Below are 203659 nucleotides of genomic sequence, written 5' to 3'. Positions count from 1 at the left end.
ATCCCGAGTTCAGGTTATTTATATATCTAGTGGTGTTTTAATGGTTTAATCGCTGTTGTAATTTTATATTCTTACGTATTCTAAACGTAGGTTAGGGTGATCTTCTGCTGTGACATTTTTGTACGTAGCCGTACCTTTACGCTCTCTAATCGTCGACTTATCAATTACATAAAATGTAGAGATCATTTCCAAAATTAGCAGGTAAACATAGATTGCACCGTGCTAGCTAATCCAATTCTGTCATTCCTTTGCTAATACTGCATGCGATGAACGTAGGTATATAAAAACGGTTCATTAATCAATAATCAAAAAAAGGAAATGAAAATGAGAAAGTCACTGACAGCACTTGGTTTAGCATTGGTATTTGCAGGCTCAGCAAACGCGGCAAACTGGGGGTATGAGGGTGAGCACGGCCCTGCAAATTGGGGGGAGTTCGCTTCTGAATGTGCGAAAGGTCAAAACCAAAGTCCGATTAATATTGAATCAGCGACTGAAGCCAAGCTAGAAAAACTGGATTTTGATTACGAAGGTAAGGCGATTTCACTGCTGAATAACGGCCACACTTTACAGACCAGTTTAGAAGGCAAAAACACGCTCACTATTGATGGTAAAGAGTTTACGTTAAAACAATTCCACTTCCATACGCCATCTGAAAACCATGTAGATGGTAAAGAATACCCACTAGAAGCACACTTTGTGCATGCCGATAAAGCAGGCCATCTGGCTGTTGTGGCGGTGTTCTTTAAATTAGGTGACGCGAATCCAACTCTAGCTAAGCTGCTCGCTAACATCCCAACTAAAGATCAGGATGTAGCCATCCAAGTCCCATTTGATGCTGATGCCCTAATCCCAAGTGATAAAGACTACTACCGCTTCAATGGTTCTCTAACCACGCCACCGTGTTCTGAAGGTGTGCGTTGGTTGGTGATTAAAGAGACACAAACCATCTCCCCAGAGCAGGTGAAAGAGTTTGCGAAAGCGATGGGGCAAAACAACCGTCCAATCCAACCGCTTAACGCTCGAATGATTCTAGCGCAGCAATAATGGTTGAAGTGACCAGTCATAAAAAAGCCCGCTGATTTAGCGGGCTTTGTGTTTGGTATTTTGAAATTAGAAACCACTGTCGTCTTGCGCTTGAGCTTTCGCCATTTGAATCGGGTCAAGCTTAAGTGTTTGCGTAGGGAATGCGATATCTGCTTCGTGCTTCTTAATGATCGCCATGACCTGCAAAAGCACATCTTGCTTCACTTCGTGGTAGCGAACCCAGTTCACTGTTTTGGTGAAGGTATAGATAAAGAAGTTCAGTGAAGATGCACCAAACGCATCGAAGTTGACGATAAGTGTCTGGCGCGTATCGATGTCTTTGTGGTTCTTCAACATTTCGCGCACTTCATCAATGATTACTGGTACTTTGTCTGCATCGTCGTAGCGCAGGCCAATTGTCTCAAAGATTCGGCGGTTCAACATGCGAGACGGGTTTTCGACCACGATGTTGCTAAATACTGAGTTAGGCACATAGATAGGTCGCTTATCGAAGGTACGAATGCTGGTCATGCGCCATCCAATACGTTCCACCGTTCCTTCTATTTGACGGTCTGGAGAGCGGATCCAATCGCCAACTTTAAACGGACGATCGAAGTAAATCATCAAACCACCAAAGAAGTTTGATAGAAGATCTTTGGCTGCCAAACCGACAATCAAACCACCGACACCACCAAAGGTCAGTAAACCAGAAAGGCTAAGGCCAAATGCCTGCATAACAGTCAATACGCCGATGACGATAAAGAATAGGCGAGCTACTTTCGCGACGGCTTGTACGGTCGTCTCGTCACGGGTTTTCTGCTCCAGCACGTAGTCTTCGACGTTGGTGATAAGACGCATCACAATCCAAACTAGGATGCTGATAACAAGAATGAGTTTGAGGGTGCTGAGCCAGTTGAACTCATTCCCCAACTCACTTTGCAGAACAATGCCCAAAGATACTGTCGCAGGCCAACACCAGATTAAGGTACTGACGGGGGTTTTGAGTGCTTCTAATAAAAGGTCATCCCAATGAAAGGGGGTTTTCTCGACCAAAATGGCTAATCGAGAATGCAATACGCGCCACGCAATCCAAGCAAAAAAGCTCGCAATCGTAATGAACAGTACGCTGCTGCTCCAGTCTTGATGATGGGCCATGATGTAAGTTTGAAGTTCTGTAAACCACTGTGGCATAAGTAAAGTTTCATTTTTTGGAACAATGAGTGAAAGGTAGCAGAGTTTGAGTTTCCGCCCTAGCAAAATGATGTGATTCGAATAATCCGTTCTTGTCTTCTTATCACTGCTGTTAATGAGAGGAGTGTTTAGAGTGATGTTAATGATTGATGTGTAAATACAAGGTGATGATACGTATGGTGAAATGTAAAACTCGTACTGTTCAACCTACATGGTGTGATGAAACTCGAACTTTGAAAGATAAGCGCTATCATTCGAACCATCAATTGTAGGTTCTTTGACTCATCGCTAACATTTATCAAGCTCAAATATGAGACTTTAATGTCACTTTGACATACGGAGATAAACCATGGAATTCACAGAGCTAGATAGAAATGCGCTCTACGACATTTGGATGTCGCAAAAAGCAAAAATGCACCTCACCCAAATGGAGATGGCAAAGCGCCTAGGTTTAAGCTTGCATGAGTTCTCTGCATTGTTACGTGGGAATGCTCCGCTAACACTTGGCTTCGTGAAGCAACTTTGCGAACAATTGCACGTTCGTCCTGGTCAAGTGATTCCATCTATGAGCAAACGCGATATTTCTTCTTCAGGTTCCGTGTACCTACAAAACCGTATCACTGTAGATGGTGAAATCCGTAATGTCTTCATTGAAGGCAACCAAGTTGTGATCGAGTACGAACACACGGTGAACTAACCGATCCCATCCGTGTATTTTTTGTCGTAGACAATTTATTCACATCTCTACTGATAAAACTAGCAGCCATGATGTCCCTTTGAATGAAAGGAATGGCTGTGAAGACTTTTCTCCGTAATTTCGATAAACAACGTCGTCGTTTGACGCACCAACTTGAGCCTAAACTTGCAGGTTGGTTGAATGACGACTCTCTCACTGTTCACGACCCAATGCCCCACGATCAGGTGAAACGTATTTTGATCGTGAGAAACAACAGTCGTATCGGAAATATGTACTTCCTGCTTCCGTTTGTTCATCAGGTTCTGCGTTTATACCCAAATACGAAAGTTGATCTATTGTTGAATTCGTCTTGGCAAGGTGAAGTTTTTAAGAATCTTGGCGTCAATCAGATTCATTACTCTAACTTGTCATTCAAATCGCCAGATAAAGCACTTGCGACCATCCGTCTGTTAAAGCGAGAGAAATATGATTTGTTGTTCGCACCGACTGCGGGCGCGTGTGACACTTTTCTTTCCGCTGTTATTCCCGCGAAGAACAAGATCGCTTTTAAGAAAGTTAAAACAGAGCAAGTATTTACTCATTCCTCGGTCTCCGATTCGCCTTTTCGTCATGGTGCCTACAAGCCACTTTCTATCCTTGAAGCGATGGGACATGAGCTTGATAACGCCTTGGATCATCATATTGTGCTTGATTCAAAAGAGCTTTCCTCTGGTATTCAGCAAGCACGTAAATTACGCGAAGAAGGCAAGCCAACATTTGCTTTCTTCCGTGGTGCGCGAGGCAAGAAAAAGCTCAGTGACCATGCTTGGCTAACCATTCTGGCTGAATTTGAACGCAAGCAAGGACAGAGCGTTAATTGGGTGGAAGTGCTAAGCCCGGATATTCAGCAACCGCTATTAAAAGGCTCCCGAACCTTGGCATGCAAAGATCTGCGCCAATTGGGTGCGACGTTGCGCTACCTCGATGGCTTTCTTTGTTGTGATACTGGGCCGCTGCATTTAGCGGATGCCGCAGGTGCGACTTGCTTTGGTTTTTATACGGAAACGTGCCCACAACGATTTGGGTTAATGGGTGAGAAATGCCATGCGATTCGATTGTTTCTTTCGGAGGAACAAGCCGAGTTCGAGCCTGTGTTAAGAATGGCGTAACGCCGAATGCAGTGAAAAAGTGACAGCACAATAGACTGTCACTTTTTGTATGAACATGGTTTAGGGCGTTCTGCCTAGGGAATCTTCACCAAAGAATCACGCGATAAGTCAGAGATGGTTTTCGCTCCTGTAAGCGTCATTGCGACGCGCATTTCCTTGTCGTAAAGGTCAAGCAAGTTCTCTACGCCAGCACCGCCTTGAGCAGCTAGTGCGTAAACAAAAGAGCGACCAAGTAGCGTACAGTCTGCACCAAGTGCCAGCATGCGCACGACATCCAAACCAGTACGAATACCTGAATCGACGAAAATCTTTAGGTCGCCTTTTACGGCATCTGCAATGCTTGGCAGCGCTTTTGCTGTTGAAAGCACGCCATCAAGCTGGCGACCACCGTGGTTAGATACCACGATACCATCGGCACCGAAACGAACCGCGTCTTTTGCATCTTCTTCGTCTAGGATGCCTTTGATGACCATCGGGCCATCCCAAAAGTCTCGAATCCACTCTAGATCTTTCCAAGAGATAGAAGGGTCGAAGTTTGCGCCCAGCCAGCCAATGTAGTCTTCCAACTTAGTTGGTTCGCCACGGTAAGTGGAGATATTGCCTAAGTCGTGAGGTTTACCTAATACACCGACATCCAACGCCCAACTTGGGTGACGCATGGCTTGGAATACTCGGCGCATTGCGGCATTGGGGCCACTCATACCAGAGTGCATGTCACGGTAACGAGCCCCCGGCACGGGCATATCCACAGTGAAGACCAGTGTTGTTACGCCAGCGGCTTTCGCGCGCTCAAGTACGTTCTTCATAAAGCCACGGTCTTTTAGAACATACAGCTGAAACCACATTGGGCGTTCAATCGCAGGTGCCACTTCTTCAATAGGGCAAACGGATACGGTCGACATGGTGAAAGGAATGCCTTTCTTTTCTGCCGCTTTTGCTGCTTGAACCTCACCACGTCGCGCGTACATGCCGGTCAGACCAACAGGCGCTAGCGCGATTGGCATTGCCAACTTCTCGCCGAAGATTTCCGTTTCTAGGCTTAGATCGCTCATATCGCGCAGAACACGTTGACGCAATGCAACGTCACCCAGGTCATCAGTGTTGCGCTTTAGCGTGCGCTCATCGTATGAACCGCCATCAATGTAATGAAAAAGGAATGGAGGTAGCTTGGCTTTCGCAGCAGCGCGATAATCTGTAGAAGCAGAGATAATCATATTCGTGTGTCCTGGCTGTTATTCTAAGATTGCGTCCTGAGTCAATGAGCACCTGCTCTGTCAGTGTTTCACTGGCTGCCATCCTTTCGGCAGTCGACATCAGAATAGAGTATAGATAAGTGATTGAGCTGTGAGACATTCCATACACAGAACAATCAATTATCTGCACTGAAAAAGACTGGCACATCGGTCGGGGGATTGATGCAGCAAGCCACATCAAAAGTGTCGGGGTAGTAGTGCTGACCGCTGTGCCAGAGAAAGTGCAGGGCGGGGAAACCCTGCGTAAGTGTTACTTCATTAAGGCGTCGGTCAGTTGGAATCCGTAAATCAGAATCAAACCGATGATGCCTGTCACAACAAGATAGTAGAATGTTGGGATTATGGTTTTACGCAGTGTTGCGCCTTCACGTCCTAGTAGGCCGACCGTTGCAGAGGCAGCCACTACATTGTGGATAGCAATCATGTTACCGGCAGCAGCGCCAACCGCTTGAAGGGCAACCACAATGGCACTTGAGATAGTCAGTGTCTGTGCCACTTCGAACTGGAACTGGCTGAACATCATGTTCGACACGGTATTAGAGCCGGCGATGAATGCACCAAGGGCACCAACAGTAGCACTCAACGCCGGGAATGCTGAGCCAACGAGGTCTGCTGCAAAGTTCGCCGTCGTTACAGGCATACTTGCTAGCTCGGCGCCGTTGACTCCTGAGTTAATAAAAATACGAACCATAGGGATGGTGAACACAAGAACGAAACCTGCGCCGATTAACGTCTTACTTGATTCGCCAAATGCTTTGCCTAATGACTTAGCGCCGCCACCTTGCAGAAGAACCGCCAGTAACGCTACGAAGACTAAGATGCCACCCGGAAGGTATAAAGGTTGAATTGCTGTGCTGATACCCGTTTCGCCAAGAATATTACCAAACGATAGGCTTACACTTTTAAGCAGACCTTTGAATTCAGGGCTTACGCGGCTTGCTACTAGGATAACTGCTAGCATCACGTAAGGTGCCCAAGCCTTGGTTAGGCTCATTGGTTTGCCTGGGTTGTCATCAAGATTGATCTTTAGAGAACCTAGCCATTCTGCTGGCCACTTATCTTCGCTTTCGAAGTCCCACTTGGTTTTTGGAACGAGGAAACCTTTCTTCGCCGCAGTCACTACAATCGCCAGACCAACTAGACCACCGATTAATGACGGGAACTCAGCACCTAGGAATACGCCTGTTAGTGCGTAAGGCACGGTAAAGGCAACACCTGCGAACAGCGCGAAAGGTAGGATGTCTAGACCTTCGCTCCAGCTCTTATTCTTACCGAAGAAGCGCGTCAGCATCATCGCCATTAGCACTGGAATCATAGTGCCAACCGTTGCGTGAATCATTGCCACACTTGCTGTGATTTGCTGTAGGTACGCGTCCCATGTTGAGCCATGAGCAACCAGTGCTTCACCAATATTGTGTGTATCTAAGCCTTTGTTCACGCCGACAATGATTGGTGTGCCAACCGCACCGAAGGATACTGGCGTAGATTGGATCATCATGCCCATCAGTACTGCTGCAAGTGCGGGGAAGCCAATGGCTACCAATAGAGGAGCGGCGATAGCAGCAGGTGTACCGAAGCCTGATGCGCCTTCAATAAAGGAGCCAAAACACCAAGCAATAATGATGGCTTGTACACGACGATCGGCTGAAATATCGGTGAATCCGTTACGGATAGTGGTGATCGCGCCGGTGTGTTTTAAAGTGTTGAGCAAGAAGATGGCACCAAACACGATCCATAGAACAGAGACAGTAATACCTAATCCTTGGAAGACAGACGCCAGTACGCGAGTAGCTGACATATCCCAAAACATTAGGGCGATAGCGACGGTTATTCCGAACGCAACGGGCATGGCTTTTTTCGCAGGCCAGTTGAGACCAACCAATAATATGGCGGCGACAACAATTGGCGAAAACGCCACAAGGGCAAGTAGGGTTTCACTCATTGGTACATCCTCGTACGCTGACTTCTCGAACGGCTTTATGCTGTAGAGATGATTTTTGTTGTAATGGTTTTGTTAATTTGGCGTGAATTTACCCCTTTATTTTTTATAGATATAGGGAAATAATGAAATTAATTTATTCCAAAAGTGACATAATCGATGCGTGCAGATGACCTAATCCTGTTCTCTCAGGTGATAGAAATGGGTAGCTTTAGTAAGGTGGCGGAAGAAAATAACCTTACAAATTCAGTAGTTAGTAAGAGGATTGCTCGGCTAGAAGAAGAAATTGGTGCTCAGCTATTATATCGAACAACACGTAAATTGACCCTGACCGAAGCGGGAAAGGTTTTGTTACACAGTGCTAAAAATGTGAAGCAAGCCACTCAAGAGGCTATGGATGCAGTTTCAGGCTTTGGTGAGAATGTTAGTGGCCATATCAAAATGTCGGTACCGACTATCTCGGGTGATTTGATTTTAGCGGACGCGGTCGCTGAGTTTTGTAATATGCACCCAGGCTTAACGGTCGACATGTCATTGGATAATCGTTTTGTGGATTTGGTGGAGTGTGGATATGACTTAGTGATTCGCACTGGTTATCTCGAAGATTCTAGCCTGATTGCGCGACATATTTTGGACTCACAATGGGTGGTTTGTGCCTCGCCCTCTTACATCGCGAAGAATGGCAAACCGATTGAGCCTATCGACCTAACCGCACACAACTGTTTGCAATACGCCTATCAAACTACCGGTGCTACCGATTGGCAGTTCAAAGGTAAACAAGGGGACTACATCGTCAAAGTGTCGGGTAGCTTTTCTACGGATAACGCTACTGCACTAAGAAAAGCAGCCCTAGGTGGGCATGGTATCGCCTACGTACCACGTTGCTTGGTTTATCACGACATTCGCAGTGGTGAGCTGGTGGATATTTTCCCTGAATTAGTCGGTAAAAAGCTGGGTATCTACGCAGTTTATCCATTTACTCGTCAACCTCCGAACAAAGTAAAACTCTTGATTGAGCACATTCGAGAGCGATACCTCACTATTTCGCATTACTTTTAATTAGTTCATAAATACAAGAAATGTTTCAATCTATTGGTTGAAATTCTATACCTGAGCCCTAAGGTAGGTATTGAGAATAAATCTCAACAAAATAATAAAACAAAACACTTAACTTCAAACGGAGTAACACGGACGTTATGCATTACCCAAAAACTCGTAAAGATTCTGTCGTCGACACTTATTTTGGTCACGATATTGCAGACCCATATCGTTGGTTAGAGGATGACCTTAGCCAAGAAACCGCAGAGTGGGTTTCAGGACAAAACTCAGTGACCTTTGATTACCTAGGTCAGATTCCTTTTCGCCAACAAATTCGCGATTTAGTTGCGAGCAGTCAGAATTACGAAAAGTACTCTCAACCTTTTGTTCATGGTGAATACACTTACTTCTACAAAAACGATGGCTTGCAGAACCAGAGCGTTTTATACCGCCAAAAGGGGGATGAAGAAGCGGAAATCTTCCTAGACCCGAATACCTTTTCAGAAGAAGGAACAACATCACTTGGTGAAGTGAAGTTCTCTAAAGATGATTCTCTTGTCGCGTATTCTATCTCTGAGGGTGGCAGCGACTGGCGTAAGATCTTCGTCATTAATGTAGACACCAAAGAACAGCTTGAGCCTGAAATTGTCGACGCTAAGTTCACGACAATTTCTTGGCTTGGTAACAAGGGCTTTTACTATGCGAGCTATGACAAACCAAAGGGTAGTGAGCTTTCGGCTCGTACTGAGCAACACAAGCTTTACTACCATGCGTTAGGCACGCCGCAGACAGAAGATAAAGTTGTATTTGGGGCATCGGACTCACAAAAGCACCGCTATGTATCAGGAGTGACAACCAAAGACGATCGTTTCTTGATTATCACAGGTGCGGAATCAACGTCGGGTAACAGGCTGTTTTATGTGGATCTCGCTTCAGAAGAGCAAGACGTAATCACGCTTCGAGATACAACCGATGGTGATACACATCTGATTGATAACCAAGATAACACCTTAATCTTCTATACCAACTTAGATGCGCCTAACGGTAAGGTGGTTGGTTACCACACCCAGACTCAACAATGGGAAGAGATCATTGCCGAGCAGGAACAGCCACTGGATATCAGCAAAGGTGGTGGTTACTTGTTTGCGACTTACATGGTCGACGTTTTGTCTAAAGTTCAGCAGTTTACTTATCAAGGTGAGTTAGTACGTGAAGTTACTCTACCTGACCAAGGCACCGTATATGGCTTGCAGGGCAAAGCAGAAGATAAGACGCTTTATTACACCTTTACTAACTACGTGACACCACCAACCATCTTCTCTTTTGATGTAGAAAGCGGTGAGTCAGTACTTTATAAAGAATCGAAAGCACCGTTCGACCGTAAAGAATACGAGTCTCAGCAAGTGTTCTACACCTCGAAAGACGGGACGAAAGTGCCGATGATTATCTCGTATAAGAAAGGCACAAAGCTAGATGGTACAGCGCCAACCATGCTGTATGGCTATGGTGGTTTCAATATCAGTTTGACGTCGATGTTCTCAGGTAATGTCGCGAACTGGTTAGAACTTGGTGGCATTTACGCGGTGGCAAATATGCGGGGTGGCGGCGAATATGGTAAAGCTTGGCACAATGCGGGTACTCAGCAACAAAAGCAAAACGTGTTTGATGACTTTATTGCTGCGGCGGAATACTTGATTGAGCACGACTATACGAGCTCAGAGCGCCTTGCTATTCGTGGTGGTTCGAATGGCGGCTTGTTGGTTGGTGCGTGTATGACTCAGCGTCCAGAGCTGTTTAAAGTGGCGATACCTGCGGTTGGCGTATTAGACATGCTTCGCTACCACACCTTTACCTCTGGTGAAGGTTGGAAGTATGATTTTGGTACCTCTGAGCAAAGTGAAGCGATGTTTAAATACATCCTAGACTATTCGCCTGTGCATAATGTGAAAGAGGGCGTGGCATACCCAGCAACGCTTGTCACGACTGCGGATCATGATGACCGAGTCGTTCCCGCTCACTCATACAAATTTATCTCTGAGCTGCAAGAGAAGCATCAAGGAGACAATCCGGTGCTGATTCGTATCGATGTGAATGCCGGCCATGGCGCGGGGATGCCGCTGAGCAAACAAATCGACCTGACTACCGATGTTTACGCGTTTGCATTACATAACATGGGTATCGAAACGCTCGATATTTAATACCAAGCGCAGACTCAACATAATAAAAAATGCCGCGACATCCATCGCGGCATTTTTCATGGTTGGGGGAACTCAATGTGATCGCTAGGGTGACTAAGCCTAACTTTGAACCAACCAGTCTCGGCGGCCAAACCGAATGGCAGCTATACCATTTTTCGTAGTTATGGCGAAAAATTCACCATACTTTAATCCTAGTTTAAGAATATGAAACTGTGATGAATCTAGGCTGCATCGTCTTGATTTTCATTGTTTTCAAGGTCAAATGAGGCATCAATCAGTTTTCTTGTGTAATCGCTTTTCGGATTATGGAAGATTTCTTCTGCCGTTCCTTGCTCCATGACTTCACCCTTTTGCATCACCAGAACACGGTCCGACAGCGCTTTGACTACAGAGAGATCGTGGCTAATAAACAAGAAGCCGATGTTGTGTTTCTTCTGCAGATCTTTCAGAAGATCAATGACGGTCAACTGAACAGAGCGGTCGAGAGCAGAGGTTGGCTCATCAAGCAAAATGAAAGAAGGCTCAAGAATTAACGCACGTGCAATCGCGATACGTTGACGCTGACCACCAGAAAACTCGTGCGGGTAACGGTTAATAGATGCTGGATCTAAGCGCACCTCTCGCAGAACATCACGTGCTTTTTGCATTCGTTCTGCTTTGCTCATTTGAGGTTGATGCACAGTGAGACCTTCAGTGATGATGTCACCGACCGTCATGCGAGGAGAAAGCGAGCCGTAAGGGTCTTGGAACACCATTTGTACGTCTTTCTTTAACTCAAAACGCTGTTTGGCAGTAAGTAGGGAAAGATCTTGTCCTTTGAATTGAATCTTGCCACTTGATGGCAACAAACCAATCAAAGCTCGTCCTAGTGTTGATTTACCGGAACCCGATTCACCAACAATACCAAGCGTTTCGCCTTGTTTTAACTCTAATGAGATGCCTTTAACTGCCTCAAAATACTCGTTCTTGCTGGCGATGAAGTGCTGCTTAACAAGGAATTTAACTCGGATATCATCGGCTTTAAGAAGTTCAGCGGCGTTTTCTTCAATCGGGTCTTTGCTGCCTTTAGGAATCGAGTTAATCAGCATCATGGTGTAATCATGCTGCGGTTCGGAGAAGAGTGCTTCTGTGATGCCTTCTTCGACCACTTCACCTTTACACATCACCAATACTCGGTCAGCAAAGTGTTTCACTACGCCTAAGTCGTGAGTGATGAACAAAATCGCCATGCCCATCTTGGCTTGGATCTCTTTGATCAGATAAAGCACTTCTGCCTGAACGGTAACGTCTAGCGCCGTGGTTGGCTCATCGGCAATCAGAATGTCTGGCTCGTTGATTAAAGCCATGGCAATCATGATGCGTTGCAACTGACCACCAGAGAATTCGTGCGGATACTTAGTGTAAGCTTGTTGAGGATTTGGTAAATGCACCAAGTCAAACAACTCAAGCACCTTGTCTTTCGCTTGTTTCTTACTCACTGGACGATGACACATAATGGCTTCCGCCACTTGAATACCGACACGCATGTATGGGTTTAGAGACGTCATTGGCTCTTGGAAAATCATACCAATGCGATCGCCACGGATGCTTTGCATTTGGCGTTCGGTTTTCTCTAGGATTGATTCGCCTTCAAAGACGATAGAAGCGTCATTATGCAAAATGGCATTATCTGGCAGCAACCTCATCAACGCATTGGTTGAGACAGATTTGCCTGAGCCTGATTCACCAACGATAGACAGTGTTTCTCCTGCTTGTAAGTCGAAGCTCACATTCTTTACTGCATCGACGATACCATCGTTTGTCGTAAAGCTGACAGACAGGTTTTTCACCGAAAGAATGGTTTGTGCGGACATCACGTTTCCTTGTGTATCGAGTTGTTATGTATTGCCTTACTTGCTGTTCATACAGTGCGGCTTTAATTATGCGGTACGGTTTAGTTATATAGCTGAGATGCTCCCGCTTCTGCTGAGGTCATCGCTTGTAGATATAAGAACTGCTCATGAGCTCGTGTGACATGGTCTAATTCAATCATCCATTGCGCATTGCGCTGTGCAGAGCAAAATGCGGCCATGTGCGCTAACAAGTCTTCACTTTGTTTACTAAGCAATTGGCTTACACGGCAAATTAGATCATGGCTTTCGAGCTGTAAGAACTGAAATAGAGCATAGGATTGATTGAGTGCAGCGAACGCTTCTTGATGCAAGCCCAGTTTGTTTAGAATCTCTGATTGCGCGACGCTTGCATCACGCAAACCACTTATCAAACAAACGAACTGACACGGTTTGGTTTGTTCATTGTCGAGTGCGGATTGAATATGGTTAGGTAGATGATTGAGCACGTCTTCATATAGACGGTGAGCTTCAGGCCAATGTCCTTGCTCCATCAATTGCTCTGCTTTCAAATAGCGCATCCAGCATTGCTCAATATTCATGTTCATCTCCGCAAAATTCAATTTGAAGAGATATTAAATGAAAATTATTATCAATTGCAAGTGCGACTTGTTTTCATTTTGTTGCTGAGTGACTGCTCGTAAAATGTCCAAACGAACTGGTGTGGAAGATAAATCACTTAATTTTAAACAAATAATCTCTACACTGAGGTAACGACAATAAGAAAAAGGAGGCGAGTATGGCAGTACAAAGATTGGAACCTAAACAGCTGTATTCTGTAGCGGATCTAGAGAATATGCCATGTAAGTCGACCAAGGAATTGCCTCCGATTGATGAAATCGTTGGACAAGAGCGCGCTCAAAAGGCGGTCGAGTTCGCGATGTCAATCAAGGAGAAAGGGTACAACATCTACGCTATTGGTCAGAATGGTCTGGGCAAGCGCACCATGATTCTGCGCTATTTAAATCGTCATCAACATGATGAAGCGGCACTGTTTGATTGGTGCTACGTGGCGAACTTTGAAGACACACGTGTTCCCAAAGTCCTCAAGTTACCTTGCGGTATCGGTAACAAACTGAAAGCTGATATTGAAAAGTTGATGGGGAAGTTGCTGAACGCACTGCCTTTAGCATTCGATAACGAGATGTACTACAGCCGTGCCGATCGCCTAAAAAACCAATTGGCGAACAAGCAACAGCTTGAATTGGACAGCATCAGTAAAGAAGCAAAAGAAAAAGGCATTAGCTTAACGATAACGACTCAAGGTGATTACCAGTTCGTCGCGATGGATGGCGAAGAGTTGCATACCGAAGAGACGTTTGATGCTCTGAGTAAGAAAGAGCAAGAATACTTCTCCAGTAGCATTGATGAACTAGAGGTCAGCCTACGTAACATGATTCGTGAGTTGACCGAGTGGGAAGAGTCGTTCAGTGAAAAGATCAAAAAGCTCAATGATGATGTCACGCTGGATGTAATTACCCACTTCATCAAACAGTTGAAAGTGGATTATGCGGAGTACTCTGAGATCAAAACGTATCTCACTGATCTGCAAAAAGACATCGTTGAAAATGCTGATATTTTCTTGGAGCAGAGTGGAGAGCAAGGTGAGATTGCCACAGCTTCTTTAGATAAGAAGTTACCACGTCGTTACAAAGTGAATGTGTTGGTCAATCGCAGCAAGTGTGAATTTCCAATTGTGGTGGAAGAAAACCCGAACTATCACTCTCTGTTTGGCTCGATTGAAACCGCAACTTTTAAAGGCACAGTATTTACTGATTTCTCGTTAATTCGAGCGGGCAGTCTACATAAAGCCAACGGTGGCGTTCTTTTGATGGATGCACAAAAAGTACTTGAGCAGCCTTACGTCTGGGATGGTCTCAAACGAGCGTTGCGTTCGCGTCAGTTAAGTTTTACCTCTTTAGAGAAAGAGGTAACGCTAACTGGTGCGGTGTCTCTCGATCCAGAACCGATCCCTCTTGATATAAAGATAATCCTGTTTGGTGATTACCGCACTTACCAGTTGCTCCAGCATTATGATCCGGAGTTTGGGGAGTTGTTTAGAGTAACAGCAGACTTTGAAGATGAGATGAAGCGTACACCTGACTCAGAGCTGCAGTACGCGCGTTTTATCTCAAGTGTCGTGAACGACAACAACATGTTGCATTGCGATAAGAAAGCCATTGCACGCATTATCGAATACAGTTCTCGCTTATCAGGTGACCAAACGAAACTGTCACTGCACTCTGCGAATATTGCCAACTTGCTGCGTGAATCTAACTACGTGGCTCGCCAAGCGAACTCGAACATGATTCGCATCGGACACGTGGAAGAGGCGCTGAGCAATCAAGAAATGCGTGTCAGTCGCTTACAAGATAGCGTGATGGAAACCTTCGTCAATGGTACTACCTTGATTCGCACCGAAGGCATGGCTGTGGGCCAAGTGAATGCGCTCTCTGTATTAAGTACCAGTGACCACATGTTTGGTGCGCCAAACCGAATTACGGCAACCACGTGTTTCGGTGACGGTGATGTGATTGATATCGAGCGCAGCGTTGATTTGGGTGGCAGCATCCACTCTAAAGGCGTGATGATTCTGTCGGCTTACTTATCTTCTGTATTTGGCAAAACCGCTCGTGTTCCACTAACGACCACCATCACCTTCGAACAATCGTATGGTGGTGTGGACGGAGACAGTGCGAGTATGGCTGAGTTCTGTGCTGTCGTTTCTGCGTTCTCGAAACAACCAAACCGTCAGGATATTGCGATTACCGGTTCAATGAACCAGTTTGGTGAGTCACAACCTATCGGTGGTGTGAACGAGAAGATCGAAGGCTTCTACGATGTTTGTGTTATCAAAGGCCGTCACGAGGGGCAAGGGGTGATTATTCCGCGTTCAAATGTGCACAACCTTATGCTTCGTCCAGATATAGTGAAAGCAGTAGAGAAGGGGGATTTCCATATTTGGGCTATCGACCACGTAACGGAAGCAATAGAGTTATTCACAGGCAAAGCGGCTGGTGAAGCAACCGACGAAGGTACATACCCAATCGACACCATCTTCGGGTTGGCACAAGCTAAGTTGAATGCGCTTAGAAAATAAGCACTCATTGGCGTAAAAGCTGATAAAAAAGCGTACAAGTTTTCATAATTTGTCATAACGACAATATCCCGTCGCAGTTGACGGGATATTGTCACTAACGTTATGAAATTGATGACTTTTCGTTCTGGACAAAAATGTGATCTACCTCTAGTATTTGCCCCCTTGTCTATTCGTCTGGGAATAATCCCATCGCAAGGAAGCCACACGCAAATACCTGAGGTCACTCATGCAGCTATCCCTGAAAAATTTGTCGGTTCGAACGCAAATTTTGGTTCCAGTTCTATTCACCGCGATCACTTTGTTTATTGCATTGTGGATCACGCAAAACAATCTAGAAGCAGAGCAAGAATTGGTTGCTTCTAACTCCGAATCGCTCGTGTTCTATAAAGACACACTGGCTCAAATTGACGACCAAGTTTACCCACTACGTATTAGCGCGGTTTACGCGATTTATGATGCGTCTCGTCGTGATGCCTTCCTTGCTGATCTTAAAGCAGGCGCGAAAGCCATTGATATGGATATCGACAAGATTGATGCGCGTGGCACTTTTGCATCAGAAGCGGAAAAAGTACGCCAAAGCATCGATACATACATCGACTATTCAACTCGTGCGGTTGAGTTCTTCAATCGTCATGATCGTGGCTTGGTCTCTGATGGCGAATACACAAACTTTATTTCTGGTTACCGTCGTGTCGGTAATGAAATGGTTGCAACGATCAATGCGCTGTCTCAACGCGTAAACCAAATTGCAACACAAGCGACAGAAGCAAGTGCTCGTGAACACGTTCGCGTACAAAACAACGCAATGATGTCAGTGATTGCTGTTTTTGCCTTCTCCTTGCTAGGCGCGTGGTTCTTGTCAGGCATGATTGTTACGCCAATCCAAAAACTACAAGAAGTGATGCGTAAACTCGCGGGTGGTGATCTGTCAGTACGTGCAGACATTGATGGTGACAACGAGATCGCTCAGCTAAGCAAAGACGTTAACCAAACAGCGAAACAGCTTCATGATACGGTTGATCAATTGATGCGTATTAGCGAAGAAGTCGCGTCTGCTTCAACTGAACTTGCGGCGGTAATGACGCAAGCTGAAGCCAATGCGCAGCAAGAACTGGCGGAAATCGAACAAGTTGCATCCGCTGTTAATGAGCTTGCAAGCACGGCAAACAACGTTAGCGATAATGCTACATCAGCAGATGCGACAGCTCGTGAAGCGGATGGTCTAGCGCAATCTGGCCTAACGATCTTCCAAGAGAGTGCACAAGCAAGCGATCAAATGTCTCAAGCACTTAACGATGCGGCGCAAGTGGTTCTTCGTCTGAAAGAGCAATCGGTTCAAATCAACGATGTTATTGAAGTGATTCGTGGCGTATCTGAGCAAACTAACCTTCTAGCACTGAATGCGGCGATTGAAGCAGCACGTGCTGGTGAATCTGGTCGTGGTTTTGCTGTTGTAGCAGACGAAGTTCGTATGCTGGCAGCGCGCACTCAAGATTCAACGCAAGAAATCTCTTCTATCATTGAAGAGCTTCAAGCACAGTCTGGCCTTGCAAATGACAGTATGCAGGTGAGCTTAGAAATGCTAAACCGCAACAATGAACTAACGCAGCAAGCGAATGATGCGTTGATTGGTATTACAGAATCTGTTGCCAACATCAACGATTCAAATACGCAAGTGGCAACAGCGGCAGAAGAACAGTCTCAGGTGACTCAAGACATCAACCGCAACGTGGTAAACATGTCTGAGCTTGTGAACCAAAACGTAGCAGGCATCAGCCAAAGCGCGAGCGCAAGTACAGAGCTTTCTCACCTCGCTGAAAAGCAAAAAGAACAGTTGAGCTTCTTCAAGCTTTAATAAAAAGCGGTAAGTGATAAACATCGACTGATCGAAAAGAATCCCTGAGCGTTGGCTTGGGGATTTTTTTTACCTTTAATTCAATATTGATATGATTAACATCATATAAGTCAGATGTTTACATGAAATTGTGTGTGACTTATGTCACATTTGTAAATCTTTTGAGTGTGTTTTTTGCGTCAAAATTTTTTTGACACACACACATTTTCCTATCTATCCGCTAACTTGATGGTTTTGCTGTATTCATATTGCCATCTCGCATGGTGTTTTCTTCTATATATCCTGTCTATTCAACTTGTTGCGCTATAAGTCGAGGCTGCTACTATGCCGTCCGTTTTCTCGTTGGTACAGAAATGTCCTGTTTTCTGGTGAGGAAACAACTAAAAACAAAGATATGGAAAATTAAAATGAAATTGAAAACATTAGCTGTAGCAGTGGCACTGTTAGCATCTGGATCTCAAGTTGTTGCTTCAGAACTATACAACCAAGACGGTACTTCACTAAACATGGGCGGCCGTGCTGAAGCGCGTCTTTCTATGATGGATGGCAAAGCAGAAGATGCTTCTCGTATCCGTCTTAACTTCCTAGGCAAACAGGAAATCAACGACAGCCTATACGGTGTTGGTTTTTGGGAAGGTGAATTCCGCACAAATGAAAAGGGCGCTGTGGACGAAAACGCAAAAGGTGAGAGCAACAGTGAACTCGACACTCGTTATGCTTACGCAGGTCTTGGTGGCAAGTACGGTGAAATCACTTACGGTAAAAACGATGGTGCACTAGGTGTAATCACTGATTTTACAGATATCATGGCTTACCACGGCAATACTGCAGCATACAAACTAGCAGTGGCTGATCGTACAGACAACATGGTTTCTTACGCTGGTCAGTTCGAGCAACTAGCATTGCGTGCAAGCTACCGTTTTGCTGACCGTACTGAAGAAGCGAATGGCTTTGGTGATAACGATGAAGATGGCTTCTCTCTATCAGCAATCTACGCATTTGCTGACACTGGTTTCGAAGTTGGTGCTGGCTACGCAGATCAGAACGAAGGTGACGAGTTCATGCTAGCGGCTGCTTACACTGTTGGTAACTTCTACGTTTCTGGTCTTTACACTGGTGGTGATAACCTAGATCAAGATGCTAATGTGGCTCCTGCTTCTGGTGATGTTGACTACAAAGGTTATGAGCTAGCAGTAGCTTACACAATGGGCCAAACAGTGTTCACTTCTACGTACAACAAAGCAGAGCAAGATAACGACGACAGCGTCGATAACCTAGCGGTTGACGTAACTTACTACTTCAAGCCTAACTTCCGTGGCTACGCGTCATACAACTTCGACCTAATGGACAGCAAAGGTACTGAAGAGAAAGACGAGCTAGCACTAGGCCTACGCTACGATTTCTAAGTCGAATATGACTGAAAATATACTGCCTTATTTTTAGTTGTTTAGAACCCCTTGCCAGATGGTAAGGGGTTTTTCCATTGTAACGTTAAAATTCAGAACAGAAGCTTTGCGTTAGCCTTTCAGCTTTAGCTTGGTACCATCAAATTTTAGGTGGCTTAATAAGTTCTTAGCGTTTGCTTTGCCAAAGTCATCAAATTCCACGCCGTAACGCGCGTAATGCACCGATTTTTGCAGATTACAAATTTTCCCTTTTAATGGTGCAAGCAGACGTCCATTTCCTGGCATGGTGATATCTAACGTAATCTGATCTCCGACTTGAAGTGTTCGACTCATTGGTGAAGTTACAAAACGGCAACCACTCTTTGATAGGTCGCGTATTTCACACTCAGCTCGGTACTGTTCAAACTGAAGTCGAGAACGTAAATTTACTTCGTAACGCACTTCTTTTCTTAGTTGATACACTTGCATGGTATTTGGCAAACTCAGCACCAGTAACGGGTATGGATCACCCAAGCGGTGCTGTAATTGTGCTCGGAAAGGGATAACCGCACCTTCGCCGCGATGCGAATACGCTTTTACGTTAATCCAAAAACCTTCTTGGAAATAGAACTTCAAATCTTCATCTGAAATGTTTGGAATTTCTATCAGCGCGGTATTATTTGAATGGCAACCCATGAAGGTGCTCGTGGTGATGAACTTCGTTCCAACAGGTGTCGTCACGTTCAATGTGACTTCACTGCCGTGTTCCACCATTGCCATTGCATCGGTGCTATTTAATGTGCTCGCCTGACGTTCTGGGGCGTTTTTATTCTGTAGAGACGCTCGACTGTCCCTGGCGCTCGCCATCATATTTCTCATTCTTATTGTCGTACCTGATTCGAGAAGGTGTTCCGCGCTATGATAATTAGTAGGAATTGACTAGATTATTGCGTTGATATCATTCTATGCAGTCATATAGATTGATTCAATAAAACAGAGGCCAAAAGTGGGAGGTAGATAATGCAGAAAGTGACACATGACACAACAAACCAGATTTTCTGGGTCGATTTAGACCAAGACCATAAAGCGAAAGTAGCTTATAAACTCGAGAATGGGGAGATGCACATTACTTCGACACTTATTCCGGAAGAAGCTCGCGGCAAAGGTTATGGAAGCGTCATGATGGCATCGGTTCTACCTGAGATTGAAGCGCTTGGCTACACTATTGTGCCCATTTGCCCATACGTGATTAAATACATGGCAACACACCCAGAATGGTCGCATTTACTCGCTTGATGGAATCAATGAATAACCCACATTATCAAAGCATCGGAGATGAACTGGAACTTGGTTTGCTTCAAGGTGTCTATGTGATCCAGTCTTTATGGGGCGGATACGGAGAGTTGGTCAGGCTGACCTTTTCGCAGCGCTCCATTATCGTAAAGCATGTTCAATTACCAAAACCGTCTGAGCATCCGCGAGGCTGGAATACCGACCGCTCCCATAAACGTAAGCTGCATTCTTACCAAGTTGAAGTGAGTTGGTATCAATACTTCAGTCAAACAGTTGATGAGCGTTGCCGCATTCCTCAAGGGCTTAAATGCTTTCAGAATGAAACGGAATGGTTGATCGTGATGGAAGATCTTACTCTGGCGGGGTATCCAAACGTAATGAAAAGTGCAGGAAAAGCCCAACTAAAAGCGTGTTTAGAATGGCTTGCTAACTTTCATGCGCGATACATTGGCGTTCATCATGATGCTTTATGGAAAACGGGAACGTATTGGCACTTAGATACTCGACCTGATGAATTGGCAGTCCTTCAAGATGCTCGGTTGAAAAAGAGGGCAGGGTTAATCGACCAAACTCTAAAACAAGCGCGATTTCAAACCTTGATTCATGGCGATGCGAAGCTAGCAAACTTCTGCTTCAATTCGCAAAACTCGGCGGTTGCCGCGGTCGATTTTCAATACGTCGGTCATGGTTGCGCGATGAAAGATGTCGCGCTATTTATGAGCAGTGCTGTCGATCCTGATAAATGTGCTGAAATGGAACCTTGGGTGCTTGATACCTATTTTGTTGCGTTAAATACAGCACTGAAACATTATCAAACCGAGTTAGAACCATCTGAGGTCGAACAAGAGTGGCGACCTTTATTTGCCGTGGCTTGGGCGGATTTCCAACGCTTTGTAAAAGGGTGGAGTCCAGATCATTGGAAGATTAACCCTTATACCGAAGCGCTCACCAAACGTGTCCTGGACTCTTTGGGGTAGAAACAGCGAAGAAAGCAAAATCGACCCGAAGGTAGATATACCCAAGTATCTCGAGGTTACTTGGGTATATAAAGGCAGTTTTTAGGTCAATAGACGTTAGTTTTTCGGTTTATTGATACGGGCTAGGCTGTAAGTATTAATAAACTCACCGTCTCTAAAAGAGGCATCGACCAATTCACCTTCTATTTCAAAACCGTGTTTCTTGTATAAGCCAATGGCAGCTTCGTTATCGGTGTTCACTTCGATTTGAATACGTCGAACATTGAGCCAGTTGTCGGCGAGCTCCGTTACGGTGCTGATCAACGCGTTGCCGACCCCTAAACCGTGAAACTCATCGTGCACACCGATTCCAAACGAGGCCGTGTGTGATGTTCTTGGGCGCTGGGAGTGATGAAAGCCAATGTTTCCGACCACCTTACCATCGATTTCTGCGACATAACTGTAAACACCTCTGGGCATGTTGGATAGTCGGTCGACCCACATCGCGAGAGATGGCTTAGGGAGTTGCAGGGTTTCACGTTGTGCTTTCGGTTGTGAATAGATTTCGACTAGTGCAGCAGCGTCTTCAACAGTGGTTGGACGTACGATGATTTCCATGCTTCTCTCCTTTGGTTTATTGGAATTAATTTCAATCTAACCAGAGAAATGCGGTTTGAATAGTGTTTTTTTTAGCTTTAGGCACCAAACTACTTTTAATTGAGTATGTTACGTATTTCTAATTTTAAGTTTTCATAGTGGATTATCATTGAAAATACCAATGAGAGTGATTTTGTGTTGAATTTTTATACTGAGTAACTCTCATTTTGTGGAGAATAATGGTGAACTTTGAAATAACGAAATAAAGCCATTTTCACTAAAGTGTGAAGTCGGTATCTGCAACGAGTTGATTTTAATCAAGAGACACTTGAGTTACCTCTTATGGGGTATGGGGAGCACGCCTTTTTAGCGCTATTTATGCTTAACTTATTTAAGAGCAATTAGAGCGTGTTTGAGGAAAATAATAATGAAATCCTCTCAGTCAAAAGTCTCGCAAAGTCGACGTCGATTTTTGCGTGACACTGCCCGTACCGCCGCTGGTGTGGGTGCGGCAGCGTGTGTTCTTGGTTTGCAGTCTTTGCAGAGTCAAGCACGCGAAACTAAAGGTGTGCCTATTCGTCCGCCTGGCGCTTTGCCAGAAGGTGATTTTGAGTCTGCCTGTATTCGTTGTGGGCTGTGTGTTCAGGCGTGCCCTTATGACACTTTGAAGCTTGCGAGTCTGCTATCCCCAGTTGCAACTGGTTCACCGTACTTCACTGCGCGCGATATTCCTTGCGAAATGTGTGAAGACATCCCTTGTGTCGTGGCTTGTCCTAGCGGTGCGTTGGATCATGATCTTACCGATATAGACGATGCGAGAATGGGGACGGCTGTGCTGATCGACCACGAGACCTGTCTGAACTGGCAAGGTTTGCGTTGCGACGTTTGTTACCGTGTCTGCCCGCTAATTGATGAAGCGATAACGCTGGAGAACATTCGTAATGATAGAACGGGCTATCACGCGAAACTGATCCCGACCGTCAATTCTGATGTGTGTACGGGTTGTGGCAAATGCGAACAAGCTTGTGTGCTTGATGTGGCTGCGATCAAAGTGGTGCCAACGGATCTAGCGAAAGGTAAGGTTGGTAGCCACTACAATTTTGGCTGGCAAGAAATCGACAAGCCGCTTGAAAATGTCTTACCAGCAGATAATCCAGTACCAAGTGGTGCGCTTGAGTCGCTCAAAGGAGGTCAATAATGGCCAAGAACTTAGCGCAAGATGCTGGCAAAGAAGCCATCGAAAAACTGGGCTGGTGGCGTGCGCATCGTTTTCTCATTCTACGTCGATTATGCCAACTGACCATCATTGTTCTGTTTATGGCAGGGCCAACATGGGGCATTCTGCAAGGCAATTTGTCTTCCAGTATGCTGCTTAATACGGTGCCATTAAGCGATCCTCTGATTGTATTACAGTCTCTCGCCACAGGTCATATTCCAGAGTTTAACGCTTTCCTAGGTGTAGCGATTGTGTTGGTGTTTTACGCGATTCTTGCTCCGCGCGCTTTTTGTGCTTGGGTATGCCCACTCAATATCGTGACAGATTTTGCTGCGTGGCTGCGCAGAAAACTCAATCTCAAAGCGAGTTATCGTTGGTCGCCAAATATTCGCTATTGGTTAATTCCTGCATTGATGCTTGGCAGCGCGATTTCGGGCTCAGTGCTTTGGACTTGGTTAGACCCAGTGGCGGCATTGCATCGAGGCATAGTGTTTGGCATGGGAGCAGGTTGGGTACTTATTTTGCTGGTGTTTGTTCTCGATTTATTGCTCGTAGAACATGGTTGGTGCGGACACTTGTGTCCACTGGGAGCAACGTACAGCGTGATTGGTAGCAAGAGTTTAATGCGAGTCACTGCCGTGCGCCGAGAAGACTGTACTAAGTGCATGGATTGTTTTTATGTTTGCCCCGAGCCGGAGATTTTGCGTCAACCATTAAAAGAAGGCGACCGTCGCGTGATGGATCAAACCTGCATGAGTTGCGGGCGTTGTTTAGATGTTTGTCCTGAAAAGGTGTTTGAGTTCCAGAATCGACTGAATGTGAAGAACATTGAGTAACAAAACAAAGAGTAATAGAACAAAGAGCGAGTTTAGCTGGTAGGCAGTCTAGTTTTGCTTAATTTTTCGATGCCATCAAAATATTATTGAGCTTAATTAAGATTCATCACTGTTATAGAAATAGCGTATTCCTTTTTATTAACCACCCTTGTATCTGGGTGGTTTTTTTTGACTGTTATGACGTGAATGAAAGACTCTATTGTTATGAAAAGCCTCTTAGTTCCTCTTGTTTTACTTAGCGCTGGTTGTGTTAACCAAGCTCAACCCACTGGACGTGAAGTTGACATCATCGTTGTTGCTCCTATGGAGTCTCAAGTCAGAGTCACTTATCAAGAGCACAATCTATTGAATACCGTTTACCTTAGTGGTGAAGCATGCCGTTTTGATATTGGGCCTACGACCATTAAAGGTGAGGGGGCTTCGGTTGAGCTAAAACCAAATGGCCAGTGTCGATAAACACTGGCCATTTTAGGAAGGAATGGAAGCTGGGCGCTTAGTCCGACTTTTCGTCTTTGATAAGGCCTTTTCTTTCTAGTCGCTTCTTAGGGTTAACGCGATGGTCGACGCCTAGCGCTTCTTTCGTGGTATCCGCGATCGTCTCGTCAAGCGTACAACGGTTACCTACTACCTTTGTTACACCGTTAGCCAGCTTCTTAGGGCTACATTTCGGGTCGATAGGGCCAGCGTTTGCGACCACAGGAAGCAGTGACAATAACATCACTGAAAATGCGTATTTCATCTCATGAATCCTAATCTCTCAATTCGGCGCTTAATTTAGCATCGGTACTAAAAAGGATTTAGGCATTCCCAAGATTGTTCATCATCCAGATGACTATAGACGTTTAGATAGGAACAGAAAGTTGAAAGCCCTCTCTCTTCCGTGAGAAAAGGGCTTTCGATGAGGCTTTACCTCATTATCACTAGGCGTGCGGTCTGCTTGTTTAATGGAGCAGGTAGTCCATGCTGACTAGCTGACGCCAAAGCATCGAACTGCCGACCACAACCCACAAAATGGTCTTCGCGATTTTAGCGTTTCGCATGGGTATTCTCGATTATCAAAGATGAAATATTGATTGAGCCGTTTATTGGCTGATGTTCAGATGATACCTCAATGAATACTAGCCGAAGTTATCACCTTTAAAAGATATAGGACTGGAATGCCTACACACTGCATTTTTTGAAAAAAAGCCCACCCTAGGAGTGGGTGGGAAAGGCTTATGTGGAGTCACAAACTGCTACCAGCTGGAGTCGGGACAATAAGTAGCAAATCGAGTTCAACAGTATCGTGTTGGTTACGGTTGCAAAAGGCATCTTGAATAGAGGGTATTTTAACGATGCTCACCACGAAGGCATTTCACTTGTTCATGGGGTATTTATGATATTGGGCTGTACCCAACATGACGAATTGAAGGTGATTTTTACCAATATTATCAGCGTCTTATTTGTAAGGGTGGGTTGGGTTAACACCAAGTTTTGATACTGACTTGTCGCTGACAAAGCGATACCGCTCCAAATCATTTATGCAGCGGTTTTTCATCGAGGCATTAGTATGTCTTAAGCTGAGTGAAAAAGGTTATTGCTCACTTTGTTGTGCGGCTTTCAAGCGGTTCTTTTCAATATTAATGATGCCTGGATTACCGACACGCACTATTTGGAGTAGATGCTTAATCCACATAGGAAGCGAAGGGGAAAGACGATAATGGATCCATAAGCCATGGCGTGTATCTTTTAAGAATGTCGTGTCTCGTAGCAATGCTAAGTGACGAGAGACTTTTGGCTGGCTTTCGTTCAAAGCGTTTTTGAGATCGGTGACGGTTAAGTCTTGTTCATCTTCTAGCAGCATCAATATTTTGAGTCGCAACGGATCGCTCATCAGTTTAAAGAAACTACTTGGATCCACTTGTGTACGGTTTTCTTCACTGTTTACTAGTAGAAATAGACTGATGCGCTCGATCAATTCTTTGGCCGTATTTTGGAACGGTTCTGTGCCTTCGAGTGGTTTTGGATCGACTAGGTTCCAATGTAATTGGTCGATGTTTTGTTCGAAGATCACGCATTCATCTTTGGCGTTATCGCACAATGTAACCACAAAGTCATAAGACTTGTTCTCAACGTCGGCATAATCCTTCGAATGCAGTGACTCGCCAGAGATTGAATGTGCATCTAATACTTGAAACACCCTTGGGTCTACTTCGCTAGGGTGAACACCTGCACTATCAGCATGAAAGAGCGTGCCCGCCATATGGTTAAATATCGCTTCAGCAAGTTGAGATCGTGCGGAATTACCAGTGCAAAGAAACAGGACTTGTTTTTTCATAATATCGAGACAAAAAGTGTGGCTGATGCCGAAAAGAAAGACGAATGGCAATAGTATAACTCTGCACGCGTTCAACAAGAAGCTCACAACCTTTTATCTCCAGGCATAAGCTTCAATTGTTGCCGACGAAAACGGGTTTGTTTCAAAGGAAGAGGATGTAAAGAAATGTTTAAAAGTAGCAAGATTGCAATCTTAGTAGTGAGTATTTTTAATGGAATTTGTCGCTAAGTTTAGGATAATGTTAAGAAAGTAGCTAGGTAAATAATTTATAAGGATATTGCGATTTTGTTACATTTGGCGGTATGATGGCGGCTTCATATTCTAAGGACTCATCATGAATACGCCACATAAAAGCTGGAGAACGCCACAGAACTTTCTTCTGCTGATTTCCATTATTGTTCCTATTGCCTTCTCCACTTGGATGGCGCTACTGAACAACTTCGTTATCGAAAAAGCCAACTTTGATGGAGCAGATATCGGCTTACTGCAAAGTGTGCGTGAGATTCCCGGTTTTCTTGCTTTCACTGTTGTCTTTGTTTTGCTGTTTATCCGCGAGCAACGTTTTATGTTGGTCTCGCTCGCCATGCTGACACTGGGCACGGCAATCACAGGTTACTTCCCATCTTTGTTTGGACTTCTTTTTACAACCTTGTTGATGTCGACTGGTTTTCATTACTTTGAAACGTTAAAGCAATCCCTTTCTTTGCAATGGCTAACCAAAGAAGAAGCACCAGAAATGTTAGGCAAATTTATATCGGTTGGTGCACTAGCGTCTTTGATTACTTATGGTGCGATTTGGATTCTGCTTGAGCAGCTCAAATTAGAATTCAAAACGGTTTACTTGCTGGCGGGCGGTATCGGTTTTGTATTGATTCTGGTGATGGCGTTTGCGTTCCCTGAATTCAAAACGGAAGTACCACAAAACAAAAAGTTGGTGTTGCGTAAGCGTTACTGGCTTTATTATGCATTGACCTTTATGAGTGGTGCGCGCCGTCAAATCTTCACGGTCTTCGCTGGTTTCTTGATGGTGGAGAAGTTTGGCTATTCGGCTGCGGACATCACACTGCTTTTCTTAATCAACTACTTGTTCAACTTCCTGTTTGCTAAACGTATTGGTCGCTTTATCGGAGCCGTTGGCGAGCGCAAAGCATTGATGTTTGAATATGTGGGACTGATTTTTGTCTTCGTCGGTTACGGTTTAGTGCAAACTGCGGAGTGGGCGGCAGCATTGTACGTGATTGACCATTTGTTCTTTGCACTGGCACTTGCAATCAAAACTTACTTCCAGAAGATAGCCGATCCGGCGGACATGGCATCAACCGCTGGTGTAGCGTTTACCATCAACCACATTGCAGCGGTCGTGATTCCGGTAACCTTTGGTGTGATTTGGTTGGTTTCGCCTTCAAGCGTGTTTTACATTGGTGCAGCTATGGCCGCAGTGAGCTTGTTACTGTCCTTGAATATCCCAGCTAAGCCGGAAGAGGGCAACGAAACTCGTGTGTTGAAGTGGAACTAAGTTAGTACTTACTACTCAATGACTTACCGAGAAATTGGGTTATAAAAATGGGATGCAGAGGCATCCCATTTTTGTATTCGGTTTTCAACGTGAGACTGGTTCGTTTAGAACGGATACCAAAACAGTTGAGTGTCTATAACGCGTTTGCTAATCGCAGCGGTGACAATCACGACGATGCCTGCCATACACACCATATCGGCTTTGGTCAGCGGCTTTAGGCTGTACCAAGTACGAGACGAATGACGACCAAAACCACGCAATGTCATCGCGTTAGAGATTTGGTCAGCGCGATCTAGGCTAGAGAAAATCAGCGGACCTAAGATCTTAGAAACGTTCTTCATACGGGTAAACAACGGCGCTTTCTTACTCAGTTCAACACCACGAGCTTGTTGAGCGTGCATGATGTTGACGAAGTCCTTCTTCACTTCTGGCAAGTAACGCAAGGTCAAACTGACGGCATAAGCAATTTTGTAAGGCACACCCATGCGGTTCAAACTTGCCGCAAACTCAGTAGGATGCGTAGTAAACACAAACACCAAGGCAATTGGGAACATGCTGAAGTATTTCAGTGTCACGGTCACCAGATAAAACAAGGTCTCTTGGGTGAGTGAGTAATTACCCGGTAACGATAACAATACCGTTGTTGAGCCCATGTATTCACTGCCTTGTTGCGGTGCTAATGCAAACATAAACAGCGCATTAATCAACAAAACACTGCCTGTACCGATCAGCAAAGGCTTGTACACATGGAAAGGTACCTTGGTCATTTTTAACAAACCAAGACCTACAACGATCAGTAGAGCAATGATGCGCAAATCAAAGGTCGTAAGTACCACCGTTACCCACGCAATGAACATCAAAAATTTGGTAATGCCATTGAGTTTGTGCAGTGGCGATTGGGTATCGATGTAGTTGATACCAAACTTCATCTTGTTGTCTTTCATGCCACTACTTTCTCAATGTTTTTAGCATCATTATTTTGTGAATCTTGAGCTTCTGAAGCTTGGATATCGGCGCTGTTTTCACGCTCTCGATGCGCTTTTTCAACGTCAATAAAGTGCTGCATAAAGTCGTTTGTGTTCTCAATGCCTAACTCAGTGGCCAGTTCATACAAGCTAGTTGTTGCCAAGTTCGCTTGTTCTAATAGTGCTGGGGAACTAAACACTTCGATCATTGGTGCGTCGGCAATCAACTTGCTATCAGCAATCACGATGGAACGAGTGGTGTATTCCAAGACCAAGTGCATGTCGTGCGAGATGATCATCACCGTAATGCCAAGTTCACGATTAAGCTTCTCGATAAAGCTCAGCATTGATGTGTAGTTACGGTAATCTTGTCCAGCAGTAGGCTCGTCCAGAATCAAAAGCTCAGGCTCTAGGGCAAGAATCGATGCAATCGTCACACGCTTCTTCTGACCGTAACTTAATGCCTCAATTGGCCAATGACGGTACTTGCTCAAACCACACAGCTCGAGGACTTCCAATACCTTCGCTTCGACTTGTTTCTCTTCAACGCCACGGTTACGCAGGCCAAAAGCCACTTCGTCGAAAATCATGTGATGCGAAATCATATGATTTGGGTTTTGCATTACCACGCCAACCTTTTGGCTACGCTCGAAAATCGTTAGCTCATTTAAGTCTTGGCCGTTCAAGATCATCGAACCTTGGTCTGGTTCAATCACGCCCATCACAAGCTTAGTGATGGTGGATTTCCCAGAGCCGTTTTTACCCAATACCGAAACGAATTCGCCGCGTTTTACATCGAAGCTAACGTCTTCAAGTGCGTTTTTCTTACCATCGTATGAATAGGTAAGGTTACGAACAGCCAGAAGAGTCTCGGCTTGCTCTTCAACATTAGTTGCTTTTGAGGCTTCAAACCATGCGTTGACGGCGGGTTGGTATTGCGCCAATGGCAATGTACTTAAGCTCGATGGTTTTGCATCGCCTTCAATCGCGCAGCCTGCTTCTTTCAAAGCAGAAAGATAAAGAGGCTCTCGGATACCGTATTCTTCAAGAAGTGGGGACGTTAAGATCTCATCTGGTGTGGTATCTGCGATGATTTCACCGCTTTCCATCAGAATGATACGGTCAACAGAGCGGTGCAGTACATCCTCAAGACGGTGCTCGATAATGATGATGGTTTTGCCCGTTTCGCGGTGCAGATCATCGATAATCTCGATGGTCTTCTTACCCGTCTTTGGATCAAGGGCAGCAAGTGGTTCGTCAAACAACAAGATATCGACGTCATCGACTAAAATACCCGCCAAAGAAACGCGCTGTTTCTGACCGCCTGATAAATCGTGAGGGGAGCGATCTAACATCTGTTCCAAATCGACCATTTTGGCCGTCGCTTTGACCAATGGGTACATGTCGATGTTAGACATCAATTGGTTTTCCAACGCGAATGCGATGTCTTCACCAATGCTCAAACCAACAAATTGGCTGTCCGTATCTTGCAATACAGTACCAACTTGTTCGGTGAATTGGTGCATATCAAAAGGGGCAGTGTCTTGACCATTGATGGTCAGCTGGCCACTGGTTTCCCCTTTAATCGCATGTGGGATCAGTCCGTTAAGACATTGGCCAAGGGTAGATTTACCACTACCACTTGGACCGATAATGACGATTTTCTCTCCTTTCTCTATCCTTAGATTGATATTTTTTAGCGTCGGTTTGTCCAGCGACTCATATCTAAAAGAGAAGTTAGAAAATTCGATTGTCATTCGACATTAAGCCTCTGTTAAGTTGCGGCTTTGCTTGTTACGTTTTGCGACAGACTTAAGAATGAAGAAGCCAACAATAGCAATAAGAATGGTGTTACCCAGTGCGATGATCGACAGCTGTGTAAATACCTTAGTGAACGGTTCTGCATACAAGATGGTGTCTAGGAAGGCTGAGCAGCCGTAACCAAATACGTTACCCAATAGAGCAAGCACCACGAACAACGCGAAATCTTTCATATTGAAGTCCCCTGTCTCTAAGCGATTACGTGTTAGAGAAGGGAAAAGACCGATGATCAAACCGACAATACCTGAACCAAGTACCCAAGTTAGCCATACGCCCCAGCCTGCAAATAGGTCAGTAACCCAGTGGCCAATGAAGCCAACCAAGAAGCCTACAAGAGGGCCGAATAACACTGAGAACAATGCCAATACCGCCATTGCTGGTTTCAGCGTCGTGTTTGCAAACACAGGAATGCCAAACATTGGCAAACCGCCGATGCCGTATAGCGCAGCACCGATTGCAATAACCACTACGGTTTTAGCAGAAAGATTCATAGATAACCTCAGTTCAATTGTCGATTTTAAAGAACGTTCACTTGCTTTGTTTTTATAGCGCTGATTGTGTAACAAAGTTTGGAAACAACCAAGCTGCTTATTGTTTGCTCTATCTTTCTTCAAGAAATGTGTGATTGGATTCACGCATCCTTTTGACTGGCTTAGTTTTACAGCAAGCATCAAAAATAAGGCGCGCATTATACAGAATATTGATAAAAGTGGGAATGCTATCTGTCTGGATGGCTAGAATGCAACCAGGGGCTAACTGTCAGCCCCTGATTACACTTTTTAGTACGATTTTTGTTCGTTAAATTAATGATCTAGGTATAGGTAGTTTTGCCAGCTCTTCATTCGGATAAGTACTTTACGCATGATAGAAACGTGGGTGAAACTGTCCGAGTAAACCGCGACTTCTACGGCTGTACCTAGTGGTAGATGATATTCAGTTAGATCGTCAGTGATTTGAAGCGTTACAAATACACGTCCGCTTGTACGGAGGGCCTCTGTACCAAGTAGCGCACCACGAGCTTGGAATTGGCTTTCACCGATTGCCGGCAGTACTTCAATCACTTTGCCTTTGAACACACTACCAGGTAGTGCACGGAACATGAATTCCGCTTCAAATCCGGGTTCTAAACGTTGCAAAGAGTTTTGGCGGAAAGCGGCTGTGTACAGTTTTTGCTCGGTATGCACAAAAGTCATCACCGGTGCTAGCGGTAAAGGCACCGCCATCACTCCCGGGCGCAAAGCAAGCTGCGTTACATAGCCTTCGGTTGGGGCTCTAACAACGGTCTGATCAAGATTGAACTCAGCCTGGCGAAGTTCTGCTAGCAATGAGGCAACTTGCGTATTCTCTCCACCAACTTCCGAGTCAAGTGCGATTTGTGCCTGTTCTCGTTTAGATTGCGACACCTCTAGTGCTGCTTGGGCGGCTTTAAACGCTTGTCGACGAGTATCCAGTTGTTGCTCAGTGAACGCGCCACGATCAAAACCACGTTGATAACGGTCGAATTCGCGTTGCGCTTTATCACGCTCTGCAAGGGCTTTGATGACCGCAGCTTCTGCTTCTTGAACGCCCGACTCTAGCCCCAATGCACCTTGGCTTGCTTCTTTCACTTTCGCGCGTAGCTTATCGACCTCTGCTTGGAACGGAATCGGGTCGATACGGAAAAGAACATCGCCTTTTTGCAACGGTTGGTTTGCTTGAACAGGTACTTCAATCACTCGACCACGGACACCTGATACCACCGGTGTGGTTGAGAATACTTGGTTACCAATCTGTGTGAATGGGTGGTTGTAGTTCATCAGTAAGATAAGTGTACCGACCAACACTACGCCACCGAGTACAGCCGTTGGTACTGTCCACTTATTCAATGGGATATTGAAGATTTTAAAAATCGCGATACATAGCGCTGCGTAAGTCAGAACCAGTAGTAAATCCATTATTGTTCCTCCTTACCTTGTTCTTTTTGAACTGAAACGCTTGATACAGGTTGTTTACCTTTCAGCGTTGAGACTTCTTTTTTCAATTCGTTGACTTCATCAATTAGCTCTTCAAGTCGATGATGTATATCATGTGTTTCTTGTTCGAGCTGCTTAAAGCCCCAGCCACGTTCTTTACGCCACAAGGTTGCCCAAATCCACAGAAACGGCCAAAGTGCATGTAATGTGAAAAGGCTAACCCAGCCTGCATAATGAATCGCATCTTGGTGAGGATGCTCGCGCTCTTTCGCTATTTCATAAGGAATATCGTGAATCACAATGATTCCGTAGAAGATAACCAAAGCAACGAAAATGAGTAACCCAAGTGCAAAATAGTCTAGAAACATCTTACTTCCCTGTGCTTGTTGCCAAATAGAAAAACTTACGTAAATTAACTGTTTAAGTATTTGATAGAACAATAAGTGAATCAAGTTATTTATAATTTGATTCACTGTTATTGAGAGATACGGCATGCAATACGAAGGAGTAAGCAGTGCAATATTCTGGTGAGATCGCGGCCATTGGTGCTGCGATAGTATGGGCTTTGGCCACTTGGATATATAGCCAATTTAGCCACCGCTTTTCGGCGATGCAGCTGAACATTGTGAAAGGCATCATTGCATCAATGATGATGCTGGTGGTGATGCCATTACTGCCGCAAGGTTTACCTACCCAGATCGAGCCTCTGCATCTGGCGGTGTTGGCGGTGTCTGGGGTGATTGGTATTGCGATTGGTGATTCTGCCTATTTCGCTGCGCTCAAGCGCATTGGGCCAAACAAAACCTTACTGTTGGAATCTCTAGCTCCGCCGTTGTCTGGTGTGCTTGCGTTGGTTTTTTTAGGTTCGGAGTTAACCTTGCAGAGTTGGCTGGGTGTGGTGGTTACCACCGCAGCGGTGACTTTTGTTGTGTTCCAGCCTTCTTCTTCCGGTGAGGCGACAAATTGGAGTGGCATTGGTTTTGGTTTATTGGCCAGTGTCTGCCAAGCTTCAGGTGTGGTGATTTCTCACTATGCCCTCGTCGCGGGTGATTTGCCGCCGCTCTTAGGCGCATTGATTCGATTGAGCATTGGTGTGCTTGCCGTGTGTATTGTGATTAAGGTTGTCGAACCTGAACCATTTAAAGGGATTAAACGGCACATCACAACAATGGGGAATAAAGCCATGGGTTGGCTATTGCTGGCGATTTTCGTTGGGACTTTCCTAGCGTTATGGTTACAGCAAGTTGCATTGAAATACGCCAATCCAGCGATTGCACAAACTCTCATTGCAACCAGTCCGTTGTTTATCTTGGTGATCTATGCTGTGCGCGGGGAAAAGGTGGGTGTGAAAAGTGTCATGGGAACCTTGATGGCGTTGGGCGGTATTTCGCTTTTCTTCCTGTAATATTGTTGATTGAATCCAAAGAAAACGCCCCAGTTGATGCTGGGGCGTTTTTTATTGATTGCTTTAAAGCTCCGTACACACTTGGTTCCGGCCGTTGGCCTTGGCTCGGTAGAGGGCTTTATCAGCGCGATAGAAGGTACGTTGTGTGTTCTCGCCTTCACGATGAAGTGTGATACCGATGGAAACGGTCAAGCCACGCTCACCTAATATTTCATGCCAACCAAACTGATAGATACGTTCGCGATAGTTTTCGGCGTGCATCTCTGCACGGGCAAGTTCTGTATTTTCCAGAATCACCAAAAATTCTTCACCGCCAAAGCGAACGCAAGATGACCCTCGGAATTTAAAGTAGCCAGACAGCTCTTTTGATACGTTCTGAATTGCTTTATCACCGACTAAATGACTCAGTTCATCGTTAATTGATTTGAAATGGTCAATATCAATCACCATCAGTGCAAATGACGTGTCATGCAACAACAAGTCTTTCAGCTTCACTTCTAACCAACGGCGGTTGTGCAGCGAAGTGAGTGGGTCGGTAAATACATCCTGCTGTAGCTGCGCTACGGTATTTTTGTGTTGTTTAGTGGTTTCTTTCAGCTCTTTGTTTTCAATCTCAGAAAGAATCAATTTAAGCTGCAACTCAAAGCGAGTGAGGCGACGTAATTGGGCTGCACCTAGCTCACCGATTGGGATATGTTTGATGAGGTCGGATTCAACACGGAATGCTTTTTTCTCGTAGTTGAGAGCTTCTTTAAATTGGCCTTGAGAAGAGCACACTTGACTCATTGCATTGTAAAAGCGATTGGCGATCAGTGGAGAGGAATACTCATTAATGCGCTTGCCTGTCGAGGATAAAAGCAGGTTTGCCAGAGATTGGTGTCCGATTTCGTTTAAGCAGTAAGCCGTTTCGATTTTCACCATGGTCGATAGCCATTGAGTGTGCTGCTTACCTGTCGAGTATTGAATATGTGAAATCGCAATCAGGGCTTGGTTGCACTCGTTTTGTAGACGCAATAACTTAGCACGGTATAAATGAATTTGGCTGGTGAGGTTTTTGTCACTCACCAAAATACTCAACTCTTCACATTCGCTAAGTAAGTCAGTTGCTGAACCAATGCGCTGTATACTGATATAGCAAGCTAACATGTAAAGCTTGTAACGCAACCTAAGCGAACGACTGCCAATAGCATGGTCTATAGCATCAATCTTTTGGTAGTAGCGTAGCGCCTTGTTATGGTCACCATAAGCGTCACACAAGTTGCCCATGCCAATAATGGCAAGTACGTATTCGTCGATATAACCGTATTCCACCGCAATGTTGGTGGAAGCTATGTATTCCGTTAACGCTGCGTTGTAATCGCCCTTTTCAACCAGACGATCGCTCAGGCTCGCTTTGACGGATAGAATGTCTTCGACATCCTCAGGCAATTTGAGTAAGTCTAAAGCTTGTCTAAGCTCTTCAATGCTGGTACTCAGCTGTTTGATTTTGCTGCGATATTCTGCGCTGATGATGTGGCAATGGGCTTTTTCACGATTTGTTGACGCGATATGAAAGCGAATATGTTCCCAAAGGATCAGCGCTTCTTCGCCAGTAACAGAAGAAGGGTCCATGCCTGCATCGGTCACTTTACTAAGCAGTTGTTCCATTCTTCATTACCTCAATGTGGCTTTCTTCCAATTGCTCCAATGTGAACGGGAAGGTCAGGATATCTTGCAGATAGAGGGTCGGTTTAGCTCCGGCTAAGCCACGTCGTTTCCAAGGGTAGATGTCTAACATGGCACAAACCGTGCGGTACAAGTCTTCTGCCGCTTGATCTTTCTCTGCGATCAACATAGCTAAGCGATCGCTGCTCAAACGAGAGATCAAGTCACTGGATGTCGTTAATGAGTGAACGAGCTCAGTACACACATCAAGGAAAGCTGGCTCAGTATGGCGGATCATAATGATCGCGTGGTTTGATTGCTTAAGCTCTGTTTTGAATAGAACCAGTTGCTCCCACCAATAGGTTTCGGATACAACGTTGGAGAACTGTTTTTCTGGATCGTATTCATGCTGGGCACGAATACGGTTAATGAGCTTTCTCGCGCGTTGCTCTAACTGACGTTTAGATCCTCGCGCTTTATCCATACTTACTCGATGCGTCTGCTCCTTGAGCATTTTAAGCGCATGTTTGCGATATTTTTGGAAGGCTTGGAAAGCGCCTTCATAATCGCCTTGTTCTTCTGCGACGCGCGATTGCTGAAAGCAGATTTGGCTGAGCAGTTCACCATTATCAAAGCTCAGGGCGGACTGCTCTGCAGATTGCAGTAAGGAGGCGGCGTTTTCGGTATTCTTGCGCAGCAATTCGAGTCGGGCTCGGCTGATGAAGGAGTGCGCTTTCATCCAAGTTAGGTCTTGTTCAATCGCGAGTTGATGTGCTTTCTGAGTCGCCTCTTCTGCTGCATCGAGACGTTCTAATCCCAGTAATGCCAATCCCTTAAAATCCCAAATTTCAGCTTGCCATGTGTTGTCGTCATGATCACGAAGTACCTCGGTAGCGCCATCTAGCACCGTCAGCATTTCAACGAAGTTATTCAGCAGATAATAATCCCATGCGAGTAGGATTCGAGCTTTGCCTTCTAACCATGCAATACGGACGTTGTTTGCCACTTTGACGGCTAATTCGTGTGTGGATGCGGCTAGTTTGTGTTCGTTGGTGATGCGCCAAACGTTACCAAGTCCGATAAGGGCCTCGATTTGGATTTCAATATCATCAACCAATGCGGATTGTTCTAACGCATTTATCCAGTACTGTTGGGCGGAGTAGTATTTAGCTTGTCCCCAGTATTGCAAGGCGAAGAGGTGAAGGATTTCAGGTAAATGATCGTCGGTGTCGAGTTGAATTTGAAGGCTGTAGGCGTCTTTGACGAGTTTGAGCCCGTGTCGGTAGTCCATGCTACACCAACAGGCATGCGCCATGATGATCAATGCTCGAATTTCGCCATCAACAAATAGGATTTGCTCCGCACGAATTCTGCATTGTTCGGCGATTCGAAATGCGCGTTCCGGATCAGATTTTATCTGGCCATCGAGGGCGTTTAGCTCTGCTTCTAGCTGAATTTGGCTTTTATCCAACGTTCACATCCATGACTATCGAACTGGAATTTACACCTAAATATTATGTGGTTAGATGCGACTATCATTTCAGGTGTAGAAAGAATGCTACACCAATAAGGTATTGGGTACCGTAATATATACCGTGGTCAGCATCTATTTACCACATTTAAATGAGTAAAGTGTTAAATAGTCACGACAGCAGTTGTTTGATCGTCAGAGGTGCGTCCGTTACTTTCAGCCTCTGAGCGGCGGTAAGCCCTTGCTTATCTTGATAGCACAAATTATGCCAAGCTCTGAATATATCTAAAAGAGGTAATATGCCAGCAGGTCGTAATTTGCGACGTGGCTCGTTGATGAAGCTCTCAAACAGAAGCTGAAAACGATTTTGATAGAATTGAATGTGGCGTGTTGTCGCAACATTGAACCATGACTCAGGTTCGTTATTGTCGCCAGCTAAGTAACAAATGCCTTTGTTTGCTTCGTATTGACGTGAAATCGCCCAACGATCTCGCCACCAGCTCATGTAAGCAATGTCTACTTTGCCAAATGGCGCAGTCATATCCCAGTTTGCGTCTTCTTCAACGTACATCAAGTCAACGTTTTTCTCTTGAATACGAGATAAACAAACGCTCAACGCGGCAGAGCGGAGCAGGGGATCTTGAGGCATGTAAATAGAAACCCGTTTCTCTGGGCAGCACATATCCAACACATGTAGGTAGTGAGCGTAAGAGGTGTAAGGCGGGCGAATCAAAGCACCTTTTGACGGGTAATGGAAAACAGAAAGGTTGCCCAGTGGGTCCTCTACGTTACCACGCGCCAAAATGGTTTGGTACTTCTGGTCGATACGCTCGCGAAGTTTCTTCGAAGGTTCGCCGGGTGCTTCACTTGCTTCTGCGGTGTATTCCTGTGATACAAAACGTGACACTTCATCGTAAGGGTTATGATCCAGTGCTGCGACCGGCTCATCATTAGAAGAATAGTTCACATGCTGACATAGAATATAGCCAGAGTGTGCTTCACCAGAAGCGATCCAGTATACGCCGTTGTTGCTATGTGGTTGCAGGGAAACATAGTTCGATGCCAACTCATAGTGCTCGGCATGGTTTACCCAGCGAGCATCGATCGTCGCCAGTTTGCGGCGGCAGCGGCTAGCAATATGATCAACATGATCGTAAAAGGTTTTTGGATTAATGCTGAGTTTACGGCAGATCTCGCGAACGGAATAACCGGTAAACAACAAGCCCATCAAGTTCTCTTGGAACTGAAGCTTTTTATTGGCACCAGACCATTTATCGACAAAGGTACTTTGACACACTTTGCAGCGGTAACGTTGGCGATCGCCACTGTAACCGAAAGCGTGATAGAGGTGTTTATGAGTATGGACAGAAAGCCCAAAGTTATCGCAGTCATCGTTGCGACAAGCAGGTAATCCGTCACTGTGGACGTGACGCAGACGATGAAGCTCGTTCACTACATCGCGATTATTAAGTAAGGGGGGGAAAGCTCCACACTCACGGCATACCATCGCCGGACGTTTAGGGTTAGCATGTTGCAAAACGTATCGCTTTGCATCACTCAATCCAAAGTTGTCACACGCCAATGTTTTACAAAAGTTGAGTTGTAACCCATCTGCGTCCCTTGGCAGTTCGCCGTTAGACACAATCGCCCCCTCGGGATAATTCTTGCAGCTGGTCAGGCCCCGGCTGCTATTTACTACTTAGGTGTTTCTTAGATGTTGATTGCTGTTTCTAGAGCAACTTTCATCATGTCGTTGAACGACTTTTGACGCTCTTCAGAGCTTAGTTTTTCGCCACGGATGATGTGGTCAGAAACTGTTAGGATAGTTAGAGCTTTCGCGCCTAGGTCAGCAGCAACGCCGTAGATACCAGCCGCTTCCATGTCTACACCTAGGATGCCTAGTTTTTCCATCTTCTCGAACAGGTCTGCCTCTGGTGTGTAGAACAGGTCTGCAGAGAATACGTTACCAACTTTAACTGGTACTTCTTGAGCACGCGCTTGGTTAACCGCTTCTTCTAGAAGATCGTAGTCAGCGATTGCAGCGAAGTCGTGGTTGTTGAAACGGATACGGTTAACTTTTGAGTCTGTAGATGCACCCATACCGATAACAACGTCCATTAGTTTCACGTCGTCACGTACTGCACCACAGCTACCTACACGGATAACGTTTTTCACGCCGTATTCAGCGATGAGTTCGTGTACGTAGATACAGCAAGATGGGATACCCATACCGTGGCCCATTACAGAAACTTTCTTACCTTTGTAAGTGCCAGTGAAGCCGAACATGTTGCGAACATCACAAACTTGTTTCACATCTTCTAGAAACGTTTCTGCAATGTATTTAGCGCGCAACGGGTCGCCTGGCATTAGAACTGTTTCAGCGAAATCACCTGGTTGTGCGTTGATATGTGGGGTTGCCATAAGTGCTCTCCAAAGTTTGATTCTGGTAAAATGACTCTATTATAGAACGCTATTACCAATTCTGTTGAACTTGTTCGTTTTCGTTGAGGCAATAATATCGGGACGTGTAAAGGTGGCTTGAGAGTTAAGTCACAAAACGGTCTGTTCTAGTGTTTAAATGTTCTGTTGATAACTAAATCTGTTGAAAGCAAAAAGGCAATCGATTTGCTTTTGAGCGATTTGTTGATTGTGTGCACAAAAAACCGTTTCGAAGCACAATATTTTCTGAGATCTCACTGATCGAATTCCTAGCTAGCTCAGTAAAACGGTTAAATTGTACAATTTATTTTCTTGTACAATCTAAATTCACTTGCTATAAGTTATACAACAAAACATTTTGTATAGGGATGCGTCATCATGGAATCTTCAATCAAAGTCGGTATCAGCTCTTGTGTATTAGGTGAACGTGTACGTTTCGACTCAGGGCACAAAATTAGCAACTTCGTAACAAAAGAACTCGACGGGTACTTTAGCTTTGTGCCGGTTTGCCCAGAAGTTGGCGTTGGTATGACCGTCCCCCGTCCAACGATTCGTTTGGTCACTAATGAAGAACGTATCGCGCTGGTCGAAACCAAAAATCCCGAGAACGATCATACCGATAAAATGTTGACGTACTCGGAAAATAAAGTAAACGAGCTTCAAGGCGAGCAACTGTGTGGCTACATAGTATGTGCTAAGTCACCAACTTGCGGCATGGAACGCGTGAAGGTTTACAGCAAGAACAGTGCTGCGAAAGAGGGCATTGGCTTGTACACCAGAACCTTGATGGAAAAAATGCCGTGGTTACCAGTAGAAGAAGACGGCCGTCTCAACGACCCTGTGTTAAAAGAAAACTTCATTACGCGCATTTACTGTTTGAACGATTTTTATGAATCGATGGGTGGAGAACCAACACGCGGTAAAATTATCGCCTTTCACTCTCGTTACAAACTGACGTTGATGGCACATCACCCAGAATCCTACCGCTCTCTAGGTCGATTGGTGGCAGATGTTGCGAGTTATGAGATTGATGACTTCTACAACGAATATCGTTTAGGTCTGATGAAAGCGTTACAGAATCGCGCCAGTCGAAAGAACAACACCAATGTTCTGATGCACCTACAAGGTTACTTCAAGCGCTCATTGACTGGTCAAGAAAGAGAAGAGCTTGCGACAGTCATCAGTGACTACCGCACAGGGCTGTTACCATTGCTTGCCCCGTTAACGCTTATTAAGCATTATCTCAATACATACCCAGATGAGTATTTGCAACAGCAAAAATATTTAGAACCATACCCGCAGGAGATGAGATTACGTTATGGATTGTAGCCAAGAAGAAAAACTCTACGCCATTCGAGATGTATCTGAGTTAACGGGTGTTAAGCCCGTTACTCTCAGAGCTTGGCAAAGGCGCTACAACTTGATCCAACCTCAAAGAACCGAAAAAGGCCATCGTCTATACCGCCAACAAGATTTAGATACGATAAAAGAGATACAAGGGTGGTTGTCGAAAGGGGTTGCCATTGGCAAGGTAAAGGGCCTACTCGGGCAAGAAGAAAATGCCGATGTTGCTGTGAATTTGCAACCTCTAGAAGAAGTCGAGTCGCTGCTTAAGGCTCTTGCTGAACTTAACCGTGGTAAAACTGAGAAGCTTCTAACCAGCGTTTTGAAAGAGTATCCATTGACTATTGTCATCGATCAACTGATCACTCCGGTGGTGGACGCTCTTGAACTCGTGAAGGTCTCACTGCGCTCCCTTCAGGCGGGTTTATTTCAAACTTGCTTGATTACTCGCCTTGCCATGGTTGTTGAGTCTGAAAATAAGGCTTCTTCAAAAGGTAAGTGTCTGCTGATCAGTTTCGAGCAAGCTCGTGAGTCTGAGAGCTGGATAGAGGCGGCAAGATTATGCGAACAGGGTTTCCATATTAGCTTGGTCGACAAAGTAGAAGATGTTTCGGGTCTTATCGATCATGATGTAGTGGCTCTATACCAAAAGCTTCATTTCTTCTCAAACAAGGCCCTGCCAATTAAGCAAGTAGAAGCGTTATCCACGCTGAAAACGCAATGCCCTGAGCAAGTTCAGTTCTCTGAAGTTATTGAGAAGTTGCATTTTGCTAACTAGCTTACCCTCGTAAGGAGACGACATGATTCTGGTTTGGTTTCGACGAGACCTTAGAACGTTAGATCACACTGCATTGAAGGCCGCCCTTGATACTGGGCACCCTGTGGTCGCTTGCTATGTTGCAACGCCAGAGCAATGGAAAACGCACCATATGGCACCAATGCAGGCAGACCTCATTGCGAGACGTTTAATGCATCTCGAAGAAGAGCTTTCTGATCTTAATATCCCGCTTCTGTATAAAGAGGTGCCTGAATTTACCGACGTGACTGAGGTCATCAAGAGCTGGGCATTATCGTTGAGCGTGAAAAGTGTCATGGCGAATATTCATTATGAGGTCAACGAGCAAGCTTTAGATAGAGACGTAGCGAGAGTTCTGGCTGAAAGCGAAGTTACGTTTGAAGCTTTCCACGACAAATGTGTTCATGCACCAACCACGGTGTTAAACAAGCAGGGGCAGTATTTCAAAGTCTTCACACCATTTAAACGTGCTTGGTTGTTGAAATTCCAACTGCCAATGGTGTTCAAGCCACAACCGCAAGCCGAGCTGCCTAAAGACGTGCTCCAAGAGGTTGAAGCCTATCGCTATCATGCTGATATGCCTTTTTCTTATCCGCGCGAGTCCAGTGAACGTTGGCATGCCTCAACCACAGACATTGTCCAGCAACTGAGAGAGTTCGCCCGTGAGCGCAGCAATGCATATCAATCTGAGCGAGATCTGCCTGCGGTTGATGGCACGAGTCAGTTATCTCCCTATCTCGCAATTGGCGCGCTGTCACCAAGACAATGTATCGCAAGGCTTTATGCAGAAAACCCAATTCCTGATCTCACTGAAGGGAAGGCCACTTGGTTAAGTGAAATTATCTGGCGAGAGTTTTACCAACACCTATTGGTGTTTGAACCAAAGCTTGTTAGAGGAAAGGGCTTCATTCCATGGGAAGAGAAGATCCAATGGTCTTATGATGAGCAAGCTTTCGAACGCTGGAAAACAGGCACAACAGGGTACCCTATTGTTGATGCTGCTATGCGCCAACTGAACACGACTGGTTGGATGCACAATCGTCTGCGCATGATTGTCGCGAGCTTTCTGACCAAGGATTTGCATATCGACTGGCGTTGGGGGGAAGCGTACTTCATGAGTAAGCTGGTGGATGGTGATTTCGCGGCAAACAATGGTGGCTGGCAATGGTCAGCGTCAACGGGGTGTGACGGCCAACCTTACTTCCGAATCTTCAACCCTATCAGTCAGGGCGAAAAGTTTGACTCTGATGGCACCTTTGTTCGCCATTGGGTACCGGAAATTAAAGAGGTACCGAATAAATTCATTCATAGCCCTTGGTTATGGAGCGGCTTTAATTTACTGGATTATCACAAGCCGATGGTTGATCACAAGGTAGAAAGAGAGATAACCTTACGGCTCTTTAAAAACGCCAAGGAATAGAGAGAGATGCCAAGCAAGAAGCGTCCTATGAGTATCGCAAAGCGCACCCTGTTGTCGATATCGTTGTCTTTAGTGAGTGGATTGTCATTCGCCAAAATGTATCAACTGCCAGAAGACGGCGCTCGTGTGATCGGCCGCATGGAGAATCATGTAGTGGAGCAGGGCGAGACCATGGCGAATATTGCGAAGCAGTATGATGTCGGCATGCTTGCGTTAATGGCAGCCAACAAAGGCGTAGACCCATTTCTTCCAAAAGAAGGGCACGTCCTCACTATTCCAACTCAACTTATTCTTCCTGAGGTCGCACACAAAGGCATTGTGATTAACTTAGCCGAGCTGCGTCTTTACTACTTCCCACCGAAAGAAGACATTGTTTATGTGTTCCCTGTTGGGATTGGCCGAATTGGTCGTGATACACCCGTTATGACGACGAGCATCAGCCAGAAACGACCAAATCCAACTTGGACGCCGCCATCTTCTATACGTGCTGAGTACAAAGCGAAAGGTATTGATTTGCCAGCTGTTGTCCCTGCTGGTCCAGATAACCCACTTGGTATGTTCGCCCTTCGCCTAGCTTATGGCCATGGTGAATATTTAATCCACGGTACCAACAAAGACTTTGGCATTGGCATGCGTGTTAGCGCGGGTTGTATTCGCATGGACCCAAACGACATCGAATGGTTGTTTGATAAAGTGCGTCGTGGCGAAAAAGTTCAAATCATTAATCAACCAGTCAAAGTAGCTTTAGAACCAGACCGCAGTGTGTTTGTTGAAGCTCACGAGCCGTTAACTCGCAGCAATGGCGAGAAAGATCACTTAGTTGTGCCAAAAGAATTGGACTGGTGGTTAGATGAATTTGGTATGACGAATGCGAAAGCAAAAGCAGCGATTGCTGCACAAAATGGTGTTCCTGTAGAAATTACCGCGCCTTAACGGGCGTTAAAGCGCGGAATCAAATCTTACTTAGTGTAAGACTGAGCGATGTTGTCGATACGCTCGTTAGCACGTGCAGCTTCTTCTTGAGCTGCCATAGCCGCGTCGCTAGACTTTTGAACGTCAGACTGTAGAGACTGTACGTCTTGGCTTAGTTGGCTAACTTGGTTGCTTAGTTCGTCTAGTTTAGTAGCTGTTGCTGCTTCGTCAGAAGAAGCACAACCTGCTAGTAGAAGTACTGAAGTTGCTGCAGCTGCGATCAACGTTTTGTTCATATTAGAACTCCTTGCCTATAGTTAAATTCCTACGCTATACGTTTTGTGTCATATAGTCGTAGTGGTAAATGTGAATACATTCTATCAGTACATGATGTAGCAAAAGTCAAAAAAATCCAAGGATTTCATAGAGTACCTGATACGGACGCTAACCTTTAATTTACATAAGTGAGCGTTTACTCACCTTTAACGCCTGTATCAGGTAGTACAGCAGCTCTCTCGCCACGTTCCTGATATCAATAATTTAGACGATATTGACGCAAATGAAAGTTTCTAACATGAAACTTTATTATTTCTTGTACATTTAGTTTGTGTGATCTCTATCTATACTCCTATGATTTGCGGTATTATACCGAGCTTTTATTTTTTGCTGCGTTAGAGCGGAAACGACACTGAAAAAGCGCTCAAACGATGACTATTTATTGGAGAATACTTTGCAATTTAAAGATCTAGGCCTAGACAACCGATTGTTGAAGAACCTAAAACACTACGATTTCAAAAAAGCGACTGATATTCAGCAGCAGGCGATTCCTGTTGCGATTGCAGGCAAGGATCTATTGGCATCTTCGAAAACGGGCTCTGGCAAGACTTTGGCGTTTGTATTACCAATGCTTCACAAGTCATTAAAGACGAAGTCGTTTTCTGCGAAAGACCCACGTGCGGTCATTCTTGCGCCAACGCGTGAGTTAGCGAAACAGGTATATGGCGAGCTACGCTCAATGTTAGTTGGCTTGTCTTACGATGCTACTTTGATCTTAGGTGGTGAGAACTTTAACGACCAAGTAAAAGCATTGCGTCGTTACCCTAAGTTTATCGTTGCTACACCAGGACGTTTGGCTGACCATCTAGAACACCGTTCATTGTACCTAGATGGATTGGAAACGCTGATTCTTGATGAAGCAGACCGTATGCTCGATCTTGGCTTTGCACCAGAGCTTCGCCGCATCCACAACGCAGCTAAACACCGCCGTCGTCAGACGTTGATGTTCTCTGCAACATTGGACCACGCAGAAGTGAACGGTATTGCATCAGAGATGTTGAATGCACCAAAACGCATTGCTGTAGGTGTTTCAAACGAAGAGCACAAAGACATTACTCAGAAATTCTATTTGTGTGATCACCTTGACCACAAAGAAGCGATTCTTGAGCGTGTGTTGGAAGAAGCTGAATATCGTCAAGTGATCATCTTTACAGCGACTCGTGACGATACTGAACGTTTGACTACTAAGCTTAACGAGAAAAAGCTCAAAGCAGTCGCATTGAGTGGTAACTTGAACCAGACTCAACGTAATACCATCATGAGTCAGTTTGAACGCGCAGTCTTTAAGATCCTCGTTACGACAGACGTAGCGTCACGTGGTCTTGATATCTCAACAGTTACGCACGTTATCAACTTTGATATGCCGAAACACACAGAAGAATACGTGCACCGTGTTGGTCGTACAGGCCGTGCTGGTAATAAAGGTGATGCGATTTCACTGGTTGGTCCTAAAGACTGGGACAGCTTCAAGCGTGTTGAGCTCTACCTACAACAAGATTTGCAATTCTCGGTATTTGAAGACCTAAAGGGCAAATTTAAAGGTTTGAAGACGCGTAAACCTGATTTCCGTGGTAATAAAGCAGCACCGAAGAAGGCTCGCCCTCAAGCGAAGAAAGTGGCGAAGAAACCCGCTCAGCGTGATAAAGGTTTCTATCAAAACGTGGCAGTGGGTGACAATGTGTTTATCCCGAAGAAAAAACCTGCTGAGCCAAGTGCTGAAGATTAATCTTCGTCGCATTGCTTAATCGATATTTTATGAGAAATCCGAGCCATTGAGCTCGGATTTTTTATATCTGAAATTTGCTTTCTCACGACTATCGTTTAGCTGTTCTAAACAAGGGTTAAATAGTCTTTGATTTTTCTGAACGCCAATTTTGCATAGCATAGGTTTCCAGAAGAGGAGACAAAATATGTATCAAGAAGAACAGTGGTTAGAAGACATCGATCTGAGCCTTACAGAACAACAGTGCAAATCGTTAGGTTGGGGAAAGAAAGGCATTTGGGTGGAGATGCTGGCGTTTCTCTGCGTAGCGTTGGTGAGTTGTACTTTAGTAAACAATCGCGGAGGCTCACATGATTACTGAAAAGTCTCAAATGGGTGAATTGATTAAATCGGTCGTTTTTTCCTCCCTCTATTTTGTTGGATTTCTTGCTTTACTTTGGGTTGTAACTAGTCATCTTTTCTAGTTTTTCTACCTCTTTTGAGCTACTGACTAAAGTAAAAAAGTTACCCTCGTCACCTTCTTCAGGTGACGTTTTCATTTCTAGATTCTTAATCGCATAGCAATAGATGACTTATCTAACAATAGCTTTGCATAACAGTGCATTCATCCATGATTTAAACGTTTGGCATAATAAAAACCGATAAAAATGTCACGAAAGCATGTAAATGATAATTGATCTCATTTTTATTTAAAGGCAGAATACGCGACATAATATTAATCCTATAAATAGTTGTGCCATTTATATGAAATTTAGTCATGTTTTTTTGGGGCTTTTAGTCACCTCTATGCCCAGTGTTGCCTCGGATAACTTTGATTGGCTGAGAGACGATTCCAGACAAGATGAGCGAGTTCTCTCTTACCTCAAGCAACAGAACCAAAAAACAGAACAATTTCAGAAACGCTATGACGAGATTACCCAAAATCTGTTGAGCCAATGGGAAGCCATGGCAGCAGAAAAAGGCGAGAAGCCTTGGGTGATTAAAAACGGTCAAGAATGGAATCTCACTCGTCGACAAGGCAACTTTGTTTTGCTTTCGCGAGCTGATAACAACGCGCAAGAGAAAGTGGTTTACGATTTCTCTTCTCGCCAAGAAGAACGTCAGTATTTCCAAATTGGTCAATGGCGTATTCAAGGCGATTCTTTGTTGTTTACAGAAGATATTGATGGCAGCGAGCAGTACCGTGCTGTGTTGGTTGATCTAAAGAGTGGTGCTGCACGTGAGCTTATCAGCAACATTGATAATGGGGTTCTGCTCTCACCAAATGGCAAGTTTGCTTTCGCTGTCTCAAAAGAAGCGAAAACTCAACGTCCTTACCAAATCGTTCGAATTAATACTCAAACCAACGAGCAGAAAGTACTTTGGCAAGAGGACAAGACCGATTGGCTCATGTCCTTCTATCCCTCAGCCGACGCGCGTTTCGCACTGGTACAAAGTAACAATGAATCGACCACCGAACAAAAGATCCTAAACCTTGATTCTGGAGAGCTAACGGCCTCGCTACGTAAACCAGAATCCGGTGTGGAGTATTATGCAGATGTTGCTCAAGACAAAGTCTTTATCAACAGCAATCTTAATGGTCAGTTTGGTTTGTTTGAAGCTACGATGCCCGAGAAACATGCGGACACTGCTGAATCTAATTGGAAGTCTTTCTTACGCTCGGAAAATAGCGTAGAGCAATTCTATTTGTATGAAGCGGGACTTGTGGCATTAACCAAGCAAGACAATCAAACGACAATCTCGGTTTACTCTTACGATGGCAAGGCGAAGAAATCTCTGCCGTTAGAGTCGGAAGGGCGCGTAGCTTGGTTGAGCACTCTTGGTGATTACCGCTCTAACAAAATCCGCATTCGTAGTATGTCGATAACGACACCGCCGCTGTGGGAAGAGTTTGATGTTAAAGCACTGACAAAGACAAATCTCTCGCAAGATGTTTATCACGGCTTCTCTAGCCAAGATTATGTATCTAAACGCATTATGGTCAAAAGTCATGGTGTGGAAGTGCCGGTTTCTCTTGCCTACCGCAAAGATAAGCTCAGTGACAACGCTCCTGTTGTGCTGTACGGCTATGGCGCTTACGGGTTTACCATGAAACCTTATTTCATGCCTCAAACTGTGAGCTTACTGGATCAGGGTGTTATCTACGCGATAGCGCATGTTCGTGGTGGTGGTTACTTTGGTGCCGACTGGCACGAGCAAGGCCGAGGCGTTCTTAAAGCTAACTCTATCAATGATTTCACGGCGGCTGCAAAAGCACTTAAACACTTTGATGGTGGTGAACGTGGTGTCTACGCGATTGGATCGAGTGCGGGTGGTACTTTGGTTGCCGGCTCGATCAACCAAGCTCCGGACTTGTTTGCTGGCGCGGTGATGAAGGTTCCGTTTGTCGATGTTGTTGCCAGCATGTCCGATACGACGTTACCACTTACCGCACAACAATATGGAGAATGGGGGAATCCGACACTCCCTGAGCAGCTCAAAGCGATGCAAGCTTATGATCCTATTCTCAATATCCACAAAGACGCTTACCCACCCATGTTGGTTCAAGTCGGATTAAACGACCAACGTGTGCCTTATTGGGAAGGCGCGAAGTATCTCGCTCAAATTTCGTCGACCAGTGAATCGACAGGCCCTTATTTGTTGCAAACGGATTTTCACTCTGGCCACCGCATGGATCCAAGGCAGGCAAGAGAGCAACAGGCGAAGGAATACGCATTTCTACTATCACTAATTAAAACATCTAAAGCGGAGCAGTAAATGAAGCTTACCCCAGTGTCAGCGGCAGTACTTTCGGTACTTGCTGCCAGTCAAGTGCACGCCGAATCTAAGGTTTTCTCAATGGAAGAGGTGGTTGTAACCGCCAATAAAATCGATCAGCCATTGTCAAAAGTGGCAGGTAGTGTTGCGGTTATCACAAACGAGCAAATCGAAGAGCGAGGCGAAACCGAGCTTTATGACGTGCTGCGTAACGAACCTGGTGTAAGCGTGACGGGCGGTGCAGGACGTCCGCAAAACATTACCATCCGTGGTATGACAGGTAACCGCATTATGATCGTTCGTGATGGCATTCGTTCTGCGGATGGCTTCGGTGCGAACGACATTAATGATGCAGTTGGGCGAGATACTTTTGATTTATCCAATTTTGAATCGCTGCAAATCATTAAAGGTGCAAGCTCTTCGGTGCATGGCTCTGGCGCAATCGGCGGTGTAGTGATTTTAGAATCCAGTCAGCCGGGTGATTTCTTAAAAGACAAAGATTTCTACACCGATGTTTCCGGTACTTACACCGACATCAGTAACAAGTACAAAGGCACGAGTAACCTAGCTTTCCGCTCCGGTGATACAGAGAGTTTGTTTAACGTTTCATACTGGCAAGGGCAAGAGACACGTAACTTTGATGAAGATTTGTATAACCGCGACCTAGATGGTTACAGCGGTGCTTATACGATCAACCACTTTTTCAATGAAGAGGTGATGTTGAAAGCCAAAGCGGAACTCTACACCCAGAATCAAGAGCGTTTGGAGGGGTCACCGTCCATTCAACCTGATGGCATCTGGCACATTGAAGACTTTGCTGAAGATGAAACCTCCGAAGAGTACAGCGCTTACATTGGTGCAGAGGTGACACCGATTAATCCAACTTGGTTCGAAGAGTTGGATACCAAAGTTTACTGGCGTCACACCGAAGTCGTGGAAGACACCAACCGTTTAATGCGCCAAGTGGATCACAATGGTTTGATCACCAAACGTCGCGAACTGGAACACAAAACCTTCATTGACGAGACAATTGGCTTCCGTGGCGACTTCACCAATACGATTTATGCAGCAAATGCAGAGCACCAATTGGCTTACGGTGTCGAGCTTTCTACTGACTACTACGAACGCACAGATAGCGATTCCAAGATTGATTGGAACGGCGTAACACCTTCGACCAAACAACCTTTCGCTCCTGCTCGTGCTTATAACATTGGTTTGTACGTTCGAGACATGGTGGAACTGGATAAATGGACCATCACAGGCGGCCTGCGCTTTGATGCGCACCGTTTAACGCCGGACGGTGAGGGCGAAGTAGGCGGCTTCCCATTAAAAGACATGGATAGCTCAGAGGTGTCTCCAAGCCTGTCGGTTTCTCGTGAAATGTTTGCCAACAACATCGTTTATGTGTCGTACAACCACGGTTACCGTGCTCCGGAATACGACAAAGCATATGGCTTCGTGAACCATGATTTCGTACCGCTAACGCCTTTTGTTATCGCACCTAACTTAGACCTAGAAGCTGAGACTTCGGACTCATTTGAAATCGGTAACAAGTTCGATAACGGTCGTGCGTATGTCTATGCGTCTGTGTTCTATAACAAGTTTGAAAACTTCATCGATGTTGTGACCACTGGCTTTGATTCAAGCACTGGTAATTACATCAAACAGTACCAAAACCTTGATGGCGTAGAGACTTATGGCGCAGAGCTTTCTGCGGGTTACGCGCTCACCAAACAATGGGACATCAGCACTAAGTTTGGCTACGTGGATGGTAAAGACGCGGAAGGCGAATACGTTCGAAGCATTACGCCATTCGAAGGTAACGCTCAACTGAAATACGCCAACCAAGACTTCAACGCTTACGTGGCTTGGAACTGGGCCGCGGCCATGGATCGCGTTCCTAAATGCCAGACCACGCTTGGTCTAGCGACTGAGTGCGCGCAGACAAGCGCGTGGAATACGTTTGATATTGGCGTAACTTACTACGTTTCCAAAGATCTTCGTGTTAGTGCAAACATCGTCAACCTGTTCGACAAAGAGTACATCCGATACCAAGACGTAGCGGGTATCGCTGAGGAAAGTAAGCGTTACTCAACTGAGCCTGGGCGCTACTTCACGCTAAATGCAAAATACGAATTCTAGGACGAAATCATGAAGCTAAAACCATTGGCGTTTTCACTGCTTATTGCATGTACCCCAGCGGTGCAGTCTGCAGAGTGGGATTATCCCGCAACGGACTCTGTGGTAACGAATGAAGCGCAAGCGAAAACTTATCTAGACAGCCACTACTCAGAAGCGGGCGAGTTTAAGTTCCGTTACAAAACCCAGTCTCAGCTTGGTGAGCATTACAATTTTGATGTTTGGGTAAACGGTGAATATCAAGCACAGCGTGCCCTCGTAGTAACAACCGATAAAAATCATCACGTTGTACGAGTGTTTAAGAGCCTTGAAGATACGATAATTCGCAACGGTAAACCAACGGTTGCAATGGAATTGGAATCGCCTCGCCAACTGCAAGCACAAGAGCCACCTGCTCTGAGCTCTGGAAGTCTGGTTGATGTTGAGGTTTCTTTATTCAACCCAGATCTTCGTACCATGCAACAGCAAGCGGCACCAGAATCGACGTGGTCAGCACTGTCCGATTACCCTCAGCCGATCGAGTACGTCACCAAGTCGATTGAGGTTTTACAGTCGGGCGGCAAGTTCTATTTGTCTAACCCAAGATTAAAGCAAGTGGATGCGACGGGTTTATTTGCAGCCCCAGCACCTGGTGAAGCACCTGTACTTGATACGTTGGACTTTCTCAGCGCAGAAGGGGTTCAAGCATTTGACAGTGTTGATGAGATGCAAAGCACCGAGTTTGGTGACAATGCGTTCCCACAGCTGATGGCTTTTTATCATCTTGATAGCTCGATCCAATATCTGGCAAGCCTGACTTACGACTTGTTTGACGAACCGCTTCGTTTTGATGCTCGCGGTTTATCAAAAGATAACTCTACTTACTATTACGGTCCGAAAGCACTCATGCTGGGTATCGGTGGTGTTTCTCCGGATGCAGTCGATGCTGATGTTGTGATACATGAGCTCGGGCATGGCATTCATTACCAAATCGTACCGGATTGGGCGTACGGTCACACTGGTGCTATCGCAGAAGGTTTTGCTGATTACTGGGCGGGCAGCGCGAGCTACCGCACTCAATATTTGGATGCTTCGCGTCGTGGTCAAGAATTCGAGTTAGATACGGTGTTCAACTGGGACGGTGTGTTCGGAACACGCAAAACAACTCGCAGCTTATGGAACCAAAGAGCGCGTTACTTCGAGGGCTCAGAGTATCCAGCGCACGTTAGTGTGGGCGGTGAACTAGGCGACGAGTTATGGTCAACGCCACTGTTTCAAGCGCTTAAAGCATCGGTTGAACGATACGGTGATGATACCGATAACGTGTTCCGTGAGTTTGACGCCATTGTACTTGAAGGCATGTACGGCATTGGTCGTGGCGTGAAAATGCATGATCTTGCGGAATCGACCGTGTTTGCCGCAGGCACCTTGTTCCCAAATAAAGACTATGCCCAATTCCTGACGGACAGCTTCAACAAACACAACTTACTTAAAGCGCCTCTTCGCGTTCGCTATGACGCTCGATACATCGCACAAGGTGAAGAAGTTGGTGTGAGCCTGAGCCAAACTGGCCGCGAAGCGAGCATCAAAGGGCAATGGCAGCTAAACAACGCATCCGTTTTCGACTTTGATGAAACGCTTTCTGATTCGACCTCAATGAAGGTGGTGTTACCAAGCGGTCTGACGTGTGGCACACAATTCGATTCCTCTATTTCATTGGATTACCAATTTGCAGAAGGCTTAAAGACTCACCAGTGGATTGAAAAGGCGATGTTGGTTAATGGTACGCCAGAGCTCGATATCCAGCCTCAATCAGTGAATTCCGCTTTGCCGGAGTTGGGTGACAGATTGTTCTCTCAGACGCTATCGGACAAGTCACGCACGATTGATGATTCGTTTGCGGTTTACCTGAACATCGAACATGACTCACTGCAGGATCTGCAAGTGACGCTTGTGTCTCCACAAGGTAAATCGGTCGTGCTACTTAGCCATCAATCAAGCAATACCAATGGATTTAAAGGTTACTTCACAGCTCAGTATGACGAGGAGTTACAAGCACTTGTCGGTCAACCGAGTTGGGGTACTTGGCGTCTCGAAGTCTCTGACCGTGTGTCAGGGAACTCTGGGGTGTTGAAAGAGTGGGGTGTGAGTCACTTTGCTCAGTATCAGTGTAGTGCTGATACCACTAAAGAAAGCAGTGGTGGTGGTTCAGGTGGCAGTGGCTCGCCTTGGACTTTGTTAGGACTTTTCCTGCTTTCAATGGTGAGAGTGATTCGCTCTCGTTAATTAAAATCAAAAGAAGATAAAATCTATGAAGTTTCAATATTCTTTCGTTGCTATGTCACTAGCCCTAGCTGGCTGTGGTGGTTCTGGTGGTGACACGTCGGCACCGACTTATGATGTAGCTGGCACCCTCGTTTCTGCAGGTACACTTCTTGATACGCCAGTGTGCATCGATTTAAACCAAAACTACGTTTGTGATACGACTGAACCGAGTGCTAAAACGGATAATGCTGGTAAATTTAGCCTGACTTCGAGCGACAAAAACGTACTAACCAGCACCATTCTTGCTCAAGTTGATCAAGGTTCAAACCAAACATTGCGTCTTGCGGCTCCGGGCCAAAATTTAGCAACGGGTAACACGGTCAATGGTGTAACAACGTTACTCGCAGGTCTTGTGGTTGACGGTAAAACCGTTGCTCAAGCTGAAGAGATCGTGAAAGCGCAACTCACCGATGCCGGCGTTTCTCTGTCTGGTACGGTAATGTCTAACGCAGAAGCCAGCGAGCTAGACAAGCTAGAGCAAAACACGGTTGCACTATTAGCTGCGATGCAACCACAACAAATGACCAAAGGCGTAGCGTTGCTTGCTCAAAGCCTTAGCTTCCAGGGCAAATCGTTGGCCTCTTCTCTTCTGTCTAAAGCGGAAGTGAGTGCATTTGCTGAAGAAATTGCAGCGGTTGCTGAACAAACGGTTGGCAGCAACGATACGGGCGCCGTTCTTCATTTTGCTGATGGCGCAGCAGACGTTGCTGAGGTTCAAGCTTCTTACCCTGGTCAAGATGCGGAATACGGCTTCGACAAAGAGGACAAGCAAACGTCGACAGGCGCTGGCTTTAAGTTCGTTAAGCTAGATTCACAAGGTGCTGCTTTAGCTGCAGATGCGACTGAGTGGGCTTGTACTATGGACGAGCGTACTGGTCTTGTTTGGGAAAAAAAGAGTGCGGATGCGAGCTCGGTTCAATTTAAAGATCGTACATTCGTGTATGAGTCAGCAACATTCAAACCGTATTACGAAGATCTTGAAGTCGTTGGTTGCGTGGATGCTGCTGATGGCATCTGTTCAACAAGCCAATATGTTGAACATATAAACAAGCAATCACTATGTGGCATTACTGATTGGCGCCTACCAACATACCAAGAGTTCTACGATGTCCTCGACTTAGGTAAGACAGAGAAAGATGCCGACGGCAATGTCTATGGTATGACGACAGCTTACTTCCCTCAACAGGGTAAGGGCAGCCCAGATGTTGAATCAGGTGCTATTTGGCTAAGTGATTTCACATTTAACAATTACTCTAGTTTTAACTACGAAGGTGCGCTTCAGTTTGCAGTAGTTGCTGCGAAAGGCGCTGACCGTGGTTACATCAGCTTTGTAGAAATTTATTCTGACAAAGTGGAGCGTGACACTGGCACGTCATTCCAATTCCCAATCCGTCTAGTAGCAGTTAAGGGCCAATAAGATGAAGAAACTAATCACCGCGCTATCTCTTGTCTTGGCTTCTCAAGCAGCCATGGCGGCACAAGAATGTTCAACGGATTTTGGAAAAACAGCGCCTAACTCTCGTTACACTTACTCTGATGTTGGGACGGTCACGGATTTAAAAACGGGCCTAACGTGGATGCGTTGTCCTGTTGGCTCAACGTGGAATGCGGAAAATGAAGCCTGTGACGGCGCTGCAACTAAGATGTCATGGCAGTTAGCTTTATCAACCGCTGAGCAAATCCGCAATGAATCAGGTAACCATGCTTTACATGATTTCGCTGGCAAAAAGAATTGGCGCTTACCAAACATTAAGGAGTTGGTCGCGTTGACAGAACGTGCTTGCCACAGCCCTGCGATGAACGGCACTGCATTCGCAAGTGGTTACACGCTAGAAGTGGGTGACTATGCAGGTTACATTTGGAGTAACACTCCGAACGGTGATGGCTCAAACGTCATGGTATTTGATTCAGTTAATGGTGAGGTTTACAACTGGAGCCCACTAGAACCGACCTATATATTCTCTCTTCTTCTAGTGACAGACGAAGAGTAATCGTCACCTTAAACAGTTAATAATGTTTTTACTAAGAAGCTCCGCCAGTGCGGAGCTTTTTGTATGTGCCGATGTTCTCATTTTTTCTAATTCAGATAGAAAGGATATGTAAACCGTTATTATGCCTAGAGCTTCATATTAGGTGCATTGCTAGACTGAGCTTTTACCCTAAAGGATAGGAAGTTGCTTTGAAATACAATGTACCTAAGCCTAATAAGTTAGGTGGAGGCTACGCTCCAGTGCAAGACAAAACAGCACTGACGCCGATGCCACTTATTAGTGACAACGACGAAAGCAAGGATGCTGAGTTTGAGTGTCGTATTAAGATACATGCACCCAAAGTGGATTTGGAACAATTGCAAACGGGCGTGTTTTCACTTAACAAAACCAGTAACGAAGAAGAAATTACTGCTTGGAGTAAAGAAGAAATCAATGAGCCATATCGGCACGTCAATTTAGTTTGTTCCTGTAATGAGCAGGAGGAAAAATCTCTAGTTCACGAACTTTTTTCGATGGTTGGTATGAGTGAGCCGTTCAAGATCAACCCACAAGAAACTGACGAAAAACATATTAATGCCGAATTTGTACCGTTCATCCCAGCCGTAGATGTGGATGGACAGTTAGGTTATCCAACACATGGTTATTTGTATTACTTTGTGGATGGGAAGCTAGTCTATGAAATGGATATTTTAGGGGAGGGGCGCTGGGCTTGGCGTGTCACCCGCTCGACATATGATATTATCAGCGACGACTACGTGAGCGATAAGGTTTATACATCGATCACTGTTCCGGTATCTATCGAAGGGGCTGCGCCTCCAACGCAATATATCTACTACACTCGCGCAAGATTAACCACTGACGGTTTAGGTGAAGTTAATCAATCATGGTTAGACAAGAACGCCACACTGATCGACCCGTGCTTGCTGGTTGATGCAGTAGGGCAACCGACAGAGGAAGGTTCAATAACGACCGTCGAGGTGGGGAAAGCGTGCCCGTTTGGTAGCGTCAGTAAAGAACATGATGATCCGAAGTTGTCCCCGACCGTTAAACATATTTACCCGCAATCAAAATCGTTAGTGAATACTCCGGTAATGAACGTTAAGCAAGTGATTGAGAAGGTGCTGCGCATTGGTGTGTTCTTTGATGGTACGGGACAGAACAACTTAAACGATGCGTACAAAGAACAGCGCGGCGTGAAATCGCGGACCAATGTGGCACGATTATTTGAGGCGTATCCGATAGATGAAGAACACGAAAAAATCTACATATCCGGTGTGGGGACAGTTGATGGTGCGTGGCAAACCCCAAAAACGATTGATGATGGTGATGATGAATCAAATGCTGCGCAAGCCTTTGGTGTAGACGTTAACAATGTCAGTGATTCATTATTGTGGGAGATTTCTTTACCGAATCTCATTGCAGATTACACCAGTTCAAGAACAGGCGCGTTCTATAAATGGCAAAAGTGGGCTGATGAGTATGCAAGAATCACGGATACGTTAGAACTAAATGGAGAATTCGAGAGCATCACTCATATTGAATTTGATGTCTTTGGGTTTAGCCGTGGCGCAGCGTTGGCACGTCACTTTGTTAATGCACTTAAAGATGGATTACCAGACGTAGCCAAACCAAGAGACGGTGAGATGTTTGGCAGCGTTCACCCCAACTTGCTCGGTAAAGCATCTATTGAGCAATATGATAATAATCAGGGGTATTACCCTGACGAAATTCGTACAAGTACAGTACGATTCTTAGGCCTATTTGATACGGTTGGTTCGTTCTATATGGCGGGTAATGAGGATGAGGGGAACTTTGAACTGGATCTCGATATGAATTGTGCCGAGCGGGTATTTCAAATCACGGCACAACATGAGTTTCGCAAAAACTTTCCTTTGACTTCAGTTAAACAAAATGGCGTCAACCCTGCACATTTCTTCGAAGAAGAATTTGCGGGTAGCCATTCTGATATTGGTGGTGGTTACCCATCGAAAGAGCAGTATGACAAGCAAGGTTTACCTGACCGTTACGGTATGCCTCTGTCTTCGACATTTAACCGTCAGCTCATAAATACTGAATCAATCGCTGGCCAAGTGCGACCTTATGACAATGCTCGCTCTGATCTTGGTACACAAAAACGAATCGCAATTCGCAAGCAAGAACAAGAGCGATGGTCCGTAATCTGTAAACAGAAAGGTTTATACGGTGAGGTGAAGTTAGACCGCGATATGCTGTATTACTATGAGCTACAGCCAGTCAGTAACGGGCTATCAGCGCTTGCACTCGAACGAATGAAACAACAAGGCGAACAGATAGGAATTTCTTGGCTGGAGCGTAATTACATCCTTCCTCAAGATTTTACCGCTTTAAAGGGGATTGATTCCAAATTGGTCGAGTTAAACCAGAAGTTACTTGCGCAGCCTCTAGGGGAAGTGACACGGTCCCATTGGTATAGTGAAATTCATCAATATGGTTCAATGTGGATACACCGACCTCATGATGCGTTAATTAACGTTGGTTATGATTCTGCTTATGAAAAATTAGTCAATGCTGTGACCAGAGAAGGAAACGAATTAAAACGAGTGGTGTATGAAAATGAAGGGTAAAATAATCACAGGGCTTATGTTGTTTCTGTCAGCTTGCTCTATAGCTCAGCCGGACATTGTGGCGACTTCTGGCGGTGCGGGAACATTAGGAAAACCGCATTGGATTTCGAAAATGCTTGTCACGGATGTTCGCGGCAAAGGTTCGGGATTTATAGCGGGGGCTGTATCTGGTTGTTGTGCGCGATCTGGTATTCAATTAAGTGTACCAAATGGCATTGAAGGGGAATGGTCACAAGGTTGGGATACTGGCGGCGAATGGGAAGAAAAATGGCGTCAGCGTTGGAAGCCTGCTTGGGGAAACTTTGAAGAAAACTATATTAAAGACAAATGGTTTTATATCAAAGATACGATAGACAGCGATCTTGCCGCCAAGAAAATTGAGATAATGGATAACTATTTCAATGAGGATGAGTTAGGCCGTGGAGCAATGGAAGTATATGTTGACGGTAAGCGGGTTGTATTAGCCTATGTCAAGCTCTGCAACCCTAAGCGAGGGTATGACTGTAGTATTAAAGAAAATGCCGATCCTCATGGCTGGGTTGTGACACCTCCTTGGAGTAAGACCGGAAAAGGAACCGCTGTTATTCTCTATGATGGATACGGTGAAGAATCCGATAAGCCATTCAGTGAATAATATTAAATAAAAAGCTCCGCCAGTGCGGAGCTTTTTATTATCTAACCTTTTCACTCACCGTGCTGGGATCACAAGGCATTGTAAGGCTTAGATTTGGAACTGCTTAAGCTGATGCTTTTGGTTCTCAGCTAAGCCAGACAGTTCTTGCGCGGCAGCTGCGGATTGAGTAATACCGGTTACGTTCTGGCTCACCAATTCATAGATGGTGCTCAAGTTATTGTTGATATCTGAGGTTACTTGTTTTTGTTCCTCTGAAGCGGTCGCTACTTGTGTGTTGATAGCATTCAAATCGGAAATTGCATTATTGATGTCGCTAAGCGAACGACTTACTTCGGTAGCAAGCGATTGGTTGTCTTCTAACATGGCTAAACTTGAATGCATGCTTTCGTTTGCGTGACCAGACTGTTGCTGAAGTTCTTCAATAATGGTTTGAATTTCTTTGGTCGATTCTTGAGTTCTTGCTGCCAGCATACGTACTTCGTCAGCAACCACAGCAAAGCCTCGACCACTTTCCCCTGCTCGTGCCGCTTCAATCGCCGCATTCAATGCAAGTAGGTTGGTTTGCTCAGAGATGCTCTCAATAACTTCAATCACTTTACCAATCTGTTCGGACTGATCTTTTAGTGACGTGACCACGTTTGCGGCTTCGTTCAGTTGGTCGGCCATTTTCGCACTCGCACGCGTGCTTTCTTCAAACATGCTCAGGCTCTGTGACGTTAGTTTTGTGGCTTCGTTAGATGCGCTGTCGGCTTGCTGTGCATTGGTTGAAACTTCCGCAGCAGTAGATTCAAGCTGGTTAATTGCAGAAGCTACTTGTTCTACTTCTTGTTTCTCTTGGTCTGAGTTGGCACTGCTTTGTGTCATTACTGTTGCCAGCTCAGTCGAAGCCGAGGCGACGTCTTCACTGATTCGAACCAGTGAGTCGACGGTACCGCGGAGTTGGTGGATGGTTTGGTTTACGTCTTGTGCCAGTTGCGACACCTCATTTTTACCTGTTTCTTCTGCTTCTACTAATAAGTTGCCTTTTGCTACTTCGCGCATGGTTTCTTGTAGGTTACGAATAGGCGCTACGATGTAGCTTGCTAACAACCAACTGATCAAAGAGGCGATCGACAAAATAATGACAAGAGAAATGGTGCTGTAAGTGATGGTATCTGAGTGCAGAGCACCATTTTCTGTGACTTCGTCTGTCACGATTTGATTGAGCTTCTTAGACAAGTTGTCAATGGCGCCAATCATTGCTTCACCTGCTAAGCGGTATTGACCCATTGCTGTTTCATATTCTCTCTCGAAATCTAAGGACACGTTGTTGGATGAATGTTTAGTGTTCAGTAGCGGCGTCATGGTGATTCGAGTGAAATCCACATAGTGGTTCATCGCATCGCGCATGGCGTTGACTTCTGCTTGGATGCCTTCAATTTGGTCGATGGAGCTTAAAAACTCACGGTTGGTTGCCTGACGATGTTGTAACTCTTGGTTCAGTGTTTGGACATCTTCTGCTCTGAACAGGCTGTAGATTGCCTTAATGCGCATGGCATAAGTGTTGTCGACGATAGAGCTGAGTTCTTCTTTATGCACGATAAGGCTATTGGTTGAGACCGTGACCTTGCCGAATGCCTGCTCTAACTTTCCGATGCCGATACTCAACCCAATGACGAGAAGTATGACAGTGAATAATACGGGTACGAAAACCTGTGACTTAATAGACAGCGTACTCATTAATTGACGCATGATTGACCCTCTAAAGATTGGAACTATTATCATTTTTGTAAATAAAGCAACCCGATTCTAATTATTAGGCTTGATATATCAATCATTTAACGATGTTTATTTGTTATGAAATATATTAAAAGCGATGTAGTTGGCATTTTGTTATAACCAAATAGAAGCAATATATTTTGAGCTCGAAAGGAAATAAAGTTTGATTGCTGTTTTATTAAGCAGAAATGACAACGTGTCATAGAGCTTTCAACTAAGTGAAACACAACTGTCATATTTGGATTCTAAAGTGAGCATCGTTCAAGTGAAACACAACGGCAATAAGGCCACTTAAAGGAAATTGTGATGAAAAAGACAGTAATCGGTGCAATCGCACTTCTAGGCGCAATGGCAGTGACTCCTGTTTCTGCTAAAGAAACTATCTCTGCAGTGGGTTCTAGCAGCGTAACTCCACTGATGGAAGTTTTCTCTGAAACATACATGAAGACAAACCCGAACGTATTTGTTGAAGTTCAAGGCCCTGGTTCATCTGCGGGTGTTAAAGCAGCGAAAAACGGTTCTGCTGACCTAGGTATGTCTTCTCGTAACCTAAAAGATTCTGAAAAAGAGCCGGCTCTAAAAGAAGAGACAGTTGCTCTTGACGGTATCGCAGTTGTTGTAAACCCACAAAATAAACTATCGGGTCTTACTGCGGACCAAGTTACTGCAATCTACAAAGGTGAAGTAACAAACTGGAAAGACGTTGGCGGTGCAGACAAGCCAATCGTAGCAATCACTCGCGACACAGCTTCTGGTACTCGTGGCGCGTTCGAAGACATCATGTCTCTAAAAATGAAAATTTCTGGTAAGAAAGTATCGGCAATCTCTCAACGTGCTCAAGTTGCTAACGGTAACGGCGCACTGAAAACGATGGTTGCTTCTAACCCATACGCTATCGGCTACATCTCTCTTGGTACAGTTGATAGCTCTGTAAATGCACTTCCAATTGACGGTATTCAAGCTTCAGTAGACAACGTGAAAAACGGTTCTTACAAAGTTGCTCGTCCGTTCCTTGTTCTTTACAAAGAAGGCAAGCCATCAGCTGAAACTCAAAAATTCCTAGACTGGATGCTAACTGATGAAGCGCAAGCGCTAGTTGACCAAAAAGGTTACATCTCAGTTAACTAATCCCATCGGGACTCTAAAGTTTGCTCAGCCCACCATTTCGGGCTGAGCCTTTTCTATCCATTGTGTTCAAGGGCATTGCCTAGAACCGTGAGATTTTTATGACCATCGCAACAAATAGTGAAAAGCTTATGACTACTGACGCTAAAGCGATCAGCAAGCCAGGCCTACGCGAGAAACGCCGCGTTGACTGGAGAGAGCGTATCTTCCACGGCTTGTTTTTAACGAGTGCTGTTATCGGCATCGTTTCATTAGCAGTAATCGCATACTTCATCGTTCGAGAAAGTATTCCAGCCTTCCAAGAAGTTGGCGTATCAGGCATCGTACTCGGCCAAAACTGGCTGCCACCAGCACTTTACGGTGTCGCAACTATGATTGTTGCTTCTATCGTTTCGACAGCTGGTGCAGTATTAGTTGGTGTGCCAATCGGCGTGTTGACTGCGGTCTTTATCGCAGAAATTGCACCGAAACGTTTGGCTGATGTTATCCGCCCAGCGGTTGAGCTCCTTGCCGGTATTCCTTCGGTGGTTTACGGCTTCTTCGGCTTGGTTATTATCGTGCCGCTTATCCAAAACGTATTTGATGTACCAGCAGGTAATACTATTTTGGCAGGTATCATTGTACTGGGTGTGATGATTCTTCCTACTGTCATCACGGTTTCTGAAACGTCTATTCGTGCAGTCCCTCGCACTTACAAAGAAGGCTCTTTGGCTCTTGGCGCTTCTAAAATCTACACCATCTTTAAATTGCTCGTTCCAGCGGCTCGCTCAGGCATCATGACAGGTGTGATTCTGGGTATTGGTCGTGCGTTGGGTGAGACTATGGCGATCATCATGGTTATGGGTAACGCGCCGGCAATGCCAGAAGGCATCCTTGATTCGGCTCGTACGCTAACCGCAAACATCGCTATTGAAATGTCTTACGCAAGTGGTGTTCACGCGAACGCTCTATACGCTACAGGTGTGGTACTACTGGTCTTCATCATGTCGTTGAACGCTGTACTACTTTACCTAAACCGAGAAAAAGCGAAGTAATCGCTCGTTAAAGGTGACTATTATGGATCGCGCAAAATTAAAACAGGCACGCCAGTTCAAAGATAATGTATTAAGCGCATTTGTCTGGGTCTCGGCAGCATTAACGGTAGGCTTTTTGTTCTGGATTATCTGGTACATCCTATCTAACGGTCTACAACACGTAGATTGGAACTTCATTACTGATGACTATACGCGCACAGGGGACGAGCACGGCATCTTCCCGATGATTGTGTCGACTATCTACATGGTTATCGCTTCTATCGCAGTGGCAGCACCACTCGGTATCATGACGGCAATCTACTTGACCGAATACGCGAAAGTAGGCAGCCGTTTAGTGAAAATCATCCGATTCTGTACCGAGTCATTGGCGGGTATTCCGTCGATCATCTTCGGTCTATTTGGTATGACTTTCTTCGTAGCGATTCTTGGCCTTGGCTTCTCGATTCTATCGGGCGCTCTAACGCTAAGTATTCTTATCTTGCCAGTGATCATCCGTACCACGGAAGAAGCATTGATGGCAGTACCGCAAACGTACCGCGAAGGCTCTTATGGTCTTGGCGCATCGAAAATTTACACTATCTGGCGCTTGATTCTGCCGAGCGCAATGCCAGGTATCTTAACCTCGGTCATTCTAAGTATTGGTCGTGTCATTGGTGAATCTGCTCCAGTTTTCCTGACAGCAGGTATGGTTGCTCGTATTCCGGATTCTTTATTGGATTCAGGCCGTACGCTAACCGTTCACCTATACAAACTGACTACCGAACTGTTTACCATTGAGGAATGGAATCAGGCTTACGGTACCGCGACAGTTCTGATTGTTGTTGTTCTACTGATCAACATGGTTACAAAACTGATTGCACGACGTTTTAACACAGCAACTTACTAACAACACAAATTAAGAACGCACGTTAAAAGACACGAATTCAAGATTTAAGAGATTAAGAAAATGAACAAGTTTGATATTGAAAACCTAGACCTGTTTTACGGTGATAACCAAGCACTGAAATCAATCAACCTGCCTATTCCAGTACGTCAAGTAACCGCACTAATCGGTCCTTCTGGTTGTGGTAAATCTACACTATTACGTTGTTTGAACCGCATGAACGATCTTATCGAAGGCGTTAAGATCACTGGCAAACTGTCCATGGATGGTGAAGACATTTACGGCAACATCGATGTCGCTGATCTTCGCATCAAAGTGGGGATGGTATTCCAAAAGCCAAACCCATTCCCAATGAGCATTTACGAGAACGTGGCATACGGTCTTCGTGCTCAAGGCATTAAAGATAAAAAACACATTGATGAAGTGGTTGAGAGCTCACTTCGTGGTGCAGCACTTTGGGACGAAGTGAAAGACCGTCTTAAGTCACATGCATTTGGATTATCTGGTGGTCAGCAGCAACGTCTATGTATCGCTCGTACAATCGCGATGGAACCTGATGTGATCCTAATGGATGAACCAACATCGGCACTTGACCCAATTGCAACACACAAAATCGAAGAATTGATGGAAGAGCTGAAGAAGAACTACACCATCGTTATCGTGACTCACTCAATGCAACAGGCGCGTCGTATTTCTGACCGCACTGCGTTTTTTCTAATGGGTGAGTTGGTCGAGCACGATGACACACAAGTGATCTTCAGTGACCCGAAAGACGACCGTACTCAAGGCTATGTAAACGGCGACTTTGGTTAATTAACGTATTTATCAGCATATACATGAATAACTATAAGCGATGGTACTCTTGCCCCTCTTTATGAGGGGCCTTTTTCGTTTAGGGTATGTGGAATTTTCTCAATACCAATAATGTTCATGTTGATTCACTTTTGCGCCTAATTTTGCAGTATGTAATTCGGATGAAACACCTGTCTAAAAATGTTGAAAGGTTCTCGATTGTGAAATTAAGTACAAAATTTTTGCGAAAGACTTAACAGCTCAACTTGGATTCCATTGATTGCATATCATGGCCTAAGTAGTTTTTTATCGAGAATAAAAAAGTAGATTAGGTTGGCCAGGTGAGTTTAAAAAGTTTTACAAGAACGGTCTCTTCTACCAGAGACCATAGATTATTGGCGGAAGCTATATTCGAGCATCTAGAACAACGCTTTTCCCCTAGTGCGATAGCGATCTTTGACGATCCGCTCACCAATCCATCAGGTGCGGTGAGGTTTTCTCGTGGTGATTTGACTCCAATCCGTCAGTACCCTGAAGCATTCTGGGATTGGGCGAGCCAATTTGATACTTCAGAAAGTATTATTCCGCTGGCCATCAATACCTGTAATTGGAACCACACCCAAGACCTTGGCGGCGAAAGTTACATCATGATGCTCGATAACACGCCGATCAAACGTACCTACCTACTGATTCAAAACGTCCAAGCTCGCTCCGCCCACAATATCTACGAAGAAAGTTACGATGCAATGCAACTTGCCGCGGCTCGCTGGCAGTGTATTCGCGCAGAAAAAAGCGCATCGCAAGAAATGAAGCATCGTGATGTCCGAGAGGCCCAATACGTCGATGAACTTAGCCAGCGAGAACGCTTCATTGAAAACATGAAGCTCGTACAGCAAGTGGCGTTGGACATCTCTAATCCTGACTCTCTTAAAGATCTCTATTTAAAAGCGGTTGAAGCCTTGCGTGAACGTTTAGGTTTTGACCGTTCTACTTTAATGCTGTTGGACATGAAAAAGCGTAGTTTTAGTGGGACCTATGGCACTAATGAGGATGGCATCACGATTGATGAGTTTCACACTCAATATGATCTTCACCAGTTGAGTGAAGAGTACATCGCAGCACTGTCGAGTACAGAGCGTAATCTCGTCATTGTCGAAGATGCACCGATTTATACCGCCGGTAAAGTCGTAGGGCAGGGCTGGAATGCGATGTTAATCCTACGAGATGGTAATGAGCCTTTTGGTTGGTTCGCACTGGATAACTTTATTCATCGTAAGCCTGTGACGGCTTATCAAAAGCAGATGCTGGAATCTTTTGGCTCACTTTTCTCGCAAATTTATATCCGTAAGCGTCAAGAACAAAATGTGCGCATGTTGCACTCAAGTATGGTGGAGCTTTCTCGATGTACTACGGTCAGTGATGTGTGCAAATCCGCAGTGACCTTTGCCATTAAAAACTTGGGCATCGACCGTATGGCAGTGTTCTTGACCGATGAAAATTGCTCTTATATGCAAGGTACGTGGGGGACCGACATCCAAGGCAATGTGGTGGATGAATCTTATTTTTTTGGGGAGACACAGGACTTCTCTTTGATTAATTTAGCCCGATCTATGCTGAATGAGGTTGCGTTTGAGGAGTCGGTTCCCATCTATCACGATTGCAATATTGTTGGCTTCGGCTGGGCGGCCATGACAGTGCTGACTTCCAATAGCAGTGGGCCTATTGCTTTTATCGCCGTTGATAATCTATTAACTCGTGCGCCGCTTACCTCCCAGCTTCGTGAAGTGATTCGGATGTTTGCATCAAGCCTTGCTGAAGTGCTGCAACGTACACAAGCACAAGAGGCGATTCGCGAACTTAATGAAAACCTAGAGCTAGAAGTACAAAATCGGACTAAAGAGCTGGAAGAAGCCAATCGACAATTGGAAGTATTGTCTAAACTCGATCCTTTGACTCGCCTTGGTAATCGACGAATGTTAGAGCACGTCATGCAGAAGTACTGCTCGGTAGAGCATGATGAAGTCATGTCATTTGGATTGATCTTAATTGATATTGACCACTTCGGCTTGTTCAACAACCACTATGGACATCTAGAAGGTGATATCGCGTTAATGCGAATTGGTAACATCCTTGAACACCATACTAAAGATGAAGATGAAGTCTTTTGTCGAATTGGCGGGGAAGAGTTTGTTTTGTTGATGATTGGGTCACACCAAGAAGAGGTCAGGTTGAGAGCCGAATGCATCCGTCGTTGTATTGAGGAGGAGGGGATTAAGCATTGCCATAATCCAGAAGGTGAGTTACTTACTGTTTCTGTTGGTTATTCTTGTTACTTGACACAAGGTAAAGACTTTAACTTCGATCATTTGTATCAACTCTCCGATAAGGCTTTATACCGAGCTAAAAACAGTGGTCGCAACTGTGTTCGGGCGGTTGAAATAGAGAAGCAGAGTGTTGCTTAGCACTAAAACAAAAATGGCAGCTTGAAGATAAGCTGCCATTTTTATCTAACACTTAATTGTTCGTTAAAGCTTCTCAAGCTGGTGGCTGGTTTTGGTTGTTTTGTCTTTGCTGAGTTGTTTGAGTATTGCCAGCAAAGTATCACTTTTCCATGGTTGCTGAGTGGAGCTAAATCGAGATTGATTCATCACATTCAATTCAGTTCTTACTGCTTGCACCGCCTCTGATTCGATATCAGCGTAATGAGTGTTTAAGTAGTCGTTAACTGCTTTTTCAATCTTGATACTGTCACCTTGCTTTATGACATCCTCTATATCTCGAATGGAGGCGTTATGAGTACTCACCATCACTTCTGTTGATTGTGGCGTTTTGCGTTTTCTCCATAAGCCAATGGCAATAGCGGAAGAAACCAACCAAAGTACCGCAAAGACGAATGTTAATGTTTGCCAAATCGTATCAACGCCACCTTGTGGAACGGTTGGAGATGCCGTTTGTGTTGGTTGTGTTGGCAGTACACTTTCTGGCAGGGTTATCAGTCCAGTATCACTTTTCTCGACTTTAAGATTTAATTCAGCGATTTTTGATTCTCTTGCTTGATCACGATTGCTATCCCACCAATTTAGCTTGTAACCGGGTAAGGTAAGGTTACCAGCTTCCGTTGGGATCAGCACTTGCTTCATTGTCATGGTGACGGTGCCATCTCGAGCTGTTTCGAACTGAGGTTGCTCTGGGTAAACACGCAGTGTACTTGGGTAAATTATGCCAATACGTGGCAAGTATTCTGCTTGTGTGCCTCGCGCTCTCACACGAATCGTACGGGTAATAGATGAACCTTGTTTAACGCTATTCACCGCGTTTGCAGACAGAGGATTACCTTGCTCATCTTCCCAGCTTTGAGTCATTTCTAATGCTGAAGCTGGTAGCCAGTTGCCTTCAAAGTCTTTCGGGATCGGTTTGACTGTGATAGGCATTTGCTGAACGTTGGTTTTGATCGGCATGATCTTTGTCGAACCCGTTAAACTGTCACCATAAATGTAAGAGCCAGTTAATTGAGGGCCGTTTAACGAAAAGCTTCCTGGTTTTTCTGCGGTAATACGGAATGCTTGTTCAACGACAGTAACTTCTAAGCCATCAATGATTCGCTGACCTTGTTTCATGTCACTAGCAGGTTCAATCTTCATTCCATCAATGCTAGGCGGAACGATTTGTGGGTTATCCAAACGACGTGGATCTACTTTGATGGCCAACTGCATACGTAACGTTGCTGACTGTTGTGGGTACAAAGTGTGGTTATCCATGCTCATGTCAAAACTGAATAAATCATCCAGATTTGGCTCTGCTTGGCTTTCTGTGACGCGCAGCTTAATTGGCTCAGTCTTCATCCCTTCAGCTGTGAAGCTTGGTATGGTCACAACGCCTTGTTTCATCGGCGCGATCGAAATGCTCCATTCCGTTCGGACTGTTTTATGGCCGTTAATGTTATTGCTTGAACGGCCGTAACGAGGCTGCCCCAAGAAAAAATCTTTCTTTAGCGTATCAAAATTTATGGCATCAGAACTTAACTCAGTGTCTGCCACAATGCGGAGATTGATGACTTCATTCTTTGCGACTTGGGTTTTATTCACACTGGCTTGAAGGCTTTGGGCAAAAACCGAAAAGCATGTTAATAGGCTGGCCACCAGAACAAAGACCAGTTTTGCGCCTTTTTTCATCATGGAGTTACCATTCCTTATTTGTTTGTTGTGGAGGTCGTTTTTGTTGAGCTTGCAACTGCATTTGTGCTCGAATCAAAAAGCTTGGGTCACGCGCACTTTCTACCGCTTCTAAACGGCGGAACTCAGGATCGTCCTGATGCGTTTTTTCTGCCTGAGCTTGAGCTTGAGCTTGCATTGGTTCCCCTTGTTGCTCGCCTTGTGTCTCTTCTTTTTGTTTTACTCTTTGTTGCTCGGCTTTCTCTTTTTCTTTTTTATTTTCAGTGTCTTGCTTGTTTTGTGACTGTTGTCCTTGCTCTTGTTTAGCATCATTCTGAGACTTTTGTTGCTGCTGTTGCTGCTGTTGCTTCAGTTTCTCCTCTACAACCGACAGGTTCTTTTTCGCCGCCTCAAAATCGGGCTTCTCCTCTACCAATTGTTTGTAGAGGTTTGCTGCATCATCAAGTTGACCGTTTTGAGCAAGTGCATTGGCGAGGTTATAACGTCCATCTAAAGTCGAGTTGTTTGAGAAAGCCTCAATGGCACTTTCATAATCACCGGCTTGATAGCTGGCAGCACCTTTCCAGTTTGGGTCGGTAAAGGTGTTTTGTGCCTTTTCGTACTCACCTTGTTGATAAAGCTGCTCGCCTTGCTGGTTTTGATTTAGGAACGCGCTCGCTTCTGCTTTTGGTGTCCAAGTCATTGGTAGTACGGTCGCAACCAGCACCCAAACCATACCTCTACGAAAGAGAAGGACAGCAGGAATCAATAGCAGTGGAAGCAACCAGAAACCGCTATTTAAGCGCGAATCTGTTTTTACATCCTCGCTTTGTTTCGCGGCAAGGTTGTTACCAGCATTATTGGTAAACGCGGCAATGTTCTCTACATCACGGTTATTATGTTGAATCGGAACGAATAATCCGCCAGTTTGCTTCGCCAGCGTCTGTAAATTTTTCAGATTCGTTTTCGCCACAACCGTATTGCCTTGTCGGTTCTTCATCAAAGAACCATCCGGAAGAGCAATTGGTGCACCATTTGATGTTCCGATAGCAAGCACTGACACTCTGACATCTTTACCATTTAACAACGCTAGTGAACGTGATAGTTCGGAGTCATCCAAATCATCTGCCAACACAACGATGTCACCTTGATTGACACCGGCTTGTGTAAATTGACCAAGAGCGGTTTCTATCGCGGATGGTAAATTCGAACCTTGGTAAGGCATCAATTCTGGCGATAGATTCTCAATAATGCCAGCAAGTGTACTCGAATCGGTTGTGAGTGGGCTTAAGGTATAGGCGTCACCTGCGTAAGCGACTAAACCTGTCGAACCTTCTCTCCACTTCGGTAATAAATCTAACGCTTTATAGCGTGTTTGCGATAGTCGATTTGGCTTCACGTCCGTTGCGTACATAGAGCGTGACATATCCAAGACTAATACTCGGTTCTGGCTCAGTTCGAAACTTGGGCGAGTATTCGATTGCCAGCTCGGCCCTGCCAAAGCGATGCAGGCGGTCGCCCAAGCGAGTCCCCAGATAGCAAAGTAATGTTTGGTCTTGATGGAATGACCGAGCATTTTTGCCAAGTGCGGCGCTATCAAGGACGACTTCTTGGTTTTGTACTGGCTATTTAGGGCTAAGACGATAGGAATGACGAGCAAACCCAACAGCCAATATGGATATAAGAATATAAACTCAGCCATGTTTTCTCCTTAGAACAAACAGAAACACGGAAAGAACGAGTGCTGCGCTCAGTGGGTAAGGGAACCATTCAGATTGAGGTCGCCAAGTCTGAGTGTCGCTAGAGACGGGTTCTAACTGGTTAATTGTGTCGTAGATTTTTTCAAGTTCTTGCGCATCACGGGCACGGAAATACTGGCCACCTGTCATTTCGGCAATCTTAGTAAGTGTTTGCTCATCGAGGTCAGAAGCGGTGTTCACTTTACGAGACATGAAGAAGTCTTTCACCATCATCTCGCCCGCGCCCACCCCAACAGTGTAGATAGTGGCATTGTATTTTTTCGCAATGTCTGCGGCTTCAAGTGGATCTAATACGCCTGCTGTATTGCTGCCATCACTAAGTAAAATCATCACACGTTGTGGTGCGTCGCTATCAACAAAGGTTTTGGTACCTAAGCCGATTCCATCACCAATCGCTGTGCGTTGTCCAACCAAGCCAATCACAGTTTGATTGATTTGTTGCATCACGGTTTTACGGTCCGCCGTTAGCGGTGTTTGTAGGTAAGCATGATCGCCAAACAGAACGACGCCCAAACGGTCCCCGTCGCGCTTTTGAACAAATTCAGACAGGACTTTCTTCACTGCTGTGAGACGGTCAATGTACTCGCCATTGTCGTTCATGTCTTCTTTTTGCATTGAGCCTGACAAATCGACGACTAGCATCATGTCACGGTACTTCGGTTGGAACTCAACCGGGTCGCCATACCAAACCGGACGAGCACAAGCGATAACCAATAAAGCCCAGATAGCAATAGACAGTGCCTTCTGGGCTAACTGTTTTGGCTTGGTGCTGTGTTTGTTGTCAGGCAGGTAGGCCAGTTTGATTTCAGCTTGCTGAGTCTCTTCAGGGAAGAACTTATAAATCAGCCAAGGTAGGGGCAGCAAAAGAAGAGCCCACCACCAGACCAACTCAATGTTAAACCATTGAGAGAGGCTCGATACGAGATTTGCCTCAGTCACGAGTTTTTGCCTTTTTCTTCGGAGGCAAAGCGCTGTCAATCCAGAAAGCACAATCATCAATCAAATCTTGATGCTGTTCTTGACCAGATTTTTGGTAAAGCGCGGCTTGCCACTGTTGTTGTTTGTCTACGAATCGAGTTTCTTTGGTGTAGCTATCAAGAAACTCATACCAAGCAGAGCCTGTTAATGGTGCGATCTCTTCCCGAGGGAAGTAACTCAAAGCCGCTTGGCGGAGAACCTCTAATGCAGAAGACGGAGTATGTGGTGTGAGCGGGTTGGTCAACAATTTCAAAGCGGTCTTTTTAGCGACAAGACGTTTTGAACGCCATCTTAAGTACAACACGACAATTACGATGGAAAGAATTATCCCGCCCAGAACAGCCCACCATCCCCAAGCAAGTGGGAACCAATCTGGTGCATTCGGTAGGATTAAAGGTTCAAGGTTTAGGCTTTGGTTATTCGTTGTCATTATTACTACTGCTTGAATGTTTTATATGTTGTTACTGTGGTTAGCTTAATTGCTGAATCAGGGGAAACCCACTAGACAGACTATTAAATGGAATCGCCATCGAGTGGCATTGTTGTTTGATGGCTTGCTGATGCTTATCGAAGTATGATTCCAATGCCTTTCGTTGTCCTTTTGAACCAAAGTTGAACCATTGACTTCGATGACCGTCAGACGCTTTCGCTTGACCTCGAAAGTTGGTTTCACCTCGCTCTAAAGGGTCATAGAACTGGACTGCGCGAACGCTGTTGTGTTGCTTTAGTCGACGCAGTTGAAGCAACTCTTTCTCTTCCACTTGAGCAAAGTCGCTCAATAGAATGAGCTCACTGCCTTTCGGCGTCAGGTTGTGCAGCGTTTCAATGGCGCTCATGTATGGCAGCGTACGTGTGCTGTCAGCGTGTTGATTCGTAAGCAATTGATTGTGAGTATTCACTATCGCGTCAAGAATTCTTAGCCCTTGCTTTTGAAGAGAAGAAGGGCGGAACTCAATACACTGCGAACCATCATCTATCACCGCGCCGATGCGGTCTTTCTTGGCTAATGTCAGCCAAATCAAGACGCTAGCGAAGTGCGCCATTTGAACCGACTTCAATACATATTGCGAACCAAAGTACATGCTAGGGCTCAAGTCGATGTACAAGATCACCGCTTGTTCTTTGTCTTCAGCAAACAACTTGGTATGAGCTTTTCCCGTTCGAGCCGTGACTCGCCAATCGATGCTGCGAATATCATCACCCGCTTGGTATTGGCGCACTTCCATAAAGTCCATGCCACGACCTTTTTGACGGCTGGTATGGTTACCACTCATTTGCGACCAAATACTCTGTGCTGGTGGTAGCCAACGAACGGATTGCGTCCGGTATTGAAGCAGTTCTTCAAGGGTTAATGTCACCCCATTCGCATGAGGTGGCAATACATCTAATGCAGACATGTCACCTACCTACGTTATGCGCTACCTACAAGATTAAGAAGCTTGTCGATAACCTGATTTGCTGTAATGCCTTCTGCCTGAGCGTGGTAGCTCAGAAGTAAGCGGTGACGTAGCACAGGATAAGCCATGGCTTGAACATCTTCTGGTGAGACAAAATCGCGACCGGCTAGCCACGCATGAGCACGAGCACAACGGTCAAGGGCGATCGTTGCACGCGGGCTTACACCCATAGATAGCCATTTCGCAAGCTCTGAGTCGTAATCGCTTGGCTGTCGAGTCGCCATCACAAGACGAACGATGTATTGCTCAATCGCGTCTGCCATGTGAATGTTGAGCACTTCTTTGCGTGCGGTGAAGATGTCTTCTTGGCTCAAGCTTGGACGTTCAATCGTCGCTTCGCCTTTTGCCTCACCACGGTTGATGCGCAAGATAGCCAACTCGTGTTCCGCATCTGGATAATTCACATCAAGGTGCAACAAGAAACGGTCGAGCTGCGCTTCTGGCAGCGGATAAGTTCCTTCTTGTTCTATCGGGTTTTGCGTCGCCATTACCAAGAAAAGTTCGGGTAGCGCATACGTGTTGCGGCCAGCCGTTACTTGCTTTTCTGCCATGGCTTCGAGCATTGCAGCTTGAACTTTGGCCGGCGCACGGTTGATTTCATCGGCAAGGATCAAAGAATTGAAAATCGGACCAGACTGAAAGGTAAATTCGCCCGTTTCAGGACGGAATATATCTGTACCCGTTAAGTCGGCAGGCAGTAGGTCGGGCGTAAATTGAATGCGGTGGAAATCGCCCTCGACACAATCAGACAGGGATTTTACAGCTCGTGTTTTTGCAAGACCTGGAGGACCTTCAACCAAGATGTGCCCATCGGCAAGTAGAGCGATCAGTAACTGTTTTACCAGATCATGTTGACCAATGATCTGGGACTCTAAATAGCTTTGAAGCGTTTCGAAGTTCGTTTTGTGCATTTTGTGGACTCTCTGGGTATCCATTTGATTCTTATTTTGTGTATTGGTCACTCATTCGTAGGGAAAAGTTCCAGTACGCCCGTGTAATTTATCTTTCCAATATTGGGATCTTGCTATGGTTTACAAGCTGTTGGCGAGAAACTATCAATCAGCAACGCATATTTTGTTATCTATGTTCTCAAAAGGCATGTTTTAGCGTGAGCCAAAAGTTGTCATCTTCATCCGTATTCATCGCCACACTCGAATCTTTGGTGATGTTGTGCCCGACCTGTGTGACAAGTTCAAACAAACGGATCTTTCGCCCTTTTATACTATAGGTATATTGAGGCACTAAGTTAACGAACCAATCGCTAGTGACTTGCCAGCGTATAAACGTATATAAGGTCAAGATTGATGTGTTTGGGAACACAGAGTTTTTTGCCGCTTCATTTTCTGTCCAAGTTTCACCGTACAGAAATGCTGGATTCACTCTCAAATTCTCTAAAACGGGAATAATCTGTATGGCCCCGAGTGAAGCGCGATTGACCGCAATAGAGCCCGTATTATTGCGTTGGGCGTCAAGAAATAACCCACTACCACTAGGTTTGTAGATAGAGAAATGACGTAAATGCACGGTTTCAAAATCGTCCTTGAATTGAAGAAAACTGTTGTGTCCCAACACACTGTCGGGGCTATTAAACCCGATTTGTCCAATTGCTCCATATCCATTGGTGCCAGTTCGTAAACCTATAAATGAGCTAAGAGCGGTAGGATCGTCGAGATCTTCGATCGTTTTAGGGGTTGTAGGTGATGCGTAAACACTAGTAATTAAGAGTATTAACAACAGAAACAGCACGAGTTTTAATAACATAGCGACCTCTGGATAAGAATAAATGTGAATCAATGGCAGGATAGAACCTGCCATTCTTAATGAGAGCTTGGGGTTAGTCTTCGTTACATGGGAACATGAGTTCGAAGTTGTTTGTGGTGGTATAGAAGGTTCTCGGGTAAAACTCTCTCATCACAGGGGCTATATCTTTGTCCTGCTGAATATTTTGTATGGCGTGAGAAAATGTCGGAGAGGCAAGCATGTGGCGAATTTGAACGATTGACGCGTCTTTATCGATAATGCCATCGCCATCATCGGCCATTGGCAGCCAACCAATACCACATTGAGTAAAAGCATTGCGAGGTCTGTCTGATTTGCGACTTACGGCAATGGTATAGTAACCGTCTTTGTCGACAGGAATTCGTTCATCATAAAGGCAGTCATTGACTTTGGTAACGGCAAATCCTTTGTTGGAACAAACGGACCAATAGCGAAGTTCACCGTTGCCCATGGTTTTTTCACCGTGGAAAGTTTTAGGAGTGATAGGGGCTTTAGCGCGTAGCACAAACACCGGACCATGTTTGCGGTTGACGACAGTTCGAATATAGTTGTTGTCTAGATTAGGATAAAAGCCACCAGAACTACGCCTTGCCTCTGGGTTTATGTTTCCTGTATAAATTCCTAGCAAACTTTGGCGATCTAACTGGATGTGCCAAGTCGCTGGATTCGTAGCAGGGAAACCGGCAGGTTTGTTGGGCTGAGTCACCAGTTTTCGGTACTTTTCTACTGGTATCCCTAAAGCGTTCAACTTCGCTGCTAATGGTTGAGAGCTGTTCAGGGCGTCGCACGCTTCTGGGCCTCTTAGCTCTTTACCTGACGCAAGTGTTACGACGGGCTCTGGCAGAGCAGCGTTTGCGGTGCCATCACTGTTTTCATCTTTTGCATAGATACGATAAATCAGTACTTGCTGATTGGCGGATGACTTTGGTGTGTGCAGTTCATCAGATTCAACACCTTCACGAGTTTGGCCTGCGGTGTAGTCTTTTGTTGGCTCCGAATCGAGAATTCTAACTTGATAGCTTCTAAATACACTGTCTCGTTGACTCCCGTTTCTAAAGGGATTTACGCTGCTTTGGCTCGGTTTAATCATATAGTCAGGTAAGGATTGAACTGGTCTTCCTCGATCGTCGTAGCTGATTAATGACATATAGCGGGAGTGGGGAAATTGGCCTTCTAATGTCAGTGTTGCACCTTCTGGAACGGTGAAAGCAGACCCCCAATATTTTACGGCAGCATCAGGGTAGGCAACGTTGATGTATGGATCGGCTGAGACCGGCCCGTAGCGAAAAAAGCACGTTCTTTCTCCTGGAATTCCCTCAAAATGATCATCGGCGACAGATGCAGTACTCCATGTCGCGCAGGTTAATAGAACGCCTAATATCGAGACGTGACTGAGTAATCTTTTGTGTGTTTTTAAGCATGGCATTAGCATTATTGAATCCTCTTCTCACAGCCTTGTTGCTTTTACTGGCTTTTCTTATCGGATAATTGTTAGTCTTTCGTAACAATTAATTAACAACATATCGAAGATAGGATGAGAACAATGTCTAAAAACTTACATTCTCATGTTGAGTTTCCACTTGGTCAGTTGGAACAAGATGCTTTGCTTTGTCAGATCTTAAATAAAGACCCAACGCTTCAACGCTTAGAGAAAAGTGCGATTGAAGAAATGATTTTGTCGGCAAAAATTGAGACTTATAAGATGCCGACGTTGCTACATTCAGCTCATAAATCCGTTGACACAATGCGGCTTGTTATATCCGGTCATATTGAGTTAGCGAGTTGCAGTGAAGGTGGTGACGAAGCTTGCATTGCGATACTGGGGCCGGGCAGTTGGTTGACATGGGTAGGTTGTTTTGAGAATGAACCCACCAACCATGATTTCTATTCGTCTTCTGACGCTGTGATCATTGCTATACCAGTCAAGAAAATGAGAGAGATCGCCTCGCGTTATCCTGTTTTATATCAGATTGCGATTCACGAAATCAGTTTCCGTTTCCGATTACTTATGGAGTGGACAACCGAATCTGTCCTTTTAAAGAATGAATACCGGGTGGCAAAGTTATTGTATTTGGTGAGTCGATTAAACGCACCCCATGGAGAGCCAAGTCCTATCTTATATACCCAAAACAAACTCGCCCATTTATCTCGATGTACTCGTCAGACACTAAGCCGTTCTCTGCAATGTCTGTCTAAAGAGGGCATTATTCAAATTGGCTATCGACGAATAGACATCATCAATCAAGATAGGTTAAACGCGTTTATTGCACAGGGATTGGCAGATTAGATTAGAAAAGATTCGTTAAAGAAGAAAGCGTTTCTGTTACATCATTTTTGCAGATTTTTGTGAGATTTTTCTCTAGTTTTGTAGGACTGGGCCGATATAGATTCCGAGCCGTGCATAGCAAATACTCATGCACCAAGTTTACCCTGTTCAGAATGCAGATAACGAGTGATTCTTTTAAAGGTCCAAATATGTTGAAACTTACTTCTCTGAGTATCAAACAAAAGGTGGTACTCGGTATTACTTTTGCGGTTTTAGCCTCGACTATTATTGTCGGTGTTATGGCGCAGCGCCACGCCCGAGAGGTGCTTAGTCACCGTTTGATTGACATTGAATTGCCTGCGATGTTGCAGCAAATCAATACCGAAATTGACCGTGAAGTTGTCCAAATGCAACAAGCGGCAAAACAGTTAGCAACCAACGAATTTGTGGTTGAAGCCCTATCTACGACCGACCGTAACCCCATAGTTGAAGCGCAACTCGTTCAGCAACTCAATAATGTGAAATCTCAATATGAGTTAAACGATGCGTCTGTAGCAAACCGCCAAACCGCATACTACTGGAACCAGAACGGCTTTCTACGTCAACTTAATCGCTCACAGGATGGGTGGTTTTTTGGGTTCACCTCTTCGGGCCAAGACACGTCAGTGAGCGTGTTCCAAGAGTCCAATGGTGACGTGAAAATGTTTGCTAATTATCAAGATGTGAATGGCATCTCGATGTCTGGTTTGTCAAAATCGATGGATGATATGGTGTCGCTCCTGAATGGCTTCAAGATTGAGAAATCAGGCTATGTTTTCCTAACGAATAGTAAAGGTGACATCCAGATCCATCGCCAGCAAGGCAAAAATAAAACCTCAATTGGCCAACTGTTTGGAAGAGACGCTTCTCAGCTGCTTAACAAAGGTCATTTCAATCTCGTTACTACCGAATTTGAAGGCCAAGATATGTTTGTATCTAGCCTGTATGTGCCATCAATGGATTGGTTTGTGGTTGGTGTCGTGCCAGTGAATGAGGTATTTGCTGACCTTGATGCAACAGCAGAGAAAATGTTGTTTACGACAGCAATCGTGGCGCTAATCTTCATCGCAATGGGTATTTTGCTGGCAAACAGCATTACTAACCCAATTCGCCAAATTGCAGACCGATTCACTGACCTTGGTGAAGGGGAAGGCGATTTGGCTCAGCGTATCGAAATCAAAGGTAACGACGAGATTGCTCAGCTATCAAAAGGCTTTAATGGCTTTATTGAAAAGATTCACGCGACTATGAAAGAAGTGTCGTTAACCAGCGGCGAATTAAGCCAAGCTGCAGACAGTGTATCCAGCAAAGCCACATCAACGCACGATAATAGCCAAGAGCAGCGTGACCAAACAATTCAAGTGGTAACGGCGATTAACCAGATGGGTGCGACCATCAGTGAGATTGCCTCTAACGCTGCAACCGCTGCGGATACAGCAAACCAAGCATCTGATAACACACAGACAGGTCGCCAAGTGGTTACTCAAGCGAAAGAAGTGATCAGTCGCCTTGCCGATGACGTTGAAACGACCAGCATGGTAGTGACGCAACTAGCAACCACTACCAAGGACATTGGATCTATTTTGGATGTGATTCGTGATATCTCTGAGCAAACCAATTTACTTGCGCTGAATGCGGCAATTGAAGCTGCGCGAGCAGGGGAGCAAGGTCGTGGTTTTGCTGTCGTCGCTGACGAGGTTCGAAACCTTGCTTCACGCACTGCTGTCTCTACCGAAGAGATTCAGAAGATGATCAACCAGCTTCAAAGTGACGCTCAAGATGCAGTGACTGCAATGGAAGCGGGTAAAGCGGTAACATTCGAAGGCGTTGCCTCAACTGATGAAGCGGTTGAAGTGTTAATGAACATCTCTGAGCGTATTGCCGATATCTCTGACCGAAACACACAAGTAGCGACGGCAACCGAAGAACAGTCAACGGTTGTACATACCATCAATCAGAACATTGAAGAAATCAATGCGATTAATGAAATGACCACGGCTACAGCTGAAGAGTTGGCAAGTGCAAGCCAAGACCTACAAGAGCTATCCTCTCGTTTGGATAAGATGGTTGGTAGCTTCAAACTCTAGAGTTGGATAGAATAGGCCTAATTTACAAGTTTAACGACTATATATTTAGGTAAGTACTATGAATGACTTCGAAAAAGAACTAGAACAGATTTCACAAGAAGCTGCTCAAGAGCCGGAAGTAAAGCTTCCTTCTTTAGAAGAGCAAAAGCAAATCGCTGCTGAACTGAAGAAGCTAGAAGCTGAAGGAAAGCTGACGCCAGAGGTTCTTGAGCAATACTTTGGTAAGTTCAATCAGAAAAATTCAACACCAGTGCACTAATAAAGGGGGAGTTTACGAACTCCCTTTTTCATACCTACCCATTAACTCACCTTCTTTAACTAGCTTTTAATCAATAAGTTATTCTTTGTTACTACTTTTTTTCATACTTGACAATACTGCTGCTCTATCTAAATCTATTGCTTATTTAAATCAAAATAACTAAAGGGCTGCAAAAGAGATGGAGTGTAAAAGTACAAGGAACGTCATATTAATTACTGAGGACAGTTTGCAGTCGTCTTTGCTTAAAGATGTTCTCGAAACCAAACTCAGTATTAACGTTGTTTTGATTACCCCAGAGAAGCTCAGTGAGCCCTTAAATTGCCACGGCTCAGCTTCGGCAACCTTAATCGATTACAGTGTGGTTTCAGATGAAATCTTTGCTCGTTATGTAGAATTCAAGAAAACTGAGCTAAAAGACACGATTGAAGTGCTGATCAATTGCGATAAAACCATTTCAACAGAAGAGCTGTTCGTTTGGCAGAATCTTGCCGGAATTTTTTATACATCGGATGATATTAATAATCTTCAAGTTGGAATTGGCAAAGTTTTACAGGGCGATATGTGGTTTAGCCGTAAGTTTTCACAACAGTATATTACGCACTTACGTCGACACAGCAGACCAGTTAATAAGAGCATGTCCGCAATTTTGACGAAAAGAGAACAGCAAATTATTACCTTCTTATCAATGGGGGCTTCGAATCAACAGATTGCTGAGCAACTATTTGTGAGTGAAAATACTGTGAAAACCCATCTCCACAATATTTTTAAGAAGATTGACGTGAAAAATAGAGTTCAAGCATTAATTTGGGCTAAAGAAAATATGTCTGGTTTATCAATAGCAGTATAAATTCAGCTAAGTTAGCGTTTATTTCTTCTAAATTGCGATGTAGATCTATCATTCATTTTTAATATGTAAGGAGTGTTTCTTTTATGAGAAACACTTTTTTTGTTTATGATTTTAACCAAATTGCAATTTAAAAAAGTATCAAATAACTCTACTCTATCGTCTAGCACTTAGATATGAGTTTAGGTGCTCAGCAATAACTATTAAATTCAGAATATTAAGTTAGTGAAAGTATGAGAAACATTATGGAACAGTATAAGGAAAGGCCCGAGATCCTAATGATCACTCAACAAAGTCTGCAGAGTGAAAATTTTAAGGAGATGCTTTCTAAAAATACAGAAACCAAAATAACCATCATCGATAGTAAAAATCCAAGCTACCACGAATTGATTCCTGAAGAGTATTTCCTGTTAGTTGATTTCTCTGTAGAAACACCATCTGATACTTTGGTTTATCTGAAAGATAATGAAAAAGTGCTAGGAACAATTATGTTAAACCTAGGGCATGAGCTTGATACAGAAGAATTAGCGTCATGGCCACATGTTAAAGGTATATTCGGTCCAAGCGATTCGATGGCGAAACTTTGTCAAGGACTTAAAGCGATTATTGATGGTGATAATTGGCTATCAAGACGACTACTTGAACAACTTTTGACTTATTACAAAGGTAAGGAGTCAAACTATGTTATTGAGCCAGCGATAGAAGTTGAACTTACTCGAAGAGAGGTACAAGTTCTTCAGATGTTGAAAGACGGTGGTTCTAATATGGAAATAGCAGATTCACTGTTTATTAGTGAGCATACGATTAAATCTCACCTTTACAACATATTCAGAAAAATTGAGGTTAAAAACCGCACCCAAGCGACAAGTTGGGCGAAGAGAAACCTTTAGTACTACTTTTAACTTTTTGTTTTAGATGTTGTTTATATCTAAAAGTACCACTTTTTGTAGTGTTAAAAATATTGATAGTTTGAAATATCAATCCATATTCAAACTTGTTCCTATGTTTATGTTTATTAGACTTCTCATGTCTGAAGGAAGTTAATCCAGACGTGAAGGTCTATTCAAATATAAAGCCAAGAGGGACATAAAATGAGCACAAATGACACATATTTCGGTGATTCGGGTGAAAATAACCAAGTCGCTGATTTTGATGGCGGCAATGACATCTTCGTCGGCTTTGGTGGCAACGATTCATTCGTTGGTGGCGGTGGTGACGATTTCGTTGTAGGCGGCGCTGGTAATGACCGTCTAACCGGTGGTGCTGGTGACGATATTCTAATGGCTGGTACAGGCAACGACTACCTTGGTGGCGGTACAGGTAGTGATTTATTGCTCGGTTTATTGGGAGATAACAAGCTAAACGGTGGCGTCGGTGATGATGTTTTGGTTGCTGGTTCTGGTGACAACGTTGTTATTGGTGGTAGCGGTGCAGACAAGTTCGTCTTTACGGACAAGTTTGGTGGTCACGGCGAGGCAAAAGTGGTTGATTTTACCATTGGTGAGGACTCCCTTCACATCATCAGTGATTCTGTAACGTCATATTCTGATCTTACTTTTACCTATGATGTGAAAGGTAATGCTGTCTTTACAGACGGCGTCGATCTCACCGTTAAACTTATTGGTGTTACACAAGAAGACATCAACTCATACGGTAGCGACTTGTTCATTATTTAGAATTGAGTCTATTTTAGGCGCTAGTATTTCTAGCGCCTACGCTTGCAAATATGTGGTAGTAATCGTGCAAAAAACGGTTTTCAAAGAAGTCAGACAAAAACTATGCACGCTCACAGGCTTGCTGATTGGTTTTAGTCTATTTATAAACTTATTAGTCCTATCTATTCCGTTGTACATGTTACAAGTGTACAACCGAGTCATCTCTTCTTATTCCATTGATACACTGCTCCTTCTGACGGTTATTGTCATTGCGGCTTTATTGACGATGTCTCTGATTGACATTGCTCGAGCTCAAATGAGCAAGACATTTGGGTATTGGATGGATGCGAAACTTTCGGTATTTATGCTGAAACGAAGTATTCAATATCAAGCTCATTCAGGGAAAAGCTACACGTCACAAGTATTAAGAGATATCCAAAACATCAAAAGCTTTCTAAGTAGCCAGGCCCCTTATCCTTTGCTTGACGCCCCTTGGACTCCAGTCTTTATTCTCTTCGTGTATTTGCTCCATCCTATGTTGGGACATATTGCTCTGGGCGGTTCTGTTGTGCTCTTTAGCTTAGGAGTGGTCAATGAATTAGTGACCAGAAAGACGATGCAAGAGAGTGAAGTTCGGGCTATATCGCATATAAATCATGCCGAGATCGCTACCCAAAATGCGAACTCAATTATGGCGATGGGGATGATGAATGCGTTTTTAGAAAAGTGGTATTCAAACGTTAATGAATCGAATCGATTGGAACAGCGAGTTACAGGTAAGTCGATTTACTTGGCCAACTTTTCCAAATTCGTTCGCGGTGCGTTACAAATTTGCTTGCTGGGTAGTGGAGCATTATTGGTTATCCAACACGAAATCACCGCGGGTGCCATGATAGCCAGTTCAATATTAATGAGCAGGGCGCTGTCTCCGATGGAGCAAGCTATCGGTACTTGGCGAAGCGCCATGTCAGCAAGAAATGCTTATCAGCGTTTATTTGAGATTGATCGAGTGGTTACGCAAGAAGAATCTGATATGCCTTTACCAAGGCCAAAAGGGCACTTTGAGTTGACAGGAATGGCTTATCGCCACCCCGGAGCGAGTGAACCTGTTTTATCAGGTATTAGTTTATCTATTCCTCCTGGTGTATCTGTTGGTGTTATTGGCCCTTCAGGTACAGGGAAATCGACTTTTGCTAGGCTTTTACTGGGTAACATCAAGCCGTTAGCCGGCAAGGTAACGTTAGATGGGATGGAGGTCTCGACTTGGGCCTCAGAAGATCGCGGTGCCCACTTTGGTTATTTAGCACAAGAGGTTGAACTCTTCCCTGGTACGATTCGAGATAATATTGCACGTTTTAAAGATGAAGATCCTGCAAAAGTTATTCAAGCTGCTCAGCTTGCAGGTTGCCACGAATTGATTCTGAAAAAGAACAAGGGATATGATTTTGTGATTGGTGAGAACGGGCGTGGGCTTTCAGGCGGTGAACGACAACGTATCGCATTAGCTAGGGCTGCATATGGAGAGCCATCCGTTGTGGTATTTGATGAAGCGAATGCAAACTTGGATGGCGAAGGTGAAGCCGCTTACCAACGCTTGATTGCGCATTTGAAATCACAAGGTTCAACCGTCATTGTTATTGCTCACAACCCGAGCACGTTGAGACAAATGGATCGTCTACTCTATTTAGCGGAAGGCCGAATTAAGCTTTATGGAGCAAAAGACGAAGTGCTGAAGCGTTTGATGGGAGAAGAAAAAACAGACATACCGAGGGTGCGAAATGAGCAATCAACTGCCAACCGTTAATGAAATGGCTTCCGAAAAAGTCTTTCGCTTCAAACCAGATGCAGAGCTTCATTTAAAAGGGCCAATCTTTCTTGCTATTTTAACGCTGACTTTATTTTTGGGCGGGTTGGGTTATTGGGCGGCGACAGCAAAATTGGAGAGCGCAGCCATAGCTTATGGCGACCTTTCTGTCTTGAGCAAACGGCAAGAAATTCAGCATTTAGAAGGCGGAATTATCGATAAGCTGTATGTACAAGAAGGTGATCTTGTGGAAAAAGGCCAGTTACTAATACAGTTGTCTGAACGTCAAGCAACCGCCAAATTGGATGCGCTCGGTGGTCAATACATTCACACCTTAGCAAAAGAAAATCGTTTGAATGCAGAGTTAGATGAACTGCCTGATATCAATTGGTCTCAAGATCTTGAAACGATACAAAGCACCGATGTCGTGACCGAGGCAAAGTCAGTTCAAAACAAAATTTTTGAAGCCAGAAAGCGATTTTTCGACAGTAAATTAAGTATCATAAATCAAAGTATTTCGGGGGCGAACCTAGAGCTTGAAAACTTAAAGCAGACCAAAGTTATTGAAAGAGAAAGACTCAAGTTTATCGAGGAAGAAATCACAAGTAACCAAGCTTTGGTGCAGAAAGGCTTTTCTGGAAAATCGGCTTTGTTGCAGTTAAAGCGCTTGGCAGCAGAGGTGAGAAGCACACTAAGCCAATTAGATAGGCAATCACTGACGGTCAGTAAGCGATTGGATGAGAATCAAGCCAAGATAGAAGAACTTAGGCTAGAGCGACTTAATGAGATTGTTGAGGAGCTAAGAAACACCAAAACCGAGATGGTAACGATTCGAGAAGAATATCGATCAGCGAAAGATGTGGTTGCGCGCACCGCTATTGTTGCCCCTATTTCAGGGAGAGTGGTTAATATGCAAGTCTTTACCGAAAAGGGCGTCATTGGATCTGGAGAGACCTTATTAGAGCTTGTACCTCAGGACGATAAGTTGCTGGTGGAAGCGAGAGTCAGTCCGCAAGATATCGATTTAATTACGCCAGGACAGCATGCTCAGATCCGTTTGACAGCATTGAATGCTAGAACACTTGCACCTTTAGATGGAACCGTCTTGACGATTTCTGCGGATAAGTTGTCTGAACAAAATGAAGACGACTTCTATCTTGCTCGTATTGCACTTTCTCAAGAGGATGTGACCAAGCATAGGTTAACGTCAGGTATGAATGCTGAAGTGTTGATTCTCTCAGAGCCTAGGACGCCATTGAGTTATCTTGTTAAACCATTAACTGAAAGTATGAATCGTGCATTTCGAGAAGATTAATGGATGGTTTTTGTTTGAATTAACGTCATTGTACCAACGTAAATTGCGTAAATAAATAATTCATTAGACGGGTCACATTTTGCGGTGTTGTGATGTGTTTTGATTCGTTTTTATTTTGGTGAGATGGCGTGTTCGATGAAGACAGAAAAACAAAAGATGCTGGCTGGTGAGCCATATGATGCTTGGGATAAGGAGCTTTACCAGGCACGTATTGAGTGCAGAAAAATGCTACAAAAACTCAATAACAGCATCCCAGATACGGACGAATGGCGTAGCGCAATTGATACACTTATTCCAGACGGTGAAGGTGCATTCTTAGAGCCGCCATTCCGATGTGATTATGGTTCTAACATCAAGTTAGGAAGAAACTTTTACGCGAACTTCAACTGTGTTGTTTTAGACGTCGCAGAAGTACATATTGGTGACAATGTGTTATTTGCACCCAATGTACAAATATACACAGCAGGCCACCCTTTGGATGTGAAAGGTCGTGTCGAAGAAGGTGTTGAGTTTGGTACGCCAATTACGATTGGTGACAACGTATGGCTGGGCGGTGGTGTTATCGTGTGCCCTGGCGTAACGATCGGTGAAAATTCTGTAATTGGTGCGGGAAGTGTGGTGACAAAAGATGTGCCACCAAATGTGGTTGCTGCTGGCAATCCGTGTAAAGTCATTCGTTCAATTGAACAAAAATAAGCGAAGTAAAATATACAGCCCCGACAAGTAATACATGTGAAATTAGAAAGCCGACATATTGTCGGCTTTATCGTTTTGAATTGGCGCATTAAAGCATACTGGAATGGACTTGCTGCCCCTGTTCCGTGAGCGAGTAAATTCGACCATCTTCTTTGATCACCAACCCACTAATAACGAGTTGTTTGAGGTGGAAGTTGAACTTGGTATGATCTTCTATGCCCACGACTCGGCATAGATCCATAAACTTCATCTTTCGGTGGATTTTGAGTTGTTTAATCACCGAGCGTCGAATTGGGTTTGAGAGAGCACTGAAGATTTGATCATGTTTACGTTCATCAAGTGGGGATTTCGGAGAGCGTTCTGCATGTACTCGTTTTAGCGTGACGGACAATGCAGCAAGGTTGAATGGTTTAGTAAGAAATTCATCCGCGCCTTTCTTCATGGCATCGACAGCAACATCAACGGTTGCAAATGCTGTCGTGATGATGATTCCTATATTAGGGTGTAAACGTCTTAAGGTCGATAAGGCCTCAATACCTGTCATCCCAGTCATGACAACATCAAACAATGCTAAATCAAAATATTGCTCGGATGCGATATCCAGTGCATCTTCTGCATTGTCGCATGCGATGACGTCAAAAGACTCCAAGGTTAGTGCCTCTACGAGGACTTCTCGCAATTCTACATCATCTTCTGCAAGTAAGAGTTTTAATGTCATTCAATATTCCTTGGTAAGCGGATTTCTACCGTTAAGCCTGTAATATGATCACTCTTTTTCGAGTTCCTCAAGTGTAGCTCGCCGCCGTGTTGTAAGATAATTTGATTACTGATAGCCAATCCCATGCCAGTGCCTTCGCCACGTGGCTTGGTTGTGTAGAAAGGGGTTTTTGCTTTAGCGATCTTATCTTGTGGCAGACCTGTCCCCCAATCTGAGATCGAGAGTATCGCGACTAGCTTATCTTGATAGGTTTCAATATACAGTTGTTTATGTTCTTGGCTGGCATCGATAGCGTTGCCGATAATGTTGGTCACCACTTCTTCTAACTGCCCCTCATCGCCCAATACCTGTAAAGATTCGTCTAGTGACTGACTCACTAGGAAGCCTTCTAAGCGGTACTGATTCAGTGACAGTGCATTCTTCAGTACAGTATTGAGACAAACTGCTTTACGCTTTATGGGTTTATGATGAGCGTAATTTAGGACTTCATGGCTGATCTCTGCGGCTCGTTCAAGACCTTGGCGAATTCGTGTTAGGTGGCGATGACTTGCCTCGTTGTCTGGTAAGTGTTTTTCCAACAAATCGCAACTCATCGTTGCACTTGAGAGCGGGGTTTTGATCTCGTGAGCGACCGCAGATGTTAGCTCACCGAGTTCTTTTAATTTTGCGTCTTGTTGTGACTGCTGAATATTACTTTCTAGTTGCTTGTTCTTTTCATCGTCAAAAACTCTGAGAGCAATCCACAATGTACAAAGGATGCAGATCGCACAGATCGTGCGAACCACTAAAACCCACAGTCCCAAATCTGAGGTAAGTACGCCTGCACAGATTCCATATGCAAATAACGAGAGGCCTGTTAACTGGAATGGTAAAGACGCACCGTGTCCTTCTTTCTCGAGGATGTTGGCATAACTCATCATGGCTATACCTGATATCGCACCAGATCCTAAGCCGAATATCCAACGAACTTGGTTTGCTGTGTTGTGAATGTAAATCGCGTATTCATTACTTCCGAACCGAACAATTAAGCTGATAACAAATAAGGTAAGGACGGTGAGTGCGCCATATTTGATGGCTTTTACGTACTTCCAACCCGTCAGATCCAGCATTTTCCATGCGAAAGCGCCAAGCGCAATAAATGAGAACCAGAGTTTGAATACCTTAAAAGTCTCTATCCCCTTGGTAAGCGCGAACTCATGCTCATACATAACTAGATAAAGTTCAGACCATTCGTGAAAGCCATGGATGAAACCGAACATGGCAAGAATAGGTAATGCAGAAGCGATAGCGATACGGCTTTTGCGTAAATCTCTAAAAAGAATGGCAAAAAAGATGGCGAAGAAAGCTAAGCCATAGAAGAGGTAGATCTTGAAGATGAGTAACATGTCCATCATCTGAGTCTAAATGAGTCCTTATCCTTCATCAATATTTAATATTTGCAATCTTATTATGGCGCATTGCATACATATCCTTTTACATCTTCACTTACTTTATAAAAGTCTTGTGAAGTTTTCTTATCTTAATTAATTATTCCGAGATAATTGTTGTTCACATTGTGTGGTTTAGTCTCGGTGTTTAATAAAACTGTCATATTGAATTTCTAATCTGCACCCGTCGATTGGTGAGCACCGATTGATTGTTGGATTTATTTCAATACCTAGTTTTACTTGAACACTAAAACTAATCTGGGCTAATTAAATGTTGCTTTTTTATTAGCCCAACTTAATCGCTAAATTATATCGGAGATATATTGTGAAATTCATGAAATCAGCTCTAGTGTCTTCAGTTCTGGTTGCAGCATCATTTGGCGTTGCTGCCAAAACAACGATCAATGGTGCTGGTGCGACATTCCCTCATCCAATTTATGCGAAGTGGGCTGAGCAATACCAAAAGGAAACGGGCGTTCAGATTAACTACCAAGCGATTGGTTCTGGCGGCGGTATCCGTCAGATCACAGCAAACACAGTAGACTTTGGTGCGACAGATGCGCCGTTGACCATTGAAGAGTTGAACAAAGAGGGCATGATTCAGTTCCCAATGGTGATGGGTGCAATTGTTCCTGTAGTAAATATCCCTGGCATCGATGCTGGTGAAGTCAAGCTAACAGGTAAAGTGCTTGCTGACATCTACCTAGGCAACATCAAGAATTGGAATGACTCGGCGATTGCAGCGCTAAACGAAGGCGTGGAGTTACCAAATCAACCTATCTACGTAGTGCACCGTTCGGACGGTTCTGGTACGACTTACAACTTTACTGATTACCTAGACCGCGTAAGCCCTGAATGGCATGAATCTATTGGTGTTGGTAAAGACATCACATGGCCAAAGAAAGCAACAACAATTGGCGGGAACGGTAACGCAGGTGTCGCAAACTTCGTAAACCGAACTCGCGGAGCGATCGGTTATGTGGAATACGCATTTGCTAAGCAAAACGACCTTGCTTACACACAAATGCAATCTAAAGAAGGCAAGTTCCTAAATCCAAGCATGGACACTTTCCAATCTGCTGCAGCTAACGCTGATTGGGAAAATGCACCAGGTTACCACCTGCTACTGAACGACCAGCCAGGTGCTGATTCTTGGCCAATGACGGCTGCTACGTTCATCCTAATGCACACAGACCAATCGGATGCGAACAAAGCAAAAGAAATCGTGAAGTTCTTCGAGTGGAGCTATGAGCAAGGTGAGCTTGCGGAAGAGCTAGATTACATCCCAATGCCAAGCAAGGTAGTTAACATGGTTAACGAAACTTGGAAAAATGGTTTGAAATCAAACGGCCAAGCGATTATTCAATAATTCATTAAGTTGTCTGGGGAATATATTCTCCAGACAACTGAATAAAATATTATGACTACATTAGCTATTAAAAATAAAGTAAATGGTGATTCGGTTTTTAATAAATTGAGTTTCGCGAGTGCTTTATTAATCTTTGTGACTCTAATTGGTATTTTATTATCACTCATTGAAGGTGGGTGGCCTGCTTTTAAAGAATTTGGCCCTGGCTTTGTATTTAGAGATATTTGGGATCCTATTAATGGTCAATTTGGTGCTGCCTCTGCAATTTACGGCACACTTGTTACTTCTTTCATCGCTATTGTTATTGCTGCACCTATCGCGTTAGGTACGGCAGTGTTCCTCGCTGAACTAGCACCTAAATGGTTAAGTCAGCCAGTGAGTAAGGCTATTGAGCTACTCGCTGCCGTACCAAGCATTATCTATGGTATGTGGGGATTGTTTGTCTTTGTTCCATGGTTCTCTGAAGGATTCCAAATGTGGGCAGGCATGCATTTAGTTGATATTCCTTTGATCGGTCGCTGGTTTAATGGGCCACCGATTGGTATCGGTTTGTTAGCGGCGGGCATTATCCTTTCATTTATGATTCTGCCAATCATGACGTCATTGACGCGTGACGCACTTAAGTCGGTTCCTGATGTTCTTCGTGAAGCGGCGTATGGAACAGGTGCGACACCATTTGAGGTGATCACCAAAGTTCTTATCCCAAAAGTGAAAAATGCAACAGTGAGTGCTGGCATCCTTGGCCTAGGGCGAGCACTTGGCGAAACAATGGCGGTGGCTTTTGTTATCGGTGGTGCGAGTCGTATAGAGTTTTCATTCTTTATGCCAGCGAGCTCAATTTCATCGACGATTGCTCAGCAATTTAATGAAGCGACTGACCCAATTCATATCGCTTCACTGATTGGACTTGGCGTCGTGCTCTTTATTATCACTTTCTTCGTGATGGGCTTTGCTCGACGTTTACTAAGGAAGTCATCATGAATACTAGAAAATTAAAGAACTTTAGTTTCTTAGCGTTTTGTTCTTTGTCAGCCGCATTCGGTGTCTTTGTTCTTGCCAGTATTTTGTACACGCTTGTCGGTGAAGGTGTGAAGGGCTTGAGTTTGGCTACCTTCACTGAACTGACGCCAGGTCCTGGCAGCCAAGGTGGTTTGAAAAACGCACTAATTGGTAGCTTGATGCTGACTGGTTTGGGCATTTTAATCGCAGCACCGATTGGTGTTCTGGCTGGTACTTGGCTTGCTGAGGCAGGTAAAGACAACAAGATTGCTGAGTCTTTGCGCTTCCTTAACGGCATGCTAATGAGCGCACCATCGATTCTCGTCGGTCTGTTTGTTTACGCTTTGATTGTGGTTCCAACTGGTGGTTACTCGGGTTGGGCGGGGGCAATTGCACTCGCGGTACTTGCATTGCCAGTGATTGTTGCTTCAACAGAAGAGATGCTTCGTCTTGTTCCACCAACACTCAAAGAAGCGGGCAGTGGCGTAGGTGCCCCTAAATGGCGCGTGATAACTCAACTGAGCTACCGAGCTGCGGCACCGGGTATTATTACCGCGATTCTATTGTCTATCGCACGTATCTCGGGTGAAACAGCACCCTTGTTGTTTACCTCGCTAAACAGCAGTTTTATGACCACGGACATGAGCCAACCGATGGCAAACTTGCCAGTAACGATTTACCAGTTTGCGATGAGTCCATACACATCGTGGCAGGAGCTAGCATGGGCTGGTGCACTGATTATCACGACCTTTATTTTGATTGTTAACGTACTGGCGACTTCGTTGCCGCAGCTATTTAAAGCGAGAAGAGCATGAACACGGCAACTTTAAACCCAGTCACTACAAACAACATGAACGGACCTACTATGAGCACTTTGGTAGACAGCATTAATACCAACGATGTGACAGCAAATCTGACTCATCGTATGGATATTCAAAATTTAAATTTTTACTACAACAAAGGCGCAGATGCAGCACTGAAATCGGTATCCATGCCGATTTACAAAAACCGAGTGACGGCACTTATTGGCCCATCGGGTTGTGGTAAATCCACGCTTCTTCGTACCTTGAACCGAATTTACGATTTGTACGGTCATCAGTATGCGGAAGGTGAAATCCTGTTGGATGGCGAAAGCATCTTTAACAACACCGATGTTAACGAGTTACGTTCTAAAGTCGGTATGGTCTTCCAAAAACCGACACCATTCCCAATGTCGATATACGAGAACATGGCGTTTGGTCTAAAAATCCAAGGTACGTTTAGCAAAGCAGAAATCAAAGATCGTGTTGAATCTGCATTAAAACGCGCGCATTTGTGGGAAGAGGTGAAAGACAAGTTGGATGCCGATGCAAATGGCTTGTCGGGTGGTCAGCAGCAGCGTTTATGTATCGCTCGTACGATCGCTCTAGAGCCGGAAGTAATCTTGATGGATGAACCCACTTCTGCGCTTGACCCAATTGCGACTGCAGCGATTGAAACCTTGATTACTGAACTGCGTGAGAAATACACCATTGTTATCGTTACGCATAACATGCAGCAAGCGATGCGTATCTCTGATTACACCGGTTTTATGTACCTCGGTAAGTTAGAAGAATATGGCACGACCGATAAAATTTTCCACCGCCCAGATAATGATCGTACTAAGCGATACATCTCTGGTGATTTTGGATAACGAATAACAACAATAGCGGCTGTTGACTCAGCACTCTTTAGGCATGATTTTGCGAGAATCGTGCCTATTTTTTTATGCGTTGGGGCTCTAAAATTGGGGTTATTAAAAACAATTAAGAACTCTGTATGTATAAAGATAAAGTGGTCGTGATTACTGGCGGTAGTCAAGGTATCGGTCAACACCTTGCTCTTGCCTACCTTGAGCAACAAGCAAAAGTTATCGTGCTAGACATTGCGCCCAATAAGAGTCCAGGTATGGATTTTTACCTCGTTGATTTAGGGCGACCAGAGCAGATTGAACAGGCTTTTGATGAGATCCAAAGAAAGTACGGCAAAGTCGATGTTCTCATTAACAATGGTGCGATCGCCAACTTTAACAAACCCATTCAGCAGCTGACTTTTGAAGAGTTTTCACGTGTGATTGATGTCAACCTCAAAGGCGCGTTTGCTTGTTCCCGACGATTTATCGCATTGAATCATGCTCAGCCTTATGGACGAATCATCAATATTGCCTCTACGCGCTGGAATCAAAATGAATCTGGTTGGGATGCTTACGGCGCATCTAAAGGTGGTGTGGTCTCTATGACACAATCGATGGCCATTTCGTTGTCAGATACACCAATTACCGTCAACGCGGTTAGCCCCGGTTGGATTCAGGTTGAAGGGTATGGTGAGCTTGATAACTTTGACCATCAGCAGCATCCATCAGGTCGAGTCGGGAAAGCCAAAGATATTGTTAATGCGTGTCTTTTTTTAACGCACCCAGAGAATGACTTCGTTAACGGCCATAACTTGGTCGTTGATGGTGGAATGAGTAAAAAAATGATTTACCAAGACAGTTTTCTAGATTAAGAAAGCCCCATCTCTATCGACTAGGAATGTTCTGCAATAGCGCGTTCCTAGTCTTTCATGTCAACAAAAATTTCCCTTTCTGATTTAAATTGATTCCTTATTGACCGATTTTATAAGTTTTTATCAACTAAAGAGTTATAAAATCATTGGTTCTGATTTGGCGAGTTGTAGCGATATATCAATGCTTTGAATGCTACCCCCCTTAAATCCTGCCTTACATATTGTTTTTCTTCATGGTCGTAATAGGCATTTAAAAAACTCTTCGCTCGAAAGATGCCGACTGTAATCACATTCGCTTCGCTAAACTTTTCTGCTGATTAATTCGCCTTGATTAATCCTGGTTTTTCTTAACTAGCTGATTTGGAAAGTAGAAGTAAGTATGTCGAAAGATTTTAGTCGTTTGATTCGCTCCTTAGGTGGTGCGTTTTTGTCGTTCCTAATGGTATTGATTGCTATGCCTGCGAAAGCGGATATAGCCGGGCTTGATGTCCAATTGTCACCGGTAAGTGGCCAATACGATAACGGCAGCCAGATTGAATATACATTGACCTTAACCAACACCTCTGGTTCCACACTTTCCGGGTTAGAGGTCAATGATGAGATCATGAACATCATGACTTCCGGTGATTCCGGCGGTTCAGTGAATGCATTTGAAAGCGCAGAGATCTCCGCGTCCGCTTCTTTTCTATCTTCTGCTGGTGACTACGACAGAAATGGAAATCTCGCCGCGACCAACGTAAACATTCGAAACAACGGCACGGTGTCCTACACCATCAAAGCAACCGTTTCTGAGCAGGCGGCGGGTGATATTAACAACGTTGCCAATGTTCGCTCTGGTGCGCTTTCGCGAGAAGACTCAAACACTACTACCCACCAGAGAGTGGTGTATGAGCACAGCATCGATCTTTCTGCGTCGGTTGATAAATATGGCGCAGGGCAGGCTCTGGTTTACACCCTAAAAGTATCGAACACAGGCTCTGCAAAAATCCAAGGTATGACGGTTACCGACCTTGTAGCAGATATTGAGGCCGAAGACATCAATGGTGCAATGATTTCAGCCTTTACGTCTGTCTCAAACAGTTCTTCTACTTCGGGTTCAGGGAGTAATGCGGGGACGTTCTCAACAAGCGGCAACTTGGATGCGAAGGATGTATCTATCGCGGTTGGTGGTTCAGTGATTTATACCATCCGAGGACAAGTTGTCCCGACATTAGTTGGCGATATTATTAACGACAGCGCAAAAGCAGAAACGCGTGATGATTCTAAAGCCGCCACAACAACGACAACGCCGCCAAAAAGTGCGGATGTAACCCTTACGCATACACTTAACAAAAGCGACGATTACTTAGTTGGCGAAGACTTTTCGTACACCATAACAGTCCAAAATGCATCAGGTGCTGGTATTGCTTATGGCTATACCGTTCAGCAGTTGATGGAGGAGGTTGAGTCCGAATTAGGTCATGAGATCACTAATGATAAAAATGCCGATGATACGACTGGTAACCCTTACTCGTTGTGGACGAACGAAGTTATTAGTATCGGTGCAAACAGCACTTCAGAGCTCGATGTGTCAGGCAAAGAAACGAATAAGTCACTGAATGATAAAATCTCTATTTACCCTGGGGAACAAATCCTTTACTCCGTCGTTGTGCATGCCAGCCCTGTTGCTATCGGTCAGATCCCACAAGTTATTGCCCGTGTTTTGAATGATGGCGGAACCTCAGACTCTGCCGATCAGTTAACAAATACTTTGAATACTGAAGAGGTGTTGGATTCCTCTTCAGGTAAAATTTCACGTTTCAAGAATACTTCTGACACTACATATGTGCCTGGTGTTCCTGGTGAGAATGAAGTGGTTTACGACATCGAGATTTCGAATGCGGACTCGAAATACTTTGCCAACGATATAACCGTATTAGACAGGTTTGCATGTAACGTGACTGACCAAGTTGATGGTTCGTCTGGTTCTGCGTTCTCGGAGTGGAAACTTGAAGTCGCGGATAGCCGTGGTGAAGGCTCTAACTATGGTTCATTCAACTATGGCGCTTGGACTACCAATGACATCGATCTAAAAGTCGATTTAGCTCCAGAAGGTTATGTTCGTTATAAGCTGACGGCAAGAGTGGCGGACGACAGCGTTGGCCAAATTGTTGATGACGGCACAGATGCAGGTCTTTGTTTGGGCGATAACCTAAGCGAAATCGGTTCTGGTGTTCAAATGCCAAACTCTAATTTGAAAGTCCAAAAAGAAGTGGACTCTCGTTACTACTCGTCTGGTAGCACTCTAAACTACACCATCACAGTAGAAAACAGCGGTGAAGGTTACGCGATCGATGTCCCAGTTTATGATGATCTGGCTTCAGTAACAACGACGTCTATTAATGGCTCATCAACTCAAGCGTACGTTAGTTGGGTTGTAACCGCAGTCGCTTATGCCGAGGATGGTACGGTTTCCACCATTAGTGAACCTGGGTTTACAGGTGAGATCAATGGTAACCAAAGCAACAAAAACATCTTAGATGTAAATGCGACGGTTGCTCCTAAAGAAACCATCATTTATTCGATTGCTGCGGTAGTCAACCCAATTGCGGATGATGAAATCCGCAATGAAGTTGAAGTGGATGGCAAGCTTTATTCTGATCGAGGCTCTTACCCTCGTGATTACTACCTAGTGTTGGATAAGCGCGTAGATGGGAATGATGAACAAAACTGGTACACCAACACGACTAATGAAGTGACTTATACCATCAGTGTGACTAACCCTGAAGGCAATGGTTTTGCTTCCAATATCGAAATTAAAGACGACATCAGCGCAATAGAGGCAGAACTGCTGGAGCCTCCTGGTGCTATGAAGAAAGTCTTCACCTCGTGGACTATTTCAGCAGATATCGAGGCGGATTCGCCTTGGTTAAAAGTCGCAGCTGACGCCGGAGACTTTTCTGATAACAACGATCTTGATGTTATTGCTCAAATCCCACCGGGTGTAACCATCAAATATACCATTGTTGGTACTCTTGATCGCAGTGTTGATACTGAGATCCTGTGGGGATCTTTCTCTAACACAGCAACCGTCAAGTCGACTGACGCAGAAGACAACATCAATTTATCGGATTCAGTCACGACGCATCCGCATGAGCCTAACCTTGTTGTGGCGAAAACGGCTCATAACACCAATTTCATTGTTGGTGAGCGAGCGACATTCGATATCTACATCTACAACCGTGGTACCGGTTATGCCAACGATGCAACCGTTAAAGATGACATTGAAGCATTAAACTTCTTTTCTAGTTGGTCAGTTATAGGTTCGACAAATACCGATGAGCCTGGTTCACGTTACGGTGATGTTGCAGATAACGAAAATATTGATACCGACGTTGATATCACACCGGGAGGATGGGTGCATTATGAAGTTTCCGGTATCGTCAAGAGTGATTACGCACACGATCAGGTTTCCAACCGTGTTGATGTTTATGATCCATTAACGGACCGTGACCATAGCTCTTCTGCACAAATTGATAATAGTGACAGTCTTTTTGATATCAATGTTTCTATTACTAAAGCGACCAATGTAGTTCGTTATACGCCGGGTGAATATCTTGAATACACCATTTTAGTAAAGAATAACGATGGCGAAAACTTCGCAGAAGTAGAGCTAAGAGACGAACTAACAAAGGTCATGACAACGCTTGCCAATGAAAAAACGGGCGTTGTGGAAGATGAGCCAAATCAAACTGCGTTTGAGCACTGGTTGGTAGATACCGGTAGTGGTTATGGAAGTGAGTCTACCAGTGACGTAAGAATTTCTTTATCTCTCGAGCCTGATGAGTTGAAAACGATAAAGATCAAAGCTTTGGTCAAAGACAATGCAGTATCAAATGGGGTTGAAGCTGGTAACCTTGATGTCATTCGTAACGAAGCGTTACTTATAGATATGCGTGAAGCTGGATGCGATACGGATTGTGAGTATTTTAAACGTGCCATTGCTGAAAACCATCAGGTTTATAACAATGGTGATGTTTTCCGTACTACGAACATCAACCGTTACTCTCCTGGTGATGAGCTGATCTATACCTTCAAGTACACATCACAAGACGGTAAAGGCTACCGCAATAACGTTGATGTGAATGAATTGATTAATGGTATTTCAGTTCAATTGCAAGATGGCTCAACGGGCAACCCGTTCTATGATCCTACGACAAAGACCAATCAGTTCAGCGTAAGCGTCGAGAAAAGTGATCTTGCGAATGCGGGCACTACAGATGGTACTAAAGACGGTACGGTCGCCAACAACAGTGACATTGTGACTACGATTGATATTGATGAAGGAGAAGATGTTACGTACACCGTCAAAGGGATGATTCGTCCCGATGCGGTTGGCGATATTAGCTATCGTGGCACCATTGTTATTCCGAATGATTATCACCTGAATTTTGACAAAATCACTGATGAAACGGTTTACGAGCCGGGTAAAACGGTCACGTATCGTTTGATCATCGAGAACGACGGTAAAGCCAATGCCGATGATATTCCAATTGTCGATAATCTTGAGGACATCACAGTCGATCTCGTTGATGGCGGTACAGGTGATGCGTACGTTACTTGGGAGATTACCTCAAAGGCGACCGGTGACAATAAAGAGTATGTCGACGCTGGTGCAGGTGCTGGTAATGTCTACACATCTACTGATAGCAACCTTGATGTTCTAGCCGATATCCCAATGGGAGCTACGTTAGAGTATGAAGTGGTTGCGACAATCAATGACAAAGCTCAAGGCGAAATCGTCAACTTGCTAAGAGTTGATGGTGACAGCATTGCTCACAGTATTAAGCAGACTGTAAACAAAGTTGAGTACGAGAAAAATATTCTCGCTTTCTATGATGTAGATGGAAATAAACTTACTGGCGCAACTCACTACATGCCGGGGGGATATGTTGAGTATGAGATTCGGATAGATAACATAGCCGAGGCTCATGTCGATAATATGAGCCTACGTGACGACATTGATGAAATTATGACGGACTACTATGACGGTAGTCGAGGTCCCGCATTTGTTGAGTGGACGATCACGACAGAGACCGATAATTCAGGTATCTCTGACCCAGATGTAGATGGTGCCATTGTCACAGGCACTCCGATTACAGATCCTATCAATACTCACGTCGATATTGCAGCTAAAGACTTCGGTGGTTTCTTAACCACGCCTCACGTTAGCTATGTGATTCTAGCGAAGATCAGTCCAAAAGCGGTAGGTTCGTTTACTAACCGAGCGTTTATTGATGAGGATGATGGCAACAAGCTAATTGCAGTGTCACCTCCTGCGTCAATGGCTGATCCGGAAATTAGCTTCAATAAGAAAGCCTTCTATGATGCAGGGTTCAGTGCGGAGAAGACCACCTACTCGCAAGCATCGGGTGAGAGTGAGGTTTACTACCGTATTCAGCTGAAAAACAACGGCTATGGTACCGAGTATGGCTCTCAGCTAAAAGACACCATCTCTGCGATTCAAACCCGTATTGCGGAAGATAATTTGACGGCGGGTAACGATCCGGTTGGTGAACCTTTTATTGCTGGCTGGGAAGTAAGTCTAGTCAAAGACGCTGCACCAGACTCGATTACCGAGGCTGTTGGCTTTGTCGACGGTTCTCGTATTGATATCGACAATGACATTATTATCGCACCTCAGGAGTCATTGACGTTCACCGTCCATGGCACCATCCGTGAAGATGCGTTAGGTGATATTCAAAACACCGCGAACTACGATGGCAAAAATCGTACGGCGCTGTTGCTGCCTTTGGCGAACAACATCAATGTGGAAAAACGCGTCGTGTCTATTAATGGTACGCCTTTCACCTCAGGAGATACTTACATTCCGGGTGACGAAGTAGAGTACGAGTTCGTGGTTACTAACCCAGAAAATGGGTGGGCGAACGATGTGCGTATTCAAGATACGGTGACCGATATTGGCGTTGAAGTTATTGGCGGTACAACCAAACCGGCGTATGCCTCTGGTGATATCAGTCACACGGTGAGTAATGGTATTGACGCGAATATTGATACCTATGTTCCGGGTTACAGCGTAGCGGGTAATCTCGACATCGAAGTGGATATTGCAGCCGGCGAAGCGTTGACCTTTAACCTGATAGGTACAGTAAGAGACGACGCGCTGGGTGAGATTGAAGCGAACCGAGTGACCGCCGATGGTGAGTCGGATTCGTCTGAACCTATTCCACCTAAGCCTTCAGAAATCAACTACTTCAAGACGTTAGAGTACACCGATGGCGATTCCGCGAGTTGTTCGGTTCCTTCTAGTGATGGCAGTGGCTGTACTTATGCTCCTCGCGGTGATGTGGAATATCAAGTCACCCTAGAAAACACGGGCGACAGCATTGCTAATGACGTTCGTGTTATCGACGCCATTAACAATATTAAAACCGAAGATGGTGTAGATGCCTTCACTGAATGGAACACAGGTATTGCTGTTGAGCCTGCGGGAACCTACGACGTTCAAGGTAACTACAACGGCAACGTACCTTTGAATGCCACGGTAGACCTTCGCCCAGGTGAACACATCGTGTTTGACGTGAAGGGGACCGTTTCTGCTTCAGCAACGGGCTCGATTACCAATACGGCGCAAGTGAATGGCAATGACACGAATGACATTGTGCTTGAGGCGGGGCGTTCAAAAATCCTGATCGATAAGTGGACCGATACTCCAGAATATGTCCCAGGCGGCACTATCAACTACTACATCGATATTACCAATGATGATGTCGATTCCGGTTTATTCTCACTGCGTGACATTATTAGTAGTTTTGAAGTCGAGACGGTTGACGGTTCAATGCAGACGGCGCTTAAAGAGTGGACGCTTGATTACGAAGTGCTGTTTAACTCTGCTCCAAGTGACCCGACGGCAAATGACTTCTCTGCTCTGGATGCTTATGTTGGCGCCGTTAATCCAGATATCGATTTGCCATCAGAAGCGATCAAAATGGCTGGTCGTGATGACGTAGGCACTGGCGGCGGAGATAAGTACACCGTTCTACGTATCCACGTGGAAGGCAAGGTTCGTGATGATGCGATTGGCCGATTCACCAACACTGCATACCTAAAACACGGTCTTGATGATTCTAAGATTGCTCGACTTGAGCAAGGCTACATCACACCAAAACCGGGCCAATTGGAATTGACCAAAGAGACTACGCCTATTGCAGAACCGGATGCGAAATACCAACCGGGTCAGCCTGTAGCTTACAAAATCACGTTAACTAACGTCGGTGAAGGTTACTTGGTCGACCAAGTGCTGGTGGATCGCATTGATACCATTATGACCGATGTGGCGAACAGTACCGACAAAGCACAAGCCTTTACGGGTAAATGGGTTATCAGTGATGAAGTACTGGGTGGTAGTGGCGATCCTTTGCTGAACGCTCGTAAAAACGTGATCGATACCGATCAAGGTTACAGCGCGACTTACAGTATCCACCCTGGCGATAGTTACTCTTTCGTTGTAACGAATACCGTTAACGACAAGGCCAAAGGCAACATCACTAACCTAGTGAAAGTGGACAGTGATGGCACAGATTACACAGCGGAAGCGACGTATTTGCCTGAAGACGCACAAGTCACGTTGGCGAAAGAAGTCGACAAGCTTGAATACCTACCGGGTGATACGCTGACTTATACCGTTACGGTTAAGAACAACGGCTTAGGTTGGGCAGAAGCCGTTGAAATTGAAGATACATTGAAGTCGATTGAAACAACGCTTGCTGGCGGTACCACAGGAAAAGCGTTTGACCCAAGTTCAATTCAGATTTCAGCGGTCTCAACAACGGGTGAAACGCCAGTTCCAGCACCAACAACAGGTGAAGATCTGAAAGAGACGCTGGATATCGCTCCTGAAGATACGATCGTTTATACCATTCAAGCGACAACGGTAGCCAATGCGACGGGTGACATCACCAATACCGCGAGTACAACGTTTGAAGGGAATACAACAGAAAAAAGTGCAATCAGTACACCGATCCTCGCGACGGTATCCATCGACAAATCGGTAGACACGCCAACCTATGAAGTGACGAAGCTGATCAACTACGACATTACCGTGAGTAACACGTCATTGGCGTTTGCTTCTGGTGTTGAACTGAAAGACATCATCAGCGACATCGATGTTGACACCACCAGTGGTAATAAAGAGTCGGCGTTTATGTTGTGGGAAGTGACGTACGAAGCATCGGATGAACGCACTGTTGTGACACCAAAAACGTTCGAGCTGAGCGACGATATTAATGCAACCATGGATATTGCGCCTGAGAGTACCGTGACCTTCCGTGTGAAAGCACTGATCCGTACCACAGCGATTGGTGAGATCAGCAACACTGCAACCGTCACTTACAACGGTGTTTCTCAAGATTCAACGGCGATTATGCTACCGATGGATTCCGATTTTGTTGCCACCAAAACAAACGTTCAAACCGAATACGAGCCTGGTGAAGAGTTGGAGTTCTTGATCACTATCGAGAACACCTCGAATAACTACATCACCGATTTGAGTGTGGTGGATGACATGTCGTCTATCCAAGTTGGTTATTACGATGGTACGATAGGCCCTGCGTTTGTCGATGGTTCAACATCGCTTGAGGTTGAATCACAAACCATAGGAAGCAATGTCGAATCGGTCAGTCCAACAGAATACAGCGTGGATATTGCACCAAAAGGTAAGGTGGTATTCCGTGCTAAAGGGACGGTTGTGGATTCAGCGACTGGGGCCATTGTAAACACCGCGCAAGTCGATGGTGGTGATGTGATCAGCCCTCCTGTTCAGAGTGTGAGTGCGGTTGTGCAAGCTGAGCTTTACACCGACGCACCACATTACGTGCCGGGTGAAAAAGTGGAATATCACCTAGTGATTGAAAACATTGGACGCGGTATTGCGAAGAACGTTGCTATCTATACCCAGTTCAGTGAATCCATGGGTGATTACATCGATGGTTCTCGTGACAAAGCCTTTGATGATTGGACGTTAACGGCGGATTGGCAGGGTGCTGAAACTCAGCCGGGCGATTATGAAGACGATAAAGACCTGTTCACCATCGTTGATATCGCACCGGGCGGTAAGATTGATTACACCTTCACGTTGACCGTCAATGAAGACATGCTGACTAACATTGATGTGCTCGGTTACTACTTAGATCTGACGTGGAATCCGGCTGCAATGGCGCGCTCAAAAGGCATGATGCCGTCGCCAACCTCAGTGCAAGGTTCTGCAGACCAAGTCGCAGCGTTGGATTTACCGCCTGTTCCTGCTGAGCTTGTGGTCGAGAAGCGTTCTGATAAGCCGGAATACACACCGGATGATGATTCCGTGACTTACTACTTAGCCGTGACAAACCAAGGTGATGGTAACGCAGCCAATGTTCGTCTAACCGATGAAATCAGTGAGCTGCAAAATGAAGCGGGCAACAAAGTCTTCACCGACTGGACCATCGAAGGTGTCGAAGTAGACGACAGCGGCAGCGTGATTGATCGCCACACCTTCCCAGCAAGCGAAGATTTGGACTTAACGGTCAACCTGAAGTCGAAAAAACGTAATGCGTTCGCCTTTGAAGTTGTGGGCACGCTAGGTAAAGGCTTGGATGACGACATCACCAACACTTTTACCGCGACAGAAACTGACGGTACACAAACCAGTGACAGCGTGACCACGCACATCAAGAAGATCCCAGATAACAGTGGTGAACTTCTGCTAACAAAAGCTGCGTTGCAAGACACCGCGCAAGTGGGCGATGCCGTGGAATACGAAGTCATTGTAGAAAACAACAACGAATCGTACTTCAAAAACGTCACCGTGGAAGACCGTTACCCAGGCGGCTTCAAGTACATCCTTGATACATCGGAAGTGGTGTTGAGTGGCCCAGATGGTGAGTTTGGTAATGAAGACGACCGAGTGTTGACGATCGAACCATCAGACACAGGCAAGTTGCTGTTTACTTCATTGAACTTCGATCCGGGCGAGAAGCTACGTATTCGTTATCTACTGCGAGTTTCCGTTGGAGCAACGTTTGGTGACTACATCAACACCGCGGTATCGAAAGTCGATGGCCTTGCGGTGTCGAACGAAGACAGTGCCAAAGTGACCGTAGAGCCGGACAAGGTATTCGATACCTCATCCATCATCGGTAAGGTGTTTGAAGACCACAACAAAGACGGTTTCCAAGCAGACGCGACGGCATTTGATGTGGAATTGATTGCCAACTTGCCTACACAGGACTACATCGCTGGCTCTACAATCGTCGTCCGCGATGGGAAAGAGCTGTCGGTTGAGGATGAGCAAGACAATGGTCAAGTGATTTCAGCCGTGCAAGAAGGTGTTGAGTTGGGTGATCTTTGGGGCCACTCGATAAACCGCACCATCTCTGAAACAAAATCTGTCGCGATTCAATTCAAAACACGTACTCGTGAGAGCTTTGATTTTACCGTCACATCGGACGGTGGCTCACGCATCGAATTTGATGCGCAAGGCCAAATCAAGTTTGCTCATGAATCAGACAAAAAGAACGGCCTAAGTGCAGAGAATCTTAACGTCACAAGAAACCTCTATCGACATGGCGATGCCTACTTGTGGGAAATCGTGATTGAGAACAAAGGGGTTTATGAAGACGGGATACCTGGTGTCAAGCTGATGACGGTGGAAGGCATCGTCATTCATACAGACCAGTACGGACGCTACCACGTGCCCGACCAATGGGTGCTGAATAAGAAAGGGAAAAACTTCCTAGTGAAGTTAGACACTGACTCGTTACCGACTTCGATGGAAGTGGTGAGCGAAAACCCGAAAGTGTTGCGAATTACCCCGAATAAGCTCACGAAGTTTAACTTCAGTGTTCATCGCAAAGCGAAAGACACCGAGCAAGAGTAGTGAGTCATTGGAGCAGTATCTGGAATTTGTATGAAAGTATTTAGCAAGTCTCGTTTAGCTACCTGTATTATTTCTGCCATGCCGATGATGGGCATGGCAGCCGATACCAGCAAGCTAGAAAAACTCGAGTCAGAGACCACTGATATCTCGGTCGAAACACCAAAACAAGAAGACGACGCATCGCGTATTTATTTAGACCAAGGCGCGATTTGGGCGAGTCGTGACATCACGCGATTTGACCCAGTGCTGGATGTGAGCGTCAGTGATGAGCTGGAGGTGGAAGAGGGTACGTTGCGCGATAGCGTTGGTTTTACCATTACCACTAACTACAGCTACTACATCAAAAAATACCAACTTGAAGTTTATCGTGTGGGCGACTTTGGTTTGTCCGAGCCGATTGCTGTTCTAGAAGGCGATAAGTTGGCCAACGATTTTGACATCAACTGGGACGGTGCTACAGATGTAGACTACCAGTTTGATGTTGGCGGCCAGCTGTTGTTCCGACTAAAAGCATGGGACAAAGACGGCAATATGGATGTCACTACTGTAGGTGTGACGGATCTCGTTCGTCCGGATGCAGAAGTGGACATCGACCGAAACGACAACGAAGACGAAGAAGGCAAAGGCCGCAGCTATGGCCAAGCTAAGTTGATGCGTCACAACATTCCGACCGACGCAGGTCTAGCGAAGTTTATTGGTACCGGCCTTAAAGGCGTTGATAAAGTCATCATTGGCGAAGACGAATTCGACGTTGAAGATGGCAACTTATACGCAGAGCAGTACCTACCTACCGACGCGTATGTATTCCCAACCAAAGTCGTGTTTGATAATGGCGATGAGCGCCGCTATCAACTCCACGTGCGCATCCCCGACACTTACTATGCACAAACCGGCTTGGCGGATTTGTACATCGGTAAGAACAACGTATCAGGCAACAGTGCAGCGCTTGGCGTTGATGATCAATACCAAAATGACATCTATAACCAAGGTCGTTTGGCGTACTTTGGCCAAGGTAAGTTTGGTGACAAGCTGCGTATTACTACCCACTTTGATACCAAAGAAAGTGAACTGAAAGACATGTTTAAGCACCCGTTTGCATCGGAAGATTCAGACGTGTTTGACATTCTAGAAGACGATGACGAGTTGTACTACGGCAACTATGGCGACAGCTCAAACATCGAGAAAGTGGTCAATACCAAAGGCAAAGTCTACCTAAATGTAGAATACGACAAGTCGCAGTACTTGTGGGGTAACTACAACACGGGTGTCACAGGCACAGAAACCAGCGATTACAACCGCAGCTTATATGGCTTTAAAGCGGACTACCGCACTCGCGATACCACTCAGTACGGTGAAGACCGATTGAACATCGTTGGTTTTGCAGCAGAAGCAGATTCTCTGTATGCACACGATGAATTTCTTGGCACTGGCGGCTCGCTTTACTTCTTGCGTCATGGAGAAGCCGTACCAGGCAGTGACAAGGTTTACGTTAGGGTCGTGGATGAAAGCGGCTTAACGCAAAACGAAGTGCCACTAGAGCCGGGGCGTGACTATGAATTCGACCCATACCAAGGCCGAATTATCCTGACCAAGCCGCTAGACAACATCATGTCTGACAGCTTCGGCAGCGTAATTGAAGGTAACGACGATTACGAAAACTATCTGGTTGTGGACTACGAATACGTACCACAAGGCTCTGACTCACTGGATGCGATGTCTTACGGCGGCCGTGTGAAAGGCTGGGTGAATGACTACATCGGCCTTGGCGTCACCTACGCGACGGAAGAGAAAGACAACCAAAACTACCAAGTTTACGGCTCTGATTTGACGCTTCGCGCAACGGAAGGAACGTTCATTAAAGCGGAATTCGCACACAGTGAAGGCCGACAAACCGAGTCGAACTTTGTCTCGTACGATGGTGGTTTAACCTTTACGCCGATTGGTGACAGTCTAGAAGACCGCGAAGGTGACAGCATTCAAGTGACAGCAGTTGCGAACTTGTATGACTTGGCACCAAGCATCTTCGGTGCGGTCGGTAACGACGTCAAACTTTGGTATAAAGACAAAGACGCGGGTTACAGTTATGCAAGCAGCAGCGACGATCTTGAGCAAGAAGCGTATGGAGCGGAATTGCGTCTGCAAGCCACTGACCGTATTGCGGTGTTATCGCGTTTTTCTGCTAACGAAGAGCGTGACATGGATGGCAATCTGAAAACAGATTCCGAGACCATTGAGCTAGAAACCCAATTCAAACTGACTCAGCACATCAAGCTATCGGCAGCAGGCCAACAGGTAGATGAGCTCAACCAAGCCGATGAGCAAAGTAATGCAACCTTGGCGGGTTTACGTTTGGATTACATGTGGGATAGTGATAACAGCGTGTATGTCAAAGGCCAAACCACCATGAACCAATCGGACGACTACGACGACAACGACAGCGTTTCTGTGGGGGCTGAGTTCCGCGTGTTGGAAGACTTATCACTGGGCGGTGAGTACACCACTGGTGACCGTGGTGAAATTGCCGAAGCGACCGTGACCTATGATGTCTCTGACGACCACTCTACTTATGTCACTTACGTAGATGATAACTACGAAGGTGAAAACAACGTGATTGTCGGCCAACGTGCTGATCTGACTTCAAGTGTGGATTTCTACCAAGAGAACCAATTTGTCGATGAAAACGATGGCCACGGCCGTATCGACTCCTACGGATTTGGTTACGACGTGACGGACGATGTCGAAATGGGCATTGGTTATCAACAAGGTGAAATCGAAGACGATGAAAACCAAATCACTGAACGACAATCTGTCAGCTTGAATGCGTCAATCGATTTGGATGACATCAACTTGAGTCACAAACTGGAATACCGTGTCGACAAGAACGAAGACGATCCTGATGTCGCACAGCGAGAGCTGGAGCAGATCGTGACGACCAACAGTTACACGCATCGCTTAACGGAAGAGCACACCTTGTTTGGTAAGTACAACTACTCGATTACTGAGAGTCAAACCACAGGTGAGACCATGGCGCGCTTTGTCGAGGCAACAGGTGGCTTAGCATACCGTCCAATCTACAACGACCGTCTGAACTTATTGAGCCGTTATACCTACATTGCGGATTATGATCAACTAGACCGTGATGTGGATTACCAAGATGAAACCAGCCAAATCATCGAAGTCGAAGCGATTTACAGCATCGATGAAAACTGGGATGTCGGCGCGAAATACGCACATAAAGACAAAGAAGAAGTTTTTGCGCGTGAATCCGGTAAGAACGAAATCATCAAAAGTGACATTGATCTGTATGGCTTAAGCGCCTCTTACCGAGTAATGAAAGAGTGGGACGTCACCGGTGAATACCACTGGAAAACGGATACCTTAAATGATGAGTTGGAACATGGTGCCTTGGTGTCAGTGAATAAGCACATTGGTAACAACTTCAAAGTCGGTATTGGTTACAACTTCTCTGCCTTTGATAGCGACTTAACCAACGATGATGACTACGACGCACAAGGCGTATTCATCAACTTGGTTGGTAAGTTATAACCCCATCCGTGAATGAGTGAGAGGAATTTATGAAAACAACCCTTCGTCTTCTTGGTGGGGTAGTCGGCACGCTGCTTGTCGCTGGTTGCGCCACCGATACGTACGTAAGCCAAGAGAACCGAGACAAGTTTACCGACTTGGACGTATCGAAATTCTTAATCAGCGAATGTTTAGCGCCAGAGCGAGAAATTCACATTGCTGTGGCAGAGCACTTTGCTTTTGATAAGTACAACATTCGAGACGTAGATGCGACGAGTTTGAATGCCTTCGTGCATGAAATCGAAGGCTTAAGCGGTCGAATTACCATTGTTGGTCATACCGATTACAAAGGCTCACTGGAATACAACGAAGCCTTGTCACTGCGCCGCGCTCAATCAGTGGAGAGCTTCCTTAAAGAAAAACTTAATCCAGACCATTATGACTGGGAAGTGAAGTATTTTGGTGAAACGCAACCATTAGCGCTGGGTAAAACCGATCAGGATCGTGCTGAAAACCGCCGTGCTTTTGTGGTGTTCGAGGAAGCGCAAAAATATGAAGAAATGCCATTTTGTGAGCCACCAAAACCGGAACGCAAAATCTACATGGCGATGACACCGCACTTCGATTTCGACAAGTCACAGCTGAAGCCGGAAGATTTAGCCAAATTAGACAGCTTCACTGATAAGTTGCAAGGCTTACAGGGCAGTATTCTTGTTGCGGGTCATACTGACCAAATTGGTTCGCTGTCATACAACGAGAAGTTGGCACAGCGCCGAGCATCTGAAGTGGTGAAGTATCTGAAAACCAAAATCGACCCATCGCAATTCTTGTGGGAAGTGAAATCGTTTGGTGAGCTACAACCGGCAATTAATAAGCGCTCCAAAGAGGCCAATGCCCTTAACCGCCGAGCCTTCATCGTATTCAAAGAAGGTTTGATAGAGCAACCAACCATCCAACCTAAACAATAATCAATAAAGCCAGCCGAGGATGAAAGTACTAAGGCTGGCTTTTTACCTTTCTTCCGTATTCAACTCCATTTCTGGCTATCCCTCTGCTTTTTCAAATGCTGGTAAATCTACGTTCATTGAAATAAAACCACTCTTCCATAACACCAATTTTTTTCATTTATATTTCCATTAGTTGCGTTTGTTTAAATGATGAATATTCAATTTAAGCATCAAGAAGCGCAATATAATAATCAGATTTGTGACCTTCACCTGAAAAATATATAGGAAATCTCTGAGTTTTGGTTAATACCCTGATTTAGCGAACTTTATAGACTAAATTTATCGATGACGTCGTATTAGCTAAAGCTAGGTATATAACTATGAAATGGATTTTGTTGCTTGTAAGCCACACTTTATGTGTTTTGGCTGGTTTTGCCGCCGGTATTTACGCGCTGCCTATTCTTATACAACCCACTTCTCCTGATGTCTCAGTGATCTCTCATTCTTCTGAGGGGCTGCTCTATCGTGGAGTCTTTGAACGAGATCGCATCGACAGTGACTTTTTGCATTGGGGGCAAGGAGATATCTGGCTAACGGAAGACACCTTGGCTTTTGAAGGTGAGCTTGCTCCGGGCCCAGATTATAAAGTGTACCTCTCTCCGAAATTTGTTGAAACGGAAGCTGACTTCAATCGATTGAAGCCGCAAATGATTAATGTGGGTGACGTGAAAACATTTGACCGTTTTATGGTCACTCTTCCTCAAGATTTGCCTTTAGACAACTACACGACCGTTATTATTTGGTGTGAAACATTTGGTGAATTTATTACCTCTGCGCAGCTTGAATCTGTCGCAAATCTGAACCAGAGCTGATAGCCAAGTAGTTTTAACCAATGCCGAATAAAAAATGACAGAAACGTGACAATGTAAATTCTTCTGTCGACAATATCTCGGCGCCTAGTTTTTGACGCTATTGCTAGCTTAGTCATAAATATCTGAATAATTAATATTTTATATGAGTCGGAAAAGTATTGTGCCAATTGTTCAACGTTATCTAGCCTTGTTTTTGCTTATGTTTTTGCTTCCTTTCAAAGCATTAGCAGCAGGGGAAATTGAAATATCTTTTAGCCCAACATTCGGTCTGCCTTATGAAAATGGACAGGTCATTACATACTCGATTGAAGTTCGAAATACGACGATCAGCACGATCAGTGATGTGTCAGTGACGAATGCCATTTGGGATGTGATGTCTGGATCGAGCAGGGCGTTCAGCAGTGTCAAGATTACCGATACTCACACCTTGGGAACGAATGCAGGTAGTTATTCCTCCAGCAATAGTAATTTGAACGTGACCGGCGCTAACTTATTACCGCTAGGGCGCATTACTTATCAAATTGAAGCAACAGTTGCTGATGATGCTGCTGAAGATATTGTTCTTGGCAACACCGAAGTAAAAGGAACGGTTTCCGGCACAGAGACGACTTTTACTAACCCAGATACAATTACTTTCCCTCCGGCTGAATACGATTATCTTCTGGAAGAATACGTTAGCCCGACCGAATACGATGTTGGCGGCACACTGACTTATTCTTTAACGGCAACCAATAACGGTGCTTATGCGGTTAAAGGATTAGATATTGAGCAAGAGTTTGCCTCTTTAACAGGACAAAAGTTAGATGGCACAACCGGGAGTGCATTTAGCAGCGTGAGCATTAGTGCCGTCGCTTCATCAGGGAGCGATGCGGGTACCTTTGCAACAACAGGAGATTTGTCACTCACCGATGCGGAGATCTCTGTTGGTGGTTACATTACTTACACCATCAAAGCGACGGTTGCTGCGGACTTAGTATCCGATATTGATACACAAGCAAGTTCCACGACTCGTGCTGGTACAGTCGACGGCAACCCACTATCAACACCTCCATCTGATCCTGAAATTGAACTGGAACACACGCTCAATTCAACATCGCCATACCTGATTAACGGTGAGGTAGATTTTGAATTGAAGGTGAGTAACAGCGGTGGCGCGATTGCTCATAATTATCATGTAAAACAAAACATTAAAGACCTAGTTAGCCGCAATGGTTTAGCTAACAATTTATCCCCTTCTTACAACAACACCGATGTGGATGGTAACCCCTTCACGACTTGGGATATCACGGTTTCAAGCATTGGCAGTAACTCACTTTCTGACTACCAAGGCAGCGCACAAACGGATGTCGATTTTGACGATACCGTTTCTATCTATCCGGGCGAGTCGATCACCTACCAAATTAAAGCAATCCTTACCCCGATCACGATTGGCACCTTGCAAGGCTTTACTGCTTCAGTAACGGATGACTCAGGCTCTTTGGTCAAAAGCTCCAGTATTTCGGATACGGTTGATGCTGAAAAAGTGTTGAGTGTGACGGATTCTGATATCTCTATTTCTAAAACCACTTCTGCATCCGAATATGTACCAGGTGGTGAAATTGAGTACGAAATTACCGTTACAAATGGCTCATCAAAATACTTTGCCAATAACCTGTTAGTTCAAGATAACTTGACGTGTGTTGTTACCGAGCAAGCGGGTGGCGCTGGTGACGGGCAGGCTTTCGAAAAATGGAAAATTGAAGTGATTTCTGGTGAAGACTCGATTGGTTCTGATCCTGGCTCTTTTAGTTATGGAGCTTGGACATCAAGTCCACTCTCGCTGACACCGGACATCGCACCGGGTAAAACCATTAAGTACAAACTGACTGCCAAAACGAATGATACCAGTACAGGCCTCATTCTTGATGACGACCCAAGTTGCTCTAATGATAACGTAACCGAAGAAGGCTCGGGTGTTCAAACTCCAGATGATAACTTACGTGCGAGTAAAGACGTAGATAGCCGTTTTTATTCTTCTGGCCAGACTCTGACTTACACCATTACCGTGACGAACGACGGTGATGGTTTTGCAAACCAAGTTCAGGTACTAGACGACCTTAACTCAGTGAAAACAACCGATATCAATGGCAAAGAAATCAATGCTTATTCGGATTGGACGATCACTGCCGAAGCGTTTAAAGACGATGGCACACCAGCGACCGCTTCAAATACTGGTATCACTGGAGAAGTGAAACACCCTGACAATTTGAATGTCATTGCTACGCTTCAACCTCACTCCTATATTGAGTACACCATTGTTGCTCAGACTAACCCTTTAGCAAATGGCCATATCTCAAACGAAGTAACTGTTGATGGCTCTGTCTATGCCGATCGAGGCTCTGATCCTCGCGACTTTGCGATTGCGCTAAACAAACGCGTGAAGACGAATACTGACAGCGGGTTTCATGGTGAACAGACTGCGTATTCTAAGCTTGATACCGAAGTCATTTACCAAATCAGCTTAAAGAACGATAAAGAAAACGGTTACGCGACAAATGTTGCTGTAAAAGACACCTTATCTTCGATCTCCGCGAAGATATTGGAACCAGATACGACATCAAAACAAGTGTTCAAATCGTGGACGATCAGTGCGGAGATTATCTCAGATGATCCTCAATTGGATGGCAATCCAGCGTACACCGACGTCGGTACTTTTGCGCCAAATACGGATCTAGATACAACGGCACAAATCCCGCCGAATGTTGAAGTGGTTTACACCATCGTGGCACAAATCGACCGCTCAAATGAAAGTGAGATTATATACTCGCGATTTGACAATACAGCAGAAATCAAAACACCGGATTCAACAGTTCAATCATCTGCATCGGATACGGTTATTGTTTACCCTCATGATCCAAAAGTGATTGTTGCGAAAACAACACCTGATGACTCGTTTGTTCCAGGCCAATGGGTTAACTTCAAGATTACCATCGTCAATACTGGGCCTGGTTATGCAAACGAAGTTCGTGTCACAGATGATATTAAGGGCTTGAATGCGTTCTCTGAATGGGAAATAACGGCGTCTACAGATTCCAATAATTCACCTTTTCAAACGGGCAGTTATGCTGGTGAAAAGTCGGGGTATCCAAATAACGGAAATATCGATAGTCGTATCGATATCGATCCTAAAATTAACGGTGTCGAAGGTTACGTTGTTTACAATGTGAGAGGCAAAGTTAAAGACGATTACATAGAAGATGAGATCGCTAATACCGCAGAGATTTACGATCCATCGACGAACTTAAACCAATCCTCTTCTGCCGAGATTGGTGGTACATCAGGGGACTCTCTTAACGTTTCTATTCTGAAAACAGCGGATAAAGTTCGCTTTGTTCCTGGCGATGACGTCACTTATGAAATTCGTGTTTTGAACAATGGCGCGAATGTCGAAAGCGGTCTTAAGGTCGTTGATTTACTGACAGATATTCGTTCTGTTTTGGCAAATGACAAAGACAACCAATATGAAAACTACCCAAACCAATCTCCGTTTGAATACTGGCAGTTTGATTTCGATGACGGCGGCGGTTTTCAATCTCAAACTACCGAAGATTTTATCTACCCACCTGGTGATGCATCGAACACGATGACACTTGCTGCGGGCGAATTGCGTACTTTCCGAATTAAAGCTCGTGTTAAAGACAATGTTATTGGTTCTCAGGATTCAATGGGGAACTTAAACGACAAAATTGAGAATGACGCCTACGTATACCGTGACTTTGGCCAAGTTACTGAAGAATCACATCTTTCTCATCATGAGATGGAGCGAGCTTACAATGGCGGCGATGTGGTGAGGAAGTTACTGGTTAATGGGGTTGAGTCTCGCTTCTATTCGCCAGGTGATACCTTAACTTATCAAGTAACGGTTTCTTCTCAAACTGGTTATGTCAATGACCACGCTGTAAGCGAAAACATTACTGGTGTTACGACTCAGTTGTTGGATGGCTCTTTAGCGACGCCATTTGATAAAGGTTTCACCGTCGATGTTTCGAAAGATGATTCAAATGGTGGCGACGGCACAACCGACGGCACATTGGATGGTACTGTTGCGGATAATAAAGACATCAACACAACGATCGATGTGGCTGGCAAAGATTCCGTTACCTTTGAAGTCGTGGGTGTGGTGCGTGAAGACGCGACCGGTACAATCACTATTGGTGGTATCACGGTGATCCCGAACAGCTATCATCTGGCGTTCAGTAAGACGGTTGATCAATCAAGCTACGAGCCGGGGCAACCTCTAGTTTACCGTTTAACAATCGAAAACGATGGTAAGGGTAACGCATACAACATTCCTGTTATCGACCGACTGTCTAATATCATGGTCGATCTTGTCGATGGCACAAGCGGTAAAGCGTTTGACTCGGGTTGGACGGTCGTTCCAAGGATCGTCAGTGGTAGCTCCTCGGCTATTCTCGATCTGGATGGCAAGATTGCTGATAACGCAGACATCGATACTCATGCCTCTATCCCTAAAGGCACAATCATTGAGTATGTTGTGACGGCTAAGGTGAACAACAACGCCGTCGGTGAGATCTTGAACTTACTTACTGTTGATGGCGATACAGTGAGTGCGGAGACCAAAGCCTCTGCAGAGAAGTACGACTTCTCAAAACATGTCACCAAAATCTACGATCAGGATGGCACTACCGAGTTAAGTGGTGGTTATACGCCGGGTGGTTACATCGAGTATGAAATCTCACTGAAGAACTTAAATAATGTTCACATTAATGAGATGCCAATCAAGGATGAAATCAGCAAGATCCAGACCGATTACTTCGATGGTAGTGGTAAAGGACGTGCATTTGATTCATGGACCATTGTTACCAGTGTTGATTCGAGTGGTATTAGTGATGCGGGCTCTGTCAGTAACAACAGTGATATCGATACTAAGTTCAACCTAGCAGCTAATGAATTTGCAACAGGCGGAACCTTTGTTACTTATACGATCAAAGCGAAGATCAGTGAGAAAGCGATAGGTCAAATTCTTAACGTTGCAGTGGTCGACAAGAGCCATAACTTACCGTCAGAACCGGTGAACATGCTGCCGGTGAACATTGTTAAGTCGCATAAAGCGTACACTGATACATCATTGGCAACACACAAGACCACATACAACCATACGACAGATGGCGAAAAGATCGTTTACCACTTGCGTATTGAGAACAATGGTAAAGGTTTGGAGTACAACAAATCACTAAAAGAGTTGTTCTCAAATGTCAAAGTACGTGTTGCTCAGAATGCAACTGGTGAATCTGACTCACAAACGCTACCTGCATTTGATCAATATGGTTGGACAGTCACCGCTACCACATCCGGTGAAGCGACGACACTAATTGATGGCTACACTGGTGGTGCGAATGCAGATATCGATATTTCAGTACTTTCGATCGCGCCGGGTGGTTGGATTGACTTTGTCATGGAGTCACAGATCCGCCAAGATGCGCTCGACCAGATTGTTGCGACACCGAAATACAACGGCAGTAACTTCAATTCCGCAAAAGTTACGCCTGAGGGCAGTAATCTGTCGGTGAGCAAAGAAATTGTCTCAATCGATGGCAAATCTTATGTATCCGGTGACACCTACAAACCTGAAGATGAGGTCATCTACAAATTCACGGTGATCAACACCGAGCCCGTGTGGCGTGACCAAACCGTGATCCAAGATATTGTCTCTAACGTTCGCGTTGAAGTGATCGGTGGGACGACGAAATCAGCGTTCTCAGATACGGATATATCTCATACTTTCACTTCAACAGGTACAACGGGAACCCAAGACACTTACATCGAGTCTTATGATGCGACTGATGATCTTGACCTACTAGTCGATATCGCTCCGGAAGAAGTCATTGAGTTTACGGTTAAAGGAAAAGTTCGCCCGGACGCTCTTGGTGATATCGATGGCAACACGGGTAAGGCTGGGAACCAAAGTGATACCACGGACGTAATTCCACCAGTTGTGCCCGTACTAAACTTCGAGAAGTCAGTTCTGAGTACAACCGCAGACAGTGGCACATGTACTTTCCCATCAACGACTGGCACAGATTGTCACTACAACCCGAACGGTCAAGTTCAATATCAAGTTAGCGTGACCAACGTGGGTGACAGCATTACCAATGGCGCGACTATCGTTGATGAACTAAACACCATTGATACATCTGATGGTAAGGCAGCATTCCAAGACTACAGTGTGGCAATCGTGAGTGCGCCTGATGCAGACCGATTCTCAATTACGGGTAACTACCAAGGAACTGTACCACTGAATGCAGCGTTCGACTTGATGCCAGGCGACACCGTTGTGTTTGAGATTGACGGCACAGTAGCGGCGGACGCCACAGGGACCATTACCAATGTGGCCAAAGTCAACGGCGTTGATAGTAATGCCGTCGTTCTAGATCCTGGTACGTCGAGCCTGATTGCTCAAAAATCAACGGACACACCAACTTATACTCCAGGTTCAGAAGTTCGGTATCAAATGCGTGTTCGCAACGAGACTGCAAATAACGAGTTGATTGACATTCGTGACATTATTAGCAATTACAAAGTTGAAGTCGCTGATGGTACAGAGCAAGTTGCTTTAAAGGATTGGACGGTAAGTGCTCAAATTATCACTGATGGTAATCCGGCTTACACAGACATTAGTAACCTTAACTCTGTAGCTCCAAACACGGATATTGATGTGACGGTTCAGATGGGTGGTAAAGCGGCCGATGATACTTATACTGAAATCCTAATCGAAGTCGTTGGTCATGCTCGCGATGATGCAGTTGGTGAGTTTACTAACCAACTACAAGGCAAACTAAATTCAGGAACCAATTACTTCACCTACAACCTGAAAGAAAAAGTTATCATCCCTGAACCGGGAACACTTACCGTTTCGAAAGTCACTTCAATTACCCCCGCGATTTACCATCCAGGCGATACCATTGGCTACGATATCGAGGTGAAAAACACAGGTACAGGTTATGCGACCGATGTCCTGATTTCTGACCTTTGGAAGACGATTCGTGCTGAAAAAGCGGGTGCGACCTTACCAGTTCGTGCATTTGATTCTTGGTCAGCGACGTCAGTGAGTGTTGACGGTACTGATCCAACATTGACTCAGCCCATTGCAGGCTCTGAGGTGACTGGCGACAATGGTTATCAGATTCGCTACAACATTCACCCAGACCACACAGTGAAACTTCATGTTGAAGGTGTTGTAAAAGCGGACCTTGTTGGTGATATCACTAACGTAGTGGAAGTGAGCGATTCAAGCGGCTCTCAAACTGCGGATGCGACTTATGTGGCGGCAACGGCTGATCTCACGGTCGATAAAACGGTTGATAAGAGCCAATACGAATCAGGTGACAAGCTTACTTATACCATCACAATTGAAAACACCACAGCCAACTGGGCAAGTGATGTTTCCATTAAGGATCTAGTCAACGACATTACTTCGACCAGTATTACGGGCGCGACAGTAAAAGCGTTTGAGTCTGGCACCATCTTCTTCAATGCGTCTTCACAGACGGGTGACACTAAGTTCCCATCGTCCACGGGTGAGTTTTTAGATGGCAGCTTGGACATCAGTCCAAATGATGTCGTGACCATTACTGCAGAAGGGGAGCTTGACCCTGAAGTAGTGGGCGATGTCACCAACCAAGTTGAAGTGACCTACAATGGTTCGACTAAAACTGCAGAAGCAACCAGCACAGCGACGATCCCAGATTTAACCTTTACGAAAGAGCCAATGGTGGAGTTTTATAGCCCTAACCAAGCGGCAGGTTACATCCTGAAAATTGTCAACGAAGGTAACAGCTACGCGAATGACATCAACCTGAAAGATGAAATTGGTGCGCTCACCGTGAATACCATTGATGGTTCGGCCAACCAAGCTTTCCTACAATGGGCGGTTCAATATGTTACGGGCAGTTCACTGACTACCGTCGATGCGAACTCACTTGTGGTTGACAAGGATATTGATTACAACATCGACCTCGCACCGAACGACACCATCACTCTTTACGTTATTGGCTTAGTGAACCCGGAAGCAACGGGCGACATTGTTAACACCGCAACGTTGAATCACAACAGTAAAGACGTGACGGAAACAGCAACGTTGAAACCACGTCCGGGTGATATCGTTCTGGAGAAAACCACCGATGAGCGTTACTACCAACCGGGTGAGTTCTCCACATTCCGCGTCAAAGTGACCAATAATGGTTCCGGCTTTGCGGCAGATGTAAAAGTCGAGGACATCATTTCTTCACTTGAAGTTGAAACCTCTGGTGGAGCGATAGAACCTGCGTTTAACGATTGGACGATCGTGACCACTAAAGGGGACCCACGTACCAACATAGATACGGTTCCGGGACCAAACGGTGATATTTCTACCAACCTTGATATTGCACCTGATGACACGGTGGAATTTGCTATTACAGGTACAGTCAACAGCAGTGCAGTGGCCAATATCGTTAACACCGCGACGGCTGAGTTCGGTGGTGCGACTACCGATGCAACGGCTACGCTTGAGACGTTACCTGAAGAAGTTTGGATTGAGAAAACGGCTGAATCACCAATTTATATCCCGGGTGAAGAAGCGGTATTCCATGTTCGTGTCTACAACGGGACCGGTGGCTTTGATAATGATATTGAGCTAGACGACATTCTGTCAGGCATTAAAGCGATCAACATCTACGGTGTAAATGAACGTGCGTTTGAGAGTTGGACTATCGAAACCACTAAGAGTGACAGTCGTACGACTATCACGCCAATGCCAGTCGATAACCAAGATATTCGCTCAGTTATTGATATTGCCCCACATGATATTGTCGAGTTCACCATTACGGTGAAAACCAATCCATTGGCAGCGAGCGAAATTACCAATATTGCCACTGCGGATCTGAATGGCACCACGCAACAATCAAGTGCGACCATCCAGCCTCAATCTCAAGGTATCTCAATCGAGAAAACCGCAGACACGGAATACTATGTTCCCGGCACGGAAGCGACATTCCGCGTTAAGGTGAAGAATGAAGGCACTGTGCCAGCAACGGATGTTGGTGTGAAAGATGCTATCAGCAATATTGAAGTTGTTCGACTTGATGGGACGACCGTGAAAGCGTTTGATTCATGGCGTATTGATATCAACAAAGGTAACCCAGAAACAGACATCACCAATATTCCAAGTGTGAATGCTGACATTGATTCGACGCTGACCATTGCGGCAAATGATGAGGTGGAGTTTGTGATTACTGGTCTCGTAAACCAATACGCCATTGGTGAGATTGAAAACACGGCAAGCGCTACGTTCCGGGGGGATACTCAAGACGCAACAGCGACGCTCTTAGCGATGCCAGAGTCAGTAAAACTTGAGAAAACCGTGGATGATGAGTATTACCGTCCGGGTGAAAACGTCACTTACCACGTGGTGTTAAGTAATGAATCTGGCTCGTTTACCGAAGAGATAGTGCTTAAGGATCTTATCTCAGAGTTGAAGGTAAATACGATTCACGACATCGAAGCGTCAGCGTTTACCAGTTGGAGTATGACAAGCTCATATAATGACGACCGCACCATCGTGTTGCCACAAATTCAGGGCGACAACCTGGATGTGAATAGCCGCGTGATTATTGCGCCAAACGATAAGTTGGACATTGAAATCACGGGTGTCGTCAACGCGGATGCGATGGGAGAAATCACCAACCACGCGTATGCCTATGACAAGTCAGAAAGTGATGTCCTTGCTGACGATTTCGCAACCATCAAACCACTGCCGATCATTTTGTCGGTGACCAAGGTGGCGGATAAAGCGGAATACACCAACGACGACGATGAAATTACCTTCACAATGACCGCGACCAACCGAGGTTCTGCCGATGCAGAAAGCGTCAACTTGTTGGATGAAATCGATAAGCTCATTGGTAACAACGGCAATCCATTGTTCACCACATGGAAAGCGACCATCACCGAGCTCAAGTCTGGTGTTGTGGTTTCTGTTGATTCAGACAGTAATGTCGATTCAAACCACACCATGAAGGCGTATCAAGGTAATGAATACGAAATCGTGGTGAAGGGTGAAATCAACCGAGGTATCGATGACAACTTCACAAACGTATTCACCGCCGCCGCATCGACAGGTGAAACCGCTTCCGCCAATGTGACCATTAAGGTCAAGAAGCAAGCGTACAACGAAGGCATGCTGAAAGTAACTAAGGTTGCTAGCAAGTCAGAAGCGAGTGTCGGTGAAGTTGTGGAATATGAAGTGACGATCACCAACGAAAACGACAACCCATTTACAGGGGTTCGGTTGGTTGACCGCTACCCAGGGGGCTTCGCTTACATCCCTGACTCTACCGAGATGGTGAACAGTGGACCAGATGGTGTGTTCGATACCGCAGACGACATCCAAATTACCGTAGAGCCAACTAAGACCAATCAGTTGTTCTTCGAAGTCGGAGATATGAATATCTATGGCAACGGTGACTCGCAAACTGCAGACGCAATTCGAATTCGTTACCTAATGCGTGTGAGTGTTGGTGCTACCTTTGGCGTTTACACCAACACCGCATGGGCAGAAGCGCCACCGGCAGAAAGCTTCTCCGCACAAAACACCACGACCAACTACGTTGTGAAGTCGAACCTCGCCAGTGCAACGGTTGAAGTTATGCCAGACAAGGTGTTCGATACTGCATCCATCATCGGTAAGGTGTTTGAAGATCACAATGGTGATGGCTTCCAAGCTGATGCCACTGCCGATGATATCTACATCGATGTTGACTTTGCTGAGGAGGATTACATTCCGAATTCCACGTTCATTACTCAAGATGGCGTAGAGACTCAGTTGAGAGATGCGAACGTGAAATTGAAAGGACAAGACGTTGTGATGTCGAGTGTGGATAAAGGATATGAAGTCGATGAATTGTATGGCTTATCTCGCAACCGAACCATTGAAGGTAGCAACAAAGTGGCTTTCCAATTTAAGACGCGGACCCGCCAAGGCTTCCCATTCAAGGTGACGACCGATAATGGCACTTACATCGAATTTGACATGCAAGGTAACGTTACGACTAAGCACAAAGGAGATAAGAAGAAAGGATTGTCGGCAGAAAATATTGATGTGATACGAAACCTCTATCGAGATGGTGATGATTACCTTTGGGAGATCGTCGTAGAGAACAAAGGGATCTACGAAGACGGTATTCCTGGGGTTCGCTTATTGACTGTCGAAGGCATTATCATCGAGACAGACCAGTATGGTCGATACCATGTACCAGATCAGTGGGTGTTGAATAAAAAAGGTAAGCAGTTCTTGGTCAAAGTCGACACTGACTCGCTACCAACAGGCATGAAGGTAATCAGTGAAAACCCGAAAGTGCGCCGAATCACACCAAACAAACTGACGAAATTTAACTTCAGCATCAAAAGCAGTGGGGATGATTAACCGTTAGCAGCACAGATGCAGGCTGGGTACGCCCAGCCGACCACTCAAGCGGTTAAGCAGGATTATTTATGATTAAATTTAGACGCTCGAAACTAACAGTGTGTATCTTGGCAGCGTTGCCGATACTTTCGTTCGCGAAAGACACCAGTCAATTGGAGAAACTTGACAGTGACTCACTGGGTATTGAAGTTAAAGCGCATGAGCAAATCGATAACTCGCGTATTTATTTAGAACAAGGTGCGATCTGGGCAAGCCGTGACATTATGCGTTTTGACCCGGTACTTGACCTGAGCATTAGCAGCGATGTTGAAGTGAAAGATGGTAAGCCACTGCAAGAGATGAGCTTTGCTATCACAACTAACTTCAGCTACTACGTTGACCATTACCAACTGGAAGTATTCCGTGGTGGTGACCGTGGCTTGGTTGATCCTTTAACAGTGGTTGAAGGTCAGCAATTTGCGAACGATTTCAACATTGTTTGGGATGGTGCGACTGAACAAGAATTTCAATTTGAATCCAACACGCAGCTGTTGTTCCGTTTAAAAGCCTTCGATAAAGACGGCAATATGGACGTGACGACGGTCGGCGTGATTAACCTAGTTGAGCCAGATTCTGAAGTCGACATCGACAAGAACGATGGCGAAGAAGAACAAAGCCGTAAACTTGGTAAAGCACAGTTGATGCGCCATAACATTCCGACCTCAGCGGGGCTGGCACGTTTCATCGGTACGGGACTAAAAGGCGTTGATAAGGTCATTATCGGCGAAGACGAATTTGATGTTGAAGAAGGTGAGTTGTACGCAGAACAATATCTACCCGCGGATGCGTACTTGTTCCCGACGCGCGTAGTATTCGACAATGGAGAAGAGCGTCGCTACCAGTTGTATGTACGTATTCCAGATGAATACTGGGTACAAGCCGGTCTTGCCGATTTCTATATAGGTAAAAATAAGGTGACGGGCAACTCCGCTGCATTGGCAGTCGATGACCAATACCAAGATGATATCTACAATCAAGGTCGCCTAGCGTACTTTGGCCAAGGTAAGTTTGGCGACAAACTCAGAATTACTACCCACTTTGATACCAAAGAAAGCGACGTGCGAGACATGTTTAAGCACCCGTTTGCCTCTGACTCATCCAGTGTGTTCGACATTCTGGAAGACGACGATGAGATGTATTATGGCAATTATGGTGACAGTTCCAACATCTACAAAGTGGTGAATACCAAAGGTAAAGTTTACCTCAACGTTGAGTACGATAAATCCAATGTTTTGTGGGGTAACTACAACACTGGTATTACTGGCACCGACAACAACGACTACAACCGTAGCTTGTATGGTTTCAAAGGCGATTACCGTACCCGTTCAACCACTAAGTTTGGTGAAGACCGTTTGAACATTGTTGGTTTTGCTGCTGAATCTGATTCACTCTTTGCTCACGATGAATTCCTAGGGACTGGCGGTTCGCTGTACTTCTTGCGTCATGGTGAAGTGGTTCCAGGCAGCGACAAGGTGATGGTGAAAGTTGTTGACCCTGACAGCAGCATCACGGTCCAGGAAATGCCACTGCAATCGGGACGAGACTATGAAATTGACCCGTATCAAGGTCGTATTATTCTGACCAGACCGCTGAACAACATCATTTCAGATAACTTCGGTACCGTCATCAATGACCAACCATCGTCTGGTTATGACAACTATCTAGCGGTGGACTATGAATATGTACCTCAGGGCAGTGATGCTTTGGATGCATTGACTGCTGGTGGTCGTGTTAAAGGATGGGTGAATGATTACATTGGTGTTGGTGCCAATTATCAAACCGAAGAAAAAGACAACCAAGATTACGAAGCGTACGGAACAGATCTGACATTACGCGCTTCTGAAGGTACGTATTTGAAGGCGGAATTTGGCCATAGTAAAGGCCGTCAAACCGATTCAAACTTTGTCTCATTAGACGGTGGTTTAACTTTTGAGCCGATTGGTACTGTCGGTGAAGATAGAGAAGGTGACATCTATCAGGTGAAAGGCGTGATGAACCTTTATGATATTGCGCCGAATATCTTCTCTGCGGTGGGTAACGATGTTAAGGGCTGGTATAAATCTAAAGATGCGGGATACAGTTACGCAAACCAAGATGACGATTTAGAACAAGAATCTTACGGCACTGAAATTCGCTTCCAAGCGACCGATCGTGTTGCTGTGAAAACACGCTTTACCTCGATTGAAGAGCGCGAATCCGATGGCGATCTAAGAACAGATACCCAACAAGCGGAACTGGAAGCACAGGTTAAAGTTACCAAAAACATTAAGATCTCCGCGGCAGGTAAGCAAGTTGATGAACTGAATAACGAAAATGAAAAAGGCCAAGGCACCTTAGCGGGTCTGCGTGCTGACTACATCTGGGACAGCGACAACAACGTGTACATCAAAGGCCAGAAAACCGTAGGCCAAACCGACGAATACGATGAGAACGACAGCGTTACTCTGGGTGGTGAAACCCGTATTTTAGAAGACTTCGTGGTTGGCGCAGAATACACCACTGGTGATCGCGGTGATGCTGCTGAAGCGAGTGTGACTTACGACGTAACCGAAGATTACAGCACATACTTAACTTACGTAGATGATACTTACGAAGGCAAAAACAATGTGATTGTCGGTCAACGTGCAGATCTGACTTCAACGGTCGACTTCTACCAAGAAAACCAATTTGTTGATGAAAACAACGGTAAAGGGCGTATCGACTCATTCGGTTTTGGCTATGACATGAACGATGACATCGACATGGGCATTGGCTACCAAAAAGGGGAAATTGAGGACGACCAGAAAATCACAACCGAGCGCCAAGCCGTGAGTGTGAGCACTTCGATTGATCTAGATGACGTGGTCTTCAAGAATAAAGTTGAATACCGTGTCGACAAAACCGATGAAACGACAGACCCAGATAAAAAACGTGTTGATCAATGGGTCACCACCAACCGTTACACTCATCACCTAACGGAGGAGTACACCCTATTTGGTAAGTTCAACTATTCGCTTTCTGAAAGTAAATCGAGTGACAAAGTGTTAGCACGCTTCATTGAGTCGACAGCAGGTTTGGCATATCGCCCTATCTACAACGATCGCTTGAACGTGTTATCGCGTTACACCTACTTGGTGGATTTCGACCAACTTAATCGAGATGTTGATTACAAAGATGAAGAAAGCCACATCATCGAAATCGAAGGTATCTACTCGTTGGATGCAAACTGGGATTTAGGTGCGAAATACGCATTCAAAAATAAGAGTGAAATTTTTACTCGTCAATCAGGCGAAGACATTCCAGTCGACAGTAAAATTTCTCTCTATGGCTTGAGTGCCTCTTACCGCGTCATGAAAGATTGGGATGTAACGGGTGAGTACCATTGGAAGACCGACAGCACCTACGACGAGCTAGAGCAGGGTGCATTGGTTTCGGTGAACAAACACTTAAGCGATAACTTTAAAGTTGGGGTGGGTTACAACTTCTCAAGCTTTGACGGTAACCTAGCGAATGATGATGATTACGATGCATCAGGCGTGTTCATTAACCTAGTTGGTAAGTTATAAGAGGGTCACATGAAAACGACGATGCGTTTAGTTAGCGGAATTATGGCCGCAGCATTATTAGGTGGCTGTGCAGCAGATGCTTATGTTAGCCAAGAGAACCGAGATAAATTTGCAGACTTGAATGTCTCCAAATTTTTAATCAGTGAGTGTTTAGCACCGCAGCGTGAAATTCATATCGCTGTTGCTGAACATTTCGATTTCGATAAATCCATCATTCGTGAAGCTGATGCTGCAAGCCTAGACGCGTTCATCCGTGATATTCGAGGCTTGAGTGGACGCATTACGATTGTCGGTCATACCGATTTTAAAGGTTCTGACGAATACAATGAGAAGCTGTCTATGCGCCGCGCTGAATCGGTAGAAGCGTATCTACAGCAACAACTCGACCCAGAGCAATATGATTGGGAAGTGAAACACTTTGGTGAGTCGCAGCCACTGGCGCTGGGTAAATCTGATCAAGCGCGGGCAGAAAACCGTCGCGCTTACGTAATGTTTGAAGAGGCGAAGAAATATGAAGAAATGCCTTTCTGTGAGCCGCCAAAAGCAGAGCGTAAGGTTTACATGGCGATGACACCGCACTTCGATTTCGATAAGTCGGAATTAAAACCGGAAGACCTTTCACAATTAGATGACTTCATCGCAAAACTGCAAGGTTTAGAGGGTAGCATTATGGTCGCTGGTCATACTGACCAAGTCGGTGCTCGTTCATACAATGAAGCACTTGCAGAGCGTCGTGCTCAGGCTGTAGTGGAATACCTGAAGACGAAACTTGACCCATCACAGTTTGTTTGGGAAGTAAAAGCCTTTGGTGAACTTCAACCTGTGATCAATGAAGAATCTCCGGAAGCCAATGCTTTAAACCGCCGAGCGTTTATCGTATTTAAAGAAAGCGAATTGGGACAACCGACTGAATAATTTGGTAAGGTTGTCCTTTCGCAAGCTCTCTATCTGTTTTCTTAGTGATAGCTAGCATGAAAGGTCAACCTTCTAAACCAAACAGGGAGTCGGGTAATGGAGAAAGTGCAGTTAGTCGTCGATTTTCTTCTCACTCATAAAATTTTATTTTCCGCATTAATTCTGTTGTTCATCATTCTTTTACGTCGTTTGATTCTGTCTCGAATCCGTGGCGACGATGCCTTTATTACAGAAGAACAACGCAGTTGGATGTCGAGAACCAAAAACGGCACATTTGCTATCACCTTGATTCTGTTGTTCATCTTATGGCAATCAGAAATCAGCGAGTTCGCTCTAAGTGTTACGGCGATTGCTGTCGCGATTGTGGTGGCATCCAAAGAGATCATCTTGTGTTTTACGGGGTCAATCCAGCGTGCAAGTTCTCGTTCGTTTCGCATTGGTGACTGGATTGAAGTCGGAAAGCTATGTGGTGAGGTCATTGAACACAACATGATGGCGACAGTGATTCAAGAAATCGATCTGCATCATGGTCAATACCACTTCACGGGGAAAACTGCGACGCTGCCTAACAGTATGTTTTTCACCTACCCAGTGAAGAACCTCAATTTCATGAAGCGTTACGTGTACCATGACTTTTCTGTTGTGGTGAAAGATTTCGTCAATCTCTACCCACTTTTGCCTTTGTTGACCGATAAGATTGATGAGCATTGCAGTTACTTCGCCGACGTCGCTCACCGTTACAACGCGATGATTGAGAAGCACGCTGGTGTTGATCTACCGGGCGCTGAGCCGCACATCCACATCTCAAGTAACATTAATGGTGAGCAAATTCTGCATATCATGATTTTCTGCCCGACAGATAAAGCAAACCACTTAGAGCATCTGATTCGTAAAGACTTTATGGAGCTTTATGAGCAGCGATTTCCAATGAATCCTGAGCATTAAGTTCTCGCTCAATAATCATCTAGCAAATATTAACCCTCACTAGTCAACACTGAGGGTTATATTTGTATATTTCTTATCGTCACGATAAATAATCTTAATGGATCGGAGCGCATATAATCGATAAATTACGCCCGCAACGTAACTTCGTTTGTTGATGGATTTACAAATAAAACACCCACTAAGACTACACAGATAGTTGATTTCTTTAGCTGCGCTTGCACTCACGACTGTTTACACAGCAGTTGCCCCCCGTTTTACTATAAGATGCTCCATGCAAACTGGCTTAAATTTTACCTTTGCGCCTTTTCAACGTTTATCGGCGCTCACAGGGCAATGGCGTGCAGGGTCCAAATCCTACCTAACAGATTTGGCCTCTATTGCACTCTTGTTGTTACCCCTGACTCTATCAAATGCACTTGCCGTTTTTTTAGGCCACGCGTTCCGTCTCTCAGGATGGGTAGAATTATCACAGATGTTATTTCATCTGTCAGATATCCTCATCAATCTGTACCCAAGCGCATTTTGTGTAGTGGCGGGTTATTACCTGTCACATAAAACCAATGTGTCGAGTGCCGTCTTCATCATTTACTCGTTGATCATGTTCTACTTGATCTCGATAGAAAACGGCAGTTTGTCTGCGACTTATATGCTGCCAAACAACCCACTACTGGCATTGTTTAGTGCGATGATGACGTATGTCTATTGCTGCGTTTTCAAAATACGCTTGCTAGAGCCACAAGCGCTGGATTTCTCGTCTCGTCTTCTCAAGCATGTTGTTCACTTCTTTCTGTTTGTGTTGATTGCTTTGGCAGTATCGCGACTAACCGCATTCATTATGGCTCTATTTGGTGGGATGATTCGCGGACTGGGTGTGGACCCTCTCACGCTAAAAGGCGGGATTATTTACCAAACGGTACTAGGCCTTTTAGGCTCAATCGGCATCAATGGGCATAACTTGTTGTTTGCCATTAAGCAGCAAATCTACGCCGCTACAGAAGCAAATTTTTTCGCGTGGCAAGCCGGTGACGCTCCTCTAAATGTAATTAGCCAAGGTTTTTACGACGCGTTTATGTCGATGGGTGGTTCTGGTAATTGCATCAGCCTATTGTTGTGCGTGTTGCTGTTTGCCAAAGAACGTAACCACCAGATGCTGGCATTAGCAGCAACCCCGCTGGTGATCTTCAACATCAATGAAGTCTTGCTGTTTGGGTTGCCGATTATTTTCAACCCATTGTTGATTGTGCCTTTTGTGCTGGTACCGCTATTGAGCTTTCTCATCACTTACGGGTCAATTGCATCAGGGCTTGTTCCTCCGGTTGAAAATATTGTTAACTGGATGACGCCGCCTTTGTTCAGTGGTTATGTCGCGATGGGGAATCAGATTGAAGGCTCATTATTGCAATTATTGATCATCGTCCTTGGTGTCTTTATCTATCGGCCATTTTATTTGGCTTACGCCGGCAAGTATTCTGCGCAGTTTCGTGCGAATACGGCTTACACAGGCATTGAGAGTTCGCTGTTCAAAACCTTGCTTAACAACGTTCGTGATTCGAATAACTCAAGCATTAGTAAATCGACAGCACAAAAGCGACTGACTTCGATTTTGAGGGAAGGGGAGTTGGTGATGTTTTATCAAAAGCTCCAGTCGACCAGTGACGTCAATATCTTCTCTTATGAAGCCTTGCTTAGATACATTGATAAAGAAGGGAAACTGCACCCACCGACATTTGTGAGTGACTTCCAAATGCTTAACTCAATGCCATTACTGGACAAGCTCGTGATTGAGAAAGTTCTGGCAGACATGCAGAAAATGACGTTATCAAAAGATCGTCGAATTGCCATCAACATTGCAGTCGCTACGATCGAGCAAGAAGAATTTGTCCCGCACTTACTATCGCGACTAACTCATTATGGTATCTCGCCGCAGTGGTTGGAAATTGAAATCACAGAAGAGGCGATTCTTAGTAATAAGGTGTTCTTAATTAAAACTATGGAAGCGCTGCAAGCTCAGGGCATTCGTATCGCTATGGATGACTTTGGCACCGGCTATGCGTCGTTCCCGCACTTACTAAAGTACCCGTTTGATAAGATCAAGCTGGATCGTTCGCTACTGCTGGATGCCAATGATCAAAAAGGCAGAGACTTATATGAATTGGTAGCGAAACTGGGCCATATTACGCATTGCGAAGTGGTCGCAGAAGGGGTGGAAACCCAACAAGAGTTCGATTTTGTGAAAGGTTGTGGTGTCGATAAAGCGCAAGGTTACTTCTTTACTCGTCCACTTCCTCTTACGGATATTTTACTCGAGCAATAACAGTGCTGTTTTTTATCGTCACAATTAAAAAGTCGAGTGGAAATAGGGGCTTGTTGGCGATAATGTGCGCCTCCTTGCTTAATTAGCATGCAAAAATACAAACCACGCGACCTAAGAAACAGCGGGTTGTATCTAAACGAAGAGAGTGTCGGTCGTCCTAGTCCGCGCTCTTTTGGTTTGGTAGATAACAACAAGTTGGCCATGGCTACCTTTGTTGAGTGACTATTCGCAACGTTGAACGATCAACGCTTTGTTACTCGAATGATACCGTCATCGACTGTCTGTCGAAACTCTCCCTCATTGCGATACAAATTAAACGGACCTTAATTGCGGCGAACTTCCTGAGCGGCTCATCGAGTCGTTTACTAATGGATAAAATTAGCCAAATGAACAATCGATACGTAAATCGGCTTTTTACTTTAATTTCCTCCAACTCGTACATAAATGGCTTATGTAATGTACTGGTCATGTTGCTCCCAGTGTCATTGATTTCCGCATTCAGCACTTTGTTGAGCAATTTTTTTATGATGGCGGGTTACGAGCAAGTGGGTACCACGGTTGGAGCCGCGAGTTCTATCATCTGGAAACTGTTCCCAATCTTGTTATTGGTTTACTTCTCGCAGTTTCTTTCTTCTCTGTTAAAAGTCTCACGGGTTAATGTTATTACGCCTTCGTTGATGATCTATTTCATCGTATGTAATGAGTGGGGGCTGCTGCAAGAAGGAACGGTCGTACCGAGCAATTACCCACTGGCAATCATCATTCCTATTTTGGTGGGATGGTCTGTCCGTGCAATGCAAAACCGCAAATGGTTTATGCGGTCGGAGCTGCCTAATATTGTCGACCAGTCTTACAACTTGATCATGGCAACAACGGTGTTGGTTGTTGGTTATACCTTATTAGGCTACGTGCTAGGACGCGTTTTCTGTGCCGCTGATATTGCTGGCTTTTTATTGCCAAATCTGGACCCATACTCTCTTTTCGATGGTGTTATTTACGAGCTGGTACGTAATCTATTTTGGTCCATTGGTATTAATGGGCACATTATTTTTGCGCCATATAAAGCGGAGTTGTATGAAGCGACACGTGTAGCGATAGAAAATCATGAGTTGCTCGGAACGCCATTGCCGATACTGACGACCAACTTCTTCGATTTTTATGCGGGCTTGGGTGGTGCAGGAAACACCATTTCTTTGGTGCTTTGTATGTTATTTCTCACTAAAAACCGCAGCTACAAAGCGTTGGCAACCGCAGCTTTAATTTTAAGTTTTTTCAACATTAATGAGCCGATTATCTTTGGGCTGCCAATTATGTTTAACCCTTTGTTGATCGTACCGTTCTTGATTGCACCTGTTGTTGGTCTTGTCATTGCTTATGTGGCAACGGCGCTTGGCTTGGTGGCACCAATGACGGAAATCATGAGCTGGATGACGCCACCTTTGATGAGTGGATATGTTGGCACGGGCTCTACGTGGACAGGCGCGGTGCTACAGCTGATCATCATCTTAGTCGGTGTCATAATCTATTACCCTTTCTTTAAACAGATGGATAATATCGGGAATGCTAATGCATCGTTTGCTAAGTCACTTTCTGATGATTTCTTTAATTATGAAGGTGTTGAAAGTGGTAAATCGGCAGGGGCGTTTTTCCCCGAGATTACGAGTAAATTTGCGGCACAAAAGCGAATTACTGACCTAAAAAATAACGGTGAGTTTATCTTGTATTACCAACCTCAAGTAAACACGCGGACAGGTGAGATTCGCTCTCTAGAAGTGTTGATTAGGCACCGTTCTGAATCGGGTGAGATCTCGCCTCCTACTTTCTTAGATGACTTTGCCAAAGTGGGGTTAATGAGTGAGTTGGATTTGTGGGTGGTTGAAACAGCTTTAAAAGAGAGCGCTCCTTTAGCAGACTCGCCTAACTTTAAGGTTTCAATCAATATGTCACCAGAGACCTGTCTTGTCCCCGATTTTACGGAAAAAGTGCTGAGTATGATTAACCAAAGTGCTTTGTCTTACTCTCAAGTGGAATTCGAAATCACGGAAGACATGCTGATTCAAGATGAACACAGTACCCACCGAGTCTTGACTTCGCTCCGTGAGGCTGGAGTGAAGATTGCGTTAGATGATTTTGGTTCTGGGTACTCTTCAATTGGGTACTTGTCTAAGTACGATTTCGATAAAGTTAAAATTGACCGCTCTTTAGTTTTGAATCTCAACAATAAAAATGGTCGCGAACTGTTTAGGCTAACGGCCAAATTGGTCAAAATTACGGGGGCAGAAACCGTTGCTGAAGGGATAGAAACCGAAGCAGAGTTGGAGTTTATGGCGGAACAAAACATTCATTTGATTCAAGGTTTCTACTTTTATAAGCCGATGCCTTTTGAAGACGTGCTTACCCTGAATTTTTCAACTTTAGAAGAGCACAGCGATTACGACCATTATTCTTCCTAATTAAGAAGGGAAGCCACTTATCTTGGCTTCCCTTTTCTTTTTCAGAGGCTTGAGTTCGAGCGTGAACGCTTATTTGAACTCAAACTTACCCTGCATAATTGCCCAGTGACCAGGGAAAGAACAGAAGAACGAGTAATCACCTCCCGGAGTCATTTTCTCTGTGCTGAACGTGATAGAGGTGCTTTCACCGCCGCCGATCACTTTAGTAAATGCGTAAACACGGTCGTCGTTAGGTTTCACGTAGTTGTTTTCAAGACCTGCTGACATGCCTTCTGTACCTACTGCTTGTAGGTTCGCCGTGTCTGCAATGACCACGTTGTGACCCATTGACTGCGCTGGCATCTTACCTGTGTGGTTCAGCGTCAGTTTTACTTCTTTACACGTTGCTGGAACACTCAACGTTTTGGTCGAAAACTGCATCATATCGTTAGCATCGATAGACACTTCACACTCTGCGCTTGCTTGTGCGCCAAAGCTCATTCCAACTAGTGCAAAGGTTGCTGCTACTAAACGTAAAGACATATAACACTCTCCATATTTTATTTTTGGGCTGACTTGGATTCAAACCGATCCAATGCATCTCATTATCATCGAATATTCAATCTGAAACCGTGCTTCAATCCGGATATTGACGTTTTGTTGCAAAGTTATACTTATCGTTTTCACTGGATGATCATTCATATACCTTATTTTTAGCGCTTCAGTTAAGAAGTGTGAAGACGATCTTTATAACCGCTTCAGGCGCTTCTTTTGTGCTCTCATATCGCTCTAGCTTTGGCGTTTTTTTCGCTAACATGTAACTAAGTATTTCAACTGTATTTATTCTGTAACTTATTGATTTTCAGTTGCATAAAGGCGTAAAAAACACAAATCACACTATTTGTAGAAACGGATAAATTGATTTGTTTTATCTCGCGCCCACTTTCAGAAAATTGAACTAGAGTCCCAGATTTATGTTTGCTTATCGATTGCGCGCGAAATGTCGTCAAATTGACGTAAAAAGACGCTTTATTTTTGGCACTTTTACACCTGTAAGTTGAGTTACATTTGGTTACATCTGTCCGCTGCGGCGCGAAAAAAGTCCCCCTCTATAATGCTGTTCCTTTTTATTGTTGTTTGTATAAGTCCTTAATTATGAGAAAGAATACGCTAGCGATCATGCCAAGTGTTTTAGCACTGGCGATCGGTATGGGATTGCCTGCTGTACACGCAGGAGTGATCACAGACGCAACTATCGTCGGCTCAGAAAGCCAGTGGTGGAACACTTACAAAGTGATCCTAACGAACGACAGTTCAAAGCCAGTTGAACTGCGTGATGCAAAAGTGACGTTTGATTCAAACCTATCTATGTCGACACCATCTTGGTCTGCGACGGGCATCAGCTACCCAGGTATGAAGTTCACCAGCGACGCACAGGGTAACCTGTTCAAGAACACGCTTGCGCTGGCTTTTGATAGCGGTAGCTGGGTGAAATCACAACTTCCGGCTGGTGAGCGTATTGAGCTAACGTTGGGTGTGAGCGGCGTATTGGATCTGACTCTTCTTCAGAATACCATTCGTCTGATTGCTGACGATGAGGGCGAAGTTGGCGAACCAGAAATTTCTCTTCAATTGGCATCGCCAGTGAACGGAGCTGAGTTTGAAGAAGGTCAAGCGGTGTCCATGCTAGCAAACGTGACGGCGACTAATACCAGCGTTAAAGCCGTGACTTTCTTTGTCGACAACAAACAAGTGGCTCGTGTAACGCAAGCCCCATTCCAAGCAAGTTGGACTTCTGTTGGCGCAGGCGCTCACACGATCAAAGCTGTAGTGGAAGACACCTCTGGTCTTACACAGCAACAAGCGATCAGCATTTCAGTAAAAGAGAAGCCAGTTGAACCACCTGTGACACCAGAAGTGCATGAGCTGACGTTCGTCGCGCCTACACAAGGTCAAACATTGATGGTGGGTCAGGCAACGACGATCAAAGCGCGTGTTGAGGGTGAATTGATCTCTAAATTGGAGTTCTGGGCGAATGACCGTAAGTTAGGTCAACGTAACATCGCTGCAGGTCAAACGACGTATTCTCAATCATGGACACCAAATGAAGTGGGCAATGCGACACTTAAAGTGGTGGTTCTCGATCAGAACAACCAAATGGTTGAACAACGCAGTATCACTGTTGCTATTGAAGCAGCTCCAAGCTTTGTTAAGCCAGAAGTAAGCTTCTCTTCGCCTTCAAATGGTTCGAAGTTTGAAAAAGGCGAAGCGGTTTCGATTTCTGTTCGTGCAACGGATGCTGATGACGATTTGTCTCGCGTTGTCGTGAAAGCAAACAACAAGCAAATCTGTGATTTTAATGCATCAACCACAAACCAGTTCTCTTGTAACTGGACGGCGTCAGAAGTTGGTGCAGTTAAGCTAGAAGCGATTGCGACGGATGCTGAGAACCTAACGGCGACAGCACGTGTAAACATCACAGTTGAAAAAGTAGAAACACCGACACCTCCGCCAACAGGTGGACTGTGTGCTGACTTTAATGTGTACCCAGACTGGACTCGTGGTGATCACGCAACAGGCGGCGACATTATGGTTCATAAGAACATTGCTTACTCAGCGGTGTATTGGACGCAATCTGTTTCTGGCAGCGATAGCTCATGGTCATTGCATCTAAACTGTGATGGTACTGAGCCAGGTACAGCGCCAGAGCTATCATTGCGCAACCCAATGGACCCAGTGCGTCTAGAAGTGGCAGGTTGGCCAAATACATTCGTAGTGGCGAGCCCTTCCACTCAAGCGCCAAGCACGTTAACTATCGCAGCAAGCAGCAGTGATGCGCTAACAGATCTAGAGCAACTGACACGTTCGTTTGTGTCGGCTATCGAACAAGCAGAGAACGCGGGTACAGCATCAATCGTGATTCAATCGGATGTTCTGGATCTGGCTACGCAAGACAAAGGTGCATCGTTTGGTACCGTTGCGGTTAAACAAGCACTGACGAATGCTATTGATATCACGGGTAGCCGTATTGATATTGATGCGATCAACGCACTGAGCGATGACGTGAAAGGCTGGGCACATGCTTACAACTTGATCTTCACAACCCTTGCACCACAAGCGACATTTGGTTGGTCACTAAGCATTGGCGAGTTTGCTTACGATACCCACTCTGGTCGTCAGTCTGTATGGGATGAAGCGTCTGTTTTCACGGCAGATCTACTTGATAGCTTCGAGCTTTACAAAGCAGATTCTGTGAACAAAACTGACTTTGTTGCGTTTACTAAATCGAATGCAACAACTGCACTAACCAGCGAGCAGTGGCACCACGCACTTGAATACGTAAAACAGGTGACAGATTACGTTGATGCGCCTGCAATGCTAGCGAACATGCCGACAGAGCAAACCGCAAACTACTTCATGGGTAACACGCAAACCGATCAGCAAATCCGTAAAGCAGCGTACAGCAACGTGTTTGCATTGATGTTTGATCAAGACTCTCAAGCCCTAACCAGCAAGATTGAGCTTTACCAAACGGCGAAAGTGCCACTGTACTACGTAGGTGAAGAGTTAGAGAAAGGTTCGTTGACTCGTATTGAAGCGCTAAACCAAGAGTTAGCAGATGCTGAAAGCGTAATGGATAACGAAGCCTTCCTATACGAAACGCCGCAGTCTCAGTGGGTTCCGTCAACGGTTTACAAGTGGAACGACTTCCTAGATGGCTTGAACGCAATGCACAACATTGGTGTAGCGGGCAACAAGTTCTGGCTAATGAACGATGAAGTTGATGACGCAACCAACATCAAATACGCGAAAGTCGCGATTGCTGCGTTCCTTGCGCAAAGTATGCAAGAGACCATTCGCTACAACGCGTGTGATGAAAACAACTGGTCTGAAGTGAAATATGGCGCGCCAGCGGATTACCCAATGACAGCAAGCTGCGGTCAATTGGGTCAGAAATACGCAGATTACGGCGTAAACCCAGTTTCTGGTTTGGACCATGCTTACTCTTGTCCTCGTGATGACAAGATGGAAGTCAGTGCTCTGACTCATGCGAAATGGTATGGCGCTCCAGCTCCAGTCTTTGCGGCACCTGATGCAGTACTTGAAGAGCGCGGCCTATTGGTGAACGGTGCAGCAGGTCGTTGGACAAACAACGGTCACTGTAACGATGTTCCAGAAAGCGTAGATACGTCTAAGCAAGTGTGGGAACGTGACGAATGTAAGACTTACGTTGGTCAGAAAGCAGGTAAGTTCATTTGGGACGGCAGCAGTCAAGAAAGCGTTGAAGGCTGTGGCTGGTGGGGTCGTGGTGTTATCCAAACCACAGGTCGTCAGAACTTCGGTACGCTTAACCACTACCTAGGTCGTTCGCACGTTGACCCATCAACCATTGGTAAGACAATTGACGGCGTAACGGTAGAAGCGCCACCGGCGAACCCACTTTATGCTGAGCTAGACTTCTGTTCTAACCCAGGTCTGATTTGTAGCTCGGAAGAGAACAAAGAGATCAAGTGGATCGCAGGTCTGTTCTACTGGGTAACGTCAGTTCAGGCATACAACGATGAAGGCGGTCAGTACGCTGATTGGAACTACCACAACGAGCTGAAGAAGTACGTAGATAGTGGCCTGCAAGGTTCTCAATTTATCGATGACGTTTCAGGCATCGTTAACCGTGGCTGTCCGGATTTGACGTGTTCGACTGGTGATGTTCACAACGTGAAAGAGCGCCGCGAGAACTTCAAACTGGTACTACAAAAGCTAGGCCTTGATCCTCGCTAATTAAGACAAAGCAACATCGATGAAGCAAAGCCATCACTGAAAAGTGGTGGCTTTTTGGTTTTTTATCAGGGCTTTCTCGTGTTTGTTAGCAAGCTAATGAGTAATGTGCTTTTAGTGCTAAACAATGAATCGCTTAAAAAATGATAATCGGTAAATATGCATCCAAAGCCTTGGCGTGTGTTGGTGGTTTTATTGGTGGTGTGCGGTTTAACTCAAGTTTAAATTCTACGAGTATTGGGAAAGCACTATTATCTAGCTCTGTTTCTTTCCCAAATACAGCTTACCTTCCGTCTAATGAGCCCACTCGCGCAGATTTAAGAGGCGATTACTTAAGTGTGAGTTCTATGCCGATACAAAAAGTAAATAGTTTAAAGAAATGGGTACGTACACTTCTACCTCTAGGTTTACTTCCTATCTTAGTTGCGTGCGGTGGCGAATCTGATTCAGGAAATTCAAGCGAAATATGGCCTGAAAACCAAGTTGACCAGTATGTTTCTGTTCATGCGGAAGACTTTTATAGTGTCGTTCAAAGTACTGACTCGGAAGAAGTCCGAGTTAATGTAGTCGATAAAGTTGCGCGTTCGGGAGGAGAGCGTATCTCCCTTGCTGAAGTTGAAGTTTTATCATCAGATCCAAGCTGTCAACTTGTTGATAGTGATAATGAAAGCTTCCAAATTATCTCTGATCACGCAATGGTTTGTGACTACCAATACACGGTTGGACTTGATGGATATTCAAGTGGTTACCAAATGATTGGTAAACGAAGTGGCGTGAGCCGTGTCGTGGTTGCAAACAATGCGCAACAAGCAGAATTGGTTCCATTTGGTGTTGCTGGTTATCAAGGTGAGACCTTGGAAATCAACATCGAAAATGAGCTCACAAAAGTTGGTGATAACACGTCTTTGTCTGGTTTCTCTTTGACTGATGATGTCATCTTAATGCCAACAGGCAGTTCATCAACTGTCTCTCTCGATAAAACAAATAACAAGATTTCATATACACCTGCAGCAACGTTCAAAGGCAATGAGCGTATTTTATACACGCTAGAAAACAGTAGCGGCAACGTGTTGGTTGGTTCTGCTGTGGTGACAGTTTCTGAACGCAGCTCTGTTGGTATAGACATCCCTGACAAAATTGAAATCCTCGATACCGTAGAAGTTGGCAAAACGGCAACTATCGATATTTCACCTTATGTTATTGATAAGCAGGACGACAACTTCCAATTAATCCAAGTTGTTGCATTTGACTCAGCAGTTGCTTTGTCGGATGCCTCAGATACAAAGAACAAAACATTCACCTTCAGAGTTGAGCACGCAGGGCAGTATTATGTAAATGCCATTGTTACCGATCATCGTGGTGGCTTTGATGTTGCATTGATGAAGATTGTTGCGATTAACCCAACTCAAACGGGTTTATGGGGTGACTACTATTACAACAACCAGATCTACAGTGCTCCTCTAACGAAAAGTGAAGCAGATAGTGGTGGGATTCGAAATGACGGCACCTATTTTGACTCTGCGCATTCAGCGAAACCTGCCGTAGCTGTATTTCGTCAAGGTAATGCGGCTCAGTACTGTGGAACGTTAGGGCGATTACCGACAAAGCCTGAACTTCAAGCCGTGTGGTCAAGTGATAAGGGGAATAGCAAAGGCTGGCCTCTTTCGCGTGGTTACATAACACTAGATGCCTCTACTTATAGTGTAGTTAGTCTATCTAGTGGACAAGAGCTTACCGATGACGGACAAAGCTACTATGTTACCTGTGTGAGTAATGGTGCGCTATCTGTCAAAGCAATTGATAGGATAGTTGTAGCTAACGGAAGTGATAAAGCGGTTGTGGAAGCTACCTTCCTTATAAATGGGAAAGTTGCATCAGGAGTTAAAATGACAGCGTCTGTATCCGGACGGGCTAATTTAATCAAGAGTTCGCAGATTACTGATAGTAGCGGAACAGCCAGATTTGAAGTAACCAACATAAAAGCAGAATCAGTTGACATATCAGTAGAGGTTGGTGGGGAGTTTTCTGTTTCTCAACAGGTCACTTTCATTGCGGACATAAGCACTGCTGTTTTGAAGCAGATATCGACTTCCCAGAACAATGCCCTGGCGGATGGTATTGAGCAAAACCAGATAACTGCCTTAATTGTAGATAAAAACTATAACTCCGTTCCTGATGTAACTGTTAATTTCAGTGCACCGGACAGCTCAACAGCCAAATTAAACAATACAACAGGTGTGACGGATGAAAATGGCAACGCTGTTGTCAATTTTACAAACACGGTTGCGGAATCGGTTGGCATCAAAGCAACTTACAAAACGATAGGATTAACTTCATATGCTCGTTTTGTGAACGATTATAGTTACGGAGTGCTGACAGTCAAAGCGTTGACAACATCGGCAGTTGCAAATGATAGCGCAAAAATCGTTGTCGAAGCCGAGTTTAAACAACATGGACTGCCTGCTAAGGATGTGGATATTAAAGGTGTTACGACAGGTAGCGCTGAGTTTGTCAGTAATGTTGTCAACACAGGAGATGATGGTAAGGCAAAATTTGAGCTAACTAGTACTAAAGCTGAAAATATTAACGTAACTTTGTCTGTTGGATCATTCTCACGCACAGTTACCGTTGCATTTAATGCAGATCCAGCGACGGCTACTATCACAAAAATAGAAGTTGTTAAAAATAATGCAAAATCAGATGGTAAAGAAACTAACCAAGTTAATGCTGTTTTGAAAGATGCCTACAGTAATATCCTGTCTAGCCAAACAATCCAATTTGCTGCGTCAGGGTCTGCCAAGATAACTAGCACGACGAAAACAAATTCAAGTGGGGTCGCCTCTGTTTATGTATCAAACACTGAAGGTGGAATTGTTACTGTTACTGCGAGCTTTGGTAGTGCTACTAGTAATATTGATATAAAGTTTACTGCCGGTGAAATAGCTCTGCCAGTCGGTAGTACTGTTCAGTTTATCCAGTGGTTTCATAACGGCTACATGTGTGCCAAAAGAAGAACGATCCTTTTCCGTTCTACAGATCAACAAGATACGTTTGATTTTTCAACAATAAAACGCGATTTAGTTTCTAAGGCGTGTAGGAACTCACCCTCACAAGATTATTATAGAGACAGTATATGGATAAATATTAGTGACTACAGTCATCCAAATGCAGCTAAGTTTATAAATGCTAGTCCTCCTCTTGAAATAGAATCCACTAGTAATATGCAAAGTGAAGTATGGTGTATTTCTACTGGGGAAGGAATCGCAACACTTGCCAATTCGAATAACGAAGCATTTTTCCTGCTGAACTGTATTTAATAAGTCGTGTGTTAGATACATAAAAAGCCCAACATTTTTTAATGCTGGGCTTTGTTATTTTTCAACCCTAAACCACCTACTTCAGTAGGTGGTTATCATCCGCTTCGTCTTTGCCTGTAAAACTACTCATGTTATTTGTCCTCTTTGATTTTTCCAGAAGTCAAAGAGGACAAATAACATGAGTAGATACAATCAAGCTTCCCACGTATTTTGGCGGTGTCAATACCATATTAGTGTGGACTCCAAAATATCGATTTAGGATCTTGAAGAACAATATAGGTAAAGAAGTTTATCGATGTATTTATGTTTACTGTAATCAACCTGGATGTGAAGTTGTAGAGTTAAATGTACAAGTTGGCTACGTACATTTAGCTGTAAAGCTTCCACCAAAACTTTCGTTGTCCAAGTTGATGAGGAAGAGCACTTGTGAGCAAGAGACAGCCTTTTTGGGGGCTCACACAAAGCCACCTTCTTTAGAAGGTGGTAATTTACATCTAGATGTTTGTCGTATTTAACGTTACGTTTTTACTTGCCTTTCTATTGTCGTGATTAAATGATACATAAACACATTTCATTTAGCTGGAAAATTTAATACAGGTTCAATATTTCGTAGGAATTTTCTATTTTATTGACAATAAATTTCTTATGTGCTCGTCATGGTATTGATTTATGTTAATTTATATTGTAATGATGTTCTTTGGTCCGTTTTCTATTAATTAAATTGCCTATCAGTGTTGGCATGGAAGGGCAACAATTAAATGTGATGCTAATTCATAAGAAAATGAAAAAACTATTATGTATCACGTGGGGTGAGGGAGGAAATTAATTTTTCAACATTGCCACAATCAATATTTTTAACAGGATAGTAAGAGTAATAATATGAAAAAGACAATGTTATCTGTAGCAGTTTTAACTGGACTATTTGCTTTTGGTGCATCTGCTGCTGACCCAGCTGCTGGTGATATCGATACAACAAGTGCAACACTAACTTGGGAAGCAAAAGTACCAACAGTAGTAAAAGGTGAGTGGGTCACGATTACTGGTCAAAATGGTGGAGCACTTGCTGATGCAGGTCTAACTATTAATCCAGATGGCAGCTTCACTTCTGAAAATGTACTTGTTGAAGTTCGTTACTACGATTCAGCGACGAATGAAGTCGGTCTACCGGTTGTTGTTGGTACAGAAAGCGCAGCGAGCTCTGGTGTGGCACCGGAAAGCATCACTTACCGCGTAGACGTACCAGCATTTACATCGGAGAAAGGTGCAGATTTATCTGACGTAGATGTAAGTGTGTATAAAGATGGTTCTCCTGTAGCAACCAATGCTGCATTGAAATCAACGGCTAGTGATGCTTGGAAAACCCAGTGGAAAATTTCTAACGCGCCGGGCACAGGTATGGGAAATGTGGTTGCTGGTGATGTAGTGACTGCAACAACCGTACTACGTGCAGATGTGGAATTTGCAGCGTACACAGCGACGCCATAAAGTGGAACGCGCGGTCTAATACTTAGGCCGCGCACATTAAGCCTATGAAGAAAGTTATCACCTTATTTCTGCTTTATCCTTCTATTGCTCTGTCTTCCAACTCTGTAACCAAGGTGTTACCTCTGTCGGCAGAGATCCAAAATGAAAAATTTTTCTCATACAGAATTAAAGAATTCAAGTTCAAAGAACCTAGCTTAAAAGTTGATGTAAATAGAGCGACAGGTGAGCTGAAAAGTATTGATACTAAGCTTATCGTGACGACTGATGTTCCAAGCAGTTTTACTGCTGGTTATAAGATATCGACCAAGGTTCTTCTAAGTGAATGTTTTGATCATAAAGGCAACCCAACTAAATCCAACTTTGCTGAGCACACGCTGGATGGTGAAGTATTGAGTGTAGGAAAAGAGATCGGGTTGGACGACTTCTTTACTGATAGAGACACATTATGGGTAGAGAAGGATTTTCGAATCGACTTTGATAACAACGTTGATGTTGAGGATGAGCGATGTAGTGGAAAAGTCACGCTCTCCATTGGATTAGATTTTTAATAAGTGACCCGTTTACTTAGCGCTACGAGTGTTCATGTGCTGAGGTTTGGAGGTATTTGGTTTGTTGTTTTTCTACATGGACTCTAAAACAAAAAATAGAAAAGAATTACAAGGAATAGGCGTTTGCTCGATTAACACTGCAATCCTAGTTCTTAGTGCTACGTCTGTGTTTTCAGCGTATGCCAATTCAAAGTTTATTCCGCCAGGTTTTGAGCACTTTTATGAGTATCAATCAAACCAAATAGTATTTGTCTTACCAAATGAGACACGTACATCTATTTCAGTTGTCTCCAATTTTGATGGCATTAAGACCATTGAAGAACCAGAGAAATTAAAACAAGCACTGACAAGGTCGGGTGTTGTTAGCGATCATATTGATGCAGTTTTACAAACGGTTGTAGAAGAGCAAAAAAGTGACGAGAACATTCTTTACACTTACGACCATTCACAGAAACAAGTCTTAATTGAAGTACCTGCAAACTACCTTTCAGAGGGAATGACAGATCTAGGCTTTACTCAATTGAGTGAAGATAGTCGCGCTCTAATCTCAACCAATCGTCTTTTCACCACTCATTATCAAAGCTCAACAAGTGCGACACTCACTAATAACTCGACAATTGGTTTTGGTCGTTCACACGTTGATCTAGAAGCATCACTCTATGTTGTCGACAATAGTTCTAGTCAGTTCGATGTTGATGAATTGGCTTACACCTATGATTTAGAAGGTAGCTCGATAAAAGCGTATGAGACTCATCGCGGAAACACAACAGAAAACTCGACCTCTATTTTCAACTTTAATAGAGAAGAAGAAACGGTAGGGATCAGTTATTTCTCGAATGACAACCTACTGGTTAAAGATATTGGCAACACCAAAAAGCTGTTTTTCGATATGAAAGCTAGAGGCACGATTGAAGTGTTGAGAGGCGGGCAAGTCATTTATACGAACTCGGTGTCAAAAGGGCAACACAGCGTAAGCTACCGTGACCTTCCGCGAGGAAACTACGAGGTATCAATCGTATTGAAACCGGTTGGCTATCCAGAAGAAGTTTCAAAGAAAATCATACACAACAATAACTCCGAAACATCTCTAAGAGGCTACGATTATTCTGCCTCGGTCATGAAATCAAGCAATACGTTCAACCGACGTGATTATGAGGAAACTTATCTCGATTTAGCGGCAACCTATTCGTTGTTAAGTGACCGACTGTTAATCGGTAGCAATACTCAATTTACCAATCAAGAGGCTTCGTTCGGCGTAGGCGCAAACTATACAGACTCAGATTTGGCAGTGGCTGGCTATATCAATAAGTTTCAGGGCGGCTACCTGTTCAATACAAACTTTCAGATTGCAGATGTTAACTTCGATTATGAAATGTTAGATGCGAATAAAGCGCCTTCAGAATCACTCCGGTTGGGGAGTATCCGATACGGAAGCAATGACTATACACAAGCGACAGTTTCTTATTCGTCTCGAATTTATGAGGGGACGCTTAGTTTTTATGCTAACAGATACCGAGAGAAATATGAGGACTCTGGTTTAGAGGTAAGTAATTTAAATTTATCAACAAATTACAATAAGAACATTTTTAATAATGTGTACGTCGATTTAGGTTATAGCTATCAAAAAGACTTTAATAACTCTAGGTTAAACGAGCATATATTCTCACTCAATGTGAACTTCGATCTGAATGATAGCTTTGCATATATTTCTGGTGTTGATTATTCGACACGAAGTAAAACGCGATTTAGCAATACTTTACAATACTCTGCGCCTCAAGTGGAAGCTGGAGGAGTGATATTGTCCGGAGGTGCGGATTTATCTCAGTATGTTGATGGCAATGACTCACAATCTGTCTACGGTGTAAATGCAAATATCCACAATGATAAATTTAGTGCAAATTTATATGCGAATGGCACCACTGAAGATTATCAGAATTTTACCGCTAACATTGAATCAACAACCATCGTTACATCTGATGATATATACGCATCTAGAGAGCGAGCACAATCTTATCTAGTCATAAAAAACGCGAAAACGAGCACCCAAGATAAGAATGACCTGGGCCTAGTTAAGATCCGCAGAAATGGTCAAAACAACCTAAGAGAAACTGTTCAGGGTAAATATACCTTGATTGAGTTGGAAGAGTACAATGAGTATGGATTCAACTTGGATACTGAACTAAGTGGCTATAAACACAAACAACTAGAAAATAGTGACATGTTTAGTTACCCGGGAACACTGAAAGAGATCACAACCGAGTTTGAAGAAGTCGTTTCCGTTTTGACTTACTTTGAAGATTTCAATAACCGTCCAATTAATAATGTAGAGTGCAAAGGATGTTCGTCTATCGCGAAAGTTGGAGATGGCGTATATAACATTTCAGTGCAAAGGGGGGGAAAGTTTCTGTTAACGGCAAATGAACAGATTTGTGCGTTACGTGAAGGGTACCTTGATGGTACTTATGGTAAGAGTAATTGTTTCCCACAAATCGAAGAAGATGAATTGGGATTACAAATTGTGGTTAATGGTTTAGGGAATGAGAAAGACCATATTTATTATCTAGGTGCTTTTGAGGATAACAATATTGTCGAAAGATATAAGAAATTAATGACAGACATGGAAGTAATCCAAATATCCTTTAACGGCAATAACCATTATTTTGCAAAGCTATTTTCTAAACCTACATTATCCATTGCAAAAAACAAACAAGTTATTCTTGAATTACAAAACTACGCGTTATCAGTCTCTGATTCCGATAAATTTACTAAAAATAGGTAGTAGCCATGAGAACATTATTTTTTTTACTAACTTCACTAACCAGCTTTTTCACTCACGCGGTGGCGGTAAGCAGTTTGTTTGAAGTCGCAAATGAAGAGCACTTCGCTGATTTTTCAATCACGAACAATGATGGCAAAGACATGTTCATAAACCTTGAAATTGCACATGTCGCGTACGTGAATGGAGAGAAAATCGTTACCAAGGTAAGCAAGGATAACTTATCAACTTGGACGTTTTCAGTTTCACCGAGCCAGATCATATTAAAAGATGGGGAAACCAGAACGGTTAGGATGCGAAATGATTGCGCGAAGCAAACATGTGATTTTGAAGAAGATCAGGTTTATGCGGTTGATGTTAACCCATACCCTTATGTCGGTGAAGGGGAGGATTCTGCGGTCTCTGTTGCTTTTGGATACAGAATTTATTTCATGGATCCTGCGTCTGAAGTGAAGTTAGATTACGAAATTAAGCGTGTAAATGATACAGAGTTTAAATTCTCTAATAAGAGCAACACCATGCTCAACGCGGTTATTAACACGTGCGAAAAAGGGTTCTCGAGTAACTGTATTTACCAATACAAGCTATTAGCGGGTTCAGAAAAAGTATTTAAGTTGCCTGCAAGTTACGTCGGGAAGAAGAACATTGCTATCATGGTGATAAATGCAAATGAGAGTATCAATGAACAAATATCTATATAGTCTGTCACTCATTGCGATAGCTAGCTTGAATACAGAGTTAGCTTATGCCTCTAACAACATTACTGCGAAGGTCGTTGGTAGTGAAGTCACTTGGATGAATGCCAACGTCGTTGGTGGCGAAGTCGTACAGCAGATCTGGCAACCAAGCAGTTCTTTCAACTTGTTGCCCGTTCATAGTTGGAGCCCGAGCTTTCAAAAGAGCCCGACGTCAACGCTCACCTTTAGTTCGACCACAGGTGTACAGGTATCCACGTCTTTTCAGCACACGGGGATTCAATTTAGCACAGCAAGCCCTTTTACCGTCGCAAAAAACTCGAATGCTGATAGATGCAGTTATGAGAGCTCGGCAGGAAGCCAATACATTCTTCGAGATAATAACACTTGTCGTGCAAGTTATGATCTGAACGCGACTAGAAAGTATAAGCCATTTGATTTTTATAGAAGCGCTTACAAGCTGAATAATCTCGTTGATGCATTTAAAGCTGCCAACGCGCCTACAGGTATTTATTATGCAACGGTGAGCTTGCCTGTTACTTATTACATGAAGTACGGAACAGCGACAACTTACCAAACTTACAATGACACGACGGTATTTACCATTGACTATAAACCGTCGTTCATCTCAGCTGTTGACGTGACAGGTGATGGTATCTTTTCGCTTTCTTATGATACTGGGAACCACAGTGTCGCAGGGACGACAACTTATGAAGTTAGTATCTCTGGACATATAGAGCCAGGAATAAAGATGCAGTTCTTTTCTTCTGGAACGGCAGATAAATTTGAATTGGAACACACAACCTCAAGTGATGTTATTCCGTACAGCTTAGCTTGTTCACGATGTGTCAACAGCAACATTGTCGAAGCTGGTAAGCTAAAGCAGACAACGTCAAAGATTCCTTTTGTGGGAAAAACATTAGATTTTGATTTGGTTTTCTCTTTTGAAGAGCTTTATTTTGGTGATGTGGATGAGGGAGATTACAGGGATGCGGTTACCGTTCGGTTTGAATTGGACTTATAGTTTATTTCTATTAGCTTTTCTTTCTACCCAACTGGTATTTGGGTATGAAAAATCTGCGAGTGTTGGTGTTTCAACTGGTATTTACGATGTAAAGGACAATCAAAGCGCTGACGAAAACCATAACTATTACAGCTACTTTTTAGAGTATAAGCTAGATGATTACCGACTTAAGGGGCAAATGCATCACTCTTTCCATGGTGATTTTCAACGTTACTTTGGCTTGGAAGCTGGCTATCAATACGAATTTAATGATATCTACTCTGTTTATCCAATACTTGGCGTAGACTTTATTGATAATGGAGTGGACAGCAAGCTGGGACTGGGATTTTCAGTGTCTGTATCAGATTACTTCGATATTTTTATTGAAAACAAGTTCAGTCGCTCTAACCCTTATGGAGACTACTTTGTTGAAGCGGGTTTGACGTTTAATCTATCCGGCTTTGATGAGTCTCGTGCCACCCCAAACAACACTGAGGTTGAAGAAGTGATTCCTCAAAGCGTTGTGCTTAATGATAGTGACTCATTATTGGAAGATGACATGACAGACGTCTCGCCACTGAGAGTATGCACAGAGCCTTATGTGATTGTTTATGGGGATACACTATCTAAAATTGCTCGTGAGTGTCAGGTGTATTTGAAAGAACTACTATATTGGAATCCTAAGTTTCAGAGTAACCCAGAACTTATTTATCCTAATCAAGTCGTTACATTCAAATGATTAATGTTTCGCAACTAATTTTTATTTGTAAACAGTTAGCTCGGGGAAAAATCAAACAAAAGTGGCTCTTTAATATATAACTTTAGACAAGATAGTAGGTACATTCCTGTAGTCGACGTTTTATTTTCTTACGTTGATTGTAGGAATGTTCCTTTTGTTATATTTTTCTCTGCCTTTTCTGGTATTCACTCTTTTGCTTATTGATAATCATGCTTTTCAATATGTCATGAACTCTGAAGGGCATTTTAATGTTAAAGTTTCACGAATTCTTAAAAGAAGTGGTATTTAAAAAGATTCCTAGAAAGGAGTTGATGATTAAACTTCACTTAGAATATGAAGAATTCCAAGGATTGGATAATATTACGATGAGTCGTTGGACAAATGGTGTAACGAAACCATCATCTTGTCGTCAATTACTTATTGCCAATGCGGCTAGTTGTTTAAATGTTTTTTTAAATCAATGTTCAGCACCGAAAGTTCCGGTTTCTTTAGAGTCGCAATATAGAAAATTTCTAAACCAATTTGATAGTTACTATCATGCTATTATTTTAAAGCCTGAGCGAAATGCTAAAATTTGTCACTTTAAAGGGACTAACTACGAGGCTCAAGAAATATATGGTGATTACACTTCTAAAATTAATCTAATGTCAGCTAAAGTAAATAGTTTTGATGACTATAATAAAAAATATAACGTAGACGTTTTTTATAAGGGCAACATAGAAAGTAAAATTCCAGAGTCATATATGTACTTTCATCAAGAAGTAGGTGCTTTGTTTGATATTTTAGATTTGTCCATTGACCGTTACACAAGTAACCCAAAAAAAGATACTTTGTTTTTTGGGCTATCTTTCTTCAAAAACTCAAATGATTATGAGCTTTTGTTTGGCCTAGTCCTCAATTACATCATTCGTCATCATTTCAACGTAAAAAATGCTTTTTTGACCGCGAGAGGCAGGGAAGATATGTCTTTGTATGAGACGTTGGGAGCTGAGCAGATAGCATTGATTGATTGTTCGAAGGATTACGGCAACGTTTATCTTTATCATATTGATTTACAAAAAATTCTTAGCCACCCTATCTTTCTTAGATTGATAATTAAATATCACCCTATTTACGAAAAAGAGTATGAGCAAATGCGAAGTCATGGCGTGGATGCTAATGTATTTTTTAATGATACCTATGATGCAATTGCTGTTTGATTTGAACTAGCATGAATGCATACTTTTTCAAACGTATTAGACGCCATGTCGGTGTTTTATCGCGGTATTATACGACTTAGAACAGTATAAATGAGGATGCTGAGAATTAGCATGGGTATTAACATTTATGCGTATATGCCAACTACAAACAATAGGCTTCGATAGTATTCATCTTGTTTAATAACAAAGGAGAGTTACTAATGGATGGTACGAATCGAAGAGTATTTTTAAAATCTTGTGTTGCTACCTCGGTTGCTGCTGGTATGAGTGTCACCTCTCCAAAGGCTCAGGCTTTCTTCTTTCGCCCAGAAAATGAAAAACCGATTGATAAGTTTAAAGGTTTACCTGTTTTAGAAAGTTATCTACCAGAGCTTTTTGAACGCCCTCCTCAAATAAATGGCCATTTGCCGGTCGTTATCATTGGGAGCGGCTTTGGTGGTGCAATTAGCGCTTATCGACTTGGTCTTGCTGGCATCAAAACGGCGGTAATTGAAAGAGGAAACCGCTGGCCTAATGACCCAAAGCGAGCGGTATTTGCACATGATATGTTGGCTGACAAGCGGATGTTTTGGCAAAGAACAAAGACCACGTTTCCTGCACTCACGTTTGATCTTCCATTCCTTCAAACGATTACTCCACGTAGTATCGAAAAATTCGGTGGTGTTCTTGATATTGTCGATAAGCCGGGAGAAAACAACCAAGATGGTTCCGATCTATTATTAGGAACTGCAGTAGGTGGAGGCTCGGTGATTTATACCGGTGTTATGGTTGTTCCAAAGGAAGAGCATTTCAAGAAACTTTACCCTAACGAGCTTTCTTACAAAGAAATGGTGGACGTTTATTATCCAAGAGTGAAATCCATCTTAAACTACAGCAATATGCCTAAAGATGTTTTTGCCAGTGCGCCGTTTAAGCATTGTCGAGATTGGAATAGAGAAGTTTCAAAAGCAGGCTACTCTCCTTATCTTATCGAAGGTAACTGGAATTGGGATGTTATCAGGCAAGAACTCAAAGGGAAAAGCTTACCTTCAGCAACTATTGGCCTAACTAATTTCGGTAATAGCAACGGTTGTAAGAATGACCTTGGGCAAAACTATATTCCATTAGCAGAGGCAACAGGGAATGTCACTTTCCACCACAAGCATGAACTGATCAACATTCGAATGAATGGTGATATTTATGAATTAGACATTCAAGAGCTCGATGCTCACGGCAATGTTGTTCAACAAAAAATGATTACGTGCGACAAGCTTATTCTATCGGCTGGTTCTTACCACACAACACGTATGCTTGTTAGAGCAAAAGAGAGAGGAGACTTGCCGGAGTTAAATGAATATGTCGGCAAGAACTGGGGCGATAATGGCAACCGAATGGCATTTAGACAGTCGTTATTTGGATTACCTGCTGGTGTTGCTCAAGCTTCCCCTTCTCCTACAGCAATTTATGTTGATGAAGCCGGAAGAAGCCCGGTCGCAGCAGAAAACTGGGCAAATGCTGGTATTGCCGACGTAGGGATTTCTATGATGCTATCCGTGACTGCGGACTTTAAGAATCGAGGTCATTTTTATTATGATGCCTCTATCGATGATGCGGTTCTTCATTATCCGAAAGAGAACGAGAAAGATGCAACGGATGCCTTAAGAGCAGTAAACAACAAAGTTGCACGAGCTAACTGGCAACGAATAGGAGCTCAGGGTTTCTCCGACGTTATTTTTACTGGTGCGCATCCAGTTGGAGGAATGGAAATGGGGAAAGCGACAGACCTATTTGGGCGTGTAGATGGATACAATGGTCTTTATGTTATTGATGGGGCGCTTATTCCTGGAAACAATGGATGTGCAAACCCTGCGTTGACCATTGCTGCACTAGCAGAAAGAAATATTGAAAACATTATCTCAAAAGATTTTTCATAACCAATTATGTATCGATAAGAGCCATCACTGAAAAGTGGTGGCTTTTTTTGTTTATTCAAAAGGTTCAGATGTTTAGTTTTCATTATTACAAATCCGTAATAGTTATTTTCTTTTTCTGCTTATTATCATTTATTTGCAACTCAATATAATGCCCGCCATTCCAAACGTATTTGCTGCGTTTTTGATTTTTATCTTTCGATAGATGGTTTCCGGGAGGGGAGTATGTCGAATTTTGTTGTTGTCGGTGGTGCTGCTGCGGGTCTAGAAATGGTCACGCGTTTAGCGAGCAGTTTTGCAGGCAAATCTGACCATACCGTTACTTTGGTTGAGCCATCTTCTCATCACTTATGGAAACCAAGACTGCATGAGATTGCGGCGGGAACGTTTGATAATGAGCTCGATTCGGTTGCGTTTCGTCTTCATGCTGCTTGTCACGGTTACCAATATGTTCAAGCGCGCATGTCAGGCTTAGACCGTGTAAATAAAACGATTACGGTGAGCGCAGAATTCTCTCCAGAGCAAACATTGAAATACGATTACCTCGTGATTGCCGTTGGCGCGATCAGTAACGATTTCAAAATTCCGGGCGTAAGCGATCATTGTTTGTTCTTAGATTCGGCTTCTCAAGCAGAAAAAGCTTGGGAACAGATGAAACAAATGCTAGCGAACGGTGGTTCACATCGTGTTTCTATCGTGGGTGCTGGCGCAACTGGTGTTGAGTTAGCGGCCGAATGGGCGAAAGTCAGCAAGCAATTAAACCGCTATCAAGATGATACTCAGCTTTCGATTACACTCATCGAAGCGGCAGATCGTGTGTTACCTGCAAGTGCTGAGTGCATGTCTGCTAAGGTACTGAAGAAACTACAAAAGCAGGGCGTTAACGTTCGCTTAAACACTAAGGTTCAGCGTGCAGAAGCAGACCGTATCGTGACGGAAAATGAAGTCATTCCTGCGGATCTACAAATTTGGGCGGCAGGGATTCGATGCCCGGATTGGTTAGCGAATCTTGATGGTCTTGAAAGCAACCGCATTAACCAACTTAAAGTGTTGCCAACACTGCAAACCACTCTTGATGAAAACGTGTTCGTCATTGGTGATAGCGCTGAATGCCCACAAGAAGATGGAAGCATCGTGCCACCACGAGCTCAAGCTGCCAACCAAGCTGCGGCGCATTTGGCGAAGCAATTTAAACGCTTGGTGAAAGGCAAAGAGCTAAAGCCGTTTGTATTCAAAGACGGCGGGATGGTTGTCGCACTCGGGCATGACTACGCGGTTGGCGCATTGATGAATGACAAACTCGTATTGCGTGGACGCTACGTTCGCCGCTTGTACGACACGATCTTTAGGCTGCATCAGCGCGTTATTTTCGGTTGGTTCCGCGTGTCGGCTTTGGTAGTGCTTAAACGAGTAAAAGGTTTATTGAACCCATATTACAAAGGCTCTTGGTCTTAATCCAAGCCGTGACTCTTCACTTCCATTTTTTCATTTTTATCGAGCGCCCAAATCATCAGGACTTGTGGCGCTAGGTGTTTTTTATGCGTCATTTGCAACTCTCTTTGCCCGTTCAACTTCTTATTTCTGCCCTACTTGCGTGGGGTGGGGCTCAAGCCATCCTTCTTTTAGTCGACCATGGGTTGACAGACAAATCGCTTTTACTGTCGAGTGATTACTACCAAATTTTAATGTTGGGCAAAACGGTCTACCTCGGCTTACTGAAAATGGTGGTGGGCTTGATGGTGCTGTTTTCTCTTGTCGAAGGCATCACCAATATTGGCTCAACCGTTCGCCTTAAAGCGCTGGGTGGGCGAACACTGCTCTTCTACAGTTTCACCACCTTAATTGCCATTAGTTTAGGACTTGGTGCGTCGTTAGCATTGCCTGCATGGGAGCCACTTAGCCAAAGCGTTTCTGTGGGTAGTGATGTCCATTTGATTGATGAGCAAGGCGCAGGTGGTGCCGCCATACTCTCTAATCTCGTTAAGATGGCGATGGTGAACCCGTTTGCTGCACTGGCGAATGGTAACTTACTGGCGATCGTAGTTTTCTCCTTTATGGCAGGCGTTGCGATTTTGCTGTCTGTTCCATCGGGTCATCCTTTGTTAGCGGTGATTTCGGGGCTGAATAAAAGCGTCAACACCATGATTCGAGGCATCGTTAAGCTGTCTCCGATTGCTATTTTTGCGATCGTGTTTGATATCACACTGACCTCAAGTGGGAATCTGATTCAGCAACTCGCCTTGTTTGCGTTACTGGTGTTTGTCCTCACGATGGTGCATGGGTTAGTCGTGTTACCCACGATTGCCAAGGTAATGACGGGCATTTCTCCAGTTGCGCTGTTTAAAGCGATTTCAGCACCATTAGCCATGGCGTTTGCAACGTCATCAAGTGCGGCGGCGCTGCCTTTGGCAAAACAAAGTGCGGAAGACAATTTAGATGTCGCGCCAGAAGTCAGTAGCATGGTGTTGCCACTCGGCTCTGTAATGAACATGGATGGTACCGCGCTATTTGAAGGTGTCGCTGCGATTTTCCTAGCACAGTTGTTTGGTGTGGATTTGAGTACCACTGGATTGGTGATGATCTTCATCATGGCAATGGTTTCTTCCGTTGGTGCGCCGGGTATGCCTTCGGGCTCCATGTCGGGGATGCAGTTAGTGCTGTTAGCTGCGGGTATTCCGCTGGAAGCGATTGCGATTTTATTGGTGATAGAAAGACCGCTAGATACCTTCCGCACCGCTGTTAATGTGGAAGGGGATTTGATTGCGACGCTTGTGATCGACCGTTGGCAGAAGAAGCAGACGGTAGAACCTCAACCGCTCGATTCTTCAGAGATGTTGATGAGCTAAAAGTAAAACGCACTCCCAATCAAGAGTGCGTTTTTGTATCTATGTAGATTCTATGAGCGACCAAGCATTCGAGAAATGGTGCCATCTTTGTCGACCACTTGGTGTTTGATTGCGCCAGCAACGTGGAGAACAAACACGGCAATCAGAATTTCCACTGCAGAGTGATGAATGGTTGAGCCGAGTTCTTGAAGCCAAGGGGTTTCTGGACCTTCAGCGATAATAACCCAACCGAAGATATCGACTGCTCGGCCGCCACCTGCGCTCATTGCGATACCAGAGATAGGCATTGCCAAAGTAGCGAGCAGAAGGATACCGTGTACCGCTTTGGCCGCTTTATCTTGCCATGCAGGCATTTCTGAAGCGGGTGGCAGAGCGCCTTCTTTTAAGCGCCACACTAGACGGATAAGAGCGACAACTAAAATGATAGCGCCTAGTGATTTGTGGATGCCATACCACTCAAACTTTTCTGGGCTGCGTGGCAAATCAACCATGTAAAGGCCAAGCGCGAATACACCGATAAAGGCAAGCCCCGTTATCCAGTGCAATGTAATGGTTTGCCAAGTTAATGGCTTCTTGTTGAGCATGAATTAATCCTCGTTTTATTTGTGGTTATGCGAGTGATTATCCATCAATGTTGTGAATAGAACTACACATCTCAGTGTAAAGTTGGGTAAATATTATCCACAAAAAACGCCCCAAAAGATGGAGCGTTTTTAGTCAGTTAGATGAGTGGGAACGGGCTATGCCTGTTTTAACTCAGCTAATGCGTGATGCAAGGAAGGAACAATCGTATGGCCAAAGGCACGAACTTCTTCGCAAGGTTCAACAAGATCTGGGATTTGGAAAGTAACCATGTGCGCCGCTACTGCAGAACGTACGCCATTGTTGGAATCTTCAAACGCGATACATTTGGTTGGATCTACGTTAAGACGATTTGCTGCAAGCAGGTAGATCTCTGGATCTGGTTTGCCGTGTGACACTTCACAACCTGTCGTTAAGTTGTCGAAATACTTGCTTAGGCCCGCCAGTTCCAACTTCTTCTGTGCTACTTCTTTCGCTGTTGATGTTGCCACTGCGGTAGGAATGCCTTTTTCCTTCACCCACTCTAGCAATTCAACTACGCCATCTTTCACTGGTATCGCTTGATGTTTTACCACTGCATCGTATCGGTCACGCCACTCTTTGTGCAATCGGTCAAGATCATCCCCATAAGCTTTGCGGAAAATCACTTCAATGCCTGCTGCATTGCGACCAATGATTGAAAGGTAAACGTCTTTATAGAATGGGAGGTTTTGTGCTTCACACGCTTCTTGGAAAATGCGCATGCAGACACGTTCCGTATCGAGGAGCAAACCATCCATGTCAAAAATAGCAGCTTGATAATTCATTACTTTATGACTTGTCGATTGAGATGGCGCATTTTGACACAAGCAAGATCGATTTTCCTGCGTAATTCCACCATCTCACGCGCTTTTTACCCAATCCCTATTTTATCCCTAGGCGTTTCGCTAATCGGTGTAAATTGCCGTTATCTATTTCAAGCTGACGTGCCGTTGCTGCCCAGTTGCCTTGATTCTCTTCCAGAGCTCGAACAATCATCGCTTTTTGGAAGGTGTCTGTGGCAGGCTTCAATCCGCCTTCTGGTAGCGCAAGCCGAGAGTTTTGCTCCGTTTCCTCTACGTTCTTGATGTTCTGATTCGGCGTTCTAATATCAAAATCTTGTTCGACTAACTCAATGTCCATGGAATGAGTACGCGCTTTTGCCAAAACACCAGCACGTTTAATGACATGTTCAAGTTCCCGAACATTGCCTGGCCATGAATAGTCTTTGAGTGCCAGCACCAAAGTAGGGGACAAACGAATGCTGTTTAATCCCAATTTGCTTCTCAAGCGTTCGGCGAAAAAGCCCGCTAACAACACCACATCGTCTTCACGTTCACGAAGAGGCGGAACATGAAGCGGGAAGATGCTTAGACGGTGATACAAGTCGGCTCGGAAGCGCCCAGCGGTCACTTCTTCATGTAATATACGGTTGGTGGCGGCGACAATGCGTGTGTTGACTCGAATATGGCGGTCATCACCCACACGTTGAATGTCGCCGTATTGTAGAGCTCGAAGTAACTTAGCTTGCAGTTCTAACGACAGTTCGCCAACTTCATCCAAAAACAGTGTGCCGCCGTCGGCTTGTTCGAACTTACCCTTGCGATTGCTGATCGCGCCTGTAAAAGCACCTTTGATATGACCGAACAACTCGCTTTCCGCCACTGATTCTGGCAGCGCCGCACAGTTTAGGTAAACCAAGGTATTGCTAGAGCGGCTAGAACGATGGTGAATAGCGCTGGCAACTAACTCTTTACCTACGCCCGTTTCTCCCATCACCAGCACAGACAATTCAGTATCGGCGACTGCATCAATCTGCTCTTGAAGATTTTGCATGCCCTTAGAGTTGCCAATGATTTCATTACTTAAGGTGCGCTTCTCGGCGTAAGAATCACGTGGCAGGCTCGCTTGTGTCTCTAGTTGTTCTAGTAGGAGTGCAGTGTGTAGGCCACCTGCTGCCAACGCGCTGACAAAACGTAACTCTTGGTTGCGTAGCCCATCAAATTGGTTGGGGTCGAAGGCGTCAATAGTAATGGCACCAATCAGTTGATCGTCTATCAGCAGAGGTAGACCAAGACAGGAATGGACATGCAGTTTGTCATCGTGGTTTGGAATCAAGCCATCGTATGGATCAGGTAAGTCGCTGTCAGAGGGAAAGCGCACGATATCGCCTGCTCGGGCTATGGCTTCTAACCTTGGGTGTTGCTCAATGGAGAAACGGCGTCCAAGCACTTCTTTCGCCAATCCATTGATCGCTAAAGGTTTAAAGTGCTGGTCTTCATACAAAAGAAGGGCAGAAGAGTCACACTTCAATACGTCTCGAATCGTGGTTAATAACGTATCGAAGCGAGCCTGTTGAGTGAGCGCTGAGTTAAGGTCTTGCGTGATGTGCAGCCATTGCGCGATTAAAGAAGTCATAGCCAATACCGATTGTGTCAATATGACTATTGTAGTGTCTTAATGACAATTTTCAACTGTGTCTAAATGACAGTTTTTAAAGTTGGGTTTTAATTAAGATATTGAAATGTATATTAATTAAAAGTTGGCACGCCCAGTGCAATACAAGAAGAAATTATTTTTGTTTATCCCGTCATTCAAGGTAGTAATTATGACAATTCACGTAAAAAACAACATCCACTGGGTAGGTCAACGCGATTGGGAAGTTCAAGACTTCCACGGTACAGAATACAAAATGACAAAAGGTACCAGCTACAACAGTTATCTAATTCGTGAAGAGAAAACCGTATTGATTGATACGGTCGATCATCGATTCAGTCAACAATTCATCCAAAATTTAGAAATGGAAATCGACCTTAAGTCTATCGACTTTATTGTGGTAAACCATGCTGAAGAAGATCACTCAGGCGCATTGTCGGCATTGATGGAGAAAATTCCGAACACGCCAATTTACTGTACAGAAGCGGCGATTGATTCGATTGTAGGTCATCACCACCATCCTGAGTGGAACTTCAAAACCGTGAAAACGGGCGAGAGCATTGATATTGGTAACGGTAAGCAATTGGTGTTCGTGGAAGCACCGATGCTGCATTGGCCAGACAGCATGATGACTTACCTAACTGGCGATGCAGTGTTATTCAGCAATGACGCATTTGGTCAGCACTACTGCGATGAACGTCTGTTCAATGATGAAGTGGACCAAAATGAATTGATGGAGCAGTGTTTGCGTTACTACTCAAACATCCTAACGCCATTTAGCAGCTTGGTAACCGCTAAAATCAAAGAAGTGCTGAGCTTCAACTTGCCTGTCGACATGATCGCAACGTCACACGGTATTGTATGGCGCGATAATCCGGTTCAAATCATCGAGCAATACTTGGCGTGGGCAGACAATTATCAAGAAGATCGCATTACGATTTTCTACGATTCTATGTCAAACAACACTCGAATGATGGCCGATGCCATTGCGCAAGGCATTCACGATGTTGACCCTGGCGTGGCGGTCAAAGTCTTTAATGTTTCTAAGCATGATAAGAATGAAATTCTCGCCAATGTATTCCGCTCAAAAGGCATCTTGGTTGGTTCTTCTACCATGAATAACGTCATGATGCCGAAGATCGCAGGCATGCTAGAAGAAATTACCGGTCTGCGCTTTAAAGCGAAAAAGGCCGCTGCATTCGGTAGCTACGGGTGGAATGGTGGCGCGGTGGATCGTATCCATGCTCGATTGACCGACGCAGGTTTTGAAACCGCAGTGAGTTTGAAAACCAAATGGCGACCAGATGGTAAAGCGATGCGTGAATGTCGCGAACATGGTCAGAACATCGCGAAATTGTGGGCAAAGCATGACCTGACAAGTCCTGTTATTTCTCCGGCGATTGCTGCGTCTGCACCACAAGTTCAATCACAACCCGTTGCACAAGTAGCAACACAAGCGGTAGTAGATGCTGTTCCTAGCAACCCTAGTACTGAGGCGCATCCCGCAGATTGTCAATGCATGGTTTGCACCGTTTGTAATTGGGTATACGACCCAGCTAAAGGCGAGCCTAATCAAGGCGTTGAACCGGGCACGGCATGGTCTGAAGTGCCAGATTACTTCTTGTGCCCAGAATGCCATTTGGGTAAAGACGTCTTTGTCGAATACAACGGGTAAGGGGGCGAATATGCAAGCACCTATTGTGATTATTGGTAGCGGCTTTGCGGCTTACCAATTGGTGAAAACAGTGCGTCGAATGGACGCACATATTCAGCTGCAAGTGTTTACTGCTGATGATGGCGCGGAATACAACAAGCCCGATTTGAGTCATGTATTTAGCAATAAGCAAACCGCCCAGGACCTAGTGGTTAAGAGTGGAGAAGCGTTTGCACAGGAACACAACATTGAGTTATTTGCCCATACCATGATTGAGCATGTCGATGTGCAAGCTCAGCAAGTGGTAGTCAATGGTCAAGTCTATCCTTACTCCAAATTGGTATTTGCGACAGGCGCGAAAGCCTTTGTGCCGCCAATATCTGGCGATGCAGCACCTGAGGTGATAACGCTAAACTCGCTACAAGAATATCAATTAGCGGAAGAGCAAATCAGCCGTGCGAAACGAATTCTAGTGATGGGTGGTGGTTTGATCGGGGTCGAGATCGCTATGGATCTTGCAGCCAGTGGTAAAGCCGTTACGGTGGTTGAGCCAAATCCCCGTTTGCTCGCTAACCTGATTCCTGAATTCGTCGCATTGCCGCTCGAAAACCAACTTAAGCAGCAAGGTATTCAACTTGCGTTGGAGACTGGGGTTGTTGCGATCAATCACTCAGATGATTCGCTGGTGGCAAGCTTGAGCAAAGGTAAAGCAATCGAAGCCGATGTAGTGATTTCAGCTGCGGGTTTACGTGCTAATACTTGGTTAGCGAAGGCTTGTGGGTTGAGCGTGAATAAAGGCATCGAGGTGGATACTCGATTACAGACATCAGTAGCCAATGTGTTCGCATTAGGCGATTGTGCTGAGATCCAAGGTCGAATGATGCCGTATCTCCAACCGATCGTGCTAAGTGCCAATGTTTTAGGGAAACAACTACTGGAGCAAGAAGCAGAGTTGAAACTACCGCCTATGATGGTAAAGGTCAAAACGCCGAGCTACCCAATTCAATTGGCAGGCGATTTTAGTTCGGTGACGAATTGGAGCGTGCAGATTTCTCAAACAGGCATTGCTGCTAAGGTAGAAGATGAAAATAGCCGACTCATGGGCTTCGTCGTGACGGGAGAACAAGTTACGCAAGCATTTCCACTACTTCGAGAGTTGTCTCAAGCCGGTCAGGCTTAACCGATTTAAACGAAAAGAATTGTAATTAGAGAGGGTATCATTATGTCGCATCTACGAATTCCTAAAGACTGGACTGTTCAACGTTCAACGCCTTTCTTCACTAAAGACAATGTGCCACCAGCGCTACTGACTCATCACAATACCGCTGAGGGTGTGTTTGGACAGTTGTGTGTCATGGAAGGGCAAGTGACTTACTACGGCTTTGCTGATGAACACGCCACAGAAGCAGAAGTAGTGGTGGTGATTAATGCAGGCCAGTTTGCTACCAGCCCACCGCAGTACTGGCATCGTATTGAGATGAGCGATGATGCTCAGTTCAACATCAATTTCTGGTCGAATAAAGACAAGAGTGGGCAAGCGATGTTCCACGCGAAGAAATAACGCATACAGAAGTTAATACAGCGCTAATTTGTCGGGAAGAAGCGTTTTCTATCAAGCTTAATTATTAAGCGTAGGTAAAAGGGCAGAGACTCGTCTCTGCTCTTTTTATATGTATGCTTTGGGGCACTTTAAATTCTTCACGGGTTTGTTCTGTGACTCTTATCACTAAGCAATAACTGTCAGTTAATTGAATTAGTGTTATGTTATAACATAATTTCAATTCCATTTTGAACAGTCAAAGAATAAAAGTGATTTTAGGTTTGTTGCTTGTGCCGGGTTATTAATACCCGTTTAGAGAGATGGAGGGGTCCAATCGATTTTTTCGGAATATTTACTGGTCTTGCAACCTTATCCAAAGCGATATCAATATTGGTATCGCTTTTTTTCTATCTATAGAAAGCGAGATTCGATCCTGTCCTGCTTATTATGAAACTATTCATAACTTGAATGGGTATAGAGGTCTAACTTGATGATTTTATGGACAATTAAATATTGCTAAACTGTCATTTAAACAGGAATCAATAGTCCTGATGTAAGCCTCATCCTACTATTTCTTCATTGCGACGGAGCGACAAGCTTAAGGAAAGTCATCACTCAGTTACGTTTTAGCAGTGTTTAGCGCGTCTTAAATGTCTAGAACGTCTTAAACTAGGAGCTTCCACAATGAATTTAACCCTGGACTACGCCTCTCTGGCGATCTTATTTGTGGTGCTATTGATTCTGATTTTTGGATTGATTGCCCTACACGATATTCCCTACGAAATTGCGAAAAAACGTAACCACCCTCATGCCGATGCGATTCATGTTGCGGGATGGGTGAGCTTGTTCTTTCTCCATGTGATTTGGCCGTTCCTTTGGATCTGGGCAACCATGTACGACGGAGAGAAGAAAAACTGGTTAGGTGCTAAGCCTTCTATATCTCAACAAGATTACGAGCAGCTGTTGGCTCGCATCAATCAACTTGAGCAAGCGAGAGGGGAAGAATAATGGAAACACTCATCATCCTAAGTTACGTAGCGCTGTGCGTTATCGTGTTTCGAGTATTTCGTGTGCCTAAAACCAAGTGGACACTCACTACTGCGTCGGTCATTGGCATGTTCATCGTTGGTTGGATTTTTCTCTACATGGCGATGTATCAACCGGTTTCTCGTATGGCGCGTTTGTATAGCGTGACGACGCCAATCACTTCTCAGGTAGAAGGCATGGTTACCCAAGTGTATGTGCAAGGAAACCAGCAAGTGAAAGCGGGTGATCCACTTTATCAAATTGACGACACGCCATTTAAAGACAAAGTGAACCGTATTCAAGGTGACATCAAACGTACGGAATCAGCGATTGATTTTTACCAATCTGAATTAGCGAGATACAAAAAGCTGGGTAGCAAAGGATACTCTTCTCAAGAGAAAATCGACAACATTGAGAACCAATTACTGGAGCAAAAAGCCAATCAAAGCAAATACCAATCCGAGCTTGAGGTTGCACAGTTTAATCTGAGCAAAACCACCGTTACCGCACCAACGGATGGGTATGTCACGCAAGTGGCGCTGCGTCCGGGTATGAAGAGTCGTATTGTGCCGTTTCAAGGCAACCTGACCTTTGTTCACAAAGAAGATAAACAGCTGTTTGCTGCATTTAAGCAAGCACCAGCGCGATATGTGAAAGTCGGTTATCCGGCAGAAGTGACCTTCAATACTATTCCCGGTCATGCATACAAGGCGCATGTGACACAAGTGAATGACATTTTTGCTCAGGGCGCGATATCACCATCAGGTAACATGAAGTACCCAGAGCAGATTCCTGCTGGTGGCCGAATCTTAGTGAAAGTGGAATTGGATAATCCAAACTTAGTCAAAGACATGCCATTGCCATCTGGCACTGATGCACACGTCGCGGTGTACTCACCGAAATGGGAAATGTTCAGCATTGTACGTAAAGTAATTTTGAGAATGCAGAGTTGGCAAAACTGGTTATTCGAAGGCTAATGACATCAAGGGCAAAGCAGCACGCTTTGCCCTTTTTCTATGGGTGTACTGCTATTGTTCGTCTGTTACTCAATGGATTGCGAGACCGCTTGTTTAATCGCATTCCTCAGCCATTCATGTCCTTTGTCGTTCTTCTGTGATTGGTGCCAAGTCATGTAAATAGGTACCTTATTGGCTTCAAAGGGCAACGGGAAAGCGTTCAATCCGAGCTTGCTTGCTAAGTTGTCAGAGAACCAACGCGAGGTAACGCATATCCAGTCGGTTTGTGACACTAACTGTAGCGCTGTCATGGTCGAGCCGGTGGAATAAGCCACTTGTCTCGGGGGAAGCGTATCTTCGATGATCAAAGAGTCTAAAGCGTTGGTGTTGAGCCGCTGCGTTCGCCAAGTTACATGAGACTCACGCATGAAGTCGTCGTACGTTAGCGTGTTTTGAATACGAGGATGATCTTGGCTTACAGTCACCATAAGTTCCTGTTCAAACAGCAATTCATTGTGATAACCATGATCCGTCAAAGGCACGGTAGCAAGGATCACATCCACGCGTCGACGTCTTAAGTCGTCTTGACGGTCTTGTTCGTTTAAGTGTTCCACATCCGCTTCAATAGATACCAATGGCGCATGCTGAGATTTGTATTTCGCCAAGGCAGGCACGAGCATTAAATCGATATCTTTATGGCTAGAGATTCGAAACGTGCGTTGGCTGGTTTCTGGCGTGAATTCTTGACGAGATTTCGACCCGTTGATCAATAGGCTTAAAGGCTCTTTGATTTCTGCGTGTAACTCAATCGCGAAATTCGTCGGCACGATACCTCTGCCTTGACGAACAAAGAGGGGATCTTGGTATTGATCTCTTAACTTGTTGAGTGCGTGACTCACGGCGGGCGCAGTGATGTTTAACGCGGTAGCGGCATCGTTGACGCTTTTTGACTTCATGACCGCATCAAACGTTTTTAACAAGTTAAGGTCCATACATGCTCTCTCAGTTGGTTATCTTTCATTGTAAGCAGACTATGAAAGTAAAATAAAGTTTAAGCACATTTGGCAAGCGTTCGTTCTAGAAGGGAGAATAAAACAGGCTTTTACTGAGTTGATTTGCTGTTAATTATATGAATAAAAAGGGTTTTATATGATTTTGTGGTAATTTTAGTCCTGATATATGGATCTAATATCACAAATTTCTATATTAAAGTTGTTTCATATTTGTTTGGTGAGTTAGTTTCCCTCTCGAATCTAATGAGGAGAATAGAACATTACTATGAAAAATATAAAAGTTGCAGTCGTCTTCATCGCTGGTATTAGCCTACAAGCTCATGCCAACAACTCAGTTGATATCACCAGTAGCACGCCTGAGGGAGTACATACAAAGTTTGAATCTGCTCATCAAGTCCATGATCGTATGGCGTCTTCTGGTTTTACGCTGCATCGTTGTGGTATCCAGTCTATCAAGAGAGGCCACATGGCTGATCAAGATATGGAAACCCCACATAGCCAGATTACTTGTATGTACTCAAAACCTGGTGCGCAAGTTACGGATGAATCCGAAATTGCTTATTGGCACTTAAACGTCGTTTACGATATGGGCAGCCAAATGTACAAAGCGGGCCACGAGTTTACCGATATCTATCAGACTCATATCTACACGCTAACACCAAGCTACCTTTTAGATGCTGCTCCTAACTTTCATCAGCAAAGAGCAAGTCTTCAGTCATCTGGTAAGAGCGTAGGTGAGTGTGAGTTGCAGCAAATTTACTACTTTATGAAGCCGACAGAGGCAACGTACCTTTCACATGTTGCAACTTGCCCAGTTTATGCCGCAGAAGGTGAACTATCAGGTCACTTGAATGTTGCTATCGACTACAATTCAGAAAGAAAAGGCTATACGGAAGCTAGTGTTGGCTTTGAATCTCTATAATCTTTTAGATTAGTCAGTATTCAACCTTTCGCTTTATGCACCAGTTAATGACTGGTGCATTTTTAACTTTGCTGAGACTCTCTGACAGCTTTACTTGTCTGTGCGAACCCTAAAAAAATACCCTAGCCTGCATTGGCTCAGGCTAGGGCGAAGCTCAGTCAGAGCGTTAAGGATTGCTAAAGAATTATATATGCCATTGGTTTTATATATGTTGCCAGCCATCACACTACTACGCCGTTAAGGTGATGGAGTGGTTAGTACATGTGATTTATGAAGGATAAACTCCATTTAGAACGATTTACTGTGCTCAACTTGGATCGCACACTTTATAGCTTTCTAAAACCACAAATAAAACAATGATATTGCCATGTGTCTTTTTTGTGGAGTAAATTTTCTCTAATTAAGGATTTTGTAGAATAAATTTCCACATCTATTTAAATAGTGTTTGTAAATGGTAAAACATTTCTAGATGGAAGTTTTTAAAATGTGGCACGTCAATCTGGTGAAACAAGCCAGTGAATATTAATTGTTTTAAGTAAGTCGTCGTCATGAATTCAAAATCTTTTACTGCTGTACTCTTTCTATCCGTGTGTTTGATCTGGGGAACCACTTGGTTCGCAATGGAAGTCGCATTGCACTCTATTCCCCCTGTTCTTGCCACAGGTATGCGTTTTTTCCTTGCTGCGCCTTTGCTGTTTGTGATGGCAAAAGCATTCAAACAACCTTTGATGTTCCCAAAGGGTAAGCGTCATTGGATTTTTATCGTGGCTGTTTTCTACTTTGCGATGCCGTTTACTCTGATGATTTACGGAGAGCAATACATCTCATCGGGTCTTGCATCGATTATTTTTGCCAACATGCCGGTTGCGGTGATGCTAATGTCTGGCCTGTTTTTAGGGCTGCGTTTAGCGCGTCACCAAGTGTTTGGCTTGTTGACGGCAGTGGTAAGTCTTTGTCTGATTTTGGGCAACGAGATGCAACTGGGTGGGGAAGATTACTTACTGGGTACGATGTCATTAGCTCTCGCGGTGGCAATGCATGCAGTGATGTATGTGCTAGTTCAAAAATACTGTAAGGACATTCAGGTGCTGACTTATAATGCACTGCCTTGTTTTATTGCTTCTCTTCTACTATTTGCTTTATCAGCAGTCTTTGAGCAAATTGATGTATTGGCGTTTACTTACGACTCAGTTCTAGCGGTGGTTTATCTTGGCTTTGTGGCAAGTGTTGGCGGTATTGTGGCTTACTTTAAACTGGGTCAGGTTTCGACACCGTTTCAAGCTTCGATTTGTTTTCTGATTTTCCCTTTGGTCGCGTTATTCCTATCCGCGTTTATTAATGGAGAAATGCTTTCAGAGCAGTCGATTATTTTAATGCTACCTCTTATGTTTGGCATTTTGTTAACCAAAGCTCCTAAGAAGCTTTTCAAGTTCCGCTCAGTGGCAGTACCCGCCGAGTAACGCATAGCAAGAGGCTCTCATGGGCCTCTTTTTTGCCCTGAATCCGCAACATCCCCTTCTTTTATAAACACTGCAGTAAACGGCGAGGTAGTGCAGTTTTATCCATCCAGTGATTTGGAATCGACATTGGTGTGTCGTAGTAACTTGCCCCAAGAATGGCACCGAGCGGAATAGCTCGCCCACTTGAATCGCCGCCACAGTAAATGTTTTCACGCATGGTGGTTTCATAGCTTTCTGAGTTCATCAACAAATGACAAATCACCACAAACGAAGCGTCTAAACCGCAATGCATCCCAACGGACTCCGCAACGCTGGTGGCGGTTCTGCCGCTCATCGCTTCTGCACGTTGAATATTGTTAGCAATCTTTGGAGAAACCGTCTGAGCTGCCATCACACACGCTTTGGGCGCAGCGCCTTGCAACGCCATCTGAATCATCACTGCGATAGCTTGGGCATACATAACTGCGGTGTCGTTGTTATTGGTAACCCGCACTGCGGAATCGACCAGTTTAGCGAGTTTGTCATCATCGGAATGAAAAGCCACCAACGGCGGAAGCTTAGATAGTGCTGGGTTTTGCGTGTCGTCAGCCCCACATAGGGTCACACGCAGTTCTTTGGCTTCCAACTCATGAATGTTGAGCAGTGTTTGTTTAGTCGGTTTGTCTGTATAGCCCTGCCATTTACCACCAAAATCAAACCACTCTCGAAAGGAGCGAATGTAACGCGCTTCGTCGTAGTGTCCGGTTTGAACCAAGGCGTCTAACATGGCAACAAGCTGTGCGCCATAGTGGGTGAGGTCACCAACCTGCTTACTACCGTGGGCAAAATAACCTTTGTCATGGTATTCAGTTCGGTTAGGTTGATGAAATTCCGGATGCGGAGAACCAAACTGCCTGATGAGTTCTTGATCGTAAAGCCAATGAAATCCGAGAGATGCTGCATCACCGACGAGTGCGCCGATAATGGCATGAAGAGAGCGAGCGTTTCTATGAGTCATCTTGCCACCTTTATCAACAGGGCTACTCAATAAGTCTTACACAGTTTCTTGGTTTTGTAGGGAAATTTTTCTGTTTTGGATCAAGACTATAGTGCTTAATTAACCATTGCTTTACTAGGGGTAAAAAGACTAGGGTTAAAAGCAAAACGCCCCGCGAGTGGCGAGGCGTTGGTTTTAGTGGCGTACTATTAATAATAACGATTAGCTGTAAGCGCGCGCAACACGACCTTCACAATTCAAAGTGACCTGTTTTGCGTAAGCCGGAATGAAAACAGAGTGTCCTTTTTCAACCACGCATGTTTCGCCGTTTGCGTGAGTTAGCACAAGTTTGGTATCCAGAGGCATAAGGATCTCAGCGGTTTGAACTTCTAGAGTACGCTGGTGAGCTTGTTTAACGATGGCGAATTTGAAATCGTCCACGGGAATTGGGTATTCCAACATGTCTTCGATTTCGTTTGGTGCAAGCAATAGGCTGTCGAATGGCTTCTCGTTGAAGCGTGTGCACGCAACGAGCTCTTTCACGTCCATGTATTTTGGTGTCAGACCCGCGCGCAGTACGTTGTCTGAGTTCGCCATGATCTCAAGACCTGTACCTTTCAAGTAAGCGTGTGGCGTTTCTGCATCTAAGAACATGGCATCGCCCGGTTGTAGGGTAATGACATTAAGCATCAGTGGTGCAAACAAACCAATATCGCCAGGGTATTGCTTCTCTAGCTCAAGAATAAGGTTGAACAGAGGTAAGTCGGTGATGCGAGCTTGAGCCAATAGCACCGTCAACGCCATCTCTTTCTGTTCGCCCTCTAGTGACAGTAGACCCGAGAAGAAGGTCGCCAAGCCTGTTGGCGTCTGGTTTGCGATTAGATCATCCACCAAGCCTTGTAGCTCAGGAATTGCCAGCTCAGAGAAGAAGCTGATGATTTCACTTGTTGGGCGGAAGCCATTCATCGCTTGGTATTCGGTTAGCGCGTAAACCAACTCAGGTTTGTGGTTTGGATCTTTGTAGTTACGGTTTGCAGCGGTTAGGGGAATGCCTTGTTTTTCTTCCAGTGCAAAGCCTAATTCTGCTTGTTGTTTGTTTGGGTGAACCTGAATCGACAGTGCTTTCTCAGCGGCAAGCACTTTAAACAGGTATGGAAGTTCACCAAAACGGTTTGTGACTTCTTCACTCAGAAAGGCATTCATGTCTTGAGCAATCAGTGAAGACAGTTTGGTCTCTTCACCGTTTACCATCACCAATGAGCAACCGTTTGGATGCGCGCCCATCCATACTTCTGCTTGTGGTTCGCCCGTTGGGTTTTCAATGCCAAACAGTTGGTTAACAGAAGTAGTACTGCCCCAAGCGTAGTTTTGAATCACGTTGTTCATCAGGAAAAACATCGGATGCTTAGCTTGAGTTTGAATCGTTTGTGTATCGGACATCGTTAAATCAGACATAGAGTGTCACCATGAGAGAAAATCATGGCTTGGGCGACATTGCCCAAGCCATAGGAGCCATTTGGGGGTAGGGGTATTAAGCGGCTGCTTGCATCATTTTCGCTTTGCGAACTTTCTTCAGAGTTACACACGTTACTGCGGTAACTACTGCGCCAGCTGCCATACAAATCAGAGCAAGTACTGGATGGTTCATCGCGCCAAGTAGAGCGACAACTGGACCTCCGTGAGCAACACTGTTGGTAATGCCGAATGAGAACGCCATTACTGCTGCTACCATTGAGCCAAGTACGTTTGCAGGAATCACTGACATTGGATCTTGCGCTGCGAACGGAATCGCACCTTCAGAGATACCAACCAGACCCATTGCACCTGCCGCTTTACCCGCTTCGGTTTCTGATTCTTCGAACAGGTCGAACTTACGACCAAGTGCCGTTGCCAGTGCCATGCCGAGAGGTGCAACTGGGATTGCACATGCCATCGCACCCATAAATTGAGTTTGACCACTTGCAATCATGCCCACAGAGAATAGGAACGCGACCTTGTTGAATGGACCACCCATATCGAAGCCAGCCATACCACCAAGTACGATACCCAGTAGAACGACGTTACCTGTACTCATGCTCGTTAGTAGCGCAGTCAGGCCGTCCATTAGGCTTGCGATTGGTGCACCGATAACGAAGATGAAAAGACCAGCGATGAACAACGAACCTGTGATTGGCGCAATCATGATTGGCACCAAAGGTTGAATGAACTTGTGGTAGTTAATCGACGTAATCCACTTCACGAAGTAACCCACAAGCAGACCAGCGATGATGGCACCGATAAAGCCTGTACCTGCGTCTGCGCCGTAGAAAGAACCATTGTTTGCAATCCAACCACCGATCAAGCCAGGAGCTAGGGCAGGACGGTCAGCAATCGCGTAAGCAATGTAACCCGCTAGGATTGGGATCATCAGCGTAAAGGCAACCACACCTACGTTGAGGATTTGGTTCCACATGCTGCCTTCAGGAATTGCCATACCGGCTTCACTTGGCTGCCCACCAACTGCAAGAGCAAGTGCAATCAACAGACCACCCGTTACAACGAATGGGATCATGTGTGATACGCCGTTCATCAAGTAGCGGTAAAGGTCAGAGCGAGCCTGAGAGGCTTTGTTTGCAACAGACGCTTGTGCATTGCTGCTTGCTTCTGCTTGGTATGTAGGAGCGTTTAACGCTTCGTTAATCAGACCTTGAGCATCGCGGATAGGGGCTTTTACGTTAGTTTTAACCACGCGTTTGCCCGCAAAACGGTTCATGTCGACTTGTTTGTCACATGCCACGATGATTGCATCAGCACGTTCAATTTCTTCTTCGGTTGGGCTGTTTTTCACACCGATTGAACCGTTCGTTTCAACCTTGATTTCGTAACCCATCGCTGCTGCACCTTTCTCTAGCGCTTCTGCCGCTAGGTAAGTGTGTGCAACGCCCGCAGGACAACCAGTAACACCAATGATGAAGCCTTGGTTTGCTGGTGCCTCTGTCACTGCTTGAGGCTCTTCTTTAGCAAGTAGAAGTGCCAGTGCGTCTTGGCTGTTTGCTGCACCTAAGAACGCATCAATGAAACCATCTTCAATCAGTTTTGAAGATAGCTCTGCCAGTACTTCGATATGGTGGTTATCGCCACCGTCTGGAGAAGCGATCATGAAGAACAGTTTTGAAGGCAAACCGTCTTCCGCGCCGTACTCGATACCCGATTTGCTTACGCCGATCACAACCGCTGGTTCAAGAACCGCTGCACTTTTTGCGTGTGGAATAGCTACGCCATCCTCAAATCCGGTGTTACCTAATTCTTCACGTGCTTTTATATCTGCAAGAAATTGCTCTTGGTCTGAAATACGACCTTGGGCGTGTAGAACTGCAACCAGTTCTTTAAATACGTCTTCTTTTGAAGTCGCTTGAAGATCAAGCTTAATCAAGTCTTCATTTATTAGTTTGGTGATCATTGTCGAACCCCTATAAATATAATTTTTATTTCAGGGGTATTTTGAAATTAACCTAGCGGAGACAGTAGTGAAGAAAAAATGCATTTACTGGACGATTGTAACCGCCCGGCTAGAGTGTGATGTAGATCGTCTGCTGGATAAACTTACTGCATATCTGTGACATTATGTGGAAGTCGATGAACCATAAGTGAAATGTGTTATTGCTCCCATATATAAGGGTTTAGAGTCTTTGTTGATGATTTGCTAGACTGGATAATTGATGCGTTAACTGGATTTTTGTAACCTTAAAATGGAAGTGTGATTTTGCTCAATAGCACAAAAATCCAGTAGGGTGTATATCTATAGGTATAGCATCATGGATGCGTGTTTAAGAGTACGTAAAATGATTTTTCATGATTTGATTTCATCAGTATTAAACGAGCGAGAACCATTCCACAATATATGGTTTGCTGGTGATTTTCATACACCACCTGAATTTAGCTATCAGGTTAACTTCCCTCGATTAGAATTGGTTTTGTCTGGTGAATATATTAATGAAATGGAAAGTCATGATCGCAAAGTGACGCATATCGTGGCGAAAACCGGTGATGCGATATTTATTCCGCCTAACTGTTGGAATAAACCTGATTGGGATACAGATTGCTCGGTATTAAGTATTCTCTTCGGTCGCCGTCAATTGGGTTTGAGTCTCGTGTCCAAACGTAAAGGGGAAGCGAGCTTTTACGATATCCAAAAGCACAGTATTCAAACTCGTTCTGGATTTGCCATTGATAATATCTTGGAAGCGCTGAGTTCATTGGCTCGTGAGTGCAATAAAAAGCCAATGGATGAGTTGTTGCTGCAAGCCTTGTTGCAATACGCTAAGTCGATGTTAGATGCGCCTATTGAGACGCAGGCGCACAGCCGAGTGCAAGATCTGTATCAGGGTATTTGTATCTACATCCAAGAGAACTTCCACCGCCCAATCACGCGTGACAGTATTGCGTCGAGGTTCAGCATCTCTTCTAACCATTTGTCGCGTTTGTTCCGTCAGCAAGGCCACATGACGCTAGCCGATTACATTACGTGGGTACGAGTAGACCGCGCAAAATTTATGCTCAAGAAATACAACTTTAAGTTGAATGAAGTATCGGTGCGCTGTGGATTCAAAGATGTGAACTACTTCTGCCGAGTCTTTAAGAACCGCACGGGCAGAACGCCGACGGAATATCGCGGTTCAATCTAGAACAGAAAAAAACAGTAAAGATTAAGCGAGCAGCCTCGACATGGCGTACATCAGAAGCGCCTGCAAGTCGACGCTGCTTTTTGTTAGCAGTAAACGCTCAGCCATTTGGTCGGTCAGCAGGTTACGGGTTAAGTTGGTTGCCGCAATGATGTGTTCGCGAGTCGGTTTCGCTGGCATTACTAATGCGATAGCAAGATGCACTTCCCCCATTTTTGATGCCCAATCCATCGGAATCTCGTTAGCGATAACCGCAACAGAGATGTGGTCCACACCTTCGAACATGACATGTGGTAGAGCAATGCCCGGTGTTACTGCGGTTGAGGATCGTTCTTCGCGTTTGATAAAGGCGAGAATGAGTTCGTCTGGGTGAATCGGATGAATAAGCTGCGCTAGCCCTTTCAGGCACTCAAATTTGGTGAGTTCAGTGTGCGCTTTGGCGTAATGCCATTTAATTTCACAAGGCGGGCAGATTTGCGGAAGACGCTCAGCAAGTTGGCTTGAGAACTCGTAGTTGATGTGAGAACCCACAACGGTAAAGTTCTCAGCAATCATATCTTTGATAACGAAACAGGCAAGCTCGGCATCAATACCAATAGCCGTGATTTGACACAAGTCGCCTTGCTGCAAGCCAACTTGTAAAACCGCGATTGACTTAGTGAGCTCAGCAACGCGATTTTGGGTTATGTTGATGATGTGTAATGTGCTTTTGAACTTTTTGGCGACGCGATTAAGGGGCTGCGCTACGTGAGCACTGGCATTGATATCGTCGACAAAAAAGGTGATCTGGTATTCGTTCATCAGCACAGCGTATCATCGACAGTGTACAAGGAACACTTTATCGACATTGAGTAACACGTCTTCAATAGGGATTTGGACTTTGTTGGTGCCTTCAAAGCGAGCTGGTTGTTCAATCTCAATATCGGATACAATTAAGACTCGATCCGCTTGTGCAATATCGTGGGGAGTGAGCTGATTCTCAATACCCATCGCGCCTTGCGTCTCAACCTTAATTTGTACGTTATGCTTAGGCGCAGCTTTCATTAGTGCATCTGCCGCCATATAAGTATGAGCGATGCCTGTAGGGCACGCTGTCACCGCTACGATCTTCATGTTCTATCCACTTTATTTTTTTATGGATTTTAGCATAGTGACCGTCGGAAGGATGGATTTAAAGCAGATAATCGCAAGAGCTCTATCACAGTTTAAATCTCATGTTACATTAATCCAGTTAATGCACTTTTTGTCCTGTATTGGAAAGGACGAGTGTTGGTTACTCTGTACACAGTCATAGATGGAACAAATAACTCATGACTCACGAGCGTGAACATTGCAAGGTACAAACAATGGACATATTAAACCTTATTGAGCCGGAAACCATTTGCTTGGATTTGCAGGCTCAAACCAAAGATGAAGCGCTCAAAGAGCTCGTCGAATTGTTGGACGCGGCGGGCAAGCTCACTAGCAAAAGTCAGTTCTTGGCGGACATTTGGAAACGAGAAGAGATTGGCAATACCGGCTTTGACGAGGGTATTGCCATTCCTCACGCCAAAAGTAATGCGGTCGCTAAACCCGCAGTCGCAGTGGGCATCAGCCGAAAAGGGATTGATTACGGTGCCGATGACGGTGAACTGTCTGACGTATTTTTTATGCTGGCTTCTCCGGATGGGGATGACCATCACCACATCGAAGTCTTGGCACAAATTTCCACCAAAATCATTGAAGATGGTTTCGTTAACAAGTTAAAAGCGGCGGAGTCGGTGGAGGAAGCGCGCGAGCTACTTACTGATATTCAATCGAACACGAATGACTCTGGTATCGATCCTTTAGAGTTTGCATCTGAGCCACTCAGCCCTTGGGCGCAAAAGCTCGGCAGAATGAAAGAACACTTACTGTTTGGCACCTCTCATATGATTCCGTTTATTGTCGCGGGCGGCGTATTGTTGTCTCTGTCTGTGATGATTTCAGGTCATGGCGGTGTTCCGGAAGAGGGGATTCTGGCAGATATCGCTGAGATGGGGATAGCAGGTTTGACGCTGTTTACCGCGGTATTGGGTGGTTACATTGCCTATTCGATTGCGGATAAGCCGGGTCTGGCTCCGGGAATGATTGGTTCTTGGATTGCGGTGAGTCACTACAACACCGGCTTCTTGGGCGCGATTGTCGTCGGATTTTTCGCCGGCTTTGTGGTTTGGTTACTGAAGAAGATTCAATTGCCGGACAGCATGAGCTCCCTTGGCTCTATCTTTATCTACCCGCTGGTTGGTACGTTTGTCACCTGTGGCGCAGTGATGTGGGTGATTGGCTCACCGATAGCCAGCGCAATGACGACCATGAACGATGTGCTCACGGGTATGGCGGGCTCTGGCAAAGTGATGTTGGGCACTGTACTGGGTGCAATGACCGCATTTGACATGGGCGGTCCTATCAACAAAGTGGCGACTTTGTTTGCTCAAACACAGGTAAATACTCAGCCGTGGCTGATGGGTGGTGTCGGTATCGCGATTTGTACCCCGCCTCTGGGCATGGCGTTAGCGACTTTCCTATCGCCAAGTAAATTTAAACGTGATGAGCGTGAGGCAGGTAAAGCCGCGGGCATCATGGGCATGATTGGCATCAGTGAAGGGGCGATTCCGTTTGCTGCCGGTGACCCAGCTCGCGTACTGCCTGCGATTGTTGCTGGTGGCATAGTCGGTAACGTGATTGGTTTTATGTTCCATGTAATTAACCATGCACCGTGGGGCGGCTGGATTGTACTGCCTGTTGTGGATGGCAAGATTGGCTACATTGTCGGCACAATCGCAGGCTCGTTTACCACCGCATTGATTGTTATTGCACTTAAGAAGACGGTCACAGAAGACGACAATCCGGTTGGTCAATCACAAGCTTACACGTCTGTGCAAGGCGAGGGCGAAGCAGACATTCTTGCCGTGACGTCTTGTCCATCAGGTGTGGCGCACACCTTCTTAGCGGCGAAGTCATTAGAGAAAGCCGCCTGTGCGTTAGGCATTAAGATCAAGGTCGAAACGCAAGGGGCGAACGGCATCATTAACCGAATCACCGACAAAGATATCGCCAAGGCGAGGTTTGTTATCTTCGCTCACGATGTCGCCATCAAAGAGCCGGAGCGATTTAGAAAAATGAAGGTATTGGATGTCAGCACTAAAGACGCGATGCTCAATGCGGCAGCACTGTTGCAGGCGAAAAGAATCCCTTAAGTACATATCCCCAAGTAACCTCCATATGCATGGTTCAGCGAGAATGATTTGGTTTTCAGACGAGGCAACGATTTGAAGTTCTAGTGGTGCTAAATCAAAAATCGCTAACAAAGTATGCAAACCAAATCAACTCGCCCTTCGGGAGCTTGTCACTGAAGCGATTTCTTTGTCAAACACCTTGGAAATAGATCACTATTACGCTGCGATGTTTTCCTCGAACTCGAGTCAGTGACCAAGCTCTGAATACTGCATATTGAAGTCACTTGGGGATAATCCCACTAAGGCTATCTGCTAGTTAGCTCCATCATTTTTGATGGAGCTTTTTTTATCCTTGAGAAAAGTGCTTAACCAAGAAATCAATAAAAGTGCGAATGCGCTGAGGTTGGTACTCACTATCTTTGTAAACCATGTACATTGGTAGCTTAACTGATTGATATTGCGTTAGTACTTGAATTAACTCACCGTTATTAAGCTCTTGTTCTACCATCCATTTTGGCATTGCAGCGATGCCTTGCCCAAGCTTCGCCATTTGCACCAACATCTCAGGACTATCACTTCGAACTTGCTCTTTCACTTTGATTTTAATGGCTTCATCACCATCGCTGAAACGCCACAAGTTAGATGGATTAGTGAGTGAGTAGGTTAAACAAAGATGTTTGCTCAAATCGTTAGCACTAAGGATAGGGTCGCGCTTGTTGAGGTAACTGGGAGACGCGAAGTAAACTAATTCGTTATCCATCAACCAACGCGCTTTTAAACCCGAGTCTTTTAGGTAGGCGGCACGAATCGCGATATCAACATTGCCTTCAACTAAATCGACAAACTTGTCCGAAACTGACACATCAACACTGAGCTCTGGATGTTGGTTGAGAAACTCATTCAGTGGCGCAGATAACAAGCGAACGCTAAACGCACTCGGCACTGAAAGCTTGAGCTCGCCAGAGACCGACGCTTGTTCTTGCCTAAGCTGCGACTCGAAGGAATCCATTTGTTCTGTGAGTGTCTGCGCCAATTCGAGATATTGCTTTCCACCAGAGGTTAAGCTGATAGCGCGAGCATGACGATGAAACAAGGTGATGCCGACTTCACGCTCAAGCCAAGCGATCTTCTTGCTCACCGCACTCTGAGTGGTATTGAGTTCGTTAGCCGCGGCAGTAAATGAACCCAACTGAGCAACACGAGAAAAGACTTTCAAACAATCAAATTTATCCATGATGCATTCCTATTTGGAATGATAAGTAGCTAAATACTACTCTTCTTAAGTTTTAAGTGGAATGTTTTAATACTTCCATCATCTGTTCGGGAGTTAAAATTATGGTGTTTATTCAAGGGTTGTTAATCGCGTTTTTCTTGTTTGCTAGTTCTATCAAAATCATCGGTTGGGTGAAGCCGATTTTTGAGCCTCAGCTCGTTTTCTTTCATAAATATGGATTGAACCGTGCCCCTATGTTTTTGGTTGGACTGGTTGAGGTAACGGGTGCAATTTTGATGTTAATTGGCTTGTTATCGACGAACAACTTGTTAAGTGCGATAGGAGCAAGTTTTATTGTTTTCACCTCAGTTGGTGCGATGTTTTTCCATTTTCGTTTTGATACTTGGAAAGATGCGATTCCGTCAATGGTGACGCTTTTATTATCACTTTTGGTGACTTCGCCTTTGATTGAGTTTGTTGCGCTTATTTAAGACGAAATTATTGCAAGTAATGTTCTGAAATCTTTAGTAACATGTTTCAAATATTAACTGTTTCAAATAGTAATAGTTTCAAAACGTAACGTATTTCGAATTCAAGGAGGCTTGCAATGGAAAAACTAAGAGTAGCATTTATTGGTCTGGGTGTGATGGGATACCCAATGGCTGGTTACCTAAGTAAAGCGGGCTTTGAAACCAAAGTATACAACCGCACAAAAGCGAAAGCCGACAAGTGGGCTGAAGAATACCAAGGTGTGGCTTGTGAAACTCCACGTGAAGCGGCAGAAGGCTGTGACATCGTTTTTACCTGTGTGGGTAATGATGATGACGTTCGTAGCGTTGTTTACGGTGAAGAAGGCATTCTGGTCGGTTTGAAAGCGGATGCAGTGCTAGTGGACCACACGACGACTTCTGCAGACCTAGCGGTTGAGCTGGCTGAAGCGTGTGTTAAATACGGCAATCACTTCATTGATGCGCCAGTTTCTGGTGGTCAAGCGGGCGCAGAAAATGGTGTTCTAACCATCATGTGTGGTGGTGAACAAAACATTTTTGATCGTGTGTCTCCAGCGATGGATGTGTACGCGAAGCAGATGACGCTACTGGGTGAAAACGGTCAGGGTCAACGTTGTAAGATGGTAAACCAAATCTGTATTGGTGGTGTTTTACAAGGTCTGAGTGAAGCTTTGCTGCTGGCACAAAAATCAGGCTTGGACATCGCTCAAGTTGTAGAAACGTTGAAGCATGGCGCTGCAGGTTCTTGGCAGATGGAAAACCGCGCAAATACCATGGCGGAAGACAAATTCGATTTTGGCTTCGCTATTGATTGGATGCGCAAAGACTTGGGTTTCTGTCTGCAAGAAGCAGAGCGAGTGGGTCTAGAACTTCCACTGACTAAGAAAGTGGATGAGCAGTATGCAGACCTTCAACGTGATGGTTTAGGTCGCATGGATACATCAGTACTGATCAAAGCGGTAGCTAAAAATCAGTAGTTGATGAATCAGTAATAGATAAACAGTTCTTTGGTATCAAAGAGCTTAAAGAAATCTAAGTTAATCATAATGAACCTCCTTGAGCATTGGTTGTGGCTAGTGATTAAGGATTAGTGATTTGAAATCAGGAGGTGCTGTTGGGCACCTCCTTTTTTATGTCTTTTAATCACACAGTGTGATGATTACAGCGTTCGCTTACTTGTTTAAGCCTAGCGCTATCTCAAGACCTTTGCCGTACGCTTCGTCTGCTTGGTATGCATGTTGAACGTGGCGCTGTTGGATGAACTCTGGCACACCGTCCATTGCGCGAGCTGTGTTGTCGAACAGAGTTTGACGTTGCTCTTCACTCATCAGACGGAATAGGTCACCCGCTTGGCTGAAGTAGTCTTCGTCTACACGGTGATCGTAGTGATCAGCGTTGCCGTTGATGCGTAGAGGTGGCTCAGAGTAATCTGGTTGCTCTGCCCATTCTTGTTTGTAGTTTGGCTCGTAACCTAGTGTTGAACCAAAGTTGCCATCAACGCGCATTGCGCCATCGCGGTGGTAGCTGTGAACAGGGCAACGAGGTGCGTTCACTGGGATTTGATGGTGGTTCACACCTAGACGGTAACGCTGAGCATCTCCGTAAGCGAACAGACGACCTTGTAGCATCTTATCTGGTGAGAAGCCGATACCAGGTACGACTGCAGCTGGGTTGAACGCTGATTGCTCAACTTCTGCGTAGAAGTTTTCTGGGTTACGGTTCAGTTCGAACTCACCAACTTGGATCAGTGGGTAGTCTTTTTGAGACCATACACGTGTTAGGTCGAATGGGTTGAAGTTGACTTCATCCGCTTCTAGCTCTGGCATGATCTGTACGTACATCTTCCATTTAGGGAAGTCTTGACGCTCAATCGCTTCGTAAAGGTCACGGTGATGGCTTTCGCGGTCTTTACCTACGATTGCTTCTGCTTCTTGGTCAGTCAGGTTCTTGATGCCTTGCTGAGTTTTGAAGTGGAATTTCACCCAGTAACGTTCGTTTTCTGCGTTGATGAAGCTGAACGTGTGGCTACCAAAACCATGCATATGACGGTAAGAAGCTGGGATACCACGGTCACTCATTACGATAGTCACTTGGTGGAATGCTTCTGGTAGTGATGTCCAGAAATCCCAGTTGTTTGTAGAGCTACGCATGTTAGTGCGAGGATCGCGTTTTACTGCGTGGTTTAGGTCTGGGAATTTTAGTGGGTCACGTAGGAAGAATACCGGTGTGTTGTTACCAACCAAGTCCCAGTTACCTTCTTCAGTGTAGAATTTTAGTGCGAAACCACGGATATCGCGTTCTGCGTCTGCTGCACCGCGCTCACCAGCTACAGTAGTGAAGCGAGCGAATAGTTCTGTTTTTTTGCCGATATCAGAGAAGATTTTAGCGCGAGTGTATTTTGTGATGTCGTGCGTTACTGTGAACGTACCGTAAGCACCAGAACCTTTTGCGTGCATACGACGCTCAGGGATCACTTCGCGGTCAAAGTGTGCCAATTTTTCAAGGAACCAAACGTCTTGTAATAGTTGAGGGCCACGAGGACCTGCAGTCATAACGTTTTGGTTATGTGCGACAGGGCAACCTGCTGCTGTAGTCAATTTCTTGCTCATTTGAATTTCCTTGCAATAGTGATAATAAATCTTGTCTTTTGGATGAATCCAAAAGTTATGCGAGGAGAATAACGCTGCAATTGAGAAGAAAAAAACTGTTATTAGCAATCAGTGTGATAGGTATCACCTATGCTTTAAGTGGTTGTTAATTAATGGCTTTATGTCAATTAACATTATTTATCGTGTGGATTATAAATGGTATTCAGGCATGTTTGGTGTGAATGATTTCTGCCTATTTCAAAGATTCCCGAAATAGACAGAAATTCTCAACGGTTTGAGAAGGTCTCAATTCGATTAACCGAACTTCACTTCAAGTTCTTCTGCTTTAGTAAACGCAGGATGAGTCGCGAGCTGCGCACCATAACGTTGGATGTTTGGGAAGCGCTCAATGACGCCAAACTTGTTTAGGATATCGACGACAAAAGACATCATGAAATCCGCGCCTGTTAGTCGCTCTTCTACAAAGTAGGTTTTCCCTTCTAGGCTTTGATCAATGTAGCCCATGACTTTCATGGTTTCCGCATCGGCGTAATCCGCAAGGAAATTGGTCTGTGCGCCATCTTTAGCAACAAACATCTTGAGCAGCAGGGGAACCATGGCTGAGCTCTCTGCAAAATGCAGCCATTGAATGTATTGCGTGTAAGCTTTGCTGCCACGCTCTGGTGCAAAACGTCCATCTGCATACTTTTCAATTAAGTATTCAGTGATAGCACCAGACTCTGTAACGATCTCGTCGCCATCTTCCAATACAGGTGACTTGCCGAGTGGGTGAATGCTCTTGAGCTCAGGTGGCGCAAGGAAGGTGACGCTGTCACGAAGGTAAGGCACGATCTCATAATCCACCCCCAATTCTTCTAACAACCAAATGATGCGTTTTGAGCGAGACTGGTTTAAATGATGCAGTTTAATCATGGAAGAATCCTTTCTTATACAGGTTGATTAGTTTGAATAACAAGCTTGCCGAAGTTTTTACCTTCCAGTAGACCGATGAATGCCTCTGGCGCGTTTTCTAAACCTTCTACTAGATGTTCGCGATAGTGGATTTTGCCTTCTGCTAGCCATTGGCTTACATCTTTGACGAAGTTTGTGTAGCTTTGCTCGTAGTGGTCAAAAATGATGAAGCCTTGCATCTTGATGCGTTTAACCAGAATGTTACCCATCAGCATCGACATACGATCTGGACCTTCAGGTAACGCTGTCGCGTTGTATTGAGAAATCAAACCACAAAGTGGTACGCGAGCGCCGACATTAAGCAGAGGTAATACCGCGTCAAAGACTTTACCGCCTACGTTTTCAAAGTAGACATCGATACCTTTGTCGCATGTTGCTGCTAGCTGCTCTGCAAAGTCATCTGCGGTGTGATCAAGACAATCATCAAAACCTAGGGTCTCTTTTGCGTACTGACACTTCTCTGCGCCGCCTGCGACACCGATTACACGACAACCTTTTAGCTTACCGATTTGACCAACCATAGAACCAACCGCACCGGTTGCAGCTGCGACAACTAGGGTATCGCCAGCTTTGGGCTGACCAATTTCCAATAACCCCACATAAGCGGTAAAACCAGGCATACCAAGCACACCGAGGGCATAAGACGGATGCGTCGGCTCGCTGCCTAATTTAAACAGACCTTCGCCGTTAGATAGCGCGTAATCTTGCCAGCCTGTGTAAGCTACCACCCATTCGCCAGTTTGGAAGTTGGAGTTCTTCGATTCCACCACCTGACAAACGGTTCCGCCAACCATCACATCGTTTAGCTCTACAGGATCAGCGTAGGATTTGCCTTCATTCATACGGCCGCGCATATATGGGTCAAGAGAGAGATACACGCTGCGCAAGAGCACTTCACCTTCGCTCGGGGTAGGGATGGCAGTCTGTTCTAAACGGAAGTTCTCTGGGACTGGCGAGCCTTTTGGACGGTTAGCCAATACGATTTGACGGTTGAGCGTTTGGGTCATGGTAAGTTCCTATATTAATTATTAGACCAGTCGTCTAGTTTTGATTCCTAAAAAATCCGCCGTACTTTTTGGGTAAAGATAAGGCGGATTAAGTGTGGTTCGTTATTTGCCTTTTAGCATACTTTGAGTGCTCTCAAAGCTACGCATTAAACCGGAACGATCCTGATACAGTTTGTTGAGTAAGCTTGCGCCAATCCATTGATGGTAAATCAAGTGGGCGGTTTGTTCTGCTGACTCAACTTGGATTGAGCCGTCTTCAATGCCCGCTTGGACACAATCTTCGATGGCTTTCACCACTTGAGTGGCACCCGAAGCCAGTTTTACGCGCATTGCTTCTGAAAGATCAGAGACTTCAGCACTCAACTTCACGACCAAGCATTTGTTGGCGTTACATTGGCCATTTTCAATCGCCATCCAGCGTTCGAAATAGCTCAAAAGGCGGTCGCAACCAGAGCCTTCACTTTCAGTAAAGTGGGCTGTGATCATCTCAAGGTAGCGAGAGAAGTAATCTTCAATCAATGCCTCACCAAATTGCTCTTTCGACTTAAAGTAATGGTAGAAAGAGCCTTTCGGCACATCCGCTGCCTTTAAAAGTTCTGAGAGCCCAACGCTCGTAAAACCTTTGGTCACTACCAATTGGTAGCCGACATCGAGAATGTGTTGGCGTGTATCGTTCGTTTTTGCGTTCATGAGCAATACTATAAAAGCGATTAGACCAGTCGTCTAGTAAATTGTGGTTCTTACTTGATCAGTTCGTATTCAATCACATACAGTTCATCGATGTTCGGGTAGATCTCGCGAATAAGCTCTTTCAGTTTTGGCAGTTCAATCGCTTCTTGTTCTGCGTGGAACTCGTTGATGTCATCAAACTTCAGTGGTGCCACTGATAGGATTTTGATGTCACACACCTTGCGGTCTGTTTCTAGGGTGAACACTTCCACTTCAGTGTTTGGCACGTAGTGGCTTTCTGATTCATCACGAATCGTGATCGTCTTTTTACCCGCAGTGATAAGTGGTGTTAGGAATTCAAAGAAAGTGATTTTAGTTGGATGTGAAGACATAACCGATGCTCATATTAATGTAATAGGGCGAGAGTATATCTCGCCCTCTAAGAAAAATATCCAAAAAAGTGCTAACCGAGGAAACCTGCGCTGAGTCGCTATTTCGAGGAGCGTAGTCGGTAGTAGGTCTCAGTATGATTGCCACTTTTCGCTTTAACGTTATTGGTCTTTCCCTGTTCATTTTTGACAGGGCTGAAGGTTAAAATGATGCCGAAAGCTTTGTTCTCGAACTCGTTTCCCGTCATTGGAATGAAAGTAAATGAGGGTTGACCTACCATCTGAGCTTTTAATGCTCCATCATCAATGAACACCTCTACTACCTTTTTGCCATCCAAGGCTTTATATGTTCCCGTGAAGGCCTTAAGTTGCCCTTCATTCATTGTCATGTTTGGGCGGTCATAATCTGGCAATTCAACCTTCTCATCAAAGTATAAACTGACAATATTTCTCACAATATCGTCATAGGTTTCATGAAGTCCGTTGATTGAGATGACAATCGCAACATCTTGTTTGGGGAAGTACAGCATTGACGAGCGATAACCTTCCAAGAGACCATCGTGTCCATAGCGTTCAAGTTGCGAGTATTCAGGGCTGTAAATACCAAAATACTCCTTCGTCATCATTTGCACTGCCTCTTTCGGGAGTAACTCACCTTGGAACAGTGCCCGAATAAACCGAGAAACATCGAGTGTTGTTGAGGTAATGCTCGCCGCTGCACCTGTTACGGTTGGCGACCAGTGCGGTGTGACTGCCACCCATGCGTTGTTCCAGTAATAGAAAGACGTAATGTGAATATCGCACGCCTTGAGATCAAGGCAATACTGAGTGTGCGTTAAGTTCAATGGTTGCGTGATTTGAGCGCGGAGTACCTCGTCAAAGCTCTTTCCCGTCACTTTTTCAATGATATAGCCTAGCAATAGGTAATTTGCGTTTGAGTACTCATGTTGACTGCCTGGTGGAAAGTTAGAGGGCAGTGCTGCCAATCTCGCGATCATTTTTGCTTGCGTTTGAGGCTTTGTGTAGTAACTCAGAAAGTCGGGTTCATCAATAAAGTTCACTAACCCAGAGCGGTGTTGGAGTAAATCTCTGATGCTGATGTGCTCAGCGTTGCTAATCTCAGGAAAGAAGTCGTTCAGTTTGGTGTTCAAACTAAGCTTATTTGCTTCAATTAACTGCATCACCATGGTTGCCGTCATGGTTTTGGAGATAGATGCTACTTTGTATGGGCTTGAACTGTCTGCAGGAACATAACCACGGCTGGCTAACAAACCAACTTTACGGTTTGAGTAACCAGTTTGTTTGTCCAGCACCACGTTACCTTTATCCAAAATAGTGAAGCTGCCCATGGCTTTGTTGTATGTGAAGAGATCGCCGATATAACTGTTGATGACGGTGAGTTTGTCTTCCTGTGCTTGTACTTGTGTTAGGCACGAGAGCGTAGCAACTAAGGCAATAGCGGATTGGAATGCAATTCGAGAAACTGTTCTTTTTAAAATCAAGGCGCTGTACAGAATGGAGAAAGGATAGAGAGAGTATAACGCCTGTGGAGGACAGGCGTGTAGTTTGTCATTTTAGAGTGATGAATAGGCCTAAAAAGCTAATGATTAGCAAAGAGCTTTATAAACTTGGCACAGAAATAGCCCAAGATAATACCTATCCAGTTAGTGCTTAAGTCATCAAAACTGAAGGAGCGAGTTGCGATAAACAATTGGCTGAACTCCTCCAAAGAGATGATAAACAATAGGACGATCAGTAACCGAATACCAAACATGTCCGCGTTTGTTGCTGTCACCCATTTAGGGAAGTTAAACACGGCTAGAAAACCAATCAAAAGGCTAAAGGTAAAATGTAGCGTACTTGAGCCGCCGACATAATTCTCTAGATTTTGGTACGTGACATGACTGATATCAGAACTTTTCCAAAGCGATAGAGAAATCGTCAGTAGTAACACACCGATAAAGCTAATTCGTGCAATCGTATTTGTCATATTTACCCCACTGGAAAAAAGCCAAGATAACGTTTCACGAAGTAGAGTGCGGCTAAGTTTTGGATTGCTAAACCTATCGCCATTGCCCAAGCTGCGCCTAATACGCCGTACCATTGAGAGAGCGTGACCAGTAATGTAATGGAGATGACACCAGATACGATAGTGATGTATTTCATGGTCTTTTCATGCCCACTCATAAGCAATAAAAACCCAACTGAACCTGTTGCCACATTCACTAGTTGCCCTAGCGACAATGCAACGAGTAAGGGCGCAGCTGCAGTAAACTCTTTGCCAAACAGTTGCATAACAAACTCAGGAAAGGCGACGCACACAACCACGGGAATCATTGCTGCTCCAATATTTGCACGGCATGCCAAACGACTAAGGCTTTGCAGTCGTTCTAGTTTTCCTTCCTTATAGAGTGAAGCAAACATCGGGGCGACTACGAAGTTAATTGTGACTAACACAAAGCCAATGAGTAATGAGGTGCGCTGTGCTGCTGCGAGTAAGCCAAGATCGGAAGTTGCGAGAAAGAAACCCGCAATGACCAAGCTGCCCCACTGAACCAGATTGGAAAAGATGCTGCCAAACCAAACTTGTTTTGCTGAATAGGTTAGCTCGGTATTTTTCTCCGTTTTCCCATGACTATATTGATCAGACTTAAGCCATTTGATGCTCGATTGGAGAGCGACAGCCCCTGTTGCTATGACGAGTAAAATCATAAGGAGGTCTGCATCAATTGAGTAAGCTCTCTGAGCCACTAATACCAGCGCAACCATAAAGAAGCTCACGCCGAGTTGTAACGCAAATAGTGAGGGGACAACTCGTCTAGAGGCTTGCAATACTCGGCTATTTGTCTGCCCAATAACGAGTAATGGGATCGACAACAAAGCAAGTGCCAGTGCAGCGTCGGAAACGCCAGTTGTGTTGATGTGTTTAGGGAAAAAGTTGAATGCCAAGTAGATAAAAGTACACACTGCTACACTAAACAACAGACTTCGTGCTAGCGCGATACGGTAGTTGTTGCTCTGTTCCTCACTACTGTTATTCGAGAAACCAATAGCGTTGTACTTAACAAGCGAAACATCAAATCCTAACTGAGAAATAATGGCAGTGAAGTAAGCGAGATTAAACAAAAAGAAAAACTGCCCTGATGTCGCTGCATCTGTGACTCGGGAAACGATGAGCGTTAAAAGAAACGCAAAACCAGCACTCAGAACACGAGTAACTGCGGTTTGAAAGCCGAGGGAAAACAGACTTTTTTCCTTGTTCTGAGTGGCTGCGCGCTTTTGTTGTAGTTGTTGAAGCATTTGATCCTCTAGCTGTAAATGCTGATTAGCGCGATTCGTTGTTTTTCTTCACTAAATGTTTCATTGAGCTCCTTTGAGTACTGATTGAAGTCAATATCGTGGTAGTGATTAATGCAATGGATGATTTGTTTTGCCATCTCTTGTGGACCTTGTGCCAAGAAAGGGTAGTTAAGATCTTTGGTGGCACCGATAGAGCGAATGACCATAGGTAAATGCAGCTTCGCCGCTTCAAGAATGGTCAGCGGCATACCTTCCCAAGCAGCAGTATGTAAGTACAAATCCGAAGTTTTGAGCAGGCTAACGACTTCATCTCGTGGAATCATGCCAGTGACTTTAATGTCTTGTGCACGTAACTGATCTTCAAGCTCTCTCTCGCCGCCACCAATCCAAGTGATATCAATATCATGTGCTAACTCAGCCTTTTTAATTTGACCGAGTGTATCAAGCAAGAACAGAGGATCTTTTTGTGGAGCGACTCGTCCTAGAATGACCAATTTCAGTTGAGTGTTGTTAGTATTTGGACTGCGCTCTTCGCTACCATAGGTTACGTAGTTATTGAGTAACTCAGCGCGCTTAGCGCCTATGCTGATGGCTAAATCGCATTCGCGTTGACTGCACCCAGCAACAACATCGATTTTTTTAAGCGCGATTTTTTCTAACGTCTTGTAAATTTGTTTGGCAAAACTGGAAATATCTTCACGTTCAAATGCATAACAGTGGGGCGTGTAGATAAGGCGAGCATGACCGAGCTTTAAGAATCGACCGAGGAAGCCCGCTTTACTTGAGTGCAAGTGAACAAAATCTGGCTTGAGCTCCGCAATGAATGCGTTTGCGTCCTTCATGAATTGCAATAAGTTGCCCTCTACCCATTTTGTGTGGCTAAAGACATGGTTGCTTGATTCATTAGTCATATCATTTGAGCGTGCACGAGCAAGTAAGGAGTGTTCGTAAGGCTCGGTGCGGGAGGAATGTACATAACTGTATAGCGCTGTTTGAACACCACCACCGAACGCTTCAGTAATATGTAGTACTTTTTTCATTATGACTTTGTCCCTGGTGTTTGCTTCCATTTATTTTTGAATGCTTCGCGCTCCTGCTCAGAGTAAACGTGGCGGTATAAAGGGAGGTCATACATATAGAAAAGCTTTGAGAAATCGTAACGTTCTTTAAAGTACTGGTGGATGTTGGAGTACCATTTGTTTTTTGCTTCGTTGCTGTTTTTAAGCACGAATTTGTCAAGCTGAAGAAACTCACCGATTTCTTGGTCTAGAGAGCTAAGTTGCTCACATTTGATCAGAATGACACTCGCTTTCTCATTGTCGAATGTATAGAACGGTTTCGTGTTATCAATATCTTGACGTAAAACATCAATATTGAAATTGCGCTTCAGTTCGTTATCAAACCAGTTAGCAAAGTAGTTAAGATTGATGTAGTTATCGAAACAATGTTCGATGTGCTTATACGTAACATCCATATCACGATGGATGGCATCATTTTTCTTCCCTTCAATAAATTGGAGGTGTAAGTCTTGGAAAAAACGAGAAAGTACTGTCGCGATAGGATCTCGAACTAGCGTAACGATCTTAATATGTTCACGCTTTTGTAGAATGCGCTTACGCTTGTTGAGTACTAGGCGGTACATGGTGCGGTTCTTAAAATCAAAGAACTTACTTACGTCCTTTTTGTTGTGATACATGTGGAATTCTTCATGATCATCAAAAGTATGAATGTGGTAACTCGGGATTTTTCGTTCACCTAACGTGTGTTCAATTGAGGACGAACCTACTTTGCCCATTTGATAAACCAACACAAAATTGTCTGCTTGAAGTTCTCGGTTTTTTTCAAATTGTCGAGAGATTGAATATTTCATTTATCCTATCCTTGATAACTTTAAATTCGTTTTTCCGCGGTGTGATTAGTTGTTGGTTATAGGCGGAATCGGTAATTCAGTTTGATCGTTATGATCAGGTTGTTTAAGAGGTTCTATCTGACGACTATAATGCCGTTTTTTGCTGATCATGACGGGTAGTAAAAGTATTAAAATGATGGTGGTATTCACCGCGACGAAAAAAACCATCACCAGAGCGTAAATAGAAAGTAATAAGCTTTTTCTGTTTACTTTCAATGTCTTGAAGCATTGCTTCATAAAGTGGAAGTAACCACCAAATAGTAAGACAATGCCGAGTAAGCCATACTCTATTGAAGTGTCGAGAATGAAATTGTGGGTATAAATAGCCAACTCGTCGTAGTTGAAATAATGAATCATATAATGAGGCAGCATCTTTGCTCCGACGCCCAAAATAGGATGCTCAAGTAAGATGTCGAGGCCGTTTGCCAACAGTAATTTACGGTGTAAATTGGAAACCCAGCGAGCCTCACTTTGGTTGGCGAACAGAATGTCCTCTTGGGTTATTTCAAGCTTATCCGCCAATTGTTCAAACCCAAAATAGAGTGCGGCGGATATCGTCGCTAAGATAATCAAAGTGCTAACGAGTAACACCGTCCATGCATACGTTTCGTTGAGGGTTTGACGGATTAATCGTTTAATAAAAAGCTGGTCGATGAAGACTAACAAACAGAAACCTAGCAGTGCTTTCCTTTCTTGCGACATGAGCAGTAGAGCAAACGCAAGCAGCATTAAAACAGGGAAAGCTTTGATTCGTGCTCGATATAAATAGAGAAGGGAGCAAAGAACACCAAAAGCGTATTTACTGACGCCAAGAAGTTTAAAACCGCTGTGGTAACCTTGCGCAAAGTGCCACGCTGCGACGAGAGCGCAAATGATCAGCAAGCAATAGGTGAAGTACACCATCACTCGTTCATCGCTAAATACACCATAGGCGTATAACACCCCCAATAAACTGAGTATTGCAACCCATTGAACGGTCTCTGTGATTAAGGAGAAGATAGGTACGCGATTCAGCATGCCATTAACAAACACGTAGCCGGTAAACAACAGCAAGAATCCAATTTCAGGGTGGAACAACTTATGCGCTTTTCCTTCAAGGACAACCAGTGCAGCAAATCCCAGCGACAGCAAGCTCGCAATATCTGATGGTGCTAAAGTAACCCCTCCTAATCCAACCTTTATCGGCACGAAGAATAGAGCTAGGGTAATCGCAGCAAGCAGCGACACACGGTTACTTGCTGGTGCAGAGTTGCTGGTAAAGACCATAGTAACCATCTCGGAATTTATCGATTGTGTATAGCTTGGCACGATTCACGGAATATTCACTGGCGTGGTCGTAGAGTCCGGTCGTGTTGCATAGTTGAGCGATCTTTTCTGCTAACTGCTCTGACGCACCGACAGTGAACAAATATTCCTTGTTACCCATGACCTCATCCAGCCCGGGTACATCAGAAGAAAGTACAGGCAAACCTGCCGCCATCGCTTCGACCGCAGCAAGACCAAAGCCTTCAACATGTGATGACTGGACATAAACGTCCATATTAGAAAGAAAGGCGGGGATATCAGAAACTACGCCATGAAAATGAACACGCTCTACAATATTGAGTTGTTGGCACAACGACTCTAATTCATGTCGCTTTGCTCCATCGCCAGCAAGGTGTAGCTCATAATTGTGAGGCAATAGTGCAACAGAGCGGATAAGCGTTTCATGATCCTTATGTTCATGCAGTCGGCCAACCATACCGATGTTAATCACGCTTTTCTGAGCAAGTTGGCTCTCAGTTTTCACCTTCATCGGGAAGCGTTCAAGGTCTACTCCGTTGTGAACCACACGATATTTGTGTTGATAATGAGGCATAAACTTAACCAACTCTTCTTGCACTTTTTCACTGATGCTGACAGTCAGGTCATGGCCTCTATAAAGGATGTATTCTAAGAATTTAAATAGTGGGTAGTCGCGACGACGATTGTAAGAGCAGTGTTCGGTTTGAATACGTTTTTTTCCAAACGCCAATAAAGCAAGGTAGATTGAGGGGTAAAGATGGCCGTGCACTAAATCTGGCCAACGCAATACCGACCACCTTTCTTTAAGGGAGAGTGCTTGCCAGTTGAAGCAAACGACTCCTTGTGCGGAAAGTTGATCCAAATAGTCGTTGTCATCGCATAATACTAGTACTTTGATTTCATACTCTGGCCCGTGTTCCATGACGAGATCGACGAGAAACTTTTGTGCACCACCATTCTTAGATAGATCATTGATAATGTGTAGTATTTTTGTTGTCATGGTTAAGCCGTTAAGTATTTTTTCTTCAACGTTTCGATTTCTGGTGCGGTAAAGAAATGTTGTGTTAACTTGGAGGACAGCATTTCTTCGACGAATTCAGGTTTGGGTTGGTATGAGCTTTTAAACTCTTTAATCAACGGTGAATACCATTTATTGTCGGCCTGATTTTCATGCACAACTTCTACATCTTGTTGCAAAAACTCGCTGATCGCTTGTTGCGATTGATCCAGCTTGTCGATGCGAACCACCATGAGTGAAAAATTACGATTTTGATAAGTCTGGTAACCAAGTTGGTGATCAAATGGTTGAACAAAAACATCAATGCCTGTCAGTGCTTTGATTTCATTATCGAACCACTCAAGAGGATATTGGTGATTAACATGCTCTTCGAATGCTTCATGAAGTAACTGAGGACGCTCAGAGCGTACCGCGCTGTCATCTTTGAGGTACTTGTCTGCCATCCAAAACGGTAACGACTGAAAAAACATCGAGACGTTTCGTCCAACAGGTTCACGAACTAAGGAAATAATACGGACTTGTTCCTTACGTTTGAGCATATTGCACATGACAGCTCGTTTTAATGTGCGTTTAACAAGGTTAGTGACGGGCTTATGGAGTTGTGCCCGCACGGGTGAAATCTGCTTTCCTGCTTCAATTGACATCAAATCATGCAAATGAAGCGAGTTTGGAATGGATTTTTCTAGTGCGCTCGAACCTACTTTGCCCATCTGATAAATAAGGATCGGTTTTTCTTGGCTTTTAAGAATCTGATACCACTGCATAGAATGATTAGTAGGCGTATTTTTGGACATAAAGCGCTTCTCCTTCCTTAGATTTCGCCTGAGTGATAAGAACACCAAGAGATGGTATCGAGTGTTGAATTTGTTTGGATAACGCTATGTTAACCAGTGATGCTTTAGTGGATTCTGAACGGATAACCGTGATCAGACCGTTAGCTTGTTGACCTAGGATTAAGGCGTCACTAACAGACAGCAATGGTGGCGTATCAATAATGATGCGATCGTATTTGTCCTTTAGATGGCTCAACAATTTATCGAAGCGGTCTGATGCCAGTAACTCCTGTGGGTTAGGTGGAATGATCCCTGCCGGCAGTACATCTAAATTCGCTTCTTCATTACGTACAATGCAATCTCTCAAAGGGGCGTCCATCGTCAGGATGTTTGTGAGGCCGGGATTTGACTCTGGAATATTGAATCGTTTTGCTAGTGATGGTCTGCGCAAGTCACAATCGATAAGTAGTACTCTCTCCATCGTTGAAAAGGATACGGCCATATTGATGCTGGTGGATGTCTTACCCTCTTCTGGTATTGCAGAGGTGAAAGGCAGTACTTTCTGATTGGTATTCGTAAGCCTTAACAATAAGGATGTTCTTACCGAGCGGCAAGCTTCACTAAACAGTTTTTCATCTTGGTCTAAATAAGCCGAGTAGGTAACGCCTCCTTGTCTGAGGTTACGTTTTTTGACCTTTGGAATGGTACCAAGGCACGTGACGCCAAGTTTATCTTGAACATCAGATGAAGTTCGAATGACTTCGCGAAGTGTTTCTAAAAGAATCACAAGCGCGCAAGCAATTGCAAACCCGAAGAAAGTAGCGATTATAACCAACTTCATGCGCTGTGGGGCGATAGGGAAGAGTGGCACAATCGCTGGGTCAGTAAATCGCGCAGTGACATTTTTGTAATCGCTTGTCGCGTTCGTTTCTTTTTCACGATTCAAAAACGCTTCGTAAAGATCTTTGTTGGATTCCACTTCTCGCTTGAGTTGCTCGTAACGTGCTTTTTGAGATCCAAGCATTTGGAAGTCTGACTTTTTACGATCCAATTCAGCTCGTAAAAGATCTTCTTGTGACTTTGCTGCGAGCAAGTCTTGCTGCTTACTAAAAGAAATTTCACGTATCAGTCGCTGCGTTCTTGCTTGGATAGATGTCAGCTGCGCCTGAGCTTGAATCATACGATCATGTTTCGGGCCGTAGCGTTGTGATAATTCCGATACGCTTTTCGCCGCTTGTGCTTCAGATAGTTTTAAATCGCGTATTTGCGCTTGGTTGGCAAACTCATCAATAGATAACAAGCTATCCAAATCTTGTGAGGACTTTCGCTTAAGGAGCTCAATTAATGTTTGTGCTTCTATTCGGTTGTTGACAGCAGTGTTGAGTTTTCGGTTGAGTTCTTCCAGTTCGTTAGCATAGATGTCATCGATGCCATTAATGTCGATTAGCCCTTCTTGCATCAAGAATTCTTGCAGAGCCTGCTCTGAGGTTCTAAGGCGTTCTTCTAACTTCTGCGAGTTATTGGTTAACCATGTTGCCGCATTTTGCGTGACAACCAGTTTAGCTTCGAAATTTGCATCGATGTAAGCCTGACCGACAGCGTTTGCAACGGTGGTTGCAAGTTGAGGGTCGGTGGAGCGAAAACGAATCTTCACCAATTGGGTATTGCGAACGGGCTCAATCTCAAGCTTTCTTTTAAAAGTTTGTAGCGCTTGATAGTACGGTTTGCTGTGTTGGGATGTTTCCTTGGGGTTTGGTGCGACGTGCAGTAAATCCTGTACAAAAGGAATCGCTTTTATTTCATCAATTTTCTGCTTGATACCGCTAGCACTGGTGAATTCTGGGTGCTTAGTTAGGTTGAGTTGAGTGATGACTTTATCGGCGATGTGGTTGGATTTCAGTATCGCGATTTGAGTTTGGAAGTACTCTTTCTTTGTGGTATCAACCCCATACACTTCTTCGATCGAGAGGGCGCTTTTTTGCTCTTCTTGGATGAGTAGGGTTGCCGTTGCTTGGTATACCGACTTCTTAGAATAGATATACCAAGTGCAGGTGAGAGAAAAGATAATGGTAAAAGCAAGAATACTTAACCAGTTCTTTTTCAGGGTTCTGAAGTGGTGCCCGAACCGAATTAGCTCAACGTGATTCGAAGGGATATGATTTGCTTGAGTTCCGTTCATTGAATTGCCTGTCATTTAGAAGAAGCTCTGATCGATAAATACAATGTCACCAGGTTCAACAGAACGTTGCATGCTGACACTTTCCACGGTTTTACCCGTATTGTGTTGAGTAAGGTTGATGCCTTTACGGGAGGCTCTATCCGTTAACCCACCTGCGAGTGCTATCGCTTTTTCGATGGTCAATCCTGGTTGATATTCAAAGCCCCCAGGTTTTCTCACTTCACCGTTGACATAAAACAATCGGAAACTGTTGATGGTGACCATCACCTTTGGATTAATGAGGTAATCTCCCTTTAACCCAGTCTCGATTTCATACTTCAGTTGTTTTGGTGTTTTGTTGATTGCTTTAATACGCCCAAGGTATGGGTAATCAAAGTAGCCATCTGACGTGATAAGGATATTTTTAATGGTGAGGTCTTCTTCGCCATACACTTGGACTGAAATCGTGTCGCCAGTATCTAATTGGTAATCCTGTTCGTTAGCAGCCGAAAACGTCGGAGCACTGAACAAGGTGAGTACGAAACTCAACAAAGTGGTTAAAAGTTTCATTAACGTTCCTTGTTATAAAGAAAATCGAGCGCTAAGAGCCCAAATGTTTTGATCAAAGCTATAATTCTGCCAATTGGAATTCTTGTCCTGATATCGCCAGTCAGCTTGAAGTAAAACCCACCGCTTTATGTGGTAATCGAGTCCCGCAGAGAGGGCGTAGCGATCTTCATTTCGAGTGATACCGGTATAGTCATCTTGTTGGTACAAAGCCCCCAATCGTGTTGTTAGGTAACTGTTCCAGTCGTGTTTTATATCTAATATGTAGCGTGTTTGAAGGTTGTAATCGCCGTCTTGGTCAGGGCTAACTGCCGCTTGGGTGGTTTTGACCGTAAACAGGGTTTGCTCTTGTGGGAGCCACTCCAAACCAATGTCCCAACTCAATCCGTCAAAGGTTTCTCGCTCATCGCTGTCGAAGCTCTTCACCTGATAGCCCAATCGCGCGATACCTTGTGTTTTCCCCGTGACTTCCCACTGAGCTCCGGTGTAATAGAAGCCGGAGTAGCTATCTTTTGATGGCACTGAGGGGTTGTCTGACAGGTAATCCGTGCTTACTTGTTGAGTACCAATCAACCAGTATGTTCTAGGTGTCGCTCGAAGATAAAACTCTATGTGGGCGCTCGGTGCGCGTAAGTCGTTGTATTTGGTCTTTGCATCAGGCTTGCCAGGCATTCCATCACGATAGTTTTGGTATGTCTTGTCACTGTATCCAATACCAAACTCCAACCTACCTTTTGAGCCTTTAGAACCGAACACATAGTTTGTTTTCAAGTCGTTGCGATGAAACTCAACAGGGCTGTTAAGCAAGCTACCTTGGCCTTCGGTGAAGTCTTCACCTTTCTCTTCATGTTGAGCGCGGAACTGATAATCGATAACAAGGTGATTGCGACGATTGAACTCAAAGAAATTAGTAAACTGAAAGGTGTGGTCATCGTAGTCATTCTGATCATCAGAAGAAAACCCAGCACTCAGCTTATAGAGTAGGTTTGCTCGGTATTGATTACGCTCTATTTTGGCCAGCAAAGCAGGTTCTACGCCCCATATGTTGACTGATTCTATGTTCTCACCACTATCGGCTTTGTTGATGTTGTCATTACCTTCGTAAAACAAACCAACGGTAGGAATAAGCTCAATGCCGGAGTCTGTTTTGTAGGCCATCGGTTCAGCCGCTGCAGCTGCCGAGATGAGGGTAACAGCTGCGATGACAGGAGCTTTCGTTATTGGGATGAATTTAATACGCATTGGAACCTGTAAACCCTTTGAAAATGGTTAAGAAAATGATTTTGAGATCCATCCATACTGACCAGTGGTGGATGTAGTCCAAATCGAATTCAACGCGTTTTTCCATTTTATCTAGAGTGTCTGTTTCACCTCGATAACCATTAATTTGAGCCCAGCCGGTAATACCAGGCTTTACCTTATGTCTCAGCATGTAGCGATCGACAATCTGGCGATACTCTTCGTTGTGTGACACCGCGTGTGGACGAGGTCCGACAATTGACATCGTACCTTGAAGAACATTGATAAATTGAGGAAGTTCGTCGAGAGAAGTTCGACGAAGGAATCCACCGAAAGGCGTAATACGAGGGTCGTTTTTAGTGGCTTGTTTTACATCGTTGCCTTGTTCCATCGTTGTCATTGAACGGAACTTCCAAACTGCAATCTTTCGACCATCCAACCCGTAACGGAACTGTTTAAAGATGATTGGGCCTTTTGAAGTCAGCTTAATCCCGACTGAAATGGCGAGCAGTACTGGAGAAATTAGAAGCAATATAATGCTAGAGAGAACAATATCTTCTAGGCGTTTAATCCAAGATGAAATCCCTGCGAAGGGGGTATCGAAAACGCTTAGAGTTTGTACTTGGCCGATTTGATCCCAACGTGAGTGCAACAGGTTATAAGTGAAGAAATCAGGGATGAGATAAGTATTAGCTGTCGTATCAGAAAACTGATTGAGGAATAGCGCGATACGCTCGTTTGCATGCATTGGCATTGCGATATAGACGTAATCGACCTCACCACGTTTCGCTCGTTCCAGCGCTAAACTTACGTTGCCTTTGATTGGGTAGTCTGACGTAGGTAAGCGGTCCTTTGAGCGTTCGTCGTAGAAACCATCGAACAGCACACCATGTTCAGAGTGGTTTTCTAGTTCATTCGCCAAAGTTAAACCATGTTGGGTTTGTCCAATGATGATTGCTGTTCTGGTGTTGTAGCCTAGTTTACGCATGTAGGCTAAAGCGACGCGAAACACGCTTCGCCAAGATAAAAGGAGGATGGGTGTAAGCAGGAACCAAACGACTAATAGATTTTTATCAAATAGTTGATGAACTTGAGAGAAGTACAAAACCATAAAGAGGAAGGTACAGGTAACGAGCCAAGATATGCACGTGATAGAGATTTGTTCTTTGAACGAGCTTGTACGCCATGAGCGATATAACTTGCCGCTTTCAGCCATGATCAGAAATGAGATGCTACCGACGAATGATAAGATTACGTAGTCTTTCTCAATAGAGGTGTTAACGTCATTCATTACGAGTAGCAGCATAAATGACACAATGACAACGAGATCAATCAGGCGGTATAGAAAAGCAAACTCCACCTCATGCGAACGAATAAGTCCTTTGTGTTTCATAACTTAAGTTTCCCTTTAGACACGCTACCGCCATTGAGTGTCGTTCTCAATATCCGTGTCGTTAACGCTTTATATTGTTAAGGCTTGTGTAATAGATTGGGCTAGAGCCCTTATATATCCGAAACAAGTTTAAAAATTTGCACTGTTTGGGTAAGTGGAAATAAGAATGAAATTTAGACCTTAGGCTAATATTTACAGGTTAGGAAAAACGTAATACTTACTGGGGGTTGGTGGGTAAAAGTACTAATCAGGGAGTAAGATAAGGTAACTAATGTTTGACGATGAACATTGTCTATTGGATTAATTTTTAAGGTGAGAAATTAATACGATAGTTTTGAAATAAAAAAATCCCTCTCGAATGAGAGGGATTGTTAGCAAGCAAAGGTGAAAGAGATTTTATTCTACGTCTACGCCATTTTCTTTATGTAGGCGACGACACGCACGACCATCACTGTGGAACAAGTGGCATCGATGCGCTGGGATACCGATTTCAAGCTTGTCACCCGTATCAACTGGTAACGTGTCTGGCTGGCGGTAGATAACATCTGCGTCAGCACCTTCAAGGTTCAAGTAAACTTGAGTCTCATTACCAAGTTTTTCAACAATCATCACTTCGCCGTGAATCGCTGCATCAGCTTCTGTTGCTTCAATGAGGTGCTCTGGACGAATACCTAGTGACATACGGTCACCGCGGTTAACTGTTGTGCCGTCGACTGGAATCCAGAACGACACACCATTAGAAAGTTGTACTTTTACGCGCTCTGCTTCGGCTTCTTCAATGAATACACTCATGAAGTTCATTTTTGGTGAGCCGATGAAGCCAGCGACAAAGCGGTTTTGTGGGTAGTGGTAAAGCTCCAGAGGTTTACCAACCTGAGAAACGTAACCGCCATCAAGAACCACGATTTTATCTGCCATTGTCATTGCTTCTACCTGATCGTGTGTTACGTAGATCATGGTACAGCCTAGTTGGCGTTGTAGCTTAGTGATTTGCGCACGCATGTTTACACGAAGCGCGGCGTCTAGGTTTGATAGTGGCTCATCAAGAAGGAATACGTTTGGCTGAGAAACAAGCGTACGGCCGATGGCGACACGTTGACGTTGACCACCAGATAGTGCTTTTGGTTGACGCTCCAACAAGTGACCCAGCTGCAGAATTTCCGCTGCGTGCTCAACACGCTTATCGATTTCCGCTTTGTCCGCTTTTGCCAGCTTAAGACCAAACGACATGTTGTCGTATAGATTTAGGTGTGGGTAAAGAGCGTAAGACTGGAATACCATACCAACACCACGTTTGGATGGTTCTACGTCGTTCATGCGCTCGTCACCAATATACAAATCACCTGATGTAATGTCTTCAAGACCGGCAATACAACGTAGAAGGGTAGATTTACCACAACCTGATGGACCAACGAAAACCACGAATTCGCCTTCGTGGATTTCTAGATCTACGTTTTTAGAAATCAGTACGTCGCCATACGCTTTACAAACATTTTTTAACGTGACACTCGCCATGTAGCTCGTCCTCGATCAATTTTTATTTTTCACCGCTCATCATTATATGAATTTTCTAGCGAGCAGTAACAGTAGGAATCGGTAAGTTATTGGGGTTGGTAAGAAAAACAGGGTAACGCTCCAAAATGTCCTGAACAGGAGCGTTACCCACCATAGCCAAATACGAGTTTCTCTCCCCCACATTATTCGTGTTGTCTCCCCCGTGAAATAATTACCACAAACAACACCAATAATGACAATTCCGCTCGTATGGCAATGCAAAACCAGCAAATCTTTTAACCTATAGGGTAGGTACTGCTGGGAAAGGGTTCTTACCATCCACTCTTGGATGACTGCAGTTTCTAAGATTGTGCTCATTGCTACATCCTCCTAGTGGAAATAATTGTAGGGGGAGTAGGCGGGGAGGAGGCCAAAAGGAGGAGTAGAGGGAGGGTTGGGCGGAAATCACATTATTGCGTGACCTAAAGTTGAAACTGATCACAGGAAGTATTCATTTTGTGATTTGAGTCTCTAACCCTTGGCGATTCAGATCACGAAAATACGTCATAATTGCAAGGGCGTAGGGATTAGGAGGATGAGACATATAGGATTATTTCAGATGATATATGTCGAAATACGGCTGAACCTCAATGGACTAGCCCTACATCAAAAATATAAAAAGGATACGAACATGAAAAAATTAAGCGCTGCAGCACTAGGTACTCTTGTTGCTCTGGGCTCTTTCGGTGCAAACGCTGCCATCGAAGAAGGACAACTTACTATCTGGATCAACGGTGATAAAGGCTACAACGGCCTTGCAGAGGTTGGTAAGAAGTTTGAAGAAGACACTGGTATCAAAGTAACAGTGGCTCACCCAGACGGCCTACAAGACAAGTTTCCTCAAACTGCAGCGACAGGTGATGGTCCTGATATCGTATTCTGGGCTCACGACCGTTTCGGTGGTTATGCAGAAGCTGGTCTACTTGCTGAAATCAAACCTTCTCAAGAGGTTCAAGAAGGCATCGTTGATTTCGCATGGGATGCAGTTCGTTACGACGGCAAACTGATCGGCTACCCTGTAGCGGTTGAGTCTCTATCTCTTATCTACAACAAAGATCTTGTTCCAAACCCACCTAAAACATGGGAAGAGGTTGCAGCATTAGATGCGAAACTTAAGAAAGATGGCAAGTCTGCAATCATGTGGAACCTAAAAGAACCGTACTTCACATGGCCACTAATGGCGGCTGATGGCGGTTACGCATTCAAGTACACTTCAACTGGCTACGATGTTAAAGATGCTGGTATTGCGAACGAAGGCGTGAAAGACGCAATGAACTTCGTGAAAGGTCTTGTAGACAAAGGCGTTATCTCTGCGGATATGGATTACTCAGTATCTGAGTCTGCGTTCAACCAAGGCACTGCAGCAATGACTATCAATGGCCCATGGTCATGGGGCAACATCGAGAAGTCTGGTGTGAACTACGGCGTAACAACACTACCTAAATTCCAAGGTCAATCTTCTAAGCCATTCGTTGGTGTTTTAACTGCTGGTATCAGCACTGCATCACCTAACAAAGACCTAGCAGTAGAGTTCATCGAGAACTACCTACTAACTAACGACGGTCTACGTATGGTTAACAACGATAAGCCACTTGGCGCGGTTGCTCTAAACTCATTCCAAAAAGAGCTAGATTCAGATACTCGTATCGCTGCAACAATGGACAATGCGATGAACGGCGAAATCATGCCAAACATCCCACAAATGAACGCATTCTGGGGGGCTGCTAAGAACGCTATCATCAACGTTGTTGACGGTCGTCAAACTGTAGATGCTGCTCTAGCAGATGCAGAAAAACAAATGACTAAATAATTCGGTAATACCCTTTTTAAGGAGGGGGCAACCTCTCCTTACTTTTCTACTTTTATCCTATATTCGCTAGCAGGTTCCCTATGCAGTCAGTTCAAGGTACAAATGCTATGACAGCACCAGAAGCCAGCCTTCCGAGCAGCAAAAAAGTGTTTATCAAGTGGGCACTATTAGGCACAGTCGGCATTATCAATGGCTACGCAACAATCCTTATGTATTCTCGTGGTGAGATTGCGTTTGCACTCCTTACGCTCATTCTTACCGGTTTAGCGCTATTTATTTTTGGTAGTAAAAAGACCTACGCTCATCGTTATATCTACCCAGGTATTGCGGGGATGATCTTATTCATCCTTTTCCCTTTGGCTTATACCATAGGTCTAGCATTCACTAACTACAGCGCAAAAAACCAACTCTCTTTTGACCGTGCGCAGACCGTTTTAATGGACAGAACGTACCAAAGTGGTGATAGCTACCCGTTCACTCTGTACAAAACTGAGCAGGGTCATCAAATTGTAGTGAAGAAAGGTGAGGCGCTTTTAGCAACACCAACCTTTGAATTGAAAGGCTTCTCTGCGACAGACCTAGATTTAGCGCCAATCACAGAAGCGACGGGCGATAAAGAACCGATTAAAACGATCGTTAAAAACCGCAGTGCTTTGAGTGGAGTTGATTTACACCTGCCAAACGGCGATGACATCCGTATGAGCGGTCTTCGTAAGTTTGCGGCTGTTGTTCCGCTTTACACGCTGCAAGACGATGGTGAGACGCTATACAACAATCGTACTCAAGAGACACTACGTCCAAATATGGATGTGGGTTACTACCAACCAGTAGATGAAAATGGTCAGTTTGTTGGTAATACGGTTTCTCCAGGTTTCGTGGTAAACATCGGTACGCACAACTTTGAACGCGTTTGGAAAGATGATGGTATCAAAGAGCCGTTCATCAGCATCTTTATCTGGACGATTGTTTTCTCTGCGTTGACCGTTGTTTGTACACTGGTTATCGGTCTAGTACTTGCAAGTGTCGTTCAGTGGGAAGCCTTGAAAGGCCGCTCTGCATACCGATTACTGCTTATTCTTCCGTATGCGGTACCAGCGTTTATCTCTATCTTGATCTTTAAAGGTCTCTTCAACCAGAGCTTTGGTGAGATCAACATGTTGTTAGAAGGGTTGTTTGGTATTAGCCCTGCGTGGTTCTCTGACCCATTCATGGCGAAAACCATGATCCTAGTGGTTAACACATGGTTAGGTTTCCCTTACATGATGATTCTTTGCATGGGTCTACTAAAAGCCATTCCTGAAGACCTTTATGAAGCATCAGCTATTGATGGCGCAAACTTCATCACCAACTTTACTCGCATCACGCTACCGATGATGCTTAAGCCACTAACGCCATTGCTGATCGCTAGCTTCGCGTTTAACTTCAACAACTTTGTACTTATCCAGCTATTGACGGGTGGTGGTCCTAACATGATTGGCACATCAGAGCCAGCAGGTTACACGGACTTACTTGTAAGCTACACGTACCGCATTGCATTTGAAGGCGCTGGCGGTCAAGACTTCGGTCTAGCAAGTGCGGTTGCAACGCTTATCTTCCTATTGGTTGGCGCGCTAGCACTATTGAACCTACGTGTTACTAAAGTAGCTCAGGATTAAGGAGACAGAACAATGGCAATGGTACAAGGCAAGTCATTAAAATATCGTGTTTGGGCTACGCATATCGCAATGTGGGCGTTCTTAGCGCTGATTATCTTCCCTCTACTGATGATCATCGCGATCTCATTCCGTGAAGGTAACTTTGCAACGGGTAGCCTTATCCCAGACAACCCGACGCTAGACCACTGGAAATTAGCGCTAGGCATATCAGTTACAAACGCAGATGGGTCGGTTACACCGCCTCCATTCCCAGTCATGACTTGGCTGTGGAACTCAGTAAAAGTTGGTGGTATTTCAGCTATCTTGATTGTGGCTCTGTCGACCACTTCAGCGTACGCGTTTGCTCGTATGAAGTTCAAAGGTAAGAACACTATCCTGAAAGCGATGATGATCTTCCAAATGTTCCCTGCAGTATTGGCATTGGTTGCACTATACGCATTGTTTGACAAACTAGGTCAGTACATCCCGTTCCTAGGCTTGAACACGCATGGTGGTTTGATCTTCGCTTACTTAGGCGGTATCGCTCTTCACGTATGGACAATCAAAGGCTACTTTGAAAGCATCGATTCTTCATTAGAAGAAGCTGCAGCGCTCGATGGTGCAACGCCTTGGCAGGCATTCCGTCTGGTACTACTTCCACTTTCAGTGCCAATTCTTGCGGTAGTGTTTATCTTGTCATTTATCATGGTGATAGGCGAAGTTCCGGTAGCATCACTACTGCTATCTGATGTAAACTCGTACACTCTTGCGGTTGGTATGCAGCAGTACTTGTACCCTCAGAACTACTTATGGGGCGACTTTGCAGCAGCAGCAGTGCTTTCAGCTGTACCAATCACTGCGGTATTCTTACTGGCGCAACGCTGGCTTGTTGGTGGTCTAACGGCTGGTGGTGTGAAAGGTTAATCTTGGTTGGTCACTAAGATACAAAAGAATAACTAGAAAAGGGCGACCATTAGGTCGCCCTTATATTTAGCAATCGATATTACGCTTTTGGTTTGGCCGCCGATCAGTAATATCTCGCTTTAATTGGCGTTACGCATAGCTGGCTGTTAGCTTAGTTCCTTACGCTTTAATCACTAACAGTTTCTTGTAACCATAACCTGAGTCTTGACTCAGGTTTTTTTATGCCCGTCGTTCACGAGGTTTATTTTCTTAATGCAGGTAGAGATTAGCGGCTTTGCAATGGATTACACAGTTGAGCCGGAATGCCATGCGTATCACTTCACATAAATAATCTGTGGGTATTTTCGAAAGGGCGATCAGGGAGTTGGGAGAGATTAAAACTCTCGGCTTGAAGGAGCGCAACCTACGTACTGAAGCAAGGTATATAAGCTCTCTTGTTGCAGCGCAACGCGACGAAATAAATCAGCAAAAGTAGAATCACCACCAAAGCAAGCTTGAATGTAATGATTAATCTCCGTTTCGTTATATCCTTCGACATACATCGTTCTTACCCACTGGTATTCAACGGCTTTCAAATTAGTGAGTGTGTCTTCGCTTAATGTGGTCTCTTTCAATCTCAAGATCCAAACTCTATCCAATAGCAAAATTGTGCTTGGATTTAAGCAAATCAAAGTGAAAGATTTATGACAATTTGACGCTTGTGTGAAGCGAATGACACAACCATGACATTGCTTCACACAGCAAGGGGGCAAACGCTTACTTTTGTTGAGCGACGTGAGTTATTTGAGATACTTAACGTGCGCTTCCATCTCTTCGCCAATTTGCTTACGCATGTTCATCAAGCGAATGGCTGATTGTTCTAGTGCTTTGTCTTCATCCGACTCAGGAATCCACTTTGGTACATCGGTTGGTTTTCCGTCTTCATCAACTGCAACCATGATAATGATACAATGTGTCGTAAGGCGGTTTTTTAACTCTTTGGGATCGCAGGCTTGTACATCGATAGCAATGTGCATTGAACTGCGTCCTGTGTAGATAACTTTGGCACTGACTTCGACTAAGTTACCGACATGAATCGGCGCGACAAATCGAATACCACCCGCATACGCTGTGATGCAGTACTTGCCACTCCAAGCCGCGCTGCACGCGTAAGCGGCCAAGTCGATCCATTTCATTACGGCGCCACCGTGCACTTTACCACCGAAGTTTACGTCTCCGGGTTCAGCAAGAAAACGAAGGGTAATATCTCTTTGACCACTGCTCATCTGTCATTCCTTTATTGTTGTCGTTGTTATTAGACTCAATGTATCAGCAAGGAATTCATTCTGGAATAGGAGACGCAACAAAATATTAACTTTTCTGTCAGCCTGAGCAGTAAAAGGTGTGGAGCACAAAAAAGCCACGGAAGATACCGTGGCTTGAGGGATCGAATTACGATGTCGCAGGCGGTAAATCTGGGCTTGGCGATTGCACCTTCTTTCGAATCTTAACCTGCGACAAGATAACGCCAGAGATAACCAGCATGCCACCAATGATATGGTAAACATGGACTTCTTCGCCGAGCATAGTCGAAGCCAAAGCTACCGAGACCACAGGCATCAGGTTCATGAACATGGCACTAGAATCCGCGCCAATCAAATCGATGGCTTTCACCCACATTAAAGGTGCGAAGATAGAGGCAGCAATACCCGCATAAGCAATTAAGGGTAGAGCGCTTTGGCTTGGAAGTAACTGGTCGCTGCTAAGCCAAAGTGGGGTAAGCATTATCAGCGTAAAAAAGCCCTGCATGTAAACCAGAGTCATACTGTTGAATGGCATTTTCCAACGCTTAAGTAACACGCAGTAAATCGCGTAACAAAGGGCAGCAAGAAGCATCAAGCTGTCACCTTGTGTCATATTTTGATGTAGGAAGTAGGTAATATCACCATGTCCGAGCATAAACGCTAAGCCAGCTAGAGAAATGACACCACCTGCGACGCTCAACATCGAGATAGATTTACCAAGTAAAGGTACGCTCAAAAATACGCTTATAAGTGGCACCAAAGATGTGATTAGCGCCATATTGGAAGCCGTGGTAGTCAAGCCTGCGTAGTAGCCTAACGATTGGTTTAACACCATTCCGAGCAGAGCAAGGCAAGCGAGTTTTGGCAGGTAAGGACGAATGACATGACGTTGGCGGATTACGGCAGGTAGGCAAAATGGCGTCAGAAGCACCATAGCGACAAACCAACGATAGAAACTCATTGCACTCGGTTCGATGGCACTTGCTGCCATTTTATTTACGATGGAATTCCCACCCCAAATCATGACAGTAAAAAACGGAAGCAAATAAACCATGAGAACCTCATCGCAGAATAATTAATGGCGCTAGTCTGACAGGTCTTTATAATGAAAAGTATCTCTGGAAAGACATCGTAAGCGATAGGAAGACAATTTTGAAAAAGAGCACGAGGAATCTTCATCCTTCATTATCAATTGAGCAAGCACCATCAGATGTGTTTATGAATTTTGAAGCCTTTCTGTCGAACACTGAAACTCGGATTCATAGTCACCCTTGGGGACAAGTGCAGTTGATAAGTGGCGGCATTCTAGAAATGGATGCAGAAGACACACGCTTTTTAGCACCACCACATCTGGCTATTTGGGTGCCGGCTGGAATTCGTCATACCAGCTATAACCGTAAGCCATTGGAATACTGCTCTTTAAATATCGCACCAGAGCTAACGCAGCACTTCCCGTCTAAAACCAGTCTGATCAAGGTAACGCCAATAGTGTCTGCAATTGTGGAAGACTTTCGTCAGCGCGACATTAACGTGGCAAAGAGTGAAGAAGACAAACGCATCGTACAGGTACTGCTTGATCAGTTAGCGAAGCAAGAGGTTGAGCATCACTTCTTGCCAACCACAGATAACAAATATCTGGAACCCATTCTTAAAGCCGTTGAAGAAGCGCCAACGGATGAAATTAGTTTGGGGGAGTGGGCGGAAAAGGTGCATACCACTGAACGAACGCTAGCTCGTCATTGCCAAAGTGAGTTAGGGATGAGTTTTACTGAATGGCGATTGCGAGTTCGTTATCTGCACTCAATGGAGCTATTAAGAAAAGGGCAAACGGTAAAAGAGGTGGCGTTGACGTTGGGCTATAACCAAGCCAGTCCATTTATTGCCATGTTCAAGAAATACTCCGGCATTACACCGGAGCAATATAAGAACCGCTTGTTATAGCTGAGCGAGCACGTAGTCTAAACCGCCTACAACTGCTGCAACTTGAGCATCGTTACACTCCTCATCAGTCACTTTCGGGCTATCTGGATAAACTTCGGTTGTGGTGCCGTAAGTGCAGTTGGTTACGCCGCCACACAAACCCAGTTTCACCATTGGGTAATTAATGACGCCAAATTGCACCACTGGCGAGCCAATGATTTCGCCTTTATCGTCAGCAGGTGCAATGTGCGTTACTTTCGCTACTGACTCGATGACTGCTTTTTGGAACTCAGGTTGCGGGTTTTCTGTATCACCGACTGTGTAGAAGCCGTCTGGGATCATGCCTTCGATGTATTCAAGGCCATCACGCGCCGCAAGTGCAGGGCGGAATTCAGTTTCATCAGAATCGGTGGTCTCGTGCAGGTCGATGTGCATTAGAACATCACCCAAGGTTGCAACAAGCTTAATCAAGTTTGCTGACTCTTCCGCAGGGCTATCTGCATAGAAAGAGCGGTTTGGATCGATCGCATTTGGGTTCCAGCGGTTAATCACTTCGTAACCCCAAGGGCTAACACATGGCGCAACGACAATGTTGAAGTGTTCTGCATAACGTTCTGCTTGTGTATCAACAAACTTCAGTGCGCCATGAACGCCACTTGTTTCGTAGCCGTGCACGCCGCCGGTGACTAAAACAACAGGTTTTGCTGCATCCCAGTTACGAGTCTTGATACAAAATAGAGGGAAGCGTGCCTCGTCGTAAGAAAGTGCGCCGTATTGCTCAACATCAAAACGCTCGCGAAGGGCATCAATTTTTGTCACGACTTCTTCTTGGTAGCTACGTTTTACGTCACGTTGCTCACACCAAGCTTTGCGTTCTGCTTCGCCCCATGGCTGACCTGGGGTACCGATTGGGTAAGTGTATCCGCTTTTCATCTATACTTTTCTTTTGTGTGCTTGAAAGGTAAGACAAGACTAGTCCTGTCTCAAAGCCACATCAACACAAAACACAATTTGTGACCTTATTCTTTGCAGAATCATAACTTTGCTGAGTGATTTAATGGTGTTACATTTTGTTACTTATTCAATTCCATAAAAGAGATAAATAAATGGCTGGAGCAAGTTTACTGACACTGTTGGATGACATTGCAGCTGTATTGGATGATGTCGCATTGATGTCAAAGGTCGCGGCGAAAAAGACCGCTGGTGTATTGGGCGACGATTTGGCGCTAAACGCGCAGCAAGTATCGGGTGTTGCTGCCGAACGAGAAATTCCAGTGGTATGGGCGGTCGCGAAAGGTTCATTTAAAAACAAGCTAATACTGGTTCCTGCGGCGTTGCTTATTAGTGCGTTTATTCCTTGGTTGATCATGCCGTTACTCTTGATTGGTGGTTTGTTTCTCTGTTTTGAAGGCGCAGAGAAGATCTTAGAGAAACTGTTCCCTCACGCTCATCAGCATGAAGATCACGCGGAAGAGTCCTCTGATACGGGTGAATCCGTGGAAGAGTATGAGAAGAGAAAAGTGGCGGGCGCGATCCGTACTGACTTTATTTTGTCTGCTGAAATCATCGTGATTGCGTTAGGTACCGTCACAGGAACAAGTATCGTGACGCAGATTTTGGTAGTAAGCCTGATTGCGATCTTGATGACCATTGGTGTCTACGGTTTAGTGGCTGGCATTGTTAAGCTTGATGATTTGGGTTTCTACCTAGAACGTAAATCCAATGGCGAAGGTCTGAAAGCCAAACTCGGTGGTGCGCTAGTGGCGTTCGCACCGAAATTGATGAAGATGCTTGCGATTGTTGGTACTGCAGCAATGTTCTTGGTTGGGGGCGGTATTGTTGTTCATAACGTCCCTGCAATTCATCATCTGATTGAACCTATCATTATGGACTTCCGTGGTCACACGATTGCAACGGCGATCGTACCGACACTGCTTAACGGTGTGATTGGGGTAATCGCTGGCTTGATTGTGGTTGCTGCTTGGACGGTTGTTGAAAAGGTTCGCGGTAAATAAGCGCGAGTTCAGTTTGTTGAGGCTATATTGAAGCCCAAAGAAAAGGTTCATCGCGGCTTTCCGGG

At 44.7% G+C, this 203659-nt stretch carries 148 protein-coding genes and 1 pseudogene; 86 read left to right on the top strand and 63 right to left on the bottom strand.

What is annotated here, in order from left to right:
- Positions 1 to 324 precede the first annotated feature (324 nt).
- Positions 325 to 1044, top strand: a complete 720-nt coding sequence (locus BCT11_RS09840) for a carbonic anhydrase (protein ID WP_042604834.1) — start codon at positions 325 to 327, stop codon at positions 1042 to 1044.
- Positions 1045 to 1110: 66 nt separating this feature from the next.
- Here the strand turns inward: BCT11_RS09840 and BCT11_RS09835 are convergent, their stop codons facing one another.
- A complete protein-coding gene (locus BCT11_RS09835; protein ID WP_039988581.1) occupies positions 1111 to 2214 on the bottom strand; it encodes a mechanosensitive ion channel family protein in 1104 nt (367 codons plus the stop codon).
- Between the two features lie 349 nt (positions 2215 to 2563).
- Between BCT11_RS09835 and BCT11_RS09830 the strand changes: the two genes are divergently transcribed.
- Positions 2564 to 2911 (top strand): helix-turn-helix transcriptional regulator, encoded by a 348-nt coding sequence (locus BCT11_RS09830; RefSeq protein ID WP_005439037.1) that lies wholly within the window; start codon positions 2564 to 2566, stop codon positions 2909 to 2911.
- 92 nt (positions 2912 to 3003) lie between these two features.
- A complete protein-coding gene (locus tag BCT11_RS09825; RefSeq protein WP_198593935.1) occupies positions 3004 to 4059 on the top strand; it encodes a glycosyltransferase family 9 protein in 1056 nt (351 codons plus the stop codon).
- Positions 4060 to 4133: 74 nt separating this feature from the next.
- On the opposite strand, the gene lldD is transcribed toward BCT11_RS09825, so the two are convergent.
- Positions 4134 to 5273 (bottom strand): FMN-dependent L-lactate dehydrogenase LldD, encoded by a 1140-nt coding sequence (lldD, locus tag BCT11_RS09820; protein ID WP_005439035.1) that lies wholly within the window; start codon positions 5271 to 5273, stop codon positions 4134 to 4136.
- Between the two features lie 289 nt (positions 5274 to 5562).
- Complete coding sequence (locus tag BCT11_RS09815; protein WP_102388240.1) at positions 5563 to 7254, bottom strand: L-lactate permease; 1692 nt, start codon at positions 7252 to 7254, stop codon at positions 5563 to 5565.
- A gap of 156 nt (positions 7255 to 7410) precedes the next feature.
- On the opposite strand from BCT11_RS09815, the gene BCT11_RS09810 reads away from it, so the two are divergent.
- Both BCT11_RS09810 and BCT11_RS09805 read left to right on the top strand, forming a co-directional pair.
- Positions 7411 to 8310, top strand: coding sequence for a LysR family transcriptional regulator (locus BCT11_RS09810; protein ID WP_038868452.1), 900 nt, complete (start codon positions 7411 to 7413; stop codon positions 8308 to 8310).
- Between the two features lie 137 nt (positions 8311 to 8447).
- Entirely contained in the window at positions 8448 to 10487 is a 2040-nt protein-coding gene (locus BCT11_RS09805) for a prolyl oligopeptidase family serine peptidase (protein ID WP_102388239.1), read from the top strand.
- Between the two features lie 221 nt (positions 10488 to 10708).
- Here the strand turns inward: BCT11_RS09805 and BCT11_RS09800 are convergent, their stop codons facing one another.
- Together BCT11_RS09800 and BCT11_RS09795 are read right to left on the bottom strand one after the other, a co-directional pair.
- Positions 10709 to 12340: an ABC transporter ATP-binding protein gene (locus BCT11_RS09800; RefSeq protein WP_102388238.1), complete on the bottom strand. Its 1632-nt coding sequence runs from the start codon at positions 12338 to 12340 to the stop codon at positions 10709 to 10711.
- An 80-nt stretch (positions 12341 to 12420) separates the two neighbouring features.
- A complete protein-coding gene (locus BCT11_RS09795; protein ID WP_038876359.1) occupies positions 12421 to 12918 on the bottom strand; it encodes a hypothetical protein in 498 nt (165 codons plus the stop codon).
- A gap of 197 nt (positions 12919 to 13115) precedes the next feature.
- Between BCT11_RS09795 and BCT11_RS09790 the strand changes: the two genes are divergently transcribed.
- The 3 genes from BCT11_RS09790 (at position 13116) to BCT11_RS09780 (ending at position 18737) form a co-directional block, all read left to right on the top strand.
- The gene (locus tag BCT11_RS09790; RefSeq protein WP_038876357.1) at positions 13116 to 15476 is read left to right on the top strand and encodes an ATP-binding protein; all 2361 of its coding nucleotides are present in this window, start codon (positions 13116 to 13118) and stop codon (positions 15474 to 15476) included.
- A gap of 226 nt (positions 15477 to 15702) precedes the next feature.
- Positions 15703 to 17331 carry a methyl-accepting chemotaxis protein gene (locus BCT11_RS09785; protein WP_102388237.1) on the top strand — a complete coding sequence of 543 codons (1629 nt, stop codon included), beginning with the start codon at positions 15703 to 15705 and terminating at the stop codon, positions 17329 to 17331.
- 407 nt (positions 17332 to 17738) lie between these two features.
- Positions 17739 to 18737 (top strand): porin, encoded by a 999-nt coding sequence (locus tag BCT11_RS09780; RefSeq protein WP_102388236.1) that lies wholly within the window; start codon positions 17739 to 17741, stop codon positions 18735 to 18737.
- 111 nt (positions 18738 to 18848) lie between these two features.
- Here BCT11_RS09780 and BCT11_RS09775 read toward each other — a convergent pair whose 3' ends face one another.
- Positions 18849 to 19586: a flagellar brake protein gene (locus BCT11_RS09775; protein WP_227742656.1), complete on the bottom strand. Its 738-nt coding sequence runs from the start codon at positions 19584 to 19586 to the stop codon at positions 18849 to 18851.
- Between the two features lie 150 nt (positions 19587 to 19736).
- On the opposite strand from BCT11_RS09775, the gene BCT11_RS09770 reads away from it, so the two are divergent.
- Both BCT11_RS09770 and BCT11_RS09765 read left to right on the top strand, forming a co-directional pair.
- Positions 19737 to 20012, top strand: coding sequence for a GNAT family N-acetyltransferase (locus tag BCT11_RS09770; RefSeq protein WP_038868460.1), 276 nt, complete (start codon positions 19737 to 19739; stop codon positions 20010 to 20012).
- Positions 20012 to 20986, top strand: a complete 975-nt coding sequence (locus tag BCT11_RS09765) for a phosphotransferase (protein WP_102388235.1) — start codon at positions 20012 to 20014, stop codon at positions 20984 to 20986. The genes BCT11_RS09770 and BCT11_RS09765 overlap by 1 nt, the downstream gene beginning before the upstream one ends.
- Before the next feature lie 96 nt (positions 20987 to 21082).
- Here the strand turns inward: BCT11_RS09765 and BCT11_RS09760 are convergent, their stop codons facing one another.
- Positions 21083 to 21583 (bottom strand): GNAT family N-acetyltransferase, encoded by a 501-nt coding sequence (locus BCT11_RS09760; protein ID WP_042604825.1) that lies wholly within the window; start codon positions 21581 to 21583, stop codon positions 21083 to 21085.
- A gap of 406 nt (positions 21584 to 21989) precedes the next feature.
- On the opposite strand from BCT11_RS09760, the gene napG reads away from it, so the two are divergent.
- The 3 genes from napG to BCT11_RS09745 all read left to right on the top strand — a co-directional run bounded on the left by napG (position 21990) and on the right by BCT11_RS09745 (position 24070).
- The gene (napG, locus tag BCT11_RS09755; protein WP_005439014.1) at positions 21990 to 22760 is read left to right on the top strand and encodes a ferredoxin-type protein NapG; all 771 of its coding nucleotides are present in this window, start codon (positions 21990 to 21992) and stop codon (positions 22758 to 22760) included.
- Positions 22760 to 23614, top strand: a complete 855-nt coding sequence (gene napH / locus BCT11_RS09750; protein ID WP_038868464.1) for a quinol dehydrogenase ferredoxin subunit NapH — start codon at positions 22760 to 22762, stop codon at positions 23612 to 23614. Before napG ends, napH begins: the two co-directional genes overlap by 1 nt.
- A gap of 204 nt (positions 23615 to 23818) precedes the next feature.
- Positions 23819 to 24070 carry a hypothetical protein gene (locus BCT11_RS09745; RefSeq protein ID WP_009704957.1) on the top strand — a complete coding sequence of 84 codons (252 nt, stop codon included), beginning with the start codon at positions 23819 to 23821 and terminating at the stop codon, positions 24068 to 24070.
- Between the two features lie 37 nt (positions 24071 to 24107).
- Here BCT11_RS09745 and BCT11_RS09740 read toward each other — a convergent pair whose 3' ends face one another.
- Together BCT11_RS09740 and BCT11_RS09735 are read right to left on the bottom strand one after the other, a co-directional pair.
- Positions 24108 to 24353 carry a hypothetical protein gene (locus BCT11_RS09740; RefSeq protein ID WP_005439002.1) on the bottom strand — a complete coding sequence of 82 codons (246 nt, stop codon included), beginning with the start codon at positions 24351 to 24353 and terminating at the stop codon, positions 24108 to 24110.
- A gap of 834 nt (positions 24354 to 25187) precedes the next feature.
- Positions 25188 to 25934, bottom strand: a complete 747-nt coding sequence (locus BCT11_RS09735; RefSeq protein ID WP_102388245.1) for a metalloregulator ArsR/SmtB family transcription factor — start codon at positions 25932 to 25934, stop codon at positions 25188 to 25190.
- A 331-nt stretch (positions 25935 to 26265) separates the two neighbouring features.
- Here BCT11_RS09735 and BCT11_RS09730 point away from each other — a divergent pair, with 331 nt between their 5' ends.
- The gene (locus tag BCT11_RS09730) at positions 26266 to 27447 is read left to right on the top strand and encodes an MFS transporter (protein WP_102388234.1); all 1182 of its coding nucleotides are present in this window, start codon (positions 26266 to 26268) and stop codon (positions 27445 to 27447) included.
- Positions 27448 to 27551: 104 nt separating this feature from the next.
- Here BCT11_RS09730 and BCT11_RS09725 read toward each other — a convergent pair whose 3' ends face one another.
- The 5 genes from BCT11_RS09725 to BCT11_RS09705 form a co-directional block, all read right to left on the bottom strand.
- A complete protein-coding gene (locus BCT11_RS09725; RefSeq protein WP_041053873.1) occupies positions 27552 to 28391 on the bottom strand; it encodes an energy-coupling factor transporter transmembrane component T in 840 nt (279 codons plus the stop codon).
- Complete coding sequence (locus BCT11_RS09720; protein WP_102388233.1) at positions 28388 to 30169, bottom strand: DUF3744 domain-containing protein; 1782 nt, start codon at positions 30167 to 30169, stop codon at positions 28388 to 28390. The genes BCT11_RS09725 and BCT11_RS09720 overlap by 4 nt, the downstream gene beginning before the upstream one ends.
- Positions 30170 to 30175: 6 nt before the next feature.
- On the bottom strand, positions 30176 to 30724 hold the full coding sequence (locus BCT11_RS09715; protein WP_038868496.1) for an ECF-type riboflavin transporter substrate-binding protein: 549 nt from the start codon (positions 30722 to 30724) through the stop codon (positions 30176 to 30178).
- Between the two features lie 312 nt (positions 30725 to 31036).
- Positions 31037 to 32167 carry an HlyD family secretion protein gene (locus tag BCT11_RS09710; RefSeq protein ID WP_038868468.1) on the bottom strand — a complete coding sequence of 377 codons (1131 nt, stop codon included), beginning with the start codon at positions 32165 to 32167 and terminating at the stop codon, positions 31037 to 31039.
- On the bottom strand, positions 32167 to 32553 hold the full coding sequence (locus BCT11_RS09705) for a DUF3302 domain-containing protein (protein ID WP_038868469.1): 387 nt from the start codon (positions 32551 to 32553) through the stop codon (positions 32167 to 32169). The genes BCT11_RS09710 and BCT11_RS09705 overlap by 1 nt, the downstream gene beginning before the upstream one ends.
- Positions 32554 to 32699: 146 nt before the next feature.
- Between BCT11_RS09705 and BCT11_RS09700 the strand changes: the two genes are divergently transcribed.
- On the top strand, positions 32700 to 33590 hold the full coding sequence (locus BCT11_RS09700; RefSeq protein WP_102388229.1) for a DMT family transporter: 891 nt from the start codon (positions 32700 to 32702) through the stop codon (positions 33588 to 33590).
- Positions 33591 to 33653: 63 nt separating this feature from the next.
- Here the strand turns inward: BCT11_RS09700 and BCT11_RS09695 are convergent, their stop codons facing one another.
- The 4 genes from BCT11_RS09695 to deoD all read right to left on the bottom strand — a co-directional run bounded on the left by BCT11_RS09695 (position 33654) and on the right by deoD (position 39126).
- Positions 33654 to 35237 carry a GGDEF domain-containing protein gene (locus tag BCT11_RS09695; protein ID WP_038868471.1) on the bottom strand — a complete coding sequence of 528 codons (1584 nt, stop codon included), beginning with the start codon at positions 35235 to 35237 and terminating at the stop codon, positions 33654 to 33656.
- The gene (locus BCT11_RS09690) at positions 35221 to 36705 is read right to left on the bottom strand and encodes a hypothetical protein (protein ID WP_038868473.1); all 1485 of its coding nucleotides are present in this window, start codon (positions 36703 to 36705) and stop codon (positions 35221 to 35223) included. Before BCT11_RS09690 ends, BCT11_RS09695 begins: the two co-directional genes overlap by 17 nt.
- Before the next feature lie 172 nt (positions 36706 to 36877).
- Entirely contained in the window at positions 36878 to 38347 is a 1470-nt protein-coding gene (locus BCT11_RS09685) for a lactate dehydrogenase (RefSeq protein WP_038876325.1), read from the bottom strand.
- A 68-nt stretch (positions 38348 to 38415) separates the two neighbouring features.
- Positions 38416 to 39126: a purine-nucleoside phosphorylase gene (deoD, locus tag BCT11_RS09680; protein ID WP_042604820.1), complete on the bottom strand. Its 711-nt coding sequence runs from the start codon at positions 39124 to 39126 to the stop codon at positions 38416 to 38418.
- A gap of 396 nt (positions 39127 to 39522) precedes the next feature.
- Here deoD and BCT11_RS09675 point away from each other — a divergent pair, with 396 nt between their 5' ends.
- Genes BCT11_RS09675 through BCT11_RS09660 form a run of 4 tightly spaced genes read left to right on the top strand, consistent with a single transcriptional unit; the run spans position 39523 to position 43637 of the window.
- The gene (locus tag BCT11_RS09675) at positions 39523 to 40473 is read left to right on the top strand and encodes a DUF523 and DUF1722 domain-containing protein (protein WP_042604819.1); all 951 of its coding nucleotides are present in this window, start codon (positions 39523 to 39525) and stop codon (positions 40471 to 40473) included.
- Complete coding sequence (locus BCT11_RS09670; protein ID WP_102388228.1) at positions 40463 to 41266, top strand: MerR family transcriptional regulator; 804 nt, start codon at positions 40463 to 40465, stop codon at positions 41264 to 41266. The genes BCT11_RS09675 and BCT11_RS09670 overlap by 11 nt, the downstream gene beginning before the upstream one ends.
- Positions 41267 to 41288: 22 nt before the next feature.
- The gene (gene phrB / locus BCT11_RS09665; RefSeq protein WP_102388227.1) at positions 41289 to 42704 is read left to right on the top strand and encodes a deoxyribodipyrimidine photo-lyase; all 1416 of its coding nucleotides are present in this window, start codon (positions 41289 to 41291) and stop codon (positions 42702 to 42704) included.
- 6 nt (positions 42705 to 42710) lie between these two features.
- On the top strand, positions 42711 to 43637 hold the full coding sequence (locus tag BCT11_RS09660; protein ID WP_080774309.1) for a L,D-transpeptidase family protein: 927 nt from the start codon (positions 42711 to 42713) through the stop codon (positions 43635 to 43637).
- Between the two features lie 26 nt (positions 43638 to 43663).
- On the opposite strand, the gene BCT11_RS09655 is transcribed toward BCT11_RS09660, so the two are convergent.
- Entirely contained in the window at positions 43664 to 43912 is a 249-nt protein-coding gene (locus tag BCT11_RS09655; RefSeq protein ID WP_038868479.1) for an Lpp/OprI family alanine-zipper lipoprotein, read from the bottom strand.
- A 422-nt stretch (positions 43913 to 44334) separates the two neighbouring features.
- Here BCT11_RS09655 and BCT11_RS09650 point away from each other — a divergent pair, with 422 nt between their 5' ends.
- From BCT11_RS09650 to BCT11_RS09615, 9 genes are all read left to right on the top strand, one after another.
- Positions 44335 to 45678: a DEAD/DEAH box helicase gene (locus BCT11_RS09650; RefSeq protein ID WP_102388226.1), complete on the top strand. Its 1344-nt coding sequence runs from the start codon at positions 44335 to 44337 to the stop codon at positions 45676 to 45678.
- 184 nt (positions 45679 to 45862) lie between these two features.
- The gene (locus BCT11_RS28140) at positions 45863 to 46036 is read left to right on the top strand and encodes a hypothetical protein (protein WP_197072687.1); all 174 of its coding nucleotides are present in this window, start codon (positions 45863 to 45865) and stop codon (positions 46034 to 46036) included.
- 383 nt (positions 46037 to 46419) lie between these two features.
- Entirely contained in the window at positions 46420 to 48432 is a 2013-nt protein-coding gene (locus BCT11_RS09645; RefSeq protein WP_102388225.1) for a prolyl oligopeptidase family serine peptidase, read from the top strand.
- On the top strand, positions 48433 to 50574 hold the full coding sequence (locus BCT11_RS09640; RefSeq protein WP_102388224.1) for a TonB-dependent hemoglobin/transferrin/lactoferrin family receptor: 2142 nt from the start codon (positions 48433 to 48435) through the stop codon (positions 50572 to 50574).
- A gap of 9 nt (positions 50575 to 50583) precedes the next feature.
- Complete coding sequence (locus BCT11_RS09635) at positions 50584 to 52836, top strand: proprotein convertase P-domain-containing protein (protein WP_102388223.1); 2253 nt, start codon at positions 50584 to 50586, stop codon at positions 52834 to 52836.
- 25 nt (positions 52837 to 52861) lie between these two features.
- A complete protein-coding gene (locus BCT11_RS09630) occupies positions 52862 to 54292 on the top strand; it encodes a DUF1566 domain-containing protein (RefSeq protein WP_102388222.1) in 1431 nt (476 codons plus the stop codon).
- Between the two features lies 1 nt (position 54293).
- A complete protein-coding gene (locus BCT11_RS09625) occupies positions 54294 to 54866 on the top strand; it encodes a DUF1566 domain-containing protein (RefSeq protein WP_102388221.1) in 573 nt (190 codons plus the stop codon).
- 188 nt (positions 54867 to 55054) lie between these two features.
- Positions 55055 to 57469 (top strand): DUF2235 domain-containing protein, encoded by a 2415-nt coding sequence (locus BCT11_RS09620; protein WP_241909009.1) that lies wholly within the window; start codon positions 55055 to 55057, stop codon positions 57467 to 57469.
- Positions 57453 to 58103, top strand: a complete 651-nt coding sequence (locus BCT11_RS09615) for a hypothetical protein (RefSeq protein ID WP_241909008.1) — start codon at positions 57453 to 57455, stop codon at positions 58101 to 58103. Before BCT11_RS09620 ends, BCT11_RS09615 begins: the two co-directional genes overlap by 17 nt.
- An 87-nt stretch (positions 58104 to 58190) precedes the next feature.
- Here BCT11_RS09615 and BCT11_RS09610 read toward each other — a convergent pair whose 3' ends face one another.
- The gene (locus BCT11_RS09610; RefSeq protein ID WP_102388220.1) at positions 58191 to 59834 is read right to left on the bottom strand and encodes a methyl-accepting chemotaxis protein; all 1644 of its coding nucleotides are present in this window, start codon (positions 59832 to 59834) and stop codon (positions 58191 to 58193) included.
- Between the two features lie 333 nt (positions 59835 to 60167).
- Here BCT11_RS09610 and BCT11_RS09605 point away from each other — a divergent pair, with 333 nt between their 5' ends.
- The 5 genes from BCT11_RS09605 (at position 60168) to BCT11_RS09585 (ending at position 66157) form a co-directional block, all read left to right on the top strand.
- The gene (locus BCT11_RS09605) at positions 60168 to 60989 is read left to right on the top strand and encodes a phosphate ABC transporter substrate-binding protein (RefSeq protein WP_045423016.1); all 822 of its coding nucleotides are present in this window, start codon (positions 60168 to 60170) and stop codon (positions 60987 to 60989) included.
- 98 nt (positions 60990 to 61087) lie between these two features.
- Positions 61088 to 62020 carry a phosphate ABC transporter permease subunit PstC gene (gene pstC / locus BCT11_RS09600; protein WP_038873310.1) on the top strand — a complete coding sequence of 311 codons (933 nt, stop codon included), beginning with the start codon at positions 61088 to 61090 and terminating at the stop codon, positions 62018 to 62020.
- 22 nt (positions 62021 to 62042) lie between these two features.
- Positions 62043 to 62906, top strand: coding sequence for a phosphate ABC transporter permease PstA (gene pstA, locus BCT11_RS09595; protein WP_038873313.1), 864 nt, complete (start codon positions 62043 to 62045; stop codon positions 62904 to 62906).
- A 60-nt stretch (positions 62907 to 62966) separates the two neighbouring features.
- Entirely contained in the window at positions 62967 to 63716 is a 750-nt protein-coding gene (gene pstB, locus BCT11_RS09590; RefSeq protein WP_038873314.1) for a phosphate ABC transporter ATP-binding protein PstB, read from the top strand.
- Between the two features lie 374 nt (positions 63717 to 64090).
- Positions 64091 to 66157 (top strand): GGDEF domain-containing protein, encoded by a 2067-nt coding sequence (locus BCT11_RS09585; RefSeq protein ID WP_038873316.1) that lies wholly within the window; start codon positions 64091 to 64093, stop codon positions 66155 to 66157.
- A 63-nt stretch (positions 66158 to 66220) separates the two neighbouring features.
- On the opposite strand, the gene BCT11_RS09580 is transcribed toward BCT11_RS09585, so the two are convergent.
- The 8 genes from BCT11_RS09580 to BCT11_RS09545 form a co-directional block, all read right to left on the bottom strand.
- The gene (locus BCT11_RS09580) at positions 66221 to 67870 is read right to left on the bottom strand and encodes a BatD family protein (protein WP_102388219.1); all 1650 of its coding nucleotides are present in this window, start codon (positions 67868 to 67870) and stop codon (positions 66221 to 66223) included.
- A gap of 4 nt (positions 67871 to 67874) precedes the next feature.
- Positions 67875 to 69548: a VWA domain-containing protein gene (locus BCT11_RS09575; protein ID WP_102388218.1), complete on the bottom strand. Its 1674-nt coding sequence runs from the start codon at positions 69546 to 69548 to the stop codon at positions 67875 to 67877.
- On the bottom strand, positions 69541 to 70545 hold the full coding sequence (locus BCT11_RS09570) for a VWA domain-containing protein (RefSeq protein WP_042605882.1): 1005 nt from the start codon (positions 70543 to 70545) through the stop codon (positions 69541 to 69543). The genes BCT11_RS09575 and BCT11_RS09570 overlap by 8 nt, the downstream gene beginning before the upstream one ends.
- Positions 70538 to 71014, bottom strand: coding sequence for a DUF4381 domain-containing protein (locus BCT11_RS09565; RefSeq protein WP_038881008.1), 477 nt, complete (start codon positions 71012 to 71014; stop codon positions 70538 to 70540). Before BCT11_RS09565 ends, BCT11_RS09570 begins: the two co-directional genes overlap by 8 nt.
- Positions 71015 to 71054: 40 nt before the next feature.
- Positions 71055 to 71981 carry a DUF58 domain-containing protein gene (locus BCT11_RS09560; protein WP_102388217.1) on the bottom strand — a complete coding sequence of 309 codons (927 nt, stop codon included), beginning with the start codon at positions 71979 to 71981 and terminating at the stop codon, positions 71055 to 71057.
- A 14-nt stretch (positions 71982 to 71995) separates the two neighbouring features.
- Complete coding sequence (locus tag BCT11_RS09555; protein WP_061034454.1) at positions 71996 to 72952, bottom strand: MoxR family ATPase; 957 nt, start codon at positions 72950 to 72952, stop codon at positions 71996 to 71998.
- Positions 72953 to 73130: 178 nt separating this feature from the next.
- The gene (locus tag BCT11_RS09550; RefSeq protein WP_042605887.1) at positions 73131 to 73802 is read right to left on the bottom strand and encodes a hypothetical protein; all 672 of its coding nucleotides are present in this window, start codon (positions 73800 to 73802) and stop codon (positions 73131 to 73133) included.
- Positions 73803 to 73875: 73 nt separating this feature from the next.
- Positions 73876 to 75252 (bottom strand): hypothetical protein, encoded by a 1377-nt coding sequence (locus tag BCT11_RS09545; protein ID WP_042605879.1) that lies wholly within the window; start codon positions 75250 to 75252, stop codon positions 73876 to 73878.
- A 111-nt stretch (positions 75253 to 75363) separates the two neighbouring features.
- Between BCT11_RS09545 and BCT11_RS09540 the strand changes: the two genes are divergently transcribed.
- The 9 genes from BCT11_RS09540 to BCT11_RS09500 all read left to right on the top strand — a co-directional run bounded on the left by BCT11_RS09540 (position 75364) and on the right by BCT11_RS09500 (position 84785).
- On the top strand, positions 75364 to 76107 hold the full coding sequence (locus BCT11_RS09540) for a Crp/Fnr family transcriptional regulator (RefSeq protein ID WP_080774284.1): 744 nt from the start codon (positions 75364 to 75366) through the stop codon (positions 76105 to 76107).
- A 188-nt stretch (positions 76108 to 76295) separates the two neighbouring features.
- Complete coding sequence (locus BCT11_RS09535) at positions 76296 to 78212, top strand: methyl-accepting chemotaxis protein (protein WP_102388216.1); 1917 nt, start codon at positions 76296 to 76298, stop codon at positions 78210 to 78212.
- A 58-nt stretch (positions 78213 to 78270) separates the two neighbouring features.
- Positions 78271 to 78471, top strand: coding sequence for a restriction endonuclease subunit S (locus BCT11_RS09530; RefSeq protein WP_038870355.1), 201 nt, complete (start codon positions 78271 to 78273; stop codon positions 78469 to 78471).
- 178 nt (positions 78472 to 78649) lie between these two features.
- Positions 78650 to 79318 (top strand): LuxR C-terminal-related transcriptional regulator, encoded by a 669-nt coding sequence (locus BCT11_RS09525; protein WP_038870357.1) that lies wholly within the window; start codon positions 78650 to 78652, stop codon positions 79316 to 79318.
- A gap of 230 nt (positions 79319 to 79548) precedes the next feature.
- Positions 79549 to 80205 (top strand): LuxR C-terminal-related transcriptional regulator, encoded by a 657-nt coding sequence (locus BCT11_RS09520; RefSeq protein WP_038870359.1) that lies wholly within the window; start codon positions 79549 to 79551, stop codon positions 80203 to 80205.
- A gap of 201 nt (positions 80206 to 80406) precedes the next feature.
- Entirely contained in the window at positions 80407 to 80991 is a 585-nt protein-coding gene (locus tag BCT11_RS09515) for a calcium-binding protein (RefSeq protein WP_102388215.1), read from the top strand.
- A gap of 64 nt (positions 80992 to 81055) precedes the next feature.
- Positions 81056 to 82774 (top strand): type I secretion system permease/ATPase, encoded by a 1719-nt coding sequence (locus tag BCT11_RS09510; protein ID WP_198593934.1) that lies wholly within the window; start codon positions 81056 to 81058, stop codon positions 82772 to 82774.
- The gene (locus BCT11_RS09505; protein WP_038870363.1) at positions 82749 to 84089 is read left to right on the top strand and encodes an HlyD family type I secretion periplasmic adaptor subunit; all 1341 of its coding nucleotides are present in this window, start codon (positions 82749 to 82751) and stop codon (positions 84087 to 84089) included. The genes BCT11_RS09510 and BCT11_RS09505 overlap by 26 nt, the downstream gene beginning before the upstream one ends.
- 135 nt (positions 84090 to 84224) lie before the next feature.
- Positions 84225 to 84785: a sugar O-acetyltransferase gene (locus BCT11_RS09500; RefSeq protein ID WP_042605876.1), complete on the top strand. Its 561-nt coding sequence runs from the start codon at positions 84225 to 84227 to the stop codon at positions 84783 to 84785.
- Between the two features lie 88 nt (positions 84786 to 84873).
- Here the strand turns inward: BCT11_RS09500 and BCT11_RS09495 are convergent, their stop codons facing one another.
- Together BCT11_RS09495 and BCT11_RS09490 are read right to left on the bottom strand one after the other, a co-directional pair.
- Positions 84874 to 85503, bottom strand: coding sequence for a response regulator (locus BCT11_RS09495; RefSeq protein WP_038870366.1), 630 nt, complete (start codon positions 85501 to 85503; stop codon positions 84874 to 84876).
- Positions 85500 to 86894, bottom strand: coding sequence for a HAMP domain-containing sensor histidine kinase (locus BCT11_RS09490; protein ID WP_042605875.1), 1395 nt, complete (start codon positions 86892 to 86894; stop codon positions 85500 to 85502). Before BCT11_RS09490 ends, BCT11_RS09495 begins: the two co-directional genes overlap by 4 nt.
- A 370-nt stretch (positions 86895 to 87264) precedes the next feature.
- On the opposite strand from BCT11_RS09490, the gene pstS reads away from it, so the two are divergent.
- The 15 genes from pstS (at position 87265) to BCT11_RS09415 (ending at position 129752) form a co-directional block, all read left to right on the top strand.
- A complete protein-coding gene (pstS, locus tag BCT11_RS09485; RefSeq protein ID WP_042605886.1) occupies positions 87265 to 88299 on the top strand; it encodes a phosphate ABC transporter substrate-binding protein PstS in 1035 nt (344 codons plus the stop codon).
- Between the two features lie 51 nt (positions 88300 to 88350).
- Complete coding sequence (gene pstC / locus BCT11_RS09480; protein WP_038881017.1) at positions 88351 to 89280, top strand: phosphate ABC transporter permease subunit PstC; 930 nt, start codon at positions 88351 to 88353, stop codon at positions 89278 to 89280.
- A complete protein-coding gene (pstA, locus tag BCT11_RS09475) occupies positions 89277 to 90113 on the top strand; it encodes a phosphate ABC transporter permease PstA (protein WP_042605874.1) in 837 nt (278 codons plus the stop codon). The genes pstC (BCT11_RS09480) and pstA (BCT11_RS09475) overlap by 4 nt, the downstream gene beginning before the upstream one ends.
- Positions 90110 to 90970 (top strand): phosphate ABC transporter ATP-binding protein PstB, encoded by an 861-nt coding sequence (gene pstB, locus BCT11_RS09470; protein ID WP_020197149.1) that lies wholly within the window; start codon positions 90110 to 90112, stop codon positions 90968 to 90970. Before pstA (BCT11_RS09475) ends, pstB (BCT11_RS09470) begins: the two co-directional genes overlap by 4 nt.
- A 125-nt stretch (positions 90971 to 91095) precedes the next feature.
- On the top strand, positions 91096 to 91821 hold the full coding sequence (locus BCT11_RS09465; protein ID WP_042605873.1) for an SDR family oxidoreductase: 726 nt from the start codon (positions 91096 to 91098) through the stop codon (positions 91819 to 91821).
- A 379-nt stretch (positions 91822 to 92200) separates the two neighbouring features.
- Complete coding sequence (locus BCT11_RS09460) at positions 92201 to 102736, top strand: DUF11 domain-containing protein (protein ID WP_102388213.1); 10536 nt, start codon at positions 92201 to 92203, stop codon at positions 102734 to 102736.
- 30 nt (positions 102737 to 102766) lie between these two features.
- Complete coding sequence (locus BCT11_RS09455) at positions 102767 to 106282, top strand: hypothetical protein (protein ID WP_102388212.1); 3516 nt, start codon at positions 102767 to 102769, stop codon at positions 106280 to 106282.
- 29 nt (positions 106283 to 106311) lie between these two features.
- Complete coding sequence (locus BCT11_RS09450; RefSeq protein ID WP_102388211.1) at positions 106312 to 107229, top strand: OmpA family protein; 918 nt, start codon at positions 106312 to 106314, stop codon at positions 107227 to 107229.
- Between the two features lie 359 nt (positions 107230 to 107588).
- On the top strand, positions 107589 to 108080 hold the full coding sequence (locus BCT11_RS09445; RefSeq protein WP_038870374.1) for a DM13 domain-containing protein: 492 nt from the start codon (positions 107589 to 107591) through the stop codon (positions 108078 to 108080).
- A gap of 199 nt (positions 108081 to 108279) precedes the next feature.
- Positions 108280 to 119541 carry a DUF11 domain-containing protein gene (locus tag BCT11_RS09440; protein ID WP_241909010.1) on the top strand — a complete coding sequence of 3754 codons (11262 nt, stop codon included), beginning with the start codon at positions 108280 to 108282 and terminating at the stop codon, positions 119539 to 119541.
- Between the two features lie 68 nt (positions 119542 to 119609).
- Positions 119610 to 123125: a hypothetical protein gene (locus tag BCT11_RS09435; protein ID WP_102388210.1), complete on the top strand. Its 3516-nt coding sequence runs from the start codon at positions 119610 to 119612 to the stop codon at positions 123123 to 123125.
- 9 nt (positions 123126 to 123134) lie between these two features.
- Complete coding sequence (locus tag BCT11_RS09430) at positions 123135 to 124040, top strand: OmpA family protein (protein WP_102388192.1); 906 nt, start codon at positions 123135 to 123137, stop codon at positions 124038 to 124040.
- A gap of 96 nt (positions 124041 to 124136) precedes the next feature.
- A complete protein-coding gene (locus BCT11_RS09425) occupies positions 124137 to 124985 on the top strand; it encodes a mechanosensitive ion channel family protein (RefSeq protein ID WP_038881031.1) in 849 nt (282 codons plus the stop codon).
- 271 nt (positions 124986 to 125256) lie between these two features.
- Positions 125257 to 127299 (top strand): EAL domain-containing protein, encoded by a 2043-nt coding sequence (locus BCT11_RS09420; protein WP_102388191.1) that lies wholly within the window; start codon positions 125257 to 125259, stop codon positions 127297 to 127299.
- 386 nt (positions 127300 to 127685) lie between these two features.
- Positions 127686 to 129752 (top strand): EAL domain-containing protein, encoded by a 2067-nt coding sequence (locus tag BCT11_RS09415; protein WP_039975750.1) that lies wholly within the window; start codon positions 127686 to 127688, stop codon positions 129750 to 129752.
- Between the two features lie 69 nt (positions 129753 to 129821).
- Here BCT11_RS09415 and azu read toward each other — a convergent pair whose 3' ends face one another.
- Entirely contained in the window at positions 129822 to 130274 is a 453-nt protein-coding gene (gene azu, locus BCT11_RS09410) for an azurin (protein ID WP_005441233.1), read from the bottom strand.
- Between the two features lie 612 nt (positions 130275 to 130886).
- Between azu and BCT11_RS09405 the strand changes: the two genes are divergently transcribed.
- From BCT11_RS09405 to BCT11_RS09345, 13 genes and pseudogenes are all read left to right on the top strand, one after another.
- Positions 130887 to 134510 carry an Ig-like domain-containing protein gene (locus tag BCT11_RS09405; protein ID WP_102388190.1) on the top strand — a complete coding sequence of 1208 codons (3624 nt, stop codon included), beginning with the start codon at positions 130887 to 130889 and terminating at the stop codon, positions 134508 to 134510.
- A 140-nt stretch (positions 134511 to 134650) separates the two neighbouring features.
- Positions 134651 to 137824 carry an Ig-like domain-containing protein gene (locus tag BCT11_RS09400; protein ID WP_102388189.1) on the top strand — a complete coding sequence of 1058 codons (3174 nt, stop codon included), beginning with the start codon at positions 134651 to 134653 and terminating at the stop codon, positions 137822 to 137824.
- A gap of 178 nt (positions 137825 to 138002) precedes the next feature.
- A pseudogene (gene tnpA / locus BCT11_RS09395) lies at positions 138003 to 138237 on the top strand (IS200/IS605 family transposase); the annotation flags it as partial.
- 466 nt (positions 138238 to 138703) lie between these two features.
- Entirely contained in the window at positions 138704 to 139309 is a 606-nt protein-coding gene (locus tag BCT11_RS09390; RefSeq protein WP_102388188.1) for a hypothetical protein, read from the top strand.
- A gap of 44 nt (positions 139310 to 139353) precedes the next feature.
- Positions 139354 to 139857, top strand: coding sequence for a hypothetical protein (locus BCT11_RS09385; protein WP_102388187.1), 504 nt, complete (start codon positions 139354 to 139356; stop codon positions 139855 to 139857).
- A 76-nt stretch (positions 139858 to 139933) separates the two neighbouring features.
- Complete coding sequence (locus tag BCT11_RS09380; protein ID WP_102388186.1) at positions 139934 to 142636, top strand: TcfC E-set like domain-containing protein; 2703 nt, start codon at positions 139934 to 139936, stop codon at positions 142634 to 142636.
- A gap of 5 nt (positions 142637 to 142641) precedes the next feature.
- Complete coding sequence (locus BCT11_RS09375; protein WP_102388185.1) at positions 142642 to 143334, top strand: pilus assembly protein; 693 nt, start codon at positions 142642 to 142644, stop codon at positions 143332 to 143334.
- Positions 143315 to 144352 carry a hypothetical protein gene (locus BCT11_RS09370; RefSeq protein WP_102388184.1) on the top strand — a complete coding sequence of 346 codons (1038 nt, stop codon included), beginning with the start codon at positions 143315 to 143317 and terminating at the stop codon, positions 144350 to 144352. The genes BCT11_RS09375 and BCT11_RS09370 overlap by 20 nt, the downstream gene beginning before the upstream one ends.
- Positions 144318 to 145070 (top strand): LysM peptidoglycan-binding domain-containing protein, encoded by a 753-nt coding sequence (locus BCT11_RS09365; RefSeq protein ID WP_157939359.1) that lies wholly within the window; start codon positions 144318 to 144320, stop codon positions 145068 to 145070. Before BCT11_RS09370 ends, BCT11_RS09365 begins: the two co-directional genes overlap by 35 nt.
- Positions 145071 to 145318: 248 nt before the next feature.
- Positions 145319 to 146269 carry a hypothetical protein gene (locus BCT11_RS09360; protein ID WP_102388182.1) on the top strand — a complete coding sequence of 317 codons (951 nt, stop codon included), beginning with the start codon at positions 145319 to 145321 and terminating at the stop codon, positions 146267 to 146269.
- Between the two features lie 200 nt (positions 146270 to 146469).
- Positions 146470 to 148182 (top strand): GMC oxidoreductase, encoded by a 1713-nt coding sequence (locus BCT11_RS09355; RefSeq protein ID WP_102388181.1) that lies wholly within the window; start codon positions 146470 to 146472, stop codon positions 148180 to 148182.
- A 222-nt stretch (positions 148183 to 148404) separates the two neighbouring features.
- Complete coding sequence (locus tag BCT11_RS09350; RefSeq protein WP_102388180.1) at positions 148405 to 149634, top strand: NAD(P)/FAD-dependent oxidoreductase; 1230 nt, start codon at positions 148405 to 148407, stop codon at positions 149632 to 149634.
- Between the two features lie 83 nt (positions 149635 to 149717).
- Complete coding sequence (locus tag BCT11_RS09345) at positions 149718 to 151025, top strand: dicarboxylate/amino acid:cation symporter (protein WP_102388179.1); 1308 nt, start codon at positions 149718 to 149720, stop codon at positions 151023 to 151025.
- A gap of 50 nt (positions 151026 to 151075) precedes the next feature.
- Here the strand turns inward: BCT11_RS09345 and BCT11_RS09340 are convergent, their stop codons facing one another.
- From BCT11_RS09340 to norR, 3 genes are all read right to left on the bottom strand, one after another.
- On the bottom strand, positions 151076 to 151609 hold the full coding sequence (locus tag BCT11_RS09340) for a cytochrome b (RefSeq protein WP_005441227.1): 534 nt from the start codon (positions 151607 to 151609) through the stop codon (positions 151076 to 151078).
- Positions 151610 to 151765: 156 nt separating this feature from the next.
- Positions 151766 to 152413 (bottom strand): HAD family phosphatase, encoded by a 648-nt coding sequence (locus BCT11_RS09335; RefSeq protein WP_102388178.1) that lies wholly within the window; start codon positions 152411 to 152413, stop codon positions 151766 to 151768.
- A gap of 97 nt (positions 152414 to 152510) precedes the next feature.
- Positions 152511 to 154043 (bottom strand): nitric oxide reductase transcriptional regulator NorR, encoded by a 1533-nt coding sequence (gene norR, locus BCT11_RS09330; RefSeq protein ID WP_102388177.1) that lies wholly within the window; start codon positions 154041 to 154043, stop codon positions 152511 to 152513.
- Between the two features lie 190 nt (positions 154044 to 154233).
- Between norR and norV the strand changes: the two genes are divergently transcribed.
- From norV to BCT11_RS09305, 5 genes are all read left to right on the top strand, one after another.
- A complete protein-coding gene (gene norV / locus BCT11_RS09325; RefSeq protein ID WP_102388176.1) occupies positions 154234 to 155736 on the top strand; it encodes an anaerobic nitric oxide reductase flavorubredoxin in 1503 nt (500 codons plus the stop codon).
- A 10-nt stretch (positions 155737 to 155746) separates the two neighbouring features.
- Positions 155747 to 156895 carry an NADH:flavorubredoxin reductase NorW gene (gene norW / locus BCT11_RS09320; RefSeq protein WP_102388175.1) on the top strand — a complete coding sequence of 383 codons (1149 nt, stop codon included), beginning with the start codon at positions 155747 to 155749 and terminating at the stop codon, positions 156893 to 156895.
- A gap of 42 nt (positions 156896 to 156937) precedes the next feature.
- Positions 156938 to 157276, top strand: coding sequence for a DUF1971 domain-containing protein (locus tag BCT11_RS09315; RefSeq protein WP_038870398.1), 339 nt, complete (start codon positions 156938 to 156940; stop codon positions 157274 to 157276).
- A 663-nt stretch (positions 157277 to 157939) separates the two neighbouring features.
- Positions 157940 to 158263 (top strand): DUF3302 domain-containing protein, encoded by a 324-nt coding sequence (locus tag BCT11_RS09310; RefSeq protein WP_020194030.1) that lies wholly within the window; start codon positions 157940 to 157942, stop codon positions 158261 to 158263.
- Positions 158263 to 159258, top strand: a complete 996-nt coding sequence (locus BCT11_RS09305) for an efflux RND transporter periplasmic adaptor subunit (RefSeq protein WP_045423803.1) — start codon at positions 158263 to 158265, stop codon at positions 159256 to 159258. Before BCT11_RS09310 ends, BCT11_RS09305 begins: the two co-directional genes overlap by 1 nt.
- A 65-nt stretch (positions 159259 to 159323) precedes the next feature.
- Here the strand turns inward: BCT11_RS09305 and BCT11_RS09300 are convergent, their stop codons facing one another.
- Entirely contained in the window at positions 159324 to 160229 is a 906-nt protein-coding gene (locus tag BCT11_RS09300; protein ID WP_102388174.1) for a LysR family transcriptional regulator, read from the bottom strand.
- Positions 160230 to 160515: 286 nt separating this feature from the next.
- Here BCT11_RS09300 and BCT11_RS09295 point away from each other — a divergent pair, with 286 nt between their 5' ends.
- Together BCT11_RS09295 and BCT11_RS09290 are read left to right on the top strand one after the other, a co-directional pair.
- The gene (locus tag BCT11_RS09295; protein ID WP_038881087.1) at positions 160516 to 161172 is read left to right on the top strand and encodes a hypothetical protein; all 657 of its coding nucleotides are present in this window, start codon (positions 160516 to 160518) and stop codon (positions 161170 to 161172) included.
- A gap of 548 nt (positions 161173 to 161720) precedes the next feature.
- Positions 161721 to 162632: a DMT family transporter gene (locus tag BCT11_RS09290; RefSeq protein ID WP_038870406.1), complete on the top strand. Its 912-nt coding sequence runs from the start codon at positions 161721 to 161723 to the stop codon at positions 162630 to 162632.
- Between the two features lie 61 nt (positions 162633 to 162693).
- Here BCT11_RS09290 and BCT11_RS09285 read toward each other — a convergent pair whose 3' ends face one another.
- From BCT11_RS09285 to BCT11_RS09275, 3 genes are all read right to left on the bottom strand, one after another.
- Entirely contained in the window at positions 162694 to 163629 is a 936-nt protein-coding gene (locus tag BCT11_RS09285; protein ID WP_102388173.1) for an ADP-ribosylglycohydrolase family protein, read from the bottom strand.
- Positions 163630 to 163830: 201 nt separating this feature from the next.
- Complete coding sequence (manA, locus tag BCT11_RS09280) at positions 163831 to 165063, bottom strand: mannose-6-phosphate isomerase, class I (RefSeq protein ID WP_102388172.1); 1233 nt, start codon at positions 165061 to 165063, stop codon at positions 163831 to 163833.
- A 76-nt stretch (positions 165064 to 165139) separates the two neighbouring features.
- Positions 165140 to 167047, bottom strand: a complete 1908-nt coding sequence (locus tag BCT11_RS09275; RefSeq protein ID WP_102388170.1) for a fructose-specific PTS transporter subunit EIIC — start codon at positions 167045 to 167047, stop codon at positions 165140 to 165142.
- 382 nt (positions 167048 to 167429) lie between these two features.
- On the opposite strand from BCT11_RS09275, the gene BCT11_RS09270 reads away from it, so the two are divergent.
- Positions 167430 to 168272 carry an AraC family transcriptional regulator gene (locus BCT11_RS09270; RefSeq protein ID WP_005451367.1) on the top strand — a complete coding sequence of 281 codons (843 nt, stop codon included), beginning with the start codon at positions 167430 to 167432 and terminating at the stop codon, positions 168270 to 168272.
- 21 nt (positions 168273 to 168293) lie between these two features.
- Here BCT11_RS09270 and BCT11_RS09265 read toward each other — a convergent pair whose 3' ends face one another.
- On the bottom strand, positions 168294 to 169070 hold the full coding sequence (locus BCT11_RS09265; RefSeq protein WP_017819357.1) for a PTS sugar transporter subunit IIA: 777 nt from the start codon (positions 169068 to 169070) through the stop codon (positions 168294 to 168296).
- A 12-nt stretch (positions 169071 to 169082) separates the two neighbouring features.
- Positions 169083 to 169382: a PTS fructose transporter subunit IIB gene (locus tag BCT11_RS09260; RefSeq protein ID WP_005441202.1), complete on the bottom strand. Its 300-nt coding sequence runs from the start codon at positions 169380 to 169382 to the stop codon at positions 169083 to 169085.
- Between the two features lie 233 nt (positions 169383 to 169615).
- Between BCT11_RS09260 and BCT11_RS09255 the strand changes: the two genes are divergently transcribed.
- Positions 169616 to 171487 (top strand): fructose-specific PTS transporter subunit EIIC, encoded by a 1872-nt coding sequence (locus BCT11_RS09255; protein WP_102388150.1) that lies wholly within the window; start codon positions 169616 to 169618, stop codon positions 171485 to 171487.
- A 325-nt stretch (positions 171488 to 171812) separates the two neighbouring features.
- Here the strand turns inward: BCT11_RS09255 and BCT11_RS09245 are convergent, their stop codons facing one another.
- Positions 171813 to 172700, bottom strand: a complete 888-nt coding sequence (locus BCT11_RS09245; RefSeq protein WP_102388149.1) for a LysR family transcriptional regulator — start codon at positions 172698 to 172700, stop codon at positions 171813 to 171815.
- A gap of 101 nt (positions 172701 to 172801) precedes the next feature.
- Here BCT11_RS09245 and BCT11_RS09240 point away from each other — a divergent pair, with 101 nt between their 5' ends.
- Complete coding sequence (locus tag BCT11_RS09240) at positions 172802 to 173170, top strand: DoxX family protein (protein WP_102388148.1); 369 nt, start codon at positions 172802 to 172804, stop codon at positions 173168 to 173170.
- A gap of 116 nt (positions 173171 to 173286) precedes the next feature.
- Positions 173287 to 174165, top strand: a complete 879-nt coding sequence (locus BCT11_RS09235) for an NAD(P)-dependent oxidoreductase (protein ID WP_102388147.1) — start codon at positions 173287 to 173289, stop codon at positions 174163 to 174165.
- A 195-nt stretch (positions 174166 to 174360) separates the two neighbouring features.
- On the opposite strand, the gene BCT11_RS09230 is transcribed toward BCT11_RS09235, so the two are convergent.
- The 18 genes from BCT11_RS09230 to malK form a co-directional block, all read right to left on the bottom strand.
- Complete coding sequence (locus tag BCT11_RS09230) at positions 174361 to 175797, bottom strand: catalase (RefSeq protein WP_102388146.1); 1437 nt, start codon at positions 175795 to 175797, stop codon at positions 174361 to 174363.
- Positions 175798 to 176091: 294 nt separating this feature from the next.
- Positions 176092 to 176709, bottom strand: a complete 618-nt coding sequence (locus BCT11_RS09225; RefSeq protein WP_102388145.1) for a glutathione S-transferase family protein — start codon at positions 176707 to 176709, stop codon at positions 176092 to 176094.
- Between the two features lie 14 nt (positions 176710 to 176723).
- Complete coding sequence (locus tag BCT11_RS09220) at positions 176724 to 177755, bottom strand: NADP-dependent oxidoreductase (RefSeq protein ID WP_042600119.1); 1032 nt, start codon at positions 177753 to 177755, stop codon at positions 176724 to 176726.
- A gap of 102 nt (positions 177756 to 177857) precedes the next feature.
- Positions 177858 to 178445: a TetR/AcrR family transcriptional regulator gene (locus BCT11_RS09215; protein ID WP_050922676.1), complete on the bottom strand. Its 588-nt coding sequence runs from the start codon at positions 178443 to 178445 to the stop codon at positions 177858 to 177860.
- 50 nt (positions 178446 to 178495) lie between these two features.
- Positions 178496 to 178816, bottom strand: a complete 321-nt coding sequence (gene yqfB / locus BCT11_RS09210; protein WP_005432046.1) for a N(4)-acetylcytidine aminohydrolase — start codon at positions 178814 to 178816, stop codon at positions 178496 to 178498.
- 98 nt (positions 178817 to 178914) lie between these two features.
- Complete coding sequence (locus BCT11_RS09205) at positions 178915 to 180315, bottom strand: serine hydrolase domain-containing protein (protein ID WP_102388144.1); 1401 nt, start codon at positions 180313 to 180315, stop codon at positions 178915 to 178917.
- A 98-nt stretch (positions 180316 to 180413) separates the two neighbouring features.
- Positions 180414 to 180803 carry a VanZ family protein gene (locus tag BCT11_RS09200; RefSeq protein ID WP_102388143.1) on the bottom strand — a complete coding sequence of 130 codons (390 nt, stop codon included), beginning with the start codon at positions 180801 to 180803 and terminating at the stop codon, positions 180414 to 180416.
- A 2-nt stretch (positions 180804 to 180805) separates the two neighbouring features.
- A complete protein-coding gene (locus BCT11_RS09195; RefSeq protein WP_102388142.1) occupies positions 180806 to 182113 on the bottom strand; it encodes an oligosaccharide flippase family protein in 1308 nt (435 codons plus the stop codon).
- An 8-nt stretch (positions 182114 to 182121) separates the two neighbouring features.
- The gene (locus BCT11_RS09190) at positions 182122 to 183153 is read right to left on the bottom strand and encodes a glycosyltransferase (protein WP_102388141.1); all 1032 of its coding nucleotides are present in this window, start codon (positions 183151 to 183153) and stop codon (positions 182122 to 182124) included.
- Positions 183153 to 183983 (bottom strand): putative capsular polysaccharide synthesis family protein, encoded by an 831-nt coding sequence (locus BCT11_RS09185; RefSeq protein ID WP_102388140.1) that lies wholly within the window; start codon positions 183981 to 183983, stop codon positions 183153 to 183155. Before BCT11_RS09185 ends, BCT11_RS09190 begins: the two co-directional genes overlap by 1 nt.
- A gap of 45 nt (positions 183984 to 184028) precedes the next feature.
- A complete protein-coding gene (locus tag BCT11_RS09180) occupies positions 184029 to 185288 on the bottom strand; it encodes an O-antigen ligase family protein (RefSeq protein WP_102388139.1) in 1260 nt (419 codons plus the stop codon).
- Positions 185254 to 186306 carry a glycosyltransferase gene (locus BCT11_RS09175; protein WP_038877788.1) on the bottom strand — a complete coding sequence of 351 codons (1053 nt, stop codon included), beginning with the start codon at positions 186304 to 186306 and terminating at the stop codon, positions 185254 to 185256. The genes BCT11_RS09180 and BCT11_RS09175 overlap by 35 nt, the downstream gene beginning before the upstream one ends.
- 2 nt (positions 186307 to 186308) lie before the next feature.
- A complete protein-coding gene (locus tag BCT11_RS09170; RefSeq protein ID WP_038867200.1) occupies positions 186309 to 187118 on the bottom strand; it encodes a putative capsular polysaccharide synthesis family protein in 810 nt (269 codons plus the stop codon).
- On the bottom strand, positions 187096 to 189291 hold the full coding sequence (locus BCT11_RS09165; protein ID WP_102388138.1) for a polysaccharide biosynthesis tyrosine autokinase: 2196 nt from the start codon (positions 189289 to 189291) through the stop codon (positions 187096 to 187098). Before BCT11_RS09165 ends, BCT11_RS09170 begins: the two co-directional genes overlap by 23 nt.
- Positions 189292 to 189825 carry a polysaccharide biosynthesis/export family protein gene (locus BCT11_RS09160; protein ID WP_038867203.1) on the bottom strand — a complete coding sequence of 178 codons (534 nt, stop codon included), beginning with the start codon at positions 189823 to 189825 and terminating at the stop codon, positions 189292 to 189294. It lies immediately after the preceding gene.
- Between the two features lie 12 nt (positions 189826 to 189837).
- Positions 189838 to 191064 carry an outer membrane beta-barrel protein gene (locus tag BCT11_RS09155; protein ID WP_102388137.1) on the bottom strand — a complete coding sequence of 409 codons (1227 nt, stop codon included), beginning with the start codon at positions 191062 to 191064 and terminating at the stop codon, positions 189838 to 189840.
- A complete protein-coding gene (locus tag BCT11_RS09150) occupies positions 191054 to 192454 on the bottom strand; it encodes an undecaprenyl-phosphate glucose phosphotransferase (RefSeq protein ID WP_038867206.1) in 1401 nt (466 codons plus the stop codon). The genes BCT11_RS09155 and BCT11_RS09150 overlap by 11 nt, the downstream gene beginning before the upstream one ends.
- Before the next feature lie 396 nt (positions 192455 to 192850).
- Positions 192851 to 193969 (bottom strand): maltose/maltodextrin ABC transporter ATP-binding protein MalK, encoded by a 1119-nt coding sequence (gene malK / locus BCT11_RS09145; RefSeq protein WP_038867207.1) that lies wholly within the window; start codon positions 193967 to 193969, stop codon positions 192851 to 192853.
- Positions 193970 to 194639: 670 nt separating this feature from the next.
- Here malK and malE point away from each other — a divergent pair.
- The 3 genes from malE (at position 194640) to malG (ending at position 198376) form a co-directional block, all read left to right on the top strand.
- Entirely contained in the window at positions 194640 to 195818 is a 1179-nt protein-coding gene (gene malE, locus BCT11_RS09135; RefSeq protein WP_038877780.1) for a maltose/maltodextrin ABC transporter substrate-binding protein MalE, read from the top strand.
- 80 nt (positions 195819 to 195898) lie between these two features.
- A complete protein-coding gene (malF, locus tag BCT11_RS09130) occupies positions 195899 to 197473 on the top strand; it encodes a maltose ABC transporter permease MalF (RefSeq protein WP_039975037.1) in 1575 nt (524 codons plus the stop codon).
- A 12-nt stretch (positions 197474 to 197485) separates the two neighbouring features.
- Positions 197486 to 198376 (top strand): maltose ABC transporter permease MalG, encoded by an 891-nt coding sequence (malG, locus tag BCT11_RS09125; RefSeq protein WP_020194055.1) that lies wholly within the window; start codon positions 197486 to 197488, stop codon positions 198374 to 198376.
- Between the two features lie 374 nt (positions 198377 to 198750).
- On the opposite strand, the gene BCT11_RS09120 is transcribed toward malG, so the two are convergent.
- The 3 genes from BCT11_RS09120 to BCT11_RS09110 all read right to left on the bottom strand — a co-directional run bounded on the left by BCT11_RS09120 (position 198751) and on the right by BCT11_RS09110 (position 200713).
- Positions 198751 to 198996 carry a hypothetical protein gene (locus BCT11_RS09120; protein WP_038877777.1) on the bottom strand — a complete coding sequence of 82 codons (246 nt, stop codon included), beginning with the start codon at positions 198994 to 198996 and terminating at the stop codon, positions 198751 to 198753.
- Positions 198997 to 199155: 159 nt separating this feature from the next.
- A complete protein-coding gene (locus BCT11_RS09115) occupies positions 199156 to 199641 on the bottom strand; it encodes an acyl-CoA thioesterase (RefSeq protein WP_102388135.1) in 486 nt (161 codons plus the stop codon).
- A 166-nt stretch (positions 199642 to 199807) separates the two neighbouring features.
- A complete protein-coding gene (locus BCT11_RS09110) occupies positions 199808 to 200713 on the bottom strand; it encodes a DMT family transporter (protein ID WP_095760011.1) in 906 nt (301 codons plus the stop codon).
- Positions 200714 to 200811: 98 nt separating this feature from the next.
- Between BCT11_RS09110 and BCT11_RS09105 the strand changes: the two genes are divergently transcribed.
- Complete coding sequence (locus BCT11_RS09105; protein ID WP_038893499.1) at positions 200812 to 201600, top strand: helix-turn-helix transcriptional regulator; 789 nt, start codon at positions 200812 to 200814, stop codon at positions 201598 to 201600.
- Here the strand turns inward: BCT11_RS09105 and BCT11_RS09100 are convergent.
- Positions 201595 to 202512 (bottom strand): M14 family metallocarboxypeptidase, encoded by a 918-nt coding sequence (locus BCT11_RS09100; protein WP_095760010.1) that lies wholly within the window; start codon positions 202510 to 202512, stop codon positions 201595 to 201597. The genes BCT11_RS09105 and BCT11_RS09100 overlap by 6 nt on opposite strands.
- A 173-nt stretch (positions 202513 to 202685) precedes the next feature.
- Here BCT11_RS09100 and BCT11_RS09095 point away from each other — a divergent pair, with 173 nt between their 5' ends.
- Entirely contained in the window at positions 202686 to 203594 is a 909-nt protein-coding gene (locus tag BCT11_RS09095; protein ID WP_042600134.1) for a DUF808 domain-containing protein, read from the top strand.
- Positions 203595 to 203659: the final 65 nt, after the last annotated feature.

Source organism: Vibrio sp. 10N.222.52.B12, assembly GCF_002875385.1.
GTDB lineage: Bacteria > Pseudomonadota > Gammaproteobacteria > Enterobacterales > Vibrionaceae > Vibrio > Vibrio jasicida.
This window is presented reverse-complemented; position numbering and strand designations above follow the sequence as displayed.

What these genes read in the sequence shown, in the direction of transcription:
- BCT11_RS09645 (WP_102388225.1), top strand. Translation starts at nt 46,420, where the DNA reads ATGAAATTTAGTCATGTTTTTTTGGGGCTTTTAGTCACCTCTATGCCC.
- BCT11_RS09350 (WP_102388180.1), top strand. Translation starts at nt 148,405, where the DNA reads ATGTCGAATTTTGTTGTTGTCGGTGGTGCTGCTGCGGGTCTAGAAATG.
- BCT11_RS09810 (WP_038868452.1), top strand. Translation starts at nt 7,411, where the DNA reads ATGCGTGCAGATGACCTAATCCTGTTCTCTCAGGTGATAGAAATGGGT.
- BCT11_RS09655 (WP_038868479.1), bottom strand. Translation starts at nt 43,912, where the DNA reads ATGAACAAAACGTTGATCGCAGCTGCAGCAACTTCAGTACTTCTACTA.
- BCT11_RS09675 (WP_042604819.1), top strand. Translation starts at nt 39,523, where the DNA reads ATGGAATCTTCAATCAAAGTCGGTATCAGCTCTTGTGTATTAGGTGAA.
- BCT11_RS09615 (WP_241909008.1), top strand. Translation starts at nt 57,453, where the DNA reads ATGAAAATGAAGGGTAAAATAATCACAGGGCTTATGTTGTTTCTGTCA.
- BCT11_RS09300 (WP_102388174.1), bottom strand. Translation starts at nt 160,229, where the DNA reads ATGGACCTTAACTTGTTAAAAACGTTTGATGCGGTCATGAAGTCAAAA.
- lldD (WP_005439035.1), bottom strand. Translation starts at nt 5,273, where the DNA reads ATGATTATCTCTGCTTCTACAGATTATCGCGCTGCTGCGAAAGCCAAG.
- BCT11_RS09275 (WP_102388170.1), bottom strand. Translation starts at nt 167,047, where the DNA reads ATGATCACCAAACTAATAAATGAAGACTTGATTAAGCTTGATCTTCAA.
- BCT11_RS09440 (WP_241909010.1), top strand. Translation starts at nt 108,280, where the DNA reads ATGTTTTTGCTTCCTTTCAAAGCATTAGCAGCAGGGGAAATTGAAATA.
- pstS (WP_042605886.1), top strand. Translation starts at nt 87,265, where the DNA reads ATGAAATCAGCTCTAGTGTCTTCAGTTCTGGTTGCAGCATCATTTGGC.
- BCT11_RS09240 (WP_102388148.1), top strand. Translation starts at nt 172,802, where the DNA reads ATGGTGTTTATTCAAGGGTTGTTAATCGCGTTTTTCTTGTTTGCTAGT.
- BCT11_RS09765 (WP_102388235.1), top strand. Translation starts at nt 20,012, where the DNA reads ATGGAATCAATGAATAACCCACATTATCAAAGCATCGGAGATGAACTG.
- BCT11_RS09840 (WP_042604834.1), top strand. Translation starts at nt 325, where the DNA reads ATGAGAAAGTCACTGACAGCACTTGGTTTAGCATTGGTATTTGCAGGC.
- BCT11_RS09180 (WP_102388139.1), bottom strand. Translation starts at nt 185,288, where the DNA reads ATGGTCTTTACCAGCAACTCTGCACCAGCAAGTAACCGTGTGTCGCTG.
- pstA (WP_042605874.1), top strand. Translation starts at nt 89,277, where the DNA reads ATGAATACTAGAAAATTAAAGAACTTTAGTTTCTTAGCGTTTTGTTCT.
- BCT11_RS09375 (WP_102388185.1), top strand. Translation starts at nt 142,642, where the DNA reads ATGAGAACATTATTTTTTTTACTAACTTCACTAACCAGCTTTTTCACT.
- BCT11_RS09720 (WP_102388233.1), bottom strand. Translation starts at nt 30,169, where the DNA reads ATGACAATCGAATTTTCTAACTTCTCTTTTAGATATGAGTCGCTGGAC.
- BCT11_RS09635 (WP_102388223.1), top strand. Translation starts at nt 50,584, where the DNA reads ATGAAGCTAAAACCATTGGCGTTTTCACTGCTTATTGCATGTACCCCA.
- BCT11_RS09115 (WP_102388135.1), bottom strand. Translation starts at nt 199,641, where the DNA reads ATGAGCAGTGGTCAAAGAGATATTACCCTTCGTTTTCTTGCTGAACCC.
- BCT11_RS09530 (WP_038870355.1), top strand. Translation starts at nt 78,271, where the DNA reads ATGAATGACTTCGAAAAAGAACTAGAACAGATTTCACAAGAAGCTGCT.
- BCT11_RS09225 (WP_102388145.1), bottom strand. Translation starts at nt 176,709, where the DNA reads ATGATTAAACTGCATCATTTAAACCAGTCTCGCTCAAAACGCATCATT.
- BCT11_RS09640 (WP_102388224.1), top strand. Translation starts at nt 48,433, where the DNA reads ATGAAGCTTACCCCAGTGTCAGCGGCAGTACTTTCGGTACTTGCTGCC.
- BCT11_RS09760 (WP_042604825.1), bottom strand. Translation starts at nt 21,583, where the DNA reads ATGGAAATCATCGTACGTCCAACCACTGTTGAAGACGCTGCTGCACTA.
- BCT11_RS09235 (WP_102388147.1), top strand. Translation starts at nt 173,287, where the DNA reads ATGGAAAAACTAAGAGTAGCATTTATTGGTCTGGGTGTGATGGGATAC.
- BCT11_RS09385 (WP_102388187.1), top strand. Translation starts at nt 139,354, where the DNA reads ATGAAGAAAGTTATCACCTTATTTCTGCTTTATCCTTCTATTGCTCTG.
- BCT11_RS09270 (WP_005451367.1), top strand. Translation starts at nt 167,430, where the DNA reads ATGATTTTTCATGATTTGATTTCATCAGTATTAAACGAGCGAGAACCA.
- BCT11_RS09415 (WP_039975750.1), top strand. Translation starts at nt 127,686, where the DNA reads ATGAACAATCGATACGTAAATCGGCTTTTTACTTTAATTTCCTCCAAC.
- BCT11_RS09460 (WP_102388213.1), top strand. Translation starts at nt 92,201, where the DNA reads ATGTCGAAAGATTTTAGTCGTTTGATTCGCTCCTTAGGTGGTGCGTTT.
- BCT11_RS09605 (WP_045423016.1), top strand. Translation starts at nt 60,168, where the DNA reads ATGAAAAAGACAGTAATCGGTGCAATCGCACTTCTAGGCGCAATGGCA.
- BCT11_RS09745 (WP_009704957.1), top strand. Translation starts at nt 23,819, where the DNA reads ATGAAAAGCCTCTTAGTTCCTCTTGTTTTACTTAGCGCTGGTTGTGTT.
- BCT11_RS09795 (WP_038876359.1), bottom strand. Translation starts at nt 12,918, where the DNA reads ATGAATATTGAGCAATGCTGGATGCGCTATTTGAAAGCAGAGCAATTG.
- BCT11_RS09490 (WP_042605875.1), bottom strand. Translation starts at nt 86,894, where the DNA reads ATGGACATGTTACTCATCTTCAAGATCTACCTCTTCTATGGCTTAGCT.
- BCT11_RS09790 (WP_038876357.1), top strand. Translation starts at nt 13,116, where the DNA reads ATGGCAGTACAAAGATTGGAACCTAAACAGCTGTATTCTGTAGCGGAT.
- BCT11_RS09260 (WP_005441202.1), bottom strand. Translation starts at nt 169,382, where the DNA reads ATGAAGATCGTAGCGGTGACAGCGTGCCCTACAGGCATCGCTCATACT.
- pstC (WP_038873310.1), top strand. Translation starts at nt 61,088, where the DNA reads ATGACCATCGCAACAAATAGTGAAAAGCTTATGACTACTGACGCTAAA.
- pstC (WP_038881017.1), top strand. Translation starts at nt 88,351, where the DNA reads ATGACTACATTAGCTATTAAAAATAAAGTAAATGGTGATTCGGTTTTT.
- BCT11_RS28140 (WP_197072687.1), top strand. Translation starts at nt 45,863, where the DNA reads ATGTATCAAGAAGAACAGTGGTTAGAAGACATCGATCTGAGCCTTACA.
- BCT11_RS09245 (WP_102388149.1), bottom strand. Translation starts at nt 172,700, where the DNA reads ATGGATAAATTTGATTGTTTGAAAGTCTTTTCTCGTGTTGCTCAGTTG.
- BCT11_RS09740 (WP_005439002.1), bottom strand. Translation starts at nt 24,353, where the DNA reads ATGAAATACGCATTTTCAGTGATGTTATTGTCACTGCTTCCTGTGGTC.
- BCT11_RS09165 (WP_102388138.1), bottom strand. Translation starts at nt 189,291, where the DNA reads ATGACAGGCAATTCAATGAACGGAACTCAAGCAAATCATATCCCTTCG.
- BCT11_RS09715 (WP_038868496.1), bottom strand. Translation starts at nt 30,724, where the DNA reads ATGAATCTTTCTGCTAAAACCGTAGTGGTTATTGCAATCGGTGCTGCG.
- BCT11_RS09780 (WP_102388236.1), top strand. Translation starts at nt 17,739, where the DNA reads ATGAAATTGAAAACATTAGCTGTAGCAGTGGCACTGTTAGCATCTGGA.
- BCT11_RS09285 (WP_102388173.1), bottom strand. Translation starts at nt 163,629, where the DNA reads ATGACTCATAGAAACGCTCGCTCTCTTCATGCCATTATCGGCGCACTC.
- BCT11_RS09295 (WP_038881087.1), top strand. Translation starts at nt 160,516, where the DNA reads ATGAAAAATATAAAAGTTGCAGTCGTCTTCATCGCTGGTATTAGCCTA.
- BCT11_RS09830 (WP_005439037.1), top strand. Translation starts at nt 2,564, where the DNA reads ATGGAATTCACAGAGCTAGATAGAAATGCGCTCTACGACATTTGGATG.
- BCT11_RS09540 (WP_080774284.1), top strand. Translation starts at nt 75,364, where the DNA reads ATGTCTAAAAACTTACATTCTCATGTTGAGTTTCCACTTGGTCAGTTG.
- BCT11_RS09095 (WP_042600134.1), top strand. Translation starts at nt 202,686, where the DNA reads ATGGCTGGAGCAAGTTTACTGACACTGTTGGATGACATTGCAGCTGTA.
- BCT11_RS09660 (WP_080774309.1), top strand. Translation starts at nt 42,711, where the DNA reads ATGCCAAGCAAGAAGCGTCCTATGAGTATCGCAAAGCGCACCCTGTTG.
- BCT11_RS09495 (WP_038870366.1), bottom strand. Translation starts at nt 85,503, where the DNA reads ATGACATTAAAACTCTTACTTGCAGAAGATGATGTAGAATTGCGAGAA.
- BCT11_RS09315 (WP_038870398.1), top strand. Translation starts at nt 156,938, where the DNA reads ATGTCGCATCTACGAATTCCTAAAGACTGGACTGTTCAACGTTCAACG.
- BCT11_RS09580 (WP_102388219.1), bottom strand. Translation starts at nt 67,870, where the DNA reads ATGATGAAAAAAGGCGCAAAACTGGTCTTTGTTCTGGTGGCCAGCCTA.
- BCT11_RS09265 (WP_017819357.1), bottom strand. Translation starts at nt 169,070, where the DNA reads ATGAACGAATACCAGATCACCTTTTTTGTCGACGATATCAATGCCAGT.
- BCT11_RS09400 (WP_102388189.1), top strand. Translation starts at nt 134,651, where the DNA reads ATGATAATCGGTAAATATGCATCCAAAGCCTTGGCGTGTGTTGGTGGT.
- BCT11_RS09565 (WP_038881008.1), bottom strand. Translation starts at nt 71,014, where the DNA reads ATGACAACGAATAACCAAAGCCTAAACCTTGAACCTTTAATCCTACCG.
- BCT11_RS09175 (WP_038877788.1), bottom strand. Translation starts at nt 186,306, where the DNA reads ATGACAACAAAAATACTACACATTATCAATGATCTATCTAAGAATGGT.
- BCT11_RS09705 (WP_038868469.1), bottom strand. Translation starts at nt 32,553, where the DNA reads ATGTTTCTAGACTATTTTGCACTTGGGTTACTCATTTTCGTTGCTTTG.
- BCT11_RS09525 (WP_038870357.1), top strand. Translation starts at nt 78,650, where the DNA reads ATGGAGTGTAAAAGTACAAGGAACGTCATATTAATTACTGAGGACAGT.
- BCT11_RS09150 (WP_038867206.1), bottom strand. Translation starts at nt 192,454, where the DNA reads ATGAAACACAAAGGACTTATTCGTTCGCATGAGGTGGAGTTTGCTTTT.
- yqfB (WP_005432046.1), bottom strand. Translation starts at nt 178,816, where the DNA reads ATGTCTTCACATCCAACTAAAATCACTTTCTTTGAATTCCTAACACCA.
- norR (WP_102388177.1), bottom strand. Translation starts at nt 154,043, where the DNA reads ATGACTTCTTTAATCGCGCAATGGCTGCACATCACGCAAGACCTTAAC.
- azu (WP_005441233.1), bottom strand. Translation starts at nt 130,274, where the DNA reads ATGTCTTTACGTTTAGTAGCAGCAACCTTTGCACTAGTTGGAATGAGC.
- BCT11_RS09805 (WP_102388239.1), top strand. Translation starts at nt 8,448, where the DNA reads ATGCATTACCCAAAAACTCGTAAAGATTCTGTCGTCGACACTTATTTT.
- BCT11_RS09345 (WP_102388179.1), top strand. Translation starts at nt 149,718, where the DNA reads ATGCGTCATTTGCAACTCTCTTTGCCCGTTCAACTTCTTATTTCTGCC.
- BCT11_RS09215 (WP_050922676.1), bottom strand. Translation starts at nt 178,445, where the DNA reads ATGAACGCAAAAACGAACGATACACGCCAACACATTCTCGATGTCGGC.
- BCT11_RS09450 (WP_102388211.1), top strand. Translation starts at nt 106,312, where the DNA reads ATGAAAACAACCCTTCGTCTTCTTGGTGGGGTAGTCGGCACGCTGCTT.
- BCT11_RS09365 (WP_157939359.1), top strand. Translation starts at nt 144,318, where the DNA reads ATGCGGTTACCGTTCGGTTTGAATTGGACTTATAGTTTATTTCTATTA.
- BCT11_RS09775 (WP_227742656.1), bottom strand. Translation starts at nt 19,586, where the DNA reads ATGATGGCGAGCGCCAGGGACAGTCGAGCGTCTCTACAGAATAAAAAC.
- phrB (WP_102388227.1), top strand. Translation starts at nt 41,289, where the DNA reads ATGATTCTGGTTTGGTTTCGACGAGACCTTAGAACGTTAGATCACACT.
- BCT11_RS09335 (WP_102388178.1), bottom strand. Translation starts at nt 152,413, where the DNA reads ATGAATTATCAAGCTGCTATTTTTGACATGGATGGTTTGCTCCTCGAT.
- BCT11_RS09195 (WP_102388142.1), bottom strand. Translation starts at nt 182,113, where the DNA reads ATGCTTCAACAACTACAACAAAAGCGCGCAGCCACTCAGAACAAGGAA.
- BCT11_RS09360 (WP_102388182.1), top strand. Translation starts at nt 145,319, where the DNA reads ATGTTAAAGTTTCACGAATTCTTAAAAGAAGTGGTATTTAAAAAGATT.
- BCT11_RS09455 (WP_102388212.1), top strand. Translation starts at nt 102,767, where the DNA reads ATGAAAGTATTTAGCAAGTCTCGTTTAGCTACCTGTATTATTTCTGCC.
- BCT11_RS09405 (WP_102388190.1), top strand. Translation starts at nt 130,887, where the DNA reads ATGAGAAAGAATACGCTAGCGATCATGCCAAGTGTTTTAGCACTGGCG.
- malF (WP_039975037.1), top strand. Translation starts at nt 195,899, where the DNA reads ATGCAGTCAGTTCAAGGTACAAATGCTATGACAGCACCAGAAGCCAGC.
- BCT11_RS09425 (WP_038881031.1), top strand. Translation starts at nt 124,137, where the DNA reads ATGGAGAAAGTGCAGTTAGTCGTCGATTTTCTTCTCACTCATAAAATT.
- BCT11_RS09575 (WP_102388218.1), bottom strand. Translation starts at nt 69,548, where the DNA reads ATGGCTGAGTTTATATTCTTATATCCATATTGGCTGTTGGGTTTGCTC.
- BCT11_RS09520 (WP_038870359.1), top strand. Translation starts at nt 79,549, where the DNA reads ATGAGAAACATTATGGAACAGTATAAGGAAAGGCCCGAGATCCTAATG.
- deoD (WP_042604820.1), bottom strand. Translation starts at nt 39,126, where the DNA reads ATGGCAACCCCACATATCAACGCACAACCAGGTGATTTCGCTGAAACA.
- BCT11_RS09435 (WP_102388210.1), top strand. Translation starts at nt 119,610, where the DNA reads ATGATTAAATTTAGACGCTCGAAACTAACAGTGTGTATCTTGGCAGCG.
- malE (WP_038877780.1), top strand. Translation starts at nt 194,640, where the DNA reads ATGAAAAAATTAAGCGCTGCAGCACTAGGTACTCTTGTTGCTCTGGGC.
- BCT11_RS09555 (WP_061034454.1), bottom strand. Translation starts at nt 72,952, where the DNA reads ATGCACAAAACGAACTTCGAAACGCTTCAAAGCTATTTAGAGTCCCAG.
- BCT11_RS09170 (WP_038867200.1), bottom strand. Translation starts at nt 187,118, where the DNA reads ATGTCCAAAAATACGCCTACTAATCATTCTATGCAGTGGTATCAGATT.
- BCT11_RS09305 (WP_045423803.1), top strand. Translation starts at nt 158,263, where the DNA reads ATGGAAACACTCATCATCCTAAGTTACGTAGCGCTGTGCGTTATCGTG.
- malG (WP_020194055.1), top strand. Translation starts at nt 197,486, where the DNA reads ATGGCAATGGTACAAGGCAAGTCATTAAAATATCGTGTTTGGGCTACG.
- norW (WP_102388175.1), top strand. Translation starts at nt 155,747, where the DNA reads ATGCAAGCACCTATTGTGATTATTGGTAGCGGCTTTGCGGCTTACCAA.
- BCT11_RS09670 (WP_102388228.1), top strand. Translation starts at nt 40,463, where the DNA reads ATGGATTGTAGCCAAGAAGAAAAACTCTACGCCATTCGAGATGTATCT.
- BCT11_RS09445 (WP_038870374.1), top strand. Translation starts at nt 107,589, where the DNA reads ATGAAATGGATTTTGTTGCTTGTAAGCCACACTTTATGTGTTTTGGCT.
- BCT11_RS09800 (WP_102388238.1), bottom strand. Translation starts at nt 12,340, where the DNA reads ATGTCCGCACAAACCATTCTTTCGGTGAAAAACCTGTCTGTCAGCTTT.
- pstA (WP_038873313.1), top strand. Translation starts at nt 62,043, where the DNA reads ATGGATCGCGCAAAATTAAAACAGGCACGCCAGTTCAAAGATAATGTA.
- BCT11_RS09625 (WP_102388221.1), top strand. Translation starts at nt 54,294, where the DNA reads ATGAAGAAACTAATCACCGCGCTATCTCTTGTCTTGGCTTCTCAAGCA.
- BCT11_RS09110 (WP_095760011.1), bottom strand. Translation starts at nt 200,713, where the DNA reads ATGGTTTATTTGCTTCCGTTTTTTACTGTCATGATTTGGGGTGGGAAT.
- BCT11_RS09610 (WP_102388220.1), bottom strand. Translation starts at nt 59,834, where the DNA reads ATGCGTCAATTAATGAGTACGCTGTCTATTAAGTCACAGGTTTTCGTA.
- BCT11_RS09310 (WP_020194030.1), top strand. Translation starts at nt 157,940, where the DNA reads ATGAATTTAACCCTGGACTACGCCTCTCTGGCGATCTTATTTGTGGTG.
- BCT11_RS09155 (WP_102388137.1), bottom strand. Translation starts at nt 191,064, where the DNA reads ATGCGTATTAAATTCATCCCAATAACGAAAGCTCCTGTCATCGCAGCT.
- BCT11_RS09560 (WP_102388217.1), bottom strand. Translation starts at nt 71,981, where the DNA reads ATGTCTGCATTAGATGTATTGCCACCTCATGCGAATGGGGTGACATTA.
- BCT11_RS09200 (WP_102388143.1), bottom strand. Translation starts at nt 180,803, where the DNA reads ATGACAAATACGATTGCACGAATTAGCTTTATCGGTGTGTTACTACTG.
- norV (WP_102388176.1), top strand. Translation starts at nt 154,234, where the DNA reads ATGACAATTCACGTAAAAAACAACATCCACTGGGTAGGTCAACGCGAT.
- BCT11_RS09825 (WP_198593935.1), top strand. Translation starts at nt 3,004, where the DNA reads ATGGCTGTGAAGACTTTTCTCCGTAATTTCGATAAACAACGTCGTCGT.
- BCT11_RS09505 (WP_038870363.1), top strand. Translation starts at nt 82,749, where the DNA reads ATGAGCAATCAACTGCCAACCGTTAATGAAATGGCTTCCGAAAAAGTC.
- BCT11_RS09185 (WP_102388140.1), bottom strand. Translation starts at nt 183,983, where the DNA reads ATGAAATATTCAATCTCTCGACAATTTGAAAAAAACCGAGAACTTCAA.
- BCT11_RS09340 (WP_005441227.1), bottom strand. Translation starts at nt 151,609, where the DNA reads ATGCTCAACAAGAAGCCATTAACTTGGCAAACCATTACATTGCACTGG.
- BCT11_RS09230 (WP_102388146.1), bottom strand. Translation starts at nt 175,797, where the DNA reads ATGAGCAAGAAATTGACTACAGCAGCAGGTTGCCCTGTCGCACATAAC.
- BCT11_RS09515 (WP_102388215.1), top strand. Translation starts at nt 80,407, where the DNA reads ATGAGCACAAATGACACATATTTCGGTGATTCGGGTGAAAATAACCAA.
- BCT11_RS09420 (WP_102388191.1), top strand. Translation starts at nt 125,257, where the DNA reads ATGCAAACTGGCTTAAATTTTACCTTTGCGCCTTTTCAACGTTTATCG.
- BCT11_RS09290 (WP_038870406.1), top strand. Translation starts at nt 161,721, where the DNA reads ATGAATTCAAAATCTTTTACTGCTGTACTCTTTCTATCCGTGTGTTTG.
- BCT11_RS09160 (WP_038867203.1), bottom strand. Translation starts at nt 189,825, where the DNA reads ATGAAACTTTTAACCACTTTGTTGAGTTTCGTACTCACCTTGTTCAGT.
- BCT11_RS09710 (WP_038868468.1), bottom strand. Translation starts at nt 32,167, where the DNA reads ATGGATTTACTACTGGTTCTGACTTACGCAGCGCTATGTATCGCGATT.
- BCT11_RS09725 (WP_041053873.1), bottom strand. Translation starts at nt 28,391, where the DNA reads ATGAAAGACAACAAGATGAAGTTTGGTATCAACTACATCGATACCCAA.
- malK (WP_038867207.1), bottom strand. Translation starts at nt 193,969, where the DNA reads ATGGCGAGTGTCACGTTAAAAAATGTTTGTAAAGCGTATGGCGACGTA.
- pstB (WP_020197149.1), top strand. Translation starts at nt 90,110, where the DNA reads ATGAACACGGCAACTTTAAACCCAGTCACTACAAACAACATGAACGGA.
- BCT11_RS09815 (WP_102388240.1), bottom strand. Translation starts at nt 7,254, where the DNA reads ATGAGTGAAACCCTACTTGCCCTTGTGGCGTTTTCGCCAATTGTTGTC.
- BCT11_RS09545 (WP_042605879.1), bottom strand. Translation starts at nt 75,252, where the DNA reads ATGCTAATGCCATGCTTAAAAACACACAAAAGATTACTCAGTCACGTC.
- manA (WP_102388172.1), bottom strand. Translation starts at nt 165,063, where the DNA reads ATGTCTGATTTAACGATGTCCGATACACAAACGATTCAAACTCAAGCT.
- BCT11_RS09785 (WP_102388237.1), top strand. Translation starts at nt 15,703, where the DNA reads ATGCAGCTATCCCTGAAAAATTTGTCGGTTCGAACGCAAATTTTGGTT.
- BCT11_RS09465 (WP_042605873.1), top strand. Translation starts at nt 91,096, where the DNA reads ATGTATAAAGATAAAGTGGTCGTGATTACTGGCGGTAGTCAAGGTATC.
- BCT11_RS09835 (WP_039988581.1), bottom strand. Translation starts at nt 2,214, where the DNA reads ATGCCACAGTGGTTTACAGAACTTCAAACTTACATCATGGCCCATCAT.
- BCT11_RS09190 (WP_102388141.1), bottom strand. Translation starts at nt 183,153, where the DNA reads ATGAAAAAAGTACTACATATTACTGAAGCGTTCGGTGGTGGTGTTCAA.
- napH (WP_038868464.1), top strand. Translation starts at nt 22,760, where the DNA reads ATGGCCAAGAACTTAGCGCAAGATGCTGGCAAAGAAGCCATCGAAAAA.
- BCT11_RS09695 (WP_038868471.1), bottom strand. Translation starts at nt 35,237, where the DNA reads ATGGAACAACTGCTTAGTAAAGTGACCGATGCAGGCATGGACCCTTCT.
- BCT11_RS09355 (WP_102388181.1), top strand. Translation starts at nt 146,470, where the DNA reads ATGGATGGTACGAATCGAAGAGTATTTTTAAAATCTTGTGTTGCTACC.
- napG (WP_005439014.1), top strand. Translation starts at nt 21,990, where the DNA reads ATGAAATCCTCTCAGTCAAAAGTCTCGCAAAGTCGACGTCGATTTTTG.
- BCT11_RS09220 (WP_042600119.1), bottom strand. Translation starts at nt 177,755, where the DNA reads ATGACCCAAACGCTCAACCGTCAAATCGTATTGGCTAACCGTCCAAAA.
- BCT11_RS09550 (WP_042605887.1), bottom strand. Translation starts at nt 73,802, where the DNA reads ATGTTATTAAAACTCGTGCTGTTTCTGTTGTTAATACTCTTAATTACT.
- pstB (WP_038873314.1), top strand. Translation starts at nt 62,967, where the DNA reads ATGAACAAGTTTGATATTGAAAACCTAGACCTGTTTTACGGTGATAAC.
- BCT11_RS09380 (WP_102388186.1), top strand. Translation starts at nt 139,934, where the DNA reads ATGGACTCTAAAACAAAAAATAGAAAAGAATTACAAGGAATAGGCGTT.
- BCT11_RS09535 (WP_102388216.1), top strand. Translation starts at nt 76,296, where the DNA reads ATGTTGAAACTTACTTCTCTGAGTATCAAACAAAAGGTGGTACTCGGT.
- BCT11_RS09390 (WP_102388188.1), top strand. Translation starts at nt 138,704, where the DNA reads ATGAAAAAGACAATGTTATCTGTAGCAGTTTTAACTGGACTATTTGCT.
- BCT11_RS09430 (WP_102388192.1), top strand. Translation starts at nt 123,135, where the DNA reads ATGAAAACGACGATGCGTTTAGTTAGCGGAATTATGGCCGCAGCATTA.
- BCT11_RS09255 (WP_102388150.1), top strand. Translation starts at nt 169,616, where the DNA reads ATGGACATATTAAACCTTATTGAGCCGGAAACCATTTGCTTGGATTTG.
- BCT11_RS09100 (WP_095760010.1), bottom strand. Translation starts at nt 202,512, where the DNA reads ATGAAAAGCGGATACACTTACCCAATCGGTACCCCAGGTCAGCCATGG.
- BCT11_RS09500 (WP_042605876.1), top strand. Translation starts at nt 84,225, where the DNA reads ATGAAGACAGAAAAACAAAAGATGCTGGCTGGTGAGCCATATGATGCT.
- BCT11_RS09370 (WP_102388184.1), top strand. Translation starts at nt 143,315, where the DNA reads ATGAACAAATATCTATATAGTCTGTCACTCATTGCGATAGCTAGCTTG.
- BCT11_RS09630 (WP_102388222.1), top strand. Translation starts at nt 52,862, where the DNA reads ATGAAGTTTCAATATTCTTTCGTTGCTATGTCACTAGCCCTAGCTGGC.
- BCT11_RS09770 (WP_038868460.1), top strand. Translation starts at nt 19,737, where the DNA reads ATGCAGAAAGTGACACATGACACAACAAACCAGATTTTCTGGGTCGAT.
- BCT11_RS09730 (WP_102388234.1), top strand. Translation starts at nt 26,266, where the DNA reads ATGAATACGCCACATAAAAGCTGGAGAACGCCACAGAACTTTCTTCTG.